General features: G+C 37.9%; 201 protein-coding genes, 1 tRNA gene, 1 pseudogene and 1 riboswitch (2 of these 204 only partly in view). Of the genes and pseudogenes, 71 read left to right on the top strand and 132 right to left on the bottom strand.

Translation table 11 applies throughout. The features are described from left to right. Positions 1-1,500, bottom strand: the 5' portion of a protein-coding gene (locus BGO84_RS09190; RefSeq protein ID WP_291028887.1) for a family 20 glycosylhydrolase. The gene continues 861 nt to the left of window position 1, outside the view; the window shows 1,500 of its 2,361 coding nt (coding positions 1-1,500); the start codon lies at positions 1,498-1,500; the stop codon falls past the left edge of the window. Positions 1,501-1,878: 378 nt separating this feature from the next. Next, on the bottom strand, positions 1,879-2,820 hold the full coding sequence (gene mdh, locus BGO84_RS09185) for a malate dehydrogenase (protein ID WP_135105017.1): 942 nt from the start codon (positions 2,818-2,820) through the stop codon (positions 1,879-1,881). 242 nt (positions 2,821-3,062) lie between these two features. On the opposite strand from mdh, the gene BGO84_RS09180 reads away from it, so the two are divergent. Together BGO84_RS09180 and BGO84_RS09175 are read left to right on the top strand one after the other, a co-directional pair. Continuing rightward, positions 3,063-3,953 carry a hypothetical protein gene (locus BGO84_RS09180; RefSeq protein ID WP_135105016.1) on the top strand — a complete coding sequence of 297 codons (891 nt, stop codon included), beginning with the start codon at positions 3,063-3,065 and terminating at the stop codon, positions 3,951-3,953. An 18-nt stretch (positions 3,954-3,971) separates the two neighbouring features. Next, complete coding sequence (locus tag BGO84_RS09175; RefSeq protein ID WP_291028886.1) at positions 3,972-4,466, top strand: GNAT family N-acetyltransferase; 495 nt, start codon at positions 3,972-3,974, stop codon at positions 4,464-4,466. Here the strand turns inward: BGO84_RS09175 and BGO84_RS09170 are convergent, their stop codons facing one another. From BGO84_RS09170 to BGO84_RS09135, 8 genes are all read right to left on the bottom strand, one after another. Next, positions 4,467-5,030, bottom strand: a complete 564-nt coding sequence (locus BGO84_RS09170) for a pentapeptide repeat-containing protein (protein ID WP_291028885.1) — start codon at positions 5,028-5,030, stop codon at positions 4,467-4,469. 8 nt (positions 5,031-5,038) lie between these two features. Beyond that, positions 5,039-5,602 carry an L-threonylcarbamoyladenylate synthase gene (locus BGO84_RS09165; protein WP_252636800.1) on the bottom strand — a complete coding sequence of 188 codons (564 nt, stop codon included), beginning with the start codon at positions 5,600-5,602 and terminating at the stop codon, positions 5,039-5,041. A gap of 3 nt (positions 5,603-5,605) precedes the next feature. Beyond that, entirely contained in the window at positions 5,606-6,133 is a 528-nt protein-coding gene (locus BGO84_RS09160; RefSeq protein ID WP_283686042.1) for a GNAT family N-acetyltransferase, read from the bottom strand. Positions 6,134-6,152: 19 nt separating this feature from the next. Beyond that, entirely contained in the window at positions 6,153-6,608 is a 456-nt protein-coding gene (locus BGO84_RS09155; RefSeq protein WP_291028884.1) for a BT0820 family HAD-type phosphatase, read from the bottom strand. Between the two features lie 5 nt (positions 6,609-6,613). Continuing rightward, the gene (locus tag BGO84_RS09150) at positions 6,614-7,063 is read right to left on the bottom strand and encodes a hypothetical protein (protein ID WP_291028883.1); all 450 of its coding nucleotides are present in this window, start codon (positions 7,061-7,063) and stop codon (positions 6,614-6,616) included. Between the two features lie 8 nt (positions 7,064-7,071). Beyond that, complete coding sequence (gene recR, locus BGO84_RS09145; RefSeq protein ID WP_283686040.1) at positions 7,072-7,695, bottom strand: recombination mediator RecR; 624 nt, start codon at positions 7,693-7,695, stop codon at positions 7,072-7,074. 134 nt (positions 7,696-7,829) lie between these two features. Then, entirely contained in the window at positions 7,830-8,654 is an 825-nt protein-coding gene (locus tag BGO84_RS09140) for an endonuclease VIII (RefSeq protein ID WP_291028882.1), read from the bottom strand. A 35-nt stretch (positions 8,655-8,689) separates the two neighbouring features. Next, positions 8,690-11,059, bottom strand: a complete 2,370-nt coding sequence (locus BGO84_RS09135; protein ID WP_283686038.1) for a cation:proton antiporter — start codon at positions 11,057-11,059, stop codon at positions 8,690-8,692. Between the two features lie 330 nt (positions 11,060-11,389). On the opposite strand from BGO84_RS09135, the gene BGO84_RS09130 reads away from it, so the two are divergent. Next, positions 11,390-12,562, top strand: coding sequence for an OmpA family protein (locus BGO84_RS09130; RefSeq protein ID WP_291028881.1), 1,173 nt, complete (start codon positions 11,390-11,392; stop codon positions 12,560-12,562). 75 nt (positions 12,563-12,637) lie between these two features. Here the strand turns inward: BGO84_RS09130 and BGO84_RS09125 are convergent, their stop codons facing one another. Next, positions 12,638-13,465, bottom strand: coding sequence for a TerC family protein (locus tag BGO84_RS09125; RefSeq protein WP_283686036.1), 828 nt, complete (start codon positions 13,463-13,465; stop codon positions 12,638-12,640). 357 nt (positions 13,466-13,822) lie between these two features. Between BGO84_RS09125 and BGO84_RS09120 the strand changes: the two genes are divergently transcribed. Together BGO84_RS09120 and tilS are read left to right on the top strand one after the other, a co-directional pair. Then, positions 13,823-15,064 carry an HD domain-containing protein gene (locus BGO84_RS09120; protein ID WP_291028880.1) on the top strand — a complete coding sequence of 414 codons (1,242 nt, stop codon included), beginning with the start codon at positions 13,823-13,825 and terminating at the stop codon, positions 15,062-15,064. A gap of 30 nt (positions 15,065-15,094) precedes the next feature. Continuing rightward, the gene (gene tilS / locus BGO84_RS09115) at positions 15,095-16,420 is read left to right on the top strand and encodes a tRNA lysidine(34) synthetase TilS (protein ID WP_291028879.1); all 1,326 of its coding nucleotides are present in this window, start codon (positions 15,095-15,097) and stop codon (positions 16,418-16,420) included. A gap of 54 nt (positions 16,421-16,474) precedes the next feature. On the opposite strand, the gene BGO84_RS09110 is transcribed toward tilS, so the two are convergent. The 3 genes from BGO84_RS09110 to BGO84_RS09100 form a co-directional block, all read right to left on the bottom strand. Next, positions 16,475-16,957: a hypothetical protein gene (locus tag BGO84_RS09110; protein WP_291028878.1), complete on the bottom strand. Its 483-nt coding sequence runs from the start codon at positions 16,955-16,957 to the stop codon at positions 16,475-16,477. A 67-nt stretch (positions 16,958-17,024) separates the two neighbouring features. Next, entirely contained in the window at positions 17,025-18,641 is a 1,617-nt protein-coding gene (locus BGO84_RS09105) for an ABC-F family ATP-binding cassette domain-containing protein (protein ID WP_006843088.1), read from the bottom strand. Between the two features lie 168 nt (positions 18,642-18,809). Further along, a complete protein-coding gene (locus BGO84_RS09100; protein WP_291028877.1) occupies positions 18,810-20,003 on the bottom strand; it encodes a lactonase family protein in 1,194 nt (397 codons plus the stop codon). A gap of 180 nt (positions 20,004-20,183) precedes the next feature. Between BGO84_RS09100 and BGO84_RS09095 the strand changes: the two genes are divergently transcribed. After that, on the top strand, positions 20,184-20,444 hold the full coding sequence (locus BGO84_RS09095; protein ID WP_006843090.1) for a type B 50S ribosomal protein L31: 261 nt from the start codon (positions 20,184-20,186) through the stop codon (positions 20,442-20,444). Positions 20,445-20,521: 77 nt separating this feature from the next. Here the strand turns inward: BGO84_RS09095 and BGO84_RS09090 are convergent, their stop codons facing one another. The 9 genes from BGO84_RS09090 to BGO84_RS09050 all read right to left on the bottom strand — a co-directional run bounded on the left by BGO84_RS09090 (position 20,522) and on the right by BGO84_RS09050 (position 30,189). Beyond that, complete coding sequence (locus tag BGO84_RS09090; protein WP_291028876.1) at positions 20,522-22,510, bottom strand: DUF4954 family protein; 1,989 nt, start codon at positions 22,508-22,510, stop codon at positions 20,522-20,524. Positions 22,511-22,695: 185 nt separating this feature from the next. Continuing rightward, positions 22,696-25,038 (bottom strand): hypothetical protein, encoded by a 2,343-nt coding sequence (locus BGO84_RS09085; protein WP_291028875.1) that lies wholly within the window; start codon positions 25,036-25,038, stop codon positions 22,696-22,698. Between the two features lie 266 nt (positions 25,039-25,304). Further along, positions 25,305-25,541, bottom strand: coding sequence for an Arc family DNA-binding protein (locus tag BGO84_RS09080; protein WP_291028874.1), 237 nt, complete (start codon positions 25,539-25,541; stop codon positions 25,305-25,307). After that, positions 25,519-26,460 carry an SPFH domain-containing protein gene (locus BGO84_RS09075; protein WP_291028873.1) on the bottom strand — a complete coding sequence of 314 codons (942 nt, stop codon included), beginning with the start codon at positions 26,458-26,460 and terminating at the stop codon, positions 25,519-25,521. Before BGO84_RS09075 ends, BGO84_RS09080 begins: the two co-directional genes overlap by 23 nt. 127 nt (positions 26,461-26,587) lie before the next feature. Next, on the bottom strand, positions 26,588-27,106 hold the full coding sequence (gene cobC, locus BGO84_RS09070; protein WP_291028872.1) for an alpha-ribazole phosphatase: 519 nt from the start codon (positions 27,104-27,106) through the stop codon (positions 26,588-26,590). Between the two features lie 31 nt (positions 27,107-27,137). Next, on the bottom strand, positions 27,138-27,893 hold the full coding sequence (gene cobS / locus BGO84_RS09065) for an adenosylcobinamide-GDP ribazoletransferase (RefSeq protein ID WP_291028871.1): 756 nt from the start codon (positions 27,891-27,893) through the stop codon (positions 27,138-27,140). 39 nt (positions 27,894-27,932) lie between these two features. Beyond that, positions 27,933-28,970, bottom strand: coding sequence for a nicotinate-nucleotide--dimethylbenzimidazole phosphoribosyltransferase (gene cobT, locus BGO84_RS09060; RefSeq protein ID WP_291028870.1), 1,038 nt, complete (start codon positions 28,968-28,970; stop codon positions 27,933-27,935). Positions 28,971-29,112: 142 nt separating this feature from the next. Then, positions 29,113-29,625 (bottom strand): bifunctional adenosylcobinamide kinase/adenosylcobinamide-phosphate guanylyltransferase, encoded by a 513-nt coding sequence (gene cobU, locus BGO84_RS09055; protein WP_291028869.1) that lies wholly within the window; start codon positions 29,623-29,625, stop codon positions 29,113-29,115. After that, entirely contained in the window at positions 29,626-30,189 is a 564-nt protein-coding gene (locus tag BGO84_RS09050) for a cob(I)yrinic acid a,c-diamide adenosyltransferase (protein ID WP_135104991.1), read from the bottom strand. Positions 30,190-30,527: 338 nt separating this feature from the next. Between BGO84_RS09050 and BGO84_RS09045 the strand changes: the two genes are divergently transcribed. Beyond that, on the top strand, positions 30,528-33,353 hold the full coding sequence (locus BGO84_RS09045) for a glycoside hydrolase (RefSeq protein WP_291028868.1): 2,826 nt from the start codon (positions 30,528-30,530) through the stop codon (positions 33,351-33,353). An 82-nt stretch (positions 33,354-33,435) separates the two neighbouring features. Here the strand turns inward: BGO84_RS09045 and uxuA are convergent, their stop codons facing one another. The 6 genes from uxuA to BGO84_RS09015 form a co-directional block, all read right to left on the bottom strand. Further along, positions 33,436-34,611: a mannonate dehydratase gene (gene uxuA / locus BGO84_RS09040; protein ID WP_291028867.1), complete on the bottom strand. Its 1,176-nt coding sequence runs from the start codon at positions 34,609-34,611 to the stop codon at positions 33,436-33,438. A gap of 30 nt (positions 34,612-34,641) precedes the next feature. Continuing rightward, complete coding sequence (locus BGO84_RS09035; protein WP_291028866.1) at positions 34,642-35,457, bottom strand: SDR family oxidoreductase; 816 nt, start codon at positions 35,455-35,457, stop codon at positions 34,642-34,644. Further along, positions 35,454-36,518 (bottom strand): substrate-binding domain-containing protein, encoded by a 1,065-nt coding sequence (locus tag BGO84_RS09030; protein ID WP_291028865.1) that lies wholly within the window; start codon positions 36,516-36,518, stop codon positions 35,454-35,456. Before BGO84_RS09030 ends, BGO84_RS09035 begins: the two co-directional genes overlap by 4 nt. 180 nt (positions 36,519-36,698) lie before the next feature. Next, the gene (gene cbiB, locus BGO84_RS09025) at positions 36,699-37,643 is read right to left on the bottom strand and encodes an adenosylcobinamide-phosphate synthase CbiB (RefSeq protein ID WP_291028864.1); all 945 of its coding nucleotides are present in this window, start codon (positions 37,641-37,643) and stop codon (positions 36,699-36,701) included. Further along, positions 37,634-38,638, bottom strand: coding sequence for a threonine-phosphate decarboxylase (locus tag BGO84_RS09020; RefSeq protein ID WP_291028863.1), 1,005 nt, complete (start codon positions 38,636-38,638; stop codon positions 37,634-37,636). The genes cbiB and BGO84_RS09020 overlap by 10 nt, the downstream gene beginning before the upstream one ends. Continuing rightward, on the bottom strand, positions 38,635-40,149 hold the full coding sequence (locus tag BGO84_RS09015; protein ID WP_291028862.1) for a cobyric acid synthase: 1,515 nt from the start codon (positions 40,147-40,149) through the stop codon (positions 38,635-38,637). Before BGO84_RS09015 ends, BGO84_RS09020 begins: the two co-directional genes overlap by 4 nt. Before the next feature lie 185 nt (positions 40,150-40,334). On the opposite strand from BGO84_RS09015, the gene BGO84_RS09010 reads away from it, so the two are divergent. From BGO84_RS09010 to sucD, 5 genes are all read left to right on the top strand, one after another. Continuing rightward, on the top strand, positions 40,335-40,997 hold the full coding sequence (locus BGO84_RS09010; protein ID WP_291028861.1) for a phenylalanine--tRNA ligase beta subunit-related protein: 663 nt from the start codon (positions 40,335-40,337) through the stop codon (positions 40,995-40,997). 11 nt (positions 40,998-41,008) lie between these two features. After that, on the top strand, positions 41,009-42,469 hold the full coding sequence (locus BGO84_RS09005; protein ID WP_291028860.1) for an NAD(P)H-hydrate dehydratase: 1,461 nt from the start codon (positions 41,009-41,011) through the stop codon (positions 42,467-42,469). A 426-nt stretch (positions 42,470-42,895) separates the two neighbouring features. Continuing rightward, on the top strand, positions 42,896-43,402 hold the full coding sequence (locus BGO84_RS09000) for an RNA polymerase sigma factor (protein WP_135104981.1): 507 nt from the start codon (positions 42,896-42,898) through the stop codon (positions 43,400-43,402). Positions 43,403-43,668: 266 nt separating this feature from the next. Continuing rightward, positions 43,669-44,805 (top strand): ADP-forming succinate--CoA ligase subunit beta, encoded by a 1,137-nt coding sequence (sucC, locus tag BGO84_RS08995; protein ID WP_291028859.1) that lies wholly within the window; start codon positions 43,669-43,671, stop codon positions 44,803-44,805. Positions 44,806-44,851: 46 nt separating this feature from the next. Beyond that, the gene (gene sucD, locus BGO84_RS08990; RefSeq protein WP_135104979.1) at positions 44,852-45,724 is read left to right on the top strand and encodes a succinate--CoA ligase subunit alpha; all 873 of its coding nucleotides are present in this window, start codon (positions 44,852-44,854) and stop codon (positions 45,722-45,724) included. Between the two features lie 77 nt (positions 45,725-45,801). Here the strand turns inward: sucD and BGO84_RS08985 are convergent, their stop codons facing one another. From BGO84_RS08985 to BGO84_RS08975, 3 genes are all read right to left on the bottom strand, one after another. Further along, positions 45,802-46,239, bottom strand: a complete 438-nt coding sequence (locus tag BGO84_RS08985; protein WP_135104978.1) for an Hsp20/alpha crystallin family protein — start codon at positions 46,237-46,239, stop codon at positions 45,802-45,804. A 309-nt stretch (positions 46,240-46,548) separates the two neighbouring features. Further along, positions 46,549-46,800 (bottom strand): 30S ribosomal protein S20, encoded by a 252-nt coding sequence (gene rpsT / locus BGO84_RS08980; RefSeq protein WP_006843113.1) that lies wholly within the window; start codon positions 46,798-46,800, stop codon positions 46,549-46,551. Between the two features lie 40 nt (positions 46,801-46,840). Further along, positions 46,841-46,912, bottom strand: a tRNA-Glu gene (locus BGO84_RS08975). 247 nt (positions 46,913-47,159) lie between these two features. Here BGO84_RS08975 and BGO84_RS08970 point away from each other — a divergent pair. Further along, the gene (locus BGO84_RS08970; protein WP_291028858.1) at positions 47,160-48,845 is read left to right on the top strand and encodes a M23 family metallopeptidase; all 1,686 of its coding nucleotides are present in this window, start codon (positions 47,160-47,162) and stop codon (positions 48,843-48,845) included. Positions 48,846-48,855: 10 nt separating this feature from the next. Here the strand turns inward: BGO84_RS08970 and BGO84_RS08965 are convergent, their stop codons facing one another. The 3 genes from BGO84_RS08965 to BGO84_RS08955 all read right to left on the bottom strand — a co-directional run bounded on the left by BGO84_RS08965 (position 48,856) and on the right by BGO84_RS08955 (position 50,949). Further along, positions 48,856-49,881 (bottom strand): aminotransferase class I/II-fold pyridoxal phosphate-dependent enzyme, encoded by a 1,026-nt coding sequence (locus BGO84_RS08965; RefSeq protein WP_291028857.1) that lies wholly within the window; start codon positions 49,879-49,881, stop codon positions 48,856-48,858. A gap of 133 nt (positions 49,882-50,014) precedes the next feature. Next, positions 50,015-50,425 (bottom strand): hypothetical protein, encoded by a 411-nt coding sequence (locus BGO84_RS08960; protein ID WP_291028856.1) that lies wholly within the window; start codon positions 50,423-50,425, stop codon positions 50,015-50,017. Between the two features lie 50 nt (positions 50,426-50,475). Next, on the bottom strand, positions 50,476-50,949 hold the full coding sequence (locus BGO84_RS08955) for a hypothetical protein (RefSeq protein ID WP_283686010.1): 474 nt from the start codon (positions 50,947-50,949) through the stop codon (positions 50,476-50,478). A gap of 572 nt (positions 50,950-51,521) precedes the next feature. Here BGO84_RS08955 and BGO84_RS08950 point away from each other — a divergent pair. Continuing rightward, positions 51,522-52,658 (top strand): adenylyltransferase/cytidyltransferase family protein, encoded by a 1,137-nt coding sequence (locus tag BGO84_RS08950; RefSeq protein WP_291028855.1) that lies wholly within the window; start codon positions 51,522-51,524, stop codon positions 52,656-52,658. 113 nt (positions 52,659-52,771) lie between these two features. Here BGO84_RS08950 and BGO84_RS08945 read toward each other — a convergent pair whose 3' ends face one another. After that, on the bottom strand, positions 52,772-53,866 hold the full coding sequence (locus BGO84_RS08945; RefSeq protein WP_291028854.1) for a Gfo/Idh/MocA family oxidoreductase: 1,095 nt from the start codon (positions 53,864-53,866) through the stop codon (positions 52,772-52,774). Between the two features lie 82 nt (positions 53,867-53,948). After that, positions 53,949-54,854, bottom strand: a complete 906-nt coding sequence (locus BGO84_RS08940; RefSeq protein ID WP_291028853.1) for a TIGR01777 family oxidoreductase — start codon at positions 54,852-54,854, stop codon at positions 53,949-53,951. A gap of 275 nt (positions 54,855-55,129) precedes the next feature. Here BGO84_RS08940 and BGO84_RS08935 point away from each other — a divergent pair, with 275 nt between their 5' ends. Beyond that, positions 55,130-55,597 (top strand): MaoC family dehydratase, encoded by a 468-nt coding sequence (locus BGO84_RS08935; RefSeq protein WP_006843122.1) that lies wholly within the window; start codon positions 55,130-55,132, stop codon positions 55,595-55,597. Between the two features lie 79 nt (positions 55,598-55,676). On the opposite strand, the gene BGO84_RS08930 is transcribed toward BGO84_RS08935, so the two are convergent. Further along, positions 55,677-56,357, bottom strand: a complete 681-nt coding sequence (locus BGO84_RS08930) for a hypothetical protein (protein ID WP_291028852.1) — start codon at positions 56,355-56,357, stop codon at positions 55,677-55,679. Positions 56,358-56,554: 197 nt separating this feature from the next. Between BGO84_RS08930 and BGO84_RS08925 the strand changes: the two genes are divergently transcribed. Continuing rightward, positions 56,555-57,217 (top strand): DUF2461 domain-containing protein, encoded by a 663-nt coding sequence (locus BGO84_RS08925; RefSeq protein ID WP_291028851.1) that lies wholly within the window; start codon positions 56,555-56,557, stop codon positions 57,215-57,217. A gap of 14 nt (positions 57,218-57,231) precedes the next feature. On the opposite strand, the gene BGO84_RS08920 is transcribed toward BGO84_RS08925, so the two are convergent. From BGO84_RS08920 to BGO84_RS08900, 5 genes are all read right to left on the bottom strand, one after another. After that, complete coding sequence (locus BGO84_RS08920; RefSeq protein ID WP_291028850.1) at positions 57,232-57,876, bottom strand: hypothetical protein; 645 nt, start codon at positions 57,874-57,876, stop codon at positions 57,232-57,234. A 308-nt stretch (positions 57,877-58,184) separates the two neighbouring features. Continuing rightward, entirely contained in the window at positions 58,185-58,568 is a 384-nt protein-coding gene (locus BGO84_RS08915; RefSeq protein WP_291028849.1) for a DUF3037 domain-containing protein, read from the bottom strand. Further along, the gene (locus BGO84_RS08910; protein ID WP_291028848.1) at positions 58,546-59,328 is read right to left on the bottom strand and encodes a HipA family kinase; all 783 of its coding nucleotides are present in this window, start codon (positions 59,326-59,328) and stop codon (positions 58,546-58,548) included. Before BGO84_RS08910 ends, BGO84_RS08915 begins: the two co-directional genes overlap by 23 nt. 392 nt (positions 59,329-59,720) lie before the next feature. Continuing rightward, positions 59,721-60,377, bottom strand: a complete 657-nt coding sequence (locus BGO84_RS08905) for a hypothetical protein (protein WP_283686001.1) — start codon at positions 60,375-60,377, stop codon at positions 59,721-59,723. 378 nt (positions 60,378-60,755) lie between these two features. Continuing rightward, positions 60,756-60,989, bottom strand: coding sequence for a hypothetical protein (locus BGO84_RS08900; protein WP_252636875.1), 234 nt, complete (start codon positions 60,987-60,989; stop codon positions 60,756-60,758). A gap of 722 nt (positions 60,990-61,711) precedes the next feature. Here BGO84_RS08900 and BGO84_RS08895 point away from each other — a divergent pair. Beyond that, positions 61,712-62,542, top strand: a complete 831-nt coding sequence (locus tag BGO84_RS08895) for a glycosyltransferase family 2 protein (protein ID WP_291028847.1) — start codon at positions 61,712-61,714, stop codon at positions 62,540-62,542. A gap of 20 nt (positions 62,543-62,562) precedes the next feature. Here the strand turns inward: BGO84_RS08895 and BGO84_RS08890 are convergent, their stop codons facing one another. The 21 genes from BGO84_RS08890 to BGO84_RS08790 all read right to left on the bottom strand — a co-directional run bounded on the left by BGO84_RS08890 (position 62,563) and on the right by BGO84_RS08790 (position 96,390). Then, on the bottom strand, positions 62,563-63,066 hold the full coding sequence (locus BGO84_RS08890) for a hypothetical protein (RefSeq protein WP_291028846.1): 504 nt from the start codon (positions 63,064-63,066) through the stop codon (positions 62,563-62,565). Positions 63,067-63,484: 418 nt separating this feature from the next. After that, positions 63,485-65,632 (bottom strand): methylmalonyl-CoA mutase, encoded by a 2,148-nt coding sequence (scpA, locus tag BGO84_RS08885; RefSeq protein ID WP_291028845.1) that lies wholly within the window; start codon positions 65,630-65,632, stop codon positions 63,485-63,487. A 21-nt stretch (positions 65,633-65,653) separates the two neighbouring features. Then, a complete protein-coding gene (locus BGO84_RS08880; protein ID WP_291028844.1) occupies positions 65,654-66,271 on the bottom strand; it encodes a type II CAAX endopeptidase family protein in 618 nt (205 codons plus the stop codon). Further along, entirely contained in the window at positions 66,268-67,170 is a 903-nt protein-coding gene (locus BGO84_RS08875) for a prenyltransferase (RefSeq protein ID WP_291028843.1), read from the bottom strand. Before BGO84_RS08875 ends, BGO84_RS08880 begins: the two co-directional genes overlap by 4 nt. 21 nt (positions 67,171-67,191) lie before the next feature. Then, positions 67,192-69,078 carry a methylmalonyl-CoA mutase small subunit gene (gene mutA / locus BGO84_RS08870; RefSeq protein ID WP_291028842.1) on the bottom strand — a complete coding sequence of 629 codons (1,887 nt, stop codon included), beginning with the start codon at positions 69,076-69,078 and terminating at the stop codon, positions 67,192-67,194. Positions 69,079-69,501: 423 nt separating this feature from the next. Continuing rightward, complete coding sequence (locus tag BGO84_RS08865; protein ID WP_291028841.1) at positions 69,502-70,626, bottom strand: glycosyl hydrolase; 1,125 nt, start codon at positions 70,624-70,626, stop codon at positions 69,502-69,504. A gap of 157 nt (positions 70,627-70,783) precedes the next feature. Next, positions 70,784-71,893, bottom strand: a complete 1,110-nt coding sequence (locus tag BGO84_RS08860) for a glycosyl hydrolase (protein ID WP_291028840.1) — start codon at positions 71,891-71,893, stop codon at positions 70,784-70,786. A 143-nt stretch (positions 71,894-72,036) separates the two neighbouring features. Then, positions 72,037-74,349, bottom strand: coding sequence for a glycoside hydrolase family 3 N-terminal domain-containing protein (locus BGO84_RS08855; RefSeq protein ID WP_291028839.1), 2,313 nt, complete (start codon positions 74,347-74,349; stop codon positions 72,037-72,039). A 176-nt stretch (positions 74,350-74,525) separates the two neighbouring features. Next, on the bottom strand, positions 74,526-76,964 hold the full coding sequence (locus tag BGO84_RS08850; protein WP_291028838.1) for a glycosyl transferase: 2,439 nt from the start codon (positions 76,962-76,964) through the stop codon (positions 74,526-74,528). Positions 76,965-76,980: 16 nt separating this feature from the next. Continuing rightward, a complete protein-coding gene (locus BGO84_RS08845; RefSeq protein WP_291028837.1) occupies positions 76,981-78,147 on the bottom strand; it encodes an AGE family epimerase/isomerase in 1,167 nt (388 codons plus the stop codon). A 3-nt stretch (positions 78,148-78,150) separates the two neighbouring features. After that, positions 78,151-79,581, bottom strand: a complete 1,431-nt coding sequence (locus BGO84_RS08840; protein ID WP_291028836.1) for an MFS transporter — start codon at positions 79,579-79,581, stop codon at positions 78,151-78,153. A gap of 142 nt (positions 79,582-79,723) precedes the next feature. Beyond that, positions 79,724-80,896, bottom strand: a complete 1,173-nt coding sequence (locus BGO84_RS08835; RefSeq protein ID WP_291028835.1) for a glycosidase — start codon at positions 80,894-80,896, stop codon at positions 79,724-79,726. A gap of 70 nt (positions 80,897-80,966) precedes the next feature. Beyond that, the gene (locus BGO84_RS08830; RefSeq protein ID WP_291028834.1) at positions 80,967-82,262 is read right to left on the bottom strand and encodes a cellulase family glycosylhydrolase; all 1,296 of its coding nucleotides are present in this window, start codon (positions 82,260-82,262) and stop codon (positions 80,967-80,969) included. Positions 82,263-82,264: 2 nt separating this feature from the next. After that, positions 82,265-84,034 (bottom strand): acetylxylan esterase, encoded by a 1,770-nt coding sequence (locus tag BGO84_RS08825; protein WP_291028833.1) that lies wholly within the window; start codon positions 84,032-84,034, stop codon positions 82,265-82,267. A 244-nt stretch (positions 84,035-84,278) separates the two neighbouring features. Next, a complete protein-coding gene (locus BGO84_RS08820; RefSeq protein ID WP_291028832.1) occupies positions 84,279-85,250 on the bottom strand; it encodes a glycoside hydrolase family 5 protein in 972 nt (323 codons plus the stop codon). A gap of 71 nt (positions 85,251-85,321) precedes the next feature. Further along, complete coding sequence (locus BGO84_RS08815; RefSeq protein WP_291028831.1) at positions 85,322-86,980, bottom strand: glycosyl hydrolase; 1,659 nt, start codon at positions 86,978-86,980, stop codon at positions 85,322-85,324. Between the two features lie 66 nt (positions 86,981-87,046). Continuing rightward, complete coding sequence (locus BGO84_RS08810; RefSeq protein WP_291028830.1) at positions 87,047-88,987, bottom strand: IPT/TIG domain-containing protein; 1,941 nt, start codon at positions 88,985-88,987, stop codon at positions 87,047-87,049. A gap of 22 nt (positions 88,988-89,009) precedes the next feature. Next, positions 89,010-90,269 (bottom strand): glycan-binding surface protein, encoded by a 1,260-nt coding sequence (locus BGO84_RS08805; RefSeq protein WP_252636901.1) that lies wholly within the window; start codon positions 90,267-90,269, stop codon positions 89,010-89,012. A 20-nt stretch (positions 90,270-90,289) separates the two neighbouring features. Then, positions 90,290-91,984, bottom strand: a complete 1,695-nt coding sequence (locus tag BGO84_RS08800; protein WP_291028829.1) for a RagB/SusD family nutrient uptake outer membrane protein — start codon at positions 91,982-91,984, stop codon at positions 90,290-90,292. 16 nt (positions 91,985-92,000) lie between these two features. Beyond that, complete coding sequence (locus tag BGO84_RS08795) at positions 92,001-95,180, bottom strand: TonB-dependent receptor (RefSeq protein WP_135104945.1); 3,180 nt, start codon at positions 95,178-95,180, stop codon at positions 92,001-92,003. A gap of 331 nt (positions 95,181-95,511) precedes the next feature. Then, complete coding sequence (locus tag BGO84_RS08790) at positions 95,512-96,390, bottom strand: AraC family transcriptional regulator (RefSeq protein ID WP_135104944.1); 879 nt, start codon at positions 96,388-96,390, stop codon at positions 95,512-95,514. Between the two features lie 239 nt (positions 96,391-96,629). Between BGO84_RS08790 and BGO84_RS08785 the strand changes: the two genes are divergently transcribed. Further along, entirely contained in the window at positions 96,630-97,028 is a 399-nt protein-coding gene (locus BGO84_RS08785; protein WP_135104943.1) for a hypothetical protein, read from the top strand. Between the two features lie 68 nt (positions 97,029-97,096). Here the strand turns inward: BGO84_RS08785 and yidD are convergent, their stop codons facing one another. Further along, a complete protein-coding gene (yidD, locus tag BGO84_RS08780) occupies positions 97,097-97,318 on the bottom strand; it encodes a membrane protein insertion efficiency factor YidD (RefSeq protein WP_006843153.1) in 222 nt (73 codons plus the stop codon). 5 nt (positions 97,319-97,323) lie between these two features. Continuing rightward, entirely contained in the window at positions 97,324-97,743 is a 420-nt protein-coding gene (gene rnpA / locus BGO84_RS08775) for a ribonuclease P protein component (protein WP_291028828.1), read from the bottom strand. 261 nt (positions 97,744-98,004) lie between these two features. Between rnpA and BGO84_RS08770 the strand changes: the two genes are divergently transcribed. After that, positions 98,005-100,356 (top strand): TonB-dependent receptor, encoded by a 2,352-nt coding sequence (locus tag BGO84_RS08770; protein ID WP_291028827.1) that lies wholly within the window; start codon positions 98,005-98,007, stop codon positions 100,354-100,356. Between the two features lie 129 nt (positions 100,357-100,485). Here the strand turns inward: BGO84_RS08770 and BGO84_RS08765 are convergent, their stop codons facing one another. The 3 genes and pseudogenes from BGO84_RS08765 to BGO84_RS08755 form a co-directional block, all read right to left on the bottom strand. Continuing rightward, a complete protein-coding gene (locus BGO84_RS08765) occupies positions 100,486-101,721 on the bottom strand; it encodes a CinA family nicotinamide mononucleotide deamidase-related protein (RefSeq protein ID WP_291028826.1) in 1,236 nt (411 codons plus the stop codon). A 144-nt stretch (positions 101,722-101,865) separates the two neighbouring features. Next, the gene (locus BGO84_RS08760; RefSeq protein ID WP_291028825.1) at positions 101,866-102,660 is read right to left on the bottom strand and encodes a hypothetical protein; all 795 of its coding nucleotides are present in this window, start codon (positions 102,658-102,660) and stop codon (positions 101,866-101,868) included. A gap of 74 nt (positions 102,661-102,734) precedes the next feature. Beyond that, positions 102,735-103,880: pseudogene (locus BGO84_RS08755) on the bottom strand (M48 family metallopeptidase). Positions 103,881-104,253: 373 nt separating this feature from the next. On the opposite strand from BGO84_RS08755, the gene BGO84_RS08750 reads away from it, so the two are divergent. Continuing rightward, positions 104,254-105,357 (top strand): transglutaminase-like domain-containing protein, encoded by a 1,104-nt coding sequence (locus tag BGO84_RS08750; protein ID WP_291028824.1) that lies wholly within the window; start codon positions 104,254-104,256, stop codon positions 105,355-105,357. Positions 105,358-105,416: 59 nt separating this feature from the next. On the opposite strand, the gene BGO84_RS08745 is transcribed toward BGO84_RS08750, so the two are convergent. The 12 genes from BGO84_RS08745 to BGO84_RS08690 form a co-directional block, all read right to left on the bottom strand. Continuing rightward, on the bottom strand, positions 105,417-106,142 hold the full coding sequence (locus BGO84_RS08745) for a YebC/PmpR family DNA-binding transcriptional regulator (protein ID WP_135104935.1): 726 nt from the start codon (positions 106,140-106,142) through the stop codon (positions 105,417-105,419). A gap of 163 nt (positions 106,143-106,305) precedes the next feature. After that, on the bottom strand, positions 106,306-106,941 hold the full coding sequence (locus tag BGO84_RS08740) for a trimeric intracellular cation channel family protein (RefSeq protein WP_135104934.1): 636 nt from the start codon (positions 106,939-106,941) through the stop codon (positions 106,306-106,308). 81 nt (positions 106,942-107,022) lie between these two features. Beyond that, on the bottom strand, positions 107,023-108,099 hold the full coding sequence (gene mnmA, locus BGO84_RS08735; RefSeq protein WP_291028823.1) for a tRNA 2-thiouridine(34) synthase MnmA: 1,077 nt from the start codon (positions 108,097-108,099) through the stop codon (positions 107,023-107,025). 110 nt (positions 108,100-108,209) lie between these two features. Further along, a complete protein-coding gene (locus BGO84_RS08730; RefSeq protein ID WP_291028822.1) occupies positions 108,210-108,692 on the bottom strand; it encodes a hypothetical protein in 483 nt (160 codons plus the stop codon). 45 nt (positions 108,693-108,737) lie between these two features. Next, complete coding sequence (locus BGO84_RS08725; RefSeq protein ID WP_291028821.1) at positions 108,738-109,247, bottom strand: hypothetical protein; 510 nt, start codon at positions 109,245-109,247, stop codon at positions 108,738-108,740. Positions 109,248-109,292: 45 nt separating this feature from the next. Next, entirely contained in the window at positions 109,293-109,592 is a 300-nt protein-coding gene (locus BGO84_RS08720; protein WP_291028820.1) for a hypothetical protein, read from the bottom strand. After that, entirely contained in the window at positions 109,585-110,496 is a 912-nt protein-coding gene (locus BGO84_RS08715) for a hypothetical protein (protein WP_291028819.1), read from the bottom strand. The genes BGO84_RS08720 and BGO84_RS08715 overlap by 8 nt, the downstream gene beginning before the upstream one ends. A 9-nt stretch (positions 110,497-110,505) precedes the next feature. Further along, entirely contained in the window at positions 110,506-111,438 is a 933-nt protein-coding gene (locus tag BGO84_RS08710) for a DMT family transporter (protein WP_291028818.1), read from the bottom strand. A gap of 41 nt (positions 111,439-111,479) precedes the next feature. Continuing rightward, positions 111,480-112,109 (bottom strand): DUF2238 domain-containing protein, encoded by a 630-nt coding sequence (locus tag BGO84_RS08705; RefSeq protein ID WP_291028817.1) that lies wholly within the window; start codon positions 112,107-112,109, stop codon positions 111,480-111,482. Positions 112,110-112,127: 18 nt separating this feature from the next. Further along, positions 112,128-112,673, bottom strand: coding sequence for a nitroreductase family protein (locus BGO84_RS08700; RefSeq protein WP_291028816.1), 546 nt, complete (start codon positions 112,671-112,673; stop codon positions 112,128-112,130). Between the two features lie 5 nt (positions 112,674-112,678). Then, a complete protein-coding gene (locus tag BGO84_RS08695) occupies positions 112,679-113,314 on the bottom strand; it encodes a DUF6624 domain-containing protein (protein WP_283685970.1) in 636 nt (211 codons plus the stop codon). 4 nt (positions 113,315-113,318) lie between these two features. Beyond that, a complete protein-coding gene (locus BGO84_RS08690; RefSeq protein WP_006843167.1) occupies positions 113,319-113,918 on the bottom strand; it encodes a riboflavin synthase in 600 nt (199 codons plus the stop codon). A gap of 197 nt (positions 113,919-114,115) precedes the next feature. On the opposite strand from BGO84_RS08690, the gene BGO84_RS08685 reads away from it, so the two are divergent. The 3 genes from BGO84_RS08685 to BGO84_RS08675 all read left to right on the top strand — a co-directional run bounded on the left by BGO84_RS08685 (position 114,116) and on the right by BGO84_RS08675 (position 118,581). Further along, entirely contained in the window at positions 114,116-115,204 is a 1,089-nt protein-coding gene (locus tag BGO84_RS08685) for an aminoglycoside phosphotransferase family protein (protein WP_291028815.1), read from the top strand. 121 nt (positions 115,205-115,325) lie between these two features. Beyond that, the gene (locus BGO84_RS08680; protein ID WP_291028814.1) at positions 115,326-116,762 is read left to right on the top strand and encodes a PDZ domain-containing protein; all 1,437 of its coding nucleotides are present in this window, start codon (positions 115,326-115,328) and stop codon (positions 116,760-116,762) included. A gap of 205 nt (positions 116,763-116,967) precedes the next feature. Next, positions 116,968-118,581 (top strand): ABC-F family ATP-binding cassette domain-containing protein, encoded by a 1,614-nt coding sequence (locus BGO84_RS08675; protein WP_291028813.1) that lies wholly within the window; start codon positions 116,968-116,970, stop codon positions 118,579-118,581. 663 nt (positions 118,582-119,244) lie between these two features. Here the strand turns inward: BGO84_RS08675 and serB are convergent. The 8 genes from serB to feoB form a co-directional block, all read right to left on the bottom strand. After that, positions 119,245-120,465 carry a phosphoserine phosphatase SerB gene (gene serB, locus BGO84_RS08670; RefSeq protein ID WP_283685967.1) on the bottom strand — a complete coding sequence of 407 codons (1,221 nt, stop codon included), beginning with the start codon at positions 120,463-120,465 and terminating at the stop codon, positions 119,245-119,247. 44 nt (positions 120,466-120,509) lie between these two features. Then, on the bottom strand, positions 120,510-121,847 hold the full coding sequence (gene argH, locus BGO84_RS08665; RefSeq protein WP_291028812.1) for an argininosuccinate lyase: 1,338 nt from the start codon (positions 121,845-121,847) through the stop codon (positions 120,510-120,512). 3 nt (positions 121,848-121,850) lie between these two features. Next, complete coding sequence (locus BGO84_RS08660; RefSeq protein WP_135104921.1) at positions 121,851-122,294, bottom strand: SRPBCC family protein; 444 nt, start codon at positions 122,292-122,294, stop codon at positions 121,851-121,853. A 13-nt stretch (positions 122,295-122,307) separates the two neighbouring features. Further along, on the bottom strand, positions 122,308-122,937 hold the full coding sequence (gene pyrE / locus BGO84_RS08655; RefSeq protein WP_006843174.1) for an orotate phosphoribosyltransferase: 630 nt from the start codon (positions 122,935-122,937) through the stop codon (positions 122,308-122,310). Positions 122,938-123,690: 753 nt separating this feature from the next. Then, positions 123,691-124,497 carry a hypothetical protein gene (locus tag BGO84_RS08650; RefSeq protein ID WP_135104920.1) on the bottom strand — a complete coding sequence of 269 codons (807 nt, stop codon included), beginning with the start codon at positions 124,495-124,497 and terminating at the stop codon, positions 123,691-123,693. A 29-nt stretch (positions 124,498-124,526) separates the two neighbouring features. After that, positions 124,527-125,960 carry a SusD/RagB family nutrient-binding outer membrane lipoprotein gene (locus tag BGO84_RS08645; protein WP_135104919.1) on the bottom strand — a complete coding sequence of 478 codons (1,434 nt, stop codon included), beginning with the start codon at positions 125,958-125,960 and terminating at the stop codon, positions 124,527-124,529. A gap of 13 nt (positions 125,961-125,973) precedes the next feature. Further along, positions 125,974-129,168 carry a SusC/RagA family TonB-linked outer membrane protein gene (locus BGO84_RS08640; protein WP_135104918.1) on the bottom strand — a complete coding sequence of 1,065 codons (3,195 nt, stop codon included), beginning with the start codon at positions 129,166-129,168 and terminating at the stop codon, positions 125,974-125,976. Positions 129,169-129,597: 429 nt separating this feature from the next. Next, on the bottom strand, positions 129,598-132,078 hold the full coding sequence (feoB, locus tag BGO84_RS08635) for a ferrous iron transport protein B (RefSeq protein WP_291028811.1): 2,481 nt from the start codon (positions 132,076-132,078) through the stop codon (positions 129,598-129,600). Positions 132,079-132,770: 692 nt separating this feature from the next. Here feoB and BGO84_RS08630 point away from each other — a divergent pair. The 4 genes from BGO84_RS08630 (at position 132,771) to BGO84_RS08615 (ending at position 137,571) form a co-directional block, all read left to right on the top strand. Then, a complete protein-coding gene (locus BGO84_RS08630) occupies positions 132,771-135,233 on the top strand; it encodes an endonuclease MutS2 (protein ID WP_291028810.1) in 2,463 nt (820 codons plus the stop codon). A gap of 28 nt (positions 135,234-135,261) precedes the next feature. After that, entirely contained in the window at positions 135,262-135,921 is a 660-nt protein-coding gene (locus BGO84_RS08625) for an oxidoreductase (RefSeq protein WP_291028809.1), read from the top strand. 35 nt (positions 135,922-135,956) lie between these two features. After that, positions 135,957-136,385, top strand: coding sequence for a lipocalin family protein (locus tag BGO84_RS08620; protein WP_291028808.1), 429 nt, complete (start codon positions 135,957-135,959; stop codon positions 136,383-136,385). A gap of 181 nt (positions 136,386-136,566) precedes the next feature. Beyond that, positions 136,567-137,571 (top strand): hypothetical protein, encoded by a 1,005-nt coding sequence (locus tag BGO84_RS08615; RefSeq protein WP_291028807.1) that lies wholly within the window; start codon positions 136,567-136,569, stop codon positions 137,569-137,571. Between the two features lie 47 nt (positions 137,572-137,618). On the opposite strand, the gene BGO84_RS08610 is transcribed toward BGO84_RS08615, so the two are convergent. After that, the gene (locus tag BGO84_RS08610; protein ID WP_291028806.1) at positions 137,619-138,008 is read right to left on the bottom strand and encodes a hypothetical protein; all 390 of its coding nucleotides are present in this window, start codon (positions 138,006-138,008) and stop codon (positions 137,619-137,621) included. A gap of 159 nt (positions 138,009-138,167) precedes the next feature. Between BGO84_RS08610 and BGO84_RS08605 the strand changes: the two genes are divergently transcribed. After that, positions 138,168-138,536: a YccF domain-containing protein gene (locus BGO84_RS08605; protein ID WP_283685957.1), complete on the top strand. Its 369-nt coding sequence runs from the start codon at positions 138,168-138,170 to the stop codon at positions 138,534-138,536. An 8-nt stretch (positions 138,537-138,544) separates the two neighbouring features. On the opposite strand, the gene BGO84_RS08600 is transcribed toward BGO84_RS08605, so the two are convergent. Together BGO84_RS08600 and BGO84_RS08595 are read right to left on the bottom strand one after the other, a co-directional pair. Then, entirely contained in the window at positions 138,545-139,498 is a 954-nt protein-coding gene (locus BGO84_RS08600; protein WP_291028805.1) for an NAD-dependent epimerase/dehydratase family protein, read from the bottom strand. 132 nt (positions 139,499-139,630) lie between these two features. After that, positions 139,631-139,942, bottom strand: a complete 312-nt coding sequence (locus BGO84_RS08595) for a hypothetical protein (RefSeq protein WP_252636963.1) — start codon at positions 139,940-139,942, stop codon at positions 139,631-139,633. A 241-nt stretch (positions 139,943-140,183) separates the two neighbouring features. Here BGO84_RS08595 and BGO84_RS08590 point away from each other — a divergent pair, with 241 nt between their 5' ends. Further along, entirely contained in the window at positions 140,184-140,573 is a 390-nt protein-coding gene (locus tag BGO84_RS08590; RefSeq protein WP_252636965.1) for a hypothetical protein, read from the top strand. A gap of 44 nt (positions 140,574-140,617) precedes the next feature. Here the strand turns inward: BGO84_RS08590 and BGO84_RS08585 are convergent, their stop codons facing one another. After that, positions 140,618-141,097 carry a surface-adhesin E family protein gene (locus BGO84_RS08585; protein ID WP_291028804.1) on the bottom strand — a complete coding sequence of 160 codons (480 nt, stop codon included), beginning with the start codon at positions 141,095-141,097 and terminating at the stop codon, positions 140,618-140,620. A 306-nt stretch (positions 141,098-141,403) separates the two neighbouring features. Between BGO84_RS08585 and BGO84_RS08580 the strand changes: the two genes are divergently transcribed. Genes BGO84_RS08580 through recA form a run of 4 tightly spaced genes read left to right on the top strand, consistent with a single transcriptional unit; the run spans position 141,404 to position 144,079 of the window. Beyond that, positions 141,404-141,979, top strand: coding sequence for a TIGR00730 family Rossman fold protein (locus tag BGO84_RS08580; protein WP_291028803.1), 576 nt, complete (start codon positions 141,404-141,406; stop codon positions 141,977-141,979). A 43-nt stretch (positions 141,980-142,022) separates the two neighbouring features. Continuing rightward, the gene (locus BGO84_RS08575) at positions 142,023-142,550 is read left to right on the top strand and encodes a hypothetical protein (RefSeq protein WP_283685952.1); all 528 of its coding nucleotides are present in this window, start codon (positions 142,023-142,025) and stop codon (positions 142,548-142,550) included. A 12-nt stretch (positions 142,551-142,562) separates the two neighbouring features. Further along, entirely contained in the window at positions 142,563-143,027 is a 465-nt protein-coding gene (gene bcp / locus BGO84_RS08570) for a thioredoxin-dependent thiol peroxidase (RefSeq protein WP_291028802.1), read from the top strand. Positions 143,028-143,056: 29 nt separating this feature from the next. Further along, positions 143,057-144,079, top strand: a complete 1,023-nt coding sequence (gene recA / locus BGO84_RS08565; protein WP_135104902.1) for a recombinase RecA — start codon at positions 143,057-143,059, stop codon at positions 144,077-144,079. 313 nt (positions 144,080-144,392) lie between these two features. Here recA and BGO84_RS08560 read toward each other — a convergent pair whose 3' ends face one another. After that, a complete protein-coding gene (locus BGO84_RS08560; protein ID WP_291028801.1) occupies positions 144,393-147,743 on the bottom strand; it encodes an AAA domain-containing protein in 3,351 nt (1,116 codons plus the stop codon). 5 nt (positions 147,744-147,748) lie between these two features. Beyond that, the gene (locus tag BGO84_RS08555; RefSeq protein ID WP_291028800.1) at positions 147,749-148,276 is read right to left on the bottom strand and encodes a hypothetical protein; all 528 of its coding nucleotides are present in this window, start codon (positions 148,274-148,276) and stop codon (positions 147,749-147,751) included. A gap of 150 nt (positions 148,277-148,426) precedes the next feature. Further along, a riboswitch (TPP riboswitch) is annotated at positions 148,427-148,522 on the top strand. Between the two features lie 104 nt (positions 148,523-148,626). Here BGO84_RS08555 and BGO84_RS08550 point away from each other — a divergent pair. The 12 genes from BGO84_RS08550 to BGO84_RS08495 all read left to right on the top strand — a co-directional run bounded on the left by BGO84_RS08550 (position 148,627) and on the right by BGO84_RS08495 (position 161,819). Further along, positions 148,627-150,846, top strand: coding sequence for a TonB-dependent receptor (locus BGO84_RS08550; protein ID WP_291028799.1), 2,220 nt, complete (start codon positions 148,627-148,629; stop codon positions 150,844-150,846). A 58-nt stretch (positions 150,847-150,904) separates the two neighbouring features. Then, positions 150,905-151,498, top strand: a complete 594-nt coding sequence (pnuC, locus tag BGO84_RS08545; protein WP_291028798.1) for a nicotinamide riboside transporter PnuC — start codon at positions 150,905-150,907, stop codon at positions 151,496-151,498. Positions 151,499-151,612: 114 nt separating this feature from the next. Beyond that, complete coding sequence (locus tag BGO84_RS08540; protein WP_291028797.1) at positions 151,613-152,677, top strand: glycosyltransferase; 1,065 nt, start codon at positions 151,613-151,615, stop codon at positions 152,675-152,677. Continuing rightward, a complete protein-coding gene (locus BGO84_RS08535; RefSeq protein WP_291028796.1) occupies positions 152,674-153,738 on the top strand; it encodes a glycosyltransferase family 2 protein in 1,065 nt (354 codons plus the stop codon). The genes BGO84_RS08540 and BGO84_RS08535 overlap by 4 nt, the downstream gene beginning before the upstream one ends. A 5-nt stretch (positions 153,739-153,743) precedes the next feature. After that, entirely contained in the window at positions 153,744-155,018 is a 1,275-nt protein-coding gene (locus BGO84_RS08530) for a hypothetical protein (protein ID WP_291028795.1), read from the top strand. A gap of 27 nt (positions 155,019-155,045) precedes the next feature. Beyond that, a complete protein-coding gene (locus tag BGO84_RS08525) occupies positions 155,046-155,741 on the top strand; it encodes a nucleotidyltransferase family protein (protein WP_291028794.1) in 696 nt (231 codons plus the stop codon). Positions 155,742-155,748: 7 nt separating this feature from the next. Further along, a complete protein-coding gene (locus tag BGO84_RS08520) occupies positions 155,749-156,306 on the top strand; it encodes an HAD-IIIA family hydrolase (RefSeq protein ID WP_291028793.1) in 558 nt (185 codons plus the stop codon). A gap of 11 nt (positions 156,307-156,317) precedes the next feature. Next, the gene (locus BGO84_RS08515; protein WP_135104893.1) at positions 156,318-157,346 is read left to right on the top strand and encodes a dehydrogenase; all 1,029 of its coding nucleotides are present in this window, start codon (positions 156,318-156,320) and stop codon (positions 157,344-157,346) included. A gap of 6 nt (positions 157,347-157,352) precedes the next feature. After that, the gene (locus tag BGO84_RS08510; RefSeq protein ID WP_291028792.1) at positions 157,353-158,198 is read left to right on the top strand and encodes a hypothetical protein; all 846 of its coding nucleotides are present in this window, start codon (positions 157,353-157,355) and stop codon (positions 158,196-158,198) included. 3 nt (positions 158,199-158,201) lie between these two features. Then, positions 158,202-159,653, top strand: coding sequence for an MBOAT family O-acyltransferase (locus tag BGO84_RS08505; protein WP_291028791.1), 1,452 nt, complete (start codon positions 158,202-158,204; stop codon positions 159,651-159,653). 3 nt (positions 159,654-159,656) lie between these two features. Continuing rightward, a complete protein-coding gene (locus BGO84_RS08500; RefSeq protein ID WP_291028790.1) occupies positions 159,657-160,751 on the top strand; it encodes a hypothetical protein in 1,095 nt (364 codons plus the stop codon). Positions 160,752-160,757: 6 nt separating this feature from the next. Further along, the gene (locus BGO84_RS08495) at positions 160,758-161,819 is read left to right on the top strand and encodes a glycosyltransferase family 1 protein (RefSeq protein WP_291028789.1); all 1,062 of its coding nucleotides are present in this window, start codon (positions 160,758-160,760) and stop codon (positions 161,817-161,819) included. Here BGO84_RS08495 and BGO84_RS08490 read toward each other — a convergent pair. Next, positions 161,812-162,012: a hypothetical protein gene (locus BGO84_RS08490; RefSeq protein WP_006843210.1), complete on the bottom strand. Its 201-nt coding sequence runs from the start codon at positions 162,010-162,012 to the stop codon at positions 161,812-161,814. The genes BGO84_RS08495 and BGO84_RS08490 overlap by 8 nt on opposite strands. A gap of 617 nt (positions 162,013-162,629) precedes the next feature. Between BGO84_RS08490 and BGO84_RS08485 the strand changes: the two genes are divergently transcribed. From BGO84_RS08485 to BGO84_RS08465, 5 genes are read left to right on the top strand one after another with little or no spacing between them, the layout of a single operon-like run. After that, positions 162,630-163,331 carry a succinate dehydrogenase cytochrome b subunit gene (locus BGO84_RS08485; RefSeq protein WP_291028788.1) on the top strand — a complete coding sequence of 234 codons (702 nt, stop codon included), beginning with the start codon at positions 162,630-162,632 and terminating at the stop codon, positions 163,329-163,331. 41 nt (positions 163,332-163,372) lie between these two features. After that, on the top strand, positions 163,373-165,331 hold the full coding sequence (locus BGO84_RS08480; protein ID WP_283685936.1) for a fumarate reductase/succinate dehydrogenase flavoprotein subunit: 1,959 nt from the start codon (positions 163,373-163,375) through the stop codon (positions 165,329-165,331). Positions 165,332-165,342: 11 nt separating this feature from the next. Beyond that, positions 165,343-166,098 (top strand): succinate dehydrogenase/fumarate reductase iron-sulfur subunit, encoded by a 756-nt coding sequence (locus BGO84_RS08475; protein ID WP_135104886.1) that lies wholly within the window; start codon positions 165,343-165,345, stop codon positions 166,096-166,098. Positions 166,099-166,114: 16 nt separating this feature from the next. Beyond that, the gene (locus BGO84_RS08470; RefSeq protein ID WP_291028787.1) at positions 166,115-166,963 is read left to right on the top strand and encodes a hypothetical protein; all 849 of its coding nucleotides are present in this window, start codon (positions 166,115-166,117) and stop codon (positions 166,961-166,963) included. A 30-nt stretch (positions 166,964-166,993) separates the two neighbouring features. After that, complete coding sequence (locus BGO84_RS08465) at positions 166,994-167,932, top strand: putative 2-dehydropantoate 2-reductase (RefSeq protein WP_291028786.1); 939 nt, start codon at positions 166,994-166,996, stop codon at positions 167,930-167,932. Between the two features lie 10 nt (positions 167,933-167,942). On the opposite strand, the gene BGO84_RS08460 is transcribed toward BGO84_RS08465, so the two are convergent. Continuing rightward, positions 167,943-168,377, bottom strand: a complete 435-nt coding sequence (locus BGO84_RS08460; RefSeq protein WP_291028785.1) for an META domain-containing protein — start codon at positions 168,375-168,377, stop codon at positions 167,943-167,945. A gap of 128 nt (positions 168,378-168,505) precedes the next feature. Next, on the bottom strand, positions 168,506-169,159 hold the full coding sequence (locus BGO84_RS08455) for an OmpA family protein (RefSeq protein ID WP_291028784.1): 654 nt from the start codon (positions 169,157-169,159) through the stop codon (positions 168,506-168,508). Positions 169,160-169,389: 230 nt separating this feature from the next. Between BGO84_RS08455 and BGO84_RS08450 the strand changes: the two genes are divergently transcribed. From BGO84_RS08450 to BGO84_RS08435, 4 genes are all read left to right on the top strand, one after another. Continuing rightward, positions 169,390-170,850, top strand: a complete 1,461-nt coding sequence (locus BGO84_RS08450; protein WP_291028783.1) for an ATP-binding cassette domain-containing protein — start codon at positions 169,390-169,392, stop codon at positions 170,848-170,850. 102 nt (positions 170,851-170,952) lie between these two features. Continuing rightward, positions 170,953-171,504, top strand: a complete 552-nt coding sequence (locus BGO84_RS08445; protein WP_252636998.1) for a plasmid pRiA4b ORF-3 family protein — start codon at positions 170,953-170,955, stop codon at positions 171,502-171,504. Beyond that, positions 171,504-172,412: a tRNA (adenosine(37)-N6)-dimethylallyltransferase MiaA gene (gene miaA / locus BGO84_RS08440; RefSeq protein ID WP_291028782.1), complete on the top strand. Its 909-nt coding sequence runs from the start codon at positions 171,504-171,506 to the stop codon at positions 172,410-172,412. Before BGO84_RS08445 ends, miaA begins: the two co-directional genes overlap by 1 nt. A gap of 69 nt (positions 172,413-172,481) precedes the next feature. Next, positions 172,482-172,979 carry a hypothetical protein gene (locus BGO84_RS08435; RefSeq protein ID WP_135104881.1) on the top strand — a complete coding sequence of 166 codons (498 nt, stop codon included), beginning with the start codon at positions 172,482-172,484 and terminating at the stop codon, positions 172,977-172,979. 79 nt (positions 172,980-173,058) lie between these two features. Here the strand turns inward: BGO84_RS08435 and BGO84_RS08430 are convergent, their stop codons facing one another. Next, positions 173,059-173,670, bottom strand: coding sequence for a hypothetical protein (locus BGO84_RS08430; RefSeq protein WP_291028781.1), 612 nt, complete (start codon positions 173,668-173,670; stop codon positions 173,059-173,061). Between the two features lie 107 nt (positions 173,671-173,777). After that, on the bottom strand, positions 173,778-174,596 hold the full coding sequence (locus BGO84_RS08425; protein WP_291028780.1) for an MAC/perforin domain-containing protein: 819 nt from the start codon (positions 174,594-174,596) through the stop codon (positions 173,778-173,780). A gap of 608 nt (positions 174,597-175,204) precedes the next feature. Here BGO84_RS08425 and BGO84_RS08420 point away from each other — a divergent pair. The 4 genes from BGO84_RS08420 to BGO84_RS08405 all read left to right on the top strand — a co-directional run bounded on the left by BGO84_RS08420 (position 175,205) and on the right by BGO84_RS08405 (position 179,412). Then, on the top strand, positions 175,205-176,176 hold the full coding sequence (locus tag BGO84_RS08420; protein WP_291028779.1) for a type IX secretion system membrane protein PorP/SprF: 972 nt from the start codon (positions 175,205-175,207) through the stop codon (positions 176,174-176,176). An 80-nt stretch (positions 176,177-176,256) separates the two neighbouring features. Next, the gene (locus tag BGO84_RS08415; protein ID WP_283685928.1) at positions 176,257-177,678 is read left to right on the top strand and encodes an SUMF1/EgtB/PvdO family nonheme iron enzyme; all 1,422 of its coding nucleotides are present in this window, start codon (positions 176,257-176,259) and stop codon (positions 177,676-177,678) included. A gap of 5 nt (positions 177,679-177,683) precedes the next feature. Then, complete coding sequence (gene gldN, locus BGO84_RS08410) at positions 177,684-178,736, top strand: gliding motility protein GldN (protein WP_291028778.1); 1,053 nt, start codon at positions 177,684-177,686, stop codon at positions 178,734-178,736. A 319-nt stretch (positions 178,737-179,055) separates the two neighbouring features. Then, the gene (locus BGO84_RS08405) at positions 179,056-179,412 is read left to right on the top strand and encodes a hypothetical protein (protein ID WP_135104876.1); all 357 of its coding nucleotides are present in this window, start codon (positions 179,056-179,058) and stop codon (positions 179,410-179,412) included. Between the two features lie 32 nt (positions 179,413-179,444). Here BGO84_RS08405 and BGO84_RS08400 read toward each other — a convergent pair whose 3' ends face one another. The 6 genes from BGO84_RS08400 to serC form a co-directional block, all read right to left on the bottom strand. Beyond that, positions 179,445-180,515, bottom strand: a complete 1,071-nt coding sequence (locus BGO84_RS08400; protein WP_291028777.1) for a hypothetical protein — start codon at positions 180,513-180,515, stop codon at positions 179,445-179,447. A 15-nt stretch (positions 180,516-180,530) separates the two neighbouring features. Next, positions 180,531-181,427 carry a DUF4835 family protein gene (locus tag BGO84_RS08395; protein ID WP_291028776.1) on the bottom strand — a complete coding sequence of 299 codons (897 nt, stop codon included), beginning with the start codon at positions 181,425-181,427 and terminating at the stop codon, positions 180,531-180,533. Between the two features lies 1 nt (position 181,428). Then, entirely contained in the window at positions 181,429-183,411 is a 1,983-nt protein-coding gene (locus tag BGO84_RS08390; protein WP_291028775.1) for an OmpA family protein, read from the bottom strand. 329 nt (positions 183,412-183,740) lie between these two features. Beyond that, positions 183,741-184,574, bottom strand: coding sequence for a hypothetical protein (locus tag BGO84_RS08385; protein WP_291028774.1), 834 nt, complete (start codon positions 184,572-184,574; stop codon positions 183,741-183,743). Between the two features lie 432 nt (positions 184,575-185,006). Then, the gene (locus tag BGO84_RS08380) at positions 185,007-185,930 is read right to left on the bottom strand and encodes an NAD(P)-dependent oxidoreductase (RefSeq protein ID WP_291028773.1); all 924 of its coding nucleotides are present in this window, start codon (positions 185,928-185,930) and stop codon (positions 185,007-185,009) included. After that, a complete protein-coding gene (gene serC, locus BGO84_RS08375) occupies positions 185,930-187,003 on the bottom strand; it encodes a 3-phosphoserine/phosphohydroxythreonine transaminase (protein WP_135104870.1) in 1,074 nt (357 codons plus the stop codon). Before serC ends, BGO84_RS08380 begins: the two co-directional genes overlap by 1 nt. Positions 187,004-187,281: 278 nt before the next feature. On the opposite strand from serC, the gene BGO84_RS08370 reads away from it, so the two are divergent. The 3 genes from BGO84_RS08370 to BGO84_RS08360 all read left to right on the top strand — a co-directional run bounded on the left by BGO84_RS08370 (position 187,282) and on the right by BGO84_RS08360 (position 190,904). Beyond that, entirely contained in the window at positions 187,282-188,526 is a 1,245-nt protein-coding gene (locus tag BGO84_RS08370) for a DUF1015 domain-containing protein (protein WP_291028772.1), read from the top strand. Positions 188,527-188,664: 138 nt separating this feature from the next. Continuing rightward, positions 188,665-189,828 (top strand): nicotinate phosphoribosyltransferase, encoded by a 1,164-nt coding sequence (gene pncB / locus BGO84_RS08365; protein WP_291028771.1) that lies wholly within the window; start codon positions 188,665-188,667, stop codon positions 189,826-189,828. A gap of 14 nt (positions 189,829-189,842) precedes the next feature. Beyond that, positions 189,843-190,904, top strand: coding sequence for an NADH:flavin oxidoreductase/NADH oxidase (locus BGO84_RS08360; RefSeq protein WP_291028770.1), 1,062 nt, complete (start codon positions 189,843-189,845; stop codon positions 190,902-190,904). Positions 190,905-190,969: 65 nt separating this feature from the next. Here the strand turns inward: BGO84_RS08360 and BGO84_RS08355 are convergent, their stop codons facing one another. The 5 genes from BGO84_RS08355 to rfbB form a co-directional block, all read right to left on the bottom strand. Further along, entirely contained in the window at positions 190,970-191,611 is a 642-nt protein-coding gene (locus BGO84_RS08355) for a hypothetical protein (RefSeq protein WP_135104866.1), read from the bottom strand. A 95-nt stretch (positions 191,612-191,706) separates the two neighbouring features. Further along, a complete protein-coding gene (gene murA / locus BGO84_RS08350; RefSeq protein WP_291028769.1) occupies positions 191,707-193,011 on the bottom strand; it encodes a UDP-N-acetylglucosamine 1-carboxyvinyltransferase in 1,305 nt (434 codons plus the stop codon). 21 nt (positions 193,012-193,032) lie between these two features. Continuing rightward, entirely contained in the window at positions 193,033-194,040 is a 1,008-nt protein-coding gene (murB, locus tag BGO84_RS08345; protein ID WP_291028768.1) for a UDP-N-acetylmuramate dehydrogenase, read from the bottom strand. A 33-nt stretch (positions 194,041-194,073) separates the two neighbouring features. Beyond that, the gene (locus tag BGO84_RS08340) at positions 194,074-194,823 is read right to left on the bottom strand and encodes a hypothetical protein (protein WP_291028767.1); all 750 of its coding nucleotides are present in this window, start codon (positions 194,821-194,823) and stop codon (positions 194,074-194,076) included. A 22-nt stretch (positions 194,824-194,845) separates the two neighbouring features. Next, positions 194,846-195,982, bottom strand: coding sequence for a dTDP-glucose 4,6-dehydratase (rfbB, locus tag BGO84_RS08335; RefSeq protein WP_291028766.1), 1,137 nt, complete (start codon positions 195,980-195,982; stop codon positions 194,846-194,848). Between the two features lie 204 nt (positions 195,983-196,186). Here rfbB and BGO84_RS08330 point away from each other — a divergent pair, with 204 nt between their 5' ends. From BGO84_RS08330 to BGO84_RS08315, 4 genes are all read left to right on the top strand, one after another. Next, a complete protein-coding gene (locus BGO84_RS08330) occupies positions 196,187-197,521 on the top strand; it encodes an NADP-specific glutamate dehydrogenase (protein WP_135104861.1) in 1,335 nt (444 codons plus the stop codon). A gap of 175 nt (positions 197,522-197,696) precedes the next feature. Further along, positions 197,697-198,242 (top strand): nitroreductase family protein, encoded by a 546-nt coding sequence (locus tag BGO84_RS08325; RefSeq protein WP_291028911.1) that lies wholly within the window; start codon positions 197,697-197,699, stop codon positions 198,240-198,242. A 50-nt stretch (positions 198,243-198,292) separates the two neighbouring features. Beyond that, positions 198,293-198,637: a translation initiation factor gene (locus BGO84_RS08320; RefSeq protein WP_291028910.1), complete on the top strand. Its 345-nt coding sequence runs from the start codon at positions 198,293-198,295 to the stop codon at positions 198,635-198,637. Further along, positions 198,615-201,851 carry a UvrD-helicase domain-containing protein gene (locus BGO84_RS08315; RefSeq protein WP_291028765.1) on the top strand — a complete coding sequence of 1,079 codons (3,237 nt, stop codon included), beginning with the start codon at positions 198,615-198,617 and terminating at the stop codon, positions 201,849-201,851. The genes BGO84_RS08320 and BGO84_RS08315 overlap by 23 nt, the downstream gene beginning before the upstream one ends. Before the next feature lie 267 nt (positions 201,852-202,118). On the opposite strand, the gene BGO84_RS08310 is transcribed toward BGO84_RS08315, so the two are convergent. The 6 genes from BGO84_RS08310 to BGO84_RS08285 all read right to left on the bottom strand — a co-directional run bounded on the left by BGO84_RS08310 (position 202,119) and on the right by BGO84_RS08285 (position 208,621). Next, a complete protein-coding gene (locus BGO84_RS08310; protein ID WP_291028764.1) occupies positions 202,119-203,519 on the bottom strand; it encodes a DUF6056 family protein in 1,401 nt (466 codons plus the stop codon). A 9-nt stretch (positions 203,520-203,528) separates the two neighbouring features. Beyond that, positions 203,529-204,842 carry a ribosome biogenesis GTPase Der gene (gene der, locus BGO84_RS08305; RefSeq protein ID WP_135104856.1) on the bottom strand — a complete coding sequence of 438 codons (1,314 nt, stop codon included), beginning with the start codon at positions 204,840-204,842 and terminating at the stop codon, positions 203,529-203,531. A 111-nt stretch (positions 204,843-204,953) separates the two neighbouring features. Continuing rightward, positions 204,954-205,502: a hypothetical protein gene (locus tag BGO84_RS08300; protein ID WP_291028763.1), complete on the bottom strand. Its 549-nt coding sequence runs from the start codon at positions 205,500-205,502 to the stop codon at positions 204,954-204,956. 25 nt (positions 205,503-205,527) lie between these two features. After that, the gene (locus BGO84_RS08295; protein WP_291028762.1) at positions 205,528-206,106 is read right to left on the bottom strand and encodes a hypothetical protein; all 579 of its coding nucleotides are present in this window, start codon (positions 206,104-206,106) and stop codon (positions 205,528-205,530) included. Positions 206,107-206,139: 33 nt separating this feature from the next. Next, positions 206,140-208,008 (bottom strand): alpha-L-fucosidase, encoded by a 1,869-nt coding sequence (locus tag BGO84_RS08290; RefSeq protein ID WP_291028761.1) that lies wholly within the window; start codon positions 208,006-208,008, stop codon positions 206,140-206,142. 91 nt (positions 208,009-208,099) lie between these two features. Next, positions 208,100-208,621, bottom strand: a complete 522-nt coding sequence (locus BGO84_RS08285) for a hypothetical protein (RefSeq protein WP_291028760.1) — start codon at positions 208,619-208,621, stop codon at positions 208,100-208,102. 147 nt (positions 208,622-208,768) lie between these two features. Between BGO84_RS08285 and BGO84_RS08280 the strand changes: the two genes are divergently transcribed. From BGO84_RS08280 to BGO84_RS08265, 4 genes are read left to right on the top strand one after another with little or no spacing between them, the layout of a single operon-like run. Further along, entirely contained in the window at positions 208,769-209,188 is a 420-nt protein-coding gene (locus BGO84_RS08280) for a hypothetical protein (protein WP_291028759.1), read from the top strand. A gap of 8 nt (positions 209,189-209,196) precedes the next feature. Then, a complete protein-coding gene (locus tag BGO84_RS08275) occupies positions 209,197-210,102 on the top strand; it encodes an FAD:protein FMN transferase (protein WP_291028758.1) in 906 nt (301 codons plus the stop codon). 27 nt (positions 210,103-210,129) lie between these two features. After that, positions 210,130-211,422: an electron transport complex subunit RsxC gene (gene rsxC, locus BGO84_RS08270; RefSeq protein ID WP_291028757.1), complete on the top strand. Its 1,293-nt coding sequence runs from the start codon at positions 210,130-210,132 to the stop codon at positions 211,420-211,422. Beyond that, positions 211,409-212,482, top strand: coding sequence for an RnfABCDGE type electron transport complex subunit D (locus tag BGO84_RS08265; RefSeq protein WP_291028756.1), 1,074 nt, complete (start codon positions 211,409-211,411; stop codon positions 212,480-212,482). Before rsxC ends, BGO84_RS08265 begins: the two co-directional genes overlap by 14 nt. Before the next feature lie 74 nt (positions 212,483-212,556). Here the strand turns inward: BGO84_RS08265 and BGO84_RS08260 are convergent, their stop codons facing one another. Genes BGO84_RS08260 through BGO84_RS08195 form a run of 14 tightly spaced genes read right to left on the bottom strand, consistent with a single transcriptional unit; the run spans position 212,557 to position 225,413 of the window. Beyond that, entirely contained in the window at positions 212,557-213,948 is a 1,392-nt protein-coding gene (locus BGO84_RS08260) for an NADH-quinone oxidoreductase subunit N (protein WP_291028755.1), read from the bottom strand. Between the two features lie 17 nt (positions 213,949-213,965). Next, positions 213,966-215,399, bottom strand: coding sequence for an NADH-quinone oxidoreductase subunit M (locus tag BGO84_RS08255; protein WP_135104846.1), 1,434 nt, complete (start codon positions 215,397-215,399; stop codon positions 213,966-213,968). Between the two features lie 16 nt (positions 215,400-215,415). Continuing rightward, positions 215,416-217,290, bottom strand: a complete 1,875-nt coding sequence (nuoL, locus tag BGO84_RS08250) for an NADH-quinone oxidoreductase subunit L (protein ID WP_291028754.1) — start codon at positions 217,288-217,290, stop codon at positions 215,416-215,418. Between the two features lie 6 nt (positions 217,291-217,296). Beyond that, positions 217,297-217,620, bottom strand: coding sequence for an NADH-quinone oxidoreductase subunit NuoK (nuoK, locus tag BGO84_RS08245; protein ID WP_252638624.1), 324 nt, complete (start codon positions 217,618-217,620; stop codon positions 217,297-217,299). A gap of 3 nt (positions 217,621-217,623) precedes the next feature. Then, the gene (locus BGO84_RS08240; RefSeq protein ID WP_291028753.1) at positions 217,624-218,127 is read right to left on the bottom strand and encodes an NADH-quinone oxidoreductase subunit J; all 504 of its coding nucleotides are present in this window, start codon (positions 218,125-218,127) and stop codon (positions 217,624-217,626) included. A gap of 25 nt (positions 218,128-218,152) precedes the next feature. Beyond that, positions 218,153-218,686, bottom strand: coding sequence for an NADH-quinone oxidoreductase subunit I (locus tag BGO84_RS08235; RefSeq protein WP_291028752.1), 534 nt, complete (start codon positions 218,684-218,686; stop codon positions 218,153-218,155). 16 nt (positions 218,687-218,702) lie between these two features. Next, a complete protein-coding gene (gene nuoH / locus BGO84_RS08230) occupies positions 218,703-219,746 on the bottom strand; it encodes an NADH-quinone oxidoreductase subunit NuoH (RefSeq protein ID WP_135104842.1) in 1,044 nt (347 codons plus the stop codon). Positions 219,747-219,754: 8 nt separating this feature from the next. Further along, positions 219,755-220,798, bottom strand: coding sequence for a 2Fe-2S iron-sulfur cluster-binding protein (locus tag BGO84_RS08225; protein ID WP_283685901.1), 1,044 nt, complete (start codon positions 220,796-220,798; stop codon positions 219,755-219,757). A gap of 6 nt (positions 220,799-220,804) precedes the next feature. After that, on the bottom strand, positions 220,805-222,160 hold the full coding sequence (gene nuoF, locus BGO84_RS08220; RefSeq protein ID WP_135104840.1) for an NADH-quinone oxidoreductase subunit NuoF: 1,356 nt from the start codon (positions 222,158-222,160) through the stop codon (positions 220,805-220,807). A gap of 5 nt (positions 222,161-222,165) precedes the next feature. Then, complete coding sequence (locus BGO84_RS08215; RefSeq protein ID WP_006843261.1) at positions 222,166-222,690, bottom strand: NAD(P)H-dependent oxidoreductase subunit E; 525 nt, start codon at positions 222,688-222,690, stop codon at positions 222,166-222,168. Positions 222,691-222,698: 8 nt separating this feature from the next. After that, a complete protein-coding gene (nuoD, locus tag BGO84_RS08210; protein ID WP_006843262.1) occupies positions 222,699-223,934 on the bottom strand; it encodes an NADH dehydrogenase (quinone) subunit D in 1,236 nt (411 codons plus the stop codon). A 12-nt stretch (positions 223,935-223,946) separates the two neighbouring features. After that, entirely contained in the window at positions 223,947-224,480 is a 534-nt protein-coding gene (locus BGO84_RS08205) for an NADH-quinone oxidoreductase subunit C (protein WP_006843263.1), read from the bottom strand. Next, on the bottom strand, positions 224,480-225,031 hold the full coding sequence (locus BGO84_RS08200) for an NADH-quinone oxidoreductase subunit B (RefSeq protein WP_006843264.1): 552 nt from the start codon (positions 225,029-225,031) through the stop codon (positions 224,480-224,482). Before BGO84_RS08200 ends, BGO84_RS08205 begins: the two co-directional genes overlap by 1 nt. 13 nt (positions 225,032-225,044) lie before the next feature. Next, on the bottom strand, positions 225,045-225,413 hold the full coding sequence (locus tag BGO84_RS08195; protein WP_135104837.1) for an NADH-quinone oxidoreductase subunit A: 369 nt from the start codon (positions 225,411-225,413) through the stop codon (positions 225,045-225,047). Between the two features lie 486 nt (positions 225,414-225,899). On the opposite strand from BGO84_RS08195, the gene BGO84_RS08190 reads away from it, so the two are divergent. After that, positions 225,900-227,888, top strand: coding sequence for a DUF3857 domain-containing protein (locus BGO84_RS08190; RefSeq protein WP_291028751.1), 1,989 nt, complete (start codon positions 225,900-225,902; stop codon positions 227,886-227,888). A 15-nt stretch (positions 227,889-227,903) separates the two neighbouring features. After that, positions 227,904-229,796 (top strand): DUF3857 domain-containing protein, encoded by a 1,893-nt coding sequence (locus BGO84_RS08185; RefSeq protein ID WP_291028750.1) that lies wholly within the window; start codon positions 227,904-227,906, stop codon positions 229,794-229,796. 273 nt (positions 229,797-230,069) lie between these two features. Here the strand turns inward: BGO84_RS08185 and BGO84_RS08180 are convergent, their stop codons facing one another. Next, positions 230,070-230,686, bottom strand: the 3' portion of a protein-coding gene (locus BGO84_RS08180; protein ID WP_283685897.1) for an OmpA family protein. Its footprint extends 529 nt past the window's final position; only the last 617 of its 1,146 coding nucleotides appear in the window; its start codon lies beyond the right edge, outside the window; the stop codon is at positions 230,070-230,072.

Here is a 230,686-nt window from a genome sequence, read left to right as displayed (position 1 = left end):
AATACGCGGATAAATATCATATTCCATACCATTGCCATTGTACTTATATTCAGTCCACACATTAGCCTGCGCACCTAAGATATGATGTTTCTTATCTTCGGCAATCTTTTCCGGAACAGGCTCATATCCATACACTTTCTCTAAATTCAAGAAGCCGCCTATCGTTACAGGAAGGTTTTTAGCATCACCTTGGTATTTATCCAGATACATCCATGCCCCCGGTGTCATTATCACATCATGCCCCATATTTGCAGAAGCAATACCGCCTTCTTCTCCTCGCCAACTCATTACAGTAGCTGTTGGAGCAAGTCCTCCTTCAAGTATCTCGTCCCAACCGATCATCTTCTTATTGTGCTTCAACAAGAACTTTTCGATACGTTGTACAAAGTAGCTTTGCAGTTTCTCTTCAGCAGAGTGAGTCTTATCCGCTTTCAAACCAAGTTCTTTTATACGAGCCTGACACTTAGGACATACTTTCCATCTGTCTTTCGGACACTCATCGCCACCAATATGGAAGTATTCGCTTTCGAACAAAGGAATCACTTCTTCTATCACATTTTCCAAGAACTGGAATACAGAATCGTTTCCGGCGCAATACACATCGTTTGCCACACCCCAGAAACAACGTACATCGATTGGCTTTCCTGTACAAGAGAGCTCGGGATATGCAGCAATTGCAGCTACACCATGTCCGGGCAATTCTATTTCGGGTATAACTTCTATAAAGCGCTCTTTAGCGTATGCCACAACTTCTTTCACTTGATCTTGTGTATAGAAATAAGGGCCATATTCGTTTCCTTCACCCTCTGTTCTCTTTGCTCCTATCTCTGTAAGCTTAGGGTATTTCTTTATTTCGATGCGCCAACCTTGATCTTCTGTCAGATGCCAGTGAAATGTATTGATCTTGAACATAGCCAACACATCCAATTGCTTCTTTATAAAGTCTACATCAACAAAGTGACGGCAAACATCGAGATGCATTCCTCTGTACTTGAATCGAGGCTCATCTTTTATTGCTACTCCGGGTACTTTCCATGCAATATTTTTCACAAGCGTAGGACTTTCTATTTCGGCAGGAAGCAACTGCATTACAGTCTGCATCGCATAAAACAAGCCATGCGGTGTTTTAGCCTGAATATCTATCCCCTTTTCGGTAACGTCGAGCAAGTAACCTTCTTCGTTAACCGGAAGATCTGCGACAATAGACAAATTAATATAACCTGTTGCAGGTTTAGTTTTTTCTATACTCAAGTTGTATCCTGTAGATGCCTTGATTTTTGCAGCAAAGTAAGCAGCTACTTTTTCCACATCTGCGTTGTCTGCTACAAACACAACACTTTTTCCAAGCTTAAAAGTATCTTCTTTTTGCGTCAATTCGAGTGGTAACGGCGTAATATTTATACCTTCATTGTATGGCTTGAGAACTGTGGATTCACTTCCTCCGCATGAAAGCATTAAAATTGTCACCATAAATAAAATGATTGGCGTAAGTTTTTTCATTAGTTTTTACAGGTTTAAAGTTTAATGATTATGGTATTTTAAGTTGATTTTACAAATATAACCATCGTTTATTGCATATCAGCCACCGAATAGTTAATTAACATTTAAAAAAGTAATATTACCTATCACTGTTAATAATACTTCAGAGCAAGTATCTATAAAAAGCAACACACAATTTCTGTCTACAAAAAGTAACAAAAGTAACACTTAACAATACATATTTTAATGTCACTTTTTCTGCCATAATTTAACAAACAAAAGCGCTTATTATATCAGATAAATTTAGCAAAGAAAGATACCCCTAGAATATAATAATAAAGGGACACTTCATATACATGAAGCATCCCTTCTCTTTTAGTCAAACTTTGCAAATAAGCGTTAGATAGCGTTTATTTCTTTCAGAACAGCATTTGTTTTGTGAACGGCTGCTGCTGATGCTTCAAATTTTTCTTTTTCGTCTGCTGTAAGTTTAAGGTCGATAACTTTTTCCCATCCGTTTTTACCTAAAACTACAGGCACACCAATACAAATATCATTTTGTCCGTATTCTCCTTCAAGAGACACGCAACAAGTAACTACCTTTTTCTGATCGTGAAGGATAGCTTCTACCACATAAGCTCCGGCAGCACCCGGCGCATACCATGCCGATGTACCAAGCAATCCGGTAAGAGTAGCACCACCAACCATCGTATCGGCAACAACCTTATCCAATGCTTCTTTAGACAAAAGGTCTGTTACAGGAATACCTTTGTATGTAGCTAAACGAGTTACAGGGATCATTGTAGTATCTCCGTGTCCACCTATTACCATACCTTCTACTTCATTCGGATTACATCCCAATGCTTCGCTTAAGTAATATTTGAAACGTGAGCTATCCAATGCACCACCCATACCTACAACACGGTGTTTAGGAAGACCTGTCACTTTAGATGCAAGATATGTCATTGTATCCATTGGGTTGGATATGATAACAAGAACAGCATTCGGTGAGTATTTAAGGATATTTTCTGCTACACTCTTCACAATACCGGCATTTACTCCGATTAATTCTTCACGAGTCATACCCGGTTTGCGAGGAATACCCGAAGTAATAACAACTACATCAGAGTTAGCTGTTGCTGCATAGTCGTTAGTCACACCTTTTACACGTGTATCAAATCCCAACAACTGCACAGTCTGGTTCATATCGATAGCTTTACCTTCCGATACACCTTCTTTTACATCAAGCATCACTACTTCATCAGCCACTTCATTAAACGCAAGAACGTTTGCACATGTAGCACCTACATTTCCGGCACCTACTACTGTTACTTTAGACATAATAATTTGATTTAATATATTAATTAATAATTTGATTCTTTCATATTGCAACAAGACCGAAACAGATACTAAACAATCTCGCCTAAAAGCCTAACAAATGTACATGCTTATTCTGAAATAAAGAAGATTTTGCTCGTCAAAAATACCCCTATTTTATTAAAAAAAGCGAAAGGTTTTTAAATGCCTTTTGTTCAATCTGTATAAATCCGTTATATTTGTAGTCGCAGATTTTTAACATCATCATGGATACAGAAAAAAAGAGTAATTCGAAAATATTAATTGGAATAATAGCCCTGCTTATTCTGGGAATAGGCATAGCTAGTTACTTTATATTCAACCAGAAGACTCAAATCGACGAACTGCAACAGGAAAGTGTTCTGAACAAACAGCAGTTGGAAGACGAGTACGAGAGCCTGTCGATGCAATACGAAGGGTTTAAATTGAATATAAAAAACGATTCACTTCTACAAAAGCTAACAAATGAACAAACTAAAGTTCAACGGTTACTTGAAGAGTTGAAGACTGTGAAAGCTGAAAATAAAGCTGAGATTTCCCGCTTGAACAAAGAGCTGGCAACTCTGCGCCAAATATTAAAGTCGTACATCGCACAGATCGACTCATTAAACAGGGCAAATGCTCAGCTAAGACAAGAAAAGCAGGAGATAACAAATAAGTATCAGGAAACATCGAAAACACTGAATCAGGTAACTCAGCAAAAGCAAGACTTGACCGAAAAAGTCACCAAAGCGGCCAAGCTGGATGCAACGAATATAAGCGTGCAAGCTACAAACAGCAAGGGAAAAGTACAAAAGAAAATAAATAAAGTAGAGCAGCTGATAATCAATTTTACAATAACAAAGAATATTACTGCTGAGCCGGGTGAACGTACTATATATGCACGTATCATGAAACCCGATGATGATGTATTGACCAAAAGCAGAGCGAATACATTCGCTTACGAGAATGGAAATATCAATTACTCCATCAAGCGGGTTATAGAATACGGAGGCGAAGAAGTAGGTGTTACCATGTACTGGAATGTAGAAGAATATCTGATGCCGGGAACATACCGTGTAGATATTTTTGCTGATGGCAATAGAATAGGCAGTAGATCTTTCTCATTAGAGAACTAAAACCTTATTGATATATAAATGCAAATAGTAGAAGCTACTACAGACCATATTTATAATATCCAGGTACTATCAAATGTTATTTGGCCCGCTACATTTAGCAACATTCTTTCGCAAGAGCAGATAAGCTACATGATGGATATGATGTATAGTACGAGTTCGTTGGAAAAGCAGATGAATGAGTTAAATCATCACTATCTATTAGCCGAGGAAGATGGTGAATATTTAGGCTATTTATCATACGAGCTGAACTACAAAGGCACGCCAATAACCAAAATACACAAAATATATGTACTGCCTTCTATTCAAGGTAAAGGTGTAGGTCGCTTGTTTATAGATGCGGTGAGTAAACTTGCCCTGAAGAATAACAATACGCTTCTTTCGCTGAATGTAAACCGATACAACAGAGCGATTGATTTCTATAAACGAATGGGCTTCGATTTTTTCACAAGTGAAAATATTGACATCGGCAACGGCTTCCTGATGGAAGACTATGTGATGAATAAAGACTTGTAACTAGTCGATAATAATATCAAATTGGTTTAGCAACCCCGCCAATCCATCTTTAGAAAAACATGCTTTTTTGATCTGATTCTGACTCAGATCTATTGAGTAATTATATGCAGTGGTAAAATCCACTTCCTGAATATTGGTATTATAAAAGATTGCTTCTTCTAAATCTGCTTCCAAAAATTTTGATTGTTTGAGGTCGGCTCCTCCAAAGTCAACTCCCTTTAATGAAGTATCCTTAAAACGAGTCTTACTCATTTTTCGCTTTTCGAAAGAGGCATAATCGAGTATGCAATTTTCAAAGTCGACATGAAAAATAAAATCGTGGCAATGATTAAATTTCACACCAAGCATCTTACAATTCTTAAAATGGATATTATTCAGAGTAGACTGATTGAGATCCGCCATCGACAAATTACAATCTATAAAAGAACAGTCCGTAAAAGTACAAGTGATCAGCTTCGAGTCCGAGAAATCGCATTTCGAAAAAGTACAATTATCAAAGGACTTCTTATGTAATCCTTCTACATAAAATTTACCTTCAAAGATTATGTCTTCACTAACAGTCATACCCTCTCCTACTCTCTGATTATTTTCACTTCTCCAGTTTTACCCAATTTTATGATACTCGATGCTTTCGATTTGCTTGTATCATCCTGCCTGTATTTTACAATATAATCTACACCTTGCTTTATCTCTTCACTTATATCATCAAAGTTAGCCGGTGCAGGCTCCCCGCTGATATTAGCAGATGTAGAAACCAAGGCTTTTCGAAAACGCTTACACAACTCTTGAGAAAATTTTTCTTTTGTGACACGGATAGCGAGACTGCCGTCTTCTGCCATCAAATTAGGCGCAACATTTCGTGCTCCATCATAAATTATGGTCAATGGTTTTTCGGATAACTCTATCAGATCCCACGCTAAAGAAGGAACTTCATCGATATAATAATCGAGCTTGATAGGATTATCGAGCAGGGTAATAAGAGCTTTACTGTCGACCCTTCGCTTCAGTTCATATACACGATGTACAGCTTCCTCGTTGGTAGCGTCACAGCCTATTCCCCATATCGTATCGGTAGGATACAAAATCAATCCTCCGGACACAAGCACTTCAAAAGCCTTCTTTATATCTTCTTCCATAATTTATTTATCGTTAAGCAACTGAGAAAGATAAACATCTTCAAACTCTTCACCTCTTTGCAACCAGTCTTTCAAAATCCCGACAGATTGATACCCCGCTTTCTCAAACAAGCTGATACTATTGGTATTGCTTTGGGCTATATATGCATATATTTGGTGAAGGTACAAAAAGTCGAAAGCATAGTTGCTCATCAACTCCAAAGCTTGTTTGGCAAAGCCTCTTCTGCGATAGTCATCATCAATGAGAATGCCAATACCGGCTCTGCGATTGTGGGCATCGATATCGTAAAGATCAATGGTTCCGATAGTGACTTTCTCTTCTACGAGGTCTATCATCAGTCGCAATTGTTTGCTTTGATATATATCCATCTCCAAAGAATCATTAATGTACTGCCTCAGCACCAATTTGGAATACGGGGCCAAAGTATTTCCATGATACCACAAGACTGTAGAATTTTCCCAACGATATAAGATTTCTAAATCTTCGGGTTCTACGGCTCGCAAAACGATATCTTTGTTTTTCAATAGCATTTTGTAAAAGACTTAGTAGTTAATAACTTCCTCTCTCAAACATTTCGCCCAAGCGTATAAAGAAATTCTTCTTTCTTCTCCTCGCTCTTTGGCTTTCTCCCGAAGACATCATTATATTTTCGAAGGAAACGTCTCCTCTTTCCATCGCTTTAATCGCATGATATATCACCCCCCAATCAGGAAGTCCTCCCAAGTTGCGGTCGTCAATAAACAAATCTGCTGTTAATTTCCGAGACGCTGTTAACGAATCTTCCTCGGGATAATTCTTATTAGCTGCATAAAAATGCAACCCTTTATTTTTACAATAATCTACTGCTTCCTGCAACAGGCTGCCGTCTCGCACTGTCCAAAGAATAAGGATATGCCCATCTTGCTGCAACTGCAAAAGTGTTTCGATTGCAAAAGGAATGGGACGTCCGATTTTGGGATACTCATGTTCGACGATTGTTCCGTCAAAGTCTACTGCAATAACCATTTTATTTAATCTTTTATTTCTGATGTAGTATCGTTAGCTTCTTCTAAGGTCTTTCGGTTAGGATAACAAAAAAACAATGCAAATATAATTATAATTGTCATATACACAGAGTTCTTTGAATTAAACAGATACAGTCCGGCTATGTTCAATATAGCCGCCGCATCTAGCACAAACATACGCAGAATATAGGCAGGAAGATACTTCTCGAGAAACTTCTTGTGCTCCAACTCTGCTATCCTCCGATACTGAGTATGGAATAGTTTCAATGCGATTGGAATACTAGCCAACGATATTAGAATTGTATATTGTTCAAATACAACATTCGTATTTGTAGCGGTACCAAAAGTTAAACCTTTAGAGAATAATATAAATATTAAAACAGTCAACAGCAAAAGAATGTTCGCCCAGAATAACAACATTAATGTTTTAAATAGCTTTCGTTCTTTATTCTCCATTATGATTCTTACAATTTATATGACTCATTAAACAATGTCCTGTTCAGGATAGAGCGTCCCAATGTTACTTCATCTGCATATTCTATTTCATCTCCGATAGAAATCCCCCGTGCAATCATGGAAACCTTTATGTCGAAAGATGATAATTTCTTATAGATATAGAAGTTGGTGGTATCGCCTTCCATCGTAGTACTCAATGCCAAAATAATTTCTTTCACATCACCCTTGGCTACACGTGCCACCAGGCTGTCTATCTCCAGATCGGAAGGGCCTATTCCATCTATCGGGGATATGATACCTCCCAACACATGATACAAGCCTTTGAATTGCATTGTATTCTCAATAGCCATTACCTCTTTTATATTCTCTACAACACAGATGGTAGCTGCATCACGAGACTTATCCAAACAGATAGGGCAAATATCGTCATCACATATATTATGACAAACATTGCAATACTTTACTTCATGCTTCAAAGAAACCAATGCCTGAGCGAAACCTTCCACCATAGCATTGTCCTGTCTCAACAGATGCAAAATCAACCTCAAAGCCGTTTTACGCCCTATGCCGGGAAGCTTTGCGAATTCATTTACTGCATTTTCTAATAAAGCTGATGGATATTTTTGATTCATGATGCCTGAAAATTTTCGGATGCAAAGATAAGAATTATTTAAGGGATTTTCTCACTGATTCAAGACATCTTAAATCTATTTAAATATTATAAGAAGGTATTTTTAATACAATTAGAGAACAAGGCAGGCAACTTTCACTCTTTCTGACAACTCGGACAAAAGTAGATTGTACCACCCAAATATGCCTCCTTTACAATATCGATTCCACAGATGGGGCATGGCTCTTTGTATGTTTTCTTGGATAAAAGGGTTCTATATTTACCCCAATTACCATAAAAATCCTTTTCAGTATCACGGCCTCCTTTATCGGTCATATTGCGCAAAGTAACCTTCAGCGAATGGAACAAATCTCCTTTTTCGAGATCAGACATTGTAGATATTTTCCGTTTGGGATGCATTCCGGCTTTGAAAAAGACATCTTGTAAAACGCCATTACCCAAACCGGGAATTCGTTGTTGAGTACCAAGTAAGGCCTTTACCGACATATCTTTTTGTACACCGGCAAAGATTGAATCAAAATACGCCTCATCAAAAGCGTCGCTCAATGGGGAAATACTGTTCAGACTTCCGGCATGATATACATTTTGCAACTGTCCCTTATAGGCATATATGGCTCCATACATAGATACTGTAAAAGCAAGACATGTCATATCCTCGAACAATATCAAGAGCTGATGTTTCACCGGATACGTCTCGGTTGCCGTATAATATTTCAGGTTTGTACCATCACTTATCGAAATATAAGTATCCTTGTCGCAGATAATATCAACAAAGGCTCCATGCCCTCTTGCTGATTCTACTTCTCGCCCAACAAGTATATTACGATACAAAGCTGGGTTGCCATTGTACCATGTAAATTTGTGTGGACTGGTTGCCTGAATAACTTTTGCTATTCGTTTTCCTGTCAGGATGGTTTCAGCTTGTGAACTTATCGTTGCCGATTCGGGTATTTCTATCATACCTACACTTATAGGTTAATAATATAATAGTAGTTTTAGGATGCAATCGATGATGCTTTTATATTTTCCTCAAACGAATTTAGTTTATTTTTCTCACCCGCCAACCATATTACGTCGCCTTCTTGGAACACAAAGCCGGAAGTGAAATTGATAATAGATTCATCTCCCCTATCGATACCGATCACCATACATTCTGTTTTTTCGCGGATACCGGCATCTACAATAGATTTATCAATAAGCGGAGATCCCGGTTCTACAAGATACTGGGATAAACATATATGATATTCGGCTTCTTCCTCCATGAGCAAATCCTGCTCGGTCTTTTCCTCCAAGTATTGAGACAGCTTTTGCATTTCCTCATCGGAGCCCGAAACAACTAATTTATCAAATGGATATATACGTGTGTTCCCATCAGGTATATTAATCTTATTGCATCCTCTTACGATGGTTACAATATTTACACCTGTTTTTTGTCTAAAGTCTAATTCCCGCAAGGTTTTTCCGATATTGGAAAACGACTGAGAAATTTCAAATTCAGCGATATGAATATTCTTCGAACGCAGGTCATTCGCTACGGTTGGTAGAATTGCTGCATTTTTCTCTTTTAGTTTTTGTTTCAGGTTTAGATTTTCAAGAAATCGTGCCTCGATCCTACGGGACTGAGCCTTAAACCCTTGAGAGAATATAATCAACGTTACAACAACCAATGAGATAATAACCATCAATACTGTAAGCCTTGGGAATAGAGGAATCAATACCATTAGCACTAATACAATACAAATAATAATACGGAACACAATCAGCGAAACCAATGCCCCTCTGTTGAGTCGGTTATCCTTCCACAGATTTTTGAACTCTTCGGAGCGATTTTTCTTCATCATAATGGCACGCAAGAATGGAGCCATCAGAGTGAGTGTGATAATCGCTGCTAAAATCTGCCCCCAGATACTTCCGGGAACGTACTCTACAATATATGGTGTGATAAAATTCTGGAACACCAACAAGATAGCCAAAGATATAGTGAAATATACAGCGACTAAAGTGAGTATGCTTTTGAGTAATTTCTTCCAGTCATTTTGCTTATTCACGGTATCGTATCCCGATGCTCCATATCCATCTTTAATCTTGGCAAATTTATCGGGAACCCTCTTTTCCAACCAGCCGTATGCCGTATCGGAGAGCTTAATACAATACGGAGTAGTGAATGTTGTAATTACCGACACTGCTACTATGATCGGATACAGTGTATCTGTAATAACACCAAGACTAACGCCCAAAGTAGCTATAATAAAGGAGAACTCCCCTATCTGTGCGAGACTGAATCCCGACTGCATCGCCACTTTCAGGCTCTCACCCGAAGCCATGACACCTAATGTTGCAAAAATAATCCGTCCGATAAGCACAACCAAAGTAAGAATTATCACCAGCACGCCATATTCGGCAATAATAGCCGGATCGATCATCATACCCACAGATACGAAGAAGACAGCACCAAACAGATTCTTCAAAGGCTCCATGAGGTGCTCGATATGTTTAGACTCGATTGTCTCTGCCAATATAGACCCCATTATAAAAGCACCTAAAGCGGCCGAAAAGCCAACAATAGAAGCAAAAAGAACCATACCAAGGCAAAGCCCGATTGCCACAATTAACAAGGTCTCATCATTCAAATACTTTTTCAGTTTTTTGAGTATTGTGGGTATCATATAAATACCTACAATAAACCAAATAAGCATAAAGAAGAACAGTTTTACGACACTGTTTGCCAATTCACCGCTCTCTATATGCTGGCTCGATGCAAATGTTGTCAACAAAACCATCATTATGATGGCTGCAATATCCTCAACAATAAGCATCCCGAACACGATTCCTGCAAACTTTTTCTTTTGCAGCCCCATATCATTAAAAGCCTTGATGATAATAGTAGTAGACGACATAGAGAGCATACAGCCCAGATAAATGCTATCCATCCGGGTCCAATCATCTATGAGATTTACAATGAATAGCTGCCCCGCCAGGTAGCCAATTATTATCATAGAACCCAAGTTGATAAGAGTAGCAATAGAAGCTTTACCGCCAACGTCCATCAGTTTTTTGAAACTAAATTCGAGACCCAAAGCAAAAAGTAGAAAAATTACACCGATCTCTGCCCAGATGCCGACATTACCCATATCGGATATTTCAGGTAGGGTTTTGAATATAGATCTTACACTTTCATCCGATGCTCCCGATATATCTATAACGAGTTTCTCTATGAATTTTTTGAAGTGGAGACTTGCCAAAAATCCTGCAACAATGTACCCCAATACGACAGGTTGTTTTAGCCATTTGAATATAATAGTAACTATTCCGGCAGTTATTAATATAATTGCCAGATCACTTATAAAATCAGGAAGGTGAGCCATATAATTTTATTTTCTGCAATAAAAATTCAGTATAATTTGATATAAAAATATTCGTTCTTGTTAATAGAACGTACAAAAATGAGGTTTTTTCGATGTCTAAAATTATCAAAAAAAAATGATTCTCGAAAATAAATAACCAAAAAGTCATAAATTGCATCCTTCGCTACTTTTACTTATTTTATCATTTTTATTGCATCAACAATATATTTATATTAGCTTTGGTGCTAGTTTTTTTAGGTTCGATGTAAAAAAAACACTTACATAACATAATGATTCAAAACAATCCAGCTCTATTTTTACACTACAGACTGGAATTAAAACACAAAAAAAATGAAAAAGATTATTTTATTAATTGTTTCCGTCATTATAGCAGGAAGCTATAGTTTTGCACAAGAGAAGGCTTATGCCCCAACGTCTTTTTGGGATCATTGGTTTATACAAGGTCAGGTCGGAGGATCTTATACCGTAAGCGAATTCCATAGCAAAGCTAAGTTTGGAGATATCATAACTCCTCATGTAGCTATATCGGCAGGAAAATATTTCTCACCTGTAGCCGGAGCGCGTCTACAAGTAGGTGGATGGCAATCGAAAAACTATCATGAATATACGTTAAATAAACAAGCGAAAACCGGAACTTACAAAGTGGACTACATACAAACAAGCGTTGATGGTTTGCTTAATTTAACAAATCTATTCATGCCTTATAGCCCGGAGAGAGGTTTTAACCTGATTGGTATTGCCGGTATCGGTTATGCTCATGGCTTTGGAAAAGATAATATCGAAGGATTGGGAAGCATAGGCAGAACGAACAGTATTATACCACGTGTCGGATTTCAAGGAGACTTCCGTATAAGCGAAGCGGTAAGCCTTAACCTTGAGGTAATAGGCAACCTATATCCTGATAACTTCAATGGTGTGGTAGCCGACAAAAAATATGATGGTATTGTAAGCGCTCTTATAGGTCTTACTTACAACTTCACCAAAGGCGGGTTTAAGATGGTTGATGAAGCAGACCCTGCTGCAATCAGATCAATGAACGATAAGATCAACGAACTAAGAGGACAAATAGGAAGCAAAGATTCGGAAATCAGCAGATTAAAACAAGAGCTGGCCGTTAAACCTGAACCTCAGATCGTAATAGAAAAGACGAAAGAGATCAAGGAACAAACAGAAGTATTGATGAATGCTGTTGTTGTATTCCATATTGGTAGTGCAAAACTTGAAAAGAATCAAGATATCAACATTTACAATGCAGCCCGTTATCTGAAGGATAATCCACAGGTAAATGTTATAGTAACAGGATATGCCGACAAGAGCACAGGCACACCTGCTATCAATCAAAGACTTTCTGAACAACGTGCTGAGGCTGTAGCTAATGTGCTTATTGAAGAGTATGGTATCTCAAGAAGCAGAATAACAACCAAAGCCAGCGGAGATAAAGAACAACTATTCCCTACAGATCAGTGGAATCGTGTTGTCGTATTTACTGCCGTTACAAAGTAAAAAGTTATTGCAAAAATAAACAAGAGGCTACCTCACTTTTGATGAGGCAGCTTCTTGTCATATAAGAACATTCAATTATTTTTCTTTTTCTACAATTTCAGAATCAATAAGCTTTACAGGCTTTGATTTTTTGCGAAGCTTCATATTCAGAAACTCTACCAGCAAAGAGAATGCAATGGCAAAATAAATATATCCTTTAGGTATTTCACCCACCACTGTTCCAAATATAGATAGGCTAGATAAATGTGCTGCTTCTACTATTAGCATAACCCCTATCAATATCAGAAAAGAAAGTCCCAACATCTGAATAGTGGGATGATCATTTACAAAACGGCTTACCGGCCCGGAGAATAACAGCATTACCATTACAGCCAAAACGACAGCCGTTACCATTATGGTCATAGCCCCCACATAGCCAAACTCGCTGAAGCTTACAAGTCCAACAGCAGTAAGTACACTATCAAAAGAGAAAACAATGTCAAGTGCCACGATCTGGGCAATAACTCCCCAAAAACTGGTTTTTGACCCGGTTGTAACCGAATCACTTTCGCCTTCTAATTTATGATGTATTTCAGTCACACTTTTATATAACAAGAAAAGCCCTCCTACTAATATAATGATACTCTGCCCCGATATAGACCCATCGAGCCATTGTGTATCAAAACTAATAATAGGCTTGGTGAGCTTCATCAGCCACGATATACAAAAGAGCAAGGCAATACGAAAAAGCATAGCCAAAATAAGACCCACAGTACGGGCTTTGGGCTGCTCTTTGGCAGGAAGCTTAGCTGATACTATAGACAAAAATACAATATTGTCTATACCAAGTACAATTTCCAGAAAGGATAAAGTCAGAAGTGCAATCCACGCACTAGGCAAAAAGAACGTTTCTAGAATTTCCATCTTTATTTTTTTGTGTCAAAATTAATAAACATTTTGACACAAAAAAGAATCAATGTTTTTTTTCGAGATAGTCTTTTATAACAGCATTTCCGTCTGTCTTTATCAATCCCAGCATATACTGAATCTTAAGCTGTAGTTTTTTTAGTTTTGTTTTTAGTTTTATCTTCAATTTTGCTTTCTTAATACATTCTCAAGAGACAAATATAAAACACAAAATATACATATACAACTTATTAGGTTAAATATTAACTTCGTTTAATTTTATTTTTGTCACGGCTACATATTAAAAAACATATTTATAAAATATGATGTATCTTTGTTTAAATATCAATAAATACATATAATCTCACAATATAGATGGCCATAAAGAAAAAGATAATCAACGACCCTGTTTTTGGTTTTATTACGATACCGAACCTGTTTTTATATAAACTGATTCAGCATCCTCTCCTCCAGCGGCTAAACCGTATCAGGCAAATGGGATTAGCTTTTTTTGTATATCCCGGAGCACAACACACACGCCTACACCATTCCATAGGGGCTATGTACCTGATGGATGAGGCAATAAAGGTTTTACGAATAAAGGGGCATGAAATAACAGACGAGGAGGCAAATGGAGCGTTAGCCTGCATATTGTTACACGATGTGGGTCATGGGCCTTTCTCTCATGCGTTAGAACATACGTTGACAAATGGTATTCATCACGAAGATTTTTCTTTGGCGCTTATGAATTACCTAAACAAAGAACTAAAAGGGGAATTAAGCACATGTATATCAATATTCAAGAATGATTATCCAAAGAAATTCCTGCACCAGTTAGTCAGCGGGCAGCTCGATGTTGATCGCCTCGACTATCTTCGCCGTGATAGCTTTTTTACAGGTGTAACCGAAGGAAATATCGGTTCGGCTCGTATCATAAAAATGCTTGATCTAAAAAACGACAAACTGGTAGTAGAAGCAAAAGGCATTTACTCTATCGAAAACTTTCTGACCTCGCGTCGGTTGATGTATTGGCAGGTCTACCTTCACAAGACGGCTGTTGCCGCCGAAAAGATGTTGATAAAAGTTCTGATACGAGCTAAGGAATTAACAAACAATGGGGTTAACTTATTTGCATCTCCTGCTTTGCAATATTTTTTGCAAAAAAACATAGATAAAGCTTATTTCGAAAAGAAAATGGACGAAGTACTGCTTCACTTTGTTAAGTTAGATGATAATGACATTTGGAGCGCACTAAAGGTATGGGCTGATCACGATGATGTTGTATTATCCAAATTGAGTGATTGCCTTGTAAACAGAAAATTGTTTAAGATAGAAATAACGAATGAAGAGCTTCCGGCCTCCTATATACAGAAGTATATAGAGCGATATATGAGTGAATTTAATATTACAGAAAATGAAGCGTCCTATTTCTGTTCATCAGATGTTATCTACACGAATATGTATAATGAAGTGGATGACAGCATCGATATTTTATACAATGATGGCACAATAAAAGACATATCCGAGGCTTCGGACATGCTCAATATACAACTGCTATCAAAAAAAGTAGAAAAGCACTATTTTTCCTATCTTAAAATATTACCAACAAACAATTAAAATAAAGATATATTACTTTTGTACTTAATTATGAATATAGTACAGGTCGAACAATATATAGACGAGAACCAACTGTTAGAAGAGGGTAGCAAGGTTATTGTAGGGGTTAGCGGTGGAGCCGACTCTGTCGCTCTACTGGATATCCTGCACACGTTGAAATATAAGTGTGTGGTGGCACATTGCAACTTTCATCTTCGGGGAGAAGAGTCTAATCGTGATGCTTTTTTTGTAGAAGAATTATGCCAAAAGTACAATCTTAAATATGAAAGGATAGATTTCGATACAGAGGCCTATGCCGAAATTCATTCTATTTCGATAGAAATGGCAGCAAGAGAGTTGCGATATAACTGGTTTGAACAAATAAGAACAATCCACCTGGCTGATAAGATTGCAGTTGCACATCATCGTGACGATTCGGTAGAAACCATACTGCTAAATCTGATCAGAGGAACGGGAATTAGAGGATTGACCGGAATAGCTGCCCAAAACAATAACATCATTCGCCCTCTTCTATGCCTCAGCAGAAAAGACATCTTAGAGTATCTTAAAGACAGGGGATTGAAATATGTAGATGATAGCACCAACAATGAGGACTTGTATACACGTAATAAGATAAGGCTAAATATTATCCCATTACTGGAAACTATCAACCCATCGGTAAAAGATTCTATTATCCGTACAGGCGATCATTTATCGCAGGTGGAGAATATATATAATTTTTATATCCAACAGGTAAAGGCCGATGTGTTGAATGACGATAGCATCAACATCCGAACGCTGATTAAATATTTAGAGCCGGAAGCGATACTCTATGAGTTGCTTGCTCCTTACAATTTTAATACAGCAACGGTAAGACAAATTTTTGAATCGATAATAAGTCAGTCCGGGAAGATATTTTACTCCGACACCCACAAGCTGATTAAGGATAGGGAATACTTTATAATAAAGAAAAGAGAGAAACTCTCAGTAGACAGCTTTCTGATAAGGGAAGAAGATTGCTTGATGAGCTATCCATTACAGCTATCTATCGAAACAATCCAAATAGATAATGGCTTTGTAATAGAGAAAAATAAAAACATTCTCTATCTGGATAAAGATAAAATAAAATTCCCGCTAACACTCAGAAGGTGGCATCAAGGCGATTGGTTTATCCCATTCGGAATGAAGGGCAAGAAAAAGGTGAGCGATTATTTCACCGATCAGAAATTTAGTTTGTTCGAGAAAGAAGAAGCCTGGCTACTTTGCTCAGAAAATGATATTGTGTGGATTGTCGGCGAACGTTCCGATGATCGATTTAAGATAGACAAATCTACCAAGCAAATCCTAAAAATACAGATAACAGATAATACTTTATAAAAAAAGCACCTCTATCTATAAAAAGATGAGGTGCTTTTGTATTTAGTTAGATATTTATTTCAATTCGTATCCGGCTTCCTTAGCGTAAGCTTTTTGGGTATTTGCTAACTGCTCAAAACTCGCATTATAAGCATCCATTTTAGCATCATATGCGTCCGAAATTTTATCGAACTCTTCGTCCGAAGATTCTTCTGTTAAAGTGGTAAATTTCCTTCCGGCTTCTACGATTGCTCTTAGATCTTGGTATGTTTTCAAAGCAGCGTTTTTAAATTCCTCTGCACCTTTTGGAGCTTCTAAGGCTTTCACAATATCCAGTTCTGCATCAATCTTCACCAATGCACTATCTGTTGCAGCAGCAATACTTTCATAAGAACCGGAAGCAATAGCCGCAGAAAGAGTCTCTGTATACGAATCGCTTACATGAGAAATCGTCTCATTTGCCTTTACAATCGTATCGTTAAATTTAACAGGAGATGTTCCTCCACAAGAAGCTAAAATAAGACTTACTGTGAGTAATGATAATAATAATTTTTTCATTTCTAATTATGTTAAGATTTTTAATAAGAAATCAAAGATAGCTAAAACATATATTGAAGCCAATCTTTTAGGAAGATAAGGCTCTCTTCTTAGCCAAGAACTCTTTGATTCCTCCGATATGCTCACGCACTTTTTTATCCGAAAATTCATAGACTTTTGTCACCAGCCCATCCAAGAAATCACGGTCGTGAGAAACAAGGATAACTGTTCCATCATAGTCTAGTAAAGCATTCTTCAGAACCTCTTTAGTCTTCAAGTCCAAATGGTTTGTAGGCTCATCGAGAATAAGCAGATTTACAGGTTCGAGCAACAGCTTTATCATAGCTAAGCGTGTTCTCTCCCCTCCCGAAAGCACTTTTACTTTCTTCTCCGAATCGTCCCTGTTAAACATAAACGCTCCCAGAATATTACGAATTTGAGTACGTATATCACCTTCGGCAACCCGATCGATAGTCTCAAAGACTGTCAGATCTTCATCTAACAAATCAGCCTGGTTCTGTGCAAAATAACCAACCTGTACATTATGTCCTAAAAGTATACTGCCATCGTATGATGTTTCGCCCATCACGCATTTTACAAATGTAGATTTTCCTTCTCCGTTCTTTCCTGCCAAAGCAATTTTCTCGCCACGCTCTATCATCAGATTGGCATTTTCAAAAACCAGATAGTCATCATATTTTTTCGTTACCATATCTACTGTCAACGGATAATTACCTGAACGAGTAGCCGGCTGGAAGCGAATACGGATTTGCGATTTGTCTTCTTCATCTATCTCCACACGCTCCATCTTTTCCAATTGACGGATACGGCTTTGAACAAGCACCGCTTTAGCCGCTTGCGCTCTAAAGCGTTCTATAAATTCTTCTATCTCGGCTATCTGTTTTTGTTGAGCCTCCCATGCATGTATCTGTTGTTGGCGACGTTCCTGTCTGAGCTCTACATATTTAGAGTAGTTTACCTTATAGTCGTAAATACGCCCCATGGTTAACTCAATCGTACGTGTAGTTACCGCATCGATAAAAGCACGGTCGTGGGAAATAAGAACCACAGCTTTTGCCTGAGTATTTATAAAGTCTTCGAGCCAACCAATAGATTCTATATCAAGGTGATTTGTAGGCTCATCGAGCAACATCACATCCGGATTACTCAACAAGAGTTTAGCAAGCTCGATACGCATACGCCATCCTCCACTAAATTCGTTGGTAGGACGATCGAGATCGGCACGCTTAAAACCCAGACCAAGTAATGCTTTTTCTACTTCACCTTCAAAGTTGACGTCTTCTACCATTGCCAAGCGTTCGTGGGCATGAGTAAAGTCATCTATCAGTTTGGCATAATCATCAGATTCGTAGTCGGTACGTGTTTCCAACTGCTTATTCATATCCTCAATCTTTGCTTGCAGATCGAAGATATAAGAGAATGCTAAAGATGCTTCTTCACGCACTGTACGCTCATCGGTAATTTTCATTACCTGAGGAAGATACCCCACGGTAACACCATCAGGCCCGGTTATCGTCCCTCTGAAGTGCGTATTGACACCTGCCAGAATTTTGAGCATAGTACTCTTTCCTGCCCCATTCTTACCAACAAGCGCAATTTTATCTTTATCATTAATGATATAGCTGATATTATCGAACAATACTCTATCCCCTAACTCAACTTTTAAGCTGTCAACAATTAACATCGAATCTGTATTTTATTTTTTGAAGGTGCAAAGGTAGAGAAAAATAAGACACGAAATATCAAAACGAATTACTGTTAATCGTTATCGTTGGAAATAGCAAAGAGAAGAGGCGACCATCTCCTCTCTTCTGAATAATAAAAAGATAAGTAATATTTTTTTAGCCTTACCTTACTTGAAAGAAGTAAATTTCAGGCAAACAGGCATATCCAGTTCTATATCCTTATATGTATTTTCCAAAAGGCCTGTAGCCCTGTCTATAAGGAATATTTGGATGACATCGTTATCACGACTTGCCACCAATAAGAATTTACCATTCGGAGTAATCACGAAATTACGTGGATGCACTCCTGTTTCCTGATAGCCAACTTTGGTTAACTTACCATCTGCCTGATTTATAGAGAATATTGCGATACCATCTCCTTTCAGGCGGTTGGATGCATAAAGGAATTTGCCGTCAGGCGACACATGAATATCAGCACTACCCTTTGCGCCAAGTGTATCAGCTTGGATTGTTTGAATCTGAGTCAGATTACCGGCGTTAGCATCGTAGTTGAATGCGATAACAGCGCCCGAAAGTTCATTAATAAGGTATGCATACTTTCCATTCGGATGAAAATCAAGATGTCTTGGTCCCGATCCGGGTGCTACATCAAAAGCAGCAGGTGTTCCTACTTTGAGATAGTTCCCCTCATTACTTTCATTTATCGCGAATTTATGTATTTTATCTGTTCCCAAATCATCGGCAAACAAATATTTTCCATCAGGAGAATAACGTACACAGTGTAGGTGAGGCGCTTTTTGACGTTCTGCATCAGCTCCTTTTCCAGTAAACCGAATCAATTGAGCAGCAGTAGTCAGCGTTCCGTCACCATTAATATTAAAGGCTGTAATACTACCACCCGAATAATTAGCGGTAACAACATGCTTGTCGGTTTTGTCGAGCTCTATATAACAAGGGTCTGCTCCACCTGTCAATTGCGAATTTAGAAGTTTTAGAGTGCCATCTTTCTTATCGAAAACGAAAGCATTGGCTGCAGCTTTTGCGTCTCCGGTTTCGGAAACAGAATAAACATGCGTACCTTCTTTATTGATAGTAAGGTATGATGGATTGGTCACCTTAACCACACTTTTATATTTGGAAAAACCTGAAACGGTATCAAATTGATAAACATAAATACCTTCGCTCTCGCCTGTTGTATATGTACCTACCAGCAGGTACAAACTTGTTTCGTCTGAGATCGTTTCTGCACTCATATTTGTTGTACCCGACGGATCAATATTTGAATTATCCACATTTGTTTTTTGTTTGCAAGAAATAAGGGAAAGAACAGCGAAAGCTGAAAATAAAATATATTTACGCATAATACTCTATTTTATGTAAAAGATGAACCTGAAAAATGTTTACTAGAACAAAAGAAGGCAAAAATTATTAGTTTACGGCATTTTTTCAATACAAAATTCAAAAGAAATATTTTGCTTTAATAAGATTAAAAAGCTATCTTTGTCGGCTGAAAAAGAAGAAACAATTTAAACTACTATAAAATGAAGAAAGATATTCATCCAGCAAACTATCGTCCGGTTGCTTTCAAGGATATGTCAAACGATGAGGTATTTATTTCACGTTCAACTATCAATGCTAAAGAAACTATCGACATAGATGGTGTTACTTATCCATTGGTGAAGCTTGAAATCACAAGTTCTTCTCACCCGTTCTATACAGGAAAACAAAAACTTGTAGATACAGCAGGACGTGTTGATAAGTTTATGAACCGTTACGCTAAGCGTACACAACCAAAGAAATAATTGTAATTTAATTACAAGTTAACTAAAAAAGGCTATTCGAATGAATAGCCTTTTTTAGTATGTATATATCAATTATTTTAACTAACTACCTTTTCCAATTTACTTATAGTCTCGTTGCCTAATTTGGTCTTCGATTCGATATGCTTCAACACAGTCTCCACAAAAGGATTTTCCTCAAAAATACCACGCACTTGTTCAAAGTCTATTTTTTGCTGATGCTTATCTCCATCCACACCAAAACCTGTATGAGAAGATAAAGAAAATTCCTTCTTAGCATCCTCGTAAATCATTCTATCCAGCTCTACAACAGCTTCTTTCCATTGACTAACAATATCAATAATATCCTGAGCGGTAACTGTATCCAACGACAGATTATAATATTGCTGTATCTTATCCCAAGCCCAAGTCCATTCCAGTGAGTAATAGTTTTTATGCAGTTGCTCAAAAATAGCATTCATCTCACTCACATGTTTTATATTATCCGATTCTATATCATCTATAAGCTTATCTATCTCAGAACGAGGAACAAGCATACCTCCCACATCACTCCATTCATTCAGTCCCACTTCGGTGTCAGGTTTCAAACATTCCCTGATCTCCTCATTACTAGTGTATGAACACTTCGATAAGCGTGAAATAATAGAGTTCCCAAGAAACTTGTTAATAGCCATATTGTACAATTTCAATCCTCTCTTCAGAGAAGTTCCTTTGATGCGGCAACTCTGATATGTGTATGATCCCGATGTTTCGCCACAGGTCTCTTTCAGCCCTTCCAATATTTCGACCGCCTTAAACATTTTCTGTATTGTATAGGGACTGAGAAGGTTGAAGTTTATCTGATCTAGTTTTTCAGGATCTTTTCGTCTATCTCTTTTCGGAAATTTCTGTGCATCACGGATCGTACCTACACTTCGCAAGTTAATACCGGGAACCAATACCGACTCATCTTTATCCTCTATCAGATAAGAGAACGGCATATTGGAGGTATCTGCATTATAATAGTGGCGTCCCATAATAAGAGAAAAAGCTCCGATGCGTGAAGGCCATAGGATATACGAATTACTAGTTGTTTTCCCTCCACGCTCTACAATGCCCTGATGGATAGGCCCGAGCTTGTACATGTGATTACTCTGGTTAGATCCAGAACCTGCATTCATAAAAGAAAACATTCCGGCAATCAAGAGCGTAGACTTGTGATGAGTCACCGTATAAGGCCCGGCAAATAAAGCACAGGCTTCACCATTCTCACCCTGACAATTGCTAAAGAATAAAGAATCGCTCGCCGAATAAGTATGCCCCAATTGGCATGATTGCCCTACAAAACAGCGGGTAAGCATCGTCCCGTCTTCAACTCGTGAACCCGAACAGACAATAAAGTCATTCGCCATTACGCTATACCCGATATGAACAGGGTCGTACTGATTACTGTTAATACTTCCGTTCTCAAGATGTCGTGCTCCTTCTATTGTGGCATAGTCTCCGATGTGTACATTTTTTATTGCTCCTGCATTTACTATCGTCACATTATCGCCTATGTATCCAATATCAGAGGTGCGTTCTTTGGCATAATCAGCGACCATACCCTGAAGTTTTTTTATCAATACAGGTCGATGGCGATAGAAAGAAAGAATATAGGCAAAATGAGCACTCAGTTTATCATAGATCATAACCTCACGCCCGCCCGTTTCGTTTAATACCGAAACCTCTATTCCATTTCCAAACGATGATTGTCCTTCTACATAGAGATGATGTATGTTTTGTATGCGCACATTACTGCCAATACTATAGTTAGCTATATAATTCTGTACATTTTCGATAAGCACATTGTCACCCAATTCGCAATTATGAAGGCAAGTATGTTTCAGACCTGAATGCTTTTTCAGCCCTCCGGGCAATGTGAATTCATCCTCAAAAACACCTAACTTAACTTTGCCCGAAAAATTGGTATGTTTAATATAGTCCGGTTTGAAATTTTTATGTACCGAAATGTTGTTCCAGTTATCGGCTAAGCAGCCCTGACTCTCGAGTCTTGTTATTTCTTCCGGGGTTAGATTTCTGTAATCCATATATTATATTTAGATTAAAGCTTGAGTAAAAAACGATTTGCATACATCTTACAATAATACACACCGTATTTTTATCAACTGAGACAAATTTAATAATAATGTCTTTCAGTACTATCGAAATTCTATCTTTTTAATAAGAAACCCCGATTATAAATTAAACTATAATCGGGGTTTCTTACTTTATATTAATTCGCATCCGCTACTTCAATATCTTCTATCGGTGTGGATAAGCCCTCTATCCGCCGCTGTAAGCTATATTTACTTATCAGATCGGCAATTTCAGGATCGAGAGGTGCACGATAAACTTTCGATGGGTCTAACTCGCAGGCACGCATCAAGTGATCGATTGCCTCATTATCCTTATTTGAACGAATCGACAGTATGGCTCTCAAATATTCAGTGTTTCCTGTTTCAGGCAAACCATCCAATACTTCTTTAGCCTTGGCATTATACCCCATACATATCAAGCACAATGCCGTATTGTAATCGGGATAATCGGACAAAATTTCTAAAGCCTTCCAATATTCTCTATCTTGCAGTAGCTTCAATCCTTTTTCGTAGTTGGGCCTTTCCTGAACATCCAATGCAGTTTCTTCGGTCATACCCGGACGACGCATATTAAACTCGAAAGTAGCTTTATTTAGTAACGGATAGATAGAATCTCGAATCACCTTATAGTCGTCCGCAAAATCTTTCTTTATCTTGGTTTCCGTCTCATCAGGATCTATAGCCCCTTCGAGAAGTGCAAGAATCTGCGTCTTATTCATTATATCATTTCGCTGCTGAATCTGGTTTGCCAATGTATTCCAGTCTTCTCCTCCAAACTCGACCTTAATAACATTGTTGGCATCATTCACTTCGCCCGACAGTGACTTAACAAAGTATTCTTTAATCGCATCGGCTCGTTTTTCGGTTAATTTATAGTTTTTGTCGTATGATCCATCCAGCGCCGTAGTTACTCTAAGAACAATACTGTCGACAACAAACTTACCATCTTCAGTAAATGCACGGTATGTATTTAACACATTATTTATTTGGGCTTTGTTATCCTTATAATTGATACCAAAAGCAGATTGCCCGGGCTGAAACTTCACATACGTAGTCAAACGATTGTATGCATCCCTATACAGTTTTGTTCTTTTATAGATCAGTGATGTATCTACCAACTGCGACAATGAGGATATAAAATACGAAATAGTATCGCCGGGTGCCATCATATAACGGCTTCTATCCACAGCATCTACACGCCCATTCATTGTCAAGCTAAGTTTTTTAAGTCCCACTGTTACGGGATGATCTTGCTTATACAGGTATACAAAATCACGACCCGTATCTATGATTGTATCCAAACGAACACCTTCTTCGTAAGGAAATGGTATCATTTCTTTTGCCACCTCTGCTTTACGCTCTTTCTTCATTTCATTTTCGGCAATAGCCTCAAAGAGATATCTGTTTTGAGCTATTTCGATAGAGTCACTTTCGGTAAGTACATTGTTTATTATATCATCCAACGAACGCCCCTCTTCGTACGCTTCACGAAACTTTGCCGGCATCTTCATATAGCTTACCTCAAAGTTCTTATCATCCAACACAAGAGCTTTTGCATTCTTATTGAACTTCTTCATGTATTGAGCAAACAAACCCACGGTATCTTTACCATTAGCCATATCGCGGATCACCTGCTCACGTGCCTTACGCACATATTCATTATAAAAGCGTTGACGATACCCTTTGAGCTTAGCTAGCTCGGCTGCGTCAAATTTACTTTTCTCTGTCTTCCATTTCTCATATTCCATCTGCTTACTCCACTCCCGGTAGTATTCTTCATAATACAAGTTCTGGCGATTTCTGATATCTTTATCTGTTCCGGCTCTATCGAAGAATACGTCGTCATATTTATCATTTCCTACAATAGACTTCATATAATTATCATATTCGGCATAATCCTGCTTTTGCTTGGCGAGAAATGCTTCACCTTTAAGCACCACCTCTTTGAGAGGTATAATAGAGTCGTTGTGGAACAGTTTAGGAGACAACGTCATCCTGAAATTTTCAGACAAAAGTTCTTTAGGCACTCTTACTAAAAAATCTACTTTTACTCGTCCATTGCGCTCAGGCGTAAAGCGAGACTTAGCCGTAACCACAACTTCTGATAGTTGTTGCACCTCGTTAAGACTGGTTGCTTTTTTACCTTCTCGGTCAACAGACTCTGTTATATTTTCAGCATTGGTAAATGTTACTTCTTCAGAAACAGTCCTTGTGCCTCTTACATCCAACCCCTTCTGAAATGGAAGTTCTATTGTTGCTCTTCTCAATTGCTGCATAAATAATGGCTTCACCATTGCTTCTTTGGGCTTATCTTTGGAGTAAGAAAAACCTCGTCCTACAACATCCTCTCCTCGCGAAGCTCTTATATCACGAACCGACTCGGATGATTTACATGAGAACATGATGAATGATATTATTATCAGAAAAGAAATAGAAAAACATGCTGTCTTGGCAACACGTGTAGTAATGTTTGTTTTCATAAGTTTGTTTTCGTATATCATTAAATAATAATGATCTGTATATTGTATAGTTTTTGTAAAAACAGTGCAAAGATAGACAATGTCTACCAATATCTAAACAAATAAAAACTAATTTTTCGGAATAAAACGAAAGCAGGTCGTCTTTTCTATCAGAATAAGAGACATTTAACTCTACAAACCTCTCCAGAACAGTATTCGCAAGACTTTCTTCAATATGTTAAAAAAAACAAAGAATGCCGAGTAATAAACATCCGGCATTCTCTTTCTTATTCATCATTATTGTCTATGCGTGTTTCTTTCTTCTTTTTTATTCGTCCTGCCTTTCGCAGTGCCTGATCAAGTATATATTGAATTTGTCCGTTAGTACTACGAAACTCATCGGCAGCCCATTTTTCTATTGCTTCCATCATCTCGGGATCGACTCGCAAGACGAAACTTTTAACTGCTGATTCCTTTTCTTTCTTAGCCACAATTAAATATTTATTGATGAAGCGTTCCCGCATTTACAATCGGCTGTGCTGCTTCGTCGGCACATAACACGACAAGCAGATTGCTAACCATTGCAGCCTTGCGTTCTTCATCCAATTCTACAATTCCTTCTTTCAAGAGTTTATCCAATGCCAGCTGAACCATACTGACGGCACCTTCCACTATCTTTTCACGAGCAGCAATAATCGCATCAGCTTGCTGACGACGGAGCATTACACTCGCAATCTCGGCTGCATATGCCAGATAATTGATGCGTGCTTCTATCACTTCGATACCCGCAATCGCCAAACGGCTATTCAGTTCCTCCTCGAGCTTCTCGCTGATTTCACCATTATCGGAGCGCAATGTTACATCACCGTCTTTGCTTTCATTATTGTCGTATGCATACATGCCGGCTACCTGACGCAATGCTGCATCGCTTTGTATCTTTACAAAGTTCTCGTAAGCCTGCATTCTGTTCGAAAATTGAATATAGTTATTCACTGCGCCGGCAGTAATTCCCGTGATAGAAGATGTGTCTATGTCAAACATCGCCTTATACGTATCTTTTACTTTCCAAACCAGCACAGAGCCGATCATAATAGGATTACCGACTTTATCGTTCACCTTTATAGGTGGTACATCGAGATTACGTGCTCTGAGTGTCACTTTCTTTTTATTATAAAAAGGATTTACCCAAAGAAAACCGTTATCGGTAATAGTCCCTTTATATTTACCAAAGAAAACCATGACTCTGGCCTCGTTAGGCTCTACAATCATAAATCCTAAAATGGCCAAGGAAGATAGGAAAATAAAAAATACAGCTATAAACACTAAAGGAATATAGCCTAGGCTAAAAGACCATATACTGGCAGCCAATACTACAATAATGATAAATAAGGCTAGGAAGCCTGAAATCTTAGTGCCTTTAAAATCTTTCTCGAGCGTTTCCATATTTATTATGATATTAAAATGATATCATAAAAATAGATATAATTTTGAATAACACAAAACAATTTAGCAAAAAAAAAGAGCCTTGTCATTAAACAAGACTCTGAAGGTATATATAGATAAATATTAATCAATTCGATTCAAATTCGAGTATCTCACCGTATTCTGCCAACTTATCGAAAGCTCCTTGCAAGTCTGTTTGTCCAAAATAAACTCTGAAACAATTGATAACTCCACCATGAGCAAAAACAACAACAGAAGAATAATCTTTCTTTACCAGTTCGTCGATGAAGGATGCAACACGTGCATACATCTGATCGAAAGATTCTCCATTGGGTGTGGGTGTCCTTATCCAGTCCTTGTCCCATTCTTCCATATCAATGCGATCCCATTCTTTCATCTCCCAATCACCAAAGTGCAATTCTTTCAGGCGGTCGTACAATTGAATATCGGTAAAACCACAATATTCAGCAAGACGCTTTGCTCTGCTTAGTGGGCTTGAAAAAACAGCATCAAACTGCAAGTCTTGCAATTTTTGCTTCACCACCTCAGCTTCGCTCTCAAAGGTCTCTTTTAGCGGTACATCCGTTTGTCCGTAACAAACTCCATTAACTCCCACGGCCGTGTGGCGTACTATATATATTTTCATATTTAAACTTACGTATAGATAATAATTCTCCCTAGCATAATTTCAGGATAATACTTATCCCGAGAAAGAAAGACAATTCGCATAATAGAAACATTGCACCGCAACAATCTCCGGTATACCCTTGTATCTTTCTTTTCATGAGTAAAATCAATCCAAGGAAAACAAAGATAGGAAATATTATAGCCGCCCAAAAGTGAATATTTAATAATAATACGAAAGGCAGCAAGCCAAACAAAGCCGAAATAAGAGCGGTGCGCAAAGACATTTTCTTATATACTGTTTTCGATTTACTCGTTTCCGCATTTCGGGCATAAGGAAGGAATAAGGTAATTTGTGAACTGATAAGCTTGCATAACGGATCGCCCACCAAGATTACAGTACAAGACAAATGCAGACCTAGATTTTCTAAAAAGAAATAAAAGAATAAGAAGTAAAATATCAAGCTGATTACTCCATAAGTACCGATATGCGAATCTTTCATTATCTCCAATATGCGTTCGCGGGTAGTACCTCCTCCAAAGCCATCGAAGAAATCGGCAAAACCGTCTTCATGCAATGCTCCTGTAATGAGCAGGCGGCTAAGAAGAGCCACAATTATGGCAATGGAATAAGGTAAGATCTGAGCAGCACCCCACAGCACTCCCGCCATAATACCGGCAGTAAGCCAGCCTACGACAGCCCAGTAGTTTATCACCTGCTTAAAATATTCGGCAGGGACATTAAATGCTTTTATACGCCAAAAGGGTAAGCGTGTAAAAAAGACAAGTGCTGCTGCTATTTGTTTCATCAGTTATAGAGGTTGCCTTCGGAAAGGCAAGTTGCAATTTTAAAAATACTTCGTTACTTGGATTTCTTTAAATGAATTCATCTCATTTATCATACGCACGGCCGAATCGACGATAGGATATGCGCAAATAGCACCTGTTCCCTCTCCCAACCTAAGTCCTAAACTAAGAATAGGTTTTGCATTCAGATACTCCAACACAAGCTTATGGCCTGCTTCATCTCCCTGATGTCCGAAGACAGCATAGTGCAGAACATTCTTATTCAACTTTGATGCCACCAACATACAGTTTGTCATAATAAAGCCATCGATAAGAATTATCATTTTCAGTTCGGCAGCCTTGAGCATAGCACCTACAGTCATCACCATTTCATAACCACCGAAATAGCGCATAATATCTTCGACAGAAGCATCGCCTTTGTAATTATCCATCGATTGCTTCAGCACCTTATACTTATGGTTGATAATATTGCCTGTATGATCACATCCTGCACCAATACACTGATCCAAAGGGATATCTGTGAGGTATGTCATCCATAGCGAAGATGAAGAGGTATTTGTAATCCCCATTTCACCAAAGCTAATCACGTTACAACCCTCATCAAAACAAGCTTGTACGCATTCTGCACCCGATTGTATGGCCTGTTCCATTTCCTCTTTTGTCATAGCTGCTTCATGCAGATAGTTGCGTGTGCTTTTTCGAATCTTCTTGTGGATAATCGGATCTTCGGGCTTAAAGTCGAAATTAACACCGGCATCAACAACCTTTAGATTGAATCCGTGCTGACGTGCCAAAAAGTTGATTCCTGCTCCTCCATTCCAAAAATTTGCTATCATCTGATAGGTTACCTCTTGCGGCGATGGGCTCACACCTTCTGCTGCAATACCGTGATCTCCTGCAAATACGATGTGACAAGGATTTGTCAACTTCGGATTCAAAGATTGTTGTATCCAACCGATTTGCATCGCCAACTCTTCGAGTTTACCCAAAGAACCTTTAGGCTTTGTGAGGTTATCAATTTTTTCTTGTAAGTAAGAGCGTACTTCGTCTTCCGGTTTTTCGATGTTAAATTGTTGCATTGTATATTTAGTTTCTTTTAGATTTTAATTTTACAGTCGCTTTTCGTTGCTATGCTGTTGGCTCAAAACATCTTGTTTTCAAAGATTCGTCGTATTCGATAGAATGTAATGTTATTAAAAACAATAACGACAACATTTATGATCATTTCACTTTCAGGGGAATACCCGAAACCATCAGATAGACCTCATCAGCGTTTTCGGCAAGATATTGATTGAGCCAGCCTTGCAAATCGGCAAATTTACGTTGCAAGTCGTTTTGAGACATTTCGCCCATGCCTATTTCGTTTGTAACAAAAATAAATACGGCATCTTGAGCAACAAGCTTTCTGAATTCAAATTTCAGAGTGGTAAGGGCAGCTTCAACATCCGAATTCAGATCGAAGAAGAAATTCGTAGCCCATAGCGTAACACAGTCTATAAGCACTACTTTATTGTCAAAGGAATGCTTACTCAAGAATTTCTCTTCTTCTACGTTTATCCAATTATCTGCCCGCTCGGCTTTATGTCTTTCTATCCGCTGGCGATGTTCGTCATCCCATATTCGCGAAGTTGCCAGATATACAGGATTGGGAGACAAAGACAATGCTAACTTTTGTGCATAGCTGCTTTTACCTGAACGTTGCCCTCCTGTTATAAGGGTTATTTGCTTAGCCATTTATTTTCTCTTATACAAAAAATCTTTCCAGCGTTCTTCTACATCACCTGCTTTATACATTTCGTAACGAGCCATTGTGAAGAACAAATCGGACAAACGATTAATAAATCGCATAACAGCTGCGGGAACTTCATCCTGCTTGTTTAGAGTCCACAAGCGACGTTCGGCACGACGAGCCACAGCACGAGCCAATTGCAAGTTTGCTGAAACAACTGTCCCTCCGGGCAAAACGAATGTTTCGCTAGGTCCCATTTCATCTGTCATTTTATCCATACATTCCTCGCAAAATTTATCCAGATTTTCATCCAGAACATTTTGGTTTGTAGCTCTTATATCCGATGGTGTAGCCACCTGAGACATCACGACCATTATTTCTGTTTGTATCTTAAACAGAATAGGCTGCCACTCATGATCTGAAGATAAGTGAGCCCGAACAACACCTATTACAGAGTTCAGTTCATCGATTGTACCATTGGCTTCAATTCGTGGATGATCTTTACTCACACGTTTTCCTCCAAAGATTCCGGTTTTACCTTTATCTCCTCCTCGGGTATATATTTTCATTTTTTATGGTATGTATTATATATTAAAGAATTTCCTTCTGTCATTCTGAAAGATATTAAAGAAGTCAACACGACAAGATTAACTCCCATATAAAGTCTAGCAAAGATACAACAAGTAGAGATGAATCTATCCCATTTTTTAGGCTTTTTCATATAATTTATCTAATAGGATGAGTAGGCAAAAGAATGGAAAGGGTGGAGAAAAGTAACAGCAATAAAATAGGAAAAGAGCTGTTACCTTTGTTACTTTTTAACAATTAATTCCTGTTTAACAATACATTCTCTATCTCACTTTTTAGTTTATCTTTGTCTGTAATTTAATTCGTTAACGTCAACCTTATGCGATTAAACATTTGCATCGTTTCAATTTTTATCTGTCTCTTACTGGCAACCTCATGTACCGAAAAGAAGGTAGTATTCAACCAACGGGAATTTATCTCTCTTTCGGGAAAATGGCACTGCGACCTTGGCGAAATAAATCTGCCCGGAACTGTAGATGAAGGTCGTCTCGCACCCCGCAATAGCGATACCCTGAGCACAGGGCAGCTTACCCGATTGAATCCTTATGTAGGAAAGATGAAATATACCAAAGAGATTGAAATACCGGCAGGATCAGACCAGAAAGAATGGCGACTGATCATGGAGCGAACAAAACCCTCTACGGTGTGGATAGACAAAGACAGCATAGGAACAAGCTCGCTGATATTATCACCTCAGATATATAATCTCGGAAAATTAGCCGCAGGAAAGCACACTGTGACTATCGTAATAGACAACAGCCCCACTTCTGTACCGCAAGGAATACATGGCTCGCATGCATGGACCGATGCGACGCAAACAAACTGGAATGGCATAATCGGAAAATTCGGGCTCGAAGCCAATTATGGCATTCTCATTAGCGACCTTCAGGTTTATCCAAATGTTTCTTCTAAGACGATACCAGTTGTAGCACAAATCAAATCGTCAGTAAGTGGAAAAGCTAAAATATTAGTTCAGGGATATCTATGGAATACTACACAAAATACGGCTATACCCGATCAAGTTATCAGTATAGACCTGAAAGAGGGTTTGGAAACATATAAATTTGATATCAACGTGGGCAACAAACACGTTTTGTGGAGTGAGTTTGATCCTGCCCTATACAAGGTTAATTTCGAAATAGAAAGTCAGAATATAAAAGACAGCTATACTATCGACTTTGGCATCAGAGACTTTTCGGCAAAAGGGACACAGTTTGAAATCAATTCTCTAAAAACATTTCTACGAGGCAAACACGATGCCTGCTTATTTCCTCTCACCGGCTACCCGCCGATGAATAAAGAAGAATGGAAAAGACAAATGCGTATCGCCAAAGAATATGGGATAAACCATTACAGATTTCACTCGTGGACACCTCCGCAAGCGGCTTTTGATGCGGCAAACGAAGAAGGAATATATATGCAGGCAGAACTACCATACTGGGGAGCAATGGACACGACAAACACCGAGCTCAACAAATTCTTGATTAACGAAGGTGAGCATATCCTTGCCACTTATGGAAACAATCCTTCGTTCGTTATGATGGCTTTGGGCAATGAGCTTGGAGGCGATGTAGAACTCATGCGTAACATTGTAACAAAGTTCCGCACTTCCGACCAACGTCATCTTTATGCCTTTGGTGCAAATAATATGCTGGGTACTGCCGGACAACAACAAGGTGAAGATTTCTTTGTCACATGCCGTGTTGGCGGACAGGTAGGTTCCGACGATTACTCAACTCATACACGTGCGACCTTCTCTTTTGCCGATGCCAAAGACGGAGGGTATATGAACGCTACATACCCTTCTACTGCCATCACTTTCTCAAAAGCTGTAGAAAACTGTACTGTACCGATTATAAGCCACGAGAACGGTCAATTTCAAGTATATCCGGATTATAACGAGATAAAAAAATATACCGGAGTACTATATCCTTACAATATGGAAATATTCCGCAAACGACTTCAGGAAAATGGGCTTCAAGATCAGGCTGATGCCTTCCATAAGGCTACGGCACGCTTTGCTGCCCTCTGCTACAAAGCCGATATAGAAATGTGCCTTCGCACACCGGGGTTTGGAGGTTTCCAACTGCTCGACTTGCAGGATTATCCGGGGCAAGGAAGTGCCTATGTAGGTATACTGGATGCTTTTATGGATAATAAGGGCGGAATGGCGGCAGAAGAATTCGACGGTTTTTGTGACGAAATAGTTCCACTTTCCATCATGTCTAAATACTGCTGGAGCAATAGCGAGATATTTACAGCGGAGATAAAACTAAGCAACTATTCGAAGGAAGCTCTCTCGAAAAAGAATTTGTCATGGACGCTAAGCAAAGCGCATAGCAATGTAAATGTTGCCAGAGGAGAATTTCCTATCAATATCTCTCAAGGTCATTTAGGCGAAGTAGGAAAAATAAAAGTACCTCTTCAAGATATAAATACGGCAACTCAACTCGTATTGACATTACAAACAGGCCCTCATGTAAATAAATACGATATATGGGTATATCCCGACAAGCAAGTATCTGTAAAATCGGATATAAAAGAAACTTCGAGCCTGAAACAAGCTTTAGACTTGCTACGACAGGGAAATAAAGTATTATATATTCCCGATCACAAAGAAGTAGAAAAGCTTTCTGTTGGTGGATTATTTACTCCCGACTATTGGAATTACGCCATGTTCAAGAATATTTCGGAATGGTTGAAAAGGGATGTCTCTCCGGGAACACTCTCTATATTGACAAATCCTTCACACCCGCTATTCAAGGAGTTTCCGACCGAAACACATAGCAACTGGCAATGGTGGATTATATCAAAAAACTCAAGACCTTTTATTCTCGACAGAACCCCTAAGGACTACAAACCGTTGGTACAGGTAATTGACAATATCGAGCGTAACCACAAACTTGGATTGATATTCGAAATGCAGGTTGGTAAAGGGAAATTACTTGTTTGTATGTGCGATCTGAAAGCTATTAGCAACAAACCCGAAGGAAAACAGTTTGGGCAGGCTATAATCGATTATATGAGTTCTGCCGACTTTGCTCCTACAAATGGATACACAGCAGAAGATATAAAAAGCCTATTTAGCACTTCTATAAAAGAGAAGAAGATTGTAGGAGTAAAGAATATTACTACCTATAAATAGATAGGACTTGTCATTCTGAATGAAATCAAGTATCTCATATCCGATAGAGAACGTTCGTTACATTCAGAATGACAAACTATAATTATTGCTGATATAGCGTCTTAGCTATCCCCAATTCCAAGCCTCGAAGTTCAGCCAAGCCTCTGAGGCGACCAATACAAGAATACCCCGGATTGGTTTTCTTGTTCAGATCGTCAATCATCTGATGCCCGTGATCGGGACGGAAAGGAATAGATATATTACGTTGCTGTTGTATTTCCAAGAATCCTTTCATAACGCCATACATGTCCACATCGCCTTCAAGATGATTTGCCTCATAAAAATTGCCCTCCGCATCACGCTGAGTAGAACGTAAATGAACGAAGTTGACTCTGTCACCTAGGCGTTTGATCATATTAGGCAAGTCGTTATCGGCACGCACACCGAATGAACCCGTGCAAAAGCATAATCCGTTAGACTTGTTAGGCACAGCTTCAACCAATTTATTAAAGTCTGATTCCGTGCTCAGAATGCGAGGTAATCCTAAAATCGGATAAGGCGGATCATCGGGATGGATAGCCAGCTTCACACCTGCCTCATCGGCAACGGACGCAATCTCTTTTACAAACTCTATAAGGTTTTTTCTTAGAGTTTCTGCATCTATACCTTTATAGCGGTCGAGCTGTGCTTGAAACTCTTCAAGGGTAAAGCTTTCTTCTGCACCCGGTAGTCCGGCAATCATATTACGGACTAACAGGTCTTTATCCTCCTGCGTCATTTCTTCGAAGCGTTTCTTCGCTTTAGCAATATCTTCCGATGAATATTCTTGCTCTGCACCGGGACGTTTGAGTATGAACAATTCGAATGCCATAAAAGCCGCACGCTCGAAGCGTAACGCCTTCGACCCATCAGGCATTGTATAAGCCAAGTCCGTACGTGTCCAATCCAATACAGGCATAAAATTGTATGTCACAGTCGTAATGCCGCATTTGGCTAGATTACGAATACTTTCTTTATAGTTATCAATGTACTTTCGGTAGTCCCCTTCTCGCGTTTTTATATGTTCATGCACAGGGATGCTTTCCACGACAGACCACTTGAGGCCAGTACTTTCAATTATATCTTTGCGCTTTTGAATTTCTTCCACTGTCCATACTTCACCATTCTTGATATGATGCAGTGCAGTCACAATACCTGTTGCCCCTGCTTGCTTTATATCCGACAATGATACCGGGTCATTTGGCCCGTACCATCTCCATGTTTGTTCGCTAAGTATCATATATTATTTTTTTATTATATTCAGGATGTGTCAAATAGTAAATGAATCAAACCCTCCGTCTACAACAAGAATAGAACCATTTACAAAACCCGATGCATCGCTTACCAAATAATGAATAGAGCCTAACAGTTCATCTGATTCTCCAAATCGACGAAATGGCGTATGTGCTACAATTGATTTCGCTCGATCGGTATACGAACCATCAGGATTAAGCAATAGCGAACGGTTTTGCTCGGTAATGAAGAAGCCCGGAGCAATAGCATTCACCCGAAAATTATCCCCAAATTTGAGAGACAACTCTCCTGCCATATACTTTGTAAAGTTGGCTACAGCAGCTTTTGCCACACCATAGCCCATTACGCGAGTTAACGGGCGAAACGAAGACTCGGAAGCAATATTGATTATATTCCCTTTGCCATTGTCTACCATTGCCTTTGCAAAAACCAAAGTAGGTAATACCGAACCAAAGAGATTGAGATCTATTACATCCCGAAATGCACTAACATCGATATCAAAGATCGTTTTATCAGGTGGAATAGTAGCACCAGGCATATTCCCTCCGGCCGCATTTATCAGCACATCTATTTTGCCATACTTGCGGACTATCGCTTCTCTATTTTCTTCAAGGTTGGCTTTGTTCAGGACATCCGAAACAAAAAAGATCGCCTCATTGCCCGCTAGTCTTATTTTCTCAGCAAGGGCTTCACCCTTTTCTTTAGAGCGCCCGAGAATAACAACTTTAGCACCCTGCTCTGCTAAGTATTCTGCCATCTGTGCACCTAATATGCCATAGCCTCCTGTAATGGCTACAACTTTATCTTGAATATCGAATATGTTTTTTTTCATAGTTTATAATTACTGTAATAGTCAACGTTTTCTTTTATGAGTATATCTATCGGCATATAGTTTACTTTTTCGGGAACTTGCTTGAATAAAAAATAGTTTCCCATTGCTTTCAGAGCATCATATCCTTGCAGCTCGGGACGCTGCGAAAGGATGAAAGATATACGTCCATCTCTCAGTCCTTTTATGTTTCGTTCTATGGCGTCATGTCCGACTAACCTAATCTTATTTTGCTGATTGGCATCAAGCTTTTCCAAGAGGGTAACCAGTTCATATATTCGTGAATTAAGAACGATCCCTCCAACTAAACCCTGACTATTATTGATAATATCTTTCACCTCAAGAAGAGTCTTAGTATAATCATCGGGATTGATTTCAATATGATGGATATTCCCACTAAAGTTGTTATTCTCGATATATTCCATAAATCCGTTTTCACGGGTTTTCATTTGTACAGATATCTCCTTATATCTGAAACGTATATGGGCTATTATGATATCAGCTGCCGTTCCTGCCTCGTTCAATAAAAGCTTAGCAGCAATAACACCTGTACCGAATGAGTCACCACCAAAGTAAGATAGGTCTTTTTGTCCTGATATACCCGAATCTATATAAATGTATGGCATGCCTTTAGCGTCCAGTTCTTTTGACAACTTGATAACATAATCACCAAACAGAGTAGCAATTAACACGCCGTCAAACTCCTTTTCTTTAAATGAATTAACAGCATTGATAAAGGAAAAGCGATCATATTGATTGAAAAGAAAGTACTCTGTACTTATATTGAATTTCTTTAATTCATCTGTAGCTTTATCGATGCCTTCACAGACCAGCTGCCAATAATCGCCGGAAGAATAAGTGGGCGCAAGAATAGCAAACTTATAACTCTTCTTTGATGCCAGAAAACGGGCGACCATATTCGGCTCGTAGTTTATTTCTTTCAGAACCTTTTCAACTTTGGCTCTTTTCTCTTCTGATACTCTTCCCCTATTGTGCAGTACCCTGTCGACCGTACCGGTGGAAACACCAGCCATGCGGGCTATATCTATAATTCGTATATTCATATTTCAATAGAAACTGTATGTCTGTATACATATTACTTGATTGCAAAATTAATCTTTTAAGATTAGCAAACAATATGTGTGCGCACACATATTTAAAGAATAAAATATAAATAATTGATTACGAGCCGATAAATAATATCGTTATGCTAAACAACATATTTTGGATGAAAGGGCAATTATTTAAAAGTACGACAGCAAAAACAGATCGACACACACCGCAAATACCATTAATATTTCCGTACGGATATTGACCCGAACAGCAATTTTAAGGTCTTTGTAAGTCAGTTCTTTATCATTATATCCGATATAAGGCTTTTCGACCCGTTGTCCGAAATAGACATTCGATCCACCAAAGCGACAATTAAGAATACCGGCTAAAGCAGCCTCGGGATAGCCGGAATTAGGGCTTGCATGCTGAGAGCCAAACTTTCGGACAAAAGATAGTAATGAGATTTTTCCACTTACGACTACCATCAATAAAGATGTCAAACGTGCAGGAATATAATTTGCAACATCATCTATCCGTGCAGCCCAACATCCAAATTGCTTATACCGATCGCTCTTATATCCAATCATAGAGTCTAGCGTATTGACCATCTTATAGGCAAACATCCCGGGTACACCCAGAAGTATAAACCAGAATAATGGAGCGATAACTCCGTCACTAAGATTTTCGGATAATGTTTCTAACGCAGCCGTCCGTATCTGTTGTGGCGATAAAGCAGAAGTATCACGTCCGACGATACGGGCAACCTGTTTTCGTCCTTCTTCAACCGAAGAGTCGACAGCCACAAAAACATTTCTGACCTCATCGATCAAAGTCTTACCTGCAAGGCAAAAGAAAACCACGACAGAGGAAAAAAGTATAGATAAATATGGACTCAGGTAATCCAATCCTTTAATAATAAAGAAAATAATAAGGAAGCTCGATAAAATCAGAATAATAGAGAATAAAGCTCCTTTCATCATTCGTTTATTTCCTTTGTTGAGTCGCTTTTCGCCCCATCCTATAATATTACCCATAGCCACCACTGGATGCGGTAACCAGCGGGGGTCGCCAAACAATTTGTCGGCAGTCCAGCCTATCAACAAAGGCAAAAGAGTATACAAGAGTTTTATATCCATTCTTTGATTGCTTTTACAAACGCATTGTTTTCTTCGGGCGACTGTGTTGCAACACGGAAATAATGTTCATTCAAGCCATAAAAATTAGAAGCATCACGGATTAGTATGCCATGTTTTTGAATCAAATATTCTTTTAGTTCCGAAGCTTTTCTATCAGTCAATCGACATAAGAAAAAATGTGTATCGGTATCATACACCTCTAGTGTTTCTATCTGTGATAATGCCTTATGGAAGCGTTTTGCTTCTGCAATATATTCTTCAATCTTTATTATATCAGCACCATTATCCAATAGGAATTTACCCGCCTCTATCGCCAATCCGTTCACAGACCAAGGCATACAATATTTAGAAATCAATGCCAATGTTTCTGAACAGGCTGTTATATATCCTAACCGAAGTCCGGGAATAGCATAACGCTTTGTCATAGAATGCAACAATATCACATTCTTGTATTGCATTGCTTCCGATACAGAAAACAGCGATTTGGTTGTAAAATATTCATAAGACTGATCTATAACAATATATTTCTCAGGATGAGATATGATATATTCTTTCAACCTCTCTTTATCTGTAACCGTTCCTGTAGGATTGTTGGGATTACAAAGCCAAACGATATCTGTTTGCTCCGGGACATCATCTATAGATTTTACCATACTGACAATATGGTCATTTACCAAACAGGCATCTCCGTATTCGCTAAAGGTAGGGCGAATAACAGCAGAGTGTTTTCCTCTAAAAGCCTGAGCTATCATATAAATGGCTTCGGTAGCACCATTTGTTATGCAGATATTATTTGTAGCTACTTGGTTTTGATCTGCTATCAGTCTTGAAAGAGATATTGCATCCGGCTCGGGATACGAGTGTATCGACGCTATACGAGAACACAAATAGTCATCCAATACAGACAAATCTTGCCGGGTATATATATTAGAACTGAAATTACTTACGATTTTCTTACCGTAGTTATATATATCGTCTCCGTGCCCGTTGATCATGATAAACCGTTGTTATCTGTCATTATTTTATAAACCAAATCCATATCCACATGCTTACGAACATGGTCTGCCAACTTATTATATTGTTCTTCTTTGAACGCCTTGATGTCGAAAGGCGTATCGGATAGTTTATCGGCATAAGGAGATAAAAGATAATCTATAACTACCCCATTGTCCAAAATACCATGTATATATGTGCCAAAACATTTCTCACTTACAAAATACCCGTCTCCCCTACCATCTTCCAGTCTATTTAAAAAAGCTTTCTTTGCATTCTCTACCGGAGTCGTTGCTCCCATATGGATTTCGTAACCTTCACATACTGATTGGGTATTCAAGAAAGAGAACTTCACCTGACGGGTTACTTTTTCGCCTTCCATCTGTGTTGTTATAGGCAGTAGACCTAGTCCGGGTAAGCGTTCTATATTACTTTCTACGTGATTGGGATCGCAAACCTCCTGTCCCATTATCTGATAGCCACCACAGATACCGACTACTGTCGCTCCGTTTTTATGGGCTTTTACAATACTTTGGGCTACACCGTTGCGACGGATCTCGTATAAGTCGGAAAGAGTGCTCTTACTGCCGGGTATGAGTACGATATCTGCCTTTTCTATTTCATCTGTATTATTGGTATAATAAAGATGTACACGCGGGTCGCGCTCCAATACATTAAAGTCGGTAAAGTTAGATAAGTGCCTTAACAATACGACTGCAACATTCACCTTCCCATGTGTGGCCTGAAGATTCTTTGTTTGCAGCATCACAGAGTCTTCCTCTTCTATATAAATATCCTTATAGTATGGCACAACACCGATTACCGGTATTTGGCAAAGGTCTTCTATCATTTTAACGCCCGATTCGAACAAGCGGATATCTCCCCTGAACTTATTGATAAGAATGCCTTTTACATGCTTTCTTTCTTCTTCGGTAAGCAACATGATAGAGCCATAAACAGAAGCGAAAACACCACCCCGATCTATATCCGCCACCAATATTACATCGGCTTTGGCATGTATAGCCATCGGCATATTTACCAAATCGACAGCTCGCAGATTTATCTCCGAAATACTGCCTGCACCTTCCATCACCACAGGATTGTATCGCTGTGCCAAACGGTCGAATGCATCATTTACCTCTTTGCGAAGTTGCTCTCTGCCTTCTACTCTAAAGTACTCATAAGCGTGTTGATTACCTACCGGCTTTCCATTAAGCACAACTTGACAAACCTTGTCAGTAGTCGGCTTCAACAGCAAAGGATTCATATCCGTATGGCAAGGTACGCCCGCAGCTTCGGCCTGTACAGCTTGTGCACGTCCTATCTCCAGCCCTTCGGGTGTAGCATAGGAATTCAACGCCATATTTTGCGCTTTGAAAGGTGCAGGACGATAACCATCCTGTAGAAAGATACGGCAAAACGCCGCAGTGATTATACTTTTACCCACATCGCTGCCCGTCCCTGCAAACATGACAGGGTGAAGCTGCTTTGAGGCTTTTTGAGAATGAGACATGAAAAATGAACTATAATTTACGAGTGGTAAAGGTAGAACTTTTATCTGTGAAAAAGTGTATCTTTGAGTGTATCAATTTATCTATTATATATACGTGGAACGAAAAAGGTGACAGATCAGAAACATACAAACACCTGTTACTTTTGTTACTTTTGTCACCTTTTACTCTAAAATAACTTTGTATCATGATAAGAATAAACATATCGGAAGAGATCAAGAACCTTTGGCCCGACTTTCACGGAGCTGCTATTTTTGCGAAGGTAAAAAACACTCCATACAATAAGGAGTTGTGGGATGAGATCAACATATTATCGGAAGAATATAAGGCAAATCATGAGATAGAAGATATAAAAAAGAATCTGGCTATTGCAGCCACCCGAGAGGCATATAAGAAGTTCGGCAAAGACCCCAATCGCTATCGTCCGTCTGCGGAAGCCTTATGCCGTCGTATATTGCGCGATTTACCATTATACCAGATAGATACATTGGTTGACCTCATCAATCTTGTTTCTATAACGACCGGCTACTCGATAGGTGGATTCGATGCAGATAAAATACAAGGAGACAGCTTAACATTGGGAATAGGCAAAGAAAACGAACCTTACGAAGGTATCGGAAAAGGGATATTAAATATAGAAGGGTTACCTGTATATCGTGACTCCCTAGGAGGCATCGGTACACCAACAAGCGACCACGAAAGAACAAAACTAAGCGTAGAAACAACTAATTTCTTGGCTTTGATAAACGGATATAGCGGAACAAATGGTTTGAAAGAGGCTGCTGAATATATGCAGGCCTTATTGAAGAAATATACAGACTCGGCAGAAGATAAGATAGTCTATTATTAAATGGAACGACTATGAAAATATTAACAGGCACGCGGATAAAAGACGCGGATAGATATACGATCAAACATAAACCGATAAGTTCCATCGACCTGATGGAAAGAGCCTCTAATGCTATTGCTGAATGGATATGCAACAATATAAGTAAAGCCTCTCCCCTCTTATTCCTCATAGGAAAAGGAAATAATGGCGGCGATGGACTCGCTGTTGCCCGCATTTTGTTTCATGCAGGGTATGACTGTTCGGTATATCTTCCATTCGAGAAAGAGCAACTGACGAATGAATGCGGAATTAATTTAGAACGGCTCCCTTCTTATATTGAAAGGGTTACAGATATAAATAGAATTTCCAATAAACATATCCTTATAGATTCACTTTTAGGAACAGGTGTAAAAGGTACTTTGAAAGACCCTTTATTATCTATTATCAAAAAAGTTAACTCATTATCCAATGAGGTTATTTCTATCGATCTTCCATCGGGTATGATGAGCGAATTCGGCAATACGGATCAGACGGTTATAAAAGCGGATATTACCCTTACCCTAGAGTTTCCCAAACTTGCTATGCTTTTGCCTGAAGCCGGAGAGTATTGCGGAGAAATAATTACCCTGTCAATTGGACTTAGCAGAGAATATATTGAGCACACCCCATCACTATACCATTATATTACAGAAGAGTATATACAAAGTATAACGCTCAAACGAGAAAAATTCGGACACAAAGGTACTTATGGTCACGCATTGCTTATTTGCGGATCGAAAGGAATGGCTGGGGCAGCCACCTTAGCCACAGGGGCAGCCCTACGCTCGGGATGCGGATTAGTTACCACTCACATATCTTACAACGAGCGCCTTGCAATACAGATAAACTATCCGTCAGCAATGCTCAGCCTCGATGATGAAGATTACTTCTCTTCTGTACCCAAAGATTTATCTAAATATTCGGCAATAGGCATAGGCTGCGGACTTGGACAGGAACACCAGACAGGCGAGGCATTCAAAGAACTACTGACCGCTTCATACAAACAACCTTTTGTCATAGATGCTGATGCACTGAATATATTAGCAAACAATTACCATATAAAGCAGCGAATCCCCGAAAACAGTATTCTCACGCCTCACCCGGGAGAGCTCAAGCGTTTGGTTGGAGAATGGCACGATGAGGAAGAAAAGATAAACCTTGTGAGACGCTATGCAGCCAACATAAAGTCGATCATTATCGTGAAAGGAGCACACACGATGATATGCTTACCCGACGGCAATTGCTATTTTAACTCTACAGGAAATAGCGGCATGGCTAAAGGAGGTAGTGGAGACGTGCTCACAGGATATATTACAGGATTATTAGCCAGAGGATACAGTAGTACTCATGCTGCAATACTGGGAGTATATGCACATGGACTTGCCGGAGACAAAGCTGCTGCGAGATGGGGTATAGAAAGTATGAATAGCAAGGATATTATCGACTTCCTTTAACGAAGGAAATACAAAAAAAGAAGCCCGCAAAATCACATCGCAGACTTCCTGTACCTTAACACAAACTTTACAAACTACACATTCTTATAACGATGTGCAGAATGAAAAAGTTCATGATTTCTAATTAATTAACAATATATTCATCTATTATTCTTGAAAAATATAAGAAATATTATACACTTATCACAAGTAAATCTTCACTAACTAAATAGAATAAATCTATAGATAATAGATAAGCTCTTTGCAACGAATAACAAACTCGAAAACAACGATATATAGACGACCTAAAATAATATAAAATAAATAAGCCTAACAATATTAGTTGCAAGTGCAATTGTTTCAATAATATTCATATCTTTGTTATACCAACCACAAAGTTGTTACTTACGCACTATAATAGCTCCTCATAATTAAAAGAATAAAATTATGGAAGCTAAAAAACAAGCATTGGAAAAGAGCTTGATAAGTCTACAAAGCAACATGCTAAGCTTTGCTTTTAGATTAACATCGGATAAAGAAGATGCAAAGGACCTTACTCAGGAAGCAACCCTTAAAGTATTGAGCAGCTTTGATAAATATTACGATAATATCAACTTTAAAGGATGGGTCTTCACGATTATGCACAACATCTTTGTGAATAATTATCGCCAAGCCCTTCGCAACCAGACTATCGTTGATCAAACTGAAAATTTATATTGGATAAATCTGGCTCAGAATTCAGCATCGGATTCTCCTGAAGATGCTTATTCATATATAGAAATATATAAGGTATTGAATACATTTAATGAAGAACATCGGGTTCCTTTTACAATGCATCTATCGGGCTATAAATATGAAGAAATAGCTAAAAAGATGAATCTACCATTAGGCACAATAAAGAGTCGTATCTTTTTTGCCAGAAAAAGGCTGCAAGAGTTACTCAAAGACTATTAATAAAACTATCAGTTCACATCCTGAGTCAGCATCAATATAAGATAAGGACATATTTTGGAAGACAGAATATGTCCTTATCTTATTATAACAATTGTTCTTCAATAAAAGCCTATATTCGGTTCTTATCGCTAGAAAAACAAATACTTATAAATATTTTCTATAGTTCATACCCCTATAAAAAGTAGAAAACATATATCATTTATCAAAACTTCCTGCTAATTTTAGATTTTGTAGTTTGTAGTAGTGAACACTAAAAAATTATACCAATGAAGATACACGAATACCAAGCTAAAGATTTATTCTCATCCTACGGTATCCCTGTTAAAGAACAAATACTATGCTATGAGCCTGGAGAGGCAGCAGTTGCATACGAAGAGTTGGACACGGAATGCGTAGTAATAAAAGCACAAGTATTAACCGGAGGTCGGGGCAAAGCCGGAGGAGTAAAACTCGCAAAAAGCAAAGAAGAAGCCAAAGATCACGCAAAAAATATTCTTGGACTAACCATTAAAGGTTATCCCGTTACAAAAGTCATCGTAACTGAGGCAGTAGACATAGCGTCGGAATATTATATGAGTTTTATAATAGACCGGAATACAAAATCCGTTATACTAATGATGTGTGCCGAAGGTGGAGTAGACATTGAAGAAGTAGCAGAAAAGACGCCTGAGAAAATTTATAAATTTGCGATAGACCCGTTGGTTGGGCTGCCCGACTATCTTGCCCGCAAATTTGCCTTTGTCTTATTTCAAGACCTAAATCAAGTAAATCAAATGGCTTCTATATTACAGAAGCTATATAAGTTATTCATAGATAAAGATGCATCACTAGCTGAAATTAATCCGCTAGTTACCACCAAAGATGGAAAACTACTGGCTGTGGATGCAAAAATGACATTCGACGATAACGCCTTATACCGTCAGCCAGAAATATTAAGCCTTTTTGAACCTACGGAAGATGAGAAAGTAGAAACTGCGGCCAAAGAGAAAGGATTCAGCTTTGTAAGACTCGATGGAGAGATCGGTTGCATGGTAAACGGAGCCGGACTGGCGATGGCTACAATGGATATGATAAAACTATATGGCGGTGCACCTGCGAACTTTCTTGATATTGGAGGAAGCTCCAACCCCAACAAGGTAATAGATGCTATGACTCTGTTATTGAAAGATCCAAAAGTAAAAGTTGTGTTGATTAATATATTTGGTGGTATAACTCGCTGTGATGATGTTGCGTCGGGTTTACTTTCTGCCTTTGAGCAACTAAAAACAGATATTCCTGTGATTGTACGCCTTACAGGCACAAATGAAAAAGAGGGAAGAGAAATGTTGATCGGAACTCGATTTAAGGTTGCAGAAACAATGGGCGAAGCCACCCGAATGGCAGTGGCAGCCTCCAAAGAATAAGCTGATTGCTGATATTAAGTAATGATCAAAGCTAAAAAAGAAAACTATGAGTATACTTATAAATGAATCAACACGATTGATCGTACAAGGAATTACCGGGAGAGACGGTAGTTTCCATACAAAAAAGATGCTAGAATACGGAACTAAAGTTGTAGGCGGAACTACTCCGGGAAAAGGAGGAACCGATATCCTTGGCGTTCCTGTATTCAATACTGTCGCCGATGCTGTAAAAGCGACACAAGCAAATACATCTATTATATTCGTTCCGGCACGCTTCGCCGCTGATGCTATTATGGAGGCGGCTGATGCAGGCATCGGACTGATTATCTGTATATCCGAAGGTGTCCCTACATTAGATGTAGTCAAAGCACACCGTTTTGTACAAATGAAAGGAGCTATGCTTATTGGCCCTAATTGCCCAGGACTAATGTCTCCTGAAAAAAGCTTGGTGGGAATATTACCCGGACAGATATTTAAGAAAGGGAATATCGGAGTTATCAGCCGTAGCGGAACTCTAACTTATGAAGTTGTATATCATTTAACTGCAAATGGTATGGGACAATCTTCAGCAATAGGAATGGGAGGAGACCCTGTTGTAGGATTATACTTCCGTGAATTACTGGAGATGCTTCAAAACGATCCGGATACAGATGCCATTGTTATGATTGGAGAGATTGGCGGGAACGCAGAAGAACAAGCCGCTGAATATATAAAGAAGCATGTAACAAAACCCGTAGTTGGCTTTATTGCCGGGCAATCGGCTCCTCCGGGAAAACAAATGGGACATGCGGGAGCTATTATATCGAGTGGATCGGGCACTGCTGCCGAGAAAATTGCAGCATTAGAGGCTGCGGGTGTCCAAGTTGCTAAAGAACCTTCAGAAATACCGAATATATTAAAAGAAAAGTTGAAGAAGTAAAGAAATAAGAAGATAAAACAAAAAGAGGTTGCCAAGTTTGGCAACCTCTTTCATTAAAACCCTTCGATAAAACGAAGTTATCTAATTTCGATCTTTTTCACCTTATCTTCTAGTGCCTTATTCAACTTCGGTAAAGTGATTTGCAAAACTCCGTCTTTTTGTGAAGCTTCAATACTTTCTGCATCAACGTTCTCAGGTATTGCAAAACTACGTGAGAATGAAGAGGCTCTGAACTCTTGACGTAAAACTTTCTCGTTTTCATCCTTTTCTTCACTCTGAGTTTCACTCTGCGCCGAAATTTTAAGAACACCCTTTTCTATCTCTATCCTTACATCCTCTTTCTTAAATCCAGGTATAGACAATTCAATATTGAATGATTTGTCGTTTTCAGTTATATTTGTTGCCGGAAGATTTCCTTCAACAAAGCTGAACAAATCATCATTCAAATAATTGCTAAAGAATGTAGGGAAAAAGCTGCCACTTCTGTCAAACTTTCTAATTAATTGATTTTTCATTGCTGTATCCTCCTTTATTAAATTAATTTTTATCTGTTATTACAGAATCTAATTTTATCTATAAATATAGATGCAAAAAGTAGGCCATACTGCAATTATGTCACAAAAACAAATATAAAAACCGAACAAAAACAAAATAAATACCTAACAATCAAAACATAATATTAAAACAAACGAAAGGAATAAACAAGACATTATGTCATACACAAGAAAAACTTCTATATCCAACGTATAGAAGTTTTTATAAATTAATAAAGGCTAAACCTATTAAAAGTCTAGCCTCTATCTATAATAGAATATTAGTATTATTTACAGAGAATGAACGTGAGCAGCTAATTTTGACTTCAAGTTTCCTGCTTTATTCTTGTGAATCACATTTTTCTTAGCTAGTCTGTCAAGCATAGAGCAAACTGAAGGATATTGCTTTTGAGCCTCTTCTTTATCAGTCAGTAAACGGAATTTACGAACTGCATTACGAGTTGTTCTAGCTACATATCTGTTTCTCAAGCGTCTTGTTTCTGCTTGTCTGATTCTTTTTTCTGCTGATTTATGATTTGCCATATCGACTAATCCTTATATTGTTATTTTATTTCTTATTAAGTAGCCCATAGGGGAGTCGAACCCCTCTTTCAAGAATGAAAATCTTGCGTCCTAACCGATAGACGAATGGGCCATCCTGTGGAGCTTCTCTGTTTTGCAGTATCATTCTCCCTTGATTGCGGATGCAAAGGTAAGGCATTTTTGGTTATGTGCAAATATTTGCGGCTATTTTTTTCTAAAATATTTCACACAAAACGATAGACTCCTGATAGTCAATAACATTATTTGATCAAGAAATAGTGAAGAATATCCATTAACAAACAAAAACTTGTGAAGGTCTCTATATTCTCCTATTTTTGTAATGAATTTATACAAAACACATGAAGAAAATTTCAATATTTTTATCCCTTATATATGCATTTAGCTCTGTAGCGCAGAACACCTACAGGTCTCCACTTGATATACCGCTAATCCTCAGTGCTAACTTCGGAGAACTCAGACCAAACCATTTTCATTCCGGTATTGATCTAAAAACAGAAAGAGTCGTAAACAAACCTGTGTATGCTATAGAGGACGGATATGTATCCCGTATTTCTGTTTCGGCATCGGGCTATGGACTTGCACTCTATATAGACTACCCTTCCACCGGACAAACAAGCGTATACGGACACCTCAATAAGTTTGCACCTAAAACATCAAAATACATAAAAGACAAACAATATGAGCGTGAAAGCTTCCATATAGACACCACATTAGGAAAAGAAGAAATACCGGTAAAAAAAGGTGAGCTTGTTGCCTATAGCGGAAATACAGGATCGTCAGGAGGACCACACGTACACTTTGAAATAAGAAACACTACTAATCAAATAGCTATCGACCCTTTGGAGTATTACAAAGATGCTATAACAGACACACAAGCGCCTCAAATAAAAGGAATAGCTATATATCCTATAAATGAAAAAGGTGCAGTAGATTTTAGCCGTCATCCTTACCACAGAAATATTCCCATGCTAAAGAATGGAGCTTACACCACATTAAAAGACACAGCAGAAGTATGGGGGAAAATTGGATTTGGAGTTTATGCGAATGACAGAATGGATGGTACCTCAAATATATATGGCGTAAAAAAAGTTAGACTGTTTTGTGACGACAAAGAAATATTTTCTTCCAATTTATCTCTTGTCGATTTTAAGCAAACCCGGATGATTAATAGTATGACAGACTTCGATTATTGGAGCAGAAGGAGAATTTTCTATCAAAAATCTTACATTGAACCGGGCAATAAACTCCCTTTTTATAAATCGGTAAATAATGGGCATATTGATATAAAAGAAGAGCGAGTATACAATCTTCGCTACGAACTTGAAGATATGTATGGGAATCAAACAAACTATTCGTTCTGCATAAAAGGGAGGAAGCAAACGATCCCTCAGAAGAGAACTTGCTCGCAACGAATGGCATGGAACGAGGAGAATAGCTATTCAACAGAATCATTCAGCATCACCATTCCTAAAGAATACCTCTATGATGACCTGTGTTTTATGCTAAAAAAAATTCCATCAGCGAAACATCTTGCTGACTTATACAAAGTAAATGACACACATGTTCCCTTGCAAGATTATTGCAACATTACAATAAAATTAAAGAAAGACACCTTATCCAATAAATCACAATATGGCATTGTACGCCTCAAGGGGAATAATGAAGTCTGGATAGGAGGAACATATAAAGAAGGAAAAATCATTGGACGAATAAGAGAACTTGGAAACACATACACCATTAACGCCGACACCAAAGCTCCGACAATCACACCCATTCAACCCGAAAGATGGGCAAGACATGCTACAATAAGAATCAAATTATCGGACAATCTCAGCGGTATAGCTTCATACAAAGGCACAATCAACGGCGCATTCGTATTGTTCGAAAACGATGTAAAATCTCCGATCTATTCTTATAAATTCGATTCTTCGCGACTGAAAAAGGGACAAATGCAAAAATTAGTATTCACAGCAACGGATAAGTGCGGAAACACTTCAACGTACCAGTATGAATTTAAGTATTAGAAATTGTTGTTTATAACTTCTTCAGATCTTCGATAAACTCATCTACAATAGACTCAGGAGTAGCCCAGGAAGTAATAAATCTCATTGCAGAATGATTATCATCAACAACACTCCATGTAAGAAAGGAATAATCTTTTTGCAGACGACTTATCACTTCATTCGTTAATATTGGGAATATTTGATTGGTATCAGAGTCTATGAGCATAGTATAACCTAAAGCCTTGAATGCAGCTGCCATTTTCGCTGCCATCTTATTTGCGTGGGCTGCTAAATCAAAGATCAGGTTACCTTGGAGTAGTTGATCAAATTGCACTCCCATCACCCTACCCTTTGCAGTAAGAGCACCTCGCTGCTTAAGGTGATATTTGAAATCTTTGTCCAACTCAGGGTTTGTTATAACAACTGCCTCTCCTAACAGAGCTCCACATTTTGTACCACCAATATAAAATACATCAGTGAAAGCTGCAATATCAGCTAAAGTCATATCATTAGATTCAGCAGCCAAAGCCATAGGCAAACGAGCGCCATCCATAAACAAAATCAAATCATTTTCTTTGCAGAAAGAATAAAGGTCAGATAACTCTTGCTTTGTATATATAGTTCCCAATTCGGTAGAATTAGAGATATAAACGGCTCTTGTACGAACAACATGATGCCCGCGAAGTTTATTCAAAAAAGGTTTGATATCCTGTGGACGTAACTTTCCATCGACAGTTGATGCAGCTTCTACTTTATGTCCGGTCGCCTCTATTGCTCCAGTTTCATTTACATAAATATGCCCGGTTGTAGGAGCCACAACAGACTCAAAAGGACGCAGAATAGAAGATAAAACGACTAAATTTGCCAAAGTTCCGCCAGCTATCAAATGTACTCCCACATTCGGTTTGTGTGTTAATTCTGCAATCATCTTAGTTGCACGCTGCGTATATCCATCATCTCCATACCCGGATTGTTGTACGAGATTGCTTTCTACAAGAGCATTTAACACAGAAGGGTGGCATCCTTCAGAGTAATCATTCGCGAAACTATACTTCATTTTATTTCTTTATTATTTTTCGAGTGTAAATTTAAGTATAAAGAGAGAATATTGATTAGAATATATAGAAGGAAATATAAAGTCCTTACAAATAAAAAAAACATCCTAAACTAGGATGTTTTATAAATTATACTCAGACTCTTATATCTCGAACAGAAACTTCCCTGACATTAATCTTAGGGATAGGAATATTCAAATCCAAATCACGAACTACCTTCTTTTCTTTCACCGCCCGAACATCTGTATCCTCTACTCCAAGATCAGCGATCGCATTTTGAACAAAACTATCTATTTTATGGAAAGGAAGTGGCAGAAGCTCATGCTTATATAGCTTCTCTATCTCTATGACTCTTGTTTCCTTGTTCTTTATCCAAACAAGAACCTTTTTTATCTTTGTAAATAAACTTTTAACAGTGAGATCTGTAATTAATATTTCGTAGCAACCAATGCATTTTGATATATGACTCCCACTATCGTTGACAGTATATCCGGCTTCAGTTATCTCCCTGATATACTTTTTTATATACGGTGAATATCTTTTCATGAGTTATTATAAAATGTGGGTTAATAGTTAAATTTTAAGGAATCGGACTTCTATACAATCATCAGGGTAGATTTATTTGCTATCCCTACTGCATAATCTTCAAAAACAGGTGAAATTTCATTCTGTTTTCCGTTTTCGAAACATCCCCTGACTTTCTCATACGCTAAGAATGACATTTCAAATTCGGGTTGACCTGTAACTAATATAGGTTGATCTAAACGATTATACCAATAGTATTGTCCTCCAAATTTTTTTCTTGCCACTTCAAATACGTAAGCTCCAATTTTTATTATCATCTTCCTTTTAGTCTCTGAGTCAGCCTTTTTATAAAACACAATGCTATCCTTTATTATAAGGTCAACTTCACGCAAACTTTCGATAGTAAAATCAAGCTTAGCATCATCCTTAAACTGTTTGACTAATAGGTTTGCATTTGCAGACATGTCATCAGTAAATTGCTGTCGATCATTATCCGTTATTTGTGCTATTTCTTTCTTTTTTCGCAGAAAATCAAATAATCCCATTTCTTCGGTGTTTATGTTCTACCTCTACAAAATAAAATATAAACAAACGCATACCCTAAAAACAACTATAGAAGTCATAATGTTTAAAAGATACAACTTTTGAAAAATATTTTATAAAATAACAGTTTAGTAAAAAATAGAGAAATATTCTCTTATTCTTACACTAACGTCCGGCAACACATAATTATATATTAAAGCTTTACAGCTCTTTTTTTCAATCTCTGGGCTTTTTTTTTCAAAACAGGCATTATACGTTAAATTTATATTAAAGATAATGCTGCAAATATATAATGAATACAAAAAGCCTATATAAAGCAACTAATATTGCAAAAAAAGACAAAATACAAAACATATTTTTTGTTTTTTTATAAGAGAAAATCAAGTTCTATATAAGGTCATTAATAGCTAATATCAGTTTGTCTTCTGCAAATTTAATGTATTATAGTAATGAAACAAACTTTATTGAGGAAATTTGTTAAAAAAAAGACATAGTCACCTATCCTAGAAGGAGCAATAATTAGTGAAAAAGATATATATTTACATACTATAATTCGAACATGAAAATATAAAATATGAAAAAGGTCTTTGTAAGTGGGTGCTACGATATGCTCCATAGCGGCCATGTTGCATTTTTCGAAGAAGCTGCCGGTTACGGAGATTTATATGTGGGGATAGGTTCTGATAAAACAGTAAATGAACTAAAAGCCCGAAAAACCATAAACAGTGAGCAGGAACGCCTATATATGATAAAGTCCCTTCGGTTTGTAAAAGATGCCTGGATCAATAAAGGAAGTGGCATACTTGACTTTATTGAAGATCTGAAAGAACTGAAACCCGACATCTTCTTTGTTAACAGTGACGGACACAGTGCCTTAAAAGAACAGCTATGCAAAGACCTTCATATAGAATACATCGTAAGCAAAAGAATCCCCCACGCCGGATTACCAACTCGCTCCACAACGGCTTTGCGTGAAGAATGCAGAATTCCTTATAGGATAGATCTGGCAGGAGGTTGGCTTGATCAGCCAAATGTAAGCAGTCTATATCCGGGAGCTGTACTTACAATATCTATTGAGCCCGATTATGACTTCAATGACAGGAGTGGTATGTCAACCAGCTCACGTAAAAAAGCCATAGAACTCTGGCAGGTAGATATCCCGACAGGAGATAAAGAAAAACTCGCTAAAACCTTATTCTGCTTCGAGAATCCTCCGGGAACAAAATATGTAAGTGGCTCACAGGATTCATTGGGAATCGTTCTGCCCGGACTCAACAAGCTATATTATGACGGGGATTTCTGGCCATCACATATAGAGAAAGTATTGGATGATGAAATATTGTTGTGGCTAGAAAAACATTTGTGGCTTGTACCATTATATCCACGCCATCACGATTATGATGTCCTATCAAACACAAATATTACACTTGAGAATGCAAAAAGGTTAAGCAATGCTGCTGAGAATGCATGGGAGTCACTAAAAGAAAAAGATAAAAAAAAACTAGGAGAAGCCATTAGAGAAAGCTTCGAAGCTCAAATCGTGATGTATCCGCACATGGTATCGAACGATATTCTCGAAGTTTTAAACAAATATAAATCATCCGCTTTAGGCTGGAAGTTAAGTGGAGCTGGTGGTGGTGGTTATCTAATTTTCGTCAGCGAAACGGCTATAGAAAATGCAATTCAGATAAGAATAAGAAAAGCCGAATAAGAGACATAAAATAATTAAAGGGACAGATATCAATAAAATATCCGTCCCTTTCTATTTTAACAAAACCGATCAAGCCACAAGCCCAAACAGGTCAGATGATATTTAATTCGTATTTACTGAAGCTTAACGGCCTTACCCCTAGCATTACTCTTTATAGCTGCCTCTAATATTTCAACAACAATCAGGTTATTTTCTAAAGAAGACAAGTCTGTTGATTTTACTTCTATATCTCCTCTTACAGCAGCTTTTAGGTAATAGAAAGAATCATTGTAAGGTTCGGGCAAAGCATCTGCAACCATTTTAGCCTCTTTATTCCCTGAAAAGAAACGCATATCCTTTGCATTATCCTGATATAGGGCTCCTTTATTTCCATAAATATGCATATCCTTTCGGCCAAAGGGCCAGTTCCACGAAGCCATAATAATAGTAGTTACCCCCGGATATTCGAGAACTATGGTAGCATCATCGTCCACTTTTGGATACACATCGGGCTTCTGATGTTGCAGTACGGCTGACACACTCACAGGCTTTTTCCCGCCCATAAGCCATGTACTCAGATTTGCGCCATAGCATCCAAAATCTACAACAGCTCCTCCCCCATTTTTCACAGGATCAGTCAACCATTCCAAAAACTCAGGGCCACACCCAATCTCTACGGGCCCGGAATGTCCATCATATACATTTATTCGAGACATCTTACCTACAGCTCCATCTTTACGAATCATATCGTATGCCTTATGATTGGCTGGATACCATGTAGTTTCATAGTTGGTAAGAACCATAATATGATATTTCTGTGCTAGTTCAGCCATTCGCTTAGCCTGCTGTACAGTAGTGGCTAGAGGCTTTTCTACCATCACATGGATACCTCTAGGGGCACACGCTTCTACCACCCGAAGGTGATCATATATAGGCTCATAGACTATTACAGCTTCCGGTTTTGTCTTGTCAAGCATTTCGTCCAAATTCTGAAAGAAAAGCTTTTCATCAACTTTAGCACGTAACATTTTATTATTCCATAGCTGCGTATTTTTTTCGGCAACTCCCACAACCTGAAAATCACCTCTATCTAGACGTGACAACACTTCCCATAGATGTCCATGAGACAGACCCACTACTCCAAGTCGCAAAGGCTTGTCTTTTTGAGCAAAAAATGGTAAAGCAAGAGAAAAGAGAATAGTAAGCAGAAAAATCTTTGTTAATTTCATTATTCAAGGGCATTATTATAAAAGATAAAAAAGAACTATCGATCAATTGTACTCAACTCTGCTTTTACCTTCAATTGACGAGTTATATTTTCTTGACTAATATATCAGCCAAAGCCTCATCAATATGTTCGAAGGCAAAACGGTAATGTTTATCCAATAAATGTTGAGGAATAGCACGTTGCCCATCTATAAGCAATGTTGCACTTTCACCCATCATCATTTTTATCACAAATGATGGTATTTTAAATAAACATGGACGAAATAAAGTTCGTGACAACACTTTAGCAAAACGCCTATTGGTAATCGGATTAGGAGAAGTAAAATTAAAAGCTCCTCTTGCTTCGGGAGTGTCTATCAAGAACAATATACCGTTAACCATATCCTGAATATGAATCCATGATATATACTGGCTTCCGGATGCTATTACAGCACCAAGCCCCAACTTAAAAGGAAGCACTAGCTTGGGCAACATTCCCCCGTCTTTAGATAAAACGATACCTGTTCGCAGGATACATACACGCGTATGTCTGTTGTCTGCAGCCATTGCCAAAGCCTCCCATTTCTTGCATAGTAAATGAGTAAACCCTTCTCCGGGTTCCGAATTTTCATTTATTGCATCATCATCCTGAAGTCCGTAATAGCCAACAGCAGATCCTGAAATAAATATAGAAGGAGGAGTGTTGCTCAATTTGATCAGTTCTGTTAAACGACGGGTTGTATCCCAGCGACTATCACACATACGCTCCTTTTGCTTTGCTGTCCATCGTTTACCGGCAATAGATTCGCCCGCCAAGTTTATAATCACATCATAACCATCTAACGAATCTAGTCCATCTAATGATTGACAATATTCGACATCTGATCCCAGCTTTTGTTTTGCTTTGACTACATCTCTGCTCAAAACCGTGATCTTATGATTTTGCACTAATAAGGCCTTGACTAATAACGTACCGATTAACCCTGTACCTCCTGTAATAAAAACCCGCATATATATTTATTTAATACTAGAATGTTTATTGGACACAAACTACCTGGATCAACACACTATACAGAATGTATAGTTATGCAAATCTACATATTTATTCTTATTATTTTTTAATATCACTCTTTATAAAATAATAATTTTGTAACTAAACGAAATTATTTACTAGGTGGAATATTATGAGTAAAATATTATCATGTTTTTAATCCAAAGCCATATTTATTTGGTGATCTCGGTTAATATCAATAATTTTATAGACTGTTTGTTAATAAACTATTCTTATGAGTAAAGTTATCATTAATTCGTATCAAGACTTTGAACAATATGTAGGTAAAGAACTTGGTGTTTCTGATTACCTTAAAATTACACAAGAACGTATCAACCTGTTCGCAGAAGCTACACTAGACTACCAATGGATTCACGTAGATGTAGAAAGAGCTAAAGTAGAAAGCCCTTTTAAAAGCACTATCGCGCATGGTTATCTGATGGTTTCAATATTACCTTATCTATGGGATCAGATCATAGAAGTAAATAATATAAAAATGCTTATCAACTATGGCATTGAAAAACTAAAATTCAATCAACCTGTAGTAGCAGGTAACGAAGTTCGCCTAAGAGTAAAATTAGACTCATTAGTTAACTTAAGGGGTATTGCCAAAGCTGAGATAAAAGTTGTATTGGAGATAAAAGATTCTCCTAAAAGTGCATTGGAAGAAACTGTTATATTCCTATATCACTTCAACAGTTAAGAACAAGCACCGTTTGAAATAAAATAAAGGAAGGTATTTGAGATCTCAAATACCTTCCTTATTTCTTTATAACCTTACATTAATAATCGCCAAAAGCATTGTAATCACCATAAACTGATGTGTTGGTCGGCTTCACTTCATGCTCTGCCTCACTCAGGATATCTCCCGAATTAGCATCAATGTGAAGCATTCTATACTTAGAACCTTTTTGCAGCTTAATTCCCCACTGATGCGAATTATCATTGTACCACACAATAAAAGACCAGTTATCGCTTCCTGCCAGAGTATTTATGTAGCCTTTATCTTCCAGGGTTTTAAGCAGACTGTTATAACCAAAAACCCCTCTGTATAGATCATAATTGATGACACTACAGTTTCCCCGCTCGTCACATTCTAGCCATTTACCGATAGGAAACTGATGAGGCAAATATATTCCTTTTCGTTTTAAACTCCCACTGGGATAAAACTCTTTGAATATACGATATACGGCAGGTAAGGGCGGCACTTCATACACCTCTATAGGCAGTCCTTTACGGAGGTTCGATATACGTTTTTGCGTACCGTCCGCTTCGGTATAAACATAATCAAGGCTACCTGATTGAGCTACCTGATTGCGAAAAGCATTCATATCGAATTTTTCGTAGCTAAGAATCACTTTCTGACGAGGGTATATCTCTACTTGTACACTATTCTGACTATGCAGTGCGCTATGGGCGCAAAACAAGGTGAGTAAGAAAAATGATATTCCTATTTTTTTCATTTTAAGTATGTGTTTTGGTTCAGTTTGTGTTATATATTTCTTCAAATATATAAAATTTACAATTAAAAAGAGAAGCTCTTGTTGAAAATTAGAATATCTTTATACTGATAAAAAGCTAGTTAAAGATATATCTGATATAAAACTTAGAATATCGTTTTCAATAAAACATCAAGTCTATACTTCAAAAGAATAAAATTATGCTAAAAGAAGATACGCTAAAGTTCCTTCTGGAATTAAAAAAGAATAACAATCGTGAATGGTTTACTGAAAATAAATCGTGGTACGAACGTGCCCGCAAGGATGTTGAATTATTGATAGGCGAAATGGCATTAAAAATAGCAACATTCGATCCTGAAATTGGACATATCGATCCAAAGAAATGTCTTTTCCGTATCTATAGGGATGTTCGCTTCTCACAAGACAAATCACCATACAAAACTCATTTTGGTGCTATCTTTCGCGCTCGCACAGCAGATCAGGCATCAGGATATTATATGCATATCGATCCCGACGAACTATTCCTATCTTTAGGATATTATATGCTTGATGGTACGCAACTAAAGAAAATAAGACGTGGTATATATGAAGATTTTGACACATTCAGTGATATATTGAACGATAAAAGCTTTAAACAAGAAATAGGAGACCTATATCGTGACGAGGATATGCTTCAACGTGTTCCAAATGGATTTGACAAAAACCATCCTGCAGCAGAATATCTAAAGCTCAAACGCTTCTATGTATGCAAACCTATATCTAAAGAACAATTATTGAGTGAAGATTTTGCAGAATACGCCGCTAAAATATATAAGATAATGCATCCGTTAGGCGAATTTCTGAGCGATATTGTAAACGAATAAACGGGGCTAAAGGATTATTCTAATACGACATTTGAGAAGTATGCTGTTTCTAAAACATTTTCTTCATGCGAACAGATAAATATCCCGATGTAACATTTAGCAGGCAGTTGTATTTCTATCTCATTATCGGCTATTTGAGGAGTTAAACTTGTTCCGGTCTTCATCCTAAAAAGATTTCCTTTCCGCTCAAATTGTATTTGACTAGGAGCTCTATTGGCTGAAACAAGCTCTTCAGTAACGCCACCTTTAACCATTCTGTATTGCAAGGAAGTAAGCCCGTCTCCATGAACGGCAATATCGGCATAGCGAGAATCGGCATCTAACGTCTCTCGAACTTGTATGCCAATCTTGCGATGAGTATTTACACCGTCTCCTTCGAACATAATGTTTGCCCGTAAAACAAAGTCTCCATCTTTCTCAAGCCATGCAAAATGAAAAGCATCCAGTCCGCCCCACATATTAGCTCCTGCTCCCTTTAACGTATAGATACCTTTCAGAGAATCATAAGACATCGAACCCTTGAGCTTACAATCACCGATATCCGCAGATTGAATAAACAACTGTATCCTTTCGCTCTCCTGCCCTCCTCTACAGCCGAACAACATTGCAGTGAATATTAAAAGAGACATTGAAAGTATAGCCAATGTAGATATTTTCATCGTATTATAAACTCGTATTTTTAGGTTACAATGGTATATTACAGAATAAATATATTACTCTTTTGTAAACAAGAAGGACTGGTTTTTCTTTATTTTCTGGTATTGTATACTACTTAATCATAAATATAATACAATCCTCAAATATAACCAAACAAAACCCTTTTATATAATCTTATCCTTTTCCAGACTGGATATATATTATTAAACACAACAGTATAGCATCTGTTCAGATCGCCTCATCTCTATTGCTATAAAGATGATGTAGTTTTTTATAAATTCGGATAGAAAATGACTTATTCTTTTATCAATCATAGAACTAATTCGTTGTATAACCTCTCGAAAGTATCATCCAAATCGTCTGAGAATCCCGAACGAGAAGTAGATGTTTGTATAGAAGTGCTACGAACCGCAGTAAGCCAACGGTACCGATCCGATATTTCGTAAGATGCAATTTTACCTCCTGCTTTTGTTCCGGAGCATATTTTATCAAACACGTCTAAATTGATATATAATGATTCTAAATCTAACTCAGACGAAAACAAACGTAACTTATTCTCATCTAACACATAACGAGCCTTTATATATTTAGCCCTTTTGCAGTACATAATAAGCCCAACATTGATAAACTCTTCGCGTTCGACCCTTGGCACAACACGAATAACAGCATATTCATAGAAGTGTTTCCCTGGCATGTTGTGCTTCTTTTATAAATATTTCTGAATGTGCCAATCTCTCCTTCAGGAAGTTTACATATACCCGACGTATATCTGCGGGAGTTTCACCTTCCTCACCCCAATGCAACCAATCATGCGGCAGCAAAGCAACAATCTCTTCTATTTTCTCCGGTACAAGAATCTCTTTAAAAGCCTTATCAACCTCCTCCAATTCTGAAGCATAAGGTAGCAATACATGATCTTTAACCTGAGTAAAAGGGCTTAGCGCATATTTCTCCCAATTTACCCACGAGTGGTGAAAATAAAGCGACGCTCCATGATCGATAAGCCATAGTTCTTTGTGCCACATCAGCATATTGGTATTTTTGGTTGTGCGGTCTACATTTGTCAACAGGGCATCCATCCATACTATCTGAGAGGCTGTTTTACGATCAATCTGCACAGCTACGGGATCGAAAGTTAACGCTCCTGACAAAAAATGCAGTCCCATATTTAAACCACGACTAGCCTGCAAGAGGTCTTGTATCTCTTCATCACCCTCGGTACGTCCAAAAGCCTCATCCAGATTAATAAAGACTATTTCCGGAACACGAAAGCCGAGTGTTTGGGCAATAAGACTACCAACTAATTCACTAACTAGCATTTTTGTACCATGCCCGGCCCCTCTGAATTTGACAACATATTTGAATCCATCGTCACCTTCTGCCAGTGCAGGCAAAGAGCCTCCTTCGCGTAAAGGAGTTATATAGCGTGTAACATTTACTGTCCGTAATTCCATTTTCAATAACGACCCTTCCTTTTTATTATTTACATTAGTTCGTGTTGATAAAGATAAAAAATAGTCAGCGATTATCCCTTATTATTGTACATTATTAATACGAGTCGATCACACATGTACAAATAAAAAAAGCCCACAACATCACGTCGTAGGACTTTCTCATGCCTTAACACAAACTTTACAAAACTACATGTTATATAACCATAAGTAGTAGAATAAAGTTCAATTTATTTTGTTAATTAACTATATTTCCTTGTGTATTTTCAGAATATAAACATTTTAAAACACCTTAACAAACAAACACTTAAATAGAAAGAAAACAGAAGTTTATAATCTATTTTTATATTACAACTTAAAGTTATGCGGATTTTAGGATGTCGTTCATCTTTCGATCAGACATTATAGGGCTGAACAGTGTTTTGTAAATAGGCGACTGAAATATTTTCTTCGATAACATACCTAATCTTGATAAAAGCATGCAGTAACTCCAGATGATTTATCTCCAATCGAGGTTTATCCTTTTGATTATATTGATCTTTGATCATATAATTTGATGATTGAATATATTGATCGTAGTATTTGTATACCATACTTATATACTTATTATTCAAGTCTCTTTCATAGAGAAGATTATCTTTCGACTGGTATACAAAATCTCCAAATAAATTAATAAAGCCTATAAATTGGGTTATTGACTCATCGTAGAAATCATTCCCCCGTATATTATTTTCTATTTGTCCTACATTATAAGATTCGACATACTCGGGTATGATATTTCCAAAGCAAGCTAACCAATTCATCAAATTGTTTGGTTGTTGAATTTTATCTATATTCTTCAGTAGTGTCTCTTTTATCTTCACTAAATCAGTAACAGCAAAAATACATCCTGATTTATCAAGCATGAAGGCATGACGCCCCTCTACATCCGTATCACTATACCAAACCATATACAATGGAAAAGTATAATTCTGCGAACAATACTTGATAATCCAAATACTAAATGATGAACAGATATCATCAAATGAATCTATTTTTACTTCACGAATCATCTCAGAGTAGATAATCTAAAATCCCTAGAAAATGTAAAAGCTCTTATCTTAATCGACTAGACTTTATTATAAGCCATTTATAATTAATCTGATCACTTAAAAAAATAACAGTTTTTTATAGTATTTTACTTCTTATAATACAAATATAAGAGATCATTTCACCTTTTACAACTTTTTGAGAGAATCCTGAATATAAGGGTATCATTTTTAACGATAATCACCTTCAAAGGATTAATCGAGAATGACAATAAAAATGCCTAACCATATCTGATATGATTAAACATAATTCTTATAATATAAAAAGGAAAGGAGGAAAGTCTTTTAAAAGTGTTCTTTACACCAAAGATCTTAAAAACCCCTTATATTAGAGACATTTAATTAGCTCTGAACTAATGATATAAAATCATTAAATTTAAGAACGACATCCGGATATTCTGTATCTTTAATATAGTGCGAAATTTTCACCTCTTTTTTATTGAAATCAAAATCCAAATCCGATAAGTTCAGTGTAATCTCTGTATCAGTTTGTCTATCAATATTTTTCACAAGTCTCTCTCTTACTTTTTGCGATTTTGCTATTCCCTCTTTAAATATTAGAAGTGTTTTAGTCATCGTCTATTATTTTTTATTTAAAATCTTCCGATGGCAAAAATAATTTTTTAAAATAAAACTAAAAAACATGATACTAATTAGTTATTAACAATATAACGCTTTTAACCAAATTGAATGCCTTCCTATACTATTTTATTTTACAATCAAAAATTACATTAGCCTATATAAATTACACACAGACTACACCTAACTACCAATCATAGCACAATATAGAATGATTAAAAACAAGTATAATTTTTCTCTTTTTTTATATCAAATCACTTGATAATATAAAAATAAAAGTTACTTTTGTTATTAATTACACGAGGTATTGAAGATTAAAACATAAGGGAAACTTTTACATAAATTTATTAAAACTGCATAACTCTCTATTTTCCTACCAAGAAAAGATTTGTTATTCACAGTAAATAAGAAAAACTATAATTCCCTCTTAAAAAGATATGCAATTTTATGTCTATAGTATAGATAAAATTGGAATAAGTCAAAAAGCTAAATGTTTTTTGGAGTAGGAATATACACGAAAGTAATTTATGTATATGCAGACGCCTGACATTAACACAGACAATTTAGCAAACTGCAGGCGCAGCCTCCTTGAGTATTCAAGGAGGCTTATTTAAAGCTCATTTCATTTAGTTACTACATCATAGTTGATATATACTTTTTTACTGTAATTTTGTCTTACAAAAAGGTCATACTAAAATCTACAGGCTATATATTATAAGATGAGAAATATAAAACCTCAAAGTATAGGGATTGTCATATCAACTTACAATAATCCCGAATGGTTAGAAAAAACCTTATGGGGATATACTCTACAGACTCACAATACATTCGAATTAATCCTTGCAGATGATGGCTCGGGTGAAGACACCAGAGAATTAATAGATAAATTCAGGAATAAATATTTCCCGAGCATAAAGCACATCTGGCACACAGATGAAGGTTTCAGAAAGTGCAAAATACTAAACGATGCCATAGTAGCTTCAGAATCAGAATACCTTATATTTACAGACCACGACTGTATCCCTCGAAAGGATTTTATTGAGACTCATTTAAGATATGCCGAAAAAGGATATTTCTTATCTGGCGGATATCCCAAATTACCGATGGAGACCAGCAAAGCTATTACTTATGAAGATATCATCTCCGAAAATGCATTCGATATTAAATGGCTAAGACAACACGGCTTGAAGAGTTCTTTCAAGAATACTAAACTCTTAAAGTCAAAAACCTTTGCTTCATTTATGAATTTCATCACCCCCGCAAAAGCCTCATGGAATGGCTGCAACTCATCAGGATGGAAAGAAGACATGCTGGCTATCAATGGTTTTAACGAGTCTATGCAATATGGAGGATTGGACAGGGAGTTTGGGGAACGACTGGTTAACATGGGAATACGTTCTAAACAAATCAGATATTCAGCCATTTGCGTACACCTGGATCATTCTCGCCCATACAAAAATAAGGAACTAATAGAGAGAAATAAAGAAATACGCCGTAACGTAAAGGCAAACAAAATAATAAAAACACCGAACGGAATAGAAAAGCTTTGATCCTTAAAGCAAAGTATATCTTATTTATAGGCAACCACCTGTTTTAGAACATCGGCAATACTATTATCTGAACCAAAGATAAAGAGATAGCGATAGCTACCATTGTATTTAGGAGGAGCCTGAGTCAAATCCTTATTCAATCCGAAGCGATAAAAATATTCGGCAAACAAAACATTGTCGGAGATTTTAGAAAAGTATAAGTTTGGTGTTTCCTCAGCAGAACCAAAGAGCTTAACCAATTCGCAAGAGTATTCTTTTGTAAATCTATTTGTGTTATCAATGCTATCAATACGAGTTATGCAGTCTAACGAAGACTCGCCATTCTTCTGGAAATATTTCCAAAATGGGCTTCTTTCCATAAACATAAGTGTATCCGAAACTATATAGTTACGCTCTGAAGTCTTAGAGTCTGATAACAAATAATCATAAGCAATCTTATATCTTTCGCCATTATCACCTAAAGCATTCTGAGCCATTAAATTTACACTCGAACAAAATATAAATAAAAGTATAGCAAATCTCATTTTTCAACAAAAATAATCACAAATAAAACATATTAATCCATTCTTTAGATACCAAATAAGTATAAAAAGAATCAAATTAACACATAGCAGAAAGACAAATTTATAAAAATTATTTATAAATCCTAGCCATTTCTATTCTACAATCATATTTTCTTTATACTAACTCCAGCTATCCACCCCATCAATATACTGCAAAACACATTATAATGTAGATTATACATCAGTTCTATAAAAGATCGTTATTTTCTATAGAAACTAAAACTAAACAATAAAAAGTGACGACTATTACACTATTTTACTCTTGTTACTTTCAGGTCACCCTCTATTATGAGATAAATAGAATGAAACATGATACAAAAAAAGAGCTGCCTTATTCGGGCAGCTCTTTCATATAATTATGGTTTGACTTTAAACCAAATTACTCAGCTAACAAAATATGCAGAATCTGTACAGCCGCTTTAGTTACTGATGTACCAGGACCAAAAATAGCAGCCACTCCCGATTTATACAAGAAGTCATAGTCTTGAGCAGGGATTACACCTCCTGCAATAACGATGATATCTTCTCTACCAAGTTTCTTAAGCTCGTCTATAACCTGAGGCACAAGAGTTTTGTGACCGGCAGCAAGAGACGAAACACCGAGAACATTTACGTCGTTTTCTACAGCCTGACGGGCAGCTTCTTCCGGAGTTTGGAACAATGGTCCCATATCTACGTCGAATCCGCAGTCAGCATAACCTGTAGCTACAACTTTTGCACCACGGTCGTGTCCATCCTGACCCATCTTGGCAATCATGATACGTGGTTGACGACCTTCTTTCTTTGCAAACTCTTCCACAAGTGCCTTCGCCTCATGGAATGTTGGGTCTTTTTTACTTTCTGATGAATACACGCCTGATATAGTTCTGATTACTGCTTTATAACGTCCAACAATCTCTTCGCAAGCATCGGAGATTTCTCCTAAAGTAGCACGCAAGCGCGCAGCTTCAACTGCAAGCTCCAACAGGTTACCTTTCTTCGTTTTCACACATTCTGTGATAGCAGCTAATGCTTTCTTCACAGCTTCGTTGTCACGTTTAGACTTCAAGTCGTTCAAACGTTCGATCTGTTGACGACGCACCTCAGTATTGTCAACATCAAGAATATCGATAGGATCTTCTTTTTCGAGGCGATACTTGTTGATACCAATAATTGCTTGTTGACCTGAGTCGATTCTAGCCTGAGTACGAGCAGCAGCTTCTTCGATACGCATCTTAGGAAGACCGGTTTCGATAGCCTTAGCCATACCACCCAGTTTTTGAACTTCCTGGATCAAATCCCAAGCCTTATGTACAAGTTCGTTTGTTAGTGTTTCCACATAATAAGAACCAGCCCAAGGGTCGATCTCTTTACATATTTGAGTTTCTTCCTGAATGTATATCTGAGTATTACGTGCAATACGAGCAGAGAAGTCGGTAGGCAATGCGATAGCCTCATCCAATGCATTTGTGTGCAAAGACTGAGTGTGTCCCAAAGCAGAAGCCATAGCTTCAATACAAGTACGTCCAACGTTGTTGAAAGGATCTTGCTCTGTCAACGACCATCCTGATGTCTGAGAGTGAGTACGCAATGCAAGAGACTTCGGATTTTTAGCACCAAAGCTCTTCACAATCTTAGCCCACAAAAGACGTCCGGCACGCATTTTGGCAATCTCCATAAAGTGGTTCATACCAATAGCCCAGAAGAATGATAAACGAGGAGCAAACGCATCTACGTCGATACCTGCATCGATACCTGCCTTAAGGTATTCCATACCATCGGCAAGCGTATATGCTAACTCGATATCGGCAGTAGCTCCCGCTTCCTGCATGTGATAACCCGAGATAGATATTGAGTTGAACTTAGGCATCTTCTGAGATGTATATTCGAAGATGTCAGCGATAATTTTCATTGAGAATTCCGGTGGATAGATATATGTATTACGCACCATAAATTCTTTAAGGATATCATTTTGTATAGTACCCGCCATTTCTTCCAGCTTAGCACCTTGCTCCAATCCTGCATTGATATAGAATGCAAGAACAGGAAGTACCGCACCGTTCATTGTCATAGATACTGACATCTGATTCAATGGAATACCTTCAAACAAAACTTTCATATCTTCTACCGAGCAAATAGACACCCCGGCTTTACCAACGTCACCTACTACACGAGGATGGTCGGCATCGTATCCACGGTGTGTGGCAAGGTCAAACGCAACAGAAAGACCTTTTTGACCCGAAGCCAAGTTACGACGATAAAATGCATTCGACTCAGCAGCAGTAGAGAACCCTGCGTACTGACGGATTGTCCAAGGACGCATAGCGTACATACCCGAGTATGGTCCACGCAAGAATGGAGGAATACCTGAAGCATAGTTAAGATGCTCCATCCCTTCCAAATCTTCTTTTGTATAAACAGACTTAACCGGAATGAGTTCGGGTGTCATCCAGTCAGCTTCTATACCATTATCAGCAGCCCATTTTGTAGCGTCTGTAGCAACAAAACCCGAACTGTTGATATCAATGTTTTTGAAATTAGGTTTCATATTTATTTTTTATTTGATTATTTACGATATAGGAAATAAAATGAAAACAGCCACATCCCAAATAGCATGGGATATAAGCACTGTCAGCAAGTTTCTGTTTTTCATATATATGAATCCCCAAAAAGCCCCACATATAAAGGCAGCCATAAAAAGCATAAAATTGAACGCCCATATATGCACAAAGGCATAGATAAGTGTTGTTATAATATATGCTTTCATACTTCCGAGTTTGCTTTCGCTCAATGAACGTTGAACATATCCACGCCAAAAGATTTCTTCGGCAGGACCTATCCAAAACAATAGAGCCAATGCAAGAAACAATTTGCTTTGCCCGTCTTTCATGGCATACACATCGCTTACTTGCGGATGAGCAAAATCGAATAGCATTCCGGAGGTTGCATTACCTAAATAGAAAACGCCCCATAATACGATTGCAGAGCCAACACCCAAAGCAACATCTTTTATATTGAATGAGAACTCGGCTTTCCAGTCTTTTCTAAACAGAAAGCTCAAAGCTGTAAGTGTTCCTGCGGCGGCAAGCATAACATACCAGAAATTGATATGCGGGCTTGTCCATTGCGAAAACATTACAAACCAAAAGACTATTGCTACTAGGATTGCACCTGCAAGTTTTTTCATATCAGGATAGCTAAAATTAGGGCTAACGACAATGATGCACTAAACATCAATTGTAGTTGAGCAGTTCCTTTGTCCAATTCATTGATAGGAGTAACATCTTCTTCTGTTATCTGCGACATGGCTTTACAGTTCTTATATGCTACCGGTACTGTTATCAGAGTGATAAGAGCCGTTATCGGCAAAATATTAAGAACCACCATTACGATAATAGACAAATAAGCCAATATCGTCAACAGATAATAATGTATTACAGAAGCCTTCATCCCGATCAGCATTGCGTATGTTTTGATTTCCGCATAACGGTCGCTTCTGATGTCACGTGTATTATTTGCATGCAACACGTTGACAGTAATAAACGCCATAGGGAAAGAAACAAAAAGCAACAACCAGTCGAAGTGCCCAAGCATTACATATCCTGTACCCAGCATAATAGAGGGACCATAAACCAGAAAGATAAGAAGGTCTCCCAATGCTTTGAACTTGAAACGATAATAAAATACAGCGCCTATAGTACCAAATAAACCAACCCACACCAAGTCTATACCTGCTTGCGAAACCAAAAATAAACCAAGAGTTATCCCCAAAGCAATAAATGCCCATCCGTAAATAAACACCTGTTTAGGAGTAAATAGTTTGCTGGTAAGAATATCTGTTCCTACCTTGCCTTCTCTGTCTACACCATATTTATAGTCGTAATAATCACTGATCAGGTTACCACCTGCCTGAAAAACAACTGCGCCAATGATTGCAATTACACCCAATATCCAGTTAGCAGAACTTTCGGGGTACACGTGTATTGTATACATCATTGCAATAAGAGCAGGAAGAGATGATACCGGAAACGACCATGGTCGCGTAGCAATTACCCAGTTTTTTAGTATTGGTTTTTTTGTTTCCATTTTTATCCGAATTATAAAATATTATTCGATGCCCAGTTTTGCATTGAACATTTTTAGAGTCTCAAGGACATTGCTCTTCACATTAATGAAGTGTTCTATACCTTGCGCTTTCAAATCTTCCATGCATGCAGGAGCTCCGGCAACAACAAAATGTTCTTTGCCTTCGATCAACTTATGAGCTTCAGGAGCGTATGTTGCGTACTCATCGTCACTAGAACAAAGTACAATAACATCTGCTTTTTTCTCACGAGCAGCTTTGATTCCTGCTTCAACTGTTTCGAAACCTAAATTGTCGATAATCTTGTATCCGGCACAAGCAAAGAAGTTACTTGAGAACTGTGCACGTGCAAGACGCATACCCAGATTACCAATTGTTAGCATAAATACTGTAGGAGCACCATGTTTCTCTGTAGCTAGACGAAGTGTTTCGAATGCTGTACCTAAGCGGCTGGTAGGTAACGGCATATATTCTCCTTTTTCGGAAGAACATCCGCAATTACAACCTTCTTTTACAATTTTGCTTTCGGCCTTCTCTGTAAAGTTAGGATATTGATTAGTTCCCAATAATACTTCACGGCGAGTAGCCAATGCTTTGAAACGGATATCAGCTGAAGTTTTAACGGCAGTTTGTACTGTTGCCGCTTTCAATGCTTCATAAAATCCTTTTTCGTCTACTTCGAGGAACAATTTCCAAGCTTGTTCAGCTATAGATTTAGTAAGGTTCTCGATATAATATGAACCCGCTGAAGGGTCAGTTATCTTATCGAAATGACATTCTTCTTTCAACAATAGTTGTTGGTTACGTGCAATACGTTCAGAGAAGTCATCCGGAGTTTTATATGTTTCGTCGAAAGGACGTACTGTCAACGAATTAATTCCGGCAATAGTAGCCGACATTGATTCTGTTTGTGTACGAAGCAAGTTCACGTGGGCATCGTAAACAGTCTTGTTGAAAGTAGATGTTTGTGCATGAACATATATTTTTGCAGCACAATGACAAATTCCTTCAGGAGATTTGTTTGGACATTCGTTAGCACAGATAGGTTTGTAAGCTTCTACTATTTCGGCCCATAACCAGCGTGCTGCACGGAACTTAGCGATTTCCATAAAATAGTTACCGCCAATACCAAAGTTAAATTTGATCTTCTTAGCAACCAATGTAGGGTCTAGTCCTGCTTCAACAAGGGCAGACATCAACTGATTACCATTAGCCAGCGCATATCCAAGTTCCTGATAGATGTAAGCACCACCGTCACTCAATGCATAGGCATTAACAGCCAATACTCTGAAACGAGGTAGCGGAGCCGCAGCTTTAACTATCTCTGCTGCTTTCTCTACCCATCCGTCTGCATTACGGCCCTTTTTCAATAGGGGTTTGAAAGGGTCGTAGTTTACAGAACCAAAGCACTTCATCACATCTGCACCCGATTCTTTGATGTATTCAACTAAGATCTTAGTTAATTCCAAAGATTTGCGATGACATGTACTAAAGTTAAGCTCTACAGCTTCAGGATGAATGTCTTTCAACAATGTCTTGATGTTGTCGGCGTTTACATCATCTCCTTCGATATGAAATCCTAGAGATGTGATACCTTTGTAAAGTACGTCAAGAGCTTTTGCGTTTGCTGCCTTGAAATCGCGGACGTCAATATCCTGACGAGTATACCAGTCGTTATCTTTCTTGGTACCACGCACGTAAGGAAATTCACCCGGAAGTGACACAGCCGTATTAAGGCCTTCAAGGTCCTCACTTCTGTAAAAAGGGTTTACATTGAACCCTTCGTTTGTTTTCCAAATAAGTTTTTTCTCAAAATCAGCCCCTTTCAGGTCTGCTACGATTTTTGCCATCCACTCTTCAGTAGATATCGGCGGAAAATTTGAGAAAAGCTTTTCTTTCTGATTAGCCATGATTAATAAAATTGTTTAATATATAGGTTATATTTTATTGATTCTTAAAAGATTATAAATGGCCTATCTATATTTACATAAATGTTATTTATAGGTGCTTAAATTCAAACAGTTATCCTTATTAAAAATGCACCACAAAAGTAATCCTTTTTGTTTGGTTGGTAAAGTTTTCGAGCCTAAAAAAACTTAGGATTGGCAGTTTATATGTTAATAATGAAAAGGACTTTAGCCTTTTTATACTATTCAGTTCTATCATCCGGTAGCTGGTTTAAGGTAGAATTGAAATACCAAAGCTACATTTTAAGGCTTCTAAAAAGCATCAGAAATTTGGTTGCTCTATCGCCCCTAAACAGTTTGATATAACAAAGAAGAAGGATAGAACACGAGTTCTATCCTTCAGTATATTAATACATAAGAAAGTCTTTATTTTACATCTGCATTCATCAGAATATTGGGTTTAGCCACAAATTCTCTGAAATCATCTGCAGACGAATGTCCTTTGAATGGTGCATAAAAATGTTCCGGCTTATCGCTCTCCCAAGCATTGCGCCAGAATAATACCCATGCTATTTTATATTGGTTTATAACAGGATATACAGCTTGTGTAAAATACATAGAATCCGGTATAGATTCCATTCCCGTTTCTCCGATAGTCGGTATTTTACCAGACTTAGCTGCATAGCCGGTTACAATCTTAAGATTGAGATCCATCGCTTCTTTGTATTTTGCTACAGCTTCACTGTCTTTACCCGGCACATAGCAGTCATAACCCACTATATCAACATATTCATCACCGGGATAACGCTCTAGATACTCGGCTTCATTTTTTGTTTCTGATGGAGAATAGGCATAAAGAAGATTGTGTACGTTTTTCTTATCACGCAAATACTCTACGGTCATAATCCACAATTGTTTATACTCCTCGGGCGTACACTGTTTACTGCCCCACCAGAACCATGCTCCTGTATGTTCATGATACATACGGAACACAACGGGAATCAGGGTGCCTTTATCATCCTTCAAGTCGAGAAAGAAATCTGCAACACGATCCAGCCATGTGAGGTACTTTGCATGATTAGAGCCATTAGGCAGTATCGTTCTTACAACCGAATCCTGCGCACAGTCCCAAGCGGTATTTCCTGTTACTATATTGTCTCCATGCCAACTGGCTGTTGTTATGCCACCTCTATAGTAGGTTTCTTTGATATAGTGCTTCATATCGGAAAAGTAGACAGAATCAAGATTAAATTGAGCTCCGATTTCGATATGTCCTAACTCCCACCCTACCACTGCAGGATAATCGCCCGTCACATCTTTCACATCCGACCGCCCGGCTTCTTTATACCAGCCATGACCATACGCCAAAGCATCCTGATGACCAACCATTATACCCTTATCTAACGACTTAAATAATAGGTTGTACAGCTCCACAGTTTCTTTTGTGGCATTTTTATCAATAGGCAATTTCATATCTGCTATCGTTTCTTTTTGCTTACATGATACGAGTACCATAGCTACAGACATTAGTAATACAAATGTTTTCTTCATTATATATTCATTTTTCAGTTTGTTAAAAAGTAACAACCAACGGTCACAGGAGAGAAGTGTATGTAAAAGTAACAGGTTCAAGCTATTTTATTCGTGTCACTTTTTTGTCCGATATATAGTATTTCTGGTTCTCATCATTAATAGATGATTAACTGTCTCAATTATATATATCAGTCACATCATTCTCCATCAATATGGTTTCAGACTGAGTGAACACCTTAAAATCGTTAGCGGCAGGATGTCCCACAGTAGGTGCATAATAATGATGTTCCATATCACTGGCATTGCGCCATACAAGCACATAGCAAACCTTTACCTTTTGTAGAATAGGCAGTAATGTTGCCGTAAACCAATCCGACTGGGGTATCCCCTCCAATCCTGTCTCGGTGAAGGCTGCTAATTTACCTTTGCTTTCGGCTATATCGGACACTATTTTAAGCTTCTTCGCAGCAAGCTGAGGGTTGTTTCCTCCATCGGGGCGAAAGTCCCAATAGTTGTCCATACCGAGCATATCCACATATTCATAACCCGGATAGTATTCTAAGAATTCCTCTTGTGTTGTAAACTTGCAATCGGGCGAGAATGCATATATGAAGTTATGCACTCCTAAATCGTTTCGCAAATAGTCGATCGTAAACCGCCACAAAGCAATGAATTCATCTTTCGTACAATATCCCTTTCCCCACCAAAACCAATCGCCATCATATTCATGAAACGGACGAAATATAACAGGGATAAGCACTCCCTCTTTATCTTTAAATGCTGAAGCAACATCAGCAATAGATTGTAAGTATTTTTTATATTTATCGTGTAATTTCCCTCCGGGAAGAATGTCCGGAACAACTTTTATAGGATCTTTCTCCCAATAAAAACTTCCATCGTTAGCGAGATTACTAGCATGCCAAGCAAAGGTGGAAACACCTCCCCTGTTGTAAGTATCAACAACGGAAGTAATGAGCTCATGTTTAGCCTTCTCAAACCGCTCTGAATCGGAGGTAGTCACATTGGCAAAATCGAGGCCTATAACGGCAGGATGACTACCTGTAACATCTTTGACATCACTTCTATTTTTATCTCCAACCCAAGTACGTCCATAGCTGGTAGCTTCCTGATGTCCGAAAAGAACCTTACCGCTCTTCTGTATATCTTTCAAATTCTGATATAAATTTTTTGTTCGCTCTGTAGCTTGCCTGTCAACCAATGTATCAGAAGCTTTCACGGGAACAATGATAAAAACGAATAGGAAAAAGAAGATATACCTCATCATCACGGTAAAGGTTAATAATCAACAGTCTCCCGGACTGGCCGGAAAACTGTTGAAATAATAATACTTAATTTAATTCCATACTCTATACTCTGGGTAAGTATGGAATCTCTCACCTAAAAAAACCAACCTATATTGAAAAACAATCATTTTATAGTAAACAATACCTTGCCTTTTATATCATTAGAGGAAGCTCCTACCTGAAATTCAAAATCTCCGGGCTCTACCACACGTTTATTTTCGAGATTAATAAAAGAAAGATCGTTTAGCTTCAACTTAAATGTTACAGTTTTTGTTTCACCTGCTTTTAAAGCAACCTTTTCAAAACGGCGCAATCTTTTCACATCGGGAACCAGTGATGCCACCAAGTCGCTTGTATAAAGTTGTACAACCTCTTTTCCATCGCGGCTACCTGTATTTTTTACATCTACAGATACAGTTACTTCTTCATTCGAATTAAGAGGTAATTGAGACTTATCTAACTTTATATTTGAATATGTGAAAGTTGTGTAACTCAAGCCATACCCGAACGGATATTCGAAGTTATAGTCTCCTTCATAATTGTATGCAGCATCGGTATTTACTTGCTCATCAGAATATTTATGGAAATACGGCACTAATGAATTCGGATATGCCGGATATGTATAAGGCAATTTACCTGAAGGGTTTACATCTCCCGCCAAAATATCGGCCAATGCATCGGCTCCGTAAATTCCCGGTAAATATGTCTGTATTATACCATCTACTTTGGATGAGAACTTAGAGATCAGACGAGGTCGTCCTTCGCTCAATACCAAGATCACTTTCTTTCCAAGTTTCAGCATTTCCTGAGCCAGCTCTGTTTGCAAGTCATTCAGGTATAAATCGTTCAAATCTCCCGGTTTCTCGCAATATGAGTTTTCACCCAAACACAATATTATATAGTCTACATTCTTAGCGGCAGCAATAGCCTCATCGAAACGGTCTTTATGCTCTGTATCCCATTTTGTTTCTTTTGTGTAGCTCACACCCGGAACATAAGAAACATTTGCTTTACCGAATTTTTGTTGTACCGCATCAAGAATATTATGATACAAGTCACCAAACTCGTCTATTTTTTCACCTTGCCAAGAGAATGTCCATCCTCCGTTTAGCGCACGTTTGCTAACTGCATTAGGACCTGTCACCAGAATCTTCGCTCCTTTACTCAATGGCAATACATTGTTGTTGTTTTTCAGCAACGTGATACCATCTGCTGCTGCATTGTAAGAAGCTTGTTGGAATGCCTTAGAGTTAAACTCCGGATAATCTTTCGCATAGGTATTCGGTGTTTCAAACAATCCAAGCTTTATTTTCACAGTCAATACTCTTGTTGCAGCGTCATCGATGCGTGACATCGGTACTTGACCTTCATTGACAAGCTCTGTCAACAAATCACAAAATTCTTTATAGTTGTAAGGAATCATCGACATGTCGATTCCTGCGTTAATACCTGCTTTGATTGCTTCTTTGATAGAAGGAACCATTTTGTCACGGTTATACAACTTGTTTATATCTTCCCAGTCTGTAACAATCATACCCTGAAAGCCTAAATCCTGACGCAGCAATTTAGTCATCAGCTCATAGCTGGCATGTACAGGTACATTGTTTATAATACCCGAGTTGATCATTATAGTATGTGCACCGGCATCGATAGCCGCCTTAAAAGCAGGAACATGATATTCGAGTAATACATTCTCGGGAATATAAGCAGGCGTACGGTCTTTTCCACTAATTGGAGCCGAATAGCCTATAAAGTGCTTGATACATGAAGCCACCTTTGTTGGGTTTGCTATATTATTATCATCGCCTTCATATCCTTTCACCAATTCGTATCCGAAAACCGAACCGATATAAGGGTCTTCTCCAAATCCTTCGTACTGGCGAGGGAAACGTGGATCGAGTCCTAAGTCCAGTACAGGCGAGAAGTTCCAAGGCACATTACTTGCACGTGTTTCGTAAGCTGTAATTTCACCCATCTTACGGGCATGTGCCGGATTCCATGTAGCGGCAATACCTATTTCCTGAGGGAACATGGTAGAACCTGCCGTATAAGTAGCTCCGTGTATCTGGTCGAGACCATATATAACAGGAATTTTCATACGGGTTTCCTTCGTTGCTACTTCCTGAATCTGCTCTACAGCTTTAGTCCACCACTGAGGCGTACGCGCACGTGTACCGGGAGCGTTAAGAATAGATCCTACATGGTATTTAACAACAGCTTCGCGCACTTTGTCTGCATCTATCTCCAATGTGCTGGTAGGAGGAGTGTCCTGACCTTTACAAACCAGATCAACTGTTATCTGAGACATCTGCCCTATTTTCTCTGCCAATGTCATTTTCGACACCATTTCGGCTGCTCTTTTCTCTGCATCACCCTTTTGCGCATACATGCTGCAGGCGATACCCAATACAACTACTAATACTGCTAATTTTCTCATATAAAATATTTAAGTTCTACAAATAAACTATTCGTATACATTGTCATCCTGAACTTCAGTAAACAATTTCTACTCTTGCGGTTAGGTATTTTCTGTTCTCAATAAGACAATATATGTCAAATATACCTCAAAAAACACGATCTCCGAAACAAAGAGTTTATAATTCAAACTAAAAATTAACCTAATACTACCTCTATTTTACTCACCGAACCGGCAGGCTGTAGCGGAATAATGTTTCCTGACAAAGCCTTTCCGTTAACTATTATACTTTTTACTCCTCGATTCACTCCTGTATTTTTAATATCGATGAGATAAGTTGCATCTCTGAATTTGCGTGTCACCTCAAACCCTTTCCAATCGGAAGGAATACAAGGATTTATTTCCAATCCATTATAATCCGGCTTGATACCCAGAATAAATTGCGTGATCGCATAATAATTCCATGCTGCCGTACCGGTTAACCAAGAGTTCTTAGCTTCACCCGGCTTGAATGCATCTTTCCCGGCAATCATCTGAGAATACACATAAGGCTCTACTTTATGCAATTCTGATATTTCTTCGGTATAAGAAGGGCATATCTTGCGGTAATATTCCCATGCATAATCGCCTCGTCCCAAGATGGTTTCGGCAATCATGATCCAGGGATTATTGTGACAGAAAATACCTGCATTTTCTTTATAGCCGGCAGGGTAAGACGAAATCTCTCCGTATTCGACTACATATTCTGTAAACGCCGGATTATTCAACACAATACCATTAGGTGTATCCAGATATTTTTTGACAGAATCCAGCGATTTCTCTACCATACCTTCTTCCAGCCCCACTTTTGCCATCGCACACCAACCTTGCGACTCGATAAATATCTTTCCTTCCTTATTTTCATTACTACCGATTTTCTTTCCGTAATAATCATAGGCACGAAGATACCAATTACCATCCCATCCATGCTTCTTAACGGCTTCGATCATAGAGTCAATATAACCCTGTGCACGGTCAGCTTCCTGATTATTTCCTATCTGGCGGCAAAGCGTTACATAGTCCTGACCACAAACAATAAAAAGTCCGGCTATCATCAAAGATTCGGCTTTCGATCCTTCCGTTTTATTTTCAGTCGTCTGGAATGATTCATTCGGATCCCACGAAAAACAGTTTAAATTCAGACAGTCGTTCCAGTCGGCACGCCCGATAAGAGGCAGTAAGTGAGGTCCCAAGTTTTCGATCACGTGATTGAATGAAACAGTCAAGTGGTGAAACAGTGATTTCTCTGTTCCCACCTGATTGTCGAAAGGAACAGCCTCGTCTAATATGGAGAAGTCTCCCGTCTCTTTCAGATAGGCGACTGTTCCGAAAATGAGCCACATCGGATCGTCGTTAAAACCACCGCCGATATCATTGTTCCCTCGCTTGGTAAGTGGCTGATACTGGTGATAACAACCGCCATCACTAAACTGTGTAGACGCAATATCGATGATACGCTGACGAGCACGTGTGGGAATTTGGTGAACGAAACCAACCAAGTCCTGATTGGAGTCGCGGAATCCCATACCTCGCCCGATTCCCGATTCGAAGAAAGATGCGGAGCGAGAAAAATTAAACGTAACCATACATTGATATTGGTTCCAAATATTGACCATGCGGTCTAATTTTTCTTCACTGCTCTTTAGCACATAGCTGCTTAATAAATTATTCCAATAGGCTTTTAATTCATTAAATGCAGCCTGTACTTTTGCAACCGTATCGAATTTGGCAATGGTCTCCTTTGCTTTGCTCTTATTGATAACACCTTTCGATTCCCATTTATCCTTGCGGTTTTCGTATTCTACATAACCCAATACGAATATCAGTTCTTTCGTTTCGCCGGGTTTTAATTCTATTTCGAGGTAATGCGATGCTATAGGCGACCAACCGTGAGCCACAGAGTTGACAGGCTTTCCCGCCATCACCGCTTGCGGATCACGAAACTCATTATACAAACCTATAAATGATTCCCTGTCGGTATCAAACCCTTGTATCGGAGCATTTACGCTATAGTAAGCATAATGGTTTCTACGCTCTTTGTATTCTGTTTTATGATAAATGACAGAGTCTTCTATTTCTACTTCTCCTGTAGAGAAATTACGCTGAAAGTTTTCCATGTCGGTAGCAGCATTCCATAAGCACCACTCGGCAAAAGAAAACAGTTTGAATCGTTTGGTTTCTGTCGACTTGTTTGTCAACTTCACCTTCTGAACTTCCGCCCATGTCTTCAGGGGCACAAAGAAAAGTACTTCTGCTTCTATTCCGTTTTTCTCGCCGGTAATGGTTGTATAGCTCATTCCGTGGCGGCATTCATATCTATCGAGTTCAGTCTTGCAAGGCTTCCACCCCGGCGACCAAACAGTTCCTCCATCGTTGATATAAAAATAGCGTCCGCCATTATCCATAGGAACATTATTGTAGCGATAACGAGTAATACGGCGAAACTTAGCATCTTTATAAAAAGAGTAACCTCCGGCAGTATTTGATATCAAAGAGAAGAAATCTTCATTACCCAGATAGTTGATCCATGGCCATGGCGTCTGAGGATTTGTAATCACATATTCCCGACGCTGATCGTCAAAATATCCAAACTTCATATTTTAATTTTAAGCATTATTTTAAATCGAAATGTTCTATCATCTCCATACACATACGCCCATTATGATACGGGCATTTCCAGAACCCTGCCTTATCATCTTTTTGATTGATTGTTCCGTCTTCTTTTTGGCTCCAATACCATTCGCCATTGTCTTGGTCGACGATCTGATTGCGGATATAATTCCATATCCGTGCAGCCTTCTCTTTATATGTTATGTCTTTAGAGTTTTTGTACGCATACATATATCCTACTACAGATTCTGCCTGTACCCACCAATGACGGTCGCCATCTATGTGATTCCCATCCTTTTCGTATATCATACTGCCTTCTGCCTGCAAACCTTCGGATGCAGCATCTGCTATATCCAATGATATATTTTTTATTTCGGCAAGTAAGTCTCTATCGCCCAACATATCAGCAGCTTCGAATAACAACCATGAGGCTTCGATATCGTGTCCGTAGGATATGGCTGTAGACTTCACATTCCACTCTTCGTCGAAAAAGAGATTCAGATGGTTTGTTTTCTTATCCAATATACGCTCGGTGAAAATACCAATCAATCTTTTCTGGGCTGCTTTAAGCTGCTCATTGTCCCACACCCGGCACAGATTGGTATATGGTTCCAAAACGTGCAGATGTGTATTCATTGTTTTCTTTTCATTGGCATCCTTATCACTCAGGCGCATATCTTCGATAGGCTTCCAATCCTGAGTATAGGCTTCGAGATAGCCGCCCAATTTATCATCATGACATTTCTCTATCAGATAGAAGAATTCTTTTGCCAATTCCAGAGCCTGCTTGTTTCCTGTTGCACGATAAAACTCCGAGAAACCGTATAGCATAAACCCTTGCACATAGGTTTGTTTTTTTGTACTTACAGGATTTCCTTTATAATCGAGTTCCCAATATACTCCTCCGTATTCCCTATCAAGAAAATATGCAGTAATATAATCGAAAGCCCGTTGAGCCATATCGAGGTATTCCTTCTTCTTCAATATGCGGTATGCAGAAGAAAAAGTCCACAGGATACGGGCATTTAGTATAGCACCCTTATTTGCTTCAGGGTGCAATATGTTATTACCATCTATCTGTCCGTAGAAACCTCCATGCTCTGTATCCTGCATCTTATCGATCCAGAAAGCCAATATATTATTCTCCAGTTCGTTTTTGAAACCGTTCATAGATCAATCTTTTTGGGCACGTTTAGCATCCAGTTCGGCAGTTATTTCTTTTACTTTCTTTTCAGAAAGGGGATAAGCCATCATTCCAAGGAAAGCAATAATACAACAAATAGCAGGAAGGATACTTATCATCAGTCGCTCTCCAAAAATAGTATCCATACTTTGCTGAGCAATATGCGGATTATATTTGAATATGGATAAAATCCATCCGGTAAGAGCTGCACCTAAAGCCCATCCTAATTTTTGGGACATAGAAGACGATGAGAAAATTAGCCCTGAAGCACGACGGTTCGTTTTCAGTTCCTGATAATCTACAATATCGGCAAACATACTCCAAAGAAGAGGTAAAACATAACCTGCACAAAGAGAGATTAATGTTTGTAGTAATAATATCCAGCCTAACTCATTAGGTATAAAATAGAACACTACACTTAACGCTGCGGCTCCCGCCATAGCCAACATGTATGTTCTTTTCTTTCCGTATTTGGACGATAAAACAGGGGCTAGAATAACACCTACAAGGTTGGCAGCCTGACCAACAAGGAAGTAAATAGTAGTCATATCCCAACCTGTAACCGGCATTTTATATGCAAACTGTACGTAGTCTCTAAAATAGTAAATGGCTACACCATCGCGAACAGCATTAAACAACAAAGCAGCAAGCCCTGTGCCTACCAATATCCACCAAGGTGCATTATGAAACAGATTTTTCAAATCCTGCTTTACAGAAGTATTTTCATCTTCATTAACAGGCTCTACACGTTCGCGTGTCCATCTGAAACAAAAAATGAACAGAATCGTACATAACACGCCAATAGAAGCTACGGCTAGCGTCCAACCAATAGGAGATGTACTTACCGATGTTTCGGTTACCGCTTTCGTAACATCTACAGCCGCTTTGCCCTCGAGACCAGCAAACATATCAACCAATGGCTGCAACAACATAAAGGTTATAAAGCTACCAATAAAAGCAAACGACATACGGTACGAAGAAAGAATATTCCGTTCTTGCGGATTAGATGACATCACACCTAATAATGAAGCATAAGGCACATTTATCAGGGAGTATACAATCATCATCAGGGAATAAGTGATATAAGCATAAACGAGTTTCCCTGTTGATCCGAAATCCGGAACAAAGAATGTTATAACTCCCATTACGGAGAATGGCACAGCAAACCAAAGTAAATATGGGCGATATCTTCCCCAACGGGTCTTAGTACGGTCGGCAGCTATACCAACGAATAAGTCAAATACCGAATCCCACAGACGGGCAACCAGAAACATAGTTCCTGCCGCTGCTGCTGTTATACCAAAAACATCTGTGTAAAAGAACAAGGAGTACATGCCGAATATCTTCCAAAACATGGAAGAGGCCATATCTCCAAATCCATAGCCGATTTTCTCTTTTAAAGTAACTGTTGTTGTTTTCATGGTGGATAATAGGTTGTTTCAAAAGTAAGATCACTCTATCAGAGTGTTATCCTCTTTGTCACGCCGGACAAGCCGGAAGTTCTCCATTACATCCGGCATGACAAAGAGATAGTGAAAAATACCCTCGAAACATTTAGTATTATTATTTTAATTCTAGATTTTTCTTAATCAAAGCCGACAATGTCTGTACCGATGTAGCCGAACGATAACCGTCAGACGCTGTATTGAAACAGTAATCAACTAAGCGATCTACAGAAGATACTGCCACATGCATACGGGTGTCGCATGAAGCATAATACAGATATACCGTACCATCGTCGTCCGCTATCCAACCATTCGTAAATAATACATTAGACACATCTCCTACCCTTTCGTCATCTATCGGAGCCATTAAGTGTCCGGCAGGTTCTGCTATCAACTTATCGGGCTGCTCCAAGTCGGTCATGTAAAGATACAATACATATCTTAATCCCGCAGCACAGGCACGCACTCCATGTGCAAGGTGTAGCCAACCTTTTGATGTTTTTATAGGATGCGGACCTTCTCCATTCTTCAGTTCCTTGATGGTATGATAGTAACGGAAATTGATTATCTTTTCTTCTTTCACCTCTGCATTGGTAATATCATCTATCAATGCCCAACCGATTCCGCCACCACTACCGGCATCGATAAATCCGTCTTGAGGGCGTGTATAAAGTGCATATTTTCCGTTTACAAATTCGGGATGCAAAACAACATTCCGTTGCTGACTCTTTGTTTTCAAATCAGGCAGACGCTCCCAATTGATCAGATCTTTTGTACGTGCAATGCCTGCTGCAGCTACAGCTGAAGACAAATCTCCGGCTGACGCTTTCGGATCTTTCCTTTCGGAACAGAACACACCATAAACCCACCCATCTTGGTGAGCAGTAAGGCGCATATCATAAACATTTGTGTCGGGGTTGCCAGTTTCAGGCATAGCAATAGGATAATCCCAAAAGCGGAAATTATCTATACCATTTGGACTTTCGGCTATTGCAAAGAACGATTTACGATCATTGCCTTCGACACGTACAGCCATTATATATTTACCTTTCCACTTGATTGCTCCGGCATTGAATGTTCCGTTTATTCCAAAACGTTCCATAAAATAAGGGTTGGTTTGGGGATTGAGATCATAACGCCAGAAGACAGGAGCATGACCGGCTGTTAATACAGGATTTTTATATCGTTCGAAAATACCATTACCCGGTAATATTGGTTCATTTTTTAATGTAACTAAATTCTCATATTCTGCTGTAACAGCGTTAAGACGTGTATTGAAAATGTTGCTCATCACTTGATTTTTAAGGGGTTCAACCTGATTAAGTTTTATTAGAATTACTTTACTCTTTGTGTTTTAGCTTCTATTTAGTATTTAACTTATCTGCATATTCTTTTATTAATTTGATTGTTGAATCTGTATCAAATACAGAGTTCAAACCTTGCTCTTCTTGCGCCGGATCTCCGACATAATCGTCCCACGGTTTCCAAAATTCATGCGCCGGACGTCCGAATCCACCCCATGCCCAGAAATTACAACCTGCGATAGTTCCTTTATCCTTAGAAGCTGTTACTATGTGTTCAAAGATATTGGCATAGTATTTATCACGGGCTGTAACAGGATCATCCAGGGTATATTTATGATTGTCACGAGGAAAACCAAATTCTTCGATTGTCATCGGTTTATTCAGTTTTTTTGCCACAGCCAGATGTTCAGAGATATATTTATCTGTTCTCACAATTGCCGTATCTACCGATTCTTTAATCTTGGTTATATCGATCCAACTCCAGTTTTTAGGCCAAATATGTATTGTCAGATAATCGACATTCGGATCTGCATGTATCTCTTCATAAAGATTAATATCTCCTTCCGAGCCCATAAGTCCTTCGTTTCCGATAGATATGAGATGATTAGAGTCTAGCGAACGTATCAATGCTGTTGTTTCTTTCAGCCATTTCTTAAATGCAGGTTTACCTTCGTCACTAAACACACGCGGCTCGTTTCCCACCTGCCACGACATAAGGGCTGTATCTTCGGTATATTTTTTTCCTGTATATTTATTTGTACGAGAAACGACATGCTTTACATGATTAAGAAACATTGTATGACAACTGTCGCAGTCGGCATATTGTGCCACATGCTTAACAAATACAGGCCAATCATAAACTCCTTTTTCGGGAACATTTCCTTTTCCTGACCATTCGAGATACTGACCATAACCGCCACTCCATTCCCAGCTATTATTGAGATAGAGAACAGCATGCATATTGCGTTTGCCCAGCTCTGCCATGAAGAAGTCTAGTCCATCGAAAATAGTATCGTTGTATACACCGGGTGCTGTTTGCAACGTTGGCCTCACCTTTACTGCTTGTCCGGCAACACCATCTGCCCCCACCAGTACACGTAAGTTATTGATGCCATTTTCTTTCATGAAGTCGAGTTCTTTCAACAAGCGTTCACGATTCCCGCCTTCTCCTGTAGAGCCTAATATTGCGCCATACCAGTAGTTTGTACCAATAAAATAATACGGATTGTCGCCTATTACAAAGTGACCATCTTTTTGTTTTACAAAAGCAGATTCCGACATGGTTGTACTTTTCTTACTGTTACAAGAAAAAAGACTTAGAACTGTGATCGTAAAAAGAATTAGTTTCTTCATTATTATTTTATGTTTAATTTTTCTTTGATAAACGCTTTCGAAGCATCATTATACTCTTTGCCAACACTGTGGGCAAACTCAGGGAATGCCATCCAGCGTTTTTCGGATTTTACTTGATTGTAAGCCGCAAAATTTATATGAGGCGGACAAACATTATCCTGAACTCCAATCCCCATAATAAGAGGACATTCAATCCACTGAGCCAGATTCTTGATATCAAAATAAGTAAGAAGTGAATAAACGTCTTCCCATTTAGCCTCGGGATGTGTTGTCATATAATTATCAAAATCGCTTTTAGGCCAAGGGGCTATTTTGAAATAATCAGGATAATCGGATAAGAAAGGAATACTGGGTGCTGCTACTTTTACGCGTTTGTCGAGAGCCGCAGCCACAAATGAAAGTGCTCCACCTTGGCTACCACCTCTTACAGCAATCTTTTCGGAGTCTATCTCTGGTCGGCTGCAAACAAAATCAAGTGCCCTGACTACATCCAAGAATGCCCCACGATAATAATAATTATCTTTATTGTCGAGCCCGTATGTAATCCATGTTCCAAAACGATTTGTTGGTTGATTCAATGCTTGCCCCCTGATCGATAAAACAAAGTATGCAAATCCATCCCACCACTGATTTGGTGGATAAGGTTGTGAACCATACCCCATATATTCTACAATTACGGGATGCTTACCTTCTCTTTTAGGCTTAGCATAATATCCTCTTATCAGCTCATTACCAAAAGAACGCATTTCAACCAAATAGACATCGTAATCTATTTTCGAATACTCGGGAACGAGTGTCAATTTATAATCCGGTGCAACTTTTGCAAGCTCTTTCAAGTTGTTATCCCAAAATGCTTTAAAATCATCTTTTGCATCGAGAGGCGAGTTAATCTTTTCGGGTTCGAAGCCGACATTAAACTTTTTCTCGCAGGCTATTGTGTCGTTGCGTCTGAACTGAACGGTATATCTATAAAACCCGGGATTTGGATTATCGAAGCTAAAGGATTTGGATATTGAAGCTTTTCCGTCTATTTCTATATCCATAGAGTCAGTCTTTAGCGGTTGATAATCGTCTGTTGTGAGCGTTACCAACAATCGTCCTTGTACTGCCCATTTGTTCTTATTATCGATATTTACTTTTATCTGAACAGGACTAGGAGCCATAAATATATAGTCGGAGTCCGCCACCTGAACATTTAAGGCTAATTTATCTTTTGTTTCAGCGGTAGAGATCGATAGAGCAGCCCCTTGGAGGAAGCCACCGACATTCCAACCATCATGAAACTTAATCGCAATCAGATTTTCTCCTGTAAGATTAATATCTTCTTCGGGAACAAAATAGTTTCGTTCATTGTCAAAGTAGCCTCTATAGTCTTGCGGAAATTGACCCGTTTTACCTACAAGCTTACCATTAAAGTAAACCTCATCGGTAGCAGCCAAACGTCCGAGATGAAGCATAATTCCACCTTTATTCTTTATGGCATTGACTAAGACATCCGACATTTGTATTCTTTTACGATACCAACCAAAGCCGTTATCCAATTTGATGTTTTGATCTTTTAAGGATTTAGACGACAACACTTCTTGCCATGCAGTATCATTGTAGTCTACATTCATCCAAAGACTATCGACACCTTCTCCGGCATGAAATTTCCAATCGGCAGAAAATGATTCGGAAACGGTCGGGTCGAAATTTTCTTTTACCGCTTGTTTGCAGGATAAAATAAGAAAGAAAGTGATTACGGATAAGAGATATATCGTATATTTTTTCATGGTCTTTTAGCTATGATTCTATTTAATGATAGATAGTACAAATTTATAATTGTCAGCATCTTATTACAAATACTTTTTTAATCAATTATAATACTTTTTTTGGCATTTTACAGCGTCTACAAACTAAACATTATTGGCTTATTAGACATATAAATAAGAATATTCAATAGACAGTATGGAGAATACCGACATCCATACAAAGAATAATACTTTTTTAATCTTTAATTACAACTCACTGTTCTTTTTACTGTAGTGCAGCTTTTACTATTTTACCCCATTCTTTCAAATCGGTATCCTTCCAACCGGTAGCAGGAGATGTAGAATCTTTAATCATCGAACATGTTTCGTTTTTATCTGCGATAGACCACGCGACCCAACTTATCTGATGTTGTTTCATCCAATTCAACCAATTATTCCATTCTGTTTTGTTTATAGCACCATCACCCGATGCTTCCATCCCTGCACACTCCGACACAAAAATAGGAAGTCCTTTTCCGATGGCATAATCACCCCTATCACGTAAATATTGCTTATGTGTTGCAGCATAGAAATGTAGTGTATACATGATGTTATCATATCCTTCGATCGGATTATCTGCAGCCAGATGTATATCCTGATCCCAATGAGGTGTACCTACCAATATTACGTTCTTAGTATCTATCGCTCGAATCGTTTTAATTATTTCTTCCGAGTATGCTTTTACTGTTTCCCAAGAATCTTCTACCGGCTCATTGAATATCTCATATATTATATTCGGGTAGCCTTTGTATTTATTGGCAGCTCTTGTAAAAAACGCCTTGGCTTCCTGTGTCTTTATCCCATGACTATGCCAGTCTATAATAACATACATTCCATTTTCGATAGCCGCATCAACAACGTTATCGAGGCATTCGTTCGCTTTTTGAGGGTTGGTTATGTATGCTCCTTCGGGTTCAACCCCGATTGCTGCACGCACCAGATTACAATTCCAATCCGATTTGAGCCATGCTACAGTAGACTCATTATAGAAGCGCGGCCACCAATTATGCCACCCAAAACTTACCCCCTTGAGAGCTATTGTCTTGCCATCCTTATCTACCAATGAAGTACCTTTTACTGAAAGTTGACCATGCTGCTCTACAAAAGTCTGAGCAACTATCTGATCTGAATTGTCTCCGCTACATCCGACAAACAGAAAAAACAGTAGAATGTAAGCCTTGTAAAAATTCTTAATCATAACTCTCTATATTTTGTAAAAAAACTCTCCTTGCCCTAAAACAAGGAGAGAGTTAATATTCATTCTTTATATTATTTCATGCTCGGAACCTGGTCACGAGTAATCACATAAGTTTGCTTCATTGCATCTTTCCACCATTCGTCAGTAGCATGTTTACTACCACTATCTGCTTTTCCATACCATGGCATAAACCATGCCCAACGTGCACCAGCACTCCATTGTTCGGATAGAAGGCCAACTGTTCCACATTCGGAAAGGGCAATCACCTTATGCCCATAGCGAGCAAACTCTGATTGGTATATAGATACACAATCGCTTGTATTCTTACTATATAAATCACGACCAATGATATCTACATACTCATCGCCCGGATACCAGCTACTATCGTCAGACTCGCTTGTCCACACCCAGATCAGGTTGTTTACACCCTGCGATTTGAAATAGTCGAACATAGCAATCCAGAGCTTTTTACAAGAATCAGCATCTTTACCCCACCAGAACCAGCCGCCAGCAGCTTCGTGGAAGGGACGCCAGATAACAGCAATTCCTTCCGATTGTAATTGTTTCAATGAAGTAGCTACCTTTGCAAGATCGGCCTTAAAGACTTCATTTTCGCGTGTTCCTTCAACTGTAGCCTTGGCTGCATCGAAGTATGTATCAGCTTTGTAAAAAGCATAATCTCCATTTGAATCGGCAGGTATCAGATAAACAGCTGTTACAGTGTAATCATGTCCGCTTATGATAAGACCCGAAGACTTTAATTTAGTTAGGATAGCATCTGTTATTTTCATCTCATAATAATCGCCACTGATAGAAAAATATTCGTAACCATCGGCAATCTGTCCCCAGTCACTACCTTTTAGTGAGCCTTGAGCCCCTGATGCCACGTCTTTGATTGCAACACGGATAATATCGTTAACCTTCGCTGATGCAAATCCCTCAAGAGCTGACGCATCAGTAAGCTGTACATTGCCCGACCAATCGGAAGGCATAGCTACATTACCATTCCATAACCTAGCCGATACAGGAACATTCCAATGCCACATAATAGAAACCAATCCACCTGCATCCCACCAGTTTTTTACAGGCGAAATATCGCTATAGTCAATCCAGTTGCTAGGAGAATATGGCAGATGCACATAATCGAAAGTATTTAATGCCGGGTATTTTCCGGTAAGAGTATGAACGGCTTCTGCTTCTTCTACATTCCAATTTACATTAGCCATCGTACCGGAGATAACTTTTTGTTTATAGCTTTCCACCAAAAACTGATACACCTTCTTTGCCTGAGCTGTAGCATTCGGATTACAAAGCGTAGCTGTTATAACAGGATCGGCCTTCGTTGTAAAGCTGATAGTTGTTTCGGGTGCTTCTGTATAAGTAGGCCCAAGTACAACACCTGCAGGTACAACTAGTTTGTAAGTCTTTCCTTTTTCCAATCCGGTAGCTTTAATCGTTATCTGACTTAACTTGAATGAAACATCCGTTATAGTAGCTCCCTCTAAAGTAATCTTTTCTTGTCCGGCTTTGGGACAGAATATATTCTGATCATAATTCAGAACAATAGTTATGTCACCTTCAGGCAAATCTGTTGTTCCATCAGCAGGTGTACTGCTTGCTAATTGGGGAACACCCGGATCGCCGATAACCGGATCATCAACATCGGTACAGGCAGTCATTAGGATAACCCCCAGTAAGATATAAAAAATATTTTGTGCTATTTTTTTCATAATACATATTTTTGTAAAAAGCCTGCCTAATATAAATTCAGATTAGGCAAGCCTTTATTTATAATATTACCGACCAGTTATAATAGAAACCTTAGAGATTACAAGATGCTCCCCTTGAATAACAATTGCTGTAGTTGACCAACCATCGTTAGCTCCTAATATATTGTCAAGGAATGGTTGAGTTAATTCCATCTCATAATATGTTAAACTTGTATCAGTAAATACAGGTGTATCCCACGTTGCCCAGTTTGCATTATTAATCTGCAATTGTCCATATCCGGTAACTGTAAAATAGAATTTAAGTATTGCTCCGGCTTTTATTCCATCAAAAGATTCCTTATACAGACGGAATGCGCCTCCAGCTCCTTCACCCGCCCAAGATCCAAGGTCACGTGTTTCATTCATTATCACAGTTTCTACTATCCCCGAAGAGACAATACGTATTGTATAAGTCACTTCTCCGTTAGATGAGATCAGCTTAAATGCTGTATTTCCATTAGCATTACTTGGAACAAGTATACTAAGAGTAGAACCTTGCAAAATATACTGTGTATTATTTCCGTTTACCTGCACATTGGTCAGTTTATCCGCATTCTGAACATCTACTTTCAAAATAGTACCCGACTTGATTTCCTCATCTGAACCCGGAAGAACAGGTATATAACAGAAGTCTGGTTTAGTCACTGTCAAAACGGAGCCCTTTACAGTCTCTCCATTTTTCATTGTTAATGTCAGTTCTCCTGTCTCTGCATCTACCGGGGCTTTTACCACCAAGTCAGTAGAAGATGTTGGAGTAACTTCAACAACTTTGTTTCCTCCGAATGTTACAGATGTAACAAGATCTAGATTCTTACCTTTTATTGTAAATTCATTACCGGCAGCGACAGAAGATGGATTGTATGACAATATCTCAGGTTTTAACGTAGTAATTTTTACTGATACAGTTTTTCCACTAGCGGTATTTAGAATAAGATCTCCTGTTTTGGCATTAGTTGGAGTAGTTACTTTTATTTCCGTTGCACTCTTCGATGTAGGTGTTACAGCCTCTGATACTCCTGGGAATAATGCTGTAGTAACCAAATCCATATTAACCCCTTTGATCGAAATCACACTGCCATCCTTTATGCCTGTAGCAGGAGTAGCCACCAAATCCGTTGGCACAGCGACACCGATATTAGCTATAGCTACATGCACGCCCGAGTAAGCAACCATTACAATAGCACCATCGGTGATGCCTTCAGGCAGAGTAAAAGCCAATACATCATCTTTTATTGCATGAGCCACAGGCGCTCCATCAGGAAGCTGTACAGACTCTACCAAATCAAGATTCTGACCTATTGTAGAAACTACATCTCCGGGTTTTTTATTTGTAAGATCCAATACCTTTTCTACAGAAGGAAGAACTACTTGCAGCTCTGTTTCTGATTTCAATTCTACCGGAATAGCAGCTGTGTCAGCCAAAATAATAATACCGGTCTGTGCTTCGCGAGGAACAACGACTTCAATCTTTTTACGCTCCCATGTCAAAAAATCTTTATAAGATACTTCCACATTATCAGAAAAGACTACTTTCTGAATCAAATTCAGATAATCACCTTCTATTGTCAATGTCTGACCTGCCTTGACAGGAGATGGTGCAAACTTCGTAATAGATATAGGCTCTGTATATTTAAGCAACGTTTTGGTAGTTATTTCTAAACCTGAAGCAACAAGTTTAACATAGCCTTCTTTAGCATCCTGAGGAATGGTAATCTTTATTTTCTCTTTACTTACCACTTCTATATCAGTAACCTCAATACCTTCGGGAAGAATTACACTTGTTACTTTATCAAGGTTTTTCCCTATAAAGGTAAGCTCGCTACCACGTAGAGCCGGACTTGGGCCAAAAGCTTCAAGAACCACAGCGCCCGAACCATTGTCATCATCGTTAGAACATGCCGAGAATGTAACTGCAAAAATTACCAGCATTACTAAAACGACTTTACCATATATATTATTCAATATCATATTCTTATAATTTTAGCAATTATCATTGAGCTTTAACAACACGTACATTATCAATATGGAATGTAGGGTTACAAGGTGTACCTGTTACTCCTCCTCCATTAACAAATAATGTAATACCGGAGTAATGTCCTGCAGCATTTACCTTATTCAGGTTAGTACCATCTTTGCTATATTTAAAATCTGTCATTGGTATGGTTACCGTAACCCAACCATTACTTACATAAGTGCCTGTATCTGCCCATGGAATCCACAATGCCCGAGGATAATTACTATTTGACAAATAAGCATTATTAGGGTTACCACCGGTAGGACCACCTTCCTGCCAATTCATCCAAACATCTGAAGCTCCTGTAAAAATAATTTGAAGAGCAGCAGCAGACCATACGTCAGGTATATTTACCTCAAATTTTAAAACATATTTATCAAGGGCACCTGCATCAAAGAAATCAGGATCGGTAGTACGATATGTCCAGCGTTCATAACCAAATTTGCTATCATCCCATTTGTCATCATCCATTTCTCCTGTAAATATCAGATACTGTCCACAACCTGTTAATCCACCGTCAGTACTATATCCTGATCCGGCATGCCATCCATGATGATATCCACCATCAGCAAACTTTGTATCAAAATCTAGAATGATATTTCTATAATCTCTAAAATAGAATGGACTTTCAGTTGTACCATATACAGATGTAACTTTTACAGGTCCGGGCTTAGCACCTACAGGAACTTTTACTGCTATATTATCTAAATCATGGCTCACAACCTCACCTTGCAATCCTCCTTCAAAAGTTACAGTCAAAGGGTTGGCGTCTTCATGAATAAAATAAAGACCATGAATATAAGCAACATTGCCATCATCAACATATTCACATGTCATGGATTTAGGTGCAGGTGCAGGAACTTTTGTTTCGAAAGTATAATAGCAAGAGTCATTATTTGTATATAACTTAATCAAATCTTGCTTCTCTCCAGGAATACCTGAAGGTATATTAACAATAATAGTATTGTCCGTCACAAAATTCGGGTTTAACTTGGCTTTCTGATCATTAAAATAAACCTTATTAACTTTCGACAAGTTTTCCCCAATAATGGCAATCTGAGTACCCAAATATCCGCTTGTCAATAAAGAATCAGAAATAGTTGCGTCGCATGGGCGTATGTATCTAACGACCGGAGTACCTCCTCCCGAGCCGCCTTTATCGTCATCATCCGAGCACGAATTGAATGAGACAAGAGCAAGTAATACAATAGCTATATTTAAAATATATTTTTTCATAATCTAGTCTTACTTAAAAGTTAAAATGCATAATCAACCGGTTCCTGAGTTATACTTGGTGTCTTTGTTACTGTTTCCGCAGGAACAGGCAACACAAGATTTTTTTCTGTAATAGTTATAGTTCCTACATTTTTATCAAGATAGAATATAGAACCTTTACCCGAAGAATCATCGCTCGGATCGAGAGGAGTAAACCCTCCGTGATGTGCATTGCTGGCATTACGTTCTTGCCATGTATAACTACCATTAGAAATATATTGACGTTCACGCTTCATTCCATTCAAATAAGAAAGAGCCTTATTCATATCCCGATAGCTCATCCGTTTAATGTCAAGGAAGTTGACACCTTCAAGAGCAAATTCGACACGACGTTCTTTGATCAACTGATCGTAAGTAATAGAAGTGACTTTTGTAGAAAATCCGGCACGTTCACGTACCTTATCGTATACGGTCAATGCCAAAGCGTCGGTAGTAGATGTACCCGAGCCGATACATGCCTCAACATAACACAGATATACATCTGCCAAACGGAGTAAATAAATATTATTACCTGCATCCTGATTGGATGTTCCCGCAACTCCGTCACAATCGGAATTAGCTCCGATTACGTATTTCCTTACATGTGCCAACATACCATTTGATGTTTCGGTAGACTCATCTTGCGAAAAATTATGATAAGTATATCCACCGCCACCCAAATTTGGATAGCTATCACCATTGCGCATGTATGTATAATAACGGCGGGCATCATTCGAATCAAAAGCTTCTTGCAAACTAAGAGTCGGCCCCTTACCTGCTCCCCAAGATGAACCTAAAGTAATCAGTGCATTACGAGACAAAGAGACATTGCGTCCGTTACCGTATCCATAACCATCGTTTGTACATTGTATAGCAAACAAAGACTCTGAAGAGTTGTTTCCTTTTGGATAAAACATTGTAGAAAGGTCTGAATATAATTTCAGTCCACTATCGTTAATTACCTCAGCTGCATAAGATTTAGCTTTGGCAAAATTATCGGATGATGATGCATCAGAAAGGTGAGAAGCCATCGTTAGATGAAGCTTTGCCAACATACCTATAGCTGTATATTTTGAGCATCTACCGGTCTGAAATGGAGTTGAAGGAAGATTGTCTTTAGCGAATTCGAGATCCTGACGGATAAATTCGTAAACACTTGCTTGCTTATGGCGAATCACCTGACCTCCCGAGATATTATTATTTGTTATAATCGGAACATCCTGCCAGTACTCTGTTAACCAATAATAAGCAATAGCACGAATACAACGAGCCTCGCCAAGAGCACGATTTATTACCGTTTCCGAAACGCCATTAGATCTTGCTGCCGCAGGCATCCCATTGATAATATTATTACAATACGAAACAACACGGTAAAGTCCATTCCAGCCCTGAGTAAGGAAAGAATTTCCATTCTGAAAAGTCATATAATAGAATTGACCTTCCTGATCGTAAGTGTAATAAAGATCTCCGGCAAGCTCATCTCCTGCCATCCACATAAAATTCATTCCAAAGTCTTGCCAGACAAACGCAGCATACAGAGAGGCAGAGTTGGCATTAACGGCAGACTCTGATGTGTAATATGTCTCCAGCACCTGCTCTGACTCAGGAACTATAGTCAAGAAATCATTACAAGATGTAGCACCCAGGATAATGGATGAAAGACAAATTGATTTGATTATATTTTTAATATTCTTCATGTTTTTATCTTTAAAATTAGAAAGTAACATTTGCACCTAAAGTAAATACACGAGGTGATGGATAACGTCCCATATCCACGTTAGAAAGACCTGCCTGCTGGTTGTAAGAACCAATTTCAGGATCTAAACCTGAATAACCTGTAAACGTATACACATTCTGAACGTTGAAATAGAGTTTACAATTAGATATGCCTGTCTTCTTCAACCAAATCTTTGGCAGGTTATATGCTAATGATATATTCTGAATGCGCAAATAGCTTCCATCTTCGATCCAACGATCACTCATACGGTTGTTACCATTGATATCATTGCCGCTCCAACGAGGTAATGTTGCATTCGGATTGATTATATAGCTATTATCTACATTTGCCACATCATATTTATTTCCATTAACGTATCCCAATTGTGCACGATTGAGTACTGTGGTCGACTGATTGTCCCACTGGGACATCACACCTTCTGTTTTTACACGTACATAGTTCAAGATATCAGCTCCTACCGATCCGGTGAGGCCAATGCCTAGTTCCCAATCTTTGTAGTTAAAGGTATTAGAAAAACCAAAAGTAAAGTCCGGATTAGGATCTCCAATAACCGTTTGGTCATATTCGTTAATGATGCCATCAGGAACACCATTCGGTCCACTGATATCTTTAAACTTAACATCACCAACCCAAGCTCCGGTAGTGCGATGAATCTCTACACCTTCGGGCTTCGCTGAATTTCTCAAGTCTTCCGCATCTTTATAAAGTCCGTCGGTTTTGTATCCATAAAATACACCGATAGGTTGTCCTACCGAAATCATCGATACACTTTGAAATGCAGCATACCAATCTAATCTTCCATAAGAAGGGGTACCCAAGTCATCCAGCTCTTTTACTTTATTGCGGTTTAAAGAGAATGATAAGGCTGAAGTCCAATTAAAATCTTTACCCGCTATATTATGTGTATTCAATGATATATCAAGTCCTCGGTTTTCCACTTTTCCAATATTCATCCATGGAGTCTGAATATCAGTCCATCCTAAACCTCCAAGAACCGGCGAAACGGAAGGTTGAAGTAAGAGATCTTTTGTAGTCTTATAATATGTATCTACAGTAAGATTAACTCGATTATTAAATAATCCCAAATCAATACCTCCATTATATTGTACCGAAGCTTCCCATTTCAGATCAGGATTAGCATTATTTGACATACGATAAGCTGTACCAAACACGGTTTGAAAAGCTTGCATAGTAGATCCATAACGATATGTAGGTAATCCATCATTCCCATTCATACCATAACCCAACCTCAATTTCAGATTCGACAACCAGTTTTGTGTTTCCTCCATAAATTTTTCACTAGATATGCGCCATGCTGCAGCAAATGATGGAAAATATCCCCAACGATGGTTTACGCCAAATCTAGAAGATCCATCCGCCCTTAAAGTTGCGGTTAATAAGTAACGATTGTCAAAATTATAATTCGCACGTCCAAAAACAGAAACTTTTGCTGAAGAATCTTTTGTACCATTACTTGCCACAAACTTACCATCAGAACCAATCACATGAATATCATTTGAAGACAATTGATCTTTTTGTAATTGCAGGCTTTCCCATGATGATTTAGAAGCTTCTGTTCCGGCCATTAAGTTAATGCTGTGTTTATCAAAAGTCTGATTGTATGTAGCATAGTTCATCCAGTTCCAATATAAGCTATGCGCTTCGTTTTGCATAATCATTACATTGGTATTCTTCAACTGACCATATTCATAACTTGGCTTGAATCCCTTATTTGTACTATTGGAGCCATCAATACCGACTTCTGAACGAAAATTAAGATATTGATTGAGAGTAAACTGCCCATAAATATTAGCTATAACCCTCTCGCGGCGCAATGTATTGATCTGATCTTTGGTCAATGCCACAGGGTTGTATATCGAAGACCCATTTACGGTCTCAGGTCCTGCATAATTTCCATCAAAGTCATAAACAGGAACTGCCGGCGACATTAATGCAGCTTGCATTACCACGCCATTGATACCATCATTATTGATAATAGATTCATCTGTCCGTGAATAGGAAAGAGATGCTCCGACCTTTATATATTTATTAAATTCATTATCAACGTTCACCCTACCGGTAAATCGCTCAAAATCTGAATTTAGTAATATACCGTCTTGATTTGTATAACTTATAGATGCCAGATATTGAGTTTTATCTGTTCCTCCATTTAGGGAAAGGCTATGGTTTTGCATCCATGCATTATCCATTACGGCATCTTGCCAGTTTGTACCTTTGCCCAACAAAGAAGGATCAAGGTAAGCCTGATCAACATTCGGCAAGAAACCTTCATTGTAAAGCTGTTGTTGGTAAGTTCCATACTGGCGTAGGTTCATCATATCCAATTTATCGATAGGAGATTGAAGAGAAATACTTCCATCGTACGTAATATTTGTACGCCCTTTGTTTCCTCTTTTAGTTGTAACGATCACAACCCCGTTAGCTCCGGCAGAACCATAAATTGCGGCTGCGGACGCATCCTTCAATACATCTATAGATAGGATATCGCTTGGAGCAATAGCTGATAATGGGTTTACTACGTTTTGACCGTTAGAACCTCCCGACCAAGAAAAACCGACTGTAGATGAACCGGCACCACTCATTGGCACTCCGTCAATCACATACAGAGGTTCATTTGTCAAATTAATAGAAGAAGCACCACGAATACGTATCGAGGTAGCTGCTCCCGGTGCTCCCGAGTTGGAAGCAACCTGTACTCCGGCCACACGCCCTTGGAGCGCCTGGTCGAGGTTTGTGATAACGGACTCTTTAAGCCTGTCTGCCGATAAGCTACTAACAGAACCCGTCAGGTCACTTTTCTTCATTGTACCATACCCAACAACAACGACTTCTTCCAAAGCCACATTGTCTTCCTGAAGGGCAACATTAATAGGTTTATCTGATTCTACTTTTACTGATTGGGGCGTCATACCTATAAAAGAATATGTAAGGACATCGCCCTTATTCGCTTTTATAGTATAATTTCCGTCAAAGTCAGTCATCACACCGACTTTGGTCTGTGTTTGAACTGTCACACCCGGCATCGGTGAGCCGTCTTTAGCATCTGTTACCTTCCCTGAAATTTGATAGTTCTGCGCATACATAGCACATGGAACCATACATATCAGGAGCAATAAAAAAAGGATTTTTCTCATAATTTAAGGCTTCGATAATGATTAGTAATATTTTTACACGGTTAGATTTGCTTTATTCTCATATTGCTTCTTAGCGTAATACAAATGTATTTATGATAATAAAATATAACAAATACTATATTATCACATAGTAATACTTTATTATCAAAAACAAAAAGTAGACTCTTTCGCTAGCAAGCACAGAATCTACTTTAGCATCTAATTATAAGATACATATTATATAAATAAGGATTATTCACAAAGGATAATAATAATATTTTTCAGCTGACACATATAGAAAAAACATTAAGTCAAAATCAAAAAAATATCATAAATTGACAAAAAAGTATTATTACACAAAAAACTTAGACTCTTTATAATTTTCTCTAAATTCGCGTGGAGTACATCCTTTTTTCTTTTTGAATATACGATTAAAGTTCGACAGATTGTTAAACCCGCACACAATGCTAATCTCAGCAACACTATGGGTAGTATCAACCAGCATACGCGTAGCATGCCCTAAGCGTATGTCATTTAACGAGTCTATAAAATTACGTCCTGTACGCTGTTTTATAAAACGGCTGAAAGCAACTTCGGTCATCCCGACCAAATTTGCGACATCGGAAAGCCGGACTTCTTTACTATAATTTTCCAACATATGATTATAAGCACGTTCTATCCGCCTGCTATCATAATTTTGCGTATGTTCATTAAACGATCGGCTGGATAATTCCCGCATAGGCGATAAAGACAAATCGGATAGAATACCAAACAGATTTAAAACAGAATGAGCTCCCTCATGTTCCGAAGCAAGAGAATATAGCCTGTCTTTTATTTGCTTTATGGTCTCCTTCGAAAAGGTAACCCCATAAATGGCTTTCTCAAACATCTCTTTTACCGACCTGAATTGATTTTTCTGCAAAAGCTGTTCATTCAGAAGGTCGCCATGAAACTGAATTGTTATTTCCTTTATCTCTTTCGACTGACATTTATGATCCAGCCAACCATGTTCAAGGCTAGACCCGGTGATTAAGGTTAGTTCTAAATCGTCAATCTCCTCTATACTATCGCCGACTACCCGTCTTGCTCCCGCTCCATTTTCTATAAAATTCAGCTCAAACTCGGCATGGACATGAATAGGAAATGTAAAATGCTGTTTTATACGCGAAAAAATCATGAAACAGTCCCTTTGCGATAGAGGAGTGACCTCTCTCAATATTGAGTCTTTCATTGTATTTTAATGTTATAATATTCATATTTTTCTCAAAAGAAAACATTGTTTCCGAAAAAACAAATATATTTATGCAAAAAATATAACACAACATAATGCAACATACAGAATATTAAATAAAAACATAAAAAATTTCAATTTGTATTTTTTTCATTACATTTATCCTACACAATATTGAAAACATTTAAACAAACTAATTAATTGAACCAATCGTAAACTACATTTAATTACTTACAATTATGAAAAAATTAATAGTCAGTCTGTTTATATTAACAGCAATGACAACCGTCACAACGATCAAAGCTCAAGAAAAAATCGTTATCAGCGAAAGAACCGCAGCTAAAATAGAAAGTATAAGAACTAAAGCCGCAAAAGATGCTGCCGATGCAGATAAAAAAATGGAGCAGGAAATAGAAAAGGCAAAAAAGCAAATAGATTCTGATACTAAAAAAGCCGCAGACGACGCTAAAAAAAGAATGGAAAAAGATTCGAAAAAAGGAGCTGAGGATGCTCAGAAAAAAGCAGATAAGGCTATAGCAAAAGCCAAGGAGAAAGCTGAAAAGACTAAACTAAAAGCTAAGATGAAAGCTGAAAAGGAAATACAGAAAATAAAAACTGAGAAAGCTATCAATATTTAATTTTGACATTTAATAACACTTGAGTAAAGAAGAACTCTCTCGACAAATCGAAGGGGGTTCTTTTTATTTTAAGGAACTGGATCATACCCATGTCCACCCCAAGGATTGCAGCGAGCAATACGCTTTGTCGCCAACCAAAAACCTTTGAATGGTCCGTATTTTTTTATTGCCTGAATTGCGTATTCCGAACATGTAGGTGTATAACGACACGAGGGGGGTAGCATAGGCGAGATACTGTATTTGTAGAAATATACAGGCAGCAACAATATCCAGGATAATAGCTTCTTCATTCGGTTTATTCTATTTTCCTAATCTTATCGGATAATAAGAGTTGAGCCTTTTGCATTGCCTTCTCTATCTCTGCATACGTAGGTAATTCTGTCTTTAAATACAAGAAAGCAATATCCAAACACTTGTTATGAGTTTGTAACAGTTCCGACAATGATGATTTATTTAACCTGTAAGCTTCCCTTATCAGACGTTTTACCCTATTGCGCTTTACCGCTCGTTTAAACTTTTTCTTAGCCACACTTATCATCACCGAAGCATACTGATTCTCCTTATTATCCTCATCAGTGAATAAATAAACAACTCGTAGAGGATAAGCCACAAAAGAATCTCCATTTGCAAAAATGTTCTCAATAGCCTTCGTACTACAAAGCTTCTCTTGTTTCGAAAATGTCTTTTTACAATCGGTAGAATATGCTTCTGTCATCACTTTTTCTAAAGAAGCAAAGATACATTAAATAATTTTCAAAAAACATTCTTGCTCTTTAGCTATCAAAGGAAAATATTTTCACACAAAGCATAATACACATATAAACAGAATATTAAAACACAAATCCATTCGTATTTTTTAATCTTCAGATAAGAATATATAGAAAAATCCATTTTTACATGTAACCTTTTCCGAGGCAACTACGTCATAAAAGTAACGAGCTCGATACAACAAATCAATATGTAAGGAATAAGGAATATGAAACAAAGATTAATAATACTAGCCGCACTATTTATAATCGTCTCATCAACACTGTTAGGTCAGATTAATATATCAGGAACCGTAGTTGATACAGATACTCATGACATTATAGAATTTGCAAACATAGCACTGCTGAAACAAGACTCAAGTTTTGTAGCAGGCGCATCATCAGATACAAAAGGTCTATTTGCTTTTAATAACATCCCCACAGGTGACTATATATTATCAGCCACATTTGTCGGATATGGGAAAAGATATATTCCTGTTAAGAATGCAGTTGAAAACACATATCTGGGAAATGTACCGTTGAAATCCTCTGATATAGCACTCAAAGATGTAACAGTAACAGCAAATGCAGTTATACAAAAACCCGACAGGAAAGTAATTATCCCATCCGATGCACAGATAAAAGCATCGAATAGCGGTATTACACTACTACGTAATCTTCAGTTATCACGTATTATCGTAAACCCTTTGAATAATACAATTACCTTGCCGGGTGGTGATGCCGTACAGCTTCGCATCAATGGAGTAGAAGTAACTATCGCAGAGATTACAGCTATTCAGCCCGAAGATATAATCCGTATCGAATATCATGACGATCCGGGAATGCGCTACGGGAATGTAGGTGCTGTTATCGATTATATCACACGTCGCAGAGATTCGGGAGGAAATGTATCGGCGAATCTGGCTAATGTCCCATTTGGAGGATTGGGCTGGGGCGAGAATTTTCTTTCGGCGAAAGTGAATCATAAGAAGTCTGAGTTTGGGGTTAATGCATATTGGTCGCGCAGAAATATAGAATGGACACGCGAAAATGAGGAGACATTTGTATTTCCCGACAAAACATTGACTCGTACAGAAGAAGGGCAACCAACAACATTTAAAGACGACAGGCTGAACGTTGCACTGAATTATAGCTTGAATGAAGCGGACAAATACATGTTTAACGCAACATTAAGAAATAATTATCAGAAAACACCGAATCAGTTTTCAGACAGAAACAGTATGATCTACTCTTCGGATAACAATAACCCTCTGTCAATCTCCGATCATTCGACATGGAGAAGTTATGCTCCTTCGTTAGACTTGTATTACCAACGAAATCTAAAGAAAGATCAGCTTTTGATATTCAATTTAGTAGGCACATACATTGATTCTAAATCTACACGTTCGTATCAGGAACGCAGAAACAATATACTGAATACAGACATATATTCATCGGTACTGGGAGATAAATATTCCTTAATAGCGGAAGGTATATATGAGAAAACACTGAAAGCAGGAAAGATATCAGCCGGACTGAAACATACGCAAAGTTATACGAACAATAGTTACGAAGGAAATGTCGGTGCCAATGTAGGACTCAATTTTGCTGAAACATACGGTTATGCAGAGTTCCAATTTAAAAAGAATAAGTTTAACTATTCGTTAGGTTTGGGCGTAATGCGTAACTATAATAGTCAAGGAGAAAACCATAACGAAAAATATATCTTCCGTCCCAATGTGCGTGTATCTTATAATATTAACGACAATGCATATATCAGATACAATGGATACATATCAGGATATTCGCCTTCATTGTCGGACTTGAACAATGTAGAACAAGATATTGACTCATTACAAATCCGAAAGGGTAATCCTAACCTCCAGACAGTATGGTATTATACCCATACACTAACGGGCGGATATAACAAAGGAATATTCGGGGCAGAATTCTTTATGAGATATAGTTACGCTCATAAGCCAATCATGGAACAAGTAACTTTTGAAGAAGGCAAATTCGTTCGTACAAATATCAATCAGAAAGGATTCCATAGATTAAATACGGAGGCAACATTCAAATTAAAACCCTTTGGCGAATATCTCACACTATCCGTTACACCCGGATTCAACCGATATATAAGCTATGGGGAAGAATTTACTCATACGTATAGTTACTGGCAGGTGCGAGGTTCTGCTACATTCAATTATAAAAAATGGTCTTTATCAGGAGATGTATATACACGCTGGAATAACTTTTGGGGCGAAACAATGGAAAGAGGAGAACGTCTTCATATTGTATCGGTAGGATATTCAGACGAAAGCCGTCTATTAGGCCTGGAAAAAGTAAAATGGAGTCTTACCGGAGGAATGTTTAATCCATTTGCAAAAAGTTATTCGCAAGGCAGCCGCAATTATTCGACGCTGACACCGAACAAATCGCTTGTTTACACTGATAATCTGAAACAGATATTTGTAATAAATTTCACAGTAAACTTCAACTTTGGACGTCAGTATAAATCAGGCAACAAACGATTGAATAATGATGATACGGATGCAGGAATCATGTCTGGATCGAAAAAATAAGGTCCTCACAATAATATAATATTAAGATTAACTTAATATTGATTGTGTTTACAAATTGCCTCTACAGACGTGATGTTTGGAGAGGCAATATTTTTTCTCTTTCCTTATTAATATATAAAGAAGTGCAATTTAATATGTGTCGTTATCTATCATTTCGAGCAGTTGCAACATTCCATTATTGGACGCACGTATAATATTGGATTCTCGATATTTCCCAAACTGATACCTTTTTGTAATGCTTTTATTTTTGTATACAGTACAGACCCATACCGTACCCACAGGATTCTCTTCTGTACCGCCATCGGGCCCGGCTATTCCGGTAGTAGCTATTACACAATCTACATTTAAGAGATTTTGTGCACCCTTTGCCATCTGTGCAGCTACAATTTCACTTACAGCTGTATATTTATCTATATTTTCTTGAGAAACATGCAATACATTTACTTTTTCCTCATTTGCATAAGAAACGACTGATCCTTTGAAATAATTGGAAGAACCCGAAACAGATGTAATCATATGTGCAATATTTCCACCTGTACAACTTTCAGCAGTGCCTAAGGTAAGCCCTTTTTCGAAAAGCCTTGCTCCGAGTATTTTTTCGGGAGTAATATCTTCTTCTGCTATAATAGCATCGCCCAGTAATGCTTGTAGTTTTTTAACCTCTGCCTCCATCTCCGGCAAACGATGTTCTCCCCTGACGAACAAGCGAAGCTTCATCAGTCCCAAAGAAGGAAGATATGCCAGTCCAAAACCTTGCGGCAGATTATCTTCGAAGTCGGCAATGTACATTGCCAAAGCAGATTCAGTATAGCCTTTTACAATAAACACTCTTTTGATGTATGCCTCGATATCGTACTTGTTCTTTAGGCGGGGAAGTATCTCGTTTTCCATTACATATCTCATTTCGTGAGGTACACCCGGCATAGAAACGAGCACTTTATCTTTATAGTCGAACCATGTAATAGGAGCTGTACCTACCCTGTTTTGTATTACGGTACAATCTTTAGGTACATAAGCCTGATTGCGAGTCAATTCGTTTAGGGATGTAAAATTAGATATTACATTCTTTATATTATCCAGTACAGCATCGTCAAAAACTAATGTGGTATCAAAATACTCGCAAAGGGTTTTCTTCGTTATATCATCTTTCGTAGGTCCAAGACCTCCTGTCATCAATACGACATCAACACGCTGAAAAACATCGCTTATCGTATCTTTTATTTGCTGAGCATCGTCGCCTATCGACTGCATCTCTTCTACCTCAAATCCGGCTAGTGTAAGATTCTGAGCCATCCATGCAGAATTTGTATCCACAATCTGACCTATGAGAATTTCATCACCAATTGTAACTATTGCTGCTTTCATTTCTATCTGAAATTTTACAAACTTTTATTTTCAATTTGACAGATGCAAATGTACTATAAAAGCTTATTTCGGCAACAAATACTTCAGAAATGAAATACCACAGATTAGATAATTTACAGAATGTTCACAAATGAAAGAGGACAATCAGTTATCAAATAAATAACGCTGGATAAACGTCATAAACACTTCTTTATCCGAATGATATTTTCTCAATAATCTAGACCAGTCTCTTTCATCAAGTTCTATTTTCGTTCCTTTATTATCTTCATAAACCATTCTGTCGAAAATATCTTTCTTCAATGATGCTTTTTCTCCCTGATTGTTTTGATATTGCTGATAACCGAAAATATCTATTTTGTATTCTTCTTTGTAGTTTGACAGATTCTCACACATATCTTTGAACCGAAAAAAAGCGTCCATATCATCGTAATAAGAGTAACGAAGCATATCTTCGCGATATTCTTTCGAATATTTTATTTCGTTATTCCTACTATCGCTGTATACCCATGCATCAAAAATATCCTTTTTGAGAGAGGCTCTCTGTCCTTTGTTGTTTTCGTATTGCTGATAACCAAAAATATCGACTTTATACTCTTCTTTATAGTTTGACTGGTCAGCATACATTTCTATCAACCATAGAAAGATTCTTTTATCATTTTGGTGAAAATCTTGAAGGATAGAATTCCAATATTCTTTAGAGTATTTTACTTCGTTATTTCTATTGTCACTATATATCCAGTTGTCGAAAACGTCCTTTTTTAGCGAAGCTCTTTCTCCCCTACTATTTTCGTATTGTAAATAGCCAAAAATATCCCTGCTGATATTTCTTTGGTATTGATCCATCGAGAAATCTTTCCTTACGTCTCTATCTCTACCCGGTTGACAATAAAGGCTCATACTTATAAGAGCAGAAACAAAAATTATATATATGCGTTTCATAGTGTATTATATTAAGTACAACATTGTGTATAATTATAAGACCTAAGCCGATAATAAAGGTTTAAATGATATTCTTATTTTTTCATTGCTTTTATACGCTGCAATAATGTAGGATGCGAATAATTAAAAAGCACATATAATGAATCGGGATTCAGATTGCTTAATGATTTAACCGACAATTTCTTTAGCCCACTAATAAGTGAATCAGCCAACCCAAATCCGGCTGCATAACCATCTGCTTGATACTCATTTTTACGGCTATGAATACTCGAAAGCACATTAATAACAAAAGAAACCGGAGTAAAGAAAATAGAAAAAGCTATAAGACCTAAATGAAACGATGCAGATTGACCACCCAAAGCTATTGCAATATCTTTATTGTCGAGAAGCAATGACAGTAAAAACAACATGATTCCTGTATAACAAATAGAAATAAACATACCTTACAGTGTATGCTTCTTCTTGTAATGCCCTATCTCATGAGCCAATACAGCGACAATCTCGTCTTTATCTAGATCATTGATCAACGTGTCAAACAAAACAATACGTTTCTTTGCTCCAAATCCTGTAAAGTAAGCATTGGCCTTGGTCGAACGCTTCGATGCATCCATTACATAGATATTATTAATTGCAAATCCTGCCTTTTGAGCAAAAGCCTCAATTGCATCACGCAGCTCACCTTCTCCTAAAGGCGTTTGCTTATTAAATAATGGCACAATTATATTAGAATAAAATAAGGTCATAAACAAAGAAATCACAGTAATAGCACCCCAGGCATAGAGCCACGCCAATTCGCCGATTGCAGTATACAGCCATGTAATAAGAGCCAGAATAGCTCCTCCCAAAACAACTGCTAACAAAAGTCCCTTTAGTTGATCGAGCCAGAAAATAGTTTTGGTAGACTTATTGAATTCAAACCGTTCTTCGATGACAAACGTATTATAATAATCGAATGGAAGACTCAAAATCTCATTGATCAGATAGATCACACCAAAGAAAGAAAGTGTCAATAATATTTCATTACTAATAAACTGCCTTAGGAATTCATCCAACCAGCCAAAAAGTCCGAAGACCAGTACCAAGAAAAGTACTGAAAAAGAAAAAAGGCTGCCATATAAACCAAAACGACTATTTTCCTTTTGGTAAGCCTGCTGCTTTGCATATTCATCATCATCATAAATCCCCTCTAATTGAGAAGGAATTTCGGGACTCATACGCATTCTGTTACGGTAAGCAAGATATTGTGTCCATACAAAATTGAGGACTACAATTAGTAATATTATACTCAAATATAATGACATAATTTATTTTAAAATTTAAAATGATAGTATGCAAAGATAGAAAAGTAAAAATTAAATTCCCCATTAAAATAAATTTGGAGCACCTATTTGTCACTGCAAACAAATCTATATATTTATCATAACGAATAAATGAAAAACGGATATATTGAGAGAAAGAGAAATGAAACAGATAGCGACAGTTATAATATATATCCTCCCCTCGGCAAAAAACAATTTAAACAAAAATATCTGATATAATTTGTAACTATTTACATTCCATCTTCGTCATATATGAAACACAATTAATAAAATTATGAAAAGAATTGCATTATTTATTTGTTATATGATCATGGCATCATATTGTTTATATGCCCAATCAAACAGTAGTACAACCATAAAGGCTAATTCTGAAACAGTAAAGATCATTATAAATGGGTCAATATCAAATGAATCAATGCCATTTTCGGATCAGAGAAGCGATACGATCAAAGTTCCGATCAACATTAATCCTCTTGATTTTTCTCTTTATACAGATACAGACAGTGTAAAAGCACGCATTCCGGAAAATAGCAAGTTCACATTTAATATAGAAAAAGCCGGAATGAAGCCTTTGGTTATCATTATTCAAAACGGTATTGAAACAAATGAGATAACTTTTGATACAGTAGAACAAAATAGTGACCTCAAATTCATTTATGAAAGTGGAATGAATAACCCATATTTGGAACGATTGAAAAAAGAGTATCCAATAGATAGCATTGCAGCCAAAGGAAAAACAGACTTGGAGAAAGTACGAAATATATCGTCATGGGTGCATAAGCTTTGGAAACACAATGGATACAATACTCCCGAAAAAAATGACGCATTATATATTCTGGAGGAAGTAAAGAAAGGTCAACAGTTTCGTTGTGTAGAATACGGGATAGTAACAACCGCTTGTCTGAACGCCATAGGGCTGCCATCCCGCACATTAGCACTAAAGAGAAAAGACGTGGAAACAACCCCATCCGGCGCAGGACATGTAGTAATGGAAGTTTTTTTGAACGACTTCGACAAATGGGTAATGGTAGATCCTCAATGGGACGCCATCTTCTGCTTAAACGATATACCATTGAATGCCGTAGAATTACAAAAGGCTATAACAGAAAAAAAAGATATACAGATACTATCTGACGATAAAGAACTCAATCCTGCTCAATATATAGCATGGATATATCCCTATTTATACTACTTTTCGCACAAGTTTGATAATAGAGAAAATATACCTAAAGAGGATAAAATAAAAATAAATGGCAAATCGGATATAATGCTTGTACCAATAGAAGCTAAAAATCCTACTATTTTCCAACGAAAGTTCCCTATAGACTATTGTGTTTATACCCATTCGGTGCTTGACTTTTATAGTAAGCCTTACTAAAATAAAAAAAGCTGTAAAATCTTAATTTTACAGCTTTTTTTATTTTAATATATTTTTTCTTATTCTTCGAAGTCTTCTTTCATATTGTGGAAAACATTCTGAACATCATCATCGTCCTCAAATTTATCCAACAACTTCTGGATTTGCTCCTGTTGCTCTTTTGTTAGTTCTTTCAGATCGTTCGGAATGCGTTCAAATTCGGCACTATGGATTTCATAGCCGTTTTCTTCAAGATATTTTTGGATTTCGGAGTAAGATTTGAATTCACCATAAAGGATAATATCGTCTTCATCGTGTTCTAATTCATCCACACCATAATCGATCAATTCAAGCTCTAGGTCTTCTAACGAAACACCTTCTTTAGGTGCAATTTTAAATACGCATTTATGGTCGAACAAAAACTCAAGACTACCTGATGTACCAAGAGATCCGTTATGCTTATTGAAGTAGCTACGCACATTAGCCACCGTACGGGTAGGGTTGTCTGTCGCAGTTTCTACTACTATAGCAATACCAAAAGGTCCGTATCCTTCATATACCACCTCTTTATAATCAGCCTCATCTTTCGATGTAGCTTTTTTGATGGCACGTTCTACGTTCTCCTTAGGCATATTTTCTTTTTTTGCCTGCTGTACCAATACACGAAGACGAGGATTGGTATCCGGCTCGGGACCGCCTTCTTTCACAGCTATAGTAATTTGTCTCCCCAACTTAGTAAATACGCGGGCCATATTCCCCCAGCGTTTCAGCTTTGTCGCTTTGCGGTATTCAAACGCTCTTCCCATAAATATTTATATAATCGTTATTATCTTGTTTTTTGCTATGCAAAAGTATAAAAATTATCGAACAAACCTCCTAAATTTTACTGAATGAAGATTATTCATCCCAAAACTATATGGATATCATTTCTGAAGTGTATAACCGATGGTATAAAAAATTATCTCCTACCTAATCCTCTCCTTTTAGTATCGGTAATTTGATATGATATCTGGTAGCAAAAAATCGAATCACCACTACAAATACGGCTGTGGAAACTTCTATCACTAACAGTTGGATATCGAAATAATAAAGAACACTAAACAATATTCCACCCAAAATACAAGCGACGGCATATAGTTCCTGAGTAAATACGATCGGGACTTCATTGATAAGAATATCTCGTATTATCCCCCCTACTATACCGGTTATAGTAGCCATAGATACGCATACCCATATCGGATAACCGAGCGCCAAAGCCTTCTCGTATCCTACTACAACAAATAGCCCGAGACCGATACAGTCGAACCAAAATATCGTATTATTGAGATGAACCAGATATTTACGAAAACCAAGAACTATGATAAAAGCAAAAAGCGTACACCATATATAACGGCTCGCCTGCATCCAAAATACGGGAACATCGAGAAGAAGATCACGAAGTGTTCCTCCTCCGGTAGCGGTCACAAAGCCAATGACAATAGCGCCAAACCAGTCGAAACGCTTCGCCGAAGCCAAACGGATACCACTGATGGCAAATGCTATTGTACCCAATACTTCAATTATATCGACAACCTCTATGTTTGTCAAATCAGCAAAAAAGAACATGGTAGAAAGAATTATGTTGTGAATTGTGTCAGGTGGCAGTTTTACTAATAAAACCTACGTTGCCACTATATGAAAAAATATTTAATCTTCATCATTTGCAATCATACCGCTACCAATACACAGTTTAGAGTCGCTGTCGTACACCACACCAAACTGTCCGGAAGCAATACCTTGCACTTTATCATCAGAATATATACGGTATAAGTCCCCTATTTTTTCAATCCTACCTCTGGTAAATTCAGGGGTATGACGTATCTTGAATGTTATATCTTTAGAGCCTTCAAAGTCGCCCCAAATATCTTCGGTGATAAAAGAAAATCCGGCCAGATTTACCACTTTCCCATATTGGGTTTCCGGGTCGTATCCGTTAGATACATACACAATGTTTCGTTTGGTATCTTTCTTGATTACAAACCAAGGTCCGCCACTCAGCCCTAAGCCTTTGCGTTGCCCTATGGTATGATACCAATACCCATCATGCTTACCCAGTATTTTACCTGTTTCCAGTTCTACAATCTTACCTCTGCGCTCACCCAGATATCGGCGAATAAAATCATTATAATTGATCTTACCCAAAAAACAAATACCTTGGCTATCCTTACGTTGAGCCGATGGCAATCCTGCCTGTGCAGCAATAGCCCTGACTTCGCTTTTAAGCAAGTTACCTATCGGAAACATGAGCTTAGAAACCTGAAGGTAATCTATTTGTCCAAGAAAATAGGTCTGATCTTTAACATGATCCTTAGCTGTCGACAGCCACGTCTTGCTATTTATTTCTGTAGTTGTAGCATAGTGACCTGTCGCTATCTTGTCAAATTCGTGTCCCCATTTTTGTTCGAAACATCCAAATTTGATCAGCTTGTTACACATCATGTCGGGGTTGGGTGTAAGACCACGCTTCACCGCATCTATTGTATAGCTCACTACATTCTCCCAATACTCTTCATGTAATGATACCACTTCCATTTTACAACCATATTTTTTAGCAATATATGTTGTAATTTCTATATCTTCTTCTGCAGGACAATCAATATAACCTTGTTCGTCCTCCATACCTATTCGTATATAAAATATCGTAGGATCGTAGCCTTGTTCTTTAAGTTGATGTACAACCACAGAGCTATCTACGCCTCCCGATACCAACGCTGCAATTTTCATTCTTTGAAAGGATAATTAATGCGAGATAAAATAATCTGCAAAATTAGTAAAAATAGTTGTAAGTTTAGAGTTATCTATTATAAGATATTAAGCGATGAGATTCTCATATATCACCTATTAACCAGAGACTTCAAGAGCCCCAAAGTCAGCCCGGCTCCAATGCGAACATAGAATTGACCTCTGCCATTAAACGTATTGTAATCATAACCTACCGAAACATAACACATGTAAGCGTCAAAATACAGGTTAGGCGATAAGACGATACCATTACCACGTCCGAAGCCAAAATTATAACCCGCATCAAACTTAACGGCGGCTGTAAATGGTGAATAGTTGTTGGTAATCACAAAGAATGAAGCAGGCTTTATATTTAAACCTGAAACCGATGACGAAGCAGGAGAAATATAATCTGTACCTCCGCCTATTCCGAATATGAAGGGTGCGGATTTATCATTCAATACAAACTGAGGAATATAGCTATTCACTGAAAGCTGCAATCTATCTTTTTGAGCAAACTGAGCGCCAACCCCTAGATATTGAGCGAACGCCATGATAGGCATCAGCATAAAAAAGGCAAAAAAGACTTTCCTCATTATACTATATTTACAGATACTAAAAATATGATTATTATCCGAATATTACCATATTTCGGTTTTCACAAAGGACTTGATAGAGCCCATACCAAAACAAAATCCGGCACGGACAAAGAACTGCTGTTCATTTCCTGTCACATTAAAGTCATATCCAGCTTTTGCAAAAAAGAATTTATAATCTATATATACATTCGGAGTGATTACAATTCCGTCTTTACCATGCCTGAAGTTAAACAAATAACCTGCATCGCACCCCACTAGAATAGTTACCTTATTTTTATTGAATAACGATTCGCTGATAAAACTAGTAAGCTGTATAGGCTTCAGGTTTAGTCCTGCAACAGGTGAGCTCCCTCCCGTGTAATCGATACCACTTGATATAAAAGAATTGAAAGGATTCTTTTTATGCCATACCGGAAAAGAGGCATTGGCAGCAAACTGGAAGTCATTTCCTTTTCCTTTGGCATCGGCATACTGAACACCTACTCCTAAAAATTGAGCAGAACAGGCCAATGGCAAAAGTATAAATAGCAATATGATTCTTACTTTCTTCATCACATTCAAATAATATTAATCTACAAATTTACTCTTTATTTTCAACTAGAATTCTTTTTCGACCACATTGGTTCTCAACGATTTCACAAAATCCGTCACAATCAGCATTATTATACCTAAATATAAGAGAGATACAGCTTTCCATGGAATAAGATTAAAAAAAGATAATGCCTTCAAAGGATTAACATTATTATCTCCAAGAAATACGCCAAAATAATTAAGCGTTCTTATATAAGAATAAAATGAAACGAAAAGTATCCCTACAGCCAAGTATGCTTTTCTAGGGTAAAGACATATATATGCAACAGCTATTAAATCACCGAGATACATATAACGTTCACGCATTCCAGGTAGGACAAAAGGGCAAATGATGCAACTTAAGAAGATAAGCTTTAACCATGATTCCAGTGTGAATATGTATTTTTTTTTGCATAAGTATAAAACCCATCGATAAAACAAATATTGCAGTAAAAAGCATGCCATATATCTTATCCGCTGGGATGAAATTCTCTATCCACATATAAATATTCGGAAAAAATGAGACTAATGCATTATCAAAATTAGACTGCATCTGGTATACTAATATCAAATCCGTTAATGGACGCCCCATAATCCATGCCGGCAATAAAGAAAAGACATACACAGTGGGAATAATAAAGAAGTAATACCATTTAATTCCTCCTCTTATCATATAGATAAAGAAAAATGGCAAAAGAACACTAGCCTGAGCCTTAAAGGCGAATGCTATCCCAAGAAATATCATTGACATAATATTTTTTCGTTTCAACAGGAAGAATACACTTCCTATTGCAAAAGAAGAATAAATAGAGTCGCACTGAGACCAAAGTGCTCCATTTAGTATAACTGTAGGCAACAAAGTAGCAAGGGTAAACGATATCCATCTGGCCGTATTATTTTTACTTACCAGATAAACCAAAGCTGAAATAAAATAAGCAGCTAAAAAATCGAATAGTAATGAAACTACCTTTATACTATAAAGTGAGTAAACATCAATTTTAGCAAGTAATATAAGTATGTAAATATAACTAGGCGTATAGTTATAAAAAGAATCCTTTAGTGAATAAGCATATCCATTATTCCTGATATATTCGACCCACTCATTCAAAAAGAATTTATAGTCACAGTATATATAGTCAAAAAAGAATAGTCTCACAACTACCCCTAATACTATCAACAATAAACATGTTATTTTTACTTTACCAGTTTTCTTAAATATATCCAAATCCATACTAATATTTTAATTAATATTTTGAGTTGCTTTGTCTATATCCGCTTTCGATTTACTTGCTGTTACCAGATACACGCCCATAAAAATAAGAATACCAGCAATCAGTTTATCTATTGTAAATTTATCCATTCCCACCGATATTGCGATAAAGGAAGCGATGAGAGGTTGTAAATTATTATACATCGCTATCGTGGTCGGTCTTATTCGCCGTTGAGCCAATGGAATCATCATATAAGTAAAGAATGTAGCACCCACGAGAGTAAACCCGACAAGCAGATAGGGTAATATATCCTTTTGACTAAATAACGGAGCCTCTGTTATTTCTTTATAAAAAATTGGAGACAAAACAATAGCTGAGTAAAGAAACATCCACTTCATCAATGTGATAGGTGAATACTTTGTTGACAGCGGACGTGTTATTACCAGATAGAAAGCATACGAAAAAGAAGCACTCGCCACCGACAAGTTTCCGATCATATCCGCTTCTTGTCCGGGATGCCCCAAATGGCTCGTATATACTAAAAATATAGCACCGGCGGCACCGACAACCACACCTCCTACCTTCTTTGCCGTTACGGGTTCTTTTAGTACAATGGCTGCTATAATCATCGCAAACAAGGGTCCTGCCGTAGTTATTATAGACGCATCGATAGTAGACGTACGGCTGAGACCATAAGCAAAAAGCCCCTGATTGAGTACCATACCAAAAAGTCCACCGACAAATAGAATCAGCATATCTTTTTTCTCTATCTTTTCTTTTTGAGTGAATAAAGAAGTAAACCAAAAAGCAAGTGCTCCAAATAACATACGCATAAGCGTCATGCCAAACGAAGATAGGTATCCATGAGAATATACATATTTGTTGACAGGGATATTGATTGCAAATACGCAAATCACAATGAACATTATAATGTTCCCCTCTTGTTTTGGTGTCAATCTCATTATTTTAATTGCAAGTTAGATGTATATCTAAAAAATATTGATTAATTATTTTTTTCTGAATAATCAGGACGAGCCATTTTATTTATTTGCCTATCCTGTAATCTTGAAAAGAATATCAGCATACAAATAGCCCCGATCATAGCACAAAACATATCCGACTGGGTATCCCATACATACCCTTGTGTACCCAGAAAATCTTCTGCTCCGTCTCCCGACAAAACCGCAGTCCACCACTCTATCAGTTCGTAAAAGGCACTAATTGCTAGACAAATGCAAGTAACAAAGAATGGAATCCAGCCTTTCTTCCGAACCACATCCAAACGTATGAGCAGCTCACGAGCAACCATAGCAGGAATAAAGCCTTGTGCAAAATGCCCGACCTTATCGTAATTGTTCCTGTCCTGATCAAAAACCTCTTTTACCCAATCGAATAGCGGTACACGGGCATAAGAATAATGAGCTCCCACAAACAAAATGATAAGATGGATGAGAATAAAAATATAGGTCATATCCGTAAAGCGAAATCGCTTGAAAGTATTCATCAATACAATGACTGCCGCAAGGCATATCCCGGCTTCCAAAAACCATAATCCGGCCTCATAGGGCTGATACCCCGACCAAACTGCTACCAGGGTAAAGATGATAAGAAAAAACCAATATTTCTTCTCCATAGGAAATGTGAAATAACTCTATTTGTATGTGTTATATGAAATCACCTCTTCAGTAGTCTTCCGTTTTTTGTCTCGTAAAGGTTGAGCCGGATAACCGATAATAATGTCAAGTACCACTCTCTTATTGTCTGGGATATTGAGTAATTTCTTCATTTTCGATTCGGCAAACCAACCCAATATACAACTTCCCAATCCTTCAGCTTCTGCTGCAAGGCAAATATGTGCGGTAGCTATACCGATATCCAGAAATGCAAAATGCTTGTCTTTTACAATACCACCAATTCCCGAACTCAAATTTACTTTTTCTTCAACTACTACGATATGAACAGGAGCTTGCTTCGTAAAATGATTCATCCCCAACAGACGAGCTGAAGCAGCATCGGCCACCTTATTCTTCAATTCGGGTTCGTCGACTACAATAAAATGCCACGGCTGCGCATTGCATGCCGAAGGAGCTAAACGTCCGGCATCAAGTATGCGGGCTATAATTTCTCTATCTACTGCACGTGTAGTATCAAAAGCTCGTGTACTTTGGCGATGCTTCACCAGTTCGTAGAAATCCATAAACCTTAGTCTCCTATTATTTTTATATGCATACGTTCCACTGTCATTTTCTTATCCCAAGTAATAGCATTACTACCAAAAGATTTCAAATATTCATCCATAGATGACAAATTCATTTTCTTCCTTCTATCATCTACATTTTCCACGTCTTCAATAGGCCATACATAACCGTTGATGATTTGTGAACCATAAATCTGAGCTTTATTAGCATACACCAATATACGATCTTTAAATATAGCGTAGAGGTCAGGAACAATGCTTCCTTTTATATATCCTTCTTCAACTATATATGCATATTTATTCATATAGGCACTATCGGAATGCTGTATAACCAGAAATATTGCCATATTACCCTGAAAAGACAAGTCAGAAGGCCATCCAATCGAATCGAGTAAATGGGATACAAATAGTTGATTCTCTTTATCAACCTTTTTCATTATAGTTAGTACACTATCTTTTCGTTCCTTTAAATAATCACTTCCAGCATACTGAGTATCAATATTTATTAAACTTTTGCGTATACCCTGATCTGCATTATACATTTCAGATAACTTCTTCTCTAGCAAAATCTTTGACCCTTCTTGAGACAATATTGAAACAGAGAAAAATAAAAAGAATGAAAGAGTAATGTACTTTTTCATAAGGTCAAAGTTGAGTGATGCGGCTGATGTATTTACCTATAATATCAAATTCGAGATTAACCACACTACCTACTTTAAATTGATGGAAGTTCGTATGCTCGTATGTATATGGAATAATAGCAACCTCAAATGTATTATTTGTAGGATCAACCACGGTAAGACTGACACCGTTAACAGTAACAGAACCTTTATCAACAGTAAGATATCCTTTTTTTGCCATTTCCCGGTCAAATTCATATTCGAACTTAAAGTACCAGCTACCGTCTGCTTCACGTATTTCAACACATTTTGCTGTCTGGTCTACATGTCCCTGTACAATATGACCATCGAGGCGTCCGTTCATCAGCATACTGCGTTCTAGATTTACTTTATCTCCGACTTTCAGCAAGCCAAGATTTGAGCGCTCCAATGTTTCCTTTATAGCTGTCACTGTATATGTATCTCCCTCCAGATTTACCACTGTAAGACAAACACCGTTATGCGCCACACTCTGGTCTATCTTCAATTCGTGAGTGAATGAACATTTCATTGTAAGGTGCAGGTTTTCGGCTTCTTTACGTAACGATACTACTGTTGCTGCTTCTTCTACTATTCCTGAAAACATGATTTATTTCCTTTAATTTATTATATAATTTTTTCGCGGTATAAAGTTACGTATTTATTTAGAGTCTATTTATAGATTTTTACTTTTTGTAGTCCTTCTACATTCTTCTCTAAACAATGCAAGCTTAGAATTAGGAAGATTTCGTTATTTTTGTATCACAGATAAATCGCGCAACCTTATTTATATCATTTACCATTATGAAAGAAACACTAATAAATTTGGGCTACAAATTTGCTTTTGACGGAACAGTAAAAGAAATTCGCCCTATGGGAGAGGGACTTATCAACGATACTTTCTTTGTAGAAACAGAAGGAAACAGCCCCAATTATATTCTTCAACGCAAGAATAAAAACATTTTCAAAGACATTCCATCCATGATGGAAAATATCCATAAGGTAACCACACACCTAAAGCATAAGATAAAAGAACAAGGTGGAGATCCGCTTCGTGAAGCACTTACCGTTACTCCCACAACCGAAGGGAAGTTATATTACAAAGACGAAGAAAATGAATATTGGGCAGCCTGCTTATTTATAGAAGATACGATAACATATCAATTTGCCGATTCGCCTGAGCTGGCAGCACAGGGAGGGAAAGGCATCGGAAAATTTCAGGCTATGCTGGCTGATATGAAAGAACCTCTGGCAGATATACTACCCGGATTTCATAATATGCGCATACGTTTCAACCAGTGGGATGATGTGTTGGCTAAAGATCCCGTAGGCAGAAAATCGCAGGTACAGCAGGAAATAGATTGGATAGAGAACCGTAGAAAAGAGATGTTGGACTTCTGGACAAAAGCAGAGACAGGGGAACTACCGATGCGTGTGACTCACAACGACACTAAAATAAGCAATATCTTGTTTGACAAACAAGAAAATGTACTCTGTGCAATCGATCTCGATACGGTGCTTAACAGCATCTGCCTCAATGATTATGGTGACGCCATTCGTTCTTATGCAAATGCAGGTAAAGAAGACGATGAAAATCTCGACAATGTGTATCTCAAAATGGATATTTTTGAAGGTTACACCAAAGGCTACCTCTCCGAGACAAAAGTATTTCTTACTCCAGCCGAAATAGAGAACCTTGCATTTTCAGCGAAATATATCACATTCGAACAAGTGCTTCGCTTCCTGATGGATTACATAGACGGAGACAATTATTATAAGGTTAAATATGACACGCATAATTTAGTACGTACCCGTGCACAATACAAATTATTAGAATCGATAGACAAAAATTACAATCAAATGCTTGCCATTATAGATAAATTGGCAAAATAACAAAAAACAAGTTTACCTTGTATAGAGAAAATTTTAGAATTATCTTTTTTCGGCAAGAGATAACATGCATTTAATCTATTAGTTCTATCTTTGTGCTCTAATTTTTCAATCTGGTCCCAAAATGAACAAAGTACTTTATATTATTCTTCTTTTATTAATAACTCCCTTTTACGCAAAAGCCCAAGACTATGAAAAAAACTGCTATTACGGCATAACATTCGAAGTTAGCAGAAACCAAAACTGGGGTTATGGAGAATTGGTTATTACGGGAGTAGAGCCCAACTCTCCTGCCGAAAAATCAGGAATAAAAATCGATGATATAATAATGGAGATCAATGGGCAGGCCACATATCTGAGAGACAATCAGACCATCGCAAACTGGCTGTTTGACAACAAATATGATCCCGAAGTAAAATTTACAATTCGCAATATGAATACTTACTTTAAGGAGTACCCGCTTATGCGTAAATGTATTGCGACCAATTCAGTAAGCGAAAAACAATTATCTGAAGTATACTCTTTTTATAGCCTTGAAAACACCAATCATCAGATATTTACGCTACCGCTACATGTACAGACAAACTCTGATGTAGATTTCACAGATTATCACACGTACGACTTTTATGATGCAGGAAAGAATGTACCGGCTATAGACAAGCAAATTACAACCTTATTAGAAAAAGAATTACAGTTGAAAGGTCTGGTTAGAGATACTTCAGATCCGGATATAGTAGTACAGGCATATTACAGCTACTCGCCCAACAACAGATACACCGGGTTGAACAACCCGAATTATAACCCCATGTCGTTGAGATACGACTGCGACAAAAAACAACTGGTACTTCTACCTATATTTGATTCCAATGATCCTAAAGTAGGCTCTTCGGCTCAATACGTAGTGGAATATGGATTCAGCTTCTATGATCGTAAATACATAGATAATTCGAAGCTAACTCAAATATGGGATTGTAATATCAAAGATTATCTTTCTGCTCAGTATTCGCTCGAAGACTACGTGAAGCTTCATACACCTTTGATGCTCAAACAGTTTCCGTATACTCAAAACAAGAGAGAAGCTAATTATATTGTAGAAACAAACAAATATAATTATACAGGGATTTATTATGATGCAGATGATCTGGGACATATCAAAGATGTAGATTTTAATTCCCCTGCTTATATTGCCGGTATACGTCCGGGCTACATTATAGAAAAGGTAAACAACAGAAAGTTTGAACGCAACAAAGATGTCCTATCTGCCGGATATCGTTATTTCATAGATGATACAATGGTATTCAGAGATCAAACTACTCGCTTTACCAACTCGGAAGGCTTTTCCGACTGTATGTTCTGGAGCGCAGGATACTATAACGACATTGTGAAAGAATTTACAAAACCTGATTATTTTACGCAATTTTCTTATCTGTATGGCTTCGAAAAATATATCAATAACAAATCGGATAATAAAATCACAATCGAAGCTTGGGATGGAATACAAAGACGTATTTTTCAAATCGTTCCTGAAATAAGACATTCTGTAACAATCAGAACTTTGTAAGAATATAATAAATAAGAAACAAGCAGTAGAAGCTATTTCTTTGTAAACGAATAGTGAGACTGTCTTTAGTCTAAATTATAATATAATTTTATTCCTAAAGGTTGGTATGCTTTGATTATCAGCCAATAATTTGTACCTTTGTGCCCGCATTTGGGTAATGAGATATTATCCTGTATCGTATATAATCTGTAATTGAATAATAATAATGATAACAGTTTCTAATCTAGGGATTCAGTTTGGAAAAAGAGTACTTTTCCAAGACGTGAATCTTAAATTTACAAGTGGCAATTGCTATGGTATAATCGGCGCTAATGGCGCAGGGAAATCTACACTTCTCAAAATACTTAGTGGCGAAAAAGATGCTACAACCGGAACATTTTCTTTAGGACCAGGTGAGCGTCTCTCTGTATTGTCTCAAGATCACTTTGCGTTTGATGATCAAACGGTAATGAACACGGTTCTGCAAGGGCACAGTACGCTATGGAATATTATGCAAGAAAAAGATACTCTGTATGCTAAAGAAGATTTTTCGGATGCAGATGGTATCAGAGCATCGGAGCTTGAAGAACGATTTGCCGAACTTGAGGGATGGAATGCAGAGAATGACGCAGCCATGCTACTTAGCGGACTTGGCGTAACCGAGGATTTGCACTATCAGATGATGGGCGATATGAGCGGTAAGCAAAAAGTACGTATTTTGTTAGCACGTGCCTTGTTTGGCAACCCTGACAACTTGCTTCTCGATGAGCCTACCAACGACCTTGATATTGAAACTGTAATGTGGTTGGAAAACTATCTGGCAAATGCAGAGAATACAATATTGATTGTATCGCACGACCGTCACTTCTTAGACTCTGTGTGTACACATACTGTAGATATAGACTTTGGTAAAGTAACTATGTTTGCGGGTAACTATAGCTTCTGGTACGAATCGAGCCAATTAGCTTTGCGTCAGCAACAGCAACAGAATAAAAAAGCTGAAGAAAAGAAAAAAGAACTGGAAGAATTTATTCGTCGATTCAGTGCCAATGTTGCAAAATCGAAACAAACCACCAGCCGTAAGAAGATGCTCGAGAAGCTTAATATTGAAGAAATTAAGCCATCGTCTCGCAAGTATCCGGGAATCATCTTCACACCTGATCGTGAGCCCGGAAATAAGATATTGGAGGTAAACGGGCTGAGCAAATCGATAGAAGGGAAAGTATTATTCAACAATGTCAGCTTCAATATAGAAAAAGACGACAAGGTTATCTTCCTTTCGAAAGATCCGCGTGCAATGACTGCTTTCTTTGAGATAATAAATGAGTACGCTAAGCCTGATGCTGGAACATTCAGCTGGGGACAAACTATTACCAACGCTTATCTACCATTGGATAATAGTGATTATTTTAAAGAAGATCTGAATCTGATCGACTGGCTATCACAATTCTCTGATGATACAAGTGAGATCTATATAAAAGGATTTTTGGGCAGAATGCTGTTTTCGGGTGAAGAAGTACTAAAAAACACAAAAGTACTATCAGGGGGCGAAAAAATGCGCTGTATGATAGCACGTATGATGTTAAAGAGCGCAAACTGCCTTGTTCTCGACTCACCTACCAACCATTTGGATTTGGAATCGATACAGGCTTTCAACAATACACTCATTCAGTTTAAAGGGAATGTATTGATGGCGTCGCACGACCACGAATTTATACAAACTGTCTGTAATCGTGTAATAGAATTGACACCGAACGGAATTATCGACAAAATCATGGATTATGATGATTATATCACTTCGGAGGATATAAAATCATTACGAAACAAGATGTACAAATAATTAACATATATCTAAAAGCGATAATTCAGAACGAATTATCGCTTTTTTACATCAACAATAACCTTAAAAAACAGAAACAAACACGGTAAACCTATCATTTTTCCATTTCATTAACACCTTCGTGTATTTTTAACATAACTACTATCGTTAATATCAAATATTTGCCTATATTTGTATTGGCTACAGATGTGTAGCTAACACACAATAGTAAAATTTTGCCAATAATGTGGCATAAATATATATTTTCCTGTTTATAGAGATAGGAAAATGATAAAATATCAGGAAGGAGTTATTTAGGGTGTTCTGGGCATTTGTAACCCCCAATATCCGAGTAAGTCTCCTTATTTATTACCGACCTTACAGATTTAAATTTCCGCTTGTGAAAGTGGATTTTGGATAGCGCGGTTATTGGGTATAACTCCTTTCAGATATTATTATAATCCCAAAATATCTAAAAGTTATACTTGATACGGAAAGAAAGTTCCTATATATCTTTTCTGTGCAAAAAATCACGTTCCATATATTTTCAGACTTCTACTAATTGGATATTATATATTTATCAAATAAAGACAAAACATCACTAACATCCGTGTTAATACTAAAAAAACAGGCCATCCCTTACAAGACAGCCTATTAAAATTAAAATTTATATTTTGTATTTGTTTACTTCTCTCCTTCGAGCATAGAATCTCTATAACCCAAGAAATATAAAATACCATCCAGACCGACATTGGATAAGGATTGTTTCGCATTTGCTTTCACTTTTGGTTTAGCATGAAAAGCAATACCTAGTCCTGCAATATTCAGCATAGGGAGGTCATTGGCTCCATCTCCTACTGCTACAGTCTGACGAATATCAACCTTTTCTACCTGTGCCAACAAACGAAGCAACTCGGCTTTACGCTTACCATCCACTATATCGCCTACATAATTGCCAGTCAATTTACCGTCTTCAATCTCCAATTCATTTGCATAAACATAGTCGAAACCATACTTGTCTTTCAGGTAATTTCCAAAATAAGTAAATCCGCCGGATAATATAGCCAGCTTACATCCGCTCTTCTTCAATATGCGGATAAGGCGTGTCATTCCTTCTGTTACAGGAAGATTCTCTGCAATATCCTGCATAACAGACTCATCCAAACCTTTCAACAAGCTTACACGTTTCTTAAAGCTTTCACTAAAATCTATTTCTCCTCGCATAGCAGCTTCGGTAATAGCTTTTACTTCATCTCCCACTCCTGCACGTTCGGCAAGCTCATCTATAACTTCGGTCTGAATCAATGTAGAGTCCATATCGAAACAAACAAGACGACGCATACGGCGATACATATTTTCTACCTGAAAAGCGATATCAATCCCCATATCATCGGCAAGTTTCATAAAATCATGCTTCAGGGCATCTACATCATCTACAGTTCCTCTGATTGACAATTCAATACATGAACGGCTTGGACGTTCCGAAGCAGCCAATGGCACACGACCTGTCAGACGTATTATCTTTTCGATATTTAATTTATGTTTCTGACTTACTTGTGCTACAGCCGAAATATGAGAAGGGTCTAAAACACGTCCCAGAACTGTAACTATATATCTATTCTTTGTTCCCTGAAGATTCACCCAGCGGGTATAATTGTCCTTACTGATGGGTGAGAATCGGATAACAACGCCCAATTCTGTAGCTTTAAAAAGCAAATCTTTTATAACGTCTCCGGCATTCGTTGCTTCAAACATAATTGCCAAAGAAAGAGAATGATGTATATTAGCCTGCCCTATATCAAGTATATTGGCATTGTGATCTGCTAAAACCGCAGTTAAGGCTGCAGTAACCCCGGGCTTATCTTCTCCTGACAAGCTCGCCAGGATTATTTCAGATTCTTTCATATATAAATATTAAGCTATGCATTAAAACTTATTTGGTAAAGAATTCAATTCTCTCCAAGTAATTTTGTCTCAGCAGATATCACTTTCTCAAATTCGAATTGATCCACAATCTGCTGCTTGAGTATATCAATACGATCATTGCACAGGTTACCAATACTACCTTCATGCGTATGATGTACTTCTTTATTGTGACTAAAATTCCCTTTTTCTATTTCCAGTCCAACTTGCTTATAAGCATCACGGAAAGGAACACCCTCCAGAACCAGTCTGTTAACTTCTTCGACACTGAATATCAAAAGATATTTAGGATCATCCAGTATATGTTCGTTTATCTTCACTTCACCCATCATTTGCGCAACCATCTGTAAACAATCATTCATTTCTTCAAATGAAGGAATAAATAACTCTTTAATTATTTGCAAATCTCTGAAATATCCGGATGGAAGATTATTGGTAATCAACGTTATATTGTTCGGCAGGCCTTGCAACTTATTGCATTTTGCGCGTGTAAGCTCAAATACATCAGGATTCTTCTTGTGAGGCATTATGCTCGATCCTGTAGTATATTCGTCAGGCAATTTAATAAATCCAAAATTCTGACTGTTGTATAAGCATGCATCATACGACAATTTAGATAATGTTGCAGCAATGTTAGCTATGGCAAAAGCAACTACACGCTCCATCTTACCACGTCCCATCTGTGCATAAACAACGTTATAATTCATGGAGTCAAAACCTAACAAATCGGTTGTCATCTGACGATTGAGGGGAAATGAAGATCCATATCCTGCCGCCGATCCGAGTGGATTCCGATTGCATATCCGATATGCAGCCAAGAGTAACTGAAGGTCATCTACAAGACTTTCAGCATAAGAACCAAACCATAGTCCAAAAGATGAAGGCATAGCTATCTGCAAGTGCGTATAGCCGGGCATGAGGATGTTTTTGTATTTCTCACTTTGCAGCAAAAGGACATCGATCAGTTTCGTAACCGAATTTACGAGAGAATGAATCTGATCACGGGCAAAAAGTTTCAGATCAATCAGTACCTGATCGTTACGGGAACGACCACTATGGATCTTTTTACCGATATCTCCCTGCTTACGGGTAAGCATAAGTTCTACCTGAGAATGCACATCTTCGATGCCATCCTCTATTACGAATTCGCCCGAAACAGCCTGTTTATATATTCCTTTCAACTCTTTGATTAAAACAGCCAGTTCTTCTTTTGTCAATAACCCAACAGACTCTAACATGGTGATGTGAGCCATAGAGCCTAAAACATCATAAGGAGCAAGATATACATCCAACTCCCTGTCTCGTCCAACGGTATAAGACTCTACATCTTTATTTACTTGAACGCTTTTTTCCCAAAGTTTCATTGGCTATTCCTCTATTCTTCCTTTATTCAAAATATCAGCATAAGGTAAAGCAGAAAGGCTTTCGGCTACCTTATCTAATCCTGCCTGCAATGGTTTAGAAACCATCGGCTTCAAGAAAGGATTCAAATCAGCTTTAATCGTGAGCTTCATCTTAGTTTCGTCATCAGCTGAGGATTTTAGTTGTATCCACATTGTGACATCAAAAGGTAATTGCTCTGCCTGAAATTTTATTGTTTTATTGGGGTCACGTTCAACCACAACAAAACGTATTTTTCCGACCGGATCAACAGTAACGGTACACGAATCCTGATCAAAGGACAAATCTTTGACCATATTCTGTGGTATCTTATCTTTAGCCAGTTCCAGATTGTTCAAATCGGAAAGCACTGTATATATATCCGCATCAGAATGCGGAATAGTTTTTACTTCACTTACAAATTCAGCCATTATATATTATGGATTATTTCCAATCTGCCGGAGACTTTCTCCATTCCTGTAATGTATCCAGATCAGACTCGGCGATATATTCTATGCGTAAAGCCTCTTTTAGGACAGCATCGTAATCGGTAAGAGTAATTAGCTTCACATCAGCTTTTTTGAAATTTTCTGTTGCAACAGGAAAACCATATGTAAAATTAGCAACCATTCCAATTACCTCAGAGCTATCGCGACGAATCGCCTCTACTGCTTTAAGACTACTCGATCCTGTAGATATAAGATCCTCTACTACTACAACTTTACTCCCCGGTTTCAACTCACCCTCTATAAGATTTTCCAATCCGTGATCTTTAGGTGTAGCCCGTATGTAAACAAACGGCAAACCTAATGCATCAGCAACTAAAACTCCGGGTGCAATAGCTCCTGTAGCAACTCCTGCTATGGCATCAGCCTCCTGAAAATTTTCGAGAATAAGACGAGATAATTCGGTTTTAATAAAAGTACGTATGCGAGGATACGATATCAACTTACGATTATCACAATAAATAGGTGATTTCCATCCTGACGCCCATGTAAAAGGGTTTGAAGGTTGCAGTTTAATAGCCCTAATACTAAGTAATTTTTCAGCGGTCAGTTTCTCTAAAGTGTCCATTTTTGTTTGATATAAATAACAACAATCAATATTATTCGGTTACAAATATACAATTAATAGAAATAACAAAAGAAATTATACCATAAAGAAAATATGAAATAAAAATAAAGAACGTTTTATAACGCAAAAAGGAGCTACTTAATGAAAGTAACTCCTTTTGTATAGAAAGTCGTATTGGTGGATATACCGAAACTCCGTAAAACAGGATTTGAGTGCTTCGATCCCTTTGTAATCCACCGCGCTAAGCAACCCGAAGGTGTGGCCCGCCATTAGAATCAAAAGCTTGTCTCGGTCATTTTTTAATTGATGAGCTTCCCAATCGACCAACACGACTTAAATCTTTATATCAAATATATGAATATTTATCCTTCACTCCAAATAAAACCTCAATATTTTACTTGTTTTTGCTTGGTACTACAGCCACAACCGGAACATCCGCAGCTACCTTTTTGCTCATTCTTAGAAAAAAAGAATCCGTAAATTTTAAACAATACAAGGAAGGCAACAGATAGGCCTATAATACCAACAATAATTTCTTGAAACATATATTTATCCTCCGTTTCTGAAAACAAAGTTACATAAGATAAAAGAAAGATGACGTTAAAGAGAGGTTAAAAGACATAAAAAAGGATGTAAAGACAGAAGAAGACATTCGATTTCTTAACATCAGATTAACGGAATAAAAACAAGCCCTAAAAAAGTACTATACATAATACTTCTTTAGGGCTGCTAATTCAATTTACAAATTGAGAGTTATTTTGCTCCTCTCTTAAATGTAAATACGTTATTTCCAAATGAACCTTGTGCAACAGATATTGCAAATGTAACAGTATAAGCATCATCACAAGCACTATATTTTCCAGAGACTGGTTCATAAGCATAATTGGTATAAGTTAGATCCCATTCGGCTAGGTTATCAGCTAAAACTACCTTTGGTCCAGTTATACTAAAATTACTTGGATTAACATTTAGTGTTATTCTGTTTCCATTTCCTGTAAGCCCTTCAGCCTGAGGATATCCTTCGATGTAAATCTTATATGGGTCATTGGCATCAGCAACCATTGTTACACTACCAGCTACTCCCCAGTCGTCAGACTTAAACTCAAATGAACCTAGTAACATTACCGGATCAAAGTAACAGACAACAGCAATAGGAAATGTCGCTACCGAGCGAGTCACTACTCCTCCTTTAGTTGTAAGAATATACAAATTGAAAGTCTCACCTAATTTATAATCGCTCACAGGCATTTTCAGGGCATTAAGCACTTCTGTTGCTGTAACTTTTACTCCAGTAGATGGAATAGACACCTCTTTTAAGATAGCACTTTTATCTCCATGGGTCACTTCTATTTCAGCTTTATCAATTTTTTCTCCTTCCGGTAAAGATAAATCAAACTGAACGTAACTTTTTTCAAGATTATCAGTAAAATAACCAGGGGAAGGCTCAGATAATACTGGTACAACATATGTACCTCTTTCCTCTACTAAATTATCGTTATGATCTTTGCAACTTGTAACTAATAATAAAACAGTCACTATTGCATAAATATATATTTTCATAATCAATCTAATTAATTTAAATTACGCATTTAACGGGAGCCTCCAGCCCACCATACATTTTCCGTATACACATAACTTCCGTCACCGTAAGCTTCTGCAACATTTTTATTTGTCGTCACATCCTCAGCCCCGTAAGTAAATCTAAGAGGGAAATTTTTTGTATTAGCCAATGGTATAAAATCACCTTCTCCCATTGCTTTTAGACGTCTAATATCATTATAAGTTTCAAGTGATTCGCCTTCAAATAATCCTAGATATTTTTGCATCATAATCTCTTTTAATGCATCTGCCGGATTTTTAAGTTTTGGTTCAATAGAAGCTGTATAATAATCAGTTGCATCTTCAGCGTCAATTCCAACATTTGTAAAGGCTGTAATTACAGCATTCTTTAAATGAATTTTTGCATTTATAAGATCTTCTTTACGCGCGTAAGCTTCTGCTTTTAGGAATTCAAGTTCATGATAACTCATCAAATAAATTGGAGCTGTAGGAGTAGATGTAGAGAGAGCTGACACACCATATGATCCCTGTACCTGATTAGGGTTACCATTCGGAGCAAAAATTAATTCACTTGTACCCGGATAAGGTTTAAAGAACTTTCCATCACGTGGGTCATTTTTTGCAACAAGCTTATCATGTAAGCTTTGACTTGCCCCCATAGCTTTTCTATCTGTTAGAAAGATACTAAATGGATTTTTAATAGTTCCACATTTAAATAATGCCTCTTCTCCTTTTGCCGTAAAAGATTTATTTGCTGCATCAATTACAGCGTCATAATCAGGTTTAACTTTCGACAAACGCATTGCTAGACGTGCCTTTAATCCGTAAGCAAATTTAACCCAATTACTTGCTACACCCTTATAAATAGGATCCTGAGTTCCAATAACCGGAACACTTGATGTTTTTTCAAGGTTAGCTATACCATCAGTTATTAATTTATTTATAACCTCATACAAACTTTGTTGTTTGTCTAGAACTGGAGTCCAAATAACACCTGGCTGTAATGCTTCTGTCCAAGGCACATCACCCATTAGATCTGTTAATGTAGCCAAATTATAGGCACTTAAAACCTGTGCTATCCCTAAAACTGCTGTATCACTTTCTTCAGAGCCTCCAGGCGAACATTTCTCTATAACTTTCTTCAAGTTCAACAAATTAGAATAGACATTATTCCAGCTATTATTATAGGTAGTTGCACTTGTTGGTTCACCAATTCTAATCTCAGCATTATACATTTGGCCATGCACTCCTACATTATATTCGACATATACTGAAGCGTAAAATGAGAAGTCAGAGCCTATTACACTAAAAGATGTATTATTAATTACATCCGTAATTATAAATTTTGAAGCCATATCGGCAGGGTGATTTTTGTCCTCGTTAATATCTTGCATGATACTTTCGGTACAAGAAAACAACCCCAATGACATCAATAATATAAGTAAAAAATTTCTATTTTTCATATCTTATCTATCTTTAGAAATTTACATTAACACTAAAACCAAAGCTAGTAGTTTGGGGTAACGAGAAGCGTTCAAATGCACCCATCATATTGTTGTTACCTTGTGAACTTTCTGGATCTGCATTCGGTAATTCTGTCCAAAGCAAAATATTACGAGCAAAAGCAGAAAGAGCAACATCAGCTTTCGAGAATACTGATTTAGGAAGAGCATATCTTAGAGAAATCTCCCTTAATTTTAAAAATGAGTTACCATATATAAATGATTCATCAATATTGGAAAGTACATCAGAATATAAAGTTTGATAAGCATTCTTATCATTAGCACCACCTCTAACAATATCATTAGGAGTTCCGTCTGCTTTATAGCCTTTGAAAATAAAAGTAGAAGTTCTATCTTCAGTTCTCTTAGAAACACCATATGTATCCATCAAACCATTCATACCTGAATACATTTGACCACCATTTTTCCATTCGAACACTACTCCTAACGAAATAGACTTATAGGTCAACGTTGTTCCTCCACCCAAAATAAAATCAGGAGAAACCTTTCCTATTACTCCAGGTTCCCCGGCCATCGGCATACCGTAAGTTACACTATTTGGATCTTCGTCCACTAATATACGTCCTTCTTTATCTTTTTTATATTGAACTCCATAAATAACAGGATATGTAGAGTTTATACCTGCACGAACCTGAGGTGTTACAAATCCTCCAAGCATAATAGATTCAACACCTTCACGCAATGAAACTACTTTATTATCCAATTTCGAATAATTCAAATTTATATCCCAACGGAAATCTTTCATGAGTATTGGAGTTACATTTAACATAAGCTCATGAGAAGTAGATTTCATCTGTCCACCATTAGTTATAAGTGATGATGCACCTGTAGATCCAGGAAGAGGAACCGGAAATATCTGATCGACAGTATTTTGGTTAGCAAAAGTATAATCAAGACTTATTCTATCTTGAAGGAAATTCAATTGCAAGCCTATTTCCCATGATTTTGTATTTTGCGGTTTCAGATTAGGGTCATACAGATTAGGATACTGCGCATAACCACTTACATTATCTACAGGATAAACAATAGGTTGTCCTTGCCAAAATCCACCGCCATAAGTAGGACGGTAGTAATAATTATTCATATATCTAGAGCTTGCCTGACCTACTTCTGCATAAGAACCTCTAATTTTACCAAAGCTAAGTACATTTTGGTTCTTGAAAGGTTCTAGTTCTGTAAACACAAATCCCAACGATACAGACGGATAGAAAAATGTTCTATTTTTGGGAGGCATAGTAGAGGCGATATCCTGACGAGCAGTTGCATTAAAATACAACATATTCAGATAAGAAAGTGACATACTTCCAAAAAAGCCCACTGTACGCTCCTGACTTTGTCCTTCACTTGCAGTAACTGTATTAGCATTCCCAATATGATTCCAACCACCAAAATTAAAGTTTTCACCATATTCGCTATAAGACTTATTATTAGTATGATTTAATTCATTCCCTGCTATAAAGTTAAAGTCTAAATCATTTGAAATTTTCCAATCATAAACTGCGGTAAACAAAGAGTTATAAGTAAATTGAGTTATACCATAATTATCTATTGTACCTGTTTTACCAGCATGACCATAACCAAAGACATCTTGATAATGAGTGGTATAAGTATCCGCACCCAATTGATATTTAAGGGTAATCTTATGATCATCAGCTAATTTAGTTTCATATTGACCAAATAAATTTCCAAAGAAACGATTTGTATTTTCCGAAAACGTATTATTATATTGTATCCAATAAGGGTTATCAAAAGTTAAGCTGCGATAATAAACTTGTTTGTACGGATCACTTGCTGTACGATAAGGCATTCCTTTAAGATTATAACTGGCAGGTGCGCCCATTACTCCCGCTAAGGAACCATCATTTGCACCAGATAATTTATCTACACTATTTTTGGAGAAATTAGCAGAAAAACCTACTGTAAAATGATCATTCAATTTTTTATCTCCATTAGCTTTCGCATTCCATTTCTCTAGACCTGTTTTCAATGCTATACCAGATTGATCTGTATAAGAAATACCAACAGCAAAAGTCCCAGTATTTTCAGCTCGGCTAACTAGAACCGATGTTGTAGACTGAACACCTGTTCTGAAATAGTCATTCCAGTTATCATAAACTCCAGGTGTTACCCAAGCATCTTCAGGTGCATATCCGCCCTCTATTAATTGAGGAACTTGATATTTCCCATCATGTCCTTTACCATTACCACCATAAAGAGGATCATTAGGTAAATCTGAGATTTTAGGCCCCCATGCCATAGATGCATGAGAATTATCATTTGACTTGCTCGAAGCATATACTCCTCTCATCCCTTGAGCCCAAGTTGTTTGATAGTCAGGAGTACGAGATACAACATCAAAAGCAACAGTTTGCGTTAAGCTTATATTTGTTTTACCAATCGTTTTACCTTTTCCACTTTTAGTTGTGATAATCACAGCACCGTTAGATGCGCGAAGTCCGTAAAGAGCTGCAGCGGCTTGACCTCTCAATATATTAACAGACTCAATATCATTAGGGTCGATATCCAACGCTCTATTTGCAACGTCTGAACCACTAACACTATTACCTGTATCGTAATAAGATGTACTTGCAATCGGCATACCATCAACAACATAAAGCGGAGTATTATCACCATCAAAAGAACGAGCTCCACGGATAACGACTTGAGATGATGCTCCAGGCATACCACTAGAGTTTTTCAAATCTACACCTACAACCTTACCCTGTAGAGATTTAGTTAAGTCTGTATTACCCGTCATATTCAGCTTGTCGGATTTTACATCTTGAGTAGCATAGCCTAACGCTTTCTTATCTCTTGTAATACCTAATGCCGTAACAACGACATCACCCAAAATATGTTCATCGTTCTCCATAACGACTCTCATATTTTGAGAAATCTTAACTTCCACTGTTTTCATTCCGATAAGAGAAAATACTAATGTATTTTTACCCTCAGGTACATTTATCGAAAAATTACCATCCAAATCAGTCGAAACACCAACGGTAGTCCCTTTTACTACGACTGAAGCACTAATAACTGGCTCTCCTACATTGTCCACGACAACACCGGTTACGCGAGTTGTTTGTGCTGTAATAAATCCTATGCTTATAAATAAGCAGGATAGAATTAACATCACTCTTTTCATCATACAAACACTACTTTAATTTCTAAATTAAAACTTCATTCCGATGCTAACACTTTGATGCAATATCAGACTTTTTAGCATCAGTTTGTTTTTTGATATACAAAATTAGGCAATTTTCACGAAAAAACAAATCTTAGATTAAATTATACAAATTTTGTCATTTTGAAAGAACAAACATAATTAAATACAGATTTACAAACATATACAAGTAACACAAATGTTAAATACATTACATATTGAAACCATCCAGAAGCTATACACCAAAAAAACACTAAAAAAACACCCGCTTTATTCTTTCGAAAAAGCAGAGATTTAACATTTAATTGTAACTTTTTCAAAAAAAAAGAAAAGAGCAACCAAAGCCGCCCTTTACATATTATAATTACAACAATAAGAAACAATAGAATAAAAAAGAAAGAAAATAAGAGAAAATCAGAACAAATATCCAACTTGATAGACTACAAAAGAAATAAGCCAGGCTAGTAAAGTTGTGTAAACAATACTAAAAACACCCCATTTCCAAGAGCCGGATTCTTCTTTTATAGCAGCAATAGTTGCGACACATGGAAAGTAAATCAGCACAAAAAGCAGCAAACTGACAACTACCAATGGAGTAAATGTTGTGCCTCCATCTGCTTGCCTATCTGCTAAAAGACGAACTTCCAGCGATTCCTGATCTTCAGAGCTCCCCGTATATAATACACCTAAAGTACTCACCACAACTTCCTTGGCCGCCATACCCGAAAGAAGACTAACACTTATCTTCCAATCAAAACCGAGAGGCCTCATCACAGGCTCGATAGCTTTACCTACACGACCAATATACGACTCTTCTTGATGCTCTGTATTTCTACCCTCTTCTATTTCTTCGATTTGAGCACTCTTTTCTTCATCACCAAGCCCTTCTTGCTGCTCAACCTGAGTTATCATATTATCATATTTCAACTCACGTTCTTTGTCTCGTGGAAAATAACCCAAGAACCAGATGATAATAGATGCAACCAAAATAACACCTCCCATTTTTCGCAAATACTGCTGAGATTTATCCCACATATGTATAGTCACCGACTTAATTGTAGGCATACGGTAAGGTGGTAATTCCATTACAAATGGTGTATCTTCCTTCGGGAAAAGAAAACGCTTAAATAAGCGGGCAGAAATCACAGCCAATAGAATCCCGGTAAAATACAAACCAAATAAGGCAAAGCTTGCATACGACTTAAAGAAAACTCCTACAAACAACAAATACACAGGCAATCGTGCACTACAAGACATAAACGGATTAACCAACATAGTTATCATCCGACTATTACGGCTTTCAATAGTTCTTGTAGCAAGTATCGCAGGCACATTGCAACCAAATCCCATAACCAATGGAATAAAAGATTTTCCGTGCAATCCCATTTTATGCATCACCTTATCCATTATAAAAGCTGCCCGAGCCATATAGCCGGAGTCTTCCATAAAGGAAATAAAAGCATACAGGATCAATATATTGGGAAGAAAGACGATAACACCGCCAACACCGCCGATAATACCATCAACAACTAAGTCTTTAAGCATACCGTCAACCATATTTCCACGGATAAAATTACCAAGTACTGCCACCCCGTTTTCAATCCACTCCATAGGATATCCACCCAAACGGAATGTACATTCAAACATCACCCACATAAAAAAGAAAAACACAGGGAATCCAATATACTTATTGGTAACCACCGCATCTATCATCCGGGTTACGTCCGACTCGAAAAGCTTTTCTTTGAGTGTCTGCTTCAAACCACCTGCCACAAAACCATAACGGGCATTCGTCAGAACAGATTCGGTATCTTCTTTTAGTGTATCTTCTATATATTTAACCTCACTATCTCTCAGAGCATAGATATCCACAGCATTTGACAATGAGCCAACATAGGCGTCTACATCTTTATCTTTTTCCAACAATTTTGCTGAAATATAACGGCGAGGGAAAATCAACGATGTTTCTTTTTCCTTTTCAAGAAGTATATTGATTTTGCTTATTGCATTTTCTACAACATTCCCATAATATATATGTACACGTCTAACGACAGGTTCTTTCTCTTCATAGACACGTATCACCGCATCGAACAGATCACCTATACCTACTCCCGTTTTAGCAACTGTAGGAACAATAGGAATACCAATCATCTGAGACAGGCTCTGATAATCAAATTCGCTACCCGTTTCTAATAGTTCGTCATACATATTAAGAGCGATCACCGTAGACACCTCCATATCGATAAGCTCGGTAGTCAAATACAGGTTTCTCTCAAGATTGGAAGCAGCAACAATATTAATAACCACATCGGGTTTATCTTCTACAATATGTCGTCTTACAAACAATTCCTCCGGAGTATATGCCGAAAGCGAATAAGTTCCGGGCAAGTCTACAACTTTAAAAGTATAGCCTCCATGCTTAAACTTTCCTTCTTTCGAATCGACGGTTACCCCACCATAGTTACCTACATGTTCGTGAGCTCCGGAAGCAATATTGAAGAGGGAAGTTTTTCCGGCATTAGGATTACCTACCAATGCCACCCTTATTACTTTTTTCGAATCGGAACTCGGTTTTCGCAAAGATGTTACCACATCTTCCGTGGTGGAATAATAACCTAAAGATTCGTTCGTCGCAGAGTGCGGCAGATTCTCATCCCTTACTTTATGTGAATCAGGATATATAACTTCGATTAGAGCAGCTTCGCTTCTTCGGAGCGAAACCTCATAATCCATTATTTTATATTTAATAGGGTCTTTGAGGGGAGCATTTAATATCACCTTTATGGTTTTTCCTTTTATAAAACCCATTTCGAGAATACGTTTACGAAAAGCACCACTTCCATTTACGCGTACAATGACACCTTTCTCTCCCGTGTTCAAATCAGATAAAAGCATACTAAAAATCTTTCACTTAATTAGAGACACAAAGATGGGCATTTTTTATATAAAAAGAGAAGGAAAACTGACTTTATTTAGAATGAGTATAAAAAAGAACCTTTCCCTAACAAGAAAACAAGCCTCACCAACACAAGCAAGAGCACCACTCACCACAAGCCACATCGCAAAGAAAATCATCTGATTAATAAAAAAAAGGAAAAAGATAAACCAATGCTCAAGAGGAGCGTAATCAATGACAAAACCCCAAACCTACTTTCACAAGCAGATAATGAGATAAAAACACTTGTTAGTTTAAAGATAAGAGTCATTGCAGGATAATAAATGCCCAATAAATCCTTCGTCACTCCTCTCTTGCATTGGAATATATTGTATAAAGTACTTTAAAGATCAGAATATAAAGGAAACTCTTATTAGCATAATTTATTACTAATCTATAACAAATTTATTAAAAAAACTGGCTTTTTATATTTAGCAGTAAATTATGTATAGCTCTTTTTTATTTACATAGATGGCATTTGTACTATTCCACAGCCTTCTAGGAGTTTGTAATAAAGCTCTCCCTTTTAATTTTCACAAAAGTAAAGTAATTTTTATATTCTGCAAAAAGAATAAGCCCATTTTATAAAATTTGAATACAGAATGAGTTAATCTATTTCACTATATTTGCACTCTATTTTAATAATAGCGCTGTGATTTATCCGGAAAACTTTGAATATAAAATAGGATTTGACAAAATCCGCCAACTACTCATAGCAAAATGCTTAAGTCCACTGGGGGAAGAAAAGGTTATCAATCTGGCCTTCTCTTCTGATTATACACATATATCAGAATCGTTGTCTCAAACCGAGGAATTTATGCGCATCATAAACGAAGAAGACAACTTCCCTACAAATTATTTTCTTGACGTGAGGCATGCTCTACGCAACATACGGGTAGAAGGCACATGGATAGACGAAGCAGCCTTATTTGATTTACGAAGATCGTTACAAACAATACGGGACATTGTTCTTTTCCTAAAAAAGGAGGAAGAAGAAAATACCCCTTACCCATACTTGTATGCATTGGCAGGAGAGGTTGCGATATTTCCCCAGCTAATAAGTAAGATTGATAATATTCTGGATAAGTTTGGGCGCATAAAGGATAATGCATCCGCTGAGCTAAGCCGCATACGGAAAGATATAGCACATGTTTCGAGCGGGATATCTCGAAGCCTTAATGCAATTTTACGCACGGCTCAGAACGAAGGACTTGTAGAAAAAGATGTAACTCCCACCATGCGTGACGGACGTCTTGTAATACCCGTAGCACCGGCATTTAAGCGGAAGATAAAAGGGATTGTACATGATGAGTCAGCTTCGGGCAAAACTGTATTTATAGAACCTGCCGAAGTAGTAGAAGCCAACAACCGCATAAGAGAGCTGGAAAGTGAAGAACGCAGAGAGATTATAAAAATACTGGTGACATTCACCGACATACTTCGCCCGCTGGTAGCAGACATATTGCAGTCGTATGAATTTCTCGCTACAATCGATTTTATAAGAGCCAAAGCTACATTTGCCATCGATCTGGATGCTATAAAACCAAGCATAGAAGACAAGCAGATTATAAGGTGGTATAGAGCGAAGCACCCTCTGCTATTTATTTCTCATAGAAAACAGAATAAGCAAATTGTACCTCTCGATATAGAACTAGAGGAAGACAATCGCATTCTCATTATTTCAGGACCAAACGCAGGAGGTAAATCCGTTTGCCTAAAGACAGTGGGACTACTTCAATATATGGTACAATGCGGAATACCGATACCTTTAGCAGAAAATTCGAAAGTAGGGATATTCAACAATGTATTTATAGACATAGGTGACGAACAATCTATAGAAAATGATTTGAGTACATACAGTTCGCATCTAACCAATATGAAGTTTTTTGTAAGAAACTGCGATGAAAAAACAATCTTACTTATAGACGAATTTGGAGGGGGAACCGAACCACAAATCGGCGGCGCAATAGCAGAATCCCTGCTTAAACGCTTTAATGAAAAAGAGTCTTTTGGTGTAATCACAACTCACTACCAAAACCTCAAACATTATGCAAATGAACACAAAGGTGTTATCAATGGGGCAATGCTATACGATCGCCACCTGATGCAACCTCTGTTCACTTTATCTATCGGCAACCCCGGAAGCTCTTTTGCAATAGAAATAGCCCGAAAAATAGGTTTGCCGGAAGATGTAATTGCCGATGCTTCTGAAATAGTAGGCAGTGACTACATCAATATGGACAAATACCTGCAAGATATTGTCAGAGATAAACGATATTGGGAAACCAAGCGCCAAAGCATCCGTCAGAAAGAAAAACGGCTTGAAGAGATTACCACAACATACGAAACAGATCTGCTGAGCGTCGAAAAACAACGGAAAGAAATACTCCGTCAGGCTAAGGCCGATGCAGAACGGGTTTTATCTGAGGCCAATGCCAAAATAGAGAATACGATACGTACAATTCGAGAATCGCAGGCCGAGAAGGAAAAGACAAAGCAAGCCCGATTGACTCTTAACGAATTCAAATCGTCATTAGAAGACGAAAAAAAATTCTCGGATGATAAGATCGCTAAGAAAATAGAGAAGTTAAAAGAGAAAGAAAAAAATAAAAAGAAAAAAAGCGAACAACCCAAAGAGATTAAAGAACAAATAATCGCTATTGGAGACAATGTACGCATCAAAGGACAAACTTCAATCGGACAAGTCCTTGATATACAAAAAGGAAGCGCTACAGTTGCATTTGGCATGATCAAATCGACCGTAAAACTCGAAACGCTTGAATATATAAGTAAAAATCAAGTAAAACGTGAAAACCGCAGCACTACAGTCAGCGTAGCAGCCAGCGACGATCTCCGAGAGAAGAAACTCAACTTTAAGCAAGATATAGATGTGAGAGGTATGCGTGGCGAAGAGGCACTGCAAGCAGTCATGTATTTTGTAGACGATGCAGTGCTCGTAGGGGTTTCTCGAATACGAATATTACACGGAACGGGAACGGGAGCACTAAGACAGATGATACGAGACTATCTCCGTACGGCTCAAGGTGTGCGAAATTTTCAGGATGAGCATGTACAATTTGGAGGAACTGGAATTACTGTAGTAGACCTTGAATAATTAAATAGAAAAGCAAAAGGATAAAGAGATGGCAAAAACCGCAATATTGATAGGAAGTACCGGATTGACGGGGTCACATCTAATGAGAATACTATTAAATAGTGACATCTACGATAAAACGATATGTTTTGTACGTCGCGAGACTAAAATATCGCACCCCAAACTGGTTCAGCATATCGTAGACTTCGACGACGTAGACTCGTATAAGGATTACATGGAAGGCAATGATATGTTTTGCTGTTTGGGAACGACCATCAAAAAAGCCGGAAGCCAAGAAGCATTCAAAAAAGTAGACCTTACCTACCCTCTTCAATTTGCAAAGGTAGCTGCTGTGAATGGCATAAAGCAATTTTCAATTATATCAGCAATTGGAGCCAATCCGGAATCGAGCAACTTCTATTTACGCATAAAAGGCAAGTGCGAAGAAGAGCTAAGGAAATTGCCGTTCCAGTCTATATCCATATTCAGACCATCGTTATTGGAAGGTAACAGGAAAGAATTCCGCTTTGGAGAAAGAGTACTGAGTTTTGCCATGAAAATATTCTCCATATTTCTTACAGGCAAATTAAAGAAATATCGTCCGATCAAAGCGAAGGATGTAGCTGAAGCCATGTATAGAGTTGCTCAACAGAATACAGTAGGGCTTCATGTATACCGTTCGGACGAGATAACAGATATTGCGAAATAAGGTTTCACTTCCGCATATCTTAACACCTAACTAGTATGAAAAAGGTTATCCTATTCTGCTTACTCTCAATCTCTTTTCTTCATCTCTTTGGACAAGATGTTTCTTACACAAAAAGCGACATTGCCGGACGATGGGTAGAAGTAAAAGAAACTGACAAGCCGGGGCAATATTCAGAGACGGAATATCCTTATATATACATATTCAAGGATGATTATACTTTTCATTTAGGAGAATCGATGGACGGAGTCATTCTTTTCAATATTACAGGAAAGTATTTGATTGAGAATAACAGCATCTATATTACTTATTTTGAATTTCTACAAAACAACAACACAAAAAAACTTACACCAAAAAAATTGTCATTACAAATACGATCCATCAAAAACGGAATAATGACACTATACGTTTCCGATTATGATTTTTCTTATCCGCTCATATTAAAGAGGCAGAATTTGAGTCGATAAAACTACCTTAACATACCTAAATAATAATTTACAAAAAAATACATTTAATCTATCCATAGAGGCTAAAACGATAGAATACAATTAAATAAAGCAAAAACAAAGCTATACATTTCATTCATTTGCAGATATTATTATATCTTTGCACAGCAAACAGGCATAAACTATACAAAACGTTCTCCAAATGATAATGACGAAAAAACTACTTTTCATTTTTCCCTTAATATGTACTATTATAGGATTAAGCAGTTGTAACAGCGATACTCCTGACAAACCGGATACCAATACAGAAACAATTCCCACATCTGAACTTACTAAAGATGATTTATTGGGCACATGGGAAATATATAACTCGGAGAAACAAGTAATTAAAGTCAAAGAAGATGGGTCCGAATCGGCATATCCAAATTTCAGATCAGTAGATTATGACGGATTTATAAACAAGTTCTATATAGACTCGAAAGGCGTTTACACATTCGAAAACTCAAATGTACTGGATGAGCTTATAGATAAAGGTACTTACGATGTAAAAGATGGTCTGATCACCATGAATGTTACACGACATAACGGGAGAGATACTTCTTTTGTAAATACCGAAACAATCTCTATATTTTATAAAAACAAGGAGGCTTTTACGGTATTCAAATACTTTACGGTAGATGGCTATAAGATCAGAGACGGCAGATCGATGAGAAATATAGAAAAAGCACCGAATATACATCCCAATATGGAGAAAGTAGATGTTAAGGGTAAATATAGCAGCCTAGTAGGAAAATGGGAAGTATATGATTATCAGCTATTGGCTAATGGGGTATACGACGCTACTTATTCGAAAGAAACACTGGCTAAGCTGAAAGGAAACACATATACGTTCAATGATGAAGGAAGTGGAAAGACATCGGTAAATATAGATTTCCGTGATCCGGATAATGATGGAGTACGAATCACAGGTAAATATCCCGTAAAAATCGTTGACGATATTGTCTATTACTTTGTAGATAATGCAGTTGATACACTTGGAAATTATGTACCCACAGCACCTTTTCTTTGGGTTACAGACTGGAAAAAAAGAACAGATTCATCTACGAATAAAGAGTTTGATTCTTTCGTTAGCTTCAACAAGTTCAGGACTGATGCCAGACCCGATATAATATACGAAATGAGAAGGTTTCTCAGAAGGATAGATTAAAAAGCATCTACAACATACATACACAAATTATAGAAGAACAGGCAAACTTACAGTCCTGTTCTTTTATATTTTAGAGACCTGTCTCCTCCTTGCTTAAAAACTAAAGAGTCGACAGTTAAAGTGTATATATCAAGCTTATTATCGAATATAGAATCTTTATACAACATCAGTGTAAAATTATGTATTATAAAGGTATAGTCCGACTTTACAAGCCCGACAATTTCTTGCGTACACTTATTTCCATTAAAGTATAAATATACATCTTGCTGATTCAGGTCTAGGATTGCCGAATCGTTTCTTTTCGATTCCACAGCCACAAGCTGCCATTTTCCTTGTATCATCTGGTTATTTACCTCATCGCTATTGTAGGGCTTGCAACTAACCAAGAATAGGAAAGCAAAAATAAAACCTGCAAGGCTTATCAATCTAACAGACATTCGTTCCATGTTTACCACAAAAAAACAAATTATTTTCCATTAACGAGACATTCGCTCCATAAAAAGTCAGAATATTCTTATTGCTTTTACAAAATCCTGCTATATTTGTTCAACTGATTTTATTTATCTTATTTAAATACCTTTAAGCACAAGTTACGTATGAAAACAATAGGGAATATAATATGGTTGATTTGCGGAGGCTTTATGATAGCCATCGAATACTTCATTTCCGGATTTCTTATGTTATTGACCGTCATAGGCATTCCCTTCGGACTACAAGCTTTCAAGCTGGGAATACTTGCAATATGGCCATTCGGGAGCCATGTTGAATCGAAAGACTCTGCTCCGGGGTGCCTCAATCTGGTGATGAATATTATATGGATCATAATCGGAGGATTCTGGATTGCCCTTACACACTTGTTCTGGGGAGTTCTTCTCTGTATCACAATAATAGGCATTCCATTTGGAAAACAGCATTTCAAACTGATACATTTAGCTCTTGTTCCTTTCGGAAAAGAGATCAGATAAACCAATCGTCAAAACAGCTCTATCCCATCCTGATAAGTTTTAAATTTCAGCTCGGGCAATAACTCGTTTCTCATACGACGGGTATCACCATAGTATGAAACCATCCCTATTTTGACAAAGTCTACGGTGAGAGGGCTCTGTGTGCGAAACAAAGATGAAAATAGTTCCGACCCTTTTGATGCAGCCATTATCATCCATACAGGCATACGCCAAGGCTTGCGATTCCCGCTATAAGCAGTAATATCGTCTAAGAATTGCTGTAAGGTTTGCACTCCTTCGTCACCTATGTGATATATCCCTTTGATATCAGGTTTCAAAGCTGCGGCAATAGTGGCATTTGCAAAATCCACTTTCGAAATAAGATGAATATATGTAGGTTTCCGCCACACGCCCAAAAGCCAATGTCGAGCAAACCACTGTGCAGCATCTATCATCAGTATCCCTTTGCCATAGACCATTCCTACCCGCAGAGAGACAGCCTCTATGCCGTATTTGTCACCATAGCCGAACAAGAGCTTTTCTTCTTCAAGGCGAGTACGGGCATGCATCGATTCGGGCTGTCCATCCAAGTGCCCTGTTGCGGGATTATTGGGAGTACATTCTCCTTCAACATGAGGAAAACTAATCAATATTACACGTTTCACCTTCTGCTGTATAGCTGCATCGAGTAAGTTTTTAAAGTATAGAGTGTTTGTAGTTGGCAAAAACTTTTCGGGATTAGCCTTAAACAAAACCCCTGCAAAATGTACAACCACATCAACTCCGGCTAATACGTCTCCCAATGTTTTGGGGCTTGCCAGATCAACCCGAAACACAGATACATTGTTCTTACCTTTCAGATTCTCGGCTACATCTTTTTTGTGTATCAGCAAATTCAGGTGTACATTTTCTTTGTGTTGAAGTTCCTGAGCTAAGAGCCCTCCTAAGTTTCCGGCAGCCCCGGTGATAGCAATTTTCTTCATTGTGCAATTTTTGTTCAAAATATAAATATATGAAATATTTCCCCATGTTACAGAAACAGATAAAGCTGTTTACACAAAAAAAAGAGATAACCATACGATTATCTCTTTCTTTATATTATAAAACAAACGGAGTTAAGCCTTTGCTGCATTTGCTTTAGCCTTTGCTTCTATTTCCGACAATTCGTTCGCCAGCTTTCCTGCCACTTCGCCGGTAACTTCATTTATTTTTTGTTTTCCTTTTCTTACTTCTTGCCTTGCCTTTACGCCTACACGCAAAGCCTTGCTTTTGCCTACAGCCAACCCATAGTCTAAGTCTGACTTCGCTTTATCCGTAGCGCTGTTTACTCTTGTGCGCAATTCTTCCCTTGTTTCCTCATCGGATAGTTTCAATGCTGCATATACACCTAGTGCACCTACAGCTAAACCTAAAATAAATCCCTTCATAATGTGCTGTAATTTATGTGTTATATAATTCTATTATTAACAAATATAAGATATTTATAATGATAACAATCAATTAAATGCATTTGTTTACTTTAAATAACTTGTATATTCCTTTTTTAGTATAGTTAAACACAATGAATAAAGCCTGATTTTTGAATTAAGAAAGTTTATAATGCAAAATCATTTTATATAGATTCTGATTATTTTTTCCTACCTTCAACCCCTCTAAAGCCGTATATTGATGAAACATTTACTTTTTTGTTTTTCATTCTTAACTATCTTGATGGCATGCAGCACTCAACCGACATTGGAGGGGCGTTGGGCTGTAGAAATGGAACACAACCGTGACACTGCCATTATAGTAAACGGAGATACCATCGTAGCTCCGGAGTTGAAGATAGACCGAGACTCTATGTATCTGGAAATAAAAACGAATGGTCTTGTCAGCAAAACAGAATGCTTAGGCTTTTATACTATCAACAACAATCTTATTACCGTTACGGATAGAATGGGAAAACAGAGGACAGAAACGTTTGTGCTAAAAGACGATGTCCTAACCATCTTAGATAAGGATGATCCCAATAAGATTATAATGAGGCTGGTTCGTATCAGAGAGAAAGAATCGGACTGACGAGTAAACCGCATTCGGCAAAATCCTATAATCAATCATCTAAATCACTTTCCGTAATCGCAAACAAAGAAGAAAGTGTAATCACCCACAGTTTTGGCATTCACCTCTAGCCATCTCAGTTTATCTTTGGATGTGACTGTCTTCTGAATCAGTTTACCCGACGAGTCATAATCTTCTACAGATAAGACTCTAAAGCGTCTGTTTGAACAATCGTACATACTATAGTAGATACAGTAACTGAAATCGTTCCATTTCTCAGCTTTTTCCGGCTTTTTCATCGCCACATACCTGTCTCTTATTTTATCCACATAGGCCTTACGAGCTTCGGCAGACGTATATATTCGTTTTTCGTAGGCGTAAGACACTGCTCCGTCTTGTTTCAGATTGAGGGTGTCTGTATAGATTTTCATATCTTCGGTTACGGCTACATTGTGCCAACCATAAATACCTGCTCCCACCTGACGGGAGGTCTGACAAGCCGAAAAAGACAATACGGCTATAATTGTGATTAATATATATTTCATCCTCATTTTTAATTTAATGCACATTAGTAATATTCTTTATAAAATAACAGGGGCGTATTTATAAATAGAAAATGTAAACTTACAAAATAAGCAGAAAGTAATGCCAGTCTTTGATCTAATTCTCTGATAAAATAGTTTTCAACATCAGGTTTACATATCATTTTTTATCTAATAATATTATTATCTTTGCTATGATAAGATAAGCGAAACGAAAACATTGCATTGACAAAACATCTTTGCTGGAAACTCTTTAGCGAATGTATGTATCCATACATTTCTTTGGATTTTTAATTTTATAAATTAATAATGAAATATATATCAATATTCTGCGGCTCGGCCTCAGGTTCAGATAAAATCTTTGCAGAACAAGCAACCCTACTCGGAAAAACAATCGCACAAAAAGGCTATGGCATTGTATATGGAGGTGCACACGTAGGGCTTATGGGATATGTAGCCAATGGCGCACTAAGCGAAGGAGGAGAAGTAATAGGTGTTATACCCGAATTTCTGAAAAGCAAGGAGTTGGAACATACCAACCTGACACAGATTCATATCGTAGAAACAATGCACCAACGCAAAGCCTTAATGAACGAGATCAGCGATGGAGTTATCGCTCTAGCGGGAGGATACGGAACCTTAGACGAATTATTTGAAATGCTTACTTGGGCTCAATTGGCATTACACAAAAAACCGATAGCAGTATTGAATACCAACGGATATTATGATCCGCTTATTACGATGTCGAAAACAATGATCAAAAATGGTTTCCTGAAAAATGAATATCTTGATCTTTTGTTGATAGATGGTAATATTGGCAGTTTGCTGAAAAAAATGGAAGATTATATACCTCCGGCCAACGACAAATGGTTTGAAGTGAAATAATCCTTCAATCTTAATATACAAACTAAACAAAACACACCTTAGTATGAAAAAGTATTTATTCATTGCAGTGGCAATGCTGGGATCAGTTACAATTGTAAATGCCCAGACGGTAACAAAACGTGTTGTAGAAAAGACAAACAAAGGAGACTCGAAAACGCATTACAATTATTTATTACTGGATGCCGTCAATTATAGCGATGCAGCATACTCCAGATATGAAAAATTGGTGCAAGATGTATGGGATAAAAAAGCGAATGCTAACCTCACGAAAAACAGAATAGAAACTCTGGAGGAAATCGATAAATACCTGACGACCGTAAAAGAGACTCCGATATACAAAGGGGGAGAGAGTTACCAACTGGCAGTACTGGCATACCTCAGTGCTGTAAAAGACAAGGTTATTGCTCTGGAACATTTGGGAACACTGGGCGATGATGCGAACACCGACGCTATAGTGTACAACAAAGCGTCCGCTAAGTTTACAGATATATCGAACGAAGCTATTGACCTGAGAAACAATGTTAGAGATAAAAAAAGCGAATACGAAAAGACATTCTATATACAAAAATAAAACAATATAAATATGGCACTTACTGTTGGAGATAAAATACCTGTAATTTTAGGAATCGATCAGGACGGAAAAGAAGTAAAAGCATCCGACTATCAAGGGAGTAAGCTTGTATTATATTTCTATCCGAAAGACAATACCCCGGGCTGTACAGCTGAGGCTTGTAGTTTGCGAGATAACTTTTCGCAACTCCGAAAAGCCGGTTACCAAATACTGGGTGTTAGTGTCGACAACGAAAAATCGCATCAGAAGTTTATAGAAAAGCAACAATTGCCTTTTCCGCTGATTGCCGATACAGACAAAAGACTTGTGGAGCAATTCGGTGTATGGGGTGAGAAAACACTTGCCGGACGTAAATACATGGGCATATTTCGCACAACATTCCTGATAAACGAATCGGGCATTATAGAGCAAATAATAACTCCGAAGGAAATAAAAACCAAAGAGCACGCTCAACAAATATTAGATCTAAATAAATAAAAGTTTCATATAATTATCAAAGAGAAATAATGGCAGAAGAAAAAGAAAAAAAAGCAGCCCCAAACACAGAGAAGCTGAAAGCTCTGCAAGCTGCAATGGACAAGATAGAGAAGAGCTACGGAAAAGGCTCGATAATGAAAATGGGCGATGATAAAATCGATGAGATAGCTGTTGTTTCTACAGGTTCTATAGCCCTGAACGCTGCACTCGGTGTAGGCGGATACCCTCGCGGCAGAGTGATCGAAATATACGGTCCCGAATCGTCAGGTAAAACAACCTTGGCTATACATGCTATAGCCGAAGCACAAAAAGCAGGAGGTATAGCAGCCTTTGTGGATGCTGAACATGCATTCGATCGTTTTTATGCCGAAAAACTTGGAGTTGACATCGAAAACCTATATATATCACAGCCCGACAGCGGTGAGCAAGCTCTCGAAATAGCAGAGCAATTGATTCGTTCTTCGGCTATCGATATCATTGTTATCGACTCGGTTGCCGCACTGACTCCTAAAGCAGAGCTAGAAGGCGAGATGGGCGATTCAAAAATGGGATTACAGGCTCGTTTGATGTCGCAAGCTTTGCGTAAATTAACTGCTGCTATCAACAAAACAAACACCATCTGTATATTTATCAACCAGTTGCGCGACAAGATCGGTGTTATGTTCGGTTCGCCCGAAACAACTACCGGCGGTAATGCCCTGAAATACTATGCATCTGTACGCCTTGATATTCGCCGTATCGGACAATTGAAAGACGGAGATGAGGTAAGGGGTAGCCAGACACGCGTGAAGGTAGCAAAGAATAAAGTTGCACCTCCTTTCCGCAAGGCTGAATTCGATATCATGTACGGTGAGGGTATCTCTCGCTCGGGAGAAATCATAGACCTTGGTGCAGAACTTGGTATCATCAAGAAAAGCGGTTCGTGGTACAGCTACAATGAAACCAAACTGGCACAAGGACGTGAGTCGGCAAAAGAAGTGATAAAAGACAATCCTGAGTTGGCAGAAGAGATAGCAGGCTTAATCTTCGAAGCATTGAAAGAAAAGCACTAATATAAGCAAAGCAATCTAGGAATAGTGAAGAAGCTGTTTGAAGAGTAAAACTATATTTTGCTCTTCAAACAGCTTTTTTTATTATCATATCTCTTTCTATTTATCTTATATAGAGGGTATATTCGGATACTGTTCCCCATTATTCCGGTCTTTAGCGAAAGGCAGAAATAAATAAAAGGTTACATATAGAAAAACAATGAAATAGTGTCACTTTTGTCACCTTTTGCATTCAAAATACAGCATATAGAACTATACACCAATTACTTATACCTAAAATTTAAAAAGTGACATCTGTCACCTTTTTATAGAGAATTCATGTAATATGTTGTAGTATCTTCTTGTATATCGGATGTTGGTGCAGTATATAATCGTTACCAATCAGAAAGAGCTGCTCACGTGCACGGGTAAGAGCAACATTGAGTTTACGATCTACTGTTCCCTCTCGGTTCATACTACAAAAGTTTTTGAGTTGGTAAGATTTATTGAAACAGAAGGAAAGTATAATCACATCGCGCTGGCTACCTTGATAACGCTCTACGGTATCAATCATAATATCAGACAATTCGGAAATACCTGTTTCTTCGAGCTTTTTCCTGATCAGGGCTATCTGATTTCGGTATGGAGTGATAATACCAAGCGTTCTTTGAGGGTCGAAAAGAAGATTATTAGCCTTGTAGATATCCAGTAAAGCGATTGACAAGGAGACAGCAATTTCGGCTTCGGCATCGTTCGTTTTATCGGATATATTTGCATTATCAACCTCTCTGACAGGAATAAAGCAAACCCGCTTGTTTGATATCATGGTCTGATATGGATCATTCGAATCAAAAGAAGGATAATTCAAGTCGGCTTGCTGCCTTTCGGTTGCGATCTTTAATATATTGTCATAGAAGTGAGCATTTACAAGACGTGCAATATCCTGATGCATACGTCCATGATATGTAAGTGTATCATAGGCATGCGTCCATCCTTGTTTTTGGCAAATACGGAACAGCCGTTCGAAAAGAGATTCACGGCAATCGTAAAGCTCAATATCATTTAAGATGCTGCCATCGACCTTCGATCGGAATTCATCCTGCAATGTAATAGTAGACAACTGCTTGTGATCTCCAATCATAATAAACTTATCAAACTGTGGAAGCAGACCTATTATCTGAGATTCCAATATTTGTGAAGCCTCATCGATAATTGCCACATCAAAATGTTTCAGGTCGAATAGTTCCAGCTTACCCATGATAGACGCTAATGTTCCTACAAATATCCGAGTTGAGGCGATTGCCTGTAATAGGTCTTTGCGGTTTGTAGCTTTATATGAGATATTCTGCAACAGTCGATGTCGATATGGTTCTCCGCATGATAGTTCCGAACCTATACGGATATATCGGTCACACACGAATTCTTCTTCTGAAAATGCTTGACAGATAGCAGCACATAACTCATCTACAGCACGATTGGTATATGCCATAACAAGGATGTTGTTATCTTCTTTTGCATGAAGACGCTCGATGAGTTCCCGTGCAAAGATGGACGTCTTGCCTGTACCCGGAGGCCCTACGATAAGGAAATAATCATCAGCCGACAAGGCTTTCTTTATAACGCTTTCGCCCCTCTCCTCTTGAGTCAGTTCTTTGTCGGGACGGTTCTCATGGGAGATACAGTTCGGCTCTTTAAGTCCGAGCAAGAGTTCCTTCTTATCGGCAGGAGCAGAGAGAAAACCAAACAGGCTTTTATACATGGCATTATACCCATGATCGAGTTTATCGTGCTCTACCGCCCAAAGCCTGTAACGAGAGAAGAAAGCTCTGTTTCGCTGCTTGTATCTAAAACGGAGGGTTACCGAATGAGATGATATTTCTACAACTGTGCCTTTTAGTATTTGGTTGGTGAGTACCGTATCTTCCTCATCTTTCTTCGGATATAAGATACAGATTTCTCCTACCCGAAAGTTCACACAATCTTGAGGGGCTAATCGATTGAATCGGATCACCATATCCCGACCACTGTCGTCTATATCTTCTATCTCGAGATCAGAGATCAGATCCAAAGCGTCTTTGCGTTCGGAGAAAGTTGTATTCCACAGGGCTGAGACACTCATTGCTGTATCAAAATTCTCATCTCCTGTTTTTTGCAAGTATAATTCCCTTGCCACAAAGTTAATGTAGCGATAGGCGTATGTCTTTTCTAATGGAGATGATTTAGTAAGAACGTCCTCCAACTCTTTTAGCTTATCTATGAAGAACTGAGGTGCTCTACCATAATTATCTAAACTGAAGAGCTCTTTGAAAATTTGTTCTACCGTTTGCACATCGCCCGAATACAAGTCGTGTTCGGTAGTGACAATCAGATTGCGGGTATTGATAATCTCTTTCTCCAAGCGTTGGTATCTGGCTGCAAAACGGATATTCTCTCCGGCATTGTCGGCACTCGAATATAAAATCGTAGGATAGATATGACGTGCATCCTTGTTGAATACACTTTGTATCATGAGCCGATAGATAGCAGTCTGCGTTTCGTGGTTCGAAGCGATCTTTGTTACATCTTCACGAGGATAAGGTGGCTTGCCCGACTTTAATTCTATGATACGGTCTGCGCCATCCTCCTCATCGGAGAGTTGCAACAGGTCGAGCCGTCCTTGAAAACCGTATTTCTCGCAAAAGAAGGAAGGCTCTAATGTACACAGGGTAGTATCAAAGCCGTTTGTGGGCATATCGTTTATTATTACTCGCCGGATATTATTAAACTGGCTTTCTGCCCTCGACATGAAGTTGCGAAAATCCAAATTGTCCTTTATGTCTTGGCATGATGCATATTCGAAGGGCATCTGACGGAAAGATTTTAGAAACACATCTTCAAACTTCAATGTTCGGGGATTTTCGGTATATATAAGCTCATCGAGAAAGAAGTTTGCCAGATTTCCTAACAGTATATAGTGAGAATTCGCATTCGGCTCAAACTTTCTGCGGAAGTAATGCAAGTGAGAATTACCATACGGTTGAAAACACTCTGCCATTGCCGAAGCATCGATCAGATAGTCAGGCTCAAGTACAAATACGGAAGGAATGTAGCAGCCGTGTCCATCCTTTCTCACATCTAGCAGATTTAGCTGGGCGCCAATCCACAAACGATCGATAGTAGGATTGAATATCTCATTTGCAGACACATTGTATCTTACCGTTAATCTTTCTTGAGGTAAAGTCTCGGGTTGACAGATCAGTAACTGGTTTTCTTTATCTATATCCAACACCTGCACACGCAGTCTATCCAGCGGTAAGGTTTTCTTATCCTCTTGTTCGACACCTTCGGGTATTTCAGGGTTATGATCACCTTGCAAAAATGCATAAAACAACTCTATGCTTTGTTTAGCATCGTCGTATTGTTTGGGTGTAATCAGATTATTCTCATCTCTTTGCAGAAAAGAACTCTTTATACGGATTGTATGTAACCGCCACTCTATACGCTTAGGCAAATCATACTTTTGAGATATGAAGACCAGCCGAGAAAATAAAGAAGGAAACTGCAAAGATTCACCTTTAGTGATTTCCTTGCAGCTTCTTTCCAGTATCTGTTTGAGGCAGATATATTTATTTCTTAGCGATAGATTGGTTTTATCTATCTGTTGTATCTCAGAGAGATAGTCGGATAATAGAGATGTATTACCATACATTTTTACTAATCTCTAACTTCCAAATCGAGGTTGTTACTAATATCAAAATATGCAGGACCTCCGTCATATATATTTGAGTAAAACGTAATCTTCATATCTACAGCTCCATTACGATATAATAATTCATTAACATTCCTCATGAAGTTAAAATAAGCATTATCATCGATTGTAATCTTTGCGGCATCTTCTCTTATGCTTATTGGTGTTTCGTAAGCATAAACACCGACACCTGGAACTTCGATGTAAAACCTGTTAATAACATCTCCTCTTAAAAGATTTGATATTGTAATCCACGAGTCATTTGTTTTTATACCAATAAGATCCTCTCTTGAGGGGTTGAATTGTGGTATTTCAGTAATCCTTACAGTTGTATATGCTTGTCCATAACCATTGTGATCTATATTAAGATTAAACTTTATATCCAATGTGCCTGACTTCCAATAGTAATTCTCATCCGTTTCACACGACGAGAATCCGACTAAAATGAGGAGAGTCAATAAGATTACGCAAAGCTTGTTCATATAGTATTTCATAATTAAATAATTTAGTGACAAAGTTAAATAATTTTATCTTATATATATGACTATGAAAATGAGGTTTTGTAACATCGGGAATAATAGTTATAGAAAACTTTTATAAGTGACTGCTTGTTATATATCAAAATAGAATATCTATCTTTGACAACGAAATCTTAGGGGTGCCTTAAAATAACGGGCTGAGATCACACCCATACACCTGATCCGGGTAATGCCGGCGGAGGGATAGAGAAATATGCAATTGCGCACACGCATATCTTTAACATTCGGGAAATTATCTTATCAAACCCCTTTTTTGTTTAACATCAGGACATATTTACGTATGTCTGGCAAAATTTATATTTTAAATGAAAAAGGTCTTTCTCTCTCTTTCCATAATATTGATAAATGGAATGGGAATTTTCGCACAACAAAAAGCAGATAGTTTGAAAGTTGTAAAACTAGATGAAGTTGTTGTGTCTGCAACACGTGTAGGTCAGGATGCTCCGGTAGCATACTCTAGTCTGACCGAAAAACAACTAAAAGGAGACAACGCCGCAAAAAACATTCCGGCTATAATGCAAACCCTCCCATCTGTAGTCTCGTATACTGAAGGTGGAACGGCTGTAGGGAACACTTCGTTTCGCATTCGTGGAACTGATGCCAACCGTATTAATATCACTCTGAATGGGATGCCGCTGAATAATCCTGAAAGTCAGGAAGTATACTGGGTCAATTTGCCGGATTTGTCAAACTCATTGCAAAGTATGCAAGTGCAACGCGGAGTAGGAACATCTACCAACGGTGCGGCCTCTTTCGGGGCTAGTATTTCGATGCAAACGCTGGGAGGAAAACCCAAACCCTATGCCGACATATCTACAGCCTACGGACAATATAATACACTATTATTGTCGGGAGCAGCAGGTACAGGCATTATGAAAAGCGGATTGTCGTTAGACGCAAGATACTCTTACGTAAAGAGTGACGGGTATATCCGTAACGGAAAGGTAGACCATAAGAATATCTATGCCGCATTGTCTCACTACTCCGACAGGCAACTGATACGGCTGATTTATATGAACGGAATACAGCATACCGGCATTACATGGGAAGGTATCGATCCGAGCATGCTGGCTATAAACAGGCGATACAATCCGGCAGGGGAATATAAAGACGACAATGGCAATACACGCTATTATGATAACGAAACGGATAACTACTATTCGAATATCGGACAGCTGATATATACCCGTTATCTGACAAATGCATTGACATTGAATGTAAACTTGAGTTATAATCATGGCTATGGCTATTACGAAAATTATAAAACAGGGCGTAAATTTTCAGAATTCGGACTCGAAAATCAGACTGTAGATGGTACTACTTACAAAAAATCAGATCTTATACGTCGCAAACTGATGATGAATCATTTGTATGTAGGAGGGGTAAATCTGAAATGGGAAAAAGAGAAGTTTGATTTTACCTTAGGGAGCATGTATAGCTATTATGATGGAACTCATTATGGGCGATTACTCTGGGTAAAGTTCAACCAGAATATACCTGTTGGTTACGAATGGTATAGAAATAATGCCGATAAACAAGACATGAATGTTTTCCTGAAAACAGAATACAAACCGATGACCAATCTGTCGATATTCGCAGAAGTGCAAGAACGCTATGTAGACTATCGCATGAAAGGGATCGATGATGATCTTACAAATCTGTCAAGCAAAAACTACTACAGTTTTATTAATCCAAAAGGGGGAGTATCTTATCGCTTTGCAGATTATAACGAGATTTACGGATCGTTGGGTATATCCAACAGAGAGCCTCTGCGTGCCGACCTAAAAGAATCTCTCAAAGAAGGAGGAATCCCCATTACTTCCGAACGGTTGTATGACTATGAGCTGGGTTACAAATATGCGAATGCGACAATAGCTTTTAGTACCAATCTTTATTACATGAATTATAAAGACCAGTTGGTACAGACCGGAAAGTTGAACGACGTTGGTTATAAATTGCAAGAAAATGTACCCAACAGCTATCGTACAGGTATAGAACTGGCATTGTCTTATACGCCTAACTATTGGCTACAGCTAGCCGGAAACTTAACCCTGAGCCGTAACAAGATAAAGAATCACACTGTTTACTATCCTTACTACGACAATCAAACAGACTGGAATAGCTTAGGGCAGATATCAGAAACATTCAAATCTACCGACATTTCATTTTCACCAAATACAGTCGGCAGCTTTACGGTTACGTTCAAGCCATTCGAAAAAGAAGATATAAGCTTCTCTTTCATCAACAAGTACGTTGGCAGAATGTATTATGACAATACCTCAAACCCTGATAACCGCTTGTCAGATTATTTCGTTACTGACTTTGCAGCATCATACACCTTGGATGCGAAGAAAGTAGGGAAATTTGATTTTCAGTTTTTCATCAACAATCTGACAAATGTAAAGTATAATGCAAATGCATGGGTAGATACATATAAGTTTGCAGATGGAACAGAACAAGTTTATAAAGGGTTATTTCCTCAGGCGGGAGCTAACGTGATGGGCAAGATAAGATATCGGTTTTGATATATTTTGATTTACTTTGTGGGATGCAGTAAAACATCCCACAATTTTATATACAACAATGATAGAATATTTTATAGAAAATAATTGGGTCAGTATAGTTGGAGCCATTATCGGCCTTATTTTCCTTTACTTAGAATACAAAGCCAATGTATGGATGTGGGCTGCAAGTATCGTCATGGCAGCTTTTTATTTCTATATATTCTATAGTACGCAGCTATATGCCAGCATGGGTATATACATCTATTTTTTTGGGGCATCTATATATGGCTGGCTGATATGGATATTCCGCAACAGGGATACAGAAACAGGAGATGAGATCATCTCTCACGCCACCAAACGTTACACCCTGCCTATAATAATAGGAGTAGCTCTTATAGCCATATTTATCTATGGCATCCTTATTTCGTTTAGTGCCAATAACGTATATATCACGATTGGAGACTCTCTCACGACCTCCCTCAACATTGTAGCACTGTGGATGATCTCCCGAAAGTGGGTAGAGCAATGGCTATTGGTTATTCCTGCAAATTTAATTTCAAGCATCTTACTCTTTGCTCAACATGATATTATGTCGGGCTGTTTATTTTTTATCTTTTTCGTTGTCTCTATAATGGGATATTACAAGTGGAAAAGATTAGCATTAGCTTCGTGATACAGTCTTGTTATTGTCATAAAACAGAGATATGTAACACAAAAGATATAAAAAATGTTATCTTTGCATCAATGGAGATAACAGTTAGAGCAAACAATTCTACAAGATAATTACATGAAAATCTTCCAGGTTATTACGGTTTCTGAATATGGCGGCGCCCAGACTATAGTTGCAGACCTGGTAAAAAAATTCAGTTCTGAGCACGAACTCTTTCTCCTATATGGAGGTAATGGCGAAGCCTGGAGTAATTTGGGAGATAATTTTACCCGCATTAAGCTAAACAATCATTGTAAAGAGGTTTCAATAAAAGATATAATGCTTTTATTGAAATTATTTTATTACCGTATCAAATACAAACCCGATATTGTGCATCTGCACTCTTCCAAGATGGGAGCGATCGGGCGATTAGTCTTCGGTCGTAAAACAATTGTATATACTGTACATGGATTTGATTCGATAAGGACTGCTTTTCGGAAATTCTTAGTTATCGAAAAATTGTTGAAGCACAAAGCATTCTGCATCATTGGGGTGAGCCAATACGATGTGGATATGATGAAGGAAGAAAATATCTATAAAAACGTAGAAAGGATATACAATGGCGTTGCAGATCACTATCTGACAAACAAAATTGAACAAGATCCTCTGACTGAAAAGTTAGAGAGTATAAAAAAAGATTATCCCAAAACAATCATGTGTATTTCGCGAATATCGAAACAAAAGAAATTCGATTTATTTCTGGATATAGCACATGAAATGCCTCAATATGCCTTTGTGTGGATTGGTAACAAAGAGGAAATAGAGGGATTGCCGCCCAATGTATTTTGCTTGGGTGAAATGCACTCTGCTTTTACTTATTTAAGGTACGCTGATGTTTTCATATTACCATCCAACTACGAGGGGTTGCCAATGTCGATACTTGAAGCTCTGGCATTCAAAGTTCCGGTAGTTGCATCTGCTGTAGGAGGTATTACAGAAGTATTGGACGGAAAGAATGGTTTTGCGGTAGAGAATAAAGCCTCTATCTTTGAAGAAAAAATACAATATATTTTATCTGACGAAAACATTCAGAAAAGTATGTCTGAGAATGCAAGACAATCATATCTTGCAAATTTTACGATAGAGAAAATGGTAGACAGTTATGGCGCTGTCTTTAACACAATAGTAGCAAATAAAAAATGAGCCAGCCTTTAGTCTCTGTATTAATACCCTGCTATAATGTAGAAAGGTATGTGGAAGAATCGATCAATTCGATTCTAAATCAAACATACCGTAACCTTGAAGTTATAGCCATAAATGACTGTTCTACTGACAGAACAGGAGACTTATTACAGGCTATGGCAGAAAAAGATTCCCGTATAAGTGTTTTCACCAATGAAAAGAATCTGAAATTAATACAAACATTGAACAAAGGTATCTTGCTGTGCAAAGGTGATTATATAGCACGTATGGATGCTGACGATATCTCCTTGCCTACTCGCATCGAAAAGGAAGTCGCATTCTTGGAGAAACATACCGATCATGATATAGTAAGTACACAGTTTTATGCCTTCCGATCAGAAAATCCGAATAAAAAAGATCTGAACCATAGCCCGACACACGATCGGGAGTTGCGAGGATATATGCTTTTTCGGTCGGGAATATGCCATCCGGCGGTAATGATTCGCAAGAGAGTATTTACCGACCTGGGATTAAAATTTGAGCCGGAGTATTTACATGTCGAAGACTATGCATTGTGGTCCGAAGCTATGTATAAAACAAAGTTGGGAAATCTGAGTGAGCCTTTGTTACTATATCGCGTGCATAAGCAACAGGTATCCTCTTTGCACGAAGAACTGCAAACAGAGAATAAGAAGAAGGTGTTTAAAATACATTGCAAGCATTTGGGCTTGCCTATCAATGACGACTTTATAAATATCTATACTTCTGTAGCAGAATGTGTTCCTTTACAATCGTCATTCGACTATCTTGACAAGTGTGAAGCATTTATGGTTTCCTTACTCAAACTGAATAAAGACAAAGACTTCTGTGACGAAAATTATCTGGTGAAGCTTCTTTCGCTTACATGGTTACGTCTGTGTGCAAATTCTCGTTTAGGTCTGAAAGTAATAAAGACGATGAAAGCCTCATCTTTATACGATGAAAGAAATTATACATCAAGAGATTTGGCTATTTTTTATACAAAGTGTACTTTTAGACTCAGATATAAAAAGTCCCTTATTTACAAACTAGTATTTAGATAAAGTGTATGCCTAAATTGAAACAGGTATTACCAATGTTGGTTCCTTTATTGGTAACGTTCTATTATATTTATCCACAGGCTTTGGATGTACGAGGCTCATCTTTCATTTCTCTATCGGGTTTGATCGGACTAGCTATCTATGCCTATCATCGTTTTCCATTTCGGGAAGTTGTATATGTGATGGTTGCCACTTTTGCTTTATTTCTGATTTTTTACACTTCGGTATGGTACAATGGAGTCGATGACGGAGGATTTAGCTTCGACTATGTAAAGAGTAGGATTGCCTGGTTCTTTACAGCATATATTATTATGTTACTTATATTTAAGATACATAAAAAACCTACCCTCAACACAGTTCTCTTATACATTATCGGAGCCATCGCATTACAGTCTCTTTGCGCATTTTTGATGTATATAAGCGATCCTGTTAAAGAATTCCTCATATCTTTACAGATGGAAGGTGGAGAGTACACTGAAGAAATCATGGAGGAAGCCGGAGGGCAACGCCTGTTGGGATATGGCATCGGGTTCTTTGGAGCAGGAGCAATCAGTGGTATTGCCCTTATCTTACTTTCCTATCTCTTTATGAGAATGAAACTTACTACCAAAGAATTTATTATACTGGCTACATTGTACGTATTTATTTTTTATATCGGTCTGTTTATGGCTCGTACAACGATTGTAGGTATGGCGGTGGGGTTTGCTCTTATTGCGGTATTGTATTTGTGGGACAACAGGGCAGTGAAGAAACAAGCGAAGACATTTGTCATAGCTGCGGCATTCCTGATGGTCGCCGGATATACTTTTGCAATGTTTTACTTTTCGAGCTTTACTGACTGGGCTTTCGAATTGTTTACAAACCTCTTTGTACACGGGCGATTAGAAACAAAGTCTTCAAGTGGATTATCTCAGATGTTTTTGATACCGACAAAATTCTCAGAGCTGATTATAGGGCAAGGGACAGCCACATTTTTTGGTACCGATGTGGGATATAGCCGGCTCCTATTCTTCTCGGGAATAATAGGAACTCTGGGATTTTTCGTATATCAGCTATATATCATAAAACTTAGCTTAACAAAAGACTGGGGTGTTAATATGGTTGCCATATCGATTTTTGTATACACCTTGGCGCTGAATGTAAAAGGACTTATCGACTTAAATCTCATATTATACATCATATTCTTCTATTTTATGTTCTATAAATATTACGTATATATGCCTAAGCTATATACGAAGAGCAAAATAAAAATGAAGCAAAGAAGTATAAGCAATAAGATATAAAGAAGCCGTAATAGCAAAAACAGCAAAATGAAAGAATGTATTATATTAGCCGGAGGGCTGGGTAGACGTTTACAATCGGTAGTAAGTGATGTTCCGAAATGCATGGCCGAAGTAGCCGGAAAACCATTTTTGAGTTACTTGTTCGACTATGCAAAAAATCAGCAATTCGATCACCTGATTCTTTCATTGGGTTATAAATCGGAAGTTATACTACAGTGGCTCGACGGCAAGTCATACCCTTTCAAGATATCTTATGTCGTAGAAGATTCTCCCTTAGGAACAGGCGGGGCAATCAAGCTGGCATTCGAAAAAGTAGAAACAGATAAAGCCTTTATCTTCAACGGAGATACATTCTTTGATGTAGATACTACTCTGCTAGCAGAGTTTCATAAAGAAAAGAAAGCGATGATATCCCTAGCATTGAAACCTATGACAAATTTTGACCGTTATGGTTCTGTCGATTTGGATAAAAAGGAACGCATCATTCGCTTTAACGAGAAACAGCATTGTGCAAAGGGATTAATCAATGGAGGAGTATACGTAATAAACAAAAACCTGTTCTCGACACTTAGCCTCCCTGAAATATTTTCTTTCGAAAAAGATGTGATGGAAAAGCACATCAGCGATATTCCATTCTACGGCTGTGTGCAAGAAGGTTATTTTATCGACATAGGAATTCCTTCCGACTTTGCGAAGGCAAATCAAGATTTTAAGAACTTGTAAAATTAATATGGACAAACAAAATTTAGACAAATACAAGTATTTATTTCTTGATAGAGATGGCGTTATTAATGTAGAACGCCCCAGCGATTATGTCAAGAATATACCAGAATTTGTATTTACGGACAAAACTTTACAGGCTATCAGAATGTTATCTTCTAGATTCGAACGCATTTTCATTGTCACCAATCAGCGTGGAGTTGGCCGTGGCAAGATGAGCGTATCCGACTTGGAAGAAGTACATAGCTATATGCTATCCCAGATAGAAGCTTCAGGCGGACATATAGATCGAATATATTATTGTACCGATCTGACATCTGACTCTATAAACAGAAAACCCAATGTGGGAATGGCTTTTAAAGCACTTACTGATTTCCCCGAAATAGAGTTCGAAAATTCAATTATGGTAGGCAATAGCATGTCAGACATTGAATTCGGCAACAAAGTGGGAATGTACACAATACTAGTGGGTGATAAATATCCCGAAGGTCATAAAATATACGAGAACATTAACGGACATTACAAAAATCTATATAAGTTTGCAGATAGTCTGCTCAAGATATTTTAAAATATCAAGTCATGATAATAAGAAGTAAAGCCCCATTCCGATTAGGATTAGCAGGTGGAGGAACCGATGTATCTCCATACTCGGATTTGTATGGAGGATGTATATTGAATGCAACTATAAATTTGTATGCATTCGCAAATATTGAACCTCGCACCGACAACAAAATTGTATTCCGTATTCCACAAACAAATGAGGAATATATTTTCGATTCTGCGATCGAACTACCTATCGCCAACGATAAAGCCGATTTGATGAAAGGTATATACAACAGGGTAATCAAAGACTTTATAAAAAAGCCTTTATCTTTTACGCTGACCTGTGCTCTCGAAGTTCCTTTTGGCTCGGGACTAGGAACGTCCTCTACCCTAGCCATTGCTATATTGGGTGCATATACCGAATGGCTCTCTTTGCCTTTGGGCGATTACGACCTGGCATATCTTGCATATCAGATAGAACGGATAGACCTAAAGCAAGCAGGAGGAAAACAAGATCAGTATGCCGCAGCATTCGGAGGGTTTAACTTTATGGAATTCTATGCAGATGACAAAGTGATTGTAAATCCTCTACGCATCCGCAACGAAATAATCAATGAGCTATCTAACAACTTGTTGCTTTGCTACACCAACTCGAGTAGAAATTCGGGAGATATCATCGAAAAGCAACAAAAGAATGTTAAAGATCATCAAGAAAGGTCAATAGAAGCAATGCATCAGATAAAAAAACAGTCTTATGAAATAAAGGAAGCTATTCTGAAAAATAATCTGGACGAAATAGGAGATGTTTTGCATCGGGGATGGACTTACAAACGAGACATGGCGGACGGAATTTCCACTCCGCTTTTCGAAGAACTATACAATACAGCCATATCCGCCGGAGCCACAGGAGGCAAAATATCGGGGGCCGGAGGTGGAGGATATGTGTTTTTCTATTGTCCGAGAAATACACGTTTTTCCGTAGCGAAAGCTTTACAAGGATTGGACGCGCAGATACAACCATACACTTTTACAAAAAAGGGATTAGAAACCTGGTATACTAAATAAAACTAGATGAAAGTAGCAATTCTGATACGTGTATATGACAGGATTGAAGATTTGAAACATAATCTTCGGATCATATCTGATACATGGAAGGAAAATGATTATTATACAATTGTTGTCAGCAATGGCAAGAACAATGGCTATGAGGTCACTCCCGATTCGTTACCGCTCATCGACAAGCTCGTAATACTGGAGGAGAACGCAGGACATAGGCGAGGCAATTCGCAATTACTAATGGAAGGTATTAAATATATTCCATCAGACTGCAAATACACCCTTATCCTCGAAGCTGACACATGGATGTACGGTGATCGTATTATCTCTAAATATACAAGCTTACTTGACAAATCTGATTTTGCAGTTTGGGCCAGTGCCGACTGGTATGACAAATACTATGCCTTAGCTACAGATTTTGCAATTATCAAGACACAATATATTATCAAAAATTCGGGAATCTTTGATTTTGAACTTTTTCCCGAATGTCATATATCCAACTTCTTGAGAGATACAAACGCAGGTTATCTGTGGATAAAGGAAAATACACCTGTGCATGTTCCTAGTTATGTGAAATACAAATACCCCTATATACCAAACATCAAAGAGGGACGTTTTTATGTCTTTCCCAAATCAAAAACAGTTACGCATCATATTGAGTACCTGAAGGGAGGAATGGAGCAAAAAAAACGTTATTTTAATATCATTGCCAACGATGATTATTTCACCGAAACAAAAAGTAATAACAAAAGTTGGAACAGGTTTAAAATGAAGTTTTGGATCGGATTAAGTAAGTTATTCGTGAAGAGAAGTTGGTATAGTGATAAAACCTATAAAGATATAGAACAGCAGAATACTTAATATATGATATTCTCTACATACAGTTTTGTATTTATTTATCTGCCGCTAGTACTCTTGCTATACTTCGGGATGGCACGTTATGTAAGCCGCAGATTCCAGCAAATATTCTTGATCGTAGCATCACTGATATTTTATGGAGCTATATTTTTTCAAGGATTCGAACATCTCTGGTATATAGCTTTGATTATGTCCTCTGTGATAGTCAACTATTCTGTTGCAACCGGCGTGCAGAATATAGCGAGGCCCCCTACACGTAAAATACTATTTACAATAGGTGTTATATTCAACGTTGTGCTTTTAGGCTATTATAAATATTCCAATTTCTTTCTGGAAAACATCAACTATGCCTTCGACACGCAGTTTGTAATAAAACATATCATGCTGCCTATCGGCATCAGCTTTTTCACATTCCAACAAATAGCTTTTCTTATCAGCGTCTTAAAACGTGAAGAAAAAGTACCAAACTTTTGGGATTATACATTGTTTATCGTATTCTTTCCTCAGTTAGTAGCAGGGCCTATAGTGTTTCTTAAAGATGTGCTGCATCAATATCTAGATGAGAAAAATCGTTTTTTCAATGCAAAGAACTTTTCAGCCGGTCTTTTCATCTTTGTTATCGGTCTTTTCAAGAAAGCTGTAATAGCCGATACGCTCGACAATTTTGTATTTTACTCATACCTATCGCCCGAAAAGCTTGGTTTTGCGACCTCATGGCTGACCGCCCTGTCTTATTCGTTTCAGATATATTTCGACTTTAGCGGATATTCCGATATGGCAATAGGATTGGCTAAGATGATGAACATCAACCTTCCGGTCAACTTCTATTCTCCATACAAGTCAGTAAGTATAACTGAGTTTTGGAAACGGTGGCACATCACATTAGGTCGGTCTCTGGCCGTACTGATATATTATCCGCTGGGGGGGAATCGCAAAGGTCTTGCCCGTACATGCTTCAATCTGTTTGCCGTATTTTTTGTCAGTGGTATTTGGCATGGCGCAGCTTGGACTTTCATCGTATGGGGTATTGCACACGGGGTAGTACGCATATTTGAGAGGCTATTCATGAAGCATCTGGAGAAAATACCCAACCTCATACGGATATTCTTCACATTTATGTTTGTAAATGCGGCATGGGTATTATTCCGTTCGCCGACATTCGACATAGCTCTGACCGTTCTTAAAAACATGTTCGCTCCTGAGAGTTTCAACTTCAGTGGTATAGCCCACATGGCTTACAACACGAGCATAACATATCCCGACTCTATGGCTGTGATATATGTATTGGCTATCCTGTCTATTTTGACTACATTGGTGTTTTTATATCCTAAGAACAGTATAGATAAGTACAATGAATTCAAACCGACAGTAAAAAACGCGATGGTTATTGCCTTGCTGTTCACGGTGTCGGTAATTCATTTCTCGAGAGTAGGTGCGTTTATTTATTTCAACTTCTAGCCTATGAATAAGATAGAGAATAAAAACTCATTCAAAAAATTCCTTAGTGTATTTACAATAGCCTCTATTGTAATGCTGCTAGGCGTGGGCTGTCTTACTTATATTGTTGATCCATTTTTCCAGTTCAGAGTCAATGAAGATGGACGCTATTTTCTGAGTCCATGGCTGCAAAATGGAGGACTCGCACGCAACTACGACTACAATACTGTTGTACTCGGATCATCGATGGTGCAGAATTATGATATATCTATTCTCAAAAAGAATAATCCTTCTGTTAAACCTGTTAAGCTATCAAGCGGAGGAATGAACAACGAAGAAATGAAATATCTATACTCGTTAGTCAAAAAAGATAGTGTAAAATCATTCATTATAAACTTTGACATTCCTCAGTTCAATCTCGGCTTTGAAGAAGTCCGTTATCCGCGATTCCTATACGAAGACAAACCTATCAATAAGCTACAGTATCTATATGGATATGAAGCATGCATACGCTTCTTACCCATCGACCTGATACTACCTCTATATCTGAAAAGTAAAGAACAGATACCCGTAGAGTATGTGATGAAAACAGAAATAGATCAAATAGGGAACAACAGTTATTTGAACTATTACGATGCCGATCATGTAAAGGATCTTTACTTAAGTGGACAAACAGTATCTATCCAGCGACTCGATGGAATGAAGGAACGCATGCAGAGCAAACTTGCTTCATTACTGGAAAATATGGCTATAGACGATCATAAAGATATTCAATATACAATTGTATTGTCTCCATACTCGGCTCTCTATTGGTATCATACCAAAGAAAGTGGGTATTACGACCAGTTCATCGATTTCATATATCACCTGCAACAGTCTTTAAAGGCATACAACAATGCCCGATTGATGTTCTTTTTCAACATGAATGAGATTACCGATCTGAATAACTATTCGGACGTTACACACTTCTCTCCGGCATTGACAGACAAAGTACTCGAAAATATTTATAATCCGGAATATGAACTTAACTCATCCAATATTGATAATAAGATACACCAACTGGATAGTTTAGTGAATATATTTGTAGAACAAAACAAAGATTGGTTACCCAAAAATTGACATAATATGTTTGTAGTTAATGGAAGATACTTAACCCAAAAAGCAACAGGCGTACACCGATATGCTTTCGAGATATGTAACAAACTTCATGAAATGGCTGTCGATTTTCATGTGGCCGTACCGAATGAAATCCATCCGGATTATAAGTTCAATTTCAAGGTGGTGAAATGTGGTTCTTTGAATACGCATCTCTGGGAACAGATCTCCCTACCTCGCTACCTGAAGCGTATTGGCAGCCCATTGTTGATAAGCTTTACAGGCTGTGGCCCACTAAATTATAGCAATCAAATCATGACCATCCACGACGTATCGCACGAGCGTTACCCCGAATGGTTCTCAAAAAATTATTACCGTTTCTACCATTACATGATGCCTCGCATCGGGAAAAAAGCACATGCAGTACTTACCGTCAGTGAATTTTCGAAGAAAGAAATAGTGGATACTTTGGGTATAAATTCCGAAAAGATACATGTAGTACATAGCAACGTACCGTTTCATAATAAGCCAAGTAAGGAGGAAATATTGAGTTTCAAACGCAATCCCGAAGCGGAAAGATATATTCTGGCAGTATCATCGATGGACCCCCGCAAAAACTTTATACGACTCGTAGAAGCCTTTGACAAAATAAAAGACAAGTCGGTGAAACTATATATTATAGGTATGTCGTTCAAAGCTTTCAATACACCTGATCTACAAAAGCTAATCGGGGAAAATGTACATCTTCCGGGCTATATACCCGATGAGAAATTACAGACCATGTATCAGAATGCTTTATTATCTGTATATCCATCTCTGTACGAAGGCTTTGGCTTGCCGCCATTGGAATCGATGACATACGGCTGTCCGGTTATCAACTCGGATATACCTGCCTTACGCGAGGTAAGCCAAGATGCGGCATTATACGTAGATCCTTACAATGTAGAAGATATTACTCAAAAGATAGAACAATTGTTGGTTGATGAACCGCTGCGAAAAGAATTACAAGAAAAGGGTTTACTACAAATAAAAAAATATTCGTGGGACAAGTCAGCCAAACAAGTTTACGAGTTGGCTCAAATATTTATGTAAATTTTTGATTCGACTCTCTGATTTTATCCTTTACTATTTGTACCAGAGATACAACAAGAAGAATAAGAGAGGCAGCAAAACAAGCGAATCCAAGTACTTTATCCGAATCAAAATTTAGAATGCCTACTGATGTTAACAATAAAGCAGTAGGAATCAATGCGTATGACATTGTAAAAGGCCTGGAAGTTTTCATTATTGGTATTATTTGTGCTTATTTACTTATTAGATGCATAAAAAGCCAGAAAGATGCAAAAATACAGATTATTTAAATAAATTTAACAAGAATTATGTCTCGTAAATTATGCTATAGTCTCCAAACAGGTCATTATTACTATAAATAAAACAAATTACGGAAGAAATAGTTCATCTGTGAATACGGGTTTCAAGACATTCGCAAATAAAATTATTCTACAATAAGCTACTATGCCATTCTTTTATACGCTTTTTTAGAATGTTATCAATACTAAAAACATACCGACAAGAGCCATACAGAATAAAACTCATAGATTTTGGCTCTTTCTATAAAAAGACTATATTTATAAGAACAGAGTGTATTTATAGCTTTATGCTATATCAACCTTAAATACGTATAATATAGGTCAATAAATGAAATCGGATATGTTCATATAGTAATTACAGATTTTGCTTTTTGATTAAAAAGCTCTTGCTTTTACTTTGAAAATACCTTTATTTAACCTACTTTTGCAGGGTAATAGAAAAAAGCGATTACGCATGTTTTTTTTCTATCATAGTCAACGATCAATACATCTAAAATTAACTATTCTAAATAACTAAAAACAGATTTGATTTATGAGTTGGTTACTTAAATCTTCTATTGGCAAGAAGTTGATCATGAGTATCTCAGGTATCGCTCTTGTCTTATTCTTGCTGTTTCACGCGGCGATGAATGTAACGGCGGTGTTTTCGGAAGAGGCCTACAACACCATTTGTGCCCTTCTTGGTGCTAACTGGTATGCTGTGGCAGGTACTGCCGTCTTAGGAGGACTTGTTGCAGTTCACTTCATTTATGCACTTATCTTAACCCTACAAAATCGCAAAGCTCGCGGTAATGATCGTTATGCAGTAAATGTACGCCCTAAAAACGTGCAATGGGCATCTCAGAACATGTTTGTTTTGGGAGTAATCGTAATTGGATTCCTAGTACTACATTTCAGCCAGTTCTGGTATAAAATGATGTTTGCCGAACTAATGGGACATCATCATGTAGAATTAGGCGATGCTACAGTATCTCCACAAGATGGAGCTGCTTTTATCAAATACTATTTCAGCAAAGAATGGATTGTTGCAGCGTATTTGATATGGTATGTAGCATTATGGTTTCACCTATCTCACGGATTTTGGAGTGCAGTTCATACCATCGGCTGGAACAATCGCATATGGATGAATCGCTGGAAAGTAATTGGACAAGTAGTTGCTACTATTATTTGTCTTGCGTTTGCATTTGTAACTATTTACTTCTACGCAAGAGCTACTTTTTGCCCATTTGTTTAGGCACTGATTATTTTTGTTAATTGATTAAAAGAAAAACAGATATGAGTACTATACTAGATCCAAAAAAAGATTCAAAAATACCTGATGGGCCATTAGCAGACAAGTGGACCAACTATAAAGACCACCAGAAACTGGTGAACCCTGCTAACAAACGTCGCCTTGACGTTATTATCGTGGGTACAGGTCTTGCAGGAGCTTCAGCAGCAGCATCACTTGGTGAGATGGGCTTCAATGTACTGAACTTCTGTATCCAGGACTCTCCTCGCCGTGCACACTCTATCGCAGCACAGGGAGGTATAAATGCAGCAAAGAATTATCAAAACGACGGCGACTCTGTATACCGTCTATTTTATGATACAATCAAAGGTGGTGACTACCGTGCTCGCGAGGCGAATGTATATCGTCTTGCTGAAGTATCGAATAGCATCATCGACCAATGCGTAGCTCAGGGAGTTCCTTTTGCTCGCGAATACGGCGGCTTACTTGACAACCGTTCATTCGGTGGAGCTCAGGTATCCCGTACTTTTTATGCTAAAGGACAAACCGGACAGCAATTGTTATTAGGTGCATACTCGGCTCTGAGCCGTCAGGTGCAAAAGGGAAGCGTGAAGCTTTATACCCGTTACGAAATGGTCGACGTTGTTATGATCGATGGCCGTGCACGTGGTATTATTGCACGCAACCTTGTAACAGGTAAACTAGAACGTTTTGCGGCACATGCTGTAGTAATAGCAACAGGTGGATACGGAAATGCATTTTTCCTTTCTACTAACGCAATGGGTTCTAACGGATCGGCAGCTATCCAAGCATACAAAAAGGGAGCATACTTCGCAAATCCTTGTTATGCTCAAATTCACCCAACATGTATTCCTGTTCATGGAGAGTTCCAGTCGAAATTGACATTGATGTCAGAATCTCTTCGTAACGACGGACGTATATGGGTACCAAAGAAAAAAGAAGATGCCGAAGCAATCCGTGCAGGTAAATTAAAACCAACTCAGATTGCAGAAGAAGACAGAGACTATTATTTGGAAAGACGTTATCCGGCTTTCGGTAACCTTGTACCACGCGACGTTGCATCTCGTGCAGCAAAAGAAAGATGTGATGCAGGATATGGAGTAGGATCTACAGGTCTTGCCGTATATCTTGACTTTAGCGATGCTATCAAACGTCTTGGCCGCAACGTAGTAGAAGCTAAATACGGTAACTTGTTCCAGATGTATGACAAAATCGTTGACGAAAACCCATACGAAACACCGATGATGATTTATCCGGCTATCCACTATACAATGGGTGGTATCTGGGTTGATTATGAGTTGATGACCTCTATCAAAGGTTTGTTTGCACTGGGAGAAGCTAACTTCTCTGACCACGGAGCAAACCGTCTTGGCGCATCAGCATTGATGCAGGGACTAGCCGATGGTTATTTCGTATTACCATATACTATTCAGAATTATCTTGCCGATCAGATTACTGTACCTCGTTTCAGCACAGACCTTCCTGAATTTGCGGAAGTAGAAAATGAAATCAAAGAGAAGATAGCTAAACTGATGGCTATAAAAGGAAAACGTTCTGTTGACTCTATTCACAAACAATTGGGTCTTATCATGTGGGATTTTGTGGGTATGGCACGTACAAAAGAATCTCTTGAGAAAGCAATCGAAGAACTGAAAGCTGTTAAAAAAGAATTCTGGTCGAATGTTCTTATACCGGGCGAAGCCAATGACCTGAATACTGAGCTGGAAAAAGCTCTACGCTTGGCAGACTTCATCGAAATCGGTTTATTAATGGCTTATGACGGATTGAATCGTAACGAATCGTGTGGTGGTCACTTCCGTGAAGAATACCAAACTCCTGAAGGGGAAGCGATGCGCGACGATGAAAATTACTCTTATGTTGCATGTTGGAAATATCAGGGCGAAGATTCAGCTCCTGAGCTTGTAAAAGAGCCACTAGACTATGAGTTTATAGTAAGACAACAACGTAATTACAAGGCATAAAATAAACGACAATGGAAAAACTAATAAATATAACATTAAAAGTTTGGCGTCAAAGAGGCCCACAAGTAAAAGGGGCTTTTGAGACATATTCACTTGATGGTATTTCAGTAGATAGTTCATTTCTTGAGATGCTTGATATTCTGAATGAAAATCTTATAAACCAAGGAAAAGAGCCGGTAGTATTTGACCACGACTGTCGTGAAGGTATTTGCGGTATGTGTAGTCTTTACGTAAACGGACATCCACACGGACCGGATGAAGACATTACAACTTGCCAGTTGCACATGCGTAAATTTAAAGATGGCGAAACTATTACTATCGAGCCATGGCGTTCAGCTGGGTTCCCTGTTATTCGCGACTTGATGGTAGATCGTAATGCTTTCGATAAAATCATTCAGGCTGGTGGATATGTAAGTGTAAATACCGGAGGTATACCTGATGCCAATGCTATTCCTATCCCTAAGGTAGATGCTGATGAAGCAATGGATTCAGCTTCTTGTATCGGATGTGGAGCTTGTGTTGCTGCTTGTAAGAACGGTTCGGCTATGCTTTTCCTTTCGGCGAAAGTGAGCCAATTGGCACTTCTTCCTCAAGGACGTGTAGAAGGTGCTCGCCGTGCTAAAGCAATGGTAGCTAAAATGGATGAATTAGGATTCGGAAACTGTACCAATACAGGTGCATGTGAAGTAGAATGCCCTAAGAACATTTCTATTAGCAATATTGCTCGCCTCAACCGCGAATTCTTATCAGCTAAATTTAAAGACTAATAATCTTTATAAATATATGGAAAGCGACTACCATGAGGTAGTCGCTTTTTTTGTAATATTGCATGATATAAGGCCTAATATTATGACAAAATATTTTCTAATCTTATTTAGCATCACTTGCGTCCATGGATGCATAACATCAACAAGAAGTTGCCCCACCGTAATTAAAGAAATAAACAATGAAGATATTACCATACAATGGTTAAGTAACACCGGACTAAACTCGCAGAAGAACGATATTATAATAGCCAAAACAAAAAAACTCGTTGATACCATTTGTATTTCAGACAATATAGTCGATATATCATTTTATAACGGGATTTTGGGAGAATGTAATATCATTATTATTGGCTTTTTAGGTACTCCTCATAAGAATACACAACAGACTGAGATAAAAAATAAAACATTTAATTATCAAATACTAGCAGATAAAAACTACCTTGAAGTAATTTATATGAATGAGAGAAAGATTATTCATGGTGGGATAATAGATAAAGAATCATCTACTTGGCATAATTTTCATGAACAAAAAGAGCGTTACACCCCAACACTAGATGATGTAAGATATACTGAGAAAATCTTGACGGACAACATTGTTTATATAAAGAGAGAAGAACCTGCCCATTCAGACTTTATAACAAAAAACCTAAATCGTTATTTAAGGCAATATGTAGGATTTATCAATAAAAATGGAGACAAAATCGTTTGGATTAACTTTCTATATAAAAATGACCGTTTTATAAATACAGCTTATCTAAACGATGCTGTGATAACGGTAAATGACGGTGGAGAATATTATTGGTCTATTAAAGTAAATATAACAAAGAATAAATTATACGACATCGCAGTAAATGGAGAAGCATAAAATTATACCTTTATAATAAAAAAGTAATATATGTCTCTAAAATATGCAGTAATAGGAACCGGAGCTATAGGCGGATATTATGGCGGAAACTTAGCTCACTCAGGGCACGAAGTACACTTCTTGTTTCATTCAGATTATGACTATGTAAAGAATCATGGGCTACAGATTGATTCTACTAACGGAAACTTTCATTTATCGGATGTTCTGGCTTATAGCAATACGAAAGACATGCCTGCATGTGATGTTGTTTTGGTTGCGTTGAAATCAACAAACAACAACCTCTTAAAAGAGCTACTTCCTCCCCTCTTACATCAAGACACAGTCGTCATATTGATACAAAATGGATTGGGATTGGAAGCTGATCTACAAGAAACGTTTCCTGAATTACAAATTGCAGGTGGTTTGGCTTTTATCTGCTCCAGTAAGATAGGAAATGGTCATATAGCCCATTTTGATTATGGAAAACTCAATTTAGGATCTTACTCTTGTAGAGATTCTAAAGTGTTGGAACAGGTGTGCTCCGATTTCAAAGGAGCAGGAATAGAATCAAATATTCTGGGACTTGAGTTAGCACGGTGGATGAAGCTTGTTTGGAACATTCCGTATAATGGCATGACCGTTGTCTTAAATACAGAAACAAATATACTGATGAATCATCCGTCAACTGCAAAGCTATTGAAAGAGATGATGCTCGACGTGATACGTGGTGCTAATCACGTAGGACAAGGAAGATTTACCATACCAGAATCTTATGCCGATGAGATGCTGGTTATGACGCAACAAATGAGACCGTATTCACCAAGTATGAAACTTGATTTTGATGCTCATCGTCCTTTAGAAATCGACTATATTTATACACGACCGATAATAGAGGCACAGAAAGCAGGGTACGAGATGACCCGGGTTTCTATGTTGGAAAAACAATTGAGGTTTATTCAGGATCAATATATCAATAAGAAAATAGGGTAGCACAGATTCTTTAATCTAAATCTTGATAAATTAAACGAAATAGCATATATTCACCCCTATCTCCATAATATAACTTCAATGACTTTTCGGTTAAAGTAAACGAATGAACTAACTCTAAATAGCCTTCAAAATATCCTTTAAATCCCTTGATTTGGGGCTCATTCACTTTTGTCATAAGGAAATCTTTAAATGAAATAGATTCTTTATTGATATTATATTCTCCTGCTATACTATTTGCGAGAGTATACCCATAGAATTTATTAGTATTATGAAACGTAAGGGTATAACATGTTTCACAGCTTGATATCTCATTATATTCTGTATTATTACCAAAACCTTCAAGTTTCCAAGAATTCTGAATCTGTTTACTTAGGGTATGTTCATCGTCGCTACATCCTAGAAAAATAATAGCTAATAAAGAAAAAAGGAAAAATTTTATTTTCATAATTTATTTCATTTAAGGGTTACGCTCTATTTAATAGATGATTAGGAGTTATAATACGCTGCATATAAATAAAAATAGGGTTGCTCCATATTTTGTTTGGAACAACCCTATTCTATATTATATTTTATCTACGGATTTATCAAGAATAACACAGCACGGTTTTTATCATTCTCAAGTTCGAACGGCTGCAATCCATCACCTTTCCAGTTTACAGATATTCTGTTTTTGGCAATACCATATTTTGTTTCCAAAGTTTTTGCCACCTCATTAGAACGTTGTTCCGATAGCTTCATATTTATTTTAGCAGTACCTGTTTTCTTATCCGCATATCCTGTTACGACAACAGTCGAACCGGGATGCTCGTTCAAATAATTCACAGCCAACTCAATCTTAGACCATTCGGATGCATCTATCACATATTTATTTATACGGAAAAAGACAGGGTTAGGCAAAAAGAAAGGATCTTTTTTCACAGGTGCTACAACCGGGTCGGGATTTTTGATAGGTCTGGTCTCCGCCTCTATCGGAGGAGCATCTTTTACTGGCGCACACAGTGATGGTATACTGTCCGGACAACCAAAATACTTTCTCCTATTGGTAGCAGCATTTGACAATACTACAGTTTGTCCCGGAGTATCTCCCCTCAATATTGTTACACGATCATCACTGATTAATTGCACAGCCGGATCATTCGACGTAGATGTGGTAGTTGCATTTTGAGCTTTTACGGGAAATACAAATAGCCCTAAAAGCATAAATGACAGTAGAAGTCTTAGTTTCATAATGATATACTTGGTGTTAAGGTAAATACCTATTTTGTTTGTATTAATTGACAAATTTAATATATTTCTTATATTATAGGAAATATTTTAAGAAAAGATTTATGAAATGTAAAAAATGAGATAAATTCCCTCTCTTTTTTGAATAAAATGCTTGATATTAATTCTTTATTCCGGAATACTGCAAGCACCGACATACGACTTTCATTATCTTTGTAACTTAGTTCTTACTTATGGATAAAAAGATTATAATTGAAATAAAAGGAGCGACTCCTCGCATTGATAGTTTAAGATTTAATCATCCCGTAAACTGGACGATTAAAGAAAACGAACACTGGGCGGTTATTGGTCCAAATGGCGGAGGAAAAACGCTCTTGGTAGATATATTATTGGGTAAATATGCACTTAAAGAGGGTGAAATTATTAGTGCTGATGAATCAGGGGTAAATCTATCCGTATCATCTGTTGTAAAAAGTGTTGCTTTCAGAGATATATACAGCATTATTGATACACAGAACAGCTACTACCAACAACGGTGGAATAAGGGAGATGAGCAAGAAGTACCTCTAACAAAAGATTTGGTGCAGAATGTCGATCAAACATGGTTGAATACATTGGTAGAATGGTTCAGGATAGAAGATCTGATGAATAAAGAGGTTAATCTTCTATCGAGTGGTGAGCTTCGCAAATTTTTGATTGTGCGCTCTCTTTTATCGAGACCTCGCATCTTGATACTCGACAACCCGTTTATCGGACTCGATACGTCATCCCGAAAAGTTTTGAATGACCTGCTCACCCGTTTATCCGAACTCGATAATCTACAGATTGTATTGATCTTATCCAACCCCAACGATATACCGGATATGGTTACCCATATTCTGCCGATTAAAGACAAACAGATATACCAACCGATGTCTCGCATGACTTTTGAGGAAGATAAGGAGTTTGTAACTTCATTATTCCCCTCTGTCGGTATCGAAGAACTGGAGACACTTAAGAAAGCATCTAACGATGAAGAGACCAAGACTTATGAGAATGCCGCTATTCTAAAAAACATTCATATCCGATACGGACAACGAACAATATTAAAAGATCTGGATTGGGAAATCAAACGAGGTGAAAAATGGGCTCTGCTTGGAGCCAATGGGGCGGGCAAATCAACCTTATTGAGCTTGATATGCGGTGATAATCCGCAAGCCTATGCAAATGACATAACGTTATTTGACCGTAAAAGGGGTACAGGTGAAAGCATCTGGGATATAAAAAAGCGGATTGGATACATATCTCCCGAGATGCATCTTTACTATCTAAAGAATGTGAGATGTCTCGATGTTGTTGGATCAGGCTTTTTCGACACTATCGGTTTATACAGAAAGTGCGACACAGAACAAGAGGTCGTAGCTCTCGAATGGATGAAGCTTTTCAGAGTGGAACATCTCAAAGATGTATCTTTTCTGAACGTGTCTTCGGGAGAGCAACGCCTGATATTGTTAGCCCGGGTGTTCGTAAAAAATCCCGATCTCCTTATACTCGACGAACCGCTGCATGGACTGGATATTATTAATAAAAGAAGAGTAAAAGAAATCCTTGAAAGGTATTATGATTCAAACAAGTCGCTAATCTATGTCACTCATTATGAAAACGAAATCCCGAGCATAGTGGACAGGCGGAAAGTTTTGATAAAAAATGAATGAAAGTTATAAAGTAATTCTACTTTCCTATCCCTGCATTTATTTTGCAGAAATGTTGTAAAAAATTATTATTTTTGAAGCAGAAATAAATAAGCATAAATTAAAATGATATTCCGTTTTTTACTTTTATCAGATGAAGTTGAAGACTTCAAGCGTGAGATTCAAATAGATGCAGATAATACTTTTCTTGATCTGCATCAGGCAATTATTAAGTCGGTAGATTATAAAGACGGTGAGATGACTTCATTCTTTATCTGCTCTGACGACTGGGAAAAAGAACAAGAAATCACCCTTGTGGAAATGGATACAAGTTCGGACGAAGATTCGTATACAATGGAAGAATCTATCCTGAACGATTTTCTGGAAGATGAAAGACAAAAATTAATGTACGTATTTGATTATATGACAGAGCGTGCATTCTTTATGGAACTACGAGAAATCATTACAGGAAAAAACCTCGAACAAGCCGTATGCACTAAATCTACAGGAAATCCTCCTACTCAGTTTGTTGACTTCGAAACAATTGCAGCAAGTTCTACATCGTTGGATACGGGTGAGACTTTCTATGGCGACGAAGGATACGACATGGACGAACTGGATGCCGAAGGCTTTGACGGATTAGACGATGTTCAGCTGCCTAGCGACGAAGAATATTAATGAAACGCCTGATAGTACTGCTTGGCCCCACAGGAGTGGGGAAAACAGCACTAAGTCTCAACTTGGCTGAGCACTATCTGTCGCCTATCATATCAGCCGATTCCCGACAATTTTTCAAAGGACTTGAAGTCGGCACTGCTGCGCCGACTACAGCTCAAAAAAAACGTGTTGCACATCACCTTGTTGGTATGCTTGATGTTACCGGCTACTATAGTGCCAGCGAATTTGAGCGTGATGCCCTGAATATAATAGAAGATCTTCATAAATCGCACGATGTACTTATAGCCACTGGCGGTTCTATGATGTATATAGATGCTCTCTGCAATGGCATCGACGATGTACCCACAATAGACGAGAGTCTCCGCAAAGAGGTCTATGAATTGTACGAACGAGAAGGACTGGAACCGATACGGGCACAATTGAAAGTACTAGACCCTGATTTTTATAATGAAGTAGACCTAAAGAATTATAAGCGTGTGATTCACGCTTTGGAAGTTTGCCTGATGACGGGCAAGCCTTATTCATCATTCCGAACACAAACAAAAAAAGAACGTCCGTTCGAAATTATAAAAATAGGATTGACACGCGACAGAGCCGAATTGTACGAAAGGATAAACAATCGTGTAGATGAAATGATTTCTTCGGGGCTGCTAGAAGAAGCCGGACGTTTTTATCCACAACGGCACCTCAATGCATTAAATACGGTCGGATATAAAGAGTTGTTCAAATATCTGGATGGCGAATGGACTCTTGATTTTGCTATCGAAAAGATAAAACAAAGCACACGCATTTACTCTCGCAAACAAATCACATGGTTCAAGAGAGATAAAGAAATTCACTGGATAAACTTATCTGAAACAAGCGAAGACGATGCGTTAAAAAAAATAATATCCATTAGCGGATATTAACAAAAGGTGAGCTTTTATTGTTTAATTAAAATAGAAGCTGTATTTTTAACAATCATAAAAAACTATTATATGAGAACAAGGCTATACAAGTATTTAGTTATCTCTCTTTTGGCTGTATTTGGCATTACCGGATTAACGGGTTGTGGAGACGATATTACCGAACAATATTATGTAGGTTCGGAAGTTAAAACAAAAGATTTTAAGGTTGAAAAGAATCAATGGGGATGGAATGACGTTTACAATCGCTATGAAGCGACTATAAGCGTAAAAGAGATAGATGAGAGATTGTATGAATTTGGCACAATTGCCGCAACTGTCTTTGTAAATGAAGAAGCTCCGGATGGGAGCATTTATGAAGTACAAAAAAACTTACCTTTCGTACAAGCATATAAAGACTTAGCTACTCCGTATACCGAGTATATAGGTTTCGATATATTTTATGGAAACGGAACTAATCCTTCTGTTACCTTTTATATTCAAACATCAGATGGCTCTCCTGATACTCCTGTATTACCTGACGCTTATAACTTCAAACTTGCTTTGATATGGGATAGTAAAACTAATTAATATATTATATTAAGCGAGGTGTCTATTGAATAGACACCTCTTTCTTTAATTATATAGTTTTATTATATTCTATATACAACTATTGATAGAGAACATATCCTATAACTTCTTCATATTGCCAGCTCGAGTTCATGCGAGCATCATTGATGTTATCAGTAACATAAAATGTGTTTTTACTTTTATTCCAAAATCTATGTAATGCAACGTAGTTACGCATATCTAAAGGCTTATCATAATATCGAATACTGTATAAACGACTATCTCTTTTATATTGTGTAGGATTTGTTAATCTAGGATCCTTCGAACGAATATCAGAAGCATAATAATATCTATTAGTCTTTATGTGTATATATCGAATAAATGAACCAAATACACCTTGTCCTGCTGAGTACTCATTGCCATATGTTCTGTTTGTTGTATATCCTATAACTTTATCAAAATACCATCCCTGCTTCGATTCATATGTATTTGTCAGGTAAGCTTCTTGTGTTTTACTATTCCAATATCGATATAAAGGAAAAAGGCTGAGGTTATCTGCTTGGTTATTTTTTATAAAATTATTTACAGCTTGTTTTACCAGCTCTGCTTTTGTGTTATCAGCGATCAACATATAGATAGGATATGTTTTATTCCAGTCTAAATCGACTAAAACTGCATTTTTATCATTTATTGACGCAATCCAATTCCCCACATTTAAAGAATAACTTGTCCCTTCTGTTGGTGATATATTTATAGAAAGTCCATTCGTGTTCCCTCCGTAAGATTTTATACTACCATTCCAATTAATGTTTTTACTATTTATTTGGGTAGTTGTGGTTTGCTCCAGCCTGCAGTTGCTCCTAATCCTATCTTTGATAAGCCAAATTTAGCTCCAACTTCAGCTGTTTGCTTTTTACTATTAGTGGTTCCATCTTCGAGTGTTAATCCTCTAAATTCAGATTTGAAAATTCCTCCTGTTGTAAATTTAAACAAAACGTGTGTTCCAAATTTTTCAACTAAATTATATGCTTGATTTAAAGTATTTACTTTTTCCAACTCTTGTTTAAAATAAGGATTTAAATATTTTTGCGCAATGGATAATTCTGTATCTAAAATAAATCTTCTATGAGTACTGAAAATTTCCGCTGTGGCACATGAATAGGCTGATGAATAAGAGACCTTACTTTTAGTTTCCTGACTTGCTTTTACATCTGCGGAAAATAGTCCTCCAGTAAGGCCTTTTGTTATACCATTAGAAGCTACTGAAGCTGAAAAATTGGTTTTAGTAGTAACTTCTTTTACATAGCTGAAATAATCTTCTCCACTATATACTCTAGTATTAGTTCCACTGTATGCTCCTTTATCAAAATATATTAAGTTAGATGGCTCTGTAGTTATTAGTTTCTCTATATCAATTACTTGATATTGACTAACTGCATCTCTATGCGCGTATGGTTTAGTGATAAAATATCCATATCCTAATACATCATATTTTTCATCTCCAGATGACTTAGTTTTAGGATCACTTTCAGAATTTACAACATTTGTATCTTCTAATAAATTTTCATAGCCTTCCGAACAAGAAAAAAATAGAAAGATAAAAAATACTGACAAGTAAATAAAATTATTCTTTTTCATGGCCATTATATTTTAGGGTTAATAATAGAGAAGTTCACGATGCGTAATATTAACGCAATTTTAAGCTAAATTATCAATAGGTCAAATTTAAAACTGTTAATATTTGCAAATAAATTATTATATTCGCTTATAGGATTAATGGTAAGATAATACTAGATGCTATTTCTGATAAAAACCAGCAGATAATAGATGCAATCATAGAGTATCAACTGCCTATTTTGTCAACACACATGAAAGTCGTTTGGGCCGAACTTATTATCCCTATCTCAGTCGTTTAATATACACCTGCTATCGCTTTTTTCCAAAGCTAAAATAAATAAGAAGTGGATGGATTTTCTTATTGCAGAATTATCTTATATTGAGTTCTTTGATGTTATTGTATAATTATCAACTTTTAGTTACTACCCAATAAGAGGAAATCTAATAAAGTGACAATAAAAACATACCGAAAAACTGTTACTTTTGTTACTTTTTGGAATTGAAATAATTTTTACCAAGTAAACATAAAAAACACAAATTATAGCTAAATACACAATTTACAAGGCTTTCGGCCGTTAATTAAAATAAAATGTACTTACTTTGCACTCCATTATCACTGACATTTGTGAATGAAACTTAACTATATAACATTATTCTTTCTGTTTTTCACTCTAGGTTCGGGTGTTGTATATGGTCAGTGGGATTCCCAGATCAGCCAATATTGGAATATGAAGAACTTTTATAATCCTTCGTTTGTTGGAGAAAGAAATGTTATAGAAAGTTCTTTGCTACATCGCCGTCAGTGGACAGGTATAGACAGAGCTCCGGTAACATCGTTGGTTTCATTAAATATGCCTATGAACTTTCTGGGCAAGGAGCATGGAGTGGGTGCGATGGTTATAACTGATAAATTCGGATTATTTACGAATACCTCCACTATGCTGCAATACGCTTATCGGTTTAAGTTTAAGAAAAACAGATACCTAAGAGTAGGCTTACAAGGAGGGATGATGAATATAGACTTCGATGCTTCCGGGATAAAGAATCCACCAAGCGGAGAAGGAGGAACTGGAAACGGATCTGAAGGAGAAACAGACCCTACAAACCCAACCACAGCTATAGGCGAAAAGAAGTTTGATATGGGTGTGGGTATATCGTGGATCACTCCTACTTATTACTTGGGAGCTTCTATAACGCACCTGATGCAGCCCAAGTTTGATATAGATGAACAAACCACCTCTTTTATTTCCCGTATCTATTATCTGACAGGAGGATACAATATAAAGCTGGGAAATCCGTTGATAGAATTGCAACCATCTGCTCTCTTTAAATCTGATGCTGTGACCTATCAATTGGAAGTTACAGCTAAAGCCGAATATAAAAAGATGTTCAATGGAGGAATATCTTGGAGAAAAGGGGACGGTTTTGTATTTTTGCTTGGTGTGAAAATAAAAAATATAGATGCAGGCTATTCATACGACCTTTCAACATCAGAGATATCGAAGGTCAGTCATGGAAGCCACGAATTGTTTATACGCTATAGTATGCCGTTAGAGAAGCGAAAAGACAGGCATTCGGGCAAAAGTATAAGGATATTATAATTATAAAAAAGACGAGTATACAAACTTACAAGTAGAATAAATAAAAAAGTTGACTGACAGAATCAGATCTTAAAAGAAATATGAAACATTTGTGTTTTGCAATTATAACTTCACTCATCCTGTTTACATCTTGTGGTAAATCGGTAGGATCAAGCATCGGCGGTGAAGTAGTTGGCGAAAAGGGATCGTCGTGGGCCGAACCTACACCTTACGGTATGGTATTGGTATCGAGAGGTTCTATAGAAATGGGACCGGCCGAGAACGATTCCCTATGGGATATAAAAGCCAATCCGAAAGGAGTTTCGGTAGATAATTTTTGGATGGACGAGACAGAAGTCACCAATTCCAAATATCGCCAATTTGTATATTGGGTACGCGATTCAATTATCCGTGAACGACTGGCCGACCCTGCCTACGGAGGAAACGAAGCATTCAAAATCACAGAAGACAGATACGGTGACCCAGTAAAACCTTACCTCGATTGGAGGAGACCGATACCAAAACGCCCTTTGGAAGAAGAGGAACTGGCAATAAACAGTGTAACTTTTATACATCCCATAACAGGAGTTAGAGGATTAGACCCTCGTCAGATGAATTTCAAATATGAATGGTTCGATTATACCGAAGCAGCAAAACGTAGAAACCGTTTGATACCTCAGGAACGAACCCTCAATACAGATATTGCAATAGATGTCAATCAAGTAGTAATGATATCAAAAGATACTGCTTATATCAATGAAGAAGGACGCCCTGTAAACCAAACAATAGTCCGCCCTTTGAGCTCATTATTCGATTTTGTACATACCAAGATTGTAAACGTTTATCCCGATACTACTGTTTGGGTAAACGATTTCAACAATGCTTACAATGAGCCATATATGCGGATGTATTTTTCTCACTCGGGGTATAACGATTATCCGGTTGTAGGTGTAACTTGGGAACAAGCTACTGCTTTCTGTGAATGGAGAACCATGTTCTACAAAATGGGACAACCTAAAAATGGACGTCCGATCGAAAACTTCCGATTGCCCACAGAAGGAGAATGGGAGTTTGCCGCACGTAATGGTAAGACCGAAAATAAATATCCGTGGGATAAAGAAGGTACAATGGATGAGAAGGCTTGCTTTATGGCAAACTTCAAGCCGGGAGAAGGGAACTATACGAAAGACGGAAATCTTATCCCTGCTCGGGTAGCGTCTTATGTACCAAATCGTTTTGGTATATATGATTTAGCCGGTAACGTTTCCGAATGGACTTCTACGGCTTATACCGAGTCGGGTACAGCAATGATGAATGATATGAACCCTCAATACAAATACGATGCTGCCAAAGAAGACCCATATGCTATAAAGAAGAAAGTAGTAAAAGGAGGATCGTGGAAAGATATAGGGCGAAACATCAGAGGAGACATGCGCGAAGGTGAGTTCCAAAACCAGCCGCGCTCGTATATCGGATTTAGATGTGTAAGAACTCAGGTAGGATTTGCAAAATCTAAGAAGTAAAGAAAATGAATAAGATATATAAAATATTGGCTGTCGTTATTTGCGGATTGAGCTTTATCTCTGTGTTGCATGCACAAGAACAGCCCGAATCGCTTCGAGACAGAATAGCCAAAAGACAACAGCAACAACAGGGTAATACCCAGCAAAACAACAACGGGCCAAAAGTACCCCAATTGTCTGTGCGTGCAGAAATGATGAACGACACACAGACACAGGATTTATCGAATGCTACATGGATCAGAGAGGTGTATCGTTTTTTAGACCTTACAAAGGGTAAGAATGCTGCCCTCTATTATCCGGTACAGCCTATTGGCAATCAGATGAACTTCTATACAATGATCTTTAAACTGATGGGTGATGGAAACCTAGTTGCTTATGATTGGAATAATGGCACTGACCTTTTTGTGGATAATCTGAAAATCAATTTTGGAGACGTACTCGAGAGATTAGAGATACCTTATCAAAAAAACGGTAATACCTATTCTTATGATGAATTCAGCATTCCCAGCAACGAAGCTTTGGGATATTATATCAAAGAAGCTTGGTACTTCGACCAGTCTAATTCTGTGCTAGGTGTAAAAATAGTGGCTATTTGCCCGGTACTGTTTCGTCAGCAATACGTTGATGGTATAGACTTCGGAACATCTACAAATCAAGGCTTAAAAGAACCTCAGTTTTGGATACCATACGAAAACATACGCCCTTACGCTGCTCGTATGCCTATTATGGCTTCGGATAAGAACAACGTAATGAATAAAACCATTGACGACTACTTCCGTATGCGCTTGTATGAAGGAGAAATATACAAGACTACCAATATGGAAAATAAGTTCCTCAACCAGATATATACGACTCCAGAGACATTAAAAGAGGCTCAAAACAAAATAGAGGGCGAATTGAAGGAGTTTGACAAAGAACTATGGATAGTGAACGACTCGATCAATCAAATTCAAACAGGCAATACAAAAAGTACAAAAAAGAGCAATTATAAAGCACCGAAAACAAAGAAAGCAAAAAGTACCTCTGCTATCTCGTATTCGGCCAGAGACAGACGATAAATAAATAAACTGATATATCTTAAGGGAGAGGTTGTTTGGCAAAAGCAATCTCTTTTTTATTTAAGTTTGCCATATCTACATATCAAAAAGAGCACTTATAGGTTTTATATATATCACATTGAACATTAATATGACATTTTTGTGTTAAAATATTTTACTTTTCAATAAATACATTTTATCTTTGCAAAGAGTTTTAGGTTATTACTATACAAGATAATTAAACAGAGAGTACCATGATAAATAACAGGTACTCTCTGTCTTTTTTTGTCTTATAGGTTTAGGTTATTAAAGTAAAGATTGTTTATTTAAAAAATTGGTTATGAAAAGGTTATTAATTTTAGTTGTAGCTGTGCTTGGATTAGGAGCCAGCTCTTACGCGCAAAACGATTATGATGTTCTTTGGGTATTGAACAACAAATCAACATTCGAAACTGTTGCAGAATATGTTAATGCAACTTCAAATCAGAAAGAATATATGAGAGCTATCTTCTATGATTCTACTGAAAAACTAAAAAGCGCACTGATCGACAATGATAAAGAAGCAGCAGAAAAAGCGCTATTCTTTAATTTGGCTAATGTAAGATCAGTTTTGTCTGAAAAACAGTATAGAAAGTATTTGACAATATTAAATACTACTATCAACGATCAGCAAGGCAAGTACATGGCTAGCAAATGAGAAAAATAAGATTGAAGATAGAAGGATGTTTCTTAAATAGAGACATCCTTTTTTATTTTATCCTTCTTCATCTTATCAATCATCCAAATCAGTAGCAAATAGATTGGCATAACAACAGGATATAGCAAAAAGATAAGGAATACATACCCATGCCTTCCCGAAGCATATTCTCCTATCACCACATCTATTAAAGAATATGACCACACATATAAACACAAATAAAGAATAGGTGCTAAAATACCTCCAACTATTACGACAGGGGAAAAACGTTTCGTCGGCTTCCTGATCCGATATCTCAAAGTAAGATAAACATGTACAATACCCAGTACTAGAATAAAAGCAAGCACTAACCAATTCCCAATTGCCACAAAGACATTAGCAAACCATCCTACTTGAGGTGTGTAAGTTATAACAAATTCATCTGATGGTATGTCCGAAAAATGCAAGTGTGTTACAGCATCGGTAAGACTCGTTTTTTCAGCAGGCAAATTCGTTTCGAATGTGCCGTCCAGTCCTGTTATATCTATCTCAATATCCAGTCCTCCGAATGTACGCCAAAAATGAGCGGGCGCAAGATTGTACCTCAACGTAAATTCTCTGACAGGATTACCGACATACACATTCGCACGCACTGTATACTCCACCCTGATAGCATGCTCTCCCTCAGAAAGATCAATTTCAAAATATTTCAGTCCGATCAAATTCGGAACATTCTCCTGCGAGTACAAGAGATGATTATCCAAAGAATCTACCGACGAAAGAGCCCCCTTATCCTCGTATGAAGAAGGTATCTTTGATATCGCAACTTCTTTATCATCTACCCATACACGAAAGCCATCACTTTCAGACACATCAGTCATTGTATCAAACACAAGAGGAATCTGCTTCCCTACTCTATCTGATTTAACAGTATAGATCACCGTATACTTAGCTGTATAAAAATCAATAATGCGGACATGTAAAGACTCATGCAGAATATCTATATCCTTGCTCGAATAAGCTTCACTCATCGGATTGCCACCTATCCACGGAGATGCCATATTCGCCGAAGTGGATACGCAAGCAATTATAAAAGAGAATAGAAGTGAAAATCTTTTTAGCATAGTTTTGTAAAACATTTATTTTAGGTTATTTATAAGATAACCTTTCGTAGGAAATATCTGGTTTAGCTGCTTTTTTACAGCTTGCTTCTCTTCGGCTGTAGCCTGAGAACAGATACATACTATTTCATCCAGTTTGGTTTCACCGATAATTAATAACAATGGAGAAGAAGGACGTGAATCATACAATTTCTGCAAGTCTGCCATTGCTTGTATAATACGTATTCTTCCACGTGAAGCATTGGCTGCCATTTCGTCCAACCCATTGCGATGATAATTGTACCAGAAAGAATGAAAGGCTTTAGAGCTCTCATCGGTAAGAGCCACAGCAAGATCATACCTGTTATCATTCTTGCCGGAGAAAGGCTCCCACCCTTTTGTATTCAATGATTGAGCCATATTAGCTATTTCCATCGCCCTTGCAAAATACGGAGCACCTCCATTTAAGGAAAACGAATCAAAATCAAGCCCTATAACAACATAGGCATAAAAGGATATTACTGCCACCAAGTTATTGGAAAGTGTAATATTGCTCAAGTCGAGAGATTCCCCCGGTGTATAATTAAACTCAAACTTAGTATCTCTATAGTTGATCAGAGTAGTTATATATGTCGAATTATATACAGGACGGCGTGAAGTAACCTGCATTTCTGCAACAAAACTATTATCCGAAGTCATTTCACTTATCGAGATATTTACAGAGCAATCAATACGCTCATTTCTGTTGAACGAGGCATTTGTCCATGCCTGATCATTCAACAACTGATTGAGTGAACTCTCCATTGCCGAAAACAGGTTTTGGTTTGCCGCAGGAACCTTACTGCTATTTATGGTTAATTTGGCATTCAACTCCTGTGCCTCTATGTCAGCTAAAGAGATTATTGCAGATATTATAAATAAAGTCAGTCTTAACATACTACTCGAGATTATATGTAATACTTAATACCTTAAACTCTGTTCGACGGTTTACCTGATCAGCCATTTCCTGTTGCTCTGGTGTGAGCCCTTCAATAAACTCCTCATTCAGTATATCACCTTCTTTCAAAAAGTCATACCTCTTTACGATAGCTTTGGTAACCGTCTTGGGCTCACTTTTGCCTTTGCCCACAGCCGTCAATCGATCTTTAGATATTCCTCCCGCTATCAGGTAATTGACCACTGATTCAGCCCTGCGTTGCGAAAGTTTGATATTATATTCGTCCGACCCTTTTCTGTCGGCATGAGCCGAAAGCTCGATTGTCACATTCGGATTGGTATTAAGCAAGTCGATCAAACCATCCAATTCTTTTTTTGATTCGGGAAGCAAGGTTGCTTTGTCGAACTCATAGAATATATTTTCCAATACCACCGGCTTATTGATCGGGGTAAGAATGAAATCGAGCATATAGGTTGAATCCTTCTCCATTGGCATAGTTTTGAGAGACATACGTGTATTCAAGTGATCTTTGGCACTTGCCAGAAACACATAGTCTACCCCTTGCTTTACGTCCATTTTGTAAGTCCCGTCGTTTTTTCCGGGAAACCTCATATTCGTTCCATCACGTCCTACCACACGTATAGTGGCATTGGTTACAAACTCATCGTCTGTATCCACAATATATCCTTCGGCTACGGTGGTTATTATCGGGTATGCAAAAGAATATATATGATCAAATCCTTTGCCGTCACCACGGTTGGAGCTAAAGAATCCACTTTCTTTGTTTCCTTCGAACGTTATACCAAAATCATCTGCCTGAGAGTTTATAGGGAACTTTATATTCTCTATCTTCCAGCCTTTAGACTTCTTGTCATATTCAGCCTTATATATATCTAGACCACCCATCCCTACATGTCCATCCGAAGAAAAATAGAGCGTAGAGTCGTTTCGCATATATGGAAACATTTCGTCTCCTGCGGTATTGATGTCCGGCCCCAAATTCTCAACAAATTCTACCAGATCTCCAACCATGCTTGCCCGCCAGATATCTTTACCGCCATAGCCTCCAGGCATGTCGGACACAAAATAAATATAGTCACCCGAGGGAGTTATCGCCGGATGGGCATAAACACTGGTTGTATCACGCTTGTTTATTTCTATTTTCGTACCCTTTCCCCATGACCCGGACGAACGGTATGAGACATATATAGATGGAAAGGAAGTATTTACCGAATCGAGTTTTGTTTGTGTAAAATACATTGCCGAGCCTGTAGCCGAAAATGATGTTGTGCCTTCGTCAGATGATGTATTTATAGGTGAATCCAAGTGTTCAGGTTTCATCCAGTTTCCACTCTCGTCTTTACGAGACATGAATATATCATTGAGCTTAGATCCTGTAATATTACTTATAGTATCTCCTATAACACCTTCTCGGTTAGATGTAAAGTACAACTGATCGTAATCGGGAGGAAGCAACATCGGACTAAACTCTCCCCGATTGGAATTAAATAAATCCATCCTCTTCACTGTATACAATGTCGGATTAGCTTTCCACTCTGGGGCTACCTTTGTACCTTCCAGCCCGTTAAGAGCAAATTTATTATCAGGAAAAAGCTTCAAGAAATCAATGTAGTAACGGGCAGCTTGCTTATAATCTCCCACTTTCTGCAACGATCTGGCATATTGCAGATTCAAAGTACTGTCGTTCACCTTATATCTAACAGCATTTGCATACGCCGCATTCGCTCGTAGAGGGTTGTTTATCAACCTGTAACTCTCCGCCATACGCAAAGCGACTTCCCCTCTCAGCTCTCTCTTCTTTACAGGGATGCTGCGGTATATCTTGCGATACATATCTGCTGCAACAAAGTATTCTCCTTGTGCAAACTTACGGTCTGCATCTTCCAGTTTTACTTGTTTACAAGAATATGCAGACAATAAAAGAATAAGGATACTAAATATGTAAGATATAGATCTTTTCAAGCTTTTTTCAGGTTATTACAATAAGTTGTTACAGTTTACAAATATAACTCATTTCTGCTTAGAATATTGCTTCCTCAAACTGGAAACATGACAGGCTAATTATCAAGTCTTTATTCCTTTTCGCAGAACTTTACAAACGCGGTCATGAGAAATATATTTTCACAAAAAGAATTCTAAGACAAATCTAAATTGTTTTTTTAACGTTTTACCTAACGTTTCATGGTTGCTTGTAGTGGGTATTGCGGGGATTAACTGTCAACGATTCAAAAAGTAACACAGGGAGAAAGGATTGTTAATTAGTGACTAGCACTTCGTGTTTTACCTTATTTTCATTTCCTTTTTGTCATTTCTTTTATTGTTAGCCTTTTAGTCGGACGCAGTTTTGTTTTCTCTGATTCAAATTGTTGATTTGCAACTCCAATAAACCAAATACCAAAATCGCCCATATGCCCATATAAATCTCGATCTATACTATATTTATGACAAATTTCCATGACGTCTATCTTCTCAACTAATTCTATAATATTTTTGTGTCGAACTGGTGAATACCAATGAATATTCGGTTTATTATCCCATTCTGCATAGTTGATGATTAATATTTCTGCATTTTCGAAATCATTCTTAGTAGGCTTATTTTCTTGATTAATCCTTGTACTTGCAATAAGATTGTACCCATATTCTGTATCATGGACTGCTTCCAAGACAACTGCTCCTCCGTAATTTCCATTTTCGAGTTTGAAAACCAAACAATCGCCTTTTTCAAAAGCAGGCTGCCGAATTATTTTCTTTTTCCTTGCTTTCGCTTTAGGTCGCTCTTCTTGAAGGTTTAAAAGAAATCTTTGAAGAATATCCTTTCGCTTCTTAATCTCTTTTTCAGGAGCCTCAAGCCGCCTCCAGACTTCAAGGTCATTGCCTGATTCTATTATTTCCCTTATTCGGAGAAATAAATCTTCCTCTAGTTGCTTACATTCCCATTGGGCTTTGGCTAATGCAAACCAAAAATTATTACTCTCTTCAAGATCATCAATTATTTCTTGGTTTTCTCTGATTAGTTTTACTGATATTTCAGCGACTTCAAGCCCATCATTGTATAAATCAAAAAACTCACTGTAAATGTCGGCATAAGTATCATTTGATGATATTGCAACTCCCCAAGTTCCCATAATTTAGTTATATATTTTTTATACTTTCTAATTTTTCACTTCACTATCCACTTAGATTGTTGATTTGTCACTAACTTGATCATTACCGCTATAAAATGACGTTGTCTCTTATTCTCGGGAACAGCTGACGATATGCATGAAAGCAAAGATATTGATAATAATTGTCATGAAGAATATCTTGTCCTCATTCTCTGAAAGAATATTACAGTCTAGTTCTCTTGAAAGTATTGAGGCTTAGGAATAAATATTCCTAAGCTACTCTCAGAAAAAATATTAGGCAGAGCGAAGCAGAGCCAATGATACATAACTGTAAATGCTTTATATTCCTTAAGTAAGAAAAATTCAGTAAAAACAAATATATCTAAATAATAAGAAAGGGATACTCTATGCGAGTATCCCTTTCAAAAAAAGTATAGTTAGATAGGTGTTATCTTACTTTCCATTTACTCTGAAACGTTCATTACCGTTCTTAATGAAGTCTACTATTTGATTGGCTGCAGCAATACCGGCATTGATATTTGCCTCTTCGGTTTGCGCACCCGATTTTTTAGGTGTAGAGAAATATCTTCCTGCAAATTTTTCTGTCATTTCAGCATGATTGCCGGGAAGTACATCTGTTACATATTTGAAATCTTTACGTTCTTCCATTACCTTCACTATCGAAGCTTCATCTACTACTTCTTTACGAGCAGTATTAAGCAGCAATGCATTTTTAGGCATTTTGCTAATCAATGCATAGTTGATAGAATTAGCAGTTTCGTCTGTAGCAGGCATATGCAAAGATACGTACTGACATGTAGTGTATAATTCTTCAGCAGAACCAACAGCTTTTACGCCTTCTTTTTCGATAGCTTCTTTAGACAAGAACGGATCGAAGGCATAAACTTCCATACCAAAGCCTTTGGCTATACGAGCAACATTGCGTCCTACATTTCCATAAGCATGGATTCCCAATTTTTTACCCAAAAGCTCTGTTCCCGACGTACCTTTAAAGAAATTACGGATGGCATATACAGCAAGACCAAACACCAACTCTGCAACAGCGTTTGCATTCTGACCCGGAGTATTCATCACACATATATTGTTTGCTGTGGCAGCTTCCAAATCAATATTATCATAACCGGCTCCTGCACGTACAACAATCTTTAGATTCTTAGCAGCATCCAATACTTCCTTATCGAAGATATCGCTACGAATAATTGCAGCATCAACATCAGCTACCGCATCTAGCAATTGTTTCTTCTCTGTGTACTTTTCGAGCAAAACCAATTCAAATCCGGCTTGCTCTACAACTTCTCTGATTCCAGTTACAGCCTCAGCAGCAAATGGTTTGTCTGTAGCAATAAGTACTTTCATTATTTAGCTATTTTCTTTTCAAATTCTTTCATTGCATCTACCAATGCCTGAACACCTTCGATAGGCATAGCATTGTAAATAGATGCACGGAAACCACCAACAGAGCGGTGTCCTTTTAGTTCACACAATCCTCGTTCTTTCGCAAATTCTAAGAATGCTGCTTCATTTCCTTCATATTCGGAAGTCATCACAAAACATACATTCATCAACGAACGGTCTTCAACCTGACATGTACCTTTAAACACGGAACTGCGATCTATTTCGTTATATAGCAATGCAGCCTTTTCTTTGTTGCGTTTATACATTGCATCAAGACCTCCATTCGCTTTCAGCCATCTCAATGTTTGCATTGCAGCATATACAGGAACAACAGGAGGTGTATTGAACATCGATCCGTTTTCGATATGCGTACGATAATCCAACATTGTTGGGATAGGGCGATTTACCTTTCCTAATATTTCATCTTTTACGATAACGAAAGTCACTCCCGATGGAGCCAGATTTTTCTGAGCACCACCATATATCAAAGCATATTTTGATATATCTACCGGACGAGAGAAAATGTCTGACGACATATCTGCAACCAATGGCACCGGAGAATCGAGATCAGTATGTATCTCTGTTCCGAAAATCGTATTATTGGTAGTGATGTGGAAATAATCCGCATCGGTAGGAATTGTATAATCTTTTGGGATATAAGTATAGTTAGCAGCTTTAGATGATGCCACTTCAACTACTTCACCAAACAGTTTAGCCTCTTTCTGAGCTTTACTTGCCCATGTCCCCGTATTCAAATATGCCGCTTTTCTTTCTAGTAAATTAAAAGGTACCATGCAAAATTGCAAACTTGCACCTCCTCCAAGGAAAAGCACCGAGTAGCCCGACGGAATTTCTAATAATTCCTTAAACAGTTCAACTGTTTCGTCCATTACAGCCTGAAAATCCTTGCTCCTGTGGCTTACCTCCATTAAAGAAAAAGAAGAACCATTAAAATCCAGAATAGCTTTTGCTGTCTCCTCCATTGTTTGTTGGGGAAGGATTGATGGCCCTGCACTAAAATTATATTTCTTCATTTTATATATTAAATTAGGGAATTAAGAACTCTTCAATATTAATTTTTGGACTTCAAAATTACTAATTATATATGAAATACTGTGATTAAGAATGACTTTTATTGATTTTAATTTCAAGAATCTAGCAAAATGCTTTTTGTATCAGGGGTATTTGGATTTTTTACATATTATGATACTTTTAGCTATTGTTTTTATATATTTGCATATAGCAAAAAGTAAGATAAGATTGCATTGCCTTAATTGATTTTTAACCTTATAATCCATTCAATTTAAACAGCATGGCCCTAATAAAACCGTTTAAAGGAATAAGACCACCCAAAAGTATTGTTGAGCAAATTGCCTCACGCCCCTACGACGTTTTAAGCTCTCTGGAAGCTCGACTCGAAGCAGAAGGCAACGAAAAATCTCTTTACCGCATCATAAAACCGGAGATAGATTTTGAAGAAACAATCGACGAACATCACCCAGATGTATATCAACGAGCAGTACAGAATTTCAACAAGTTTCAGGAAAAGGGTTGGTTGGAGCAAGATACTGAAGAGTACTACTATGTATATGCGCAAACCATGAATGGAAAAACTCAATATGGGTTGGTAGTATGCTCTCATGTAGATGATTACATGAATGGAAAGATAAAAAAGCACGAACTCACACGCAGAGATAAGGAAGAAGACCGCATGAAGCATGTACGTGTGAACAATGCGAATATAGAACCTGTATTTTTTGCCTACCCTGACAATAAAGACTTGGATAAGATAATAAAAAATGCAATATCTACTCCGGCCGAATATGACTTTGAAGCAACAGACGGTGTAGGGCATCATTTCTGGGTAATAAAAGATCAAGAGGACATACAACAAATAACGGATATATTTGCAACTATACCTTACCTGTATATCGCCGACGGACACCATCGCTCAGCAGCGGCAGCATTGGTAGGAGCCGAAAAAGCGAGATTAAACCCTCATCATAAGGGAGACGAAGAGTATAACTACTTTATGGCTGTTTGCTTTCCCGACAACCAACTCAATATAATAGACTACAACCGTTTGGTAAAAGACCTGAATGGATTGAGTGTTTCCGAATTTCTCAAAAAACTAGAAGCACATTTTATAATAGAAGAGAGGGGTTCTGACATTGAAAAGCCAACCGCTTTACATAATTTCTCCATCTATCTTGACGGCAAATGCTATAGCCTGACTGCAAAAGAAGATACTTACGACGACAACGACCCTATAGGCGTCTTGGATGTGACTATCTCTTCGAAGTATATATTGGACGAAATTTTAGGCATAAAGGATTTACGTTCCGATCAGCGTATCGATTTCGTAGGAGGAATTAGAGGATTGGACGAACTGAAAAAACGTGTAGATAGCGGTGAAATGAAGCTGGCATTGGCCTTATACCCTGTCACCATGAAGCAACTGATGGACATTGCCGACTCGGGCAACATCATGCCACCAAAAACGACATGGTTTGAGCCTAAACTACGGTCAGGACTTGTTATCCACAAGCTGGAATAACATATCTTTTCTTTAAAACCGAAACAAGAAAAAGTAAAAATAAGCCGATGTTGCAGAACTCTACAACATCGGCGTTCTTTATTTGTTATATAAAAAGGTATATTTGTCAATTATACAATTTAACACCACCACAGAATTATGATAATAAAACATTTTACAGACAACGATCTGTACAAATTTTCTGTCATGCTAGCTATCCAAAAGCTATATCCGTGGGCATACGTCAAATATGCTTTCACGAACCGAGGGAAGACTCAATTTCCTGAAGGATTCGCCGAACGGATGAAAGAAGAAGTAGCATCTATGGCTAACTTGCAATTAACCGCCGAAGAGAAAAAATTTATAAAGGCCAAATGTTATTTCTTCGATCCTGTATTTGTTGACTTTCTTGAAGGATTCAGATATAAACCGGAGGAAGTAACCATCACTCAAGAAGGAGGAGACCTCAGCGTGGTAATAGAGGGCTATTGGTACAGAACTGTACTTTGGGAAGTTCCGCTACTGGCAATTATCTCTGAACTTTATTTCCAGATGACAGGAGCTACCCCGCAAAATGTAGAAGAAAATGCAATCATAAAAGCAAAAGCCCTGAAAGAAATGGAAGCCGATTATTCCGAATTTGGTACTCGCAGACGTTTTTCTTTCGACGTAGAAGATAAAGTTATCGGAGCGCTTCAGGCTCATTCGGGAAAATACTTCAAAGGAACAAGCAATGTATACTTTGCGATGAAACACAATACGATTCCGATTGGTACAATGCCGCACGAATGGTTTATGTTTCATGGCGCAATATTCGGTTATCGATCGGCAAATATCAAGGGATTGGAAGCGTGGGTAGAAGTATACGACGGCAGTCTGGGTATTGCATTGACAGATACATACACTACCGATTCTTTTTTCAATTCGTTCAGCCTCAAACAGGCCAAACTATTTGACGGAGTACGCCACGATAGCGGAGACCCTCTTGTTTTTGCAGACAAGGCGATCTCTTTTTATCAACAAAACCGCATAGATGCCACGTCCAAAACATTAGTATTCAGCGACTCGCTAAACCTAGATACAGTTAAGGAAATAAAAGATCATGTTGCCGGACGTATACACGACACATATGGTATCGGCACATTCTTTTCGAACGATGTAGGATCTAAAGCGTTGAATATCGTTATCAAACTAACGGATGTAAAACTACATAAAAAAGATGCGCACTTCATGAAAGCCGTAAAACTTTCGGATGTAGCTGGAAAGCATACCGGAGATCCGAGAGAAATAGATTTAAGCATAAAAACATTAGGACTGGAATAATAAACAAATAATATATGTCTAAGCTATTTAGTAATTTATCGATACGTAATCTTACTCTCAAAAATAGGATTATCATGTCTCCCATGTGTCAATATTCGGCGCATGACGGTTTCGCTACCGATTGGCACTTTGTCCATTATGCCAGTAGAGCTATAGGCGGTGTAGCAGCCGTTATACAGGAAGCAACCGCCGTTTGTCCCGAAGGTCGAATTTCGTATGGAGATTTGGGTATATGGAAAGACGAGCATATATCAAAACTCAAGGAAATTGTAACAGCAATCGAAGGAAACGGCTCTATACCGGGAATACAATTGGCTCATGCCGGGCGTAAAGCAAGCTGCGAGTTGGGATGGAAAGGTGGAGAGCAAATAAAAGAAGGCGAAAATAGTTGGCAGACTGTAGCCCCCTCCCCTATCTCTTTTTATGAGACTGATAATACTCCGGCAGAATTAACAGAGGTTGAGATAGAAAAAATCATATATGATTTCGCTCTGGCTGCGCAACGTTCGATAATAGCGGGATATAAGATAATAGAGATACATGCGGCTCATGGATACCTTATCCATCAATTCTTATCTCCTCTTACCAACAAAAGAAAAGATCAATATGGTGGTACATTTGAGAATAGAATCCGGTTATTGATTAAAATAGTGGATGCTGTACGGTCATTATTGGATGAAGACCACTCATTATGGGTAAGGATATCAGCTACCGACTGGGTAGAAAATGGTTGGAATCCGGAAGAGTCTACACAATTAGCATCGTTATTGAAAGATAAAGGAGTAGATGTTATCGATGTATCATCCGGAGGTAATCTACCGCACGTAAAAATACCTGTAGGAAAAAATTATCAAGTACCTTTTGCAAAACAAATAAAAACCCGAACAGGAATACTTACAGGAGCTGTAGGGCTTATTACTGAAGCCGATCAGGCAGAGGAGATTTTACAAAAGGAGGAGGCCGATCTTATTTTTATCGGCAGAGAATTATTAAGAGACCCTTATTTTGCGCTTCATGCTGCAAAATCCTTGGGAGATGATCTAAAATGGCCTCTTCAATACGAAAGAGCAAAGTAAAAGTATAGAATTAAGCGGCTGTAATGGAAAGGATGACAACCCCTTTTCATTACAGCCGCTTCTCTTTATTCTTCCATCAAATCGAGGACTCTATCATATCCCCATTTTTCGGCAACTTCATCATCGGATGTGAATCTATTTTGCCATTTAAAGTCGACAACTTCGATACGCTTCGATGCCGAGCCATCCCATTCCACAGTAAAGCCCTGATTCTTAAGTTGGGCGACAATTTTGTTACCTATCAATATAGCTTCCTTGTCATTCTTCTCTTTTTCTCCATAGAAGCCGACACTTAGCACTCCGGTTTGTATTACACGTTCCAAATCCTGCCCGTGATAATAACAATATCCAATAGGTTTTACCCCATTATCTTCCAGATCTTGCCATACATCCTGCACATCATATATAGCTTCAGATTGTGTATATCCGGCATTGTGCAACGCTACAATTTTCTCTTTACAAAGATTATCGAAAACGGTATGCAGCTTATCCGTATCAGTAGGGCGTTGCCATGTTTTACTTTCAGATTCATTTTTCGCATACTCCTTGCCAAAAATATCCCGAATCCACTCTTCAGAGATTTCGCTTTCCCAGCCTTCATCTTCTACAGCTTCAATAGCCTCTGTAATAATATCTTCTAAAGATTCAAATCCTGATTTTATACTAATAAGGAAATGATCATAGAGATACTTTTCATTTTCTGTCATAGTGTAAAAAAAATTAAGACACTTCCCATCCTTCAGAAACAAAAGAATGTGTACTTGTTTAGTTAGGTATCAATTATTTAAAGTTAATATCAATTCTAGTCCAATCTCATAATATTAGCACCCAGCTGATTAAGACGCACGTCGATATTCTGATATCCACGGTCTATCTGCTCTATATTGTGTATCGTACTTTTTCCATCGGCACACATAGCGGCAATAAGCAAAGCTATACCGGCACGGATGTCCGGTGAAGTCATCGTTGTGGCACGCATAGGACGTTTTCCTGTACCAATTACCGTTGCACGGTGCGGATCGCATAGTATGATCTGTGCTCCCATATCGATAAGTTTATCCACAAAGAACAAACGGCTCTCAAACATTTTCTGATGTATCAACACACTCCCCTTAGCCTGAGTAGCCACCACAAGTAGCACACTGATTAGGTCGGGAGTCAACCCCGGCCACGGAGCATCGGCAATAGTAAGAATCGACCCGTCGATAAATGTATCTATAGTATATTCTTTCTGTGCAGGGATATATATATCATCTCCTCTGCGCTCCAATTGGATACCCAAACGGCTGAATGTATCGGGGATAATACCCAAATCATCGTAGGCTACATCTTTAATTGTAACTTCCGATCCTGTGATAGCGGCCATACCGATAAAACTACCGATCTCAATCATATCAGGCAATATACGATGCTTTGCAGCACCCAAAGAAGTTACTCCTTCGATACGCAATAGGTTAGAACCCTGCCCATCTATCTTGGCTCCCATCTTGGTAAGCAAACGGCAAAGTTGTTGTATATATGGCTCGCAGGCTGCATTGTAGATTGTAGTTTCTCCTTCGGCTAATACCGCTGCCATAACAATATTGGCTGTACCGGTAACAGAAGCCTCATCGAGAAGCATATATGTACCTTTCAGCTTTTCGGCTGATATATTATATATCTGTTCTGCGTCGTTGTAATTAAATTCAGCTCCTAGTTTTTGTATCCCGACAAAGTGAGTATCGAGACGACGACGACCGATTTTGTCTCCTCCCGGCTTAGGCAGAATAGCCCTGCCAAAACGAGCTACAAGAGGCCCTATGATCATTACCGAGCCACGCAGAGAGGCACTTCTCTTCAAGAACTCCGGTGTTTGCAAATAGTCTATATTTACATTTTCGGCCTTGAATGACCAGGTATCTTCTGCCAACCTTTTGGTTTCGACACCCATGTCGCTCAATAGACGTATCAGGTTGTTTACATCCAGAATATCCGGAATATTTTCTATAATAACTTCCTCTGCGGTAAGTAATGTCGCACAAATAACCTGTAACGCTTCATTCTTTGCTCCTTGTGGAATAATTTCTCCACTCAAGCGACAACCTCCCTCTATTATAAATGATGCCATGATTTTAGCTAATATGATTTTTTAATAAATTCTAACTTCGGGTTCAAGCTCGATACCAAATTTATCGTTCACTGCTCCCTGCACTTCTTTCATAAAATTGACGATGTCGTTTCCATCAGTTGTGCCATAATTGACTATAATAAGCGGCTGATTGGGATATGTACCTACATCGCCTATTCTTTTTCCTTTATATCCGGCTTTGTCAATAAGAAATGCGGCTGATGTTTTTACCAACCCATCTTTATACGGAAAAACAGGCAGAGTCGGATATTCCAGTAAAATCTTATCCACAACCTCTTTTGTTATATACGGATTCTTAAAGAAACTTCCGGCGTTTGGCAATACCCTTTCATCCGGCAATTTTCTTTGACGAACACGTATAACAGCATTACGTACATCCTCAACTGTAGGTTCTTCTATTTCCTCCAGTTCTTTATTCAGATCTGCATATTTGGGAGTGTAAACGAAAGAACGTTTCAGATGGATAACAACGGATACGATCAAATATTTATTTGTCCTTTTGAAGATACTGTCACGATATCCGAACTCACATTCCGCGTTCGAAAACGAAACAATCTTCCCTGTTTCCATATCTATTGCAACAACTTCTCGTATCACATCTTTTACTTCAGCTCCATAAGCCCCTATGTTTTGTATAGGTGCTGCACCTACTGTACCGGGAATGAGCGAAAGATTTTCGAGCCCCACGAAACCACGTTCAACACAATAAGCGACAAGTTCATCCCAGTTTTCGGAAGCATTGACTTCCAGAAATACATCATCGTCTTCGTCATCATCGTCTGATATTTCACGAAGTCCTTTGATATGGGGATAAATCACTAGTCCATCAAAGTCTTTGGTAAAAAACAGGTTGCAACCGCCACCTATTATTAGCTTTTTTTCGTCCGGGTAATCAGATAAACACTTGCGAAGCTCTTCGATTGTAGTGGGCTTGCAAAAAATCTTTGCTTGAGCTTCTGTTTTTAATGAATTGTAATCTTTTAATTGGGTTTGCCTATAATAGTCCATTTCAGGAATTATTGATTCTACATAAATCCGGTATCAACGCTTTCGCTTCAACCAGAAAATTAATATACCCAGTGCGACAACAATTCCAAGAACAATGAGAACTGTCTGCCAATGGGTCATGATGAATTTGATGATAAATATTAAAGCTATGACGGCAAGAATAATACCGACTATTTGCAAAACTCTGCGGATTGTCTGCTTTCTTTTTGCGGCCTTTTCCTCTTCGCTTATATCGAGGGTGTCGTCCTCTTCGCTTTCACGACTTCCGTCTATATCAACATGCTCTTCGCTTTTCACATCTTCAAAAGGAACGTAACCTTTTTCAACTTCTTCCGAAATAGATTCGATTTCCTCAAAGTCTACATCTTCAGTCTGAACCAACGCTTCTTCTTCACCCTCGTATATCTCCATCGGAATATCATCAGGGTTGATATAGTTATCTTCTATCGCTGACTCTTCGTTTTGATCCAACGGTAATTGATTTTCTGCACTAGTCGGCTCAACAATCTGAGGTGTAAACTTACCGGCTTGCGCCCTTTCGGTATCAGCAAGACGGATGATTGTATCCACACGTGATGAAGCCACTTTTGTGTCAAAGTCTCCGCTCTCAACCATAGATATCAACTCGTCTTCTATAGCCGGATATTTGATCATAAAAGACTTCAAAGCATTCGCGAAATCACGAAAGCGTTGTATCTTTTCTATTTTTGTCTTCACTTCTTCCCCGTTTCCTGAGGATAGGTCAAGCACTTTATCTGCCAATATAGATTTTAGGCGCTCCATAAATAATTAATCAGAAATATATTTATCTGTTTCCGTACATTTGTTCGTAATATTTCATATAGTCGCCCGAAGTAACTTCTTCAACCCAAGTCTGATTGTCGAGATACCAATATATTGTTTTCACAATACCGTTATCGAAGGTCGTCTCAGGCAACCATCCCAGTTCGTTCGATATTTTAGCAGGGTCAATAGCATAACGTTGGTCATGTCCCTGACGGTCTTTCACAAAAGAGATGAGATTGTCGTTGATCCAACTTATATCGATACTTCCATCAGCAGCCACGTCTTTTTTCTTCAATATGTCACGATACTTAGGCTCCTTCTCCATAATATCGTGTATTGTTTTTATTACCAGTTTAACGATCTCTATATTTTTTCGCTCGTTATGCCCTCCTATATTGTACACTTCGCCTACACGTCCTTTGTGCAGAACAATATCGATAGCCTTACAATGGTCGTCCACGTATAACCAATCTCGCACATTGCTACCATCACCATATACCGGAAGTTGCTGTCCTGCCAGAATATTGCGTATAATCAGAGGAATAAGCTTTTCAGGGAAATGGAATGGTCCGTAATTATTCGAACAGCGAGTTATATTAATCGGCATCTTATAGGTTTCGCCATAAGCTTTTACAATCAGGTCGCCACCTGTTTTTGCTGCACTATAAGGAGAACGCGGGTCTAAAGGAGTTTCTTCTGTAAAGTAACCTTCTTCGCCTAACGATCCATATACTTCATCTGTAGATACCTGCAAAAATTTTACCCCTTCGCGCCAAATCGGATAATTATTTTCATCTTTGCCTATAGTCCAAAACTTTCTTGCTGTATCCAACAAATTCTGAGTACCAAGAATATTTACCTGTAAAAATAATTGAGGATTCTCGATACTTCTATCAACATGACTCTCTGCCGCAAAGTTGACAACATAGTCTATCTGATGATCCGAAAAAACTTTCTCTGTAATATTTTTATCACAGATATCTCCCTTTACGAATGTTACGCGGGAGTCTTTCAACTCCTCAGCCAGAGTTCCAAGATTTCCGGCGTATGTAAGTGCATCAAATATAACGAGTTTTGCTTCGGGATGTGTCGCCAACATGCGTTTCACAAAATTCGAGCCTATAAATCCGGCTCCGCCTGTGATCAAGTATGTCATTGTTTTATATTCTTATTTATTATTCATCACAAAAATAAGAAAAAAACAATATTAAAAACATTCGAGACGGTATTATATGAGGTAAATTTATTTATCTCAATCCTTCTATTTTGAAAAACTGTCACGTTTATGTTATATTTTTTAACAAATAGACATTTTTTTCATATATTTGTGGCATCCATAAATCAAAATCCATTTTTTATAATGAAGGTAGAATTAGTATTACAAGACTTAAAACGCAGATTTCCGAACGAACCTGAGTATCTTCAGGCTGTTCAGGAAGTATTAGAATCCATTGAGGAGATTTACAATCAACACCCTGAATTTGAGAAGGCAAACTTAATAGAAAGACTATGCATTCCTGATCGTATCTTTTCTTTCCGTGTAACGTGGGTTGACGACAAAGGCAACACGCATACCAACATGGGATACCGCATACAACATTGCAATGCCATAGGCCCATACAAAGGCGGCTTACGCTTACACGCCTCTGTAAATCCGTCTATATTGAAGTTCCTTGCTTTTGAGCAAACGTTCAAAAACTCACTCACTACGCTTCCTATGGGAGGAGCAAAGGGAGGTTCAGACTTTAGTCCCAAAGGGAAATCTACCGCAGAAATCATGCGCTTCTGTCAGGCTTTTATGCTCGAACTTTGGCGCAACATCGGCCCCGACACAGACGTCCCGGCAGGAGATATAGGCGTAGGTGGTCGCGAAGTAGGTTATTTCTTCGGAATGTACCGCAAATTGGCTCGTGAATTTACAGGAACATTCACAGGTAAAGGGCTTACATTCGGAGGTTCGCTCATTCGCCCGGAGGCTACAGGTTACGGAAATGTATATTTCCTACTCGAAATGTTGAAAACAAAAAACATTGACATAAAAGGTAAAAAATGTCTTGTTTCAGGTTCAGGAAATGTAGCGCAATATACTTGCGAAAAACTGATAGAGCTGGGAGCAATACCTGTTACATTATCAGACTCTAACGGGTACATCTACGATCCGGAAGGAATAACAACCGAAAAACTGGAGTATGTAAAAGAGTTGAAAGAGCTTTACAGAGGCCGTATCAGCGAATATGCAGAAACATACGGTTGCAAGTATGTTCCGAATGCACGCCCTTGGGGAGAAAAAGGCGATATCGCATTACCATCGGCAACACAGAATGAAATAAACGGAGAGGATGCAAAAAAACTCGTAGCAAATGGTGTTATCGCAATATCGGAAGGAGCTAATATGCCATCTACACCTGAGGCTATAGAAGTATTCCAACAAGCGAAACTACTCTATGCACCGGGTAAAGCGGCAAACGCCGGAGGTGTTTCTGTATCGGGATTGGAAATGACACAAAACTCGGAGCGCATAAGCTGGTCTGCTGAGGAAGTTGATAAGAAGCTGAAATGGATTATGCAGAATATCCACGAAAATTGCGTGAAATACGGTACAGAAAAAGACGGATATGTAAACTATGTAAAAGGTGCTAACATAGCCGGATTTATGAAAGTTGCTAAAGCCGTAATGGCTCAAGGCATCGTATAAAGCCGTTTTATGAATAAAAGAGGCTGAGTAATTACTTTTACTCAGCCTTTTCTTTTCGCTAAAATCCATAAAAATTAATTTATATCTTTGCAATACTTCAACAATAAAACATCTGCCAAATATGAATAAAAAGTATATACTTTTCGGTCTCATAACTATTTGTAGTATCTCTTTTATGAGTTGTTCTCAAAAAGATGAAAAGCAAATAACAAAAAAGGAGGCCGCCTTATCTGCAATCTATAACAGAAAAAGTGTACGCAGTTTTATCAAAGACAGACCTGTTTCGAATGAAGATGTTCAGGCATTAATAAAGGCCGGTATGTCTGCACCTTCGGGAAAAGACACCCGTCCGTGGGAATTTGTGATTATAAATGACAGGGCTATATTGGATAAAATGGCAGAAGAACTGCCTACAGCCAAAATGTTATCTCAAGCGCCAATGGCAATTGTTGTTTGTGGAGATACCATCCGCTCTTCATACTGGTATCTCGATTGTTCGGCTGCAACAGAAAATATTCTTCTGGCCGCCGAAGCAATGGAGCTGGGAGGCGTGTGGACTGCCGCTTACCCCTATCGGGACAGAATGACTACAGTGATAAAACATACGAATATGCCAGCACAAGTTCTACCACTGGTAGTAATACCAATAGGCTACCCGATGGGAAACCATTCGGTAAAAGATAAGTATGACGAAAAGAAAATACACATGAATAAGTGGTAGTTTTATACATCTACCTGAAATAATCCGTATTTTTGTAATGAACAAATACCATCGATATGAATGATTGGAAAGACCGTCTGAATGTTGTGTATTCCACAAATCCGGACTTCAAATATGATACAGACAAGGAAGAGGAACAAGACACCTTCCCGAAAGAGAAACAGCAATTACGCATCCAGCTCGATAAGCGCAACCGAAAAGGAAAAGCCGTGACTCTGATCACAGGATTTGTGGGGACAAGCGAAGATCTGGAAGAATTGGGTAAATTCTTAAAGGTTAAATGTGGTGTTGGCGGATCGGCAAAAGACCACGAGATAATTGTACAGGGAGATCTCCGTAACAAAGTATTAGAACTACTCCAAAAAGAAGGGTATGTCAAATCACGCATCATTTGATGATGAAATAAACTTATACGTATATAAAGCCTCTGCCGGCTCGGGTAAAACACACCGACTGACAGAGAAGTATCTTAATTTGCTTTTCTCGTCCCCCTTTGCATACAGGCATATACTCGCTGTAACCTTTACCAATAAGGCTACAGACGAAATGAAAAGCCGTATAATAGAAGAGTTGGCAAATATCGCCACAGGGAAGGAATCGGATCATATAAGTTTTCTCTCAAAAGAATATAAATACAACGAAGAACAGGTAAGGAAAGAGGCTCGGGATATACTGGTGCGTATCCTACACGACTATTCGTCTTTTTCGGTAAGCACTATCGACAAGTTTTTCCAACAAACAATGCGGGCTTTCACCCGAGAAATCGGCTTAGGTGGTGGGTACAATGTAGAACTGGATACCAACAAGGTACTGGGCGAAGCCATCGACTCCATGCTGTACGATCTGGAACAGACAGACAATAAACTATTATTGGATTGGTTAATCCGTTTTTCAGAAGAAAAAGTAGAAAACGGAGAAACCTGGAATATCCGCAACGATATACAATCCCTATCGTCTGAAGTATTTAAAGAAAGCTACAAAGCATACAGCAATCAGGTGCAAACAGACATCAGAGATAAGCAGCTGATGACCGACTACAAAGATATGCTGTTTACCATTATCAGGAATTTTGAAAAAGCATCGCAGCAGATTGGAGAAAAGGCATTGAACATAATATCTCGCTTCGGGCTCAAAGGTGAAGATTTTAAAGGAGGAACCCGCTCTCCGTTTCTTAATTTCTTGAAATGGGCTAACGGAACGATTGCCGAACCAACAGATACGTTCCGCACGTTAGCTGATAACCTTAGCGGCTGGTACACCAAAACGACAGGTTCAGCTACACGGGATAAAATAGAAAGCGTATATCCTGAACTCAACATCTGTGTATGCGACATCATAAACCACTATGACAACTCTCTGATCTATCAGACAGCATACGAAATAAACCGCTACTTCTTCACATTAGGAATCCTGGGAGACGTAGACAAAAAAATACGAGAATATAGAACAGAGAATAATATCATGCTAATTTCGGATACGACCGAACTGCTAAACCGTATCATAGAGGGCAATGAATCTCCATTTATATACGAAAAGGTCGGTCAACGAATCAACAATTACATGATCGACGAGTTTCAAGACACATCCGGCATGCAGTGGCAGAACTTTCTTCCTCTGGTAAAGGATAGCCTTGGCAGCGGAAACAAAAACTACATAGTAGGCGATGTAAAGCAAAGTATTTATCGTTGGAGAAACTCAGATTGGAAACTTCTGGACGAACAACTCGATATCGATTTCCGAAGCGAGGGCATAGAACATGATACGTTGGATACCAACTGGCGCAGCTCCCGCAATGTTATTTCTTTCAACAATGCAGTATTTTCTATTGGTTCGGCGTTGCTGCAAGATACATTCAACAAATCATTGCAAGATATTGATAATGCAAGGCTCAAGCCATTCCTCACACGGATAACAAAAGCTTACGACGAACTGTATCAGGAGATACCCGAAAGCCATAAAAACAACGAAGGGCGAGTAAGAGTAGAGTTTATTGATACTGACGAGCATATATGGCAGAATTATGTATTGGAGCAATTACCTGTCGAGATAGAACAGTTGCAGGAAAGAGGTTACAGCCTCAAAGATATTGCCATACTGGTACGTACAAAAAAAGAAGGAGCAGATGTAGCAAATTGCTTGTTGGAATATAAAAAGCTGCACCCAGACTCAAAATATCGTTATGATATTATATCCGATGAAGCGCTGTTTGTAAGCAACTCAAAGAGCATCAAACTTATAATTGCCCTACTAAAGCATTTGCACAATCCTTTGGATAAATCGTTAAAGGCCTTGGCTGTTTTCGAATATTTCAAATACAGCAAGCAAATGAATGCCGAAGAGGCGCTGTTCAAATACTTCTCGGCAAAAGATGATCTGCCTCAACAGATAGAGGACAGGCTGAGCCATATACGAGAACTGCCATTGTATGAAATGACGGAAGAGATCTTCAATCTGTTTCGTGAAGCTATGGAAAACGATGAGCAGGTATATATACAATCGTTTTTAGATATGGTGCTCGATTTCACGGTTCGTAATTCTTCCGATCTGGATGCATTTCTCAGATGGTGGGACGAGACGGGTACAAATAAAACTATTTTTACCCCTGATGGCCAAGATGCGATACGGATTATGACAATACATAAGTCGAAAGGGCTGGGTTTTAATGTTGTACTGATTCCCTTCTGCAACTGGGAGATAGATCATAAACTAACTACAATATTGTGGTGTCACCCACAAACAGAACCATTCAACAGACTACATCTCGTTCCTGTAAAATATTCACAAAAGCTAAAAAACACCATTTTTGCTTACGAATATTTTGATGAGCGGCTTCATGCATTTATCGACAATATCAATGTATTGTACGTGGCTTTCACTCGTGCGAAAAACGAACTGATAGCTTATGCTCCCAAGCCGAAGAAGGAAGAAGTGAGTAATATATCGTCTTTGCTATGGGCTACAATAAACAGCGGTTCTGTAGGGAATGGCAAGCAAGCTTACACAGACTTGTCTCAACACATAGATGAAGAAACTGCAACTTTTGAAATAGGTGAAAATTATATACCAATCAAAAAAGTTACACACAGATCGGTAGAAGAAATCAGTGTAGATAGCTTATCAAGCATTCCTTATGACGAAAGAGTAAAACTATTGTTGAAAAACAAGTACTTTTTCACCGACACCGGACAGCGAGACTACGGCACTCTGATGCACGAAATTGTGAGTAAGGTAAAAACAATTGACGACGTACAGAAAGCTGTAGAAGAATATCACATTGCAGGAGAGATTACTGCTACTGATAAGAGCAAGATAATAGGACTACTAGAAGAATATCTTTCCAATCCTCTGGTCGCCCCGTGGTATAGCGGTGAATACAAGGTATTGAACGAGATACAGATATTACAGCCCAAAGGCAAATTTGTTCGTCCCGACCGTGTGATGATAAAGGGCAAGGAGGTTATTGTAATTGACTATAAATTCGGCGAAAAGGAAGACAAAAAATATATCCGTCAAGTGAAATATTATGCCGATCAGATCCGTAAAATGGGCTACACCGACATAAAAGGATATATTTGTTACATCAGATTAGGTAAAATTGTAGAAATATAATTTGTGGAGAATCCTTTACAAAAGCCGACTTCAAAAAGCTTCGACATTCCAATTAACTAATTATTTAACTATTTTACTATTTTTAATACAGTGTAAATAAACTATTTACACATATTCTACGTTTATATTATGTGTTTTTCATAGTATTAGATTTTAAGGTTAACAATAAAGATTGGTTGTCGGGATGACAACCTTTTCTTTTTTATATAACCTCTAATACAATAAACGATTAAATAATATCAACGATAGGTATTCGACCTTCTCTTCTCAATCTGCTTTTACAACTCTTACCGACCTTACACTATAGTAGAAAGCGTATTTATTGTTCAGCCATTGATCAGGATTTGTGCTCAGGTCTTCGTAGTGAAATTTGCTATGAACAGCAACTTTGTCCGTAAACACAATATCTTGTATTCCATTAGCCACCTGCTCCTTCAAGGATGCTTCCCGAGCCTGATAGACATCCGATATTAACTTCATTGATGGGTATTTTCTATAATAATCTATACCATATAGACTAACCAATGCTATTATCGCTATCAAATTCGCATATTGGAACAACTTGTGTCTTATTTCTATATTCGCATATAGGATACCAATGGCGATAACTATAAAAACAATCTGCCCGAACATAGCCCAAGCAGGGAAAACAGGTGATACAATCATTATAAAGAAAGAAAGCTGACCTGCAACAAAGAATAGTACTGCTGCAAACAAAACCTTTTTATATTGATCTTTCTCCATATTTTTTCGGCTCTTGAAAAAGAGAAATAAAAAAAATAAAAGGAGCAGCGAAACAGGAAGCATATAGGGCAAATATCGAATAGACATCATATCCGATAAGTTTGACCAGAGAATTTCAAGTATTGATAATCCCTGCTCTCTCATATTTTGCTTAGCAACGAGTGCCGCACGAACATAATTTCCGGGTGCGAGAATCATCAAAGCAAAGCCAAGGCATAATCCAATCAAACCTGAGATTGCCCATTTAGGAAGCTTTAAATTTCTCTTATAATAGATACAAAAAGTAAAAATCAATAATATAGCAACTGAGGCGGTAGATTCATTTGTCCATCCGGCTATGATTCCTGCGAAAAAAAATAATACAGTTTTATAAAGTTTATCATCCGTACGCTCATCAAAAAAGTAAGACACATAGGGATATATAAATAGTATAATGAGTAAGGTTCCCCACAGATAGTTAGCACTTCCTGTAATCCAAAACACATCGGAGGTAAACCGGGGAACAAGAAACCACACAGATACACTGATCAGTATCAGCAAAAAGGCGTTGGTTGACTTACCCTTATTGCAAATACAGTACATTGAGCAGATTAGAATTACATAAGCTAATGTATTTAATATATCATTGAAGGGTGTACCTATCCACAGAAGAAATTGGGCTATGAAGTGAACAACCGACCGTCCACCCCAATTGAAATAATGGGCATACTGAGATTCGAGTATATCTTTAAAGCTCGCTATCTTTTCATTGCTTGAAGGGAAACCATAATCGACCAGTACCTCTCTGAATGAATAGGCCCAATCGTCGGCATGGAGAGGGAATAAGTAGTTAAAGTAATAAATAGTAGCACCAATACAAAAAAGTACAACTACAAAGAGAAATCTTTGTAGTTGCAAGTTTTTTGTATTTAGTTTATCTATCATACATAAATCTTATTTCTCTCTGATAATGATATTAATCGGAGTACCCGACAAATCCCAATTATCACGAATACGATTTTCGAGAAAACGTTTGTATGGATCTTTTATCCATTGAGGAAGGTTACAAAAAAAAACAAACGTAGGAACATGTGTATTAGGTAACTGCGTAATATACTTTATCTTGATATATTTTCCTTTATTCGCAGGAGGCGGAGTGCGCTCTATGATAGGGAGTAATATCTCATTCAGCTTATGTGTTGGAATCTTAGTTTTTCTACGACCATAAACTTCTTTAGCTGTTTCTAATACTTTCAGAATACGTTGTTTGGTCATAGCCGAAGCAAAGATGATCGGGAAATCAGTGAAAGGTGCCAATCGTTCCCGAATTGCATTTTCGAAAGTCTTTATGACAACCAGTTCCTTATTCTCTACCAAATCCCATTTGTTTACACAAACGACAAGCCCTTTACGGTTTTTCTGAATAAGAGAAAATATATTCATATCCTGACTCTCTATCCCTTGCGTAGCATCAAGCATCAGAACACAAACGTCTGAATTTTCAATCGCTTTTATGGAACGAATCACCGAGTAGTATTCCAAATCTTCGGTAACCTTTCCTTTCTTACGGATACCCGCAGTATCTACAAGATAAAAGTCCAGATTAAACTTATCGAACCGTGTATAAATCGAATCACGTGTTGTGCCTGCGATATTGGTTACAATATTACGTTCCTCATCCATCAAGGCATTTACCAAAGATGACTTCCCTGCATTAGGTCGCCCAACAATGGCAATACGTGGTATATCTTCGAGATGTTCCTCTTCTCCCTTTTTTGTAAACTTGGTTATTATCACATCCAAAAGATCTCCTGTACCCGAACCGTTGATCGCCGAAATATTAATAGGATCACCTAAGCCGAGAGCATAGAACTCTGCCGACTGAGCGTGCAAATTAAAATTATCTGCTTTATTGGAGACAAGAAGGATTGGTTTCTTTGAGCGGCGAAGCATGTTTGCAACGCTCGAATCCAAATCTGTAAGTCCGTTCATTACATCTACCATAAACAGAATTACATCAGCTTCTTCTATAGCAATGGCTACTTGCTTATTTATTTCATTTTCAAAAACATCCTCAGAATTCACAACCCATCCACCTGTATCCACAAGCGAAAAATCCTGACCACCCCACTCTACTTTTCCGTATTGGCGGTCACGGGTCGTACCCGAAGTTTCATCGACTATAGCCTGGCGACTTTCTGTCAATCGATTAAACAGGGTTGACTTACCCACGTTGGGGCGTCCAACTATAGCTACTAAATTTCCCATATTTGTATATTGTACTCTAAATTTTGTGCAAAGGTACGTATTTTTATTGAAAACACTTTCAACGAAAAAGGCTTGCGTATGCAAGCCTTTCATATTTTTATAACTTATATCCTATTGAAAGTGTGATACTCGTGTAATCCACATAATCGTATCGCCTACAGGCAGGCTCGTTTTATGGGCACTTTTAAGAGCATCATCTAAAGTGAATTTTTCTGTCGGTATGCCCTCAAATAGTGAAATATTCTTATCTGTACTCTTATATCCTACATAATGCTGTCTTATCCTCAAATTTTTTTTACTACCACTTCCATAGTATTGCTCTATGCCTCCTGTAGTAATATACAACAAAGTATCATTCTGGAAGCGATACTGGCTGCGTTCTTTGACTATATCTCCTTGATTTACATAAACAAAATCATCATCGAACAATATATATGTATCAGTAGGGTATTGTTCATAGAGACGAGTAAAGACGGTTGCGGGATCAAATCTCTTTGGAAGAACTGTATCAGGACCCAATACAGTACCTTTATAGATATTAAAGTCTGTAATAGACGAACTAATGTATCGTATATTATCCGTTTTATTTTCGTTGCTGCATGCTATCAACAAAATTGCAGATAAGACAAAAAGTATATATCGTTTTTTAGAAAAAATCATCTTACGGTCAAATTAGATTTAGGTATCATTTGAACTGATAAATTGCATTACACCATACAAGGGTATCTTTCGGGTCGGTCATCTCGCTCAGTGAAGAAAGCCCTCTCATTTCGAGCGTTTTCTCCAAGCTTAAAGCCTGATTAAACGAACGTATAGTATCATTACCTCTTTCGTTACGATAACGCACCAAAGCTTTAACCCTATATAAGTTATCTGCATTACCAAGAGCCACAAATACTTTATGCCAAGTCTTGTTTACCGTATCAAGTTTATTTATAAATAGAGAATCTTTTTCGTAAACATAGCTGGATACTATTTTTTTTTGTCCTAAAGAATCAACATAGGTCAATTTATCATTGTCAAATTGAATCCTTATATTATCATATAAATCATATTTATACGAACCTTCAAAGAAATAATTTGCCAACTCAGTTCTTCTCAATTCATTAAATTGCACTTGCTTTCCACCTGTAGCCGAACCCGCATACACGGCGAGGCTAGACAAGTCTACATTTGTTACCTGTAGTACACCATCCACTTCCTCCTCACTCGAACAGCTGACAAAAAACAGTGCGCAAAATATTATATATAATATACTTCTCATTATCCGGCTTGTTTTTCTAAAACGTAAAGATAATCAAAACAGTTTTATTCCTGCCACAAAATAGTTATCTCCTGAGTCGACAGTCTCTATCGGTTCTAATTTTATATAGCGAACTTTTTCTGAATTCGTTGCAAACAAAGTAACTTCTTGTTTTACCGGATTATTAGCTATATTATTGAAAATAGCATTCTTCTTAACTTGTGCCCAATTCTTGCCATCTAAGCTGATATAAAAATTATATCTGAGAATATTTGATGATTGTACTTTATTGAAAGGAACATAAGTAAAACCTTTGATTAACACAGCTTCACCCAAGTCGATTACCAATGGAGTCTTTTTCTTTACTTCGAGGAAAGTATTATCATCAGTATCTGCAATTTTTGACAGATCAGCAACAGGCGATACTAATTTCCATTTAGATGTAGAAAGGCTCTTATTATTTTCTTTATTTACTGCTTCTGTCGCCGAGAATGATTCGGGAGCATTATACAAACTTACTTTGCTGATTAGCGGACAAGCAAGAGCAGTAAAAGCTATCTTCAGTTTTTGAGTAGAGATCGCAGGGAAGCGTAAAATACGTTTGTAGCCTATTGTTGTAGCATCCGTCAAGTCTTTCCAAACTCCGTTATCCCAATATTTTACACTAAACGATGCCACTCTTTGCCCTAATGGGATATATTCTTGTAATGCCAAACGGTTAAATGTCTTCGCTTGTTTCAAATCAATTTCAATAGACGGATTTAATTCACTATCGTCTGTAGCCCAATACGTGTTATAGTTATCGTCAAGCAGGTTTGCAACAGAATATTGGGCAGCGTTGTCTCTAACATTACTTGCTTTTATTTCAGCGCCTTCAATCAAATCTTTGCTAAATGATTCTTCTCTTGCTTTACGAAACTCCATCAAACGAATAGAGTCGTTGGCATTAATACGCCCTGTGCGATCGGGAGGAACATTCAACAACAAGTTAGAATTACGTCCCACAGAAGTATAATATATATCCATCAATTTATCTACTGACTTTACCTTATCGTCTGTAGACGGACTATAAAACCATCCCGGACGAATAGAAACATCCGTTTCGGCAGGAACCCATGCTTCACCACCTTGTACGCCTGTATTTAAAATATCTACTGACGGTGCTCCGTGTCCCGGTTCATAGCCCTTAATATTAAGTGTAGACCAGTTAGTCTTACCTGCAACACCTTGCTCATTACCCATCCAGCGACAGCCTGGGCCTACATCACTGAATATTACAGCTTGAGGTTGATTTCTATATACTGTATTGTGAAATAAGTTCCAATCATAGACTTGTTTTTTGCCGTCTTTCCCTTCTCCGTTTGCACCATCAAACCATTGCTCAAACACTTCTCCGTATCCTGATAGCACTTCGTTTAATGTATTTGCAAAAACCTGATTATACTCAGGGGTTCCATAAGCAGGATGATTTTGATCCCAAGGAGACAAATAAACTCCAAACTTTAAACCATATTCGCGGCAAGCTTCAGAAAGCTCTTTCAACAGGTCTCCTTTTCCATCTTTCCAAAGGCTTTCTCTTACTGTATGCGTACTATATTTACTTGGCCACAAACAAAAACCATCGTGGTGCTTTGCCGTGATAATGATACCTTTCATACCTGCAGCCTTCGCTGTAGCTGCCCATTGACGACAGTCCACATTGGTAGGATTAAATACCTTCGGGTCTTCTTTTCCATTCCCCCATTCTACATCGGTAAAAGTATTAGGGCCAAAATGGGTGAACATATAATATTCCATTTGTTGCCAGTTGACCTGATCTTGCGTTGGTATCGCTCCATAAGCCTTTAGTGGCTGATTCTGGGAATTAGCAGTTTGATATAAAAATAAAAAAAGGAAAAAGGTTAAACTCAATTTGAATTTCATGTTATCTCAGTTTATTAGAACTATAAAAATAAGTTTGGTAATTCTTTTGCTTGAACGAAACAAAAGAACAAAATATTATAAACAGGTTAATTTATCTGCCAAGCGCTTCTAAATTTGCAGCCCGCAATTGTTTAGGGAAAGTACAACTTTCGTCTATTATATAAACCCACTTCGGATTTTTTATTATTTTCTTCGAATTTGAGCTGCCGAATGTACGATCACCATCTTCTACAGGATCAAAATATTCGGAAAAGTCCACTTGTTCGTTTTCTTTAGACGAAATAATAAATATACGATTCGTCATAATGAAGTAACCATAAGTCTTTTCTCCCGGTTCATACATTTTGTTCCATTCATTATCGAGAGCTGTAATATCCAATTTCAACACGCCTTTATCTTTCGAAAATAAAATTTTGGTTACCGGCCAAAGATATCCGTTTTTCCTGCGAAAAATAAAGTTGCTGATATCGGAAGCTAAATGGCCTATCTTTTCATTCTTCAACGAGTAACATGATAAAGTCAATTTATTTACGTCACCGTCTGAATGAGAAATAGCAAATATCTCGGATAAAAAACAGATACAGAAAATTGTTAAGATTGCAGCTTTTTTCATAACAGTACTAATATTTCAGCGTCACAAAAATACACTATTTTTTCTCTTTTCTGTGCTTAATATTATAAATGCTATAAATAGTTAATCTTTTTTATCAGATCAGACTAATAATTTATTTTTGTATAAAGTTATAAAATAGTTAAAGGCATGAATAATATTGTTCAGATATTGAAAAAAACCGGCCTTTTTTTATTTGGAGTTCTATTAGTAATTTGGGGCTATAAGGTAAATGCCGCCAATACTGAAGAAAAAGCCAAAGAGGAAAAAGAAAAGAATACAAAAGAAGTTGAACACCCCATCGTCTTACCCCCTGCTGACGAACCCAAAACCGAAGAGCAGCCCGTAAAAGAAGAGGTAAAGAGTTTAACTGCTCCGGCTAAAGTATCTACTGATAAGAAAAAAGCAGAAGATGTGAAGCCTAAAGCTTCTACCACACCCCAGACAAAAAAATCAGCAACAGCTGTAGAGAGTAAAAAGGAAAACCAGACGGAAGAAAAAAAGGTAGAGGAAGTCAAGCAAACCGTTATAGAAAAAGCAACACCCGAAGAATCGTCAGGAACAGAGTAAACCTGTAAATGGAATTATTATACAAAGCCCAGACCCGATTCTTATTCCATTCGCATATAAAAATCAAGATATCTGCTTTTTACGAAGAAAGCATATTTGATGAATTATTTGCGATTCTCGAACATGTGGATAAGAAATACAATTCGTATCAAGCAGGTTCTTATTTCGACATAATAAATAAGAACAGCGGCAGCTTTGTAGATGTTGATAAGGAAACTGTAAATATATTAAATCAGGCAATTACAATCTCAGATTTCTTTAATGGAACTTATGACATTACAGTCATGCCACTTATTAGGCTATGGGGATTCTACAAAGATGAACAACGGCAAACACCCTCAATCAAAGAAATAGAAGATGTAAAAAAGCTGATTGATTATAGGCACATAGAGATAAACGGAAAAAAAGTCAAGATAAAAAAAGGACAGGAAATCATTACTGGTTCGTTCATAAAAGCCTATGCTGTAGATCGTCTGACTGAAAGAATGCTTGAATTGGGAATAAATGATGCGATAATCAATGCCGGAGGCAGTACGATAATGGCAATAAATAACGAATCGCACCTACGATGGCAAGTCATGGTGAGGCATCCCCAAACGGAAGAAGTTTTATTCAAGTTAAACATTGCAAATCAGGCATATTCTACATCATCTCAGTCCAAAACTTTTGTAAGTATAGATGGTAAAGAATATGGGCATATACTAAATCCTATTACGGGTTTCCCTTCGACAAACAAGCAGGTGGGAATTATCAGCGACAAATGTATGGTAGGCGATATGATCTCTACGGCTCTGTTTAACGAATCGGCAGAAGGATTTTTAAAAAAGATTGATCTGCTATCGGAACATTACAACATAAAAGGTTTTATGCTCGATAGTGATAATAATATTATATACACTCAAGATTTCAGATAGTTATTTCAAATTAAAATAACAAAAGCTATGATAATGCACATACTTTCGATGAAAGGGAAAACCAAGAAGAAGAGTATTCAGGATATTGAAGACGCTCCATTTCTATACATTCCCCTCGCAGAATATTTAGGCTGTGCTCCTACTCCTGTTGTCAATGTTGGCGATAAGGTCAAGAAATACCAATTGATAGGAGAAGTAAAGGATAAGTTTGCGACCAAAGTACATGCGCCGGTATCGGGCGTGATTTTGGAAACAAAAGACTATCCTTTTGCAGATGGCTCTTCTGTAAAAACCATCGTTATCCAGAACGACTATAAGGACGAGGAAGTAAACGACATTTCGTACAAAGATTACAACCAATGTAGCCCCGAAGAGTTGATAGAGCGAATTAAGGATGCAGGTATAGTAGGACAAGGTGGAGCTCAATTTCCAACAGCTATAAAATATAGCGTTGGGGAACATAAGATACATACCTTTATTGTAAACGGTGCAGAGTGCGAACCTTATCTTACGTCAGATTATTCACTGATGGCAGAACGTACCGAAGAGCTATTTAAAGGAATTGATATCATAAAAAAGATACTTAATGCCGACAATGTTATCATTGGTATAGAGCATCAGAATAGAGAGCTTTTAAAAGTATTTGCTCCATATCTGCAACAAGAAGAACATAAAGGCTACAAAGCAATATTATTGCCCGATCAGTACCCTCAAGGTGGCGAGCTGCAATTAATAAAGTCTGCCACAGGCATTGAACTACCAAGATCGAAGCGACCAGCCGAAGCGGGAATTATAGTGAGTAATATCGGTACTATCTACTCTGTTTATCAGGCGGTAGTAAATCACAAACCAGTTATCAGCCGAATAATAACAATCTCAGGTGAGCGATCTATTAATTATGGCAATTACGAAGTGAAAATAGGAACACCGATACGACATATCACAAAATCGCTAGGGATAGAAACTTCGGGTAATACCATCATACAAGGAGGTCCGATGATGGGAAAGGCAATACAAGACCTGTCGATACCTGTAACCAAAGGTGCATCGGGAATACTATTCCTAAAGAAAAAAGAAGTGAAACGGAGTAATTGTATCTCGTGCGGTTATTGCGTCGATGTATGCCCTATGCGTCTGATGCCAATGAAGTTTGAAGAAAACTATAGAAAAAAGAAATACTTCAATCTTGAAAAATACAGTATCAGCAGTTGCATCGAATGCGCAGCTTGCGAATACATCTGCCCAAGTAATGTGCCGCTTATAGAAAGCATAAAAGAAGGAAAAATAAAACTTAAAGAACTAGCAAATGCAATCAGATAAAACAATATTTGCTCCCTTTGTCAGGAAAAGTGATAGTACCAGCCGTGTAATGGCAGATGTTATTTTAGCATTGCTCCCATGTATAGCCATGTCTTATCTGGCATTCGGGTTTGTACCTGTCATGGTAATCTTGGTTGCAGTAGGAAGTGCGTTATTAACAGAATTTTTATTCTCCATTATCTTTTCCAAAAACACGGAATCTCTTTCTGATGGGTCAGCCATTATTTCGGGAATTCTGCTTGCATTCACAATAGCACCTTTCACTCCTCTCTATGTTGTTGCATTCGGAGGAAGCATGGCCGTTCTGTTCGGAAAATTACTCTGGGGTGGCTTAGGACGTAATATATTCAATCCTGCGCTGATCGGACGAGAGTTTATGACTGTATTCTTTCCCGCTGTAATGGCTTCACGCACTATTTGGTACGACAAGACGGCGGTGAATATAAATGAGCTCAATATATTTAACGACAGTTTTATAAACCAACTATTTTATAAAGCATCGGGAGCAATAGGCGAATATTCGATATTCTTTTTAGTGCTAGGCGGTTTGTTCTTGTTGATTAGGCAAAGAATCTCATGGCACATCCCATTTGCCTTATTAGCGGCTTTCACTGTATTGCTTCTTACCGTGTCCAACCTGACCGAATATACAATACAGTTTTCTTTGGGAGGCTTATTACTGGGCACTATATTTATGGCAACAGACATGCCCACAAGTGCAAGCACCAACTATGGAAAGTTATATTATGGAGCGATGATAGGTTTAACAGCAATACTCTGCATCATCAATGATGTGAAGTATGAATACATGTCTTACTCGATACTATTGTTGAATGCCTTCGTTGTACCTATCAACTGGGTATTCCGTCCGAATGTATGGGGACAAAAATTAGATCTTCTTACCCGTTTGTGGCAAGGTCTATCACTTACGGCATGTATACTAATGGCTACATTCGCTGTTATCTATCTGCATCATACAGGGTTGATAATGTATCTTGTATTTATTTATATTGCTTATTGCATCATAAGGTTCATAGCGAAGGGAGTAAAAGCGGAATAGCAGAGAAAAATATCAATACAAAAAAAGAGCAGACCGTCAGATCTGCTCTTTTCTATTTTTTATATCTCACCGAATTATAAGTTCAGACCCATAATTACAGAAGGGAAAATCCCAAGTAATAGATTCAAAGATATAGCGATTACAGCTACAGCTTTATATTCGAAAGGAACTCGTAGAGGCTCTTCTGTCTCGCTTTCTTTGGTGATCATTATATTTGCTACTCCCAGATAATAGAACACTGCTATAATCGAATTTATAATACCGAATATAACAAGAACTAAGTGGCCTGATTGTAACATCTGATCAAACACAAAGAACTTCGCAAAGAAGCCTGCAAAAACAGGAATTCCACTTAATGACAACAATGCGCAAATAAATATTGCAGTCAACACCGGCTGACGTTTCACCAAACCAAAGAAATTTGTCATATCCTCATTGTCTTTTCCTCGGCAAACACCAAGTATTACAGCGAATGCAGCAATACCCGCCAAGCTATATGCTGCGGCATAATACAATACTGTATTTGCAGATGTGCCAATTGAAAGTAAGGTCATCATCATAAATCCGGCGTGTGATATCCCCGAATAGGCCATCATACGCTTTATGTTTTTCTGCTTCATTGCTGTTACGTTTCCGACTGTCATTGTCAATATAGACAAGACGATCAATACGATCTGATATACAGGTGTTACCGCAACAGACAATATTGTTACTACCTTAAACAATGCCCCTATTGCAGCCACCTTTACCAAGGTACTCATCAGAGCAGTAGAAAGTGTAGGTGAACCTTCATAAACATCAGGTGCCCAAAAGTGAAACGGTACGATAGATGCTTTAAACATCAAACCGACAGTCAACATCACAAAACCTAGACTAAACCATATAGGTAAAGATCCAGCCTGAGCAGTAGATGCAATAGCAACTGTAGCTATATCGAACGAACCAAATGCACCATATATGAGAGCAATACCAAACAGAATAAAGCTGGACGCAAATGCACCCATAATGAAATACTTCATACCGGCTTCGTTACTTCGCAAGTTCTTCGGATCGCTGGCTGCCAAAATATAAGCGGCAATAGACAATACCTCAAGTCCCACAAAAAACATAATAAAATTTCCGAAAGAAACCATAGCCACAGCTCCGGCCACTAGAAAGACCTTCAAGGCTACATAGTCGGCAATCTTATCTATTCTGTCTTGATAAAACTTGGGACTCATCGCAAGAATCAGTACAGCAAGAATAATAAACAGGATAGAGAATCCTTGCGAAAACCCTGTTGCTACCAACATATTGTACTTATCCGTACCAAGGAAAGATTGTCCTAAGTAAAACTCGGTAACAGTCAACCCCAATACAGCAATCAGTCCAATTAGCGTAACTGGTATAAGGATTTTTCTCAAATTGAATATCTCTAATAAAAGGCAGATTATACCTAATGCTGAGATGGCTATCAATGTACTCATTATATATCTGGCTATTTTTATCTGTTAATATACATTACTATCTCTGTCAGGCTTGTAGATACCAAGTCTGTAACCGGCTTCACATACACCCCGAAAAATATAAGTACTCCTATTATTAAGGCGAAAACTACCGTTTCGGTCTTCGACAAATCCCTGAACGGATTCACGGATGGTTCTCCTAACATTACCTGCTGATACATTCTCAACATAAAGAGAGCACCAAGGAACAATGCTGTTCCTATTGTAAGGGCGTACCAAAGATTTACCTGATACAATCCGAACATTATTGTAAACTCTCCGATAAAGTTAAATGTAAGCGGTATACCGATAGAAGAAAGGATGCTTATAAAGAACGCCACCGAAAACTTTGGAGCATGTTCTTTAATACCACCCATCTTACTTATAGTCAATGTATGCATACGTGTTTGGATTACATCTGCGGAATAGAACATACCCACAATACCAAAACCATGAGCCAGTATAAGTATCACAGCTCCTTCTAGTCCATCGTATGTCAACGCATAAGAGCCCGCCGCAATAAATCCTACGTGAGACAATGATGCATACGCTAAAAATCTTTTCAAGTCGTCCTGACGCAGCGCCATAATAGCTCCGTATACAACTCCAATAATACAAAGGATCACGATTATTGTTCTGAACTCGTTTGATGCGTAAGGAGTTACGGGCAACTGCCAACGAATAACGCTATATGCTCCCATCTTAGACATAATACCTGCAAGTAACATAGTACCTATTGCCGGTGCTTTCTGATACACATTTGCCTGCCAAGTATGGAAAGGGAAAATCGGTATCTTAATAGCATAAGCAAGGAAGAATGCCAAAAATATCCAGATTTGTTCTGTTTGGCTCAGACTTGCATTATAGAATGCTTCTAGCTGAAAGCTTCCCGTTTTTGTATACATGTATATAATGGCAGCAAGCATAAACAATGATCCGGCAAATGTAAAGAGGAAGAATGTCATCGCAGCCTTACGTCTTTTGACGATTTCGCCGTTACCCCACAATACGATGATAAAATAGATTGGGATAAGAGACATTTCCCAAAACACATAATATAAAAGAGCGTTGCTGCTTAAAAATGCGCCTACCATAGCAAAAACCATAAACATGACTAAGCTATACAGCATCTTTTCATTCTTAAATTCGCGCGATTGCGTACCCAGTATAATTATAGGCAGCAGTATCGTAGTCATTAATATCATAGCCATCGACAAGCCGTCGGCCTTTAACGAAAACGAGATATTAGGCTTACTAATCCAATCTATGCTGAAATTTGCTCCTGCTGCTCCGTATTTAAGACATAACGCTACCGAAAAAATAGCTGCGGCAACACCGAACAACATAGCTACTTTAGAGGCAAATCTATTTCCTGATAAATAAGTAAGAATTGCACCTACCAATAATATGATTAATATAATAGTGATATTCATGTTTCTTTTTTAATTTTTATACAAGAAATAAACAGATGATTAGTGCACTGAATCCCAACACAAAGAAAAACAGATAAAAACCGAGACTTCCATTCTGTAGTCTTCGCGCCGGAACTGTCAATAACTCGACCAAGCCTCCGAAGCTTTTCAGTATATTTTTTAATGCTCTTTCTACTACACTTTCAAAGAAGCCGGCTAAAGCATAAAGAGGTTTTACAAATAATGCATCGTATATTTCATCAATGTAGAATTTGTTATAAGATACTTTAGCAACTCCCGAAATCTCATCATCCTCAGCAGGGACTTCAGATTTCTTTATATATTTAAAGTATGCCAATGCAATACCAACTATAGCGATGATAGTAGAAATTACCATTGTCATCACCATCTGATCTACAGGAGCATGTTCGCCTGTAATACCCGGTAATATTGGCTCTAGGTAACCGTTCAACCAGCTAAGCCCTCCGAAAGGAATACTGATAAGCCCTCCGAAAAATGCTAAGAAAGCCAGCACGATAAGCGGCAGAGTCATACTGCTTGGCGATTCGTGCAAATGATGTTTCTGTTCTTCTGTACCTCTAAACTCTTTGAAGAATGTAAGATATAGCAAACGGAACATATAGAATGCAGTAAGCAAAGATGCTAACGCTGCTAGAATCCATAAGAAAATATTATGCTCGAAAGCTGTCAGCATGATTTCATCTTTGGAGAAGAAACCTGCCAAAGGCGGAATACCTGCAATTGATAACGTAGAGATCAAAAACGTATAATACGTCGTCTTCATCTTATTCTTAAGACCTCCCATCTTGCGCATATCCTGTTCGCCTCCCATAGCATGAATAACTGAACCCGAGCCAAGGAATAAGCAAGCCTTAAAGAATGCGTGTGTAATCACATGAAATACTGCCACGTGATAAGCACCCAGCCCAAGAGCCAAGAACATCAGCCCGAGCTGCGATACGGTAGAGTATGCAAGTACTTTCTTTATATCATTTTGTGTAAGAGCTATCGTTGCAGCAAATAATGCAGTTACAGCACCTACAATAGCAATCAGAGTCTGAATATCGGGAGTGAGATCAAATATAAAGTTCAATCGTGTCACCATAAATATCCCCGCTGTAACCATCGTTGCAGCATGTATGAGTGCCGATACAGGAGTAGGACCTGCCATCGCATCGGGCAACCAAGTATATAAAGGTATCTGTGCACTTTTACCTGTAGCCCCTATAAACAATGCCAATGTGGCAACGCCCAACAGTGGGTCGGGACTGGTAACAAGATCTTTTAGCGAAACATAGTCCACCGTTTTGAACATATAACCCAATGTAAAAATACCGATAAGGAAACCTAAGTCTCCGATACGGTTCATCACAAAGGCTTTCTTTGCCGCATCGTTGTTTTTATGATTTCTCGACCAAAAACCGATAAGCAGATAAGAACACAAACCTACACCTTCCCAACCGATAAACATAACGAGAAGATTGCTTCCCGAAACAAGTATCGTCATAAAGAAGATAAATAAATTCAGATATGAGAAATAACGGTCTATATTTTCATCATCGTGCATATACCCCATCGAATAGATGTGTATCAGCGTACCGATACCTGTCACAAACAACAACCATACTAGCGACAGTTGGTCGAGGGTGAAAGACAGATCAGTTGTAAACTCCCCTAATGCAATCCATTGAAACAGGTTGACATTGAAAACCTGACCTGTAGAAAGATTTTGGATGAAAAGGTAAAGAGATATTACAAAACTTATAATTACAGCTGTGGTAGCAATAATTCCGGGTAATGTGCGACCCGTTAGTTTTTTACCAACCAGCAAATTAATTGAGAAACCGATAAACGGACTAAGCAAGAGTATTAATACTAATATTGTTTCCATCCAAATTTATCCTTTTAAGTTTTTCAATTCATCAATATCTATCGTGCCTATGTTTCTGTAGATGGCAACCAAAATAGCCAATCCGACAGCCACCTCTGCCGCAGCTACGGCCAATGAGAATATCACAAACACTTGTCCGCTGGTATCCTGATGATACACAGAAAAAACAGCCAACAACATATTGGCAGAAGCCAGCATCAATTCTACCGACATCAACATCACAATCGTACTCCTACGATACAATATTCCAATTGCACCCACACAAAACAATAGTATGCAGAGGTAGATGTAATTGTCAATTCCTACTTGTTCTAATATATTATTCAGCATAGCTTAAGCTTTTTTCTCTTTTTTAGAAATAAGTACTGCCCCGATCATAGCCGTTATAAGCAATATAGAAGCAAATTCAAATGGCACTAAATACTCGTCAAGCAGCACCTGACCAATAATACTTACCGACTGATAGTCTAACCCCTCGGTTTTGTATGTTTCTATCACAGGCGTAGCCTTCAAGAGCGCAGCCAACAGGACAATTCCCATCAAGCAGCTCGATATTGTAGCCGCCACACGACTGATCACTTTTTTCTTTGGCTCGTGGCTTTCACTCAGGTTCATAAGCATCAGAGTAAATAGCAATAACACCATGATAGCTCCGGCATAAACCACAATATTTATAACCGATAGAAACAAAGCATTCAGCAGCAAAAAGTGCCCCGATATGGAGAAAAAACAGATAATCATATACACTGCACTATGGATAGGATTCTTAGACAATACCGTCAGAAGTCCCGTACCGAGTGTTATGGTTGCCAGAATATAAAAAATTATTGTAATCATATCATTATTTATCTCGTATCTCTATTTAATCATATTTGCGTGCTTTGGCATCCTCTACCGAAATCACGAGTTTATCTTTTCCATAGATAAAGTCTTCACGTTCTAATTTCGGCTTCACCAGGAGCTTAGACTTGGTTAAGAAAATAGCTTCTTTCGGACAAGCCTCTTCGCATATTCCGCAAAATATACAGCGTAGCATATTTATTTCATATTCCGAAGCATATTTTTCTTCACGGTACAGATGTTCTTCTCCTTTTTTACGCTCAGCAGCCACCATCGTGATTGCTTCTGCCGGACAAGACAAGGCACACAACCCGCATGCCGTACAGCGCTCGCGCCCCTGATCGTCACGCATCAATACGTGCTGTCCACGATATACAGGGCTAAATTCGCGTTGTTGCTCAGGATACTGAACAGTCGACTTCTTCTTGAAAAAGTGCTTAATTGTAATTATAAGCCCTTTTATCACAGCAGGAAAGTATATCTTTTCTGCGAAGGTCATGTTTTTATCAACAACCTCCGTCTTTCTTCCTGATAATGATATTTTTTCTATTGACATCGCTAATTTCTTATTTTCATTTAAAAATCAGGACAAAAATTCCTACCAAAATGATATTTACTATTGCCAACGGAAACAGCATTTTCCATCCCAGTTTCATCAGTTGGTCATATCTGAATCTCGGTATTGTCCAGCGCACCCACATATAGAAGAAAATGAAGAATGAAGTTTTAGCTAGAAGTGATAGTACACCCAGACCACTAGCCATATTTATACCCCAATTCTCTGTTACCCAATCTATTCCCGGATAATTGTATCCTCCAAAGAAAAGAACAGAGATAAATGCAGATGAGAAAAACATGCTCGCATATTCAGAGAACATATAGAATCCCATTCCCAACGAAGAATATTCGACATGGTGTCCGTTAACCAGCTCCGACTCACATTCTGCAAGGTCGAACGGTGTACGGTTACATTCTGCAAACGAACAAACAAGGAAAATAATAAATGTCAATGGCTGATAAATCACATTCCATTGCATACCATGCCAGCCACTTTGCTGTTGAGTGATATCTACCAGGCTCAAAGAACCTGTCATCATAATCAGCGCAATAAGAGAAAGCCCCATTGCTATTTCATACGAAATCATCTGTGCTCCGGCACGGATACTTCCCATCAGGGAATATTTATTATTTGATGCCCATCCTCCGATTACAACACCATATACGCTTGTAGATAATACAGCTACAATATATAGAATAGCCACATTTACATCTCCGATGTAAGGTTTAACCTCTCCATAGCCTGCTATAACAAACTTCTCTGCCCATGGGATCAACGCCCCCCCAAGCAAAGAGACTGTCATGGCAACAGCCGGACCGACAACAAAGAGAATCTTATTCGGCGTATTTGGCATGAGGTCTTCTTTGGCAAACAACTTAGCTCCATCGCAAAGAGGCTGTAGCAAACCAAAGATACCTGCACGGTTCGGGCCGAGACGATCTTGTAAAAAACCGGCCACCTTACGTTCTGCATAAGTAGAATACAACGCAAAAAGCATTGTGACAGCAAACACAAGAACGATAAGGATCAACTTTTCTAAAATAAGTGCAATCTCCATTATTTTATTTATTCTTTTGTTTTCTTTATAGCTTCCAACTCCTCTGCATCATAAGGAGAATCAGGCATGCTTATTTTCTTCTGATCTTCTTTACGACCTTCCAATACAAGTTCGTCTGTATTTATCTTAACCTTATGTATCGGCTCTGTATAGTTGTTTACATTGATTACAGATGGCTTCTCAAATTTGCGAGGGCCTTCTATAGTCCAGTCTTCAACATTCTTATGTTCGAAACGACATTCGTTACAGATAAATTCTTCAACTTCGTGCCATTCATCTTTACGGGCTGTCACACGCTGAACTTTGTCGCCAAACATCCATAGTGTTACTTTTCCGGAACATTTTGTACAATGACGGTGTGCATTGAATGGTTTGTTGAACCAAACACGAGACTTGAATCGGAATGTTTTATCGGTAAGAGCTCCTACAGGACAAACATCGATCACATTGCCCGAAAAATCGTTATCGATCGCACGTTCTATATATGTAGAAATCTGAGCATGATCTCCTCTTCCCACTACTCCATGAACACGTTCAGGAGTTAATTGATCAGCCAGTTTTACACAACGGTAGCAAAGAATACAACGATTCATATGCAATTGTATGTATGGGCCTATATTTTCGGGTTCGAATGTTCTTTTTTCTTCTATATAACGCGACTTGAAATTATTATTACCATAAGCAAGGTTCTGCAAATCGCACTCTCCCGCCTGATCGCATACCGGACAGTCGAGAGGATGATTGATCAACAAAAATTCGGTTACAGCCTTTCGTGCCTCCAGAGCCCTTTCGGATGTCGCGCTTTTCACTTCCATACCGTCCTGAACAGCTGTTACGCATGACGGCTGAAGCTTAGGCATAGGACGAGGGTCTCTTTCACTGCCTTTGTTAATCTCCACCAAACAACAACGACATTTGCCACCGCAGTCTTCCAGCTTAGAGTAATAGCACATTGTAGGAGGAACACTGGCTCCGCCTATCATACGTGCCGCCTGCAACACTGTGGTTCCAGGTTCGACGTCTAAAACATGTCCATCTATTGTAATTTTCATATTGCTTTACTTCAAAAGGTGACGAACTTTTTCCATAGGCTCGTCTACAAAATGATCTCTATTTTTTATCTTTTCAGGGAAGCGTACATGGTATTCGAACTCTTCACGGAAATGGCGTATTGCTGCTGCAACCGGCCATGATGCCGCATCTCCAAGAGGACAAATCGTATTACCTTCAATCTTACTTTGTATGCTCCATAGCAGGTCGATGTCTTCTTCTCTACCCTGTCCTGTTTCGATGCGATGAAGGATTTTATCCATCCATCCTGTACCTTCACGACATGGAGAACATTGTCCACAACTTTCGTGATGGAAGAAACGAGAAAAATTCCATGTATTACGAACGATACATGCTGTATCATTGTACACAATGAAACCTCCCGATCCGAGAGAAGAGCCGGTAACGAAACCTCCGTCAGCCAGTGATTCATAGCTGATCAAACGATCTTCACCATTTGCTGTTTTAAATATATATTGAGGAGGTAGGATCGGAACCGAACACCCACCGGGTATTACAGCCTTTAGTGGACGATCGTCTAGCATACCACCGCAATATTCGTCTGAATTGAAAAATTCATCGACAGTCAAACCTAATTCTATTTCATATACACCCGGATTCTTAATATGACCCGAAGCCGACATCAGCTTGGTTCCTGTAGATTTACCTACACCAATTTTAGCGTATTCAGCACCGCCATTATTTATAATCCACGAAACAGTAGAAATAGACTCCACATTGTTCACCACTGTAGGCTCACCCCACAACCCGCTAACAGCAGGGAATGGCGGTTTGATACGCGGATTACCACGCTTACCCTCGAGTGATTCTATCAAGGCTGTTTCTTCTCCACAAATATATGCGCCTGCTCCGCAATGTACATACAAGTCGAGATTATAGCCTGTACCCAATATATTTTTGCCCAGCCAACCATTGGCATAAGCTTCCTTAATTGCTTTTTCTAATATCTTGAATATCCACATATATTCGCCGCGGATATAGATATATGATAAATTAGCCTCTAATGCATAACTGGAAACAATAGCACCTTCGATTAGCAAATGTGGAATATGATGCATCAAGAAACGGTCTTTGAATGTACCGGGTTCCGATTCATCGGCATTCACAACCAAGTGTCGAGGCTTGCCGGACTTCTTATCAATAAAGCTCCATTTGAGCCCCATCGGAAAACCTGCGCCTCCACGACCTCTTACTCCTGAGGTTTTCACTTCCTCTACAACCTCATCGGGGGTCATAGTTTTCAGTGCTTTCTCCACAGACGCATATCCACCATTCTTGCGATAAACTTCGTATTCCGCTATTCCCGGAATATCTAATTTCTCTAATAATACTTTTCTAGCCATCGCAATTAATATAGGTTTACTTTTCCTTGTTTACAATCTTCGATCAGTGTATCAATCTTTTCTTTGTTAAGATTTTCATGATAGTTGTCTCCCAACTGAAGCATAGGACCGTAGCCACATGCTCCAAGGCACTCAACCCCTACTACACTGAACATCCCGTCAGGTGTTATTTCGCCGGGTTTAACACCCAGTTTCTGACAGGTATATTCCATTAAGTTTTCACCACCACGCAAGCCACAGCAAGCAGTACGGCAAAACTCAAACATATATTTAGCTATCGGTTTTTGATTGAACATCGAATAAAATGTTACTACTTCATAAACTTCGATAGGTGTAATCTCCAATATCTCGGCTACTTTATCCATCAGTTCGAGGCTCAGCCAATTGTCATGAGCATCCTGTACGGCATGAAGCACGGGTAGTAAAGCAGATTTCTTTTTATCGGCAGGGTAATGGCTCAACAATTCATTGATACGGGCCATCAGGCTCTCCGACATATTTATTACTTGTGTATATTCTTTAGTTTCCATTGACATGATTATGCATCTAATTCTCCGGCAATAACATTAATACTTGAAAGCGTGGCAACAGCATCCGAAAACATCCCGCCTTTTATCATTTCAGGGAACGCCTGATAATAGATAAAGCATGGTCTGCGGAAGTGAACCCTGAAAGGAGCTCGTGAGCCATCGGTAATAAGGTAAATACCCAATTCTCCATTAGCACCTTCTACGGCATGATATACTTCAGCTATAGGAACGGGAACTTCACCCATCACGATCTTGAAGTGTTGGATAAGCTGCTCCATCTGTGTATACACTTCTTCTTTTGGAGGAAGGTAATAGTCAGGCACATCTGCATGGAAGCTTCCATCAGGCATATTATCGCGAGCCTGACGAATTATGCTCAAGCTTTCTTTTATCTCTGCTGCACGCACACACCAACGATCGTATGTATCGCCGGATGAACCTACAGGTACTTTAAAATCAAAATCTTGGTATGAACTATATGGATTCGCTACACGCACGTCGTAATCGACACCGGCAGCACGCAAGTTAGGCCCTGTAAACCCATAGTTTATTGCCTTTTCGGCTGATATCGCACCTACACCAACGATACGATCCATAAAGATACGGTTGCGGATAAACAGTCTCTCGAGCTGATCCCATGCTTTAGGGAAGCCTTCGATAAACTCATCTAACTTACGCCATGCGGCTTCGCTCCAGTCTCTTTCGAATCCACCGATACGCCCCATATTTGTAGTCAAACGCGCACCGCAGATTTCTTCATAGATCTCGTATGCCAACTCTCTGTATTGCATTACATACAAGAAAGGAGTATACGCACCAAGGTCGACCCCCAAGATAGAGTTACATATCAGGTGATCTGTAATACGTGCCAGCTCCATAACGATAACACGCATATATTGCGCACGTTTAGGAACTTCTACGCCAAGTGACTTCTCTACAGTCATCCACCATGCCATATTATTCAGAGGGGCAGAACAATAGTTAAGACGATCAGTCAGGGTTGTAATCTGATAGAAAGTGCGGTGTTCTGCAATCTTCTCAAATGCACGGTGAATATAACCGATAGTGGTATCAGCATCCAGAATGCGCTCGCCATCCATCAATAATATATTTTGAAACACGCCATGAGTAGAAGGGTGAGTTGGCCCGAAGTTAAGAACGGACAACTCTTTATCGTCCCCAAAGGCTTGTTCTTTTATCATTTTCGCAAAGCGATGTTCCGGATTTATTAGTTGATCTGACATTTCCTTACTTTGCTATTTAGTTTGTTCATAATTATTGGGAGTTCTACCAAAGAAGCGGTCATCCTTATCCGTACGCCCAGCATCCTCGAGAGGATGATCTTTACGCATCGGAAACGATACCATCCCCTCATCATTAAGTATACGCTTAAGATTGGGATGTCCTTTGAAAATTACCCCGTAAAAATCATAAGTCTCGCGTTCCATCCAATTGGCTGCAGCAAAAACGTCCACTACAGATTCAACATACGGTCTGTCTCCATCAAGAAACGTTTTCACACGTACACGTACATTGTCGATCCAGTTGTGGAGCAAATAAACAACAGCAAACTGAGCCTTCTTGTCATTATCAGGATAATGCACCCCACATAAGTCTGTCAAGAAGTTGAAACGCAGAGTTTCATCATCTTTCATAAAACGGATTACTTCTTTGATTACCGCCGGAGCAGCTTCGAAAGTAAAAATATCCCGTTCCATTCTGAAATTCATCACTTCCGTTCCGAATTTCTCGCTCATCTTATTTTCAATAACTGTAGTATCGAGAGCCATTATTCAAATTTATATGATTCAAGAAGCTCCTGATATCTTTCCGAGCCTCTACGAAGAATAGATTCATGTTTTACTAACTCCTGCAATTGCATTACGCCATCCAATATCTGTTCAGGACGTGGAGGGCATCCGGGAACATACACGTCTACCGGAATCACCTTATCGATACCTTGCAAAACCGAATATGTATCGAAGATACCTCCCGAAGAAGCACATGCACCGACTGCAATCACCCATTTAGGTTCGGCCATTTGTTCATATACATGGCGAAGGATAGGAGCCATCTTTTTAGAAATAGTCCCCATTACCATTAACATATCTGCCTGACGTGGCGAAAAGCTGTTACGCTCTGCCCCAAAACGTCCCATATCGTACGTAGCAGCCATTGTAGCCATAAACTCAATCCCGCAACAGGATGTAGCAAATGGCAAAGGCCATAGAGAATTGGCACGAGCCAAACCTATGACGTAGTCAAATTTTGTAGCAAAAAATCCATGCCCCCTATATCCATCCGGAGCAGGTACTACATTTATATTAGAAGAATTGCTCATACTTGTTTAATTTTTATCTCTCCCAATCCAAAGCCTTACGTTTGGCTTCGTACAAGAAACCTACCACAATAATTCCGATAAAGATTCCCATCTTGCCAAATCCTTCCCAACTAAGCTCTTTAAAGTTTACAGCCCATGGGTACATAAAAACGATCTCGATGTCGAAAAGAACAAACAAGATCGCAACAAGGAAATATTTAACAGGGAACGGAGAACGAGCATCGCCTATAGGATCGAGACCACACTCAAAATTTGCATTTTTCCGTGCACTCCTACGACTTGGACCTAACATCTTAGAAATAAATACCGTAGCAAATACAAATATCGCAGAAAACGCGATTTGCATCAGAATAGGTATAAAATCATATATACTTGAATTCATATCCTTAATTTTAACACACTTTGTTTTTACAGATTACAAAGATACTCTATTTATTTCTCAAAAAAGAACAAAATGACTCATATATTTTATCAATAAGTCAATAAACAAATGGCATCAGAAGCCAAAATGCAGCATTTTGTCAAGTGCAGTTTACAATATTGTCTTTATAGAAAAACATTATTATTGTGAAAAGAATAACATCAATTTAAGAAATAAATTTTTAACATTTAAGACTATTTTAGATCTATTTTATATGTAAGTTTTCATTTGCGAAAATGATTTATTCAAAGCAACAACTCCCATTGCGCTATATACAGAGAGATTACTTCGATGAGTGCTGCGCAAAGATAGATATAGAGACAATATCAGACAGTTTTCCATAAACAAAAAAAATGTTATAAGACATAGCTATTTTTTAACATAATTAATATTTTATTTCATACATTTACATAATTTATGATCTATCAACATCTCAATAACCAAACAATGAAGACAACTTACTTATTAGCTATAATGCTATGTTTTATTTTTCTGTTTCATGTTCAGGAAAGTCATTCCCAATCTAAGTATGGCAATGCAACTATGGATGAGTTGAATATGACTGTATACCCGGAGGACACAACAGCCTCGGCAGTTATCCTACTCAAAAAAGGGGACTTAAGGTTTATCTTTAGCGAACTGTATGGATTTCAGTTTGAATACGCCATACAAGTTAAAATAAAAATCTTGAAGACAGAAGGTCTTGATTGGTGTAACCAAGAAATCTCATACTATGAAACCAATAGATCAACGAAAGAGCAAATCAATGGCTTATCGGGCACAACATACAATCTTGAAGATGGAAAAATCACAAAAACAAAGCTTGCGAAGGAATTCATTACCGACGAGGACATTGACAACACATTGAAAGTAAAGAAATTTTCTATGCCTGCGGCAAAGGTGGGGTCTGTGATTGAGTATAAATATACAATCGTATCCGACTACTATTATAACTTAAGAGACTTCCGATTCCAAGAGTCTATTCCTATTGCTTATGTGAACTTTGAGGCTAAAATTCCGGAATACTTCCGATACAACATCAACTATCAAGGATATGCCAACTTAAAGTCTAGCAAAGAGCCGGACAATGAATCTTTCCATATAAGATATAAAGATGACTACGGACGTTTACAAGCAACGACTGTAAGATGTAATGCAGAAACATTGAAAAGCGAAGGCTTCAATATTCCGGCAATGAAGAAAGAAGCATATCTGTGGACTATAAATGATTATATAACACAAGTATCCTTTGAGCTAAAAAGCATACAGATGCCCTACAGCATGACCGAAAATAAATCTAGTTCATGGGAGTCTATAGATAAAGATATCCTTTCTAGTCCTCTTGGAAGCAACATGAAAAAGGCTGATCTGTTTAAAGAAGAAATAGCTAAAGGAGAGACGACTTTTAAACGGGCAAAAGAAATACAGGATATGGTTAAATATCGGGTGAAATGGAATGACAAGAGAGCTATCGTTCCGGGTAACCTAAAAGATGCTCTTAAAGAAGGAATAGGCAGCAGTGCTGATGTAAACTACTTACTCATAAATGCTCTAAAAGCAGGAGGATTCGACGCATTCCCTGTTATACTCAGTACCAGAACAAACGGAAGATTACCAATATCCCACCCTAGTATAACCGCATTTAATTATGTAATTACAGCACTGAAGATAGATTCACTTATGTATTATACCGATGCGTCTGCTAAGTATGGAGACTGGAACTTACTACCTGAAAAGTGCATGGTACCTCAGGCACGTATAATGAGTGAGAGTGGAGGCAGATGGGTTAATCTTAGCAACGTTTCGAATGGCTCTGTATTAAAAACAGCAAAATTCACATTCAATGATTCCAAATATATAGGAACCATAACAGATACCCGAAAAGGTAATGCCGCCTATGATATGAAAGTATCCTATTATAACCACAAGAACAAGGAAGACTTCATTGAATCATTAGCAAAGAGGACAAATTGTAAGATCGACAGTTTTTCAGTTTCGGCTATCGATGATACTTCAGCTCCTATAAAGATGGAATATACACAGGTTGCGGACGCCAGCTTAGGGGATGATTTCTTATATATCAATCCGATGATGGAAAAACACATTTCCGAAAATCCTTTTCAAAGAGAGAAAAGAGAATATCCTGTAGAATTCGATTATTTGACAAATTACCTCCAAGTTGTAGATATAGAAATACCTGAAGGGTATGTAGTAGACGAGTTGCCTCAGGCTGCAAAATTAGTATTAAATGATAATGATATCGTTTTGACATATCGTCTGGCTCAGACCGGAAATGCAATTAAGCTACACTATCAATTCCAATTAAAGAAATTAACGTTCTTGCCAGAAGAGTACGAGTCACTAAAAGACTTTTATGCTAAAATTGTAGCTAAAAACAGCGAGCAGATCGTCCTGAAAAAGGCCTCTGCAATTTAAAATGCTTATCTTAATATGAATATCAGATATATATTTGCATGTGTTCTCTTATTTGTTCTATCCCAAACGCAAGCCTATGGGCAATTTGTTATACAAAAGGTTGATAGTTTGCGAGAGAACGCATGCGCCATCGTAGATAATTATTCTGCAGTATTTAATCAAACTGATTTGAATAATGCAACACTATCAGTGAGTAAGGTAATAACTATCCTAAATGAACAGGGAGAGGAATATGGTTATTTCAACGAAACGTATGATAAATTCAGAGAGTTGAAAGATTTCTCGGGCGTAATAAAAAATATGTCGGGGACAGTAGTCAAGAAGATAGGAAAAAAAGACTTAATATCTTCATCCTTATCTGAACATTTGAGTACCGACGACTACTCTATGTTCTATGAATATAAGAACCCTACATACCCTTATACTATAGAGTATACCTATCAGGAAAGATGGAAAAACGGTATTTTATACTACCCTCCTTTCATACCTATTAATGGAAGTCTGTTATCGCTAAAACAAGCTAGCTATAAGATTGAACTCCCAACAGGAATGAATCTTCGCTATTATTCTAATTATTCTTGCAATATTAAAGATGAAACTGTCGGTAATAAGCATATATATTCGCTATCACTCGAAAACATGAAAGCTATCGACAGGGAACCTTATGGTCCTCCATTTCGCGAAATTATTCCAAAAGTACTATTAATGCCAAATGATTTCTGCTATGATTCAACCTGTGGCAATTTGTCTAACTGGGAAAATCACGGCAAATGGATATCAAGCTTGTTAACAGGGAAAGATATTCTTCCTGCCGATTTTGTGATTAAAATCAAAGATCTCACAAAAGATGCAAAAAACGATAGAGAAAAGGTGGCTATTCTTTATCAATATCTACAGAATAACACAAGATATGTCAGCATACAATTGGGCATAGGAGGCTATCAGCCTATCGATGCAACATCTGTAAGTAAAAGTGGATTTGGCGACTGTAAGGGCTTAACCAATTTAATGATGGCCATGCTAAAAGCCGTTGATATACCTTCCAATTACAGCATAGTAAGTATGAGAGAGAAGGATATACTACCTGATTTCCCTAACTTTAATCAGTTTGACCATGTTATTCTGCTGGTCCCTTTCAAGAACGACAGTATCTGGCTGGAATGTACAAGCCAAAAGCTTCCTTTTGGATATATACATGATAAAATTGCAGGCCATAATAGTCTTATTATAACGAATGAAGGAGGCAAAATGTGCCGTTTACCCGAATATAAAGACGATCAAAATTATCAGGTATCGAAGCTAGATATAGATATATCCGAAAACGGAATGGCAAAAGGCAAAATGCAGTTTACAGAACATTTACATTTGTACTACAAGTTTTCTTATTGGATGATATCTAAAGACAGAGAAAAAGAGATGAACTACATCAATACGAATGTGAATATGCCAAAAATAAAGATTTCACAAATCGAAGTCTCTGAAGACAGGTCGTCGCTACCATCATGTACATTATCTGCAAATTTCGAAGCTGAAGACTTTGTGAATAAAACCGGAATGCGATTATTTGCATCTGTATGCCCTTTGAGAAAAGGTAATTATAATATATTTACATCTTCTACACGGAAACAGGATATCGTAATAGAAAATGGATATTCTGACTCTGATTCTATCACATTCAATATCCCTGAAACATACACGATTGAGTCATTACCTAAAGATATCTCGATAGAGACTCCATTCGGGAAGTTAAAGACACAATGCAAGGTGGAAGATCGTAAAATTATATATATACAGAATATAGATATTTTTACAGGAAAGTATGACAAATCGAGCTACAACGAAATCAAATCTTTTTTCTCTGAAATAAATTCAGCAATAAAGAGAAAACTCGTATTAAAGAAGATCTGATAAAATAGTTAATTCTAAAAGATAAAGCTGGAAGTTACTAGGTAGCTTCCAGCTTTATCTTTTAATAACACATTTTAGCACACCGATTCTGTTTAACAAATGCTCTATACTTGCCTAGGGTAGAGAATATATGGCAATATCAAATCAGCCAGCATATCTTAGGCATATCATTATCTAAAATCGTTCTTTTACGTGCATTGCATCAATACGAAACAAAAAAAGAGTGGAGATATACTCCACTCTTTCCTATTCTTATATTTTCGTTAGCCGAAATTATTCAGCAAAGAAGATAGCAACACGGTTCCATGCATTTTCTGCATATGGTTGTTCTGTGTCACCTTTCCATTCAACTTTAACGCGGTTGCTGTTGATGTTGTATTTGTTGATCAACGCATTAGCAACATTCTTAGCACGTTTTTCAGAAAGTTTCATGTTGATAGAAGCTGTACCAGTTTTCTTATCAGCATAACCTACGATCTTAACATTTTTGCTAGGATTATCTTGTAGATATTTAGCTGTGTTGTAGATGCTAACTTCTTGGTTTTTGTCAATAACTGCACTACCAAGACGGAAGAATACTACGTTAGAAACGAAGTTTTTAACCTCAGCTGGTTTAACTTCTGGACATTTTGGACAATCTGGACATTTTGGAGCTTCAACTTTTCTGTTTTTCAAAGCTTCATTTTCTTGACGCAGTTTGTTGATTTGACCATTTAGATCATCAAGAAGACCTTGATCCATCAACAATGCTTCAGAGAAGTCATTTCTCTTACCGATTTTGAAGTTAAATCCTACGAATGCAGATAGCATGCCATCCCATTCGAAATCTCCACCACCCATACGGTCGAAAGACTCTTGAACCATATTTCCAGCTATTTCTACGAATAGAG

This window comes from Dysgonomonas sp. 37-18 (assembly GCF_001899125.1).
In the GTDB taxonomy this organism is placed as follows: domain Bacteria; phylum Bacteroidota; class Bacteroidia; order Bacteroidales; family Dysgonomonadaceae; genus Dysgonomonas.
This window is presented reverse-complemented; position numbering and strand designations above follow the sequence as displayed.

Bases quoted from the DNA above. Each gene is read 5' to 3' on its own strand.
- mdh (WP_135105017.1), bottom strand. From the start codon at position 2,820: ATGTCTAAAGTAACAGTAGTAGGTGCCGGAAATGTAGGTGCTACATGT.
- BGO84_RS09180 (WP_135105016.1), top strand. From the start codon at position 3,063: ATGGATACAGAAAAAAAGAGTAATTCGAAAATATTAATTGGAATAATA.
- BGO84_RS09175 (WP_291028886.1), top strand. From the start codon at position 3,972: ATGCAAATAGTAGAAGCTACTACAGACCATATTTATAATATCCAGGTA.
- BGO84_RS09170 (WP_291028885.1), bottom strand. From the start codon at position 5,030: ATGACTGTTAGTGAAGACATAATCTTTGAAGGTAAATTTTATGTAGAA.
- BGO84_RS09165 (WP_252636800.1), bottom strand. From the start codon at position 5,602: ATGGAAGAAGATATAAAGAAGGCTTTTGAAGTGCTTGTGTCCGGAGGA.
- BGO84_RS09160 (WP_283686042.1), bottom strand. From the start codon at position 6,133: ATGCTATTGAAAAACAAAGATATCGTTTTGCGAGCCGTAGAACCCGAA.
- BGO84_RS09155 (WP_291028884.1), bottom strand. From the start codon at position 6,608: ATGGTTATTGCAGTAGACTTTGACGGAACAATCGTCGAACATGAGTAT.
- BGO84_RS09150 (WP_291028883.1), bottom strand. From the start codon at position 7,063: ATGGAGAATAAAGAACGAAAGCTATTTAAAACATTAATGTTGTTATTC.
- recR (WP_283686040.1), bottom strand. From the start codon at position 7,695: ATGAATCAAAAATATCCATCAGCTTTATTAGAAAATGCAGTAAATGAA.
- BGO84_RS09140 (WP_291028882.1), bottom strand. From the start codon at position 8,654: ATGATAGAAATACCCGAATCGGCAACGATAAGTTCACAAGCTGAAACC.
- BGO84_RS09135 (WP_283686038.1), bottom strand. From the start codon at position 11,059: ATGGCTCACCTTCCTGATTTTATAAGTGATCTGGCAATTATATTAATA.
- BGO84_RS09130 (WP_291028881.1), top strand. From the start codon at position 11,390: ATGAAAAAGATTATTTTATTAATTGTTTCCGTCATTATAGCAGGAAGC.
- BGO84_RS09125 (WP_283686036.1), bottom strand. From the start codon at position 13,465: ATGGAAATTCTAGAAACGTTCTTTTTGCCTAGTGCGTGGATTGCACTT.
- BGO84_RS09120 (WP_291028880.1), top strand. From the start codon at position 13,823: ATGGCCATAAAGAAAAAGATAATCAACGACCCTGTTTTTGGTTTTATT.
- tilS (WP_291028879.1), top strand. From the start codon at position 15,095: ATGAATATAGTACAGGTCGAACAATATATAGACGAGAACCAACTGTTA.
- BGO84_RS09110 (WP_291028878.1), bottom strand. From the start codon at position 16,957: ATGAAAAAATTATTATTATCATTACTCACAGTAAGTCTTATTTTAGCT.
- BGO84_RS09105 (WP_006843088.1), bottom strand. From the start codon at position 18,641: ATGTTAATTGTTGACAGCTTAAAAGTTGAGTTAGGGGATAGAGTATTG.
- BGO84_RS09100 (WP_291028877.1), bottom strand. From the start codon at position 20,003: ATGCGTAAATATATTTTATTTTCAGCTTTCGCTGTTCTTTCCCTTATT.
- BGO84_RS09095 (WP_006843090.1), top strand. From the start codon at position 20,184: ATGAAGAAAGATATTCATCCAGCAAACTATCGTCCGGTTGCTTTCAAG.
- BGO84_RS09090 (WP_291028876.1), bottom strand. From the start codon at position 22,510: ATGGATTACAGAAATCTAACCCCGGAAGAAATAACAAGACTCGAGAGT.
- BGO84_RS09085 (WP_291028875.1), bottom strand. From the start codon at position 25,038: ATGAAAACAAACATTACTACACGTGTTGCCAAGACAGCATGTTTTTCT.
- BGO84_RS09080 (WP_291028874.1), bottom strand. From the start codon at position 25,541: ATGCGGGAACGCTTCATCAATAAATATTTAATTGTGGCTAAGAAAGAA.
- BGO84_RS09075 (WP_291028873.1), bottom strand. From the start codon at position 26,460: ATGGAAACGCTCGAGAAAGATTTTAAAGGCACTAAGATTTCAGGCTTC.
- cobC (WP_291028872.1), bottom strand. From the start codon at position 27,106: ATGAAAATATATATAGTACGCCACACGGCCGTGGGAGTTAATGGAGTT.
- cobS (WP_291028871.1), bottom strand. From the start codon at position 27,893: ATGAAACAAATAGCAGCAGCACTTGTCTTTTTTACACGCTTACCCTTT.
- cobT (WP_291028870.1), bottom strand. From the start codon at position 28,970: ATGCAACAATTTAACATCGAAAAACCGGAAGACGAAGTACGCTCTTAC.
- cobU (WP_291028869.1), bottom strand. From the start codon at position 29,625: ATGGCTAAGCAAATAACCCTTATAACAGGAGGGCAACGTTCAGGTAAA.
- BGO84_RS09050 (WP_135104991.1), bottom strand. From the start codon at position 30,189: ATGAAAATATATACCCGAGGAGGAGATAAAGGTAAAACCGGAATCTTT.
- BGO84_RS09045 (WP_291028868.1), top strand. From the start codon at position 30,528: ATGCGATTAAACATTTGCATCGTTTCAATTTTTATCTGTCTCTTACTG.
- uxuA (WP_291028867.1), bottom strand. From the start codon at position 34,611: ATGATACTTAGCGAACAAACATGGAGATGGTACGGGCCAAATGACCCG.
- BGO84_RS09035 (WP_291028866.1), bottom strand. From the start codon at position 35,457: ATGAAAAAAAACATATTCGATATTCAAGATAAAGTTGTAGCCATTACA.
- BGO84_RS09030 (WP_291028865.1), bottom strand. From the start codon at position 36,518: ATGAATATACGAATTATAGATATAGCCCGCATGGCTGGTGTTTCCACC.
- cbiB (WP_291028864.1), bottom strand. From the start codon at position 37,643: ATGGATATAAAACTCTTGTATACTCTTTTGCCTTTGTTGATAGGCTGG.
- BGO84_RS09020 (WP_291028863.1), bottom strand. From the start codon at position 38,638: ATGATCAACGGGCACGGAGACGATATATATAACTACGGTAAGAAAATC.
- BGO84_RS09015 (WP_291028862.1), bottom strand. From the start codon at position 40,149: ATGTCTCATTCTCAAAAAGCCTCAAAGCAGCTTCACCCTGTCATGTTT.
- BGO84_RS09010 (WP_291028861.1), top strand. From the start codon at position 40,335: ATGATAAGAATAAACATATCGGAAGAGATCAAGAACCTTTGGCCCGAC.
- BGO84_RS09005 (WP_291028860.1), top strand. From the start codon at position 41,009: ATGAAAATATTAACAGGCACGCGGATAAAAGACGCGGATAGATATACG.
- BGO84_RS09000 (WP_135104981.1), top strand. From the start codon at position 42,896: ATGGAAGCTAAAAAACAAGCATTGGAAAAGAGCTTGATAAGTCTACAA.
- sucC (WP_291028859.1), top strand. From the start codon at position 43,669: ATGAAGATACACGAATACCAAGCTAAAGATTTATTCTCATCCTACGGT.
- sucD (WP_135104979.1), top strand. From the start codon at position 44,852: ATGAGTATACTTATAAATGAATCAACACGATTGATCGTACAAGGAATT.
- BGO84_RS08985 (WP_135104978.1), bottom strand. From the start codon at position 46,239: ATGAAAAATCAATTAATTAGAAAGTTTGACAGAAGTGGCAGCTTTTTC.
- rpsT (WP_006843113.1), bottom strand. From the start codon at position 46,800: ATGGCAAATCATAAATCAGCAGAAAAAAGAATCAGACAAGCAGAAACA.
- BGO84_RS08970 (WP_291028858.1), top strand. From the start codon at position 47,160: ATGAAGAAAATTTCAATATTTTTATCCCTTATATATGCATTTAGCTCT.
- BGO84_RS08965 (WP_291028857.1), bottom strand. From the start codon at position 49,881: ATGAAGTATAGTTTCGCGAATGATTACTCTGAAGGATGCCACCCTTCT.
- BGO84_RS08960 (WP_291028856.1), bottom strand. From the start codon at position 50,425: ATGAAAAGATATTCACCGTATATAAAAAAGTATATCAGGGAGATAACT.
- BGO84_RS08955 (WP_283686010.1), bottom strand. From the start codon at position 50,949: ATGGGATTATTTGATTTTCTGCGAAAAAAGAAAGAAATAGCACAAATA.
- BGO84_RS08950 (WP_291028855.1), top strand. From the start codon at position 51,522: ATGAAAAAGGTCTTTGTAAGTGGGTGCTACGATATGCTCCATAGCGGC.
- BGO84_RS08945 (WP_291028854.1), bottom strand. From the start codon at position 53,866: ATGAAATTAACAAAGATTTTTCTGCTTACTATTCTCTTTTCTCTTGCT.
- BGO84_RS08940 (WP_291028853.1), bottom strand. From the start codon at position 54,854: ATGCGGGTTTTTATTACAGGAGGTACAGGGTTAATCGGTACGTTATTA.
- BGO84_RS08935 (WP_006843122.1), top strand. From the start codon at position 55,130: ATGAGTAAAGTTATCATTAATTCGTATCAAGACTTTGAACAATATGTA.
- BGO84_RS08930 (WP_291028852.1), bottom strand. From the start codon at position 56,357: ATGAAAAAAATAGGAATATCATTTTTCTTACTCACCTTGTTTTGCGCC.
- BGO84_RS08925 (WP_291028851.1), top strand. From the start codon at position 56,555: ATGCTAAAAGAAGATACGCTAAAGTTCCTTCTGGAATTAAAAAAGAAT.
- BGO84_RS08920 (WP_291028850.1), bottom strand. From the start codon at position 57,876: ATGAAAATATCTACATTGGCTATACTTTCAATGTCTCTTTTAATATTC.
- BGO84_RS08915 (WP_291028849.1), bottom strand. From the start codon at position 58,568: ATGCCAGGGAAACACTTCTATGAATATGCTGTTATTCGTGTTGTGCCA.
- BGO84_RS08910 (WP_291028848.1), bottom strand. From the start codon at position 59,328: ATGGAATTACGGACAGTAAATGTTACACGCTATATAACTCCTTTACGC.
- BGO84_RS08905 (WP_283686001.1), bottom strand. From the start codon at position 60,377: ATGATTCGTGAAGTAAAAATAGATTCATTTGATGATATCTGTTCATCA.
- BGO84_RS08900 (WP_252636875.1), bottom strand. From the start codon at position 60,989: ATGACTAAAACACTTCTAATATTTAAAGAGGGAATAGCAAAATCGCAA.
- BGO84_RS08895 (WP_291028847.1), top strand. From the start codon at position 61,712: ATGAGAAATATAAAACCTCAAAGTATAGGGATTGTCATATCAACTTAC.
- BGO84_RS08890 (WP_291028846.1), bottom strand. From the start codon at position 63,066: ATGAGATTTGCTATACTTTTATTTATATTTTGTTCGAGTGTAAATTTA.
- scpA (WP_291028845.1), bottom strand. From the start codon at position 65,632: ATGAAACCTAATTTCAAAAACATTGATATCAACAGTTCGGGTTTTGTT.
- BGO84_RS08880 (WP_291028844.1), bottom strand. From the start codon at position 66,271: ATGAAAAAACTTGCAGGTGCAATCCTAGTAGCAATAGTCTTTTGGTTT.
- BGO84_RS08875 (WP_291028843.1), bottom strand. From the start codon at position 67,170: ATGGAAACAAAAAAACCAATACTAAAAAACTGGGTAATTGCTACGCGA.
- mutA (WP_291028842.1), bottom strand. From the start codon at position 69,078: ATGGCTAATCAGAAAGAAAAGCTTTTCTCAAATTTTCCGCCGATATCT.
- BGO84_RS08865 (WP_291028841.1), bottom strand. From the start codon at position 70,626: ATGAAGAAAACATTTGTATTACTAATGTCTGTAGCTATGGTACTCGTA.
- BGO84_RS08860 (WP_291028840.1), bottom strand. From the start codon at position 71,893: ATGATGAGGTATATCTTCTTTTTCCTATTCGTTTTTATCATTGTTCCC.
- BGO84_RS08855 (WP_291028839.1), bottom strand. From the start codon at position 74,349: ATGAGAAAATTAGCAGTATTAGTAGTTGTATTGGGTATCGCCTGCAGC.
- BGO84_RS08850 (WP_291028838.1), bottom strand. From the start codon at position 76,964: ATGAAGTTTGGATATTTTGACGATCAGCGTCGGGAATATGTGATTACA.
- BGO84_RS08845 (WP_291028837.1), bottom strand. From the start codon at position 78,147: ATGAACGGTTTCAAAAACGAACTGGAGAATAATATATTGGCTTTCTGG.
- BGO84_RS08840 (WP_291028836.1), bottom strand. From the start codon at position 79,581: ATGAAAACAACAACAGTTACTTTAAAAGAGAAAATCGGCTATGGATTT.
- BGO84_RS08835 (WP_291028835.1), bottom strand. From the start codon at position 80,896: ATGAGCAACATTTTCAATACACGTCTTAACGCTGTTACAGCAGAATAT.
- BGO84_RS08830 (WP_291028834.1), bottom strand. From the start codon at position 82,262: ATGAAGAAACTAATTCTTTTTACGATCACAGTTCTAAGTCTTTTTTCT.
- BGO84_RS08825 (WP_291028833.1), bottom strand. From the start codon at position 84,034: ATGAAAAAATATACGATATATCTCTTATCCGTAATCACTTTCTTTCTT.
- BGO84_RS08820 (WP_291028832.1), bottom strand. From the start codon at position 85,250: ATGATTAAGAATTTTTACAAGGCTTACATTCTACTGTTTTTTCTGTTT.
- BGO84_RS08815 (WP_291028831.1), bottom strand. From the start codon at position 86,980: ATGAAAAAAATAGCACAAAATATTTTTTATATCTTACTGGGGGTTATC.
- BGO84_RS08810 (WP_291028830.1), bottom strand. From the start codon at position 88,987: ATGATATTGAATAATATATATGGTAAAGTCGTTTTAGTAATGCTGGTA.
- BGO84_RS08805 (WP_252636901.1), bottom strand. From the start codon at position 90,269: ATGAAAAAATATATTTTAAATATAGCTATTGTATTACTTGCTCTTGTC.
- BGO84_RS08800 (WP_291028829.1), bottom strand. From the start codon at position 91,984: ATGAAGAATATTAAAAATATAATCAAATCAATTTGTCTTTCATCCATT.
- BGO84_RS08795 (WP_135104945.1), bottom strand. From the start codon at position 95,180: ATGAGAAAAATCCTTTTTTTATTGCTCCTGATATGTATGGTTCCATGT.
- BGO84_RS08790 (WP_135104944.1), bottom strand. From the start codon at position 96,390: ATGAAAGACTCAATATTGAGAGAGGTCACTCCTCTATCGCAAAGGGAC.
- BGO84_RS08785 (WP_135104943.1), top strand. From the start codon at position 96,630: ATGAAAAAATTAATAGTCAGTCTGTTTATATTAACAGCAATGACAACC.
- yidD (WP_006843153.1), bottom strand. From the start codon at position 97,318: ATGAAGAAGCTATTATCCTGGATATTGTTGCTGCCTGTATATTTCTAC.
- rnpA (WP_291028828.1), bottom strand. From the start codon at position 97,743: ATGACAGAAGCATATTCTACCGATTGTAAAAAGACATTTTCGAAACAA.
- BGO84_RS08770 (WP_291028827.1), top strand. From the start codon at position 98,005: ATGAAACAAAGATTAATAATACTAGCCGCACTATTTATAATCGTCTCA.
- BGO84_RS08765 (WP_291028826.1), bottom strand. From the start codon at position 101,721: ATGAAAGCAGCAATAGTTACAATTGGTGATGAAATTCTCATAGGTCAG.
- BGO84_RS08760 (WP_291028825.1), bottom strand. From the start codon at position 102,660: ATGAAACGCATATATATAATTTTTGTTTCTGCTCTTATAAGTATGAGC.
- BGO84_RS08750 (WP_291028824.1), top strand. From the start codon at position 104,254: ATGAAAAGAATTGCATTATTTATTTGTTATATGATCATGGCATCATAT.
- BGO84_RS08745 (WP_135104935.1), bottom strand. From the start codon at position 106,142: ATGGGAAGAGCGTTTGAATACCGCAAAGCGACAAAGCTGAAACGCTGG.
- BGO84_RS08740 (WP_135104934.1), bottom strand. From the start codon at position 106,941: ATGTTCTTTTTTGCTGATTTGACAAACATAGAGGTTGTCGATATAATT.
- mnmA (WP_291028823.1), bottom strand. From the start codon at position 108,099: ATGAAAATTGCAGCGTTGGTATCGGGAGGCGTAGATAGCTCTGTGGTT.
- BGO84_RS08730 (WP_291028822.1), bottom strand. From the start codon at position 108,692: ATGAGGAAAGTCTTTTTTGCCTTTTTTATGCTGATGCCTATCATGGCG.
- BGO84_RS08725 (WP_291028821.1), bottom strand. From the start codon at position 109,247: ATGAAGAAAGTAAGAATCATATTGCTATTTATACTTTTGCCATTGGCC.
- BGO84_RS08720 (WP_291028820.1), bottom strand. From the start codon at position 109,592: ATGCGTGAACGTTATATGTATCTCGGTGATTTAATAGCTGTTGCATAT.
- BGO84_RS08715 (WP_291028819.1), bottom strand. From the start codon at position 110,496: ATGGATTTGGATATATTTAAGAAAACTGGTAAAGTAAAAATAACATGT.
- BGO84_RS08710 (WP_291028818.1), bottom strand. From the start codon at position 111,438: ATGAGATTGACACCAAAACAAGAGGGGAACATTATAATGTTCATTGTG.
- BGO84_RS08705 (WP_291028817.1), bottom strand. From the start codon at position 112,109: ATGGAGAAGAAATATTGGTTTTTTCTTATCATCTTTACCCTGGTAGCA.
- BGO84_RS08700 (WP_291028816.1), bottom strand. From the start codon at position 112,673: ATGGATTTCTACGAACTGGTGAAGCATCGCCAAAGTACACGAGCTTTT.
- BGO84_RS08695 (WP_283685970.1), bottom strand. From the start codon at position 113,314: ATGAAAAAGTACATTACTCTTTCATTCTTTTTATTTTTCTCTGTTTCA.
- BGO84_RS08690 (WP_006843167.1), bottom strand. From the start codon at position 113,918: ATGTTTTCAGGAATAGTAGAAGAAGCAGCAACAGTAGTATCGTTACGT.
- BGO84_RS08685 (WP_291028815.1), top strand. From the start codon at position 114,116: ATGAAAGAAACACTAATAAATTTGGGCTACAAATTTGCTTTTGACGGA.
- BGO84_RS08680 (WP_291028814.1), top strand. From the start codon at position 115,326: ATGAACAAAGTACTTTATATTATTCTTCTTTTATTAATAACTCCCTTT.
- BGO84_RS08675 (WP_291028813.1), top strand. From the start codon at position 116,968: ATGATAACAGTTTCTAATCTAGGGATTCAGTTTGGAAAAAGAGTACTT.
- serB (WP_283685967.1), bottom strand. From the start codon at position 120,465: ATGAAAGAATCTGAAATAATCCTGGCGAGCTTGTCAGGAGAAGATAAG.
- argH (WP_291028812.1), bottom strand. From the start codon at position 121,847: ATGAAACTTTGGGAAAAAAGCGTTCAAGTAAATAAAGATGTAGAGTCT.
- BGO84_RS08660 (WP_135104921.1), bottom strand. From the start codon at position 122,294: ATGGCTGAATTTGTAAGTGAAGTAAAAACTATTCCGCATTCTGATGCG.
- pyrE (WP_006843174.1), bottom strand. From the start codon at position 122,937: ATGGACACTTTAGAGAAACTGACCGCTGAAAAATTACTTAGTATTAGG.
- BGO84_RS08650 (WP_135104920.1), bottom strand. From the start codon at position 124,497: ATGAAAATATATATTTATGCAATAGTGACTGTTTTATTATTAGTTACA.
- BGO84_RS08645 (WP_135104919.1), bottom strand. From the start codon at position 125,960: ATGAAAAATAGAAATTTTTTACTTATATTATTGATGTCATTGGGGTTG.
- BGO84_RS08640 (WP_135104918.1), bottom strand. From the start codon at position 129,168: ATGATGAAAAGAGTGATGTTAATTCTATCCTGCTTATTTATAAGCATA.
- feoB (WP_291028811.1), bottom strand. From the start codon at position 132,078: ATGCTTTTATCTGATTTGAACACGGGAGAGAAAGGTGTCATTGTACGC.
- BGO84_RS08625 (WP_291028809.1), top strand. From the start codon at position 135,262: ATGGCAAAAACCGCAATATTGATAGGAAGTACCGGATTGACGGGGTCA.
- BGO84_RS08620 (WP_291028808.1), top strand. From the start codon at position 135,957: ATGAAAAAGGTTATCCTATTCTGCTTACTCTCAATCTCTTTTCTTCAT.
- BGO84_RS08615 (WP_291028807.1), top strand. From the start codon at position 136,567: ATGATAATGACGAAAAAACTACTTTTCATTTTTCCCTTAATATGTACT.
- BGO84_RS08610 (WP_291028806.1), bottom strand. From the start codon at position 138,008: ATGTCTGTTAGATTGATAAGCCTTGCAGGTTTTATTTTTGCTTTCCTA.
- BGO84_RS08605 (WP_283685957.1), top strand. From the start codon at position 138,168: ATGAAAACAATAGGGAATATAATATGGTTGATTTGCGGAGGCTTTATG.
- BGO84_RS08600 (WP_291028805.1), bottom strand. From the start codon at position 139,498: ATGAAGAAAATTGCTATCACCGGGGCTGCCGGAAACTTAGGAGGGCTC.
- BGO84_RS08595 (WP_252636963.1), bottom strand. From the start codon at position 139,942: ATGAAGGGATTTATTTTAGGTTTAGCTGTAGGTGCACTAGGTGTATAT.
- BGO84_RS08590 (WP_252636965.1), top strand. From the start codon at position 140,184: ATGAAACATTTACTTTTTTGTTTTTCATTCTTAACTATCTTGATGGCA.
- BGO84_RS08585 (WP_291028804.1), bottom strand. From the start codon at position 141,097: ATGAAATATATATTAATCACAATTATAGCCGTATTGTCTTTTTCGGCT.
- BGO84_RS08580 (WP_291028803.1), top strand. From the start codon at position 141,404: ATGAAATATATATCAATATTCTGCGGCTCGGCCTCAGGTTCAGATAAA.
- BGO84_RS08575 (WP_283685952.1), top strand. From the start codon at position 142,023: ATGAAAAAGTATTTATTCATTGCAGTGGCAATGCTGGGATCAGTTACA.
- bcp (WP_291028802.1), top strand. From the start codon at position 142,563: ATGGCACTTACTGTTGGAGATAAAATACCTGTAATTTTAGGAATCGAT.
- recA (WP_135104902.1), top strand. From the start codon at position 143,057: ATGGCAGAAGAAAAAGAAAAAAAAGCAGCCCCAAACACAGAGAAGCTG.
- BGO84_RS08560 (WP_291028801.1), bottom strand. From the start codon at position 147,743: ATGTATGGTAATACATCTCTATTATCCGACTATCTCTCTGAGATACAA.
- BGO84_RS08555 (WP_291028800.1), bottom strand. From the start codon at position 148,276: ATGAAATACTATATGAACAAGCTTTGCGTAATCTTATTGACTCTCCTC.
- BGO84_RS08550 (WP_291028799.1), top strand. From the start codon at position 148,627: ATGAAAAAGGTCTTTCTCTCTCTTTCCATAATATTGATAAATGGAATG.
- pnuC (WP_291028798.1), top strand. From the start codon at position 150,905: ATGATAGAATATTTTATAGAAAATAATTGGGTCAGTATAGTTGGAGCC.
- BGO84_RS08540 (WP_291028797.1), top strand. From the start codon at position 151,613: ATGAAAATCTTCCAGGTTATTACGGTTTCTGAATATGGCGGCGCCCAG.
- BGO84_RS08535 (WP_291028796.1), top strand. From the start codon at position 152,674: ATGAGCCAGCCTTTAGTCTCTGTATTAATACCCTGCTATAATGTAGAA.
- BGO84_RS08530 (WP_291028795.1), top strand. From the start codon at position 153,744: ATGCCTAAATTGAAACAGGTATTACCAATGTTGGTTCCTTTATTGGTA.
- BGO84_RS08525 (WP_291028794.1), top strand. From the start codon at position 155,046: ATGAAAGAATGTATTATATTAGCCGGAGGGCTGGGTAGACGTTTACAA.
- BGO84_RS08520 (WP_291028793.1), top strand. From the start codon at position 155,749: ATGGACAAACAAAATTTAGACAAATACAAGTATTTATTTCTTGATAGA.
- BGO84_RS08515 (WP_135104893.1), top strand. From the start codon at position 156,318: ATGATAATAAGAAGTAAAGCCCCATTCCGATTAGGATTAGCAGGTGGA.
- BGO84_RS08510 (WP_291028792.1), top strand. From the start codon at position 157,353: ATGAAAGTAGCAATTCTGATACGTGTATATGACAGGATTGAAGATTTG.
- BGO84_RS08505 (WP_291028791.1), top strand. From the start codon at position 158,202: ATGATATTCTCTACATACAGTTTTGTATTTATTTATCTGCCGCTAGTA.
- BGO84_RS08500 (WP_291028790.1), top strand. From the start codon at position 159,657: ATGAATAAGATAGAGAATAAAAACTCATTCAAAAAATTCCTTAGTGTA.
- BGO84_RS08495 (WP_291028789.1), top strand. From the start codon at position 160,758: ATGTTTGTAGTTAATGGAAGATACTTAACCCAAAAAGCAACAGGCGTA.
- BGO84_RS08490 (WP_006843210.1), bottom strand. From the start codon at position 162,012: ATGAAAACTTCCAGGCCTTTTACAATGTCATACGCATTGATTCCTACT.
- BGO84_RS08485 (WP_291028788.1), top strand. From the start codon at position 162,630: ATGAGTTGGTTACTTAAATCTTCTATTGGCAAGAAGTTGATCATGAGT.
- BGO84_RS08480 (WP_283685936.1), top strand. From the start codon at position 163,373: ATGAGTACTATACTAGATCCAAAAAAAGATTCAAAAATACCTGATGGG.
- BGO84_RS08475 (WP_135104886.1), top strand. From the start codon at position 165,343: ATGGAAAAACTAATAAATATAACATTAAAAGTTTGGCGTCAAAGAGGC.
- BGO84_RS08470 (WP_291028787.1), top strand. From the start codon at position 166,115: ATGGAAAGCGACTACCATGAGGTAGTCGCTTTTTTTGTAATATTGCAT.
- BGO84_RS08465 (WP_291028786.1), top strand. From the start codon at position 166,994: ATGTCTCTAAAATATGCAGTAATAGGAACCGGAGCTATAGGCGGATAT.
- BGO84_RS08460 (WP_291028785.1), bottom strand. From the start codon at position 168,377: ATGAAAATAAAATTTTTCCTTTTTTCTTTATTAGCTATTATTTTTCTA.
- BGO84_RS08455 (WP_291028784.1), bottom strand. From the start codon at position 169,159: ATGAAACTAAGACTTCTACTGTCATTTATGCTTTTAGGGCTATTTGTA.
- BGO84_RS08450 (WP_291028783.1), top strand. From the start codon at position 169,390: ATGGATAAAAAGATTATAATTGAAATAAAAGGAGCGACTCCTCGCATT.
- BGO84_RS08445 (WP_252636998.1), top strand. From the start codon at position 170,953: ATGATATTCCGTTTTTTACTTTTATCAGATGAAGTTGAAGACTTCAAG.
- miaA (WP_291028782.1), top strand. From the start codon at position 171,504: ATGAAACGCCTGATAGTACTGCTTGGCCCCACAGGAGTGGGGAAAACA.
- BGO84_RS08435 (WP_135104881.1), top strand. From the start codon at position 172,482: ATGAGAACAAGGCTATACAAGTATTTAGTTATCTCTCTTTTGGCTGTA.
- BGO84_RS08425 (WP_291028780.1), bottom strand. From the start codon at position 174,596: ATGAAAAAGAATAATTTTATTTACTTGTCAGTATTTTTTATCTTTCTA.
- BGO84_RS08420 (WP_291028779.1), top strand. From the start codon at position 175,205: ATGAAACTTAACTATATAACATTATTCTTTCTGTTTTTCACTCTAGGT.
- BGO84_RS08415 (WP_283685928.1), top strand. From the start codon at position 176,257: ATGAAACATTTGTGTTTTGCAATTATAACTTCACTCATCCTGTTTACA.
- gldN (WP_291028778.1), top strand. From the start codon at position 177,684: ATGAATAAGATATATAAAATATTGGCTGTCGTTATTTGCGGATTGAGC.
- BGO84_RS08405 (WP_135104876.1), top strand. From the start codon at position 179,056: ATGAAAAGGTTATTAATTTTAGTTGTAGCTGTGCTTGGATTAGGAGCC.
- BGO84_RS08400 (WP_291028777.1), bottom strand. From the start codon at position 180,515: ATGCTAAAAAGATTTTCACTTCTATTCTCTTTTATAATTGCTTGCGTA.
- BGO84_RS08395 (WP_291028776.1), bottom strand. From the start codon at position 181,427: ATGTTAAGACTGACTTTATTTATAATATCTGCAATAATCTCTTTAGCT.
- BGO84_RS08385 (WP_291028774.1), bottom strand. From the start codon at position 184,574: ATGGGAACTTGGGGAGTTGCAATATCATCAAATGATACTTATGCCGAC.
- BGO84_RS08380 (WP_291028773.1), bottom strand. From the start codon at position 185,930: ATGAAAGTACTTATTGCTACAGACAAACCATTTGCTGCTGAGGCTGTA.
- serC (WP_135104870.1), bottom strand. From the start codon at position 187,003: ATGAAGAAATATAATTTTAGTGCAGGGCCATCAATCCTTCCCCAACAA.
- BGO84_RS08370 (WP_291028772.1), top strand. From the start codon at position 187,282: ATGGCCCTAATAAAACCGTTTAAAGGAATAAGACCACCCAAAAGTATT.
- pncB (WP_291028771.1), top strand. From the start codon at position 188,665: ATGATAATAAAACATTTTACAGACAACGATCTGTACAAATTTTCTGTC.
- BGO84_RS08360 (WP_291028770.1), top strand. From the start codon at position 189,843: ATGTCTAAGCTATTTAGTAATTTATCGATACGTAATCTTACTCTCAAA.
- BGO84_RS08355 (WP_135104866.1), bottom strand. From the start codon at position 191,611: ATGACAGAAAATGAAAAGTATCTCTATGATCATTTCCTTATTAGTATA.
- murA (WP_291028769.1), bottom strand. From the start codon at position 193,011: ATGGCATCATTTATAATAGAGGGAGGTTGTCGCTTGAGTGGAGAAATT.
- murB (WP_291028768.1), bottom strand. From the start codon at position 194,040: ATGGACTATTATAGGCAAACCCAATTAAAAGATTACAATTCATTAAAA.
- BGO84_RS08340 (WP_291028767.1), bottom strand. From the start codon at position 194,823: ATGGAGCGCCTAAAATCTATATTGGCAGATAAAGTGCTTGACCTATCC.
- rfbB (WP_291028766.1), bottom strand. From the start codon at position 195,982: ATGACATACTTGATCACAGGCGGAGCCGGATTTATAGGCTCGAATTTT.
- BGO84_RS08330 (WP_135104861.1), top strand. From the start codon at position 196,187: ATGAAGGTAGAATTAGTATTACAAGACTTAAAACGCAGATTTCCGAAC.
- BGO84_RS08325 (WP_291028911.1), top strand. From the start codon at position 197,697: ATGAGTTGTTCTCAAAAAGATGAAAAGCAAATAACAAAAAAGGAGGCC.
- BGO84_RS08315 (WP_291028765.1), top strand. From the start codon at position 198,615: ATGTCAAATCACGCATCATTTGATGATGAAATAAACTTATACGTATAT.
- BGO84_RS08310 (WP_291028764.1), bottom strand. From the start codon at position 203,519: ATGATAGATAAACTAAATACAAAAAACTTGCAACTACAAAGATTTCTC.
- der (WP_135104856.1), bottom strand. From the start codon at position 204,842: ATGGGAAATTTAGTAGCTATAGTTGGACGCCCCAACGTGGGTAAGTCA.
- BGO84_RS08300 (WP_291028763.1), bottom strand. From the start codon at position 205,502: ATGATTTTTTCTAAAAAACGATATATACTTTTTGTCTTATCTGCAATT.
- BGO84_RS08295 (WP_291028762.1), bottom strand. From the start codon at position 206,106: ATGAGAAGTATATTATATATAATATTTTGCGCACTGTTTTTTGTCAGC.
- BGO84_RS08290 (WP_291028761.1), bottom strand. From the start codon at position 208,008: ATGAAATTCAAATTGAGTTTAACCTTTTTCCTTTTTTTATTTTTATAT.
- BGO84_RS08285 (WP_291028760.1), bottom strand. From the start codon at position 208,621: ATGAAAAAAGCTGCAATCTTAACAATTTTCTGTATCTGTTTTTTATCC.
- BGO84_RS08280 (WP_291028759.1), top strand. From the start codon at position 208,769: ATGAATAATATTGTTCAGATATTGAAAAAAACCGGCCTTTTTTTATTT.
- BGO84_RS08275 (WP_291028758.1), top strand. From the start codon at position 209,197: ATGGAATTATTATACAAAGCCCAGACCCGATTCTTATTCCATTCGCAT.
- rsxC (WP_291028757.1), top strand. From the start codon at position 210,130: ATGATAATGCACATACTTTCGATGAAAGGGAAAACCAAGAAGAAGAGT.
- BGO84_RS08265 (WP_291028756.1), top strand. From the start codon at position 211,409: ATGCAATCAGATAAAACAATATTTGCTCCCTTTGTCAGGAAAAGTGAT.
- BGO84_RS08260 (WP_291028755.1), bottom strand. From the start codon at position 213,948: ATGAGTACATTGATAGCCATCTCAGCATTAGGTATAATCTGCCTTTTA.
- BGO84_RS08255 (WP_135104846.1), bottom strand. From the start codon at position 215,399: ATGAATATCACTATTATATTAATCATATTATTGGTAGGTGCAATTCTT.
- nuoL (WP_291028754.1), bottom strand. From the start codon at position 217,290: ATGGAAACAATATTAGTATTAATACTCTTGCTTAGTCCGTTTATCGGT.
- nuoK (WP_252638624.1), bottom strand. From the start codon at position 217,620: ATGCTGAATAATATATTAGAACAAGTAGGAATTGACAATTACATCTAC.
- BGO84_RS08240 (WP_291028753.1), bottom strand. From the start codon at position 218,127: ATGATTACAATAATTTTTTATATTCTGGCAACCATAACACTCGGTACG.
- BGO84_RS08235 (WP_291028752.1), bottom strand. From the start codon at position 218,686: ATGTCAATAGAAAAAATATCATTATCAGGAAGAAAGACGGAGGTTGTT.
- nuoH (WP_135104842.1), bottom strand. From the start codon at position 219,746: ATGGAGATTGCACTTATTTTAGAAAAGTTGATCCTTATCGTTCTTGTG.
- BGO84_RS08225 (WP_283685901.1), bottom strand. From the start codon at position 220,798: ATGAAAATTACAATAGATGGACATGTTTTAGACGTCGAACCTGGAACC.
- nuoF (WP_135104840.1), bottom strand. From the start codon at position 222,160: ATGGCTAGAAAAGTATTATTAGAGAAATTAGATATTCCGGGAATAGCG.
- BGO84_RS08215 (WP_006843261.1), bottom strand. From the start codon at position 222,690: ATGGAAACTAAAGAATATACACAAGTAATAAATATGTCGGAGAGCCTG.
- nuoD (WP_006843262.1), bottom strand. From the start codon at position 223,934: ATGTCAGATCAACTAATAAATCCGGAACATCGCTTTGCGAAAATGATA.
- BGO84_RS08205 (WP_006843263.1), bottom strand. From the start codon at position 224,480: ATGGCTCTCGATACTACAGTTATTGAAAATAAGATGAGCGAGAAATTC.
- BGO84_RS08200 (WP_006843264.1), bottom strand. From the start codon at position 225,031: ATGAGCAATTCTTCTAATATAAATGTAGTACCTGCTCCGGATGGATAT.
- BGO84_RS08195 (WP_135104837.1), bottom strand. From the start codon at position 225,413: ATGAATTCAAGTATATATGATTTTATACCTATTCTGATGCAAATCGCG.
- BGO84_RS08190 (WP_291028751.1), top strand. From the start codon at position 225,900: ATGAAGACAACTTACTTATTAGCTATAATGCTATGTTTTATTTTTCTG.
- BGO84_RS08185 (WP_291028750.1), top strand. From the start codon at position 227,904: ATGAATATCAGATATATATTTGCATGTGTTCTCTTATTTGTTCTATCC.